Genomic DNA, 222,411 nt, shown 5'->3' on the forward strand with positions numbered 1-222,411 from the left:
TTGTTGCCCCCCATCTCGAGGGCCAGAATTTTTTCCGGCTGCCCGGCCAGCTGGCGATGCAGTTGGTAGCCGGTGCCGGCGCTGCCGGTAAACAGCAGGCCGTCAATGTCGCTCAGGGCACTCAGCGCCTGGCCGGTTTCGCGCCCGCCCTGCACCAGATTAAGCACGCCCGGCGGCAGACCGGCCTGCTCCCACAGCCTGACCACCGCCTCGCCGCTCCAGGGCGTCAGCTCGCTCGGCTTGAAGATCACCGTGTTACCCGCCAGCAGCGCAGGCACGATATGGCCGTTCGGCAGATGACCGGGGAAATTATAGGGGCCGAACACCGCCAGCACGCCGTGCGGACGGTGGCGCAGGGTGGCGGCTCCGTCCGCCATGTCGGTATGCTGCTCGCCGGTGCGGGTGTGGTAGGCTTTCACCGAAATGGCGATTTTGTTGATCATCGCGGTGATTTCGGTCGCGGCTTCCCAGCGCGGCTTGCCGGTTTCGCTGGCAATGACGCGGGTCAGATCCTGTTTATTGGCCTCCAGCAGAGCTGCAAATTTTTCGACGATAGCCTGACGGCTGCTGAACGGCAGCTTCGCCCAGCCCGGGAAGGCCGCGCGCGCCGCACGGCACGCCTGCTCAACCTGCGTGGCGCTGGCGTCCGCCCCCTGCCACAGCACTTCCTGCCCCACGGGATTGTGTTTGATGCGGGATTCACCTTCGCCGGTCATCCAGTCGCCATTAATCCATAAGTTCATGCTGTTTTCTCCTCAGCGCACAGGCGCACCATGCGAATACGATCGCCAGCGCGGCATTTCAGGGCATCCAGTTGGGCTGCGGTCAGCACCAGACGTTCACAGTCAGGATCCACGCGGACCAGCGTGACCCGGAACTGGTCATATTGTTCATTGGCTACCATGCAGGCGGGCCACTCGCCCGGCGCAGGCTGGCCTTCGGCCACCTCCACCAGACGGCTTTTGCGGATCGCCCGCACCCGGTCGATGTCGCACTCCAGCGTCGGGCCGCCGTCAAAGATGTCGACATAGTTGCGGTAGCGGAAACCCTCTTTCTCCAGCACCGCGCGCGCCGGAGCGGTGTGCGGATGCACTTCGCCAATCACGGCCTGCGCCTCAGGGCTGAGGAAATGGGTATAGATAGGGTGTTTCGGCATCAGCTCGGCAATAAAGGCTTTCTGCCCGGTGCCGCACAGGTAGTCGGCCTTGCTGAACTCCATCGAGAAGAAGCGTTCGCCCAGGCTTTTCCAGAACGGCGAGAAGCCGGTTTCGTCGATCACGCCGCGCATCTCGGCCACCACTTTTTCGTTGAAGCGATCGCGGAAGGCGGCCATAAACAGAAAGCGCGATTTGGAGAGCAGGTAGCCGTTGCCCTCCTTGCGCCAGTCCGGATCGAGAAACAGGCTACAGAGTTCGCTGCTGCCGGTGTGATCGTTACTGAGGAACAGCGTCGGCAGCGCGTTGTAGACGTTCAGCTCTTTCGAGGCGTGCACCAGGGTGCCGACGCGGTAGTTGTACCAGGGATCGTTCAGACCCACCGCCACCTCGATGGCGCAGATCCCGGCCACGGTTCCGCTGTCGGTATCCTCCAGCACAAACACGTAACCCTGTTCGCCTTTCGGCAGCGTCCCTTGCCAGGTCTCCAGCGAGCGCTCAATGCGCGCCGAGAGGGTCTTTTCATCAACAGGAAGCGAGGTCAGCCCGCCTCCTGTTTTACCGGCAAGCTGCATGAGGGCGGATAAATCCCCGCGCTCAATGGGACGGATGACCATCATGATGACACCCCGGACTTCACCTGTTCACAGGCCAGCGCAAAGCGATCTAACCCGGTCTGCACTTCCTCCTCGCTGACGATCAGCGCAGGCGCAAAGCGCACCACGTTAGCCCCGGCGATCAACACCATCACGCCCGCTTTTGCCGCTTCCTGTGAAATAAGTTTAGCTTTTCCGGCGAATTCATCCGTGAGCACGCAGCCAATCAGCAGCCCCAGACCGCGAATTTCTTTGAACAGGCCGGTTTTGCTGTTAATGGCCTGCAGACGCTCGACGAACCACTGGTGACGCTGCCTGACGCCGGTCAGCACTTCCGGGGTGTTGATGATATCCAGCACCTGACCGGCCACCGCCGACGCCAGCGGGTTGCCGCCGTAGGTGGTGCCGTGAGTGCCGACGGTCATCACCCGGGCGAATTTGTCGGTGGTGAGCATCGCCCCCACCGGGAAGCCGCCGCCGAGGGCCTTGGCGGTGGAGAGCACGTCCGGCGTGACGCCGTAGTGCATATAGGCGTACAGCTCGCCGGTGCGGCCAACGCCGGTCTGCACTTCATCAAAAATCAGCACCGCGTTGTGGCGATCGCACAGCTCGCGCAGCCCCTGCAGGAAGGCTTTATCCGCAGGCAGCACGCCGCCCTCGCCCTGCATTGGCTCGACGATCACCGCGCAGGTGGTGTCGTCGATCAGCTCGCTGGCGGACTGCAGATCGTTGTAGACCGCGTGGCGAATATCCGGCGGCAGTGGCGCAAAGTCCTGGGAATAGGAAGGCTGCCCACCCGCGCTGACGGTAAACAGGGTGCGACCGTGGAAGGCATTTTTGAAGGCGACGATGCCGCTCTTCTGGCTACCGAAGTTGTCGTGGGCATATTTACGCGCCAGCTTCAGCGCCGCTTCGTTGGCTTCGGCCCCGGAGTTACAGAAGAACACCTTTTCGGCGAAGGTGGCATCGATCAGTTTTTTCGCCAGCCGCAGGGCCGGTTCGTTGGTGTAGCCGTTGCCGGTATGCCAGAACTTCGCCGCCTGGTCGTTCAACGCCTGACGCAGCGCCGGATGGGCGTGGCCCAGGGCGTTCACCGCAATGCCGCCGGCGAAGTCGATATACTCTTTGCCCTGCTGATCCCACAGGCGTGAGCCCTCTCCCCGAACCGGAATAAAAGCCGCCGGGGCGTAAACCGGCATCATCCATTCATCAAAGTTTTCACGCGTAATTGACAGAGACATAGCGACCTCATCCGGTAAATAAAAGGTTGATTAAATGTTAAATATTTATGTATTTGCCCTGTGAATGTAGATTGCAGCGTTCGTGCCAGCCAGCGATAAAAATGCATAAACGGGATGGGGTAACGTAATATCAACAGGTTACGACATGGAGTTATTCACTGTTATTGCATATAAAGTGAATATTTTTACAACAAGCGCGGCTTTGCCGGATGAAAAACAGCTGTTTTATGCAGAAGCGAAATATAATTCTGGAATTGTGATCGCTGGCGAAATTTGTGGTCCCTTTACGCGCCATTGGGGTGCATCACGCGCCAGATCGGTGCAAAAATTGCACTGTCGAATCGATCTGTCGCAGTAATTGGTGGAACATACGCAGCGGCGGCAGTCAGCCCAAAAAAATTCTGCTACCATCCTTGCACTATTCACCTTGCACTGGCAGCGACTATGAAATTTGTCTCTTTTAATATCAACGGCCTGCGCGCCCGTCCTCATCAACTGCAAGCCATCGTCGAACAACATCAGCCTGACGTTATCGGCCTGCAGGAGACAAAAGTTCACGACGACATGTTCCCTCTCGAAGAGGTGGCAAAACTGGGCTACAACGTCTTCTATCACGGCCAGAAAGGCCATTACGGCGTGGCGCTGCTCACCAAAGAGACGCCGGTCTCGGTGCGTCGCGGCTTCCCGGGCGACGGCGAAGATTCCCAGCGCCGCATCATCATGGCGGAAATTCCCTCTTCGCTGGGCAATATCACGGTGATCAACGGTTACTTCCCGCAGGGCGAGAGCCGTGACCACCCGCTGAAATTCCCGGCCAAAGAGAAGTTCTATCAGGATCTGCAGTCCTTCCTCGAAACCGAGCTGAACAAAGAGAATCCGGTACTGATCATGGGCGATATGAACATCAGCCATACGGATCTCGATATCGGCATCGGCGAAGACAGCCGCAAACGCTGGCTGCGCACCGGGAAGTGCTCCTTCCTGCCGGAAGAGCGCGAGTGGATGGCGCGTCTGATGGACTGGGGTCTGGTGGATACCTTCCGCCACGCCAACCCGGAGACTCAGGATCGCTTCTCGTGGTTTGATTACCGCTCCAAAGGCTTTGACGATAACCGCGGCCTGCGCATCGACCTGCTGCTGGCAAGCGCGCCGCTGGCAGAGCGCTGCATCGAAACCGGGATCGACTACGATATCCGCAGCATGGAAAAACCGTCCGACCACGCCCCGGTATGGGCGACGTTTGACGTAAAATGAATGACAGCCAACCGTCGTAAAATCCTGCTTGTATGCGCCCTTCTGGGCGCATTTGTTCTTATTTATACGCAACTGCCTCCCGGCACCCTGACGCTGGAAAATCTTCAGGCCCGCCATCAGGCGCTGCTGCTTTACTGCCAGCAGGCCCCGATCCAGAGCGCCGCCCTCTTTTTTATGCTCTACGTGCTGGTCACCACCCTGTCGCTGCCGGGGGCTGCGCTGCTGACCCTGCTTGGCGGAGCGCTGTTCGGCCTGTGGCCGGGGATCCTGCTGGTCTCCTTCGCCTCGACGCTCGGTGCGACCCTGGCAATGCTGGTCAGCCGGTATCTGCTGCGCGACTGGGTCCAGCGCCGCTTTGCCGGGCCGATGCGCACCCTGAATGACGGGGTTGCCCGCGACGGGGCCTTCTATCTGTTTGCCCTGCGCCTGATGCCGCTATTCCCCTTCTTTGTGGTCAACCTGCTGGCTGGCGTGACCACCCTCGGGGTGCGACGCTACTGGTGGGTCAGCCAGCTCGGGATGCTGCCCGGCGCGGTGGTTTTTCTCAATGCCGGCCACCAGTTAGGGCAGATCGCCTCGCTGCGTGATATCCTCTCGCCCGGCGTGGTTTTCGCCTTTACGCTACTGGGGCTGCTGCCGCTGGTCACCCGCTGGCTGTTCGCCCGCTTTTCCCGAACTTCTCCATAATAGGAGGCATTATGCGCCGTGTGCGTTTTTGCATGTTATTGACCGGCCTGCTGATGGCTGGACCGGCGCTGGCCGATGACGGCTGGCAGAAAACCAAAGAGGACGCCCGGGGTCAGACCGTCTGGTTTAACGCCTGGGGCGGCGATGAGGCGGTGAACCGCTACCTGGACTGGGTGAGCGGCGAGATGAAAAGCCACTACGCCATTACCCTGAAGATTGTCCGTCTGGCGGATGCCGCCGACGCGGTGAAACGCATCCAGACCGAGGCCAGCGCCGGACGCAAAACCAACGGCTCGGTCGATCTGCTGTGGGTCAACGGCGAGAATTTTCGCACCCTGAAAACCGCCGGATTGCTGCAGACCGGATGGGCGCAAAGCCTGCCCAACTGGCGCTACGTGGATCCCAGCAAACCGGTGAGTGAAGATTTCGCCATCCCGACCGAGGGGGCGGAGTCCCCGTGGGGCAGCGCCCAGCTCACCTTTATCGCCAGCCGCAAGACCCTGCCGCAACCGCTGGCGGATCCGCAGGCGCTGCTGGATTATGCCACTCAACACCCCGGCACCGTCACCTACCCGCGTCCCCCCGATTTCACCGGCACCGCGTTTCTGGAACAGATCCTGTTGACGCAGACCACCCAGCCGGAGGCCCTCAAACAGCCGCCGGACCGCGCCACCTTTGCCGCGGTCACCGCCCCGCTGTGGGCGTATCTGGATAAGCTGCATCCCCACCTGTGGCGCGAGGGCAAAGATTTTCCGCCGTCACCGGCGCGGATGGATGCCCTGCTGGCCAGCGGCAATTTAAACCTGTCGATCACCTTTAACCCGGCCCACGCCCGGCAAAAAGTGACCAGCAAGGAGCTACCCGCTGACAGCTACAGCTTTGGTTTCCAACAGGGGATGATTGGCAACGTGCACTTTGTAGCGATCCCGGCCAATGCCTCTGCCAGCGCGGGCGCAAAAGTTGTCGCTAACTTCCTACTCTCGCCGCAGGCGCAGATCCGCAAGGCGGATCCGGCCCACTGGGGCGACCCGAGCGTGCTGGATCCCCAGACCCTCCCTGCGGCACAAGCCGCGCAACTGCGTCAGTTTATCCCGGCAGAGCTCCCCGCAACGCTCGGGGAACCGCACGCCGCCTGGGTTAACGCGCTGGAGCAGGAATGGTTGCGTCGCTACGGCACCCACTAAGCGGGCTCGCCTGGCTGCTGATGGCGGCGGTCTATCTGCCCCTGCTGCCCGCCGTCGCCCTGCTGTTACCGCCGGTCTTCTCCCTGGAGAACTGGCAGGCGCTGGCAGCGGATCCGCAGCTGCCCCAGGCGCTGATCGCCACCCTGGTCTCCACCCTGATTGCCGCCGCCGGGGCGCTGCTGCTGGCCCTTGCGGTAGTGGCCGCTCTGTGGCCCGGCAGCCGCTGGCGACGGCTGTGCAACCACCTGCCCTGGCTGCTGGCTATTCCCCACGTGGCCTTCGCGGTCAGCGTGCTGCTGATTTTCGCCGAAGGCGGCGAGCTCTACCGCCTCTGTTCGATCTGCTCCCCGGTGCTGGATCGCTACGGTATCGGCCTTGGCCTGACCCTCGCCGTTAAGGAGAGCGCGTTTGTTCTGTGGGCGATTTACGCCTCGCTGCCGGAAAAAGATCTGGCACAAAAAGTGACCGTCCTGCGTTCGCTGGGCTATGGCCGCTGGCAGGCGCTGCGCTGGCTGATCCTGCCCGCCATTGCCCCGGCGCTGGGGGCAGTGATGCTGGCGACGATCGCCTGGACGCTGTCGGTGGTGGATGTGGCCCTGATCCTCGGGCCGGGTAATCCGCCCACCCTGGCGGTGCTGGCCTGGCAGTGGCTGTCCCAGGGGGATGCGCAGCAGCAGGCCAAAGGGATGCTGGTCTGCGCGATCCTGCTGATTATTCTGGAGCTGATCGCCGTCGCGCTGTTTATCGGCTGGCGACGCTGGCGGCGCACCCTCCCGGACGTCTCCGGTGAGCGCCCGACGCCGCGTCCGCTGCGGGTGGGGCGCGCCTGCGGCCTGCTGCTGCCCCTGGCGGGCCTCGTCAGCGTGGCGGTGCTGGTGCTGGTGGCGGGTGATGCGAGCGCCTCACGCGACACGGCGGCGGCGAGCCTGATGCTGGGTCTCTCTGCGGCGGCCCTTGCGCTGGGGGTGATCCTCCTCTGGCTGGAGTGGGGCCCGCAGCGCGGCGGCTTCTGGGTCTGGCTGCCGCTGGCCCTTCCCGCCCTGCCGCTGGTGGCCGGGCAGTATCGGCTGGCGCTGCTGCTCCAGCTCGACGGAGAGTGGATCGCCGTGCTGTGGGGACATTTACTCTGGGTGCTGCCGTGGATGCTGCTGGTGATGCAACCGGCCTGGCGTCGACTCGATCCACGGATGATCCTGATTGCCCGCACCCTCGGCTGGGGATCGTTTAAAATATTCTGGCTGATCAAATGCCCGCAGATGCTCCGCCCGGCGCTCACGGCGTATGCCGTCGGGTTTTCCGTCAGCATGGCGCAGTATCTCCCCACCCTGTGGCTGGGCGCGGGCCGATATGCCACGCTGACCACCGACGCCGTGGCGCTCAGCAGCGGCGGCAGTAGCGCCGTGCTGGCGGCCCAGGCGCTGTGGCAGCTGCTGCTGCCGATGCTGGTCTTCGCCGCCTGCATTGTGCTTTCCCGGCTGATTGGCCGCTTTCGTCAGGGGTTACGTTAATGCTGATGGTTAAGGATGTTTCGCTCTCGCTGCGCCAGACGACGCTGCTGCACAACGTCAGTTTTACCGTGCCACCTGGCGAGATCCTCACCCTGATGGGCCCGTCCGGCAGCGGGAAATCGTCGCTGTTTGCCTGGATGATCGGCGCTCTGCCGGGGGATTTTCGCGCCACGGGGGAGCTGTGGATCAATGCCCGCCGCTGTGACGCCCTGCCCACCGAACAGCGGGGGCTGGGGCTGCTGTTTCAGGATGCGTTGCTCTTCGATCACTTCAGCGTCGGGCAGAATCTGCTCCTGGCCCTCCCGGCGGCGGTAAAAGGTGAGGCGCGCAAACAGCAGGTGAACGACGCGCTGGACGCCGCCGATCTGAGCGGCTTCAGTCATCGCGATCCCGCCACGCTCTCCGGCGGGCAGCGCGCCCGGGTGAGCCTGCTCCGCGCCCTGCTGGCCAGGCCACAGGCGCTGCTGCTCGATGAGCCCTTCAGCCGCCTGGATAAAAATCTGCGGGACCAGTTTCGTCGCTGGGTGTTTGCCGAAGTGCGCGCCCGGCAGATCCCGGTGGTCCAGGTGACGCACGATGAGGACGATATTCCCGCAGACGGACAGGTGCTGCCGATGGCGGGCTGGCAATGAATCCCGCGACATCCTGCGCAAACGCAACGTTTTTTGGCGGGCAGATTGTCACAATCACCGCTCAATTTTTTACGATCGGGCATTTCGATGAAACGTGTTTCTCACCTTGCCGCGCTGACCGTCGCTTTAGGTCTCGCCTCTTTCTCCACCTTCGCTGCTGACATGGCACATTCCCTTACGCTGACCGAGCTTCAGCACCAGCATGGTACCCTTATTGATACCCGCGCCAGCGCCTTCTATAACGGCTGGCCGCAGAGCCTGAACGGCCCTTCCGGCCACGAGCCTGCCGCGCTCAACCTCTCCGCCAGCTGGCTGGGGGCGATGAACGAGACCCAGCTGAAAACCTGGGCGTCGCAGCACCAGCTGACCCCGACCACTCCGGTGGCCTTGTACGGTAGCGACAGCGAAAACCAGGCCGTCAAAGCCCGGCTGAATCAGGCTGGTTTTAGCCACGTCAGCGTGCTAAGTGACGCTCTGACCAACCCGGCGCGTCTCCAGCGCCTCGCCCACTTCGAACAGCTGGTCTACCCACAGTGGCTGCACCAGCTCCAGCAGGGTAAGCCGGTGACGGCCGCTCCCGCCGGGGAGTGGAAAGTGATTGAAGCCGCCTGGGGCGCACCGAAGTTTTATCTGCTGAGCCATATTCCCGGCGCGGGCTATATCGACACCAACGAAGTGGAAAGCGAGCCGCTGTGGAACAAGGTCTCCGATGCCGATGTGAAGGCGATGCTGGCAAAACATGGGATCCGCCATGACACCACGGTGATCCTCTATGGCCGCGACGTGTATGCCGCCGCGCGCGTGGCGCAGATCATGCTCTACGCCGGAGTGAAAGACGTCCGCCTGCTGGACGGCGGCTGGAAAGCCTGGGACGCGGCAAAACTGCCGGTGGAACGCGGGATGCCTGATAAGGTCACGCCAGCGGCCGATTTTGGCGCGCCGATCCCCGGCCAGCCACAGCTGATGCTGAATACCGAACAGGCCCGCGGCCTGCTGCACCGTCAGGACGCCTCGCTGGTGAGCATCCGCTCGTGGCCGGAGTTTACCGGCGTGACCAGCGGCTATAGCTACATCAAGCCGAAAGGCGAGATCGCCGGGGCTCGCTGGGGCCATGCCGGGAGCGACTCGACCCATATGGAGGATTTCCACAATCCGGATGGCACCATGCGTTCCGCAGACGATATCGCCGCCATGTGGAAGCAGTGGAACATTCTGCCGGATCAGCAGGTGGCGTTTTACTGCGGCACCGGCTGGCGGGCATCAGAGACCTTTATGTATGCCCGGGCGATGGGCTGGAAACATGTCGGCGTTTACGACGGCGGTTGGTACGAGTGGAGCAGCAACCCGCAGAACCCGGTTGCGACCGGTGAACGCGGGCCAGAAAGCTCACTCTGATCGCGGCTGACGCTGAACCTCCTTCAGCGTCAGATAGCCACTCAAGATGCGCGTTGCGGTGGTGAGCCAGCACAACGCGCCAAACACCCACGCCAGCCATGCAAAGTGCGCCGGGAACAGGCAACAGAGCACAAACAGCAGGATCGTTTCGGTGCCTTCCGTCAGCCCTCCGAGGTAATAAAACGACTTATGGGCGTAGCCCGGATTGTCGATGTCATGCTTCGCCGCCAGCGCGGCAAACGCCAGGAAGCTGCTCCCGGTGCCGATGAAAGCAAACAGCAGCCAGGCCGCGGGCAAGGCATTCACCGCAGGATTGGCCAGGGCAAAACCAAAGGGCACCAGGGCGTAAAACAGAAAATCGAGGGCGATATCGAGAAAGCCCCCGGCGTCAGTTAACCCGCGCCGCCGCGCCAGCGCCCCGTCCAGCCCGTCCAGCAATCGGTTCAGCACAATCGCCACCAGCGCCGCCAGATACCAGCCCAGGGCCAGAAACGGCAGCGCCAGCACCCCAATGGCAAAGCCGATCAGCGTAATGCCATCCGGCGTGATCCCGGGTTTATCCAGCGTCATCACCAGCCGGTTAAGCAGCGGTTTCAGGCGCGGATGGAGGTGACGGTCAAGCATCGTGTTTTTCTCCGGGCATGGCGCAGAGCCCCTGGGAGGGGATATCCAGCGCGGCATTGAAGCGCGCCGACAGGTTCTGAAAAGCGATAAGCGCGGTCATCTCGGTAATGACCTCCTCGCTGTAGTGACGGCGCAGCTCCGCTTTGAGGGCATCGTCCACCGCCGGTGGGGTGGCGGACACCGCCTCGGCATAGGCCAGCGCGGCGCGCTCCGGATCGCTGAACAGCGTACTCTCCCGCCAGGTCGCAACGGCCTGCACCTTCTCCATACCACCGCAGCGTTCCGCCAGACGCAGGGCATTGGCATCGATGCAAAACGCGCAGTGGCACACCTGCGAGACGCGGGTCATCAGCAGCGAACGCAGACCCGGGTCGAGCGGCGATTTTTTGCGCTCGAGAAAACCGACAAACAGCGCCACCAGCCAGAACAGTCGGGGCATTCTCCCCCACCAGCGCAGCGGATTCAGCACCGCGCCATAATGTTTTTTCTGCATCCTGGCGATTGGCGTTAAACTGGCGGGGATGGATTCGATGGGTTTAACCCAGACGGGCGGTAACTCTTTCACAGGAGGCTCCGTGGTCGCTGATAAGTACGCCGATCCTAACGCTTTCTCTCTCAACCATTATTGACGACCATGCTAAAAACACTCGATGTTGTTTGCGCTATTCTCGAACGGGATGGCAAAATTTTACTGGCGCAGCGCCCGCTGCATGCGGACCAGCCCGGTCTGTGGGAGTTTGCCGGAGGCAAAGTTGAGGCCGGAGAAACCCAGCCCGAGGCGCTGGTGCGTGAGCTGCGTGAGGAGCTGGGCATCGAGGCCCGCCCCGGGCGGTATATCGCCAGCCACCAGCGTGAAGTGTCTCGGCGGCTGATTAACCTGCACGCCTGGCACGTCCCGGCGTTTACCGGCACGCCCGAAACGCACTACCACAGCCAGCTGGTGTGGTGCTCGCCGCACGAGGCGCTGGACTACGATCTCGCCCCGGCGGACATTCCCCTGCTGGAGGCCTTTATTCTCTTACGCGACGCCAGACCAGCGGATTAGTGCTGATGGCATTCTGATCGCGCTGACACTGCAACAGAACCCCTTCGGCTTTTACCACTGACCCTTCTGAATAGTTCTGATCCTGATAGATGCAGCACTGGTTGCACGGCGGCGGGCGCTGACCGCTGGAGCTAAAGATCTCCGGCGGGATATTTACATCCACTCCCCCGGTACTAAATCGCTGGTCAGCCTGACTGCCGGCCGAGAAAACCCCAAGCAAAACAGCCATCACAATACGCTTCATCGACGTCTCTTCCTGTTGTGTCCTGATATTCACTATAACGGTAAACCTGCCGACAAACTTTAATCCCGTCGATCATCGTTTTTTATTATGACCCGGCGCGTCTGATGAATTTAACTTGAGGGCGAAATTTAGCTTGCGTCACAAAGCCCATCGGGTGGTATAGTCGAAAAACACAACAACATGCATCTTTTTGTTACAAATAAAATAATCCCAATATATTAGAGGAACTTATAGTTATGGACCAGGCGTGCTCTCTTGAATCCTTTCTGACTCGTGTTCAACAGCGTGATCCCCATCAGAGCGAATTTGCTCAGGCCGTACGTGAAGTGATGACCACTCTCTGGCCATTCCTGGAACAAAACCCCCGCTATCGTCAGATGTCCCTGCTTGAACGCCTGGTAGAGCCAGAACGCGTGATCCAGTTCCGCGTGGTGTGGGTGGACGACCGTAACCAGGTGCAGGTCAACCGCGCCTGGCGCGTGCAGTTCAGCTCGGCGATCGGTCCGTTCAAGGGCGGGATGCGTTTCCACCCGTCGGTTAACCTGTCGATCCTGAAGTTCCTCGGCTTTGAACAAACCTTTAAAAATGCCCTGACCACCCTGCCTATGGGCGGCGGTAAAGGCGGAAGCGATTTTGATCCGAAAGGCAAGAGCGAAGGCGAAGTGATGCGCTTCTGCCAGGCGCTGATGACCGAACTCTACCGTCACCTGGGCGCGGATACCGACGTACCGGCCGGGGATATCGGCGTAGGCGGGCGCGAAGTGGGCTTTATGGCCGGGATGATGAAAAAACTCTCCAACAACAGCGCCTGCGTCTTTACCGGAAAAGGCCTCTCCTTCGGCGGCAGCCTGATCCGCCCGGAAGCCACCGGTTACGGCCTGGTCTACTTCACGGAAGCGATGCTGAAGCGTCACGGGATGAGCTTCGACGGGATGCGCGTTGCGGTGTCCGGCTCCGGCAACGTGGCCCAGTACGCTATCGAGAAAGCGATGGAGCTGGGCGCGCGGGTGATCACCGCCTCCGACTCCAGCGGTACCGTGGTTGACGAAGCAGGCTTTACCACTGAAAAACTGGCGCGCCTGTGCGAAATCAAAGCCAGCCGCGACGGCCGCGTGGCCGATTATGCCCGCGAGTTCGGTCTGACCTATCTGGAAGGCAAACAGCCGTGGGCCGTACCGGTCGATATCGCCCTGCCATGCGCTACCCAGAACGAACTGGATGTCGATGCGGCGCACCAGCTGATCGCCAACGGCGTGAAAGCGGTCGCAGAAGGGGCCAACATGCCCACCACCATCGAAGCCACCGACCTGTTCCTGCAGGCTGGGGTGCTGTTCGCACCGGGCAAAGCGGCTAACGCTGGCGGGGTGGCAACCTCAGGTCTCGAGATGGCGCAGAACGCCGCGCGTATGGGCTGGAAAGCCGAGAAAGTGGATGCGCGTCTGCACCACATCATGCTGGATATTCACCACGCCTGCGTCGAGTACGGCGGAGAAGAGAAGCAGACCAACTATGTCCGCGGGGCGAACATTGCCGGGTTTGTGAAGGTGGCGGATGCGATGATGGGTCAGGGTGTGATCTGATTCTGTGGCTGTGCCGGGTGGCGCTGCGCTTACCCGGCCTAGGGTTCGTGCTTTTGTAGGCCGGGTAAGGCGTAGCCGCCACCCGGCAATTCCTCAGGCCGCACTCTTCTTCTTAAACTTTTTCTTCTTGTCGCCACCCGGCGCAACCATGCCGCGAAAATCCCTCACAGAGGTATTGCGCGCCTGGTTGATCAAATCGAATAACGTGCCCACCAGCGGCTGCATAAAATCCTGATAGCGACACTGCTTTTCGCTGATCTGGGTCAGGACCGACTCCCAGTGCGCGGTCATGTCCGGTCGTGCGGCCATCTCCGGCAGGGAATGGATCAGCGCCTTTCCGGCATCCGTCGCATGGATATAACGCCCTTTCTTGTGCAGAAAACCGCGTTTAAACAGCAGCTCGATGATCCCGGCGCGGGTCGCTTCCGTGCCCAGCCCGTCGGTGGCGCGCAGGATTTTTTTCAGATCTTTATCCTGCACAAACCGGGCGATACCGGTCATGGCCGAAAGGATGGTGGCGTCCGTGAAATGGCGCGGCGGCTGGGTTTGTCGCTCCACCACTTCGCCCTTCTCGCACAGCAGCTCATCGTCTTTTTTCACCACCGGCAGCGGCGTGCCGTCGTTCTCCTCGTCACGCTCTTTACTGCCCAGCAGCGTGCGCCAGCCCGCTTCGGCGAGGAAACGCGCCTTAGCGATAAACTTGCCTTTGGCGATCTCCAGCTCGATAACGCACTTGCGGAACAGGGCATCCGGGCAGAACTGCATCAGGTACTGACGAGCGACGAGGTTATACACCTTCGCTTCGTTCTCGGTCAGATTAACCTTGCTGCTGCGCGCGGTCGGGATGATGGCATGGTGAGCATCCACCTTCTTATCGTCCCAGCAGCGGTTGCGGGTATCCGGATTAACCACCGGCTGCGGCATTAAATCGGGCGCGTGGGCGGCAATGGCGTTCAGCACCGCGTGACGTCCGGCGAAATGCTCTTCCGGCAGATAGCGGCTGTCGGAGCGCGGATAGGTGATCAGCTTGTGCGTTTCATACAGCTTCTGGCAGATATCGAGCACGTTCTGCGCGCTCAGGCCATAGCGTTTCGCCGCCTCGATCTGCAGGGCAGAGAGGGAAAACGGCAGCGGCGCGGGTTCTGATTCCCGTTTATCGTTATAGCTGGTGACGACCGCAGGCTGCCCCTGAATGCGGGTCACCACGTGGTCGGCCAGCTGACGGTGCAGCAGGCGCCCCTCTTCATCCTGATAAGGTTCGCAGGCCTCGCTCGGCTGCCAGATGGCGGTAAAACGCTCCTCCTTCGGGGTGACGATATGGGCTTTCACCTCGAAGAAGTCTTTGGCGACAAAGTTCTCGATCTCTTCATCACGGCGTACCACCAGCCCCAGCACCGGGGTCTGCACGCGGCCCACCGAGAGCACCCCCTGATAGCCCGCGTTACGCCCGAGAATAGTGTAGGCGCGGGTCATGTTGATGCCGTACAGCCAGTCGGCGCGAGCGCGGGCCAGCGCCGAGACGCACAGCGGGACAAACTCGCTGTTGGATCGCAGACGCGAGATGGCGCGTTCCACTGCCTGGGGGTTGAGATCGTTGATCAGGCAGCGCTGCACCTCACGGCGTTTTTCCGGGGCGAGGTTCAGGTAATCGAGCACCTCGTCCACCAGCAGTTGCCCTTCCCTGTCCGGGTCACCGGCGTGGATCACTTCCGCGGCGTCGTTCAGCAGACGCTTAATGACGTTCAGCTGTTTAGTGACCGACGGGCGCGGCTGCAGCTGCCACTTTTCCGGCACGATGGGCAGATCGTTGAGATTCCAGCGCGCGTAGCGGCTGTCGTAGGCATCCGGCTGGGCCTGCTCCAGCAGGTGACCGATACACCAGGTGACCACCTGCCCGTTCCCGCACTCGATATACCCATCCCCCTTGCGATGCGGCTTGGGTAGCACATCCGCAATCGCCCGGGCGAGGCTGGGTTTCTCGGCAATAAATAACCGCATTGAATTAACGGATCTCAATCATCGGACGACCACCGCGGGCGGTCACCAGCTCGCCGATGGCGGTCAGGGTGATACCGAACTCCGCAGCGGTCGCCTGGACTTCGGCTTCTGCCTCCGGGGTGACCGCCAGCAGCAGGCCGCCGGAGGTTTGCGGATCGCACAGCAGATCGCGCCACTCGGCAGGCATCTCACCCATCAGGTGACCGTAGCTGGCGAAGTTACGCTGGGTGCCGCCCGGTACCGCGCCCTGGGCAATATAGTCTTCCACGCCCGGCAGCTTCGGCACGTCCTGATACCAGACCTGGGCCTGCACGCCCGCCCCCTGGCACACTTCGCTCAGGTGGCCCAGCAGGCCAAAGCCGGTGACGTCGGTCATCGCCTTCACGCCGTCGATATTGGCAAAGGCGGCCCCGGCGAGGTTCATCTGACACATCACCTCCGTCGCCAGGCCTTTGTGCTCCGGCTGCAGCAGGGATTTTTTCTCGGCGGTGGTGAGCACGCCAATGCCCAGCGGCTTGGTGAGGAACAGCTTGCAGCCCGCCTCGGCGGTGCTATTGCGTTTCACGCGCTCGGTTGGCACCACGCCGGTTACCGCCAGGCCAAAAATCGGCTCCGGGGCATCAATGGAGTGACCACCGGCCAGGGCGATCCCCGCCTGCTGGCAGGCAAAACGTCCGCCCTCGATCACCTCGCGGGCGATCTCCGGGGCCAGGGTGTTGATCGGCCAGCCGAGGATCGCAATCGCCATGATCGGCTTGCCGCCCATGGCAAAGATATCGCTGATGGCGTTAGTGGCGGCAATACGCCCGAAGTCGTACGGGTTGTCGACAATCGGCATAAAGAAATCGGTGGTGCTGATGATGCTGGTCCCGTTGCCTAAATCGTAGACTGCGGCATCGTCGCGGGTTTCGTTACCCACAAGCAGGTTCGGGTCGACAAACTTCGCCTGCTCGCTATGCAGGATGGTTTCCAGCACTTTGGGGGAAATTTTACAACCGCAACCGGCTCCATGGCTGTATTGCGTCAAACGAATGGCTTGCTCGCTCATGACAATCTCCTTTCATTACAATTGCACTATGTTAGCGCTCATTCCATTAAGTGATAAGTATGACTGTCTGAATTCTGCTGCAGTTGTTCAGGATCCAGACAGTTTTTGCGCGGAAGATCAGAAACGGGTGACAAAGGGGGCGGTGTCGGGCACGGAGACCGTGGTCGAGGCTTTCAGCTGCGGGGTCCCCAGATAGAGGAAACCGACGATTTTATCGTGTGCGCCGCAGTTCAGGCCTTCGCGCACCACCGGGCTGTCGGTCAATGCGCCGCTGCGCCAGATACCGTTATACCCCTGAGCGACGGCGGCCATCTGCATCGCCATGACCGCACAGCCGGCAGACATCTCCTGCTCCCACACCGGCACCTTGTGCTGCGGCTGGCATTTGGCGACCACGGCGATAATCATCGGCGCGCGGAATGGCGCGTTACGGGCTTTTTCAATCGCCTTTTCATCCTGCCCGGCGGCCACGGCTCCTTTCTCCAGCAGAGTGCTGAAGCGGTCGCGCCCTTCCCCTTCGATGATAAAGAAGTGCCACGGCTGTAAGGTGCCGTGATCCGGGGCACGCATCCCGGCGCGAAGAATATTGTCCAGCTGTTCGCCTGCCGGGGCGGGCTCCGCCAGACGCGCTGCGCTTCGGCGGTTAACAAGCAGTTCGAGTGCATCCATGGGGTTACTCCTGTCTTGAAATTTACTCAAAATTAACACGACGGCAGATTTTGTTACAGCCTGGCAGGCGATTCCTGCTGACAAGTGGCGGTCGGGTCATTACGATAGCCCGACAACACCGTCCAGTGGCGACGGGAAGGTAATTATCTGGACAGGGAGAATACATGCGAACCCTCTGGCGACTGTTTGCCGGCTTTTTTAAATGGACGTGGCGACTGCTTAATTTCGTCCGCAACCTGGTGATGAACCTCTTCTTCATTCTTATTGTGATGGTTTGCGTCGGCGTCTGGATGCACATCAGCGCCAGCAGCCAGGCCCAGAGCGCCGGGCGCGGGGCGCTGCTGCTGGATATCGCCGGTGTGGTGGTTGATAAGCCCTCCACCAGCAACCGACTGGGCGTGTTGGGCCGCCAGCTGTTTGGCGCCAGCAGCGACCGCCTGCAGGAGAACTCGCTGTTTGATATCGTCGACGCCATTCGTCAGGCAAAGGACGATCGCAACATTACCGGCATCGTGCTGGATCTGAAGAACTTCGCCGGGGCGGACCAGCCGTCCATGCAGTACATCGGTAAAGCGCTGCGTGAGTTCCGCGACAGCGGCAAACCGGTGATCGCGGTGGGCGATAACTACAGCCAGGGGCAGTACTATCTGGCGAGCTTTGCCAATAAAGTGTGGCTCTCGCCGCAGGGCACCGTCGATCTGCACGGTTTCGCCACCAATGGCCTCTATTACAAATCGCTGCTCGATAAGCTGAAAGTCACCACCCACGTTTTCCGCGTCGGGACTTACAAATCGGCGGTTGAGCCGTTTATCCGCGACGATATGTCCCCGGCCGCCCGCGAGGCGGACAGCCGCTGGATCGGCGAGCTGTGGCAACACTATCTGGCGACCGTCGCCGCCAACCGCCAGATCACCCCGGAGCAGGTCTTCCCGGGTGCGCAGGGCGTGCTGGATGGGCTGCGTAAAGTCGATGGCGATACCGCGAAATATGCTCTCGACAACAAGCTGGTGGATGCCCTGGGCTCCAGCGCCGAGATTGAAAAATCCCTGACCAAACAGTTCGGCTGGAGCAAAGAGGACAAGAACTTCAGCGCCGTCAGCTTCTATGATTATCAGCCGAAAAAACCGGCCGATACTGGCGACAGCATTGCCGTGGTCTTTGCGAACGGGGCGATCATGGATGGCGAAGAGACGCCGGGCAACGTCGGGGGCGATACCACCGCCTCGCAGATCCGCGACGCGCGTCTCGACCCGAAAGTGAAAGCCATTGTCCTGCGGGTTAACAGTCCGGGCGGCAGCGTCAGCGCCTCGGAAGTGATCCGCGCGGAACTGTCCGCAGCCCGCGCCGCCGGTAAACCGGTGGTGGTCTCCATGGGCGGGATGGCGGCATCCGGTGGCTACTGGATCTCAACCCCGGCGAACTACATCGTAGCGAACCCGAGCACCCTGACCGGTTCTATCGGCATCTTCGGCGTGATTAACACCGTAGAGAACAGCCTCGACTATCTGGGCGTGCATACCGACGGGGTGGCGACCTCGCCGCTGGCAGACGTTGCCATTACCAAAGCGCTGCCGCCGGAAGTGTCACAGATGATGCAGCTCAGCATTGAGAACGGCTATAAGCGCTTTATCACTCTGGTGGCCGACTCCCGTAAGCAGACCCCGGCGCAGATCGACCAGATCGCTCAGGGCCACGTCTGGACCGGCCAGGATGCCAAATCCAACGGGCTGGTGGATAACCTGGGCGATTTCGATGACGCCGTAGCCAAAGCTGCCGAACTGGCGAAGCTGAAGCAGTGGCATATCGACTTCTATCAGGATGAGCCGACCTTCTTTGATATGGTGATGGACAGCTTCTCCGGCTCGGTCAAAGCCATGCTGCCGGACGCGCTGCAGGCGTATCTGCCGGCACCGGTTGCAACGGCGGCGAAGGCGGTGAAAACAGAGGGCGACAAGCTGGCCGCCTTCAACGATCCACAAAACCGCTACGCGTTCTGCCTCACCTGCGCGAACGTACGTTAATCCCCATCCCCTCTTCCGCGAAGAGGGGATTTTTCTTTGAAGCCCAAGAACATTACATCATGCAAAAGAAATCAATCTATGTGGCCTATACCGGCGGTACCATCGGTATGCAGCGCTCGGAAAATGGCTATATCCCGGTTTCGGGCCACCTGCAACGCCAGCTGGCGTTAATGCCGGAGTTCCACCGTCAGGAGATGCCGGACTTCACCATCCACGAGTACGATCCGCTGATGGACTCTTCCGATATGACCCCGGAAGACTGGCAACATATCGCCGATGACATCAAGGCGCACTACGATCAATATGATGGCTTCGTGATCCTGCACGGCACCGACACCATGGCGTTCACCGCCTCGGCGCTCTCCTTCATGCTGGAAAACCTCAGCAAACCGGTGATTGTCACCGGCTCGCAGATCCCGCTGGCGGAGCTGCGTTCCGACGGGCAGATCAACCTGCTCAACTCGCTGTACGTGGCGGCCAATTTCCCGATTAACGAAGTGAGCCTGTTCTTCAACAACCGTCTCTACCGCGGCAACCGTACCACCAAAGCCCATGCGGACGGTTTTGACGCCTTTGCCTCGCCGAACCTCACTCCGCTGCTGGAAGCCGGGATCCATATTCGCCGCCTGGGTACGCCTCCGGCACCGCATACCTCCGGCGAGCTGGTGGTGCATCCCATTACCCCTCAACCGATTGGCGTGGTGACCATCTATCCGGGTATCTCCGCCGATGTGGTGCGTAACTTCCTGCGCCAGCCGGTAAAAGCGCTGATCCTGCGCTCCTACGGCGTGGGCAATGCCCCGCAAAACGGCGAGTTCCTGAAGGAGCTTCAGGAAGCCAGCAACCGCGGCATCGTGGTGGTGAACCTGACCCAGTGCATGTCCGGCAAGGTGAATATGGGCGGTTATGCCACCGGGAACGCCCTGGCGCAAGCGGGTGTCGTGAGCGGATTCGACATGACGGTAGAAGCTACCCTGACTAAACTTCACTACTTACTGAGTCAGGATCTGGATGTGCAGTCGATTCGTACCGCAATGATGCAAAACCTGCGTGGCGAACTGACGCCAGACGAATAAGGAGTGAGCATGAAACAACGTGCCCTGTTACTGGTGGATTTACAGAATGACTTTTGCGCCGGCGGCGCGCTGGCGGTGGCCGAAGGCGACAGCACGGTGGACATCGCCAACGCCCTGATTGAGTGGTGCAAAGCCCGCGGCGAGGCGGTGGTAGCCAGCCAGGACTGGCATCCGGCGGATCACGGCAGTTTTGCCAGCCAGCACAACGTCGAGCCCTTCACCCAGGGCGAGCTGGACGGTCTGCCGCAAACCTTCTGGCCCGATCACTGCGTGCAGCACACGGAAGGCGCTGAGCTGCATCCCCTGCTCAACAGCAAAGCCATTGATGCCATCTTCCAGAAAGGGGAAAACCCGAACATTGACAGCTACAGCGCGTTCTTTGATAACGGCCACCGGCAGAAAACCGGGCTGGATCAATGGCTGCGCCACCACGAGATCGTGGAGCTGATTGTGATGGGGCTGGCGACCGATTACTGTGTGAAATTCACCGTGCTGGATGCATTGCAGCTGGGCTACCGGGTGAACGTGATCACCGACGGCTGTCGCGGGGTGAACATTCAGCGCCAGGACAGCGCCCAGGCGTTTATGGATATGGCGGCGGAAGGTGCCACGCTGTACACCCTGGCGGACTGGCAGGAGACGCAGGGCTGATCGTCTTATGCCGGGTGGCGGCTTCGCCTTACCCGGCCTACCTGACCCGTAGGCCCGCACAAACGTAGCGCCGCCGGAAACAACCAGCCCTCTCCTGAGGAGAGGGCGTTAATCTGCAGGGTTACTGCATTTTTAACGTAGCAATTGGCTTCGGCGCGATGCCGAAATCCTCTTTCAGCTGTTGCTTACTCTTCATCACCATCTGACCCTGGGTATCGATAGTCATGTGCTGCGCATTGGTGTTATTGCGCGCCTGCCACAGCATCACCAGCTGCAGGCAGTTCTCTTTCTGCCCGGCGGTTAGCGCCACGCCGTCGGCCCACTTCCCCAGTTCAACCGCAGTGACCAGACGCTGATAAACCTCCGGCGTCATGCCGTTAATCATCTCTTCAATATTCATGTTAAATCGGGCTCCGAAGGAATAATTTGCTGAATCGATTTTTCAGCCTTTCGTCTGGTCACCATTCTGCTCATCGGTGAAGCTTAAGGAGGCGGAATTGACGCAGAAACGCTCACCCGTTGGCTGAGGGCCGTCCGGGAAGACGTGACCGAGATGTGCGTCACAGTTTCCACAGCGAATCTCAATGCGCTCCATACCGTGGCTGAAGTCCTTGAGATAGTGAATGGCCTCTTCACTGACCGGTTCATAAAAGCTCGGCCAGCCGCAGCCAGAATCGTATTTGCTCTGGGAGTTGAACAGCGCAGCGTCACACACCAGGCAGTGGTAGACACCATCCCGCTTGTTATGCAGCAGACGCCCGGTAAATGGGGGTTCCGTACCGTGATTTTGCGTTACGTAGAACTGCATTTCGGTGAGGTTTTTTTTCAGTTCATCCGGGTTTTGTTGATTCGACATAGGCTTACATCTCGCAGTTGAAACAGACAACTTTTACCCTCGATTCTAACAAAACATTAACACTGAAGTATGAACTTTTGATCTAAACTTACTCGTTGCGCAGAGGTAGGCAGACAAATGTGATCTACTCCACGTTTTTATGTGGTCAGCCCTTTAAAATCCCGTGCGCAGGCCCCATATGGGTGCAAGCTCCAAGGGAATGTGAGGTAGGTCAATCGAGCAAAGGTAGTGCTAAGGATTGATTTGTCGCAATGATTGACACGATTCCGCTTGACGCTGCGTAAGGTTTTTGTAATTTTACACGCAACCTTTTATTCACTAACAAATAGCTGGTGGAATATATGACTATCAAAGTAGGTATCAACGGTTTTGGCCGTATCGGCCGTATTGTTTTCCGTGCTGCTCAGGAACGTTCTGACATCGAAATCGTTGGTATCAACGATCTGTTAGACGCTGACTACATGGCGTACATGCTGAAGTACGACTCAACTCACGGTCGTTTCAACGGCACCGTTGAAGTGAAAGACGGCCACCTGGTTGTCAACGGCAAAACCATCCGTGTTACTGCTGAAAAAGATCCAGCTAACCTGAAGTGGAACGAAATCGGTGTTGACGTTGTTGCTGAAGCAACCGGTATCTTCCTGACCGACGAAACTGCGCGTAAGCACATCACCGCTGGCGCGAAAAAAGTTGTTCTGACTGGTCCATCCAAAGACAACACCCCAATGTTCGTTAAAGGCGCTAACTTCGAGAAGTATGCTGGCCAGGACATCGTTTCCAACGCATCCTGCACCACCAACTGCCTGGCGCCACTGGCTAAAGTTATCAACGACAACTTCGGCATCATCGAAGGTCTGATGACTACCGTTCACGCTACCACCGCAACTCAGAAAACCGTTGATGGCCCGTCTCACAAAGACTGGCGCGGCGGCCGCGGCGCAGCTCAGAACATCATCCCATCCTCTACCGGTGCAGCTAAAGCTGTAGGTAAAGTACTGCCAGAACTGAATGGCAAACTGACTGGTATGGCGTTCCGCGTTCCAACTCCAAACGTATCTGTTGTTGACCTGACCGTTCGTCTGGAAAAAGCAGCAAGCTACGAAGAAATCAAGAAAGCCATCAAAGCGGCTTCTGAAGGTGAAATGAAAGGCGTTCTGGGTTACACCGAAGACGACGTTGTTTCTACCGATTTCAACGGCGAAGTGTGCACTTCCGTGTTCGATGCTAAAGCAGGTATCGCACTGAACGACAACTTCGTGAAACTGGTTTCCTGGTACGACAACGAAACCGGCTACTCTAACAAAGTTCTGGACCTGATCGCTCACATCTCCAAATAAGTTGAGATGAGAAACTGATCCAAAAAGGCGACCTCGGTCGCCTTTTTTTATGGCATTAGAGACAGAGGACTGCGTAATGATAAAAACAATTTTTGCACTTCCGGTAGTCGAACAACTTACCCCTGTGCTTTCCCGCCGCCAGATTGACGATGTCGAAGTCATCGTGGTTGAGCATCCGCAGGTGCAGGCATCGGTTGCCCTGCAGGGCGCGCATCTGCTCTCCTGGCAGCCAGAAGGCGAAGTGGAAGCGCTGTGGCTGAGCGACATCACCTCCTTCAAAAAAGGGGCAGCAATCCGCGGCGGCGTGCCAATCTGCTGGCCATGGTTTGGCCCGTCCGCCCAGCAAGGCCTGCCGTCGCACGGTTTTGCCCGTAATCTGCCGTGGACGCTGAAAGCCCACAACGAAGATGAATCCGGCGTGGTGCTGACCTTTGAACTGCAAAGCGATGACGAGACCCGCAAACTGTGGCCGCACGACTTCACCCTGTACGCCCGTTTCAAGCTGGGTAAAACCTGTGAGATCGAACTGGAAGCACACGGTGAGTTTGAGACCACCTCTGCCCTGCACACCTATTTCAACGTCGGCGATATCGCTGCCGTCACGGTGAACGGCCTGGGCGATAGCTTTATCGACAAAGTGGATAATGCGAAAGAGGGCAAACTGAGCGACGGCATCCAGACCTTCCCGGATCGTACCGACCGCGTCTACCTGAACCCGGAAGCCTGCAGCGTCATTGAAGATACCGCGCTGAATCGCGCGATTGAAGTTATCCATCACCATCACAGCAATGTTGTGGGCTGGAACCCGGGCCCGGCGCTGTCGGTGAGCATGGGTGACGTTCCGGATGACGGCTATAAGACCTTCGTTTGCGTGGAAACCGCCTGCGTGAGCGAACCTCAAACCGCGACGGAAGAGAAACCTTCTCGTCTGGGACAGACCATTCACATTGTGAAGCGTTAATCCCCTCCCCTTGCCCTCTCTGTGCTGAGAGGGCATTACGCTCACGTCACACCACGTCTAACGCCGTTTTCTGTTTCGGTGCCGGGAAGGCCGCATCCAGCTGGTTTAATGCCTCCTCAGAGAGTGAAATGCCCAGCGCGCCCGCATTCTCTTCCACATGCTTAATGGATGACGCTTTCGGAATAGCCATCACCCCACGGTGACGTATCACCCATGCCAGCAACACCTGTGCGGCCGTGGCGTTATACTCTTTCGCCACCGCATTCACCGCCGGATGATTGAACAGCCCGGTGCGTAGCCGCCCGGCCTGCGCCAGTGGGCAATAAGCCATCACCGGTATCGACTCCTGCTGACACCAGGGCAGCAGGTCATATTCGATACCGCGCGAGGCCAGATGGTAGAGCACCTGATTGGTGGCACAGGCCCGCCCACCCGGCACCTGCCACAGCTCCTGCATATCTGCATAATCGAGGTTCGAGACGCCCCAGCGGCCAATTTTTCCCTGCTGTTGCAGCGTCTCCATCAGCCGGACGGTCTCATCCAGAGAATAATTCCCGCGCCAGTGCAGGAGATAAAGGTCGATATACTCGGTACCGAGACGCCGCAGGCTGGCTTCACAGGCGGCAATGCCTTTTTGCCCTCCGGCATTCCATGGATAGACTTTGGAGACCAGAAACACTTCGTCGCGCAGGCCCTTAATCGCCTCGCCGACCACCTCTTCTGCGCCGCCGTCAGCATACATCTCGGCGGTATCAATCAGCCTCAGCCCGCGGTCAATGCCTGCCCGCAAGGCATCCACTTCCTGGCGGCGCTGACTGGCCTTTTCACCCATATACCAGGTGCCCTGACCAATAGCCGGCAGCACGATGTTGTTACCAAAGTTAACGGTTTTTTCGCTCATCACACCCTCCTGTTTATCTGCACCACCTCAGGACAAACGGAGCGCAAGCGCTCCGTCATGATGTACCACCCTAAAACAAACGGGGCTCAAGAGCCCCGTTGTGATGCACAAATTGCACAGTAAAAATGCACAATCAGAAACTGTAGGTCAGACCCACCGACATCAGACCGGTCCAGGACTTATCGACCATCGGGCTGTCTTTCACCTCATCGCTGAGACGGTTGTAACGGCCGGTCGCGTAGACGTTCCAGTCAGGCGCAAACTTGTAGCTGGCGGTCAGCTCCAGGTACGGGTTCCAGCCATCGTCAGCGTCATAGCTGTTCAAGCCGCTGCGACGGGACTCTTTATGGGACACGCCATAATAGTAGTCGTTATAGTTTTCGCTGTGGTACTCCAGACCGATACCCGGGGTCAGGGTCAGCCCGCCGTTGGTGTAACGGTACAACCACGCCAGATCCCAGATATAGCCGTTACTGTTATCGAGCGTATCGCCAGCGAGGGCGGTGCGCAGGAAACCGTATTCGGTGTTATGGACCCAGGAAACCCCGGCCATCATGGTGCTCTTACGCTTATCGAGCTGACGAAGCTGATAGCTGTCGCTGTCGCCTGGCTTGAAGTGCGTCGGATCGTAGTAAGCCATGATGGAGAGTTTGTCGGTCTGGTCGTTCCACAGATAGTAGCCACCGCCCAGCCCGCGGAACCAGAAATTATCCCCTTCATAGGTGACAACCGGAACCGGGTAGATATCACGGTCATATTGCTTATAAGGGCTATTGATTACGCCGACACCAGCACCAACTGACCACTGATTCTCCGCGTATGCTGTACTCACTGAGGTGGCAACGATAATCCCCAGTGCCAGAAGTTTGAGTTTGGTCACAATCCATTCTTTCCTGTAGTCAAATAATCAGCGGGTGAAGTGTAACCGTCATTCCCCTCTTTTCTCAAAATTTTTTGTCAGCTAATCAATTCGATTAACCGGGTATCGTGCGTGCGGCAAATGACGAAACGCTGTCAGCCAGATTAACGTTCAGTGAAGCAAGTCGCATTGTCTGACAGGATTTGGCTGAATTTCTGGATGAGTTATTGATATGTCATTGAAATTAGTTTTTGCGTGCAGGCAAGTTTTGCAAATGCCATCTACGCTTAATTTTAAGAAGCTGAATACCCGATCACCCCCGCGGTTTTAGCGCCCGACCTGGCACACGGGTTGCTGCTCTGGCAGTGAGGTGCAACGGATCCCGCTTCCGGGAGCCTCTACTATTCATATGAACGGCTCTTTTCCTGTGCTAAAAAACGAAAGGACGGCATGCCATGAATATATTCGATCACTATCGCCAGCGCTATGAAGCTGCCAAGGACGAAGAGTTCACACTGCAGGAGTTTCTTACCATTTGTCGGCAAGATCGCAGTGCCTATGCCAATGCGGCAGAACGACTATTGATGGCTATCGGTGAGCCGAATATGGTTGATACTGCCCAGGAGCCACGGCTTTCCCGTCTGTTTTCGAATCGGGTCGTCGCCCGATATCCTGCGTTTGAAGAATTTTACGGCATGGAAGATGCCATCGAGCAGATTGTTTCCTACCTGAAGCATGCTGCTCAGGGTCTGGAAGAGAAGAAACAGATCCTGTATCTGCTGGGTCCCGTCGGCGGCGGTAAATCCTCGCTGGCTGAACGGCTGAAAGCCTTGATGCAGCGCGTACCGATTTACGTGCTCAGCGCCAACGGCGAGCGCAGCCCGGTCAACGACCATCCGCTGTGCCTGTTCAACCCGCAGGAAGATGCGCAGATCCTGGATAAAGAGTACGGCATTCCTCGTCGCTATCTCGGCACAATTATGTCGCCGTGGGCCGCGAAGCGCCTGCATGAATTTGGCGGCGACATCACCAAATTCCGCGTGGTGAAAGCCTGGCCGTCCATTCTGGAACAGATTGCGATTGCTAAAACCGAACCGGGTGACGAGAACAACCAGGATATCTCTGCCCTGGTAGGTAAAGTGGACATCCGTAAACTGGAAAACCACGCGCAAAACGATCCTGATGCTTACGGTTATTCCGGTGCGCTGTGCCGCGCCAACCAGGGGATTATGGAGTTCGTCGAGATGTTTAAAGCGCCGATCAAGGTGCTGCATCCGCTGCTGACCGCCACCCAGGAGGGTAACTACAACGGTACCGAAGGGATCTCCGCCCTGCCGTTTAACGGGATTATTCTGGCGCACTCCAACGAATCGGAATGGGTCACCTTCCGCAACAACAAGAACAACGAGGCCTTCCTTGACCGTGTGTACATCGTCAAAGTGCCTTACTGCCTGCGGATCTCCGAAGAGATCAAGATTTACGAAAAACTGCTGAACCACAGTGAGCTGGTTCATGCCCCATGCGCCCCGGGCACGCTGGAAACGCTGTCGCGCTTCTCGATCCTGTCGCGCCTGAAAGAGCCAGAAAACTCCAGCATCTACTCTAAAATGCGCGTCTATGACGGTGAGAGCCTGAAAGATACCGACCCGAAAGCGAAATCCTACCAGGAGTATCGTGACTACGCCGGTGTCGATGAAGGGATGAACGGGCTCTCCACGCGCTTTGCGTTCAAAATCCTCTCCCGCGTGTTCAACTTTGACCACGCCGAAGTGGCGGCTAACCCGGTACATCTGTTCTACGTCCTGGAGCAGCAGATCGAGCGGGAGCAGTTCCCGCAGGAGCAGGCAGAACGTTATCTGGAGTTCCTCAAAGGCTATCTGATCCCGAAATACGCCGAATTTATCGGCAAGGAGATCCAGACCGCCTATCTGGAATCCTACTCTGAATACGGGCAGAACATCTTTGACCGCTACGTCACCTATGCTGACTTCTGGATCCAGGATCAGGAGTACCGCGATCCGGATACCGGCCAGCTGTTTGACCGTGAGTCACTGAATGCGGAACTGGAAAAAATTGAGAAGCCTGCCGGGATCAGTAACCCGAAAGACTTCCGTAATGAGATCGTCAACTTCGTGCTGCGCGCCAGAGCGAACTTCAGCGGACGCAATCCGAACTGGACCAGCTACGAAAAACTGCGCACGGTTATCGAGAAGAAAATGTTCTCCAATACCGAAGAGCTGTTGCCGGTCATTTCGTTTAATGCCAAAACCTCAACCGACGAGCAGAAAAAGCACGACGATTTTGTCGATCGCATGATGGAGAAAGGCTACACCCGCAAACAGGTTCGCCTGCTCTGCGAATGGTACCTGCGCGTGCGTAAATCGTCCTGATAGCCCGGCGCCCGGCGGCGTGCTGCTTGCCGGGCCTACAAAAGATGCGAACCGTAGGCCGGATAAGCGCAGCGCATCCGGCTTTACGTCGCAGCATAAAGTTGGCAAATGCAGTACGGGGGGCATATGACCTGGTTTATTGACCGGCGTCTTAACGGCAAAAACAAGAGCACGGTGAATCGCCAGCGCTTCTTGCGTCGTTATAAATCGCAAATCAAACAGTCGATCTCCGAGGCCATTAACAAGCGTTCGGTGACCGACGTAGACAGTGGGGAGTCCGTTTCCATTCCGACGGACGACATTAGCGAACCGATGTTCCATCAGGGACGCGGCGGTTTGCGCCATCGCGTTCATCCCGGTAACGACCATTTCATTCAGAACGACCGCATCGAACGTCCACAGGGCGGTGGTGGCGGTGGTGGCGGCAGTGGTCAGGGTCAGGCCAGCCCGGACGGGGAAGGCCAGGATGAGTTTGTCTTTCAGATCTCCAAGGATGAGTATCTCGATCTGCTGTTTGAGGATTTGGCCCTGCCGAATCTTAAGAAAAATCAGCATCGCCAGTTAAATGAGTACAAAACGCACCGGGCCGGTTTCACCGCCAACGGCGTGCCGGCCAACATCAGCGTGGTGCGTTCATTGCAGAACTCGCTGGCGCGCCGCACCGCCATGACGGCAGGCAAAAAGCGCGAGCTTCGTGAGCTGGAAGCCAGCCTGGATAGCGTGATAAACAGCGAGCCCGCGCAGCTGCTGGAAGAGGAGCGTTTGCGCAAAGAGATCGCCGAACTGCGCGCCAAAATAGAGCGTGTGCCCTTTATCGACACCTTTGACCTGCGTTACAAGAATTACGAAAAACGTGCGGAGCCCTCCAGCCAGGCGGTCATGTTCTGCCTGATGGACGTCTCCGGCTCGATGGATCAGGCCACCAAGGATATGGCCAAGCGCTTTTATATTCTGCTCTATCTGTTCCTGAGCCGAACCTATAAGAACGTGGAGGTGGTCTATATTCGCCACCATACTCAGGCGAAAGAGGTGGACGAACATGAGTTCTTCTACTCGCAGGAGACGGGCGGCACCATCGTTTCCAGCGCCCTGAAGCTGATGGATGAAGTTGTGAAGGAGCGTTACGACCCGGCGCAGTGGAACATCTATGCAGCCCAGGCATCGGATGGTGATAACTGGGCGGATGATTCGCCGCTGTGCCATGAAATTCTGGCGAAAAAACTGCTCCCGGTGGTGCGTTACTACAGCTACATCGAGATCACCCGCCGCGCCCACCAGACGCTGTGGCGTGAGTATGAACATCTGCAGGCCATGTTTGATAACTTCGCGATGCAGCACATCCGCGATCAGGACGATATCTATCCGGTATTCAGAGAGCTGTTCCACAAGCAATCTGCCACCAGCAACAGCTAACGCCACCGCCGGTCACTGACCGGCGGTGTTACCTTCGTCTCAGACGAACCCCTCAGAAGGTCACATTCATTTTTGCCCAGACGGTGCGGCCAGGCTCATTCACCGGGGTATCAGAGGAGTAACCAAAGCTGCTGTTCCCCGCCAGGTTAAGGTGTTCGCTGTAGTCTTTGTCCAGCAGGTTATCGACGCCGGTACTCAGCTTCAGGAATTTATTCACCTTGTACGCCGCGTTGGCGGAGAGGATCGCAAACCCGGCGCTCTGATCAAAATCTTTCCCGACCACGTTCCCCTCGTTCATCGCCACCCGATGCTGCGGGCTGACCATGCGCAGCAGGCCAGTCGAACTCCAGTCGCCCTGCGCCCACGTCAGGCCAAGACGCGCCTCCAGCGGCGGCATCTGCGGCAGCGGCTGGCCATCGTCGGTGTTCTGCCCCCAGGCGTAGTTCAGGGTGGCGTCGGTTTTCCACTGGTCGCTCAGCTGATACGAGGCTCCCATCTCGCCGCCCATGATGGTGGCGTCCACGTTGTCGGCCTGGCTAACGTGGCTGTCGTCCGGATCGTAGATAAACAGGATGAAGTCGTTGATGCGCCCGACGTAGGCGGAGATCCACCCGGTGGTGCGTTCGCCTTTGTACTGGGCACCCACGTCGAGCTGGGTGGTTTTCTCCGGTTTCAGATGATCAAAGACGTCTGAAGTGCCATCCGGCCCGTAGGTTGGCGAGAAGAGTTCCCAGTAGTCGGGAAAACGCTCGGTATAGCCCAGCCCGGCGTAGACCATGGCCGGCATGCTGCCGAGGTTATGCTCCAGGCGCAGAAAACCCGCCGGGAGGGTCTCTTCCCGGCTGTCGCTGCCGATGCCGGTATAGTTATCCACCTCAACCTTATCCAGACGCGCGCCACCGATGACTTTGCTCAGATCGGTGGCATTCCACGTCAGCTCGCCAAATGTGCCGTAATCGTGGAAGCGGGCATCCTCCTGCCAGCCCTGGTCCTCGTCATCTTCGTTGCTGCGGTGGGTGTTGGTCTGCATGTCTACCCCGCTTTGCAACTGGAAATCTGACCACAGCCAGGTGCCCATTATCCTGCCGCCGACGGTACGGCGATCCACCTGTTTCTCCATCGGCATCGACATGTCCATCGAGCCCATCGGCATCCCGCCCATTGAGCCTGAATCCGGGGAGCGCATGGAGTAGTTATCCATGATGTGGTTGGCGTAGTTGTAGTAAAGGCTCATATCCAGCGAGTCGAAGACTTTACCGATATTCTGTTTCTTAAAGCGCAGGCCCAGGCTTTCACGCTTGAACTGGGAGCCGTCCATCCCGCGTCCGGCGTAGCTGGCGTCACCATTACCCTGCCCGGCAGTCAGCTCCAGCAGCGTGTCGGCATCCGGCGTCCAGCCGATAGCGACATCGGTGTTCCACTTGTCCCACTTCGAGGCCACGCGATCGCCATTGCCGTCTTTGTAATCACCGGACTTTGATTTATTGCCGTTGAGGCGCACATAGCCCTCATTGTTCCCAAAGCTGACGTCGGCGTTCTCATCAAAGCGATCGTTGGAGGCGGCGAGGAAGCTGGCATCGCCCTTGACGCCCGCGCTGTCAAAGCGTGGCGGTTCGCGGTCGAAGCGCACCGTTCCGGCAGAGTTACCCGGCCCCCAGAGTACGGTTTCCGGCCCTTTGGTCACGGTGAGCAGATCGTAGCTTTCCGGCGAGATGTACGAGCTGGGGGCATCCATGCGCGACGGACAGGCACCCAGCATCTCGCTGTCGTTGGTCAGCAGACGCAGTCGCGAGCCGAACATGCCGCGAAATACCGGGTCGCCGTTGCTGCCGCCGTTACGGATCTGGCTGAAGCCGGGAATGGTTTTCAGGTAATCGGAACCGTCGCTGGCCGGTACCGGCTGACGCGGCGTCTTTGGTGAAGTCACCACTTCCAGGGGAGAGAGCACCGGTGCCGTCACGGTGATCACGTCGCCGTCATTGAGCTGCGGCGCGGCGGTTTGCTCTGCGGCAAGCGCAGGGCAGGCGATCGCGACCAGCAGCGACCACGCCAGCGGATGGGGTAAAAATGTTGGTTTTTTCATTACGGTACCAGGCTAAAAGTGTCGGTGTGTACCGCTGCAAAGAACGAATCCCTTAGTTCAAAGAATGACCGTAACGAGCAGGCACATGTATCAGGGCAAAATTTTGCCGGGGTGCATGAGGGGCAACAACCTTTACCGAAGAGAATAAGACCTGCAGAAAGGGGTTGAAAATTTCGCCGCCGGTGAGTAGCGCCCTGGCAATACCGGGTCGCCTCAACTTTTTTTACCGATAACGCTTTTTAGCCTTCTGTAACGGCGTAAAGTAAGCAGGCTTACTTTTTTGCAAGGATAACAATATGTTTGACCCTACCCTGCTTATTCTTCTGGGCCTGGCGGCGCTGGGCTTTGTCAGCCATAACACCACGGTGGCGATCTCGATCCTGGTGCTGATCATCGTCCGGGTGACGCCTCTCAGCGGTTTCTTTCCGTGGATTGAAAAACAAGGCCTGACCGTCGGGATTATTATCCTCACCATCGGCGTGATGGCGCCGATCGCCAGCGGCACCCTGCCCGCCTCAACGCTGATCCACGCCTTTATGAACTGGAAATCGTTGATTGCCATTGCCGTAGGGGTGTTTGTGTCCTGGCTTGGCGGGCGCGGCGTCACGCTGATGAGCTCCCAGCCCAGCCTGGTGGCCGGCTTGCTGGTGGGCACGGTGCTGGGGGTGGCGCTGTTCCGCGGCGTGCCGGTCGGCCCGCTGATTGCCGCCGGGCTGGTGTCGCTGTTTATCGGGAAGTCGTAGCCAGACTGGCGATATAGCGCGCCGGGGTCTGGCCCAGCCCCTTTTTGAACATGGTGATAAAGGCGGTGGTGGAGTCATAGCCCAGACTGTGGGCTACCTGCTGCACCGACTGGCCGCGGATCAGCCCCTGCAGGGCCAGAATCAGCTGGAGCTGATGCCGCCAACGGCGAAAGCTGAGCCCGGTTTCACTCACCACCAGCCGGGCAAGGTTGCGCTCGCTCATCGCAAAATGGTGCGCCCACTGGTGCAGCGTCTGCCATTCGGCAGGTGATTCCGCCATCGTCTCGCTCATCTGACGAATTTTGGGGTGCGAGGAGACCGGAAGCTGCAGCTGCTCCTCGGGCTGGCGGGGCAGTTCATCAAACAGCACCTCCACCAGCCGCCGGGTGGCAGGCTCCTGCTGGCGGGGGCTGCGCTCCGCCAGAGTCAGGATTAACTCCCGCACCAGCGGAGAAATTTTTAGCGTGCAGCAGCGGTCCGGCAGCGTTACGGCCCCGGGCTCGATAAATAAAAAGCAGAGCCGGGCGCTGGGCGTGGCCTTATTGCTGTGTGGCAGCTGACCGGGGATCCAGACCGCAAACTGCGGCGGCACCATCCACATGGCATTCTCCACCTCACAGGTAATGGCCCCGTGCAGGGCCAGGATCAGCTGTCCCTTGCGGTGCTGATGCCGGGCAATGTGCTGCTCGTCTGCCACCACGTTGACGTTAAACGCCACCGCGGCGTCGTGCTGGCTGTCGGGATCGTACCCTTCAAGACCGAGTCCAGGCATAATGTTGTCCGATATTAGCGATAATCTGTCATTTTAGCTTGATTTCAACCGGCCTGAAAATGCGTATCCTGTAGCCTCATTTCGAGGTAAGAGAGAATAATGACCATAGCCCTTTCGACGACTGGCAAGCAGCGAGCGCTGCTGATTGCCGGGATCCTGCTGATTGCCACCTCGCTGCGGGTGACCTTTACCGGCGCAGCCCCGCTGCTGGATGCTATCCGCACGGATTATGCCCTGACAACCGCCCAGACCGGGCTGCTCACCACGCTCCCGCTGCTGGCTTTTGCGCTGATTTCGCCCCTGGCGGCCGGTCTGGCCCGCCGCATCGGGATGGAGCGCAGCCTGTTTATCGCCCTGCTGTTGATCATCGCCGGGATCGCCCTGCGCTCCCTCCCCTCAGCAGCGCTGCTGTTTGGCGGCACCGCGGTGATTGGCTGCGGCATTGCGCTCGGCAACGTGCTGCTGCCGGGGCTGATTAAGCGGGATTTCCCGGGTCAGGTGGCGAAACTGACCGGGGCATACTCCCTGACGATGGGGGCAGCCGCAGCGCTGGGTTCGGCGCTGGTGGTGCCCGTCGCCCTGAGCGGCGCAGGCTGGCACGGCGCGCTGTTGATGCTGATGGCGTTCCCGCTGCTGGCCCTGCTCCTGTGGCTGCCCCAGTGGCGTCAGCGCCCTGCCGGATCGCTCAGCGGCGCACGGGCGCTGCACAGCCGGGGCATCTGGCGCTCGGCGCTGGCCTGGCAGGTGACGCTGTTTTTGGGTATCAACTCGCTGATTTACTACGTGATTATCGGCTGGCTGCCGGCGATCCTGCAGAGCCACGGCTATAGCGAAACCGAAGCTGGCTCCCTGCACGGGCTGTTACAGCTGGCCACCGCCGCGCCGGGCATCCTGGTGCCGCTGGTCCTGCTTAAGCTCAAGGACCAACGTGGTGTGGCCGGACTGGCAGCGATGATGTGTGCGGTGAGCACCGCGGGGCTGTGGTTTATGCCGGATCTGGCGGTAATGTGGACGCTGATTTTTGGCTTTGGATCCGGGGCCACGATGATCCTCGGTCTGACCTTTATTGGCCTGCGCGCCAGCTCGGCTCATCAGGCCGCGGCCCTTTCCGGGATGGCGCAGTCGGTGGGCTATCTGCTGGCCGCCTGTGGGCCGCCTCTGATGGGTAAAATCCATGATGCCAACGGTGACTGGCGGATCCCGTTGCTGGCCTGCGGGCTGGTATCAGTGGTGATGGCCTTCTGCGGGATACTGGCCGGGCGTGACCGGGAGATCACGCCAGGCAAAGGCAGCACTCAGTAATTCTGTGCTGCGCGAAGCAGAGCGTGCACCAGCGGGGCCGGGCGTCCCGCCAGGGCGGCGCGCTCATGCTGGAACAGCGTGGCGACAAAGAACGGGTGCGTGACCAGCTCTACGGCACGGATCTCACCCTGCGCGTCCCAGCCGGTGACGCGCATATCGCCCTTCTCCAGCGCCTGCGCGAACTCAGGCGAGACGCCGTAATTGCAGTGGTAACCCTCTTCGATCTCTTCCTGACCATAGGCTTTGGCAATCAGGGTGTTGGCGCGCAGTTCAATCGCGTCGCTGACCTCGACCAGCGAGCAGGTCAGCGGAGCAATCACCATCCGGCCTTCGGTATCCGTCTCGGCGTGGGCTGCATCCTGCCAGCCCAGAACGTGACGGGCATATTCAATCAGCGCATGCTGGAAGCCACCGCAGGTGCCAAGAAACGGCACGCTGTTTTCCCGGGCGTAGCGCGCGGCAATAAACGCGGCTTGTGCATTTTTATAGGGACTGGCCGGAACCAGCCAGATAGCGTCATAGCCGACCAGGTCTTCCGGGCTGGTTAATTCGGTCGTCGCCAGCCAGTCGTAGTCGGCCGTGATATCCAGCACCGCGGCGGCATCATCAATGGCCAGAGGGATCGCCTGGTGGGCCAGAACGTCAGGATTGTAGTCGCCGACCAGCGCAATTCGGAGGGTATTTTTTACCGCAGAGAGTTCCATAGAGTGATCCTTATGCCAGACAAATATCAGATAACATAAGGCGCGTCAGACTACCGATCTTTCGTTGATATCACAACACCTTAAAATACGTGGGTGGAATGTGGTAGCGTTGAAGCGTTTTGTCGTGACGGGGAAAGGAGCAAAGCGATGATCCAGTGCAAACGACTGTATGACGAGGCCAGTAAAGAGGATGGCTACCGGATCCTGGTGGACCGGCTCTGGCCGCGGGGGATGAAAAAGGAGGCGTTAGCCTGCGACGAGTGGTGCAAAACCCTGACCCCGTCCAGCGACCTGCGTAAGGCATTTCACAGCGAAACGATCGACTTCGCCAGCTTTAGCGAGGCCTATCGCCAGGAGCTGGCTCAGCATCAGGACGAGGGGCTGCGGATTGCCCGTCTGGCGGACAAGCAGACCGTGACGCTGCTGTATGGTGCAAAGGACCGGGAGCAGAATCACGCTCTGGTATTAGCCGACTGGCTGCGCCAGCTTTAAATCAATCCAGCATCAGGGCGTCGAGAATTTCCGGTGCCTGTTCAGGCGTAAGCGGCATCAGGTGTTCCGGGCGTATAAACGCAAAGCCGTGCTGGCTGTCTACCGAAAACACATCGCCGGTCACCAGCCACAGGGCGCGCTCGGCCCCTGGCGGCAGCTCTGTCATCACCCCGTTGACCGGATTCAGGAAACGCTCTCCCGGTTGACAGAGGCTGAATAACTCAACGGATTTGCCGATATTGCGACGGCCTGCTGGCGTGCGGGCACCGATAATCATCGCCAGGCTGCCCGGATTTAACTGAAACATACTTCCTCGTAATTGGCTGCTGAATGCATAGGAATATTCTTAGTGCAGAGTGTATATCAGCCAACGGAGCCTGTCACCAGGGGGAAAGTGGTATCCTTTCTCCATGATTTCTTCATTATGACGACATCTTTCATTGCTAGAGTAGCGCTGTTCTCACATTGACCAGAGAACATCATTCCGTAATCAAGATGTCTTTTCCCCGGCCCGTGCCGGGGATTTTTTTACCCGCCAGAATTTGCTGTTCCTCGCCAGAATATATGAAATGTTGCAAATTCGTGTTCTACTACCCGCAGTCGAATCTTTCAGCAAAACAGTCAGGTACAGAGGTCATCTGTAGGGGAGTTGAGCAGCGTCATGTCGGATATTATTCTTGCCCGTGTTTCAGAAACGCTCAGCACTGAGCAATCGTTAGAGAGCCTGGTGCGTCAGCTGCTCGAAATGCTTGAAGTGGTCACCGACATGGAGTCGACCTACCTCACCAAAGTCGATATTAATGCCCGCCTGCAGCACATTCTGTACGCCCGAAACAGCCAACAGATGCAGATCCCGGAAGGTCTCAGCGTGCCCTGGGGCGAGACGCTGTGTAAACGCGCGATCGATTCCGACTGCTTTTACAGTGATAACGTGCCTCAACGCTGGGCAGATTGCGACGCGGCAAAAGCGCTGGGCATCACCACCTACATGAGCATTCCCATTCATCTGACGGATGGTTCCCTCTACGGTACCCTCTGCGCCGCCAGTTCCAGCAAACACCAACTGAGCGAGCGCGGCGAGCACGTCTTCAGGCTCTTCGCCGGGCTTATCGCCCAGTACATCGAGAAAGAGTCGCTGGTCAGGCAGTTGCGCGAAGCCAACGCCGCCCTGATTGCATACTCTTATACCGATGCCCTGACCGGCCTGCCGAACCGCCGCGCCATCTTCGAGAATCTCACCACCCTCTTCTCGCTGGCACGCCATCTGAAGCGCAACGCCATTATTGCCTACATTGACCTGGATGATTTTAAGCTGATTAACGATCGCTTTGGTCATGAGGCGGGCGATCGTTTTCTGATTGAGGTGGGCAAACGCCTGAACGACGGACGCGGCGATGAAGAGATTGTCGGCCGGCTCGGCGGGGACGAATTTCTGGTCGCCTGCCTTTGCCAGGATCGGGAGAGCGGCGAGCAAACGCCTTTAACCCTGGTAAAAACGCAGCTGAGCGCGCAGATTGCCGGTGAGTACTGGCTGGGCGATGTGCATCTGGTCTATCCGGGCGCCAGTCTGGGCGTGATTGAGGTGGACCCTGCCAAAATCGATGCCGACAGCGCGCTAAAGGCAGCCGATGCCGCTATGTACAGAGAGAAAAAAGGCAAATTCAAAACGCCCTTTCTCAATATCGATTAACCCCGTACACTCAACGGGTTTTTGCATTCAGGACAGGTGGTAGCATGCGGCTTGGTATTCTGTTCCCGATCGTGATTTTTATCACGGCGGTCATCTTTTTAACGTGGTTTTTTGTCGGCGGTTACGCTGCGCCCGGGGGATAAGTGAGAAAAACAACCATAATTATGCTGATTGTCGCCATCGCGGCCGTTGCCGGTAGCCAACTGGGCTGGTGGTAACGAATGCAAAAAGACCGCCACTGTGGGCGGTCTTTTTGTCTGAAGCGTCGGTTTAGCTTCTGACTTTACGGTAGATAAACAGCACCACCAGGGCACCGATTACGGCGACCATAAAGCTGCCGAAGTTGAAGCCATCCACTCTGCCGAAACCGAAGAGGGTACTGATCCAGCCGCCGACTACGGCACCGATGATCCCCAGTATGACCGTAACGATGAATCCACCGCCATCTTTGCCCGGCATGATCCACTTAGCCAGAATACCCGCGATAAGCCCAAAGATAATCCAGGATATGATTCCCATAACTGCTTTCCTCTCTGTATGGTTTTTGTCGTTAAATCAAATACACACAAAGCTTAGCACAAGATTCAGAATTGCAAGTTTGTGATAGCCATCACGAGGGAAATTTAAGAAAAAAGCGAGAAATGGTGGTTCCGCACAAAAATTGGGGTTGTAATCGTTAATGAGAAATATTATCTTTCTCAATACTGAATAGTTGAGCAAAACACTCAGGTATTCAGTACGACATTGCTCACATTGCTTCCAGTATTTCTTGCCCACGTTTCGTGGGCTTTTTTTTGCCCATCATGTTGTGATTTGACGTTCTGGATTTTGCTATTACGCTTATTAACACAATTCCAGTACAGCCATAATGGTATTGATAACATGAATGTTTCTAGTCGATTCGTGATCTGTATTAATCTTGTTTGTGCCAGTTCGTTGTTGATGCTTCTTTCTGACAAATTCAACTGGTTTTAATGTGGGCAGGCCCGGCATCTCGCCGGGTTCTTCTACTCAATCATCCCCTTCGTTCAAAAAACCGGCGCGGCGAATTTCCTCCCGGATCCCCATAAAAAAACGAGAGCGCTCAGGCTCCCGTTCATGTCTGACCCGCAGACCGGATCACAGGGTTTAGATTATCCTCAACTATTCGGTGGAGATAATTCAGATGCGGTTCGCAGAACAGTATTCCCTGTCTGGTGATGTTCCGGTTCACACCAGGCATTCATTAACTGCCTCAAAACGTAGATAAGCCCCGACACAATCAGAAGCGCGGATAAGGCTGTTAACAAAGCAATAATCATAAGAAACTCCATGTTCTCAGGTTTGTTTCTGGAAAATCTTAGAACATATTCTTCATTTGTCATCTGCCCGCGTGAATTTTCTCAAACAGACTGTCTGTTCTTTTGGGTCGAGTGTCCGCTCTGTGCTCAAACGAGCGTTATGCTCATCAGTGAAGCGAGGGCCAGACTGCAAACTACGTTTCGCCAGTTTCTTCTGCAGAAGGATAACGATTACAGGGAATCCGCAGGCAGAGATTGCACATACTGCCAGCAACGTGTTCACATTTTGTGAGCGCATGCCATGGTTAGGAAACAGATAAGAGGACAGGAAAAAGGCGACGGTTGTAATCAGATACATAATGGCTGTCTGTAATGAAGCGAACCCAGCCCGTTGCCTGTCATCAGGAAATTGAATCGTAACCGCCGCAGATGAAACCAGCCGACTGTAAGAGGCCCCAAGAAATAAAGTCATAAATAAAGCCGCATGCTGATAGCCGAGGGCGGGTATCAACAAACTCAGTATAAAGACCAGAGTTGAACCTGTAGCCAATATCAAAGCAGAAACACGCGTGGTTAATACGCCGGTCATTTTTGTCGACAGATAACCCGCCACACCCCCGCCGAAGAACAGCCAGGGCAACAAGTCTTGTGAAGCACTCATCCACTGGGTCATTAATGGCACCAGAACAGGAACGATCAGCATTGGGCTAAACTGCACAAGGGCATTACTGGAGGCGAACAGTACCGTATCCACATTGATAGACTGCATGCGGACGGGACCTGAAGAGGCTGGGGCCTGGGGGATGATGTAGATAATAAGAGGCAATGCCAACAAACAAAGCGCACTAATTAACCACAAAGCGACATACCAACCATAATGTGTACACAAAAATAACAGGGTGGGCATGCCTACAATACTTACCATCGAAAATGACGCAATCACCGTCGCCAGCATTTTCCCGCGTAAGTTAGCCGGTGCGTTATTTATTAATATACTTGTGCCTACCCCCATTGTCGTACCGCCCATTAACCCTGCACAGAATCGTAGTATTAGTAGAAGACCAAAACTGGTGATGAAGGTTGTTAAAACTGTCACCAGGCCTAATAAAGCCATATTAACGATTAAAAAACGTTTCTTATTGAAACGCTCAATCCAGTAAAAGGCGATAATTCCTGAAATAACAGCAGCAGCTGTGTACATCCCGGATACGTAGCCTGCGTATGAGACGGGAACCGCAAAATCTGCAGCCATAAAAGCAAAAACAGGGTTGAAAACCATATATTCCAGCGCATTAGTGAACTGGATAAAAGCCATTACCAGGGCTAAACGCATAAGGGCTTTATCATTAAATGTTTGTGGTACTGATGTCATAGCAAGCAACCTGAAGATGATAGATGCCTCAGCTTAACCGCTATCATTAGTGTTTATAACATGGTAAAAATGGCACTCATTATTATCATATATGGGATAATCAATGCGTCCGGCGTTAGATTTTAATACCCTCAAGGTTTTCATTGCTGTGGTTGAAAGAGAAAGCTTTGTTAAGGCCTCGAAAATCCTTGAAATGCCCACATCAAATGTGAGCCGTTGTATTGCTCAGCTAGAAGAAAAATTGAATCTTCAGCTTATTGAGCGCAGCACCCGACATATGAAACTCACCCAGTCGGGGCATCTACTCTATACCCGAGCTAAACCCTTACTGGAGGCGCTTGAGCAAACCGAGACAGAATTAACCTTGCGGCAAATGCAACTCAAGGGCCCATTGCGTATTTGCATTCCGAACGAAATAGGTCCTGCGCTGCTGGGCTCTGTTATTGCCGATTTCGCCTGTCAGCACCCTGATGTGGAAATCAGCTGTATCACCAATTTATCGGGATTTGAATCTCTACGAGATGACCTGGATTTAGCCATCATCATTACCCGTGGCCAGATGGATGACAGCGACTACATAGCCCGTCATCTGGCGACAATCCCTTGCACCATTGTTGCAGCACCCTCCGTCATTCAGCGTTATGGCCGGCCTACGCATATCCAGCAGTTTGAAGAATTACCCTGTATTACCACCGTAAGTGCACTGAAAGGAGCGCCCTGGCAGTTTGCCAATAAAAAAGGGGAATTCGAGACCATTAAGGTGAAAGGTCATTATCGGGTAAACAGCGGAGAGATGGCAGGAAGAGCGGCAATAGCAGGTGTCGGTTTTGCCATTCTTTCCAGACAAGCCTGCCAGCCTTTCATTAATGATGGGCGTTTAGTCGAAGTTGAGTTTGAACAAACGGCAGCCCCACTGCAATTGTTTGCAATTTATTCAGACCGGCGTTACTTACCCGCTAAAACCAGAGCGCTGATTGATTTCATGCATCAGGAATTGAGCAATAGAGCCACGCCCTGACGTTAATTTGTTACAGCCTTATCGTCCATAAACTGTCTTAGTTTTGCTAACCGTTCAAATCCTGATAATAAAAAACGGGAGCCATCAGGCTCCCGTTCTCATACAACCCGAAATCCGGATTACATATTCGCGATGATCGCGTCACCAAACTCTGAACATTTCAGCAGCTTAGCGCCTTCCATCAGACGTTCGAAATCGTAAGTTACGGTTTTGGCGTTAATCGCGCCTTCCATACCTTTAACGATCAGGTCTGCGGCTTCGAACCACTCCATATGACGCAGCAGTAGTTCCACGCAATCGTTGTAAGCCATTAATTTCCATACGAATGATAACACAAAAACAGATTTCATGGGTTGCTTGACCTGCTTTATAACCCTTTGTTTTTGCGATAAATGCTTAGAGTTTTGATAACCACTTTTAAAGGCTAAGAGTGCCTTACTCGCTCATAACTATTTGTCTGTTAAGTGCCAGAAACGGACGTTATAACGGTTGTGGAAATACTCTAATACCGTGTTCATTTTTAGTTGAACACTATAAAAAGACCTCAGTTGCAAACTGGATCGCAAACCGGGTGTTCTCATTGAAAAAAAAGACCTAATTCACAAGTACTTTGTTCACCGCCAGTACCCGTGCAGTCGCTTTTCCATTTCGGGAGCGTAACTCTGATCCAAGCGATAAATCGTAGTGTAGTCAACATTCACTCCACGCTCGGCTAACATTCCTACAGTGCACGATAGCTGATCCTGTAATTGCAGTACCAGCGAATAGCCCTGAAAATACCGGCCATGGAAAGGATTCATCTGTTTCTCCGGTGAGAAAACGAGGTTCCATGTTATCAAATGCGATACTGAATGATATTTGCAACCGTGCCGCATAACTCTCATGGCGACACCAGACTGAGAAATTCCTTCACTGGCATGGGCCTGCCATACAAATAACCTTGCAGGTAGGTCACTTTACGGGCTCTCAGGTAGGCAGACTGCTCTTCGTTCTCCACCCCTTCGGCCACTAGTTTAAGATCGAGCCTGGTTGCAAGGTCAATCACATTATCAACAAGATGGGCAGGGATCGCGTCAGTCCCAATCATGCTGACAAAGCTCTTATCAATTTTGAGAATATCGATCCTCAGGTTTTGCAGGTAACTCAGGCTGGAATTACCGGTTCCGAAGTCATCAATGGCAATAAGAACACCGAGCTTGTGCAGTTCTGCAATCAGTCTGTGAGTGACGTCATCCACTACGAGCAGTTCACGCTCGGTTAACTCCAGGACCAGTTTGATGGGATTTTCCCGAAAGCTTGCGATGAACTCACAACAATCCTCCACCAGGCTAAAGTCCCTGAAGTGCGCTGCACAGATATTGAAACCGAAATGGAAGTTCCTTGGTAACTGTTGTACACAGGGGGCAAACTGTTCCCGTACCTGAGTTATCAAATTCCGTGTCATAGGGATGATGAGACCACTGTGTTCCGCCATAGGGATGAAACGATCCGGTGATATCATACCTTGCCGGGGATGCTGCCAGCGCATCAGTACTTCACAGCCGGTCAACTGAGTATGATCTCCAGACACTACGGGCTGGATATAGGGAATAAACTCCTGGTGATCCAGTGCCCCGCGCAATTCTTGCTCAGGCGAGTGCATACGCCCCGATTTTCTGAACGCCCAGATACCAGATACCAGACCCAGGAGAGCCCATGCAATGAGGCTGAATTTTGAGAAGCGCCAGATATTATCTATGTAGTCAGCGGGATACAGGCGGGTAACGATGCGAAACGGGTAACGCGTTGATGGTTGCTCCATATAACCTGGCGTTTCAAGTGGGAATAACTGATCTGTGGGCGTTTTCCCGGCTTGCCATCGTTGTTTCCCCACAACGAGGCTCAGGGGGGTATTGGTGCTTAAATTATTGAGTTCGGAGAGTAACAGGTACCCATAAATTCGCACCGTTATACTGTCGTTGCCAACAACGTCACGGTAAATAACGATCGGCTGGTCCACTTTTACCCAGTTGCCCTTCATGAGAAAGAGCTGGCCTTTCGTATAATTATCAATGTTGATGCGTTCCTGATACGGGCCGTAGAGGGAAGAGCAATAGATGTTATTGCCATGGGCCAAAAGAATGCTTCGCACATCCGGTGAGATTGCCACCTGCGTCCTGAGTAGAGGCACAATATCGTTGCAGGGTTTTCCAAGGCTTTCCCTTACAGCAAGGGCCACCTGATGGGCGTTGTCCAGGGACGAGTCAATCCTTTGTTGTGCATTCCGCAACTGGGTCCAGGTTTCCTGCTGCGTATTCGAGACCGTCTGCCACAGTATAATGGCGGACCCAAACAGAATACACCCCAGACTAACCGCGATGGCGCTAAACAGACGGACCTTAAATTGATGCGTTTTTAAAGTATTAAACGGCATGACTAGCCTCGCTAACACTGAAATAATAATGATGACATTATCGGTTTTTGTCGCATTAAGGAATCGAAGCAACGAAAAGATAAAACTGTTTTACTGGCGACAGTCCGCTCCTTGCTCATAGCGGACATTAAACTCCTTAGGGAGGATCATCTGATCCCCCTTACTACGCACCGCTTCTTACACCGGGCAATTATCACCATCACCATCGACACTGTTGATAAAGTACGTCACCCTGCCCATAACTTCGACCTCTTCCGCCGCTGTCCCCTCGATCGCCTCGCCGTCATCAGTGATTAACGCCTTACCTCTGAAAATTGCGAACTGCGTCCTTCCAGCGCTGAGGATCAGCAGCACCTGCCCCTGTACCAGTCGGCTAACCGGTTCGACAACAGCAAAACCTGACGAAGTTTCCAGGATGCGGCTTTCGTTCGTAGTGCAGATACTCGCCGGGGATAAACGCTGCTCGACATAATCGGTTGCCGGAGATACGAAGCCCATCAATGAACCATCCCCATGTTGCGCAGGATCCAGTAGTGATTGTCGGTTCCGTCAGTTGTCTTATCCGTGAAGTCTGGCTGGTAGCGCTGTATCCACTCGTTGGCGTCGGCCCGGCTGAAATGCCAATGGACCTTTGCCAACTCGCGGATAAAGTCTTCAGTGCGCAAGCACCGGTAGCCCTTGGGGTTAAGCTGTATTGCGGCCACAAATGCGGCGTGAATGTCGGAACGGCGGGGCATGATGCGCACTCCTTTATGCTGTTTTTATATACAGTAATTTTAATGTGAGTGCAGATCAAGATAGGCTTGCCTATTGATAATTACTGCTGAACATCCGGCTGTTCGTCAGAATGGGCTGCAGCCTCCGCTTCTGCTCTTAGTCTTTCCTGTTCCGCTATTGCTTCAGCCTCCAGCTTGTCTTGCTCGGCTTTCGCGCGCGCCGCCTCCTCTTCTTCCAGCCTTTTGGCCTCATCACGTTCGGCCTGAATACGCGCCGCCTCTTCCAGCTTTTTGTTATAGATACTGTCAGCAGGCATCTCAACACGCACAGAAACGAACTGATCGGCAGGAATATCAATCGGGTCTCCCTCGATAAAACCTTCGCGTTCGTTGCGGGCGAAGGTCGGGGCTCCCGGGTGAGTGCGATGGTAGGTTTTCACCAGTACAGAACCGTCAGCATTCACTTCATAGTCAAGCCATACCAGCGGCTGTCTGTTGCGGTCTTTCGGGATGTCAAAGCCGCCATCTATACCACCCCACTCAGCATCGGCGTTCAGGCCCATGCAGCCGCTCACCAGATACTCACCAATACCCAGGCGCGCTACGACACACCCCTCTGATTCGTCATTGGTCTGTGCGGTGCCATCATGGAAGATCTGCACTATAGGCGATGCGCCTTTCAGCGTGCCGTCTGCCGCTTTGGTCGTGTTCGTGGTGGTGTAAACTTCGCACAGTTTCCCGTTCGTGCCAGCATCAGAAGAAAGTATACGCAAGTACATTCTCGGCGCGGTTGCAACAATGGTGGGAATGACAACCTGATAAACTGTGTTTGCATCAAAGGGGACGAGCAATACCGATGCGTTATCATCAATGCCGCCAAGCTTCATTTTAGATAGGTAAGTACCGAATCCCAGGCGCTGCTCCTGGTTTATGGCCTGGAGAACTGTAGTTCCCAGACCAAACGCGCCAACCTCCATTACATTACCAGACGTCGTCCCGACATCACGCTGCGCAGCTGATTTCAGTCCGGCGATGTCCGCAGCGGCCAGGCTGATTGTATCTGTTCTGTTTGCCATGTTGTGCTCCTTATGCCCACACCCGGTACGGGCTGTCAGGGAATACTGTGAAGGCGTCTAACGATGCCAGGACCAGCGAGTCGTCGGTGACGCGCAAATATAAATCTCTCATCAGCGGAGTCCTTTAATTTGATTGGGAGTCAACAGGCGATGCCATATACGGAAGTTACGGATGTGATAAATAACGTAGGAGTTACTTTGAATCCTTAGTGACGTTGCCGCTCCTGTCGCCACGGTTGGCCCCTGCGTTTTAGCATTACTGTTTCCGTTAAAATAAGCAGTAATGGTGTCTGTTACATCCTGTGATAAAGCGAAAATCTTTTGGCTAAATGGATAAGCAACCGAATTTCCGGCACCACTGGATCCACGGTACGAATACATCATCGAAGCGGTTAAGCGAGTGATGATATCGTTCCTTGCTCCAGGGCATGTGACAATATCTGCATAACCTACTGTCGGTTGTACGTATCTGTTAACTGAAAGTTCAAATGCAACCACCCGGTTGATTAAGTCCCCGGAAAGCCTGTAACCAACGTTACCGGATGCCTGAAGGTCAAGGGTATCAACGGTTCTCGTAGTGGCTGCTGAACCGGTTGGAATATAGCTGGTTGCGATTGGATTCTTTTCACATTGAATTGTCTGATAGTAAACGACAGACCCTACAGCCAGGTTTCCGGATGTACTGCTAAACCAGAAGCTTCCTGATACGTTACCAGCAGCTGTTGCAGTAAAAGTGACACTGATATAACTGTACCCATCCCCGCCGGGTGTAGTCGTATAAGTAACCCCTCCAGATGAAGTCAGAGCCGCCCCGGTTATACCGTCGAAGTAAGCTTCAGCCACTTGAGTACCGTCGAGGGTGAATCTAAGACGAAGCCTACCTAAGGAAGACTTAGCCCTGGCGGATAAAGTCACTGCATCACCAATTGCAACAGAGATATTTGAACTTGCGTGTAGCTGGGCAGAACCTGTTGCCGTGTTGATTGTCCCCTGGCATGTCACGGCTTGCGTTGAACCATCCGTGATGGTTAATTTATCAATTGTCCCGTTGTTACTCCATTTAGTCGGATCGTTGCTGTTTAAAATATAATTAACAGAAGCCCCCTCCATCAATAAACCCTCTCGCTCAAAGCGTGGTTCATTAATAGCGGCGGTCTGGAGAACACCAGATTTATCAATATACGTCGCCGTCGTCGACCGGGTAAAAGCTGCTGACTTTGTTGGTAGCTCCAGCACCTTCCCTGAAATAGTCAGCGTGTCATATGGTGCAAAACCTGCATCAAGTTTCAGGCTGTCATTTAGAGGCAGCCACACATCAGGGTATGGTGCCTCTTCATAAGGGACGGAAGTCAGCAGCTGCGCGGCGGCTAATGATGCTGCTGCGTTATTTTCGCTGGTTTTGGCGTTGGTTTCTGAGGTCTTTGCGTTCGTCTCAGACGTTTTGGCGTTGGTTTCAGAGGTCTTGGAGTTGGTCTCTGAGGTTTTGGCATTTGTCGCAGACGTTGCCGCAGCAGTTTTGGACGAGTTCGCGTTCGTCTCAGAGGTTTTAGCGTTTGTCGCAGACGTCGCAGCTGCCGCGGCGCTGGTCCCTGCCGCGTTCGCAGCGGTGATCAGCTTAGACCAGCTTGGCCCCGTTTTTTTCGAACCGTCTGCGAGGGTTACGGTAACATCGCCAGTACCCGCCAGGATCAGGTCCTGGTTGGCGATATCAGTTTGCGCCTGGCGAAAACCTTCTGTAACGGCTTTCGCCAAATCGTCATCAATAGTGGCCATTCGTGATGTCCTTAAAATGAAAAACCCAGCCGGAGCTGGGTTGGATGGTCTGAGGTTATGGGGTTCAGGAGAAGGAGCCGGTTCCGCGGGTCACAGTGATAGTTGGTGCATAAATTGCCACTGTTGCATTACTGGAAGAAACGACAATGCTGGCATCAATACGCTGCCCACCCATCCCGGTCACCGCGTGCCGCGCGGTGAACCATAGCCCACCTACAGGCACGTCATAAGTAAACGTGCGGACGTTACCCGCGATAGTTACCTGAATGGTGGACGCAACCGCACCTGTAAGTCCTCGCACATATACCAATGACTCTACGACGGCGTTTTTATTCAACACGCTATTGCTGGAGTCGGTATACGACATAGCAACACTGGTTGAAACAGCATTATTCGACCGGTTGCTGGAGTCGGGGAACACCCCTGTGTTAGCTACGTCTCCAATGAAAGATGTCGCTTCAACCGTGCCCCTGAAGCTCCCGCTGGTCGCCTCAACTCTGCCTTTAAAACTCCCGTCAGTGGCATAGATCGTCCCGCGAACGGTCACGCCGTTGAACGTGGCATACCCGGATTTATTGATATGCCAGCCGACATTGCCGGTCCCGTCCCAGTTGCTGGACTGGATGTAATTGCCGATCTTGCCGTTGTCGATAGAACCGTCCTGGATGAACACCGAACGCATGAACATCTGGCCGCCAGTCGAAGCAAACACCAGCTCCTGACCGTTCGTCGTCGGGTTATAAACCGCGAACGTATCGGCAGAAATCAGGAAGTTTGAGGCCCCCGCACCGTCAATGCCCAGTTGGATACCCGCGATGCGTTTAACGCCGTTCGCCTCCACCTGGACTTTAACGCCCCACTGCGCGCTCAGCTTACCGTTGATATCAGCAACAGCCTGGCTGGTTGTCTGAACTGCGGAGTTAGTATCACCAATAGCTGCCGTGACCTGCTGAATGCTGGTCGCCGTGGCGCTCTCCAGATCCGTAACGGCTTTATCAATGCGCGTAATGGCTGCAGCATTGGTCTGGCCGTTTTGCTCTACCGTGGCCTTAAGCGTAGTGACCTGCTCCGCCACGGCACTTGTGGCATCCGCAGAGGTCTTCCGGACATCGGTGATCTCGGCCATCGTTTTCGTTTCGCCAACGGCAAACGTCACGCGCTGATCCGAGAATGCGGTGAAGTTGGCAAGCGCATTGGTGACGTTGCCGACAATACCGGCATCCCGGCTGGCCGTGTTACCGTCCACCTCAACCTTGAGGCTGTCGATACGGCGTCCCAGCGCGCTGTCACCATCCGTACGGGCTGTGGTTTCCGTGCTGATGTCCGCTGTGTTCTGGTCGGTCGTGGCCTTAACCGCAGCCAGGGCGGTGGTCTGCGCCTTGTTATTGTCAGCAACGGCTTTAGTGACCGTCGTGATATCGGCGGTGTTTTTGCCGACAGTCACCTGCAGGCCCGAAAGCGTGGTGGCCTGGGCTTCCTGCTCAGTCGTCAGCGTTGCGAGTTCCTGAGTAACGGCTGCATGGTTATCGTTTACGGTCGATTCCAGCTTCTTCCGCTCCGTCACCTCCGCTTCCTGCGCCGTGATGCGGGCCTGTCGTTCGGTGTACAGCAGACCCGATGCCAGTTTTGACGGATCGTCACCGGTATAGCCGCCCCGGATCTGCGTCGCCAGCGTCTCGCGCGCCGTGGCTTCCGCCTGATCGCCAGTAACACGGGCTGTCGTTTCCTGCTGCAGCGCCGCCATCCCGGCCCCCGGTGTTGGCCGCCCGACCGCTACCCAGTCAATCAGGTAGTAGTTCGTCGCGTCCTGTTTGGTGGACAGGTCCAGTCTGAACTGATTCATCGTGGCTTCGGTCAGCCAGGGGATGTTGTCGAACTCCACCGTAGCAATACCGTTGGCGTCATAGGCAGGCTCGGCGACGGTGATCATGTTGGTGTCGTTGAAACCACCAGTGCCACGCCACCGCAGCTGCCCCGTCCAGCCCGGCGCACCGACTTTCCTGATGCGGAGTTTAACGAAGCGATAGGACGAGGAGTTGATAGCCAGTGATCCCGGTGATGCCACCCACGGATCGGTGGCGTGGTTCGCCGGGCGGATCCACCCGTCAACGATTATGGGAGTCCCGTTCCCGGTCCAGCCTTCTACCGTCGAATCGAAGTACCATATTTTCACCGGGTCGAACTGGGAGCCGGTGCCTGCTGAAATCTGCGCAATCTGCTGCGCCAGCGAGTCAGAGGTGGTCTGAATTGTCTGGTTGACGTTGCTGATATCCGCGACGCGCTCGTTCTTCTCGGTCAGCAGCGCCTGCCCCCGCGCCGTTGCCTCGTCGGTGATGGCTTTCTTACGGTCCGTGACCTCCTTCGCCAGGCCCGCTTTAGTCGCCGCCGACTCTGTCGTTACTGCGGTGATGTCGTCGCGCGCAGACTGGATATCTTCATCCAGATCGGCAATGTCCGAAACGAGGTTTTTATAGCCATCAGTCTGTTCAAGCGTGTCGCCGATCATGTCGAGATAATCACCGGCTTTCGAGCTGGACTGGCCTGCCGCCCACTCCGTCCAGTCGCCGGTGTTGCCGATACGATCCACCAGGCGCGCACGGTACCACTGACTGACGCCCGCCCGCATCGGGCCATGCTGGTAATGCGTGGCCGGAAACGGCACCAGAGCCAGTAATTGCGGGTTAGCCTTGTCTTCAGTGGTGGCGCGCTGAATCTCGGTGTATGCCGTATCACCTGAGCCATCCGGGAAAGCCCAGGTAATATCGATAGCCCAGACGACATCATCCGTGGCGGCCAGTGCCTGCGGCGTTCCAGGCCTGCCGTTTTTGCCCGTAAGATAGGTGGTGTCAGCATAACCCCACGGCGAGCTTGAATCCTGAGCGTTCAGCGCTCGCACCCGCACGTCATAACTCCCGGTGTAAATCCCCTGCACCGTAAATCCCTGGGCGCTGCTCACCGGAACGTTTATCCAGTCGCCATTATCCTTGCGCCATTGCGCCTGGTACCGGATAGCACCATCCACCCGATCCCAAGAAGCATTCATGGTGGCAACGGTAAGTCCCTGCTCTATGTGGTCGGTTTCGGTGAGGGTGATGTTTTTCGGTGCCGGAAGAACGCTTACCGGCGTGACGGTGACCGGTGCCGGGGTAATGCGCACACCGTCATCGATATAGCGGTATTTATTCGGGTCATGCTGAACTGCGGTGATCGTGAAACCACCGTTGCTGTCGTCGTTCGCCCGGATGGATGTCACACGAAAATACTGGATAGCCAGGTTGTCGCTGTCGATGGCCCACACTGCGCCGGATTCAGGCGGCAGCCTGAAGGGGGTGGTGACCGTCACCGTCTGTTTATCCGCGCTGATGGACGCGATTGTCCGCGTCTGCGCCTTGCCGTCCGGCAGGTTGACCACCAGGCGATCGCCAGCAGCGTAATCAGCGGGACGATCAAGCGTAACGTTCCGCCCGTTTACCGCCCGGATGCGTCCGCCGTTCTGCCTGCCGGCGCGGAACGGGTCCGCGATACCGATAATTTCCGCAGGCAGGGGAATATAACCGTCCAGCCCCACGCCAAATGACACCGTTCCGTCGCGCGCATTAGACAGCAGTGCCCAGCGGCCCCGGCGGTGCGCCTCACTCTGGGATGTGCAGCCAATCGCCGTCATCGACATCTGGTTGACCTTGTACCGCTTCACCAGGTCGGAATCGTAGACACTCTCAACAGTATCGCTGTAATGGTTCTGAGGATCAGACCAGGACACCAGAGCAGACGAGTAGCGGTTTTTGTAGCTGCCGCCGCCGTAGGTAAACAACCCGTCGATCACGTTCGAGGCATGGTAGGTAAAATCAACCTCATCCTGCGGCACATCCGCGCGCACATAAATCTGGTCATTGCCCCAGAAGGTAATCCCCCTGAATATCGCCGCTAAATCGCTGAGAACGGTGTAGGCGTCCTGCTGGCTCTGGATGTAGACATTGCAGGTGAAGCGCGGCTCGGTCCCACCAGCCCCGTTCGACACCTTCTGATCGCAGTACTGCGCAATGGCGTACAACTCCCACTTATCGATCATGGCAGCATCGATGCGGGTACCCATGCCGTAAATCTCATCCAGCACCAGATCGTAAAATACCCAGGCCGGGTTGTTGGTGTAGGCCATTTTGAAGCCACCCGACCAGGTGCCGCTGTAGGTGCGCGTAACCGGATCGTAGGAGTCCGGCACGCGTACCAGTTTCCCCTTCGGCCTGCAGGTCACCTTCGGCGCGCCACTGGTAAACTGGCTGGAGTCGACCTCGATATACAGCAGCGCCGTATTGGGATAGCGTAACTTGCTGTCGATCACCTCAGCAAACGAGAACACCTTGAAGGCGTTTATCAGTTTTGAGTTACCCACGGAATCAGGCGTGATGCGACGCACCCGCACAGCCCAGCCGGTAGTGGCCGCTGGCAGGTCAATACGAATGTCGCGCTGGTATTCCGTGGTTGTCTTTCCGTCGAATTTGCCGTTAACCACCGTCTGCCAGGCAGCACCATCAGTCGAGAGATCGACGGCGTACTCCGTGACCGTCCCGACCATATCGCCGTTGTCTTTATAGGTGTACTGTACGGGCAGGCTCAGCTTAATACGCACGGCATCCAGCATCAGGTTAGAGAACTGGCGTGTCCACGGCGCGGTGGTGGTCACTGTCACGTTTGCCGACATTTCGTTGTCGACCTCAGGCAATCCCTGAATGTAGTCCTGATCCTGAGTGCCCAGGCGAAAATCCCACTTCACGCCGGTGAAGTTGTAGCTGCCGTCGGCGTTCGCCAGCGGGGTGTCGTTTAGGAAGATGTTCTGTGCCGTCAGCTCACCCTGGATTTCACCTTCAGCGATCGCCAGCAACATTTTTAATTTTGCTGTCGACAGCAGGTCATCCGGATCCTCAACAGAAGTGCGCTGTTTAGCGCCACCGCCTTTACGTCCCTGAATAAGGGTTTCATCTTCGAGAAGTCGCATATTTCACCCATAAAAAAAGCCACCCGCAGGTGACCTGTAGCTGACAATAAATTTCACTGCTGGTCGCTGGAGAAGATCCCCGCGCTGATAACTGCCCCGCCGATCTCGCGCTCACCAAAAAACACAGGCACCGGATAACCCACAGCCACGGTGTTCACCGGCGCGCCAAAGGCGTAGTTGGGTTTGTTGTCCGTGCTGGACGAGGCACCGACGTTGTATTTCGGCTGGGGTGTCAGCAGCTGAACAACACCCCCCAGCATCATCGACAGGCCGAGTCCAGTCAGGGCCGTTGTTGTCGCAGTTGCGGCAGCTGTACTCAGACCTATCGCCGTCAGCGAAGCACCCGCGGTAAAATACGCGGCAACGAGAGCCACCGCCCCGATAACGATCTGCAGTACACCTCCGCGCTTTGAGCCTTCAGTAATGGCTGAAATCCGGTACACCGCACCGCCGCGGGTCATGTCGAACTCGTCGAGCCCGATGTTGTGTTTGCCATTGAAGAAAGCGAAACGGATCCCCTTCATATGTCCTTCTGACAGGTAGCGTTTAAAGCCGGGAACCTGGCTGCACATGGCGCGCAGCATCTCGCGCAGATCCTGAACCTGAAATTGGTGTTCGCGCCCGAACTTTTTCGCCATGCGGCCTTCAAGAATGAGTGTCTTCAGCATTCATCAGCTCCCTGTGCCGGACCACACGAACGGTGCGGTCACGGAAATACTTGCCATACGGCACCCGGGCAGAAAGGTTGCCGAAATTATGGTGCAGCATGATATTGTCCTGGTGCTCGTGATGACCAAGGTAAACAGCCGCGTGGTTGGTTACCGGCGCCTGTATACGCATCATGATCATATCGCCGGGACGCATATCAGCCGGGTCCACCTGGATAAAGCCTTCTGCCTCCCAGTTATCGTCGTAGCGATTTTCTCCCTGCTCCCACCACTCGTACGGTACCGAGTAATCGCCCAGGGTAATGCCGTGTTCACGCTGGAACCACTCACGGATCAGCGACCAGCAGTCAGCAAAGCCCAGCACCCAGCGCCGCCCGGCGTAGTCCCGGTCTTCGCGTGGGGCCAGCGTGCAGAAATCACCATCCGGCCAGCTCATGATGCCCCACTCTACTCCGGACCAGTCGCACTGCACCCTGTCCATTTCGGACGGCATAAGCTGCACCACGTCCGGGTGGGAGTGGATAACCATAATGATTTCTCCCTGCTCCGACGCTGCCAGCTTATCCTCTGGCGAGATCGTGAAGGCCTCAGTGGGCGTTACTGAAATATTGCGGCACGGGATGTACTGCTGCGCCCGCCCGGCCTGCACCACCACGCCGCAAGCCTCGTTCGGATATTCCGCGGCGACGTGGGCGCGGATCGCTTCCATCAGTTTTTTTCGCATGGTTATTTACCCTGAAGGTTTGCCGCCGGGAAGCCGCCGAACGGCAGCGGGTTACCCGTCCCGAACCGCGCTTCGCAGTCCTGCATCTGGCCGCCGCACATATCCAGCGCCGGGTTATCCGTGGGGGTGCCATCCTTGAGAAAATAGCGGTTCCCGTTGTAGTCACATCCGGTGCCGGTGCGGTACCAGCCGCGCGTGCACCAGGTGCAGACCGGCGTGATCTGCCGGGTGGGCAGCTGCAGGTTCTGGATGTCAAAGGGTGAGCACAGTTCAAAGTCGACCTGCACCCGCGTTTCAGCGGTTTTGGCGTTGACGTAAAAAAGCTGCACGCGCTCGTCCGCCGGGCTGGCGTTCGGGTTGCCGGCCGTCCAGTTGGCCGCGTCCAGATACTTCGCCAGCGTGGTGTGGATCTTCACCTTCGCCCTCGCCAGGTCGTCGAACTCGAGGCAAAGCGCAGTCACGTAGTTGCCGACGTTCGACACGGAAAGCGTGGGTGTGGGCTGTGCCCCGGTACTGGACAGCTCCAGGCCTTTCAGCTCGTAAGGGTAAGGGTCATACTGCTGACCCTGCCAGATAATGGCAGGCAGGTTGTCAGCTGCGAATGCAGACCAGCCTGCAGAAGCAATATTGTGGGCATGGAAGCGCAAAATGGTATCCATGCCAAATTCGGTGCCGTCTATTTCAATCAGCTGTACTAGCTGGCCCGGTTCCAGCTGCTGAATATCCTGCGTGAAACTCATATTCACCCCATAAAAAAACCGCCCGGAGGCGGTAAGTCATTCTGGATTTGAAGATAATCAGGGAGCAAAGGACTGCTCGAACGTGAACACTACTGTCGCTTTTTTTCCGGAGGGGAACGAAACACTGAAGGAATCAGCCTTCATCCGATAGAGCTTCTTCTCCCCCCAGGGGTTCGTCCACCAGAACGATTTTGTAATGTGCGACATAAGGAACGCACGCAGCACTGAGGCCTCGCTTCGCGTGCCCGTCCAGTCAAGTTCCCAGACTTCGGACTTGTCATTGATCCCCATCCCGGCGATCTGTTTATACCCGTCGCCAAACTGGGACTGAAGCGTACGGGCGCTTTCCGTTCCACGGGCAGTTTTACGGGTGCCCCAGCTGAATGTGTCTGTCACCGCTACCTCCTTGGGTAAAGTACACCACCCGGCCCCAGTTCCTTTTTAAGCCGGTCAGTGATGGTCTGCTGAACAATGCCCTGAAGCTGCCGCGCCGTTCCAATGGTGTCCGCCTGGCTGGATTCGCCACCCCCCTGCTGACTGACACTGACCGGTGCATAAACGCTGATCCCCCGCATGGCCGCAGCGGGCATATTGCCGCCACCCACCAGTCCGCCGGACGCGTAACCGCGCATCATGCTGTACAGATTCCCCACCCCGATCCGGCTGGTCGCCTCTTTGGTAAAAACGAACTCCCCGCGATGAACCACCCCCGCAGGTTCATATTTACCGCCCGATCCGGTATAGCCACCCCCGGCAAATCCGATAGCCGAACTGACAGCGCCCACGATCCCCACTCCCGCCTGTTTAAGGGCGATTTGCGCCAGCATCGAAAGCGTTGAGCGGGTGAAGTCACTCCACTTTGCTTTACCGGTGGTAAGCATGTCCGCAAGGTTTTGCGTCATTCCGTCAAAGGTGCTGGCGGCTACATTTTTCATCTGGCCGTACGCGTCACCCGCAGAATCGGCGTAATCAGCCCAGGCGGATTTCCCACCAGACATCCAGTCACCGCGCATTTTATCCTGTTCCTGATAATATCCCTGTAGCGCCTGAAGCTCTTTCTGGTAGCCCTGATCTTTTTCAGATCCGCCGCCATTTTTCCAGCTCTGTAGTATCTGAGCCTCTTCATTACGGCGCTGTGCAGCACGACTACTCATCCCCGCGCTTTCCGCCAGCGCCCGGGTTTTCTCACCCATCTGGGTAACGTATTTTTGCGATGTATCCTGCAGACGGTTGAGGCGCTCCTGCGTGACGATCTGGTCACCCAGTTTTGCATTGATTTCAGCCTGAGCGAGCACCTTATCCTTGCTGGCGAGCAGGGACTTTTCATCTTCGGTCAGCGCCCTGGTTCTGGCTGCCTGCTCAAGGACCGTAAATCTGGCCTGTTCTTTCCACAACTGCTGGCGCTGCTGGCTGATCATGTCATTGATATCACTGTGCTGACGCAAAACCTCAAGCTGCGTCTGCAACTCCAGTGTCTGCGCACTGGTACTGTCGGTGAGCTTAGCGCCTCCAGGCGTCCTGCCTTTCGTCGGTTTTTTCAGGGAGTCCTCATATTCCTTTTTGGCCGCCGCCATGTTGATGTTGTAATCCGCCTGCAGGATCCGCCCATCTTTCAGAGCCTTATTCAGCTCATTCTGTCGTGAAGTGTATTTCTCCAGCGCTGACTGCGTTTTAGCGTAATTAGACTGCGCCTGTGCTGCATATTTCTGACGATCAGATTCCGCTACCGCTTCGCGGGAGGCATTCGCCTCATTCGCTTTGGAAATCCCCGCCTGTTGCTGCGCCATGTCCAGCGTCAGCCTGGCCGTTTCGCGGTCATTCCAGAACCGCGCACGTGCTTCATCATTTACATAACGGTCATCCTTTCGCAGGTTCCAGATTTCATCGGCCTTTTTGAAAGCGGCTTCTGCTTTTGTCACCATTTCCTGCGCGGTATCAGGCCGACCGACATCAAGCGCCGCATCCCACATCGACTTAAACGCGCGTTTCAGCGTATCGGCAGCAGTTTCAATCGACCCCATATTGTCGCGAATGGATTTGGTCTGATCGTTGAATCCGGCGGTGGCCGCGTCGTTTGCCGCCTTAAGTGCCCCGGCTTCATTACCGGCACGCTGCAACTGGGCAACATGTGCGATTTGCTCGGCGGTGACGTTGTGAAATTGCTGGGCCATTGCAATGAGCCCGGATGTCGGGTCAGTTGTCAGCTTGCCATACGCAGCGGCAACCTTATCGACTGGTACACCCGATGCTTCGGTGAAGCGGGCCACGGCCTGACTCATGTCATCAAAATGGGCACCGGCACGCACTCCGGCGTTGATCAGCTCCGTCAGTGCCTTGCTCGTCTGATTAAACGTAAGTCCGGCGGACTGGCCGCTTCGCGCCAGCGTGAGCATCCGATCGGCAGTCAGCCCTGAAGCGTTACCGGAGAGGACCAGTGTTTTGTTGAAATCGGAGAGTGTGGACGAGCCGGCATACCAGGTATACAACAGCGCCCCCGTCGCGGACGAAAGTGCACCAATACCAAGCATAACTGGCGAGATAGAACCCAACAGCGCACGAAACGTTGGAATAACACCGCCAAAGGAATCTTTTACCTGTCCACCCTGCTGGAGCAAAATAAGCCAGGGGTTCTGGCCACCTGCCAGCTGCGTTGCCACATCAGTAAACTGCGCCGGGAGCATGCGCATCGCCGCGGTATACTGACCGACAGAGATGCCTGCCTTGCGGGCAGCGCTCTCCTGGCGGCTGAATGACTGCTGGATCCGCAAAGCTGAATCGTTCGCCGCGTCCCCCGTTTTCCTGAATTCTTTTTTGACGTAGTTGATCTGCTCGTTAAATTTCGTCGAGTTGACGTCAAGATTAACGACCAGATCACCGACTGCCGTCTGGGCCATAGCGTATACCTCCAGAAATACCTTCCGCCTTCGCCATCAGCGCATCGTCGTCCGTCTCTGCTACCTCAATGGATTCAGATGCAGGTGAAAGAATGCTGAAGCTGGCAGGCGTCAGCTCCGGATCGGCAAAAAACAGGGTTGAAATGGTGTAGAGCAGGCCGGAGAAGTGGGCGTCCAGCTGCGCATCATGAAAGAAGTTATCCTGGTAGAAGATTTTCCAGTCGCCATACTCCGTAGAGGACATGCCAGCAAGCATGGCGCGCCAGTCAGGGCGACTGAACTCACGCGCCAGTTTCAGGACGAACGTCAGCTCACTGGCGAGGGCTTTTCCGCAGTTACGGATTCCGCAGGATCGCTAATCTCTCCCTCCGGGCTCTCTGACTGCGGCTCAATCATGCCGGAGAGGCGTTTCACCTTAAAATCCGCCTCTGCAATAAGCTCCGTCGGCCAGGTCTGCAGGACTTCATCCTGAATTTTCGATACTTCCGCTGGCGCGCCCTCAGGAAGCGTACCTTTCAGCGCATGACCATGCCAGAGCGACAACGCCACCAGGTAAGCACCATTTTTCACGGTGAGAGTGATAGCGGTCTGGAAATCACCTTCTTCAACCGCTTCCAGCTTTTTCAGGTACTCAAGGTGTTCAATGCGCTGCAGCGCGGACAGCTGGTACAGCGTCACGCTGCTGCCGTTATGCTCGAGCAGTTCAGTTTTAAGAAACATATTTACTCCGGAGTACGGGGCTCACGCCCCGGGATTCAGGAAACGGTCACCTTGCAGATTGCCGCAAAGTTACCGCTATTGGTCATGACAATAATTTCAACGGTGCCCGCCGCCACGCCGGTGACGGTCACCGTTGAACCACTGACCGTCACTGTTGCTTTCGACGGATCAGACGTCGCCACGCGGAAGGAAGTATCTGAAGCGCTGGCTGGCAGAACTGTCACTGCCAGTTGCGTGGTCGCACCGACAGCAACCGCTGCAGTGGATTTATCCAGGCTGATACCCGTCACGCCAATTACCGCAGTACCGCTGTCTTCTGCCAGTGAGGGTTTGCCGTTATTGGTGATCTTTGCCGTTCGGGTCATAACTTCTTTAGCCGAAACGGTCTTTCCAAGGCTGCTCACCCAGCCTTTAAAGACATCGACGGCGCCATTCGGGTACTTGATTTTGTATCCTTTAACCGTGCCGTCATCGAACCAGTTCACCAGGTCCTGCTGACCGCTTTCACCCGGCAGCCATGCCAGAGTAAAACTCGTGTCGCCTGCTGATTTCTGACCCTGCATGGATGAAGCCCAGTCGGCGTTGTCGTCATCGATATAGGTGTCGTCCTCTGACTCGGCGGTGAGTTCGCCTGGCTGCAGATCCTTGATCTTTGCCAGACGCAGCCAGTTAACATCCGAAAGGGGACTGGCGTAGGGATCGCCGCTTCCGGTGTAAATCCAGAGCGTAGTGCCGGCACCTTTCGTCGGTGCCAGCGGGTTAGGTGTGGTCATAACGTCCTCACATTTCGTAGGTGATGGAATATTTCAGATCGGCTGAACTCCAGAGTCCGATATCATCATCGCGCTGGTAGTCATAGCCCTGCTGCACCATGTTGGTGATAAGGGATGCAAGCCCCGGGATCTCCGACAGAACCGGGTAAACACGCGCTTCCATCCATTTATCCAGCTCCGAATCAGGCACCTGGGCAGGAAGAAAGACTTCAACATGAAGAGTGGCCTGCCAGACATCGGCATCCAGTTCTTCCCCGGTGTACTCCGCGTCGGTGAGATAAACGGCGACGGCCGGGAAATCTCCCTCTTCGAGCACTGCTGGCCTGCCGTCAAAATAAATGGCGTCAGTACCAATCGCGCTTTCCAGCGCGTCAAGAATCAACTGTCGGATATCACTGTGTTTCATTTTGTCAGAATCAACCTGAGTTGGTTTGTAAGGGATGCCCGGAGCTCTTTGGGCATATCCGAGTCCATGAGCTTCGGCAGCTCAGCTTTAAATGCCGTGGTTAAAGGGGCTGCCAGAGGAATGCTGACCACTTCCATCGGATAACGGGGCTTTGCTGTTCGCCTCATGACGTGCCAGCGACCATTTTTAAGCTGCTGAATGAATCCGCCCGGGAAACGGAACGGTCCAATGCGCAGCACGCTGTTGGCCCCTTTCTTATCCCGTTTTTTGCGGGAAAGGCGCACGCTGGCGGTACCGAGTTTTATGGCCGGTAAATTGCCACGGTTTACACGGATAAGCGCGCGGGGTTTATTAACCGTCGCACGTCTCAGCCTGGCGCGTTGCTTTACTAGTTTTCGCGGTACGCGGGTATCTTTCGACACGACTGCCACGCTGCGGCTGACGGCCCGGTTTGCCACGCGGTTAACGGCCTGTGCCGACGCACGCGGGACAGCCGTTTTGCTGATGCTGTTGAGATTCTCTATCGCCTGCTCAAGGCCTTTAATGGACATGCAGCCTCCTTAACGACGGCGGGTACCGGCGGGCGGGCTCCCGTTACCCAGCCAGATATGGCAGGATCCACAATCGTCAGGGCCAATTCGCTCAACCCAGAAAGCCCGCCCGTTAATCATCAGGGTGTCCATGCGTTCCAGCTGGTGAACAGTGGCGGTTTCCACGAACAGGGTCGGACTGGTACCTTCAACCCGAATCCCTACACTGGCATAACCAATATTCTCTGGATCATCGAAAACGCCCATCAGGGTGACACCTGACAAAGCGCCTGACATCACCTTTGCCTTTGCGCCCATCACACTGCGGATAGCGCCATCCGCTCGCGACATGGCCTCGTCAAAGAGATTATCGAAATCAGCCATGCGGTCCCCTTCAGACTTCTCTGGCCAGCCCCTTTGCGATCAGCTCGTCTGCATCCTGTTCGGATACGCGAATGATCACGCCGGGCTCAACGATGGAGACCGGTTCGTTACGCGTGGCATGCAGCGCGTCAATATGCAGGGTTGCCAGCGTTTCTACTGTTACCCGGTCATCGGTTGTGGTCGCTTTCGTTTTTTCTTTCACCGCATCAGCAATATCACCGTCGGTGCTGTCGGTGCTGTCGGTGCTGCCGGAAGCATTCTCCTCTCCATTTTCACCGTCAACCGAACCGGCATCTCCATCCAGCTCCTCTTCAAGCTCAGCAATACGCATCGACAGCTCCTGGATGGTGCCGCTGGTATTCACGTCACGGCCCAGCATTTTGCCCAGCTCTTTCAGCCGGGCGATGAGTGTCTCTTTTTCAGTCATGGAAGCTACTCCGAAAAATTGGCCCCGAAGGGCCACCGGGTGGAAGTTACGCGAGTTTGACGGACACAAACTCGTCCGCGTCTGCCAGCAGCATCAGCGGCGCGGACTGGATCATGGTGAATTCACGGGCCGGGTCACCGGTCTGCACCCAGTTTTTTGGATAGCGTGCAGAGGCGTTAATGCCCTCGCGCTGCGCGTCCACATCCTGGATACAGCCATAGGTCCGCAGACCGCGCGCCTGTGTGTTACCCAGTACCATAGTGTTATCTGGCAGGTAATTCTTCTGCACACCCCCTTCAACGTACTGACCGGCATACACGACGATTGCCACATCGCCGTACATACCTTTGTAGGAAACCGCCTGACCGAGATCCTTGAGTGCGGTTTCCAGCTCGGAGTTAGAGCCGCGGCGGGTATCCAGCTTGTCTTTGACGGCCTTAAAGGAGCGGAACAGTGACCAGCCCTTTGGATCGAACACGATGATGTTGACCACGCCACTGGCATTCACCGCATACGTCTCGATGTCATCGGTCGGATCATAGGTTTCTTTGTCCCGGCTGGACCACGCCGCAGCACCCACCTGAACAATGTTGTTTCTGGCGCTGCGCTGCATATCCACCTCCACCGGCTCGAACGCCTCCCCAGTCATGGTATATTTACCGCTAAGAACGGCGGATACGGCCTGCATTTCTTCGACCTGCGCAATCGCCAGCTCTTCATCTTTCATGTTCTGCAGAATAATGCGGCGGCGGCGATAGGCCGGATCAGCCAGGTTCTGTGGATCTTCATCCGGCAGGCGTCGCAGGGTCATCTGCGGGTTTACTTCGTGCTTGGGCTTAACATAACCAGGCGTGAATTCTGAAGTTGTACCGCCGCGGGAGCGGATGACCTTGCCGGAAATAACAGGCGAGACATAGAGCGCCATGTTAACCAGGCCCGGGATTTGCGACAGGTACACCTTCTCAGTGCTGAAGGGATAGCTTTCGCGGAAAAAAATGCGAAGGAAAAGCGGATCGAACTTAAATTTCTTCTCATTGACCGCCAGCAACTGGGCAGTGGTATAAATTGACATAGATTTTTCCCGTAAAAAAAGCCGCACAGGCGGCTTTTATGGATGAAAGTGAGTGTTAATAAAGGGTTTAGATGATGCTGACGGCCGTGCCGGTAAACGCATTACGCTTGATATGCTCATCTGTCACAGCTGAAGGCCAGAGAACATCTTCAATGCGGAATGAACCGGATTTATAAAATGCCAGCTCCACGCTGCTCTGGTCTGCCGCTACGGCAAGAATACCGCATGCCGCGCCAGCGTGAGCGCCGTCCCAGACCGTTAACTTGCCAGTGGCGGCATCCAGCATGAGTGGTGTCATGGCCGGCGTGGAGGCTGTCAGTTCGCCAGGTGCATATGCAGTGTGTGCCGGGTCACTGTTGCCGAGCGGCTGTAAATGGGTAAAAACTTCAGTCGTTGCCATAAGAGCCTCTTAAACGGGGGTGTTTAACAAATCGTCACCTGCTTCTGCAGATGCATTACCTGACGACAACGCACCAGGTGCTGTTTCCATCAGGCGATCCAGTGCCGTATCGGAACGCGCCTGGGCACTTTGCGGTGCCGCGGCCAGAATGCGCTGTGCGCTTTCGACCGTCATACCCGGCGTTTCGGCCAGTGCACGCGCCTGTGACTCACGTCCTTTCGCCTCTTCGCAGTTCAGGATCCCCATGATTCGGCCATTTTCGGCACTCACCGCTGCGGCGACCTGGGCACTGACCTCTGCCGGGGAAGCAACAACTGCAGCAGCGGATTCGACAGTATTTGTCTGTTCTGCTGACGCGGTTGCTTGAATAGCATCCGCAGCTGCGGCTGATGCGGTGGTTACTTTTTCCATATTTCCTCCAGGGGAGATTGTTTTTCGTTTGTTAAGTGACTCGCGCATCACGTTCAGCGCGTCAGTGTTATTGACCAGCTCTTCAGCCAGACCGGCATCCACCGATTCCTGACCGGAAAATACAGCCGCTTCGGTATCCAACACGGACTGCACGGACATGCCCGTATAAGCGGCAACCTTTTCGGCAAACATCCGGCGCGTGGCGTCGATCCGCGTCTGAAAATCATCGCGAACGTCTTTCGGTAGTTTTTCGTAAGGGTTGCCATCAACCTTGTGATCTCCGCTGTAAATCAGGGTCACCTCGACGCCCTGCGTTTTCAGGGCAGCGCCGTAGTTGCTGTGCGCCATCATCACGCCGATTGAGCCCGTACGCGCGGTTTGGGTGACCAGACGGCGGGAAGCGGCGCTGGCGATAAGTTGCCCGGCGCTGCAGTTCATATCGTTTGCCAGCGCCCAGATGGGCTTGATATCGCGCATCCGTGCAATAATGTCGGCGCAGTCGAATGCACCGGACACCATCCCGCCAGGCGTATCCATATCGAGGAGAATGCCGTCAACGCCGGGATCGCTCATGGCCTGCTGCAGGCGGGCAATGATCCCGTTGTATCCCGTCATGCCGGAATAAGGCTGCAGCGAACGGGTTTTACTGACCAGCGTGCCGGAAACGGGCAGCACCGCGATACCGTTCGTTATCTGGTAACTACGCGACGGCCGGGGCACCATCTCCTCATCATCACCAAAGAGCGCCAGCGGTTCGGCAATCTGCTCAGCACCAGGCGTTGCGCCAGACACCGTATCCGTCAGTCGGGTGATCCCCAACTGGCCTGCCAGCGCGCAAAAGAAAACCCGCGCATAGGCGGGTTCAAGCATCAGCGGCTCATTAAAGGCCATGCTGGCAATATGCGGGAGATTACGCAGTTCTGGCGTCATCTTTATCCTCCTCGTTTGATTTTTTCAGCCCGGATTCAAAAGCGGCTGCCGCCCAGGCCGGGGGTTTAAGACCCGCGCTCCGGCGCTCCATAGTTTCACGTACCTGCTGAGAAAATATTTCCTGATAGTCATCTCCGCGTTTGGCGCACTCCTTCTCATAGGTGCTGAGGCCGGCCTCGATCAGCATTACAGCCTCCTGCACCTCCTTCAGGCCATCAATAGCCATGCGCCCCGAGCCGATCCAGTTTGCGTTACCCCATGAAGTTCTCGCTTCCTGGAAGCTGAACCTGGCTTTGGATGGGAGCGTGACAACCCGGCGCGCAATCGCCTCTTCCAGCCAGCAGACAAACATCTGACAGGCCTGCCGGGCTGCTACGAACTTGCGTCGACCCATAAAGAACGCCCAGGATTCATTGGCGCTGGCGCGTGCGGTGGAGTAACTCATCTGGGAATAGTTACGCGAGAGCTGCTCGTATGACACCCCCAGCCCGGCGGCGATATAGCGCAGCAGTGACTGCTCAAATGTTGAATAACCGTTATCCGTATCCTGTGCTGACTGCAGATTCAGTGAATCACCAGGCATCAGGTGCGGGACTTTGGCACCACCGAGCCGAACCGGCGCCGCGGTGTAATACGATGCCATTTCACCCAGCCAGCCTGTCATTTTGCTTTGCTGGTCTTTACTGTCAGAGCCGAGAATAAAGTCCATCGCCGTCTGCGTATCCAGTTCGCTTTCAATGGTGGCCGCATACATCGCTTTCACGATCGCACTCTGCAGTTGCGTATTTTGCAGGGTGTCGAGCATCTTCATCTGCTCCATCACGCTGTAAAACACGTTGGCACCGCGCGTTTGCCCGTCTTCAAGCGGCTCGAACACATGGATAAACGATGGTCTGCCCCCATGGAGTTCGCGGGGAATATACGTCCATTTCTGCGCCATCCAGCCCGGATAACCATCCTCGCTTACGTAGTAGCCCAGCGCCGCACCAGCATCGTTTATGCTGACACCGGCGCGGCAGTTCCGGGTGTCCCCCATGTTATTGGGATTGCTGACGCGCTTCGGACTGACCATCTTGAATTGCGTGCGGAAAAGCCGCGTTGAATCACTGTCCCAGGTGGGCTGCACGAACAACTCACCGTTGAATGCGTGCGTCGCGACCCCCTCACGGATCATCATCGTAAACGTTCGCTTGCGCTCGGCATCAATCCCGCAAAAGTCATCTTCAGCATACTCATACCAGGCGGCTTCCACCTCCCTGGCAAACGCGCGGCACTCCTCTTCTTTAATACCGAGATAACGCCAGCTCGGGCAGTAACTCAGTCTGAAAAATGACCCAACGATGTGATCCTGGTGAAGTTGTACGGCGTTTGCTGCGTAGCCGTTATTTCGTACAAGATCGTCAGCACGGGCGTTTCCACGTGATAAATGAGGCAGGAGCGCCGCATCAGCACTTTCGATGGGCGGATTCCAGGAGCGCAACTGGCCGCCAAATCCGCCGTCACCGCCGTGATACCCGGCATATTCGCGCAGGGATGTTTTACCGTCTGGGCCCACTAAAGCTGGTAATTTCATACATAAAACCCTGCCGGTCCCCGGCGCCGTGAAGTGGAGCCAACCTGAGATTCGAGGTCAGCAATGTATTTTTTCAGCTCGCTGACTGAGGTAGCTGTAAATTCCACCCTTCGACCATCTTTCTGTACCGTTGCCACCCGTTTACCCATCATGAGGTCATGTAATGCAGTGCGTGCTGCCTCCAGATCAGCCTGTGTCGCCATTATTCTTCTCCGGATAATGCCCGGGCGTAATCCGCCAGGGTTTTGTGATTTTTACGCCCGCTGTCTTCCTCCAGCAGACTTGCCAGAAGAGAATCGAGATTAAGCTGCCATCGCGAAATGCTGATCCGCAGGGCTGCAAGTGCATAGACAAAGCAGTCGAGCGCCTCATTTCGTCGCTTTTTGCTGTCCCAGACGATCTTTTTCTTACCGTCTACCCACTTTTCGACCTGCTCCTCAGCTGTCAGCTGCTGAGCTTCGGCTAAATCATAGATTTCAGGGTTATTAGGGAAATGCACTGCCCCGGCGAGGGGTTCACCGGCCTCTGGCACGAGGGTGAAACGGTTATAGATTTGCTCTTTAGCCGTGTCGGTGCCCACTTCCGTGAGATAAACACCGTTTTTGTTGCGTTTGCGCGGCATGCTGGCAACGGGTTTACCGTAGACAGATGCCCCTTTAATGGGTATCAGGCGGAACAGGCCATGCTTTTTCGAGCGGTTGTAAACGATGGTCGGATCGATACCGCCGATATCCCAGCAGATGCGTGAAACCGACATTTCCACCCCATTTTGCCGGGTATATGTCCGGTTGATAGCCTCATCAATCCGAAGCAGAGTAGCTTCATCGTCATGACGGCCCATGATGATCTGCCTGTCGATAAGCCAGCTTTCTTCGCCGGGCCCCCAGCCCCAGACCCGCATTTCATAACGGTCAAGCTGGGAGTCAATACCGGCTGTCAGGTAGGCCACCCGCTCCGGTACCGCGGCACCAAAGTGCTCCTTACGTTCGGCCATTACGTCTGCATCGGGGCGGTCACCAATTTTCGGCTCCCATGTTTCGCCAAGCGTGGTATTCACGAAAGTCTTGCGCTTGCCGGTATCCCCTTTTGTCTTAATCCAGTCTTTGACGATTTGCACCCAGGTCGTGAAAGGACTGTAGGCAGTCCAGATATGAAAAGTGACGCTGTCAGGTGGATCAATTTCGGTACCGGATGATGAAAACCAGCACAAGCCGTCCCGTGTCCAGATCCCCGTCTCCCCGCAAAGATAACGGGCCTGCGCAAAATCGAGCTCCTGCTGCTTAATCACACAGGCGTTATGCTCGCAAAGGTAAAACACACTGGCAGGCTCACCCGGCGTCCACTTGAAGCCGAACGGCGTCTCTTTATCGCCGAATTTCAGATACTGCTCTTTCCCGCAATGCGGGCAGGGAACGTGGAACCGCAAAAAATGCTGCGACTCTTTCGCGGCACGCTCAATCTGGCAGGTGCCCCTGACTTTTGGCGTGGATCCGCGGATGGACTTGGGCCAGACCGAGCCTTCAATTCGTTTATCACCCAGAAAGGTTGGAGAGCCTTCTTTCTCTATGTCCTCATCGAAGGCGGCCAGCTCGTCATAGCCCGCCACATCGACGGATTTCTCGCGATAGTTTTTTGCGGCCTTCCCCCCCAGACACCAGAATCCACGCCCGTTTGAAAAACGCTTCATACTGAGGGTATTGTCCCGGTGTTTTTTGCCATACCAGGGAGCCAGCGCCAGCAAGGTGGGAATATCACGGATTGTCGGCTCGACATGCGACTTCATAAAGTTCTCGGCATCGCCGTCAGTCGGCAACCAGATAAGAGAGTTTCGCTGCTTATGCTGGATGAAATACGCATAAACCCCGAGCAGCATCTTTGAATAGCCAACACGGGCAGATTTCACGACATTCACTTCACGGATATAGTCGTTGCCCATGGCATTCATGATCGCACGCTGGAAGGGTAAGGTTTCCCAGCGTCCCTCCTGATAAGCAGACTCTTTCGGGAGGTAATAGTTATCGTCTGCCCATTCAACGGCAGTCATTGGCAGGGGTCTGACCAGAACAGAGAGCCCTTCCCTTACCGCATGAACAAAGTTATTCATCTGTATTTCTGTAATACTCATCCGCAAACTCCTGCATCCTCTCCGCAGACTCAACGCATTTATTAGCTCCCTTTGCAACCAGCTCTTTGAGATAAGCCAGCTGGCGATCATTTAATTCAGGGAATCGTCTCTGCATCGAAAGCGGAATGCTGTCCAGAACGGATGCCAGCTCCCCGGCCAGGCGAGATAGCGCAAAAATGGAGAAGGCCGTATCAATCACCTTATGCTCAGCTATCTGATTTTTTAAACGCTGCGCGATCGCCTGTTCAGAAGTCAGCTCAATTCTGGCAACCAGCAACGCCTCTTCATGATCATCATCGCTGCCATCATCCGTACGTGAGTAGCGGTTACGTTGAAGATAAGAAAGATAGAAATAGCGCCACTCATCTATGTCGAGTTCACCGCGTTTCTTTGAAACTGGCGCACCCGGTAGTTTTTGCAATCTGCGCAACTGCCGTTCCGTCAGGCGTAAATGTTCCGCCACCTCCACCTGAGTTGCCACAAGTCACCTCATCTGTTCCTGATCTGCTCTCCCACCTAAAAGACGGTCTCATCCGGTAAAATGAACAAAAAACGCATGTCCGGTTCTAGGAAATCATATTTTATTAATTTTCAATCAATTAGTTCCTTAACGAACCGGACATTACTTCTGGGAAATTTTCATAAATAGCGAGAATCTGCGAGGTCGCCGCCCCGTAGCAGGCCGATATGCCGGAAAGGACCCGCAAACGATAATGAATATTAATTGCATTGATACGCATGCGATGTGCAATAAAAAAGGCCGCTTTTGCGACCTTGTGTTTAGAAGGTGAGATTAAAGTAGTTTAATTTTTACGTCGTAACCTTCAAGGCCTGTCATCGTTTCACGAGCAACAAATTGAATTTCAGAAATTTCTTTTCCGGTTTTTTTTCGTAGTTCTGAAATTTTTTTGGCTATCAGAGCAGCAATGTCTTCTTCTGCCTTTTGCGTCAGATCTTCAATTTTCATTTTTTTACCTCTTCTAATTTATTTACCGTTTCCATTCTCCAGAAAGGTGGCAGTTTTTGATTAATAGTCCCCAACCATAACTGTATATAAATTATAGACCATCAATATTGCAGACGCTGCATGCACAAGGAAATCGCTTGCATAATCATTTGCATAGCGACCTCACCATGTTAGCTCTGCTCACGTTGATGTCGATAAAAAGCCCCTGTATCACTACAAGGGCTTTGGGCATATGGTGCCGGGTGCCTCCCGGTGAGCCATTGGGTTAACCACCCGTGACTCGCTGCTTCAGACTTTCACGATGAGCGCCAGTGAAGAAGAGTCATCAGGTTAATTAGCCCCACCGCTTAGGGGGATTCACCATAGTTTGATGTTAGCGGAAAAATTCTCACCAACCTGTTTCATTTCCATAAAAGCTCGCTTGCAACACAAACTTTCTTTTTAAAGCCAGGTTTCAACTACTTTACAGAAATTTATTCACTGCATTTACTACTTCATCACGCGAAAGCTCCCTGTCAGAAGCGACATATATTTCAATTTGATCGCCCGTAATGGAGTGAATACCTGCAAGTGATATTGGCAAATGCATTTCTTCGCCACCAGGATAATTTCTCGCAATCGTAGTAACACCCTCCAGAGTCTCAACGACCTCTGCAGGGTTTAAATTAAAGAAAACCAGAACCTTTTTCATAGATTTGCCTCAATCCCGTCATACGTCTGTCTTAAGGCAAACGTGTTTTTGACATCGCTAAACGCTAATTTTTAGAAAAGGCCATGCAAATGCATGGCCTTTATAAGTACCGCTCATCTTTCAAGTCTTGATGCTCCGGAGCCACCCGGGAGAGCAAGGACTGAATGCTAACCGATACACCAGCCTGAATGACTATTCAGGGAAGGTGGGTTGAGTCTATACGTTAAAAAAAAACAAAAACTCAAAAAAAAGGAATGGTTGTATTTATACCGCAGGATGGAACATATATTGTCATATATGCTTCCGCTATAGCATATTGCTCTACTTTTTTGCATGCAGATATTTTTTCAAGCCAACCCACATATGTATTTTGCTATTGGGAGTCCCGATATTCATTTCATAGCGTTGTACCAGGCCTGCCAACGGTATTTGTCAAGGCGCAGCTGGCGCAGGCATTGGGCGGTTTCAATATCAGCCTGCAGATCGTCATCGCTGTTGGTGCCAGCATTACTTCCCCTGCATGGCTCCTGCATCAAATCCGCTGATGGAGTTGGCAGCGTCGATTGCACGCTGGCGCAGCTGCACAGCAGCATCGTCAAACTGACACACCTTACGATCCGGAGACTGAACATATTTCACCACGTCACGGGTTATGGTTCGGTAGATGATCCGGCCTTCATCGTTGGCCTGCGCGGCCTTCTGCTCAACAGGCTGAATCGCCTTCTCTGCTTTGGCGCGCTTATCGGCGGCCAGGGCGTTGATGTAGTCGGCGTGGGCACTCCAGCCAGAACGCCAGGCGATTATCCCGGTGACCGAGATGGCGACCACCAGCGCCAGCAGCACATATCGCAGCTTCATGACAGCGCCCCCTGCGCCCGGCTGTAACGCACCTTACGGTCAGCCAGCCCATTCTGCCCGCCGTTGATGATCTGAGTGACGCGCACGATATCTCCGGAGTACAGCAGGCAACCGCGTAACGCGAAGAACCAGGCCGCCGACCGGGCAGCGTGTCGCTCCTGCTCCAGCAACTCTGGCGTACTGACCAGATCCAACTTGAGGGCAGTGCCGCATTTGGTGTAGTTATCACGCCCGGTGATCTGCAGCAGGCCACGGCCACGATATTTCCAGCCGTCGCCCTCAGCGATGTTGCCCATGCGTCCGCCGTATACCAGGTTGGCGATTTGAGACTGACGGGCCGTCTGCTTACCATCAACGCGGCCCAGCATCTCGCACTGATACGCCGTCAGGCGCTTGCCAAAAGTTTTCTTCATGCCGTCGACCGAGTAGTTGAAGTTCTCCACCAGCGAGGTAAAGCCTGCCGACTCGTGACCCAGCTGCGCGATGAACATGGCCTGATCGTTAAATGCGCTGATACCGAACTCTTTCATTGCCGCGTCGATATGCGGATACCAGCGCGCAGCTAACCCGGCGCTTAGTCCAGCCGCCTTCTGAAATTGTTTCTGATTCACTACTAACCCCTTATTAGGATCGGCGAGCATTAAGCTCCCTTGATGCTATGCAATCTATAAATCGAAGACATAAAAAACCCGCAAAAGCGGGACGGAAAATTTATGTTAATCAGTCAGCTTAGAGGTGGCTCTGTTAAACTGCTCTTTCAGCTCGTCGATGTGTCAGCATCGGCGCACATGCGAATGAGGGATAGTGATTACCTCTGAAGGAGAAACTATGTGGGTTATTCATCAAATTTCATTTCTTAATCCAGAAACTGTCTCAACGAATATCAAACCAACACTTCACCTTACCGACAATCAGGGCGAAGGACGATCCATCAAGATTGATATGAGCCCTGAAGACATTCGCAAACTGTCCATAGGTCAATTGGAAGATATAGCTAACGGAAGGCTAACTATTGCTGAGGCTTTGCAATAGCCTGACTAAGCTTGGCAATGTCACTTGCCACTGAAGAATCAATGCAACTCAATGCGTTATTAGTATTATCGAGTTGCATTTTCAATTCTTTTACCTCTTTTTCTATTGCCTCTATGCGTTGCTCTAAGGTCATAATAATTCCTCGGAAACAGGAGAATGAAAAAACGCGACGGTTAACAAGTTGCCTACAGAAATTGTGCTTGTTTCATGGGGTTCCTCACTTGGTGTCACCACCAAAGCGGACGTTAATAACTCGGTTTGCCACCGAACGGACCTGCTCGACGCCGACAAAGCCCAGCGCCCCGCCGATTGCAATGGAGAGGGATTGAGGAAGGTTTACGTAATCCAGAGCGGATACAGCCGTTAACGTCATGGCGCCGCACATCAGGCCCTCCAGCAACATCTTTTTCCAGCCGCCGCCGCCGTAGGCAATTCTCAGCACTGCCATCACCACTGAAAGCAGTACAGCGCCAATGGGTGTTTCACCACGCCACCAACTGTGGAGTAGATCGATTAACTCCGTCCAGGAGTGGGGGTCATTATGCATTTTCATATCTCTCACCTCGCTGGCTCGCGGGTGTTAGGTGGGAAGGTTCAGGCTCTCCGGATGAATTAACGACAAGACCTCGATGGGGGTTTCCGGGAGCCTGAAAAAGAAAAAGGCCGCAAATTGGCAGCCTTTAGGTAAGTGTTAACTAATAATCTACTTATGTGCTGGACGTTTGTGATGCCGGGTGCCTCCCGGTGACTCGTTACCAGTTATACGAGCCGCAAGCACACATATTCAACTGGATTGCCCCACCGCACAGGGGGATTCACCGCTTAAAAGTCTATAGCATATATTAAAGCGCACCGGTCTTTATTTCAAATATGTGGTGGCGTTAACGGTCCTGCTAAAATCTCAGCCTCTCCGTCATCACAAATATCATCGCCCTGTGTGAGGTGCCATATACCTGTAATGATTCTGCCTATTTCAGGGTCTTCAGTTTCGCCATTAGTGTAATAAGCGACCTGCACCCTGCCCTTATGCTGTATCCAGTAGAAACCTTCTTGCATACTCACCGTCCTCTTCAAGCTCTGATAGAACTCATCAAGACGACAGTATCTGATCTGTTTACCGGAATCCATGCGTGATGTGGACGGCAAAGCCCATATCAGAACCGTGCAAAGAAGCTCATTGTTGAGTGTGATGCCGGGTGCCTCCCGGTGACTCTGCGCCAGACCACAGAATCGCGCTACTCACCTGCCATGTCTAGTCGCCCCGCCGCATAGGGGGATTCATCACAGGCACAGCCTAGTCGTCTTCCTGCCATAAAGCTATTTTTATCTGTTTATATATTCAGTCTGAACAAAACGACCAGTAGTGCTGTGCTGGCTAAAGTCATATAAAACAAAAAGGCCGCCAATCGGCAGCCTTAGAAATCTATAGTACTGGGACTGTAGTGCCGGGTGCCTCCCGGTGACTCTATGCTAGACCACAGAATCGCGTCATTCACCTCCAAGTCTAGTCGCCCCGCCGCATAGGGGGATTCACCACAGGCGCAGCCTAATCGTCTTTCTTCAATAAAGCTAACTTTATCTGTTTATTTATTCAGTATGAACGAAAAAGACCGGCGGTACTATGAAGACCAGAATCATATAAAACAAAAAGGCCGCCAATCGACAGCTTTGGAAATAGACGATACTGAGGTTGTGGTGCCGGGTGCCTCCCGGTGACCCTGCGCTAGACCACAGAACCGCGTTTTACAAACCCGACTCGTTTTGCCTAGTCGCCCCACCGCTAAGGGGGATTCACCACCCGCGCACTGTACGCGGCTTGCATCTTAAAAGATACATTTTAATTACCTTTTATTAATAATAACAACCCGCCGTAGCGAGTTTTATGTATCTTTTAAGTCCGTGTCGTAGAAACCACTCTTAACAGAGTACGATAGTTTTTGCGTACGCGTTAGCGATTTTGTAAAATCGGCCTTTACACCAGTAAAACTATAAGGACCGATATGTTTGGCAAAATAAATTTGACTACAAAAGCCTTATCTACGTTGCAACTAGATACGAGTAACCCAAGGCTTTTAGGTTATAAAAAACAAGGTAAACTACAAACGGAAAAAGAAATCATCTCTCTGATGATGGCTCGCTATGGCATACGAGAATTAATAAACTCAATATTATCCAATGGATTTTATCCTGATGAAATTCTATATGCCATACCAGATAAAAATCAGCCTAATAAAAGAGTAATAGTAGAAGGAAACAGAAGACTAACAGCTTGCAAAGTATTAAAAAAACCAAATATCCTTAAAGGCACGGAATTTTCCAATTTAATTTCAAAGATTGAACGACACCCTAATTATAATGCAGCCATTGAAACCATTAAAAAATTAAACCTTGTAGAACTGAGTAGTCGCTCTGCAGCCAGAACTTATATAGCGTCCAAGCACACTAAAGAATCTATAAAGAGATGGAGTGTATACACGCAGGGTGCATACTATATTGATTTATTATCTGAATTTGATAACATCAACACACTTAGAGCATCAATCAATAATAGCGTATCTACTTCAAGAATACGAGGCGTTATTTTATTCACTAGATTAACCGATCAAATACTAGAACTTCCAACTCTCTCGCAAGAAGAAAAAGATATCTTAGTAAATGATATTGACAATATCAAGACCGAAGCAATCTTCAGATTAATACAGCGCCTAGATTTCAAAGCCAATATAGCTAATATCAACCTTAACAAAGAAGGTAAAATTGTTGTAAGAAAAATCGGCCAAAATGCTTACAATCATCTTCTTGCAAAACTTGCAAGGGACGCAAACTTCACAAAAAAACTTTCAACTCGACAAGAAGACGATAAAAAAATAAAAGAATATTTAGAAGAGTTGAAATTAATAATCAATCAATTCACCTATACAGATGTTGGGTTTAATGAAGATGAGACAGAAGATGATGATTTAACATTCGACTTATCCGAAAATGATGCCGATACAGATACTGTTGAAGATTCAAATGAAAAAGATGCCGATGAAGAAAATCAGCATTTTATAGCACCAGAGCCTCAAATCAAACCTGTACAAAAAAGAAAACAGAATCCTACATTACTTAAAAAAACAACCCCTTGTACATATCAGCACGCAAAAATTGACGAACTTATCTTCGAATCTAAAACATTAAATATAAACAGGCATAAACACAGTGCAATTCTTTTAAGCAGAACACTTATTCAAGTCGTTTTGTCATATATTATAAAAAAATCATCTCAGCATCAGAATTATAAAATAGAAGCAAAACATAACTATCTCGATCTAGACACTTTATTAATTTATTTTTCAAATAATATAAAAAATATATTCCCGGATGAACCGGACAAGAATGCTTACAAACTTATTCGTTCGGATTTGAATAGCTACAAGGATTCAGGAAAACTGATATCCAACTTAGTGACTCATAGTGATGCACATACGCTTACTTTACAAGAGGTTACTCATGTGCAAGTTAAGTTGCAGTCTTTGATGGATTATTTTTTAACCAAGATTATCAGTGGCCATCAAGCTCAGTAGTATGTATAATTAACCTGATGAAACGCTTGAGGTATTCTTAATGCTTACTTATGACTTTAACAAATTGAATTTATTGAAAAAAAAGACTGTAGGCGCTAGTTTGGGCATACCTCACATACCACAAGATGTTTCACCGATGAGATATCCTGGTGGTAAGGCTAAGCTTTCAAGATTCATGGCATTATTCATCGTATCTAACAAACTTGACGGCTGTACTTTAATAGAGCCTTTTTGTGGCGGTGCTGGCGGAACGTTGCCTTTACTGATCTCTGGACTAATCGACAAGTTAGTTCTGAATGATTTAAACCCATGCATTGCTTCATTTTGGCGCTGTTTAGTGAAGGACCCTAGTTCATTAATCTCGATGATTGAATCAGAGCCTGTAGATCTTGAAGCTTGGCATCATTGGCGGAATATATATTTTTCCCAAGAATTGCATACCGATCTAGAAAAAGGGTTCTCTGCATTTTTTCTGAACCGAACAAATCGGTCTGGGATGTTACATGCTGGTCCGATCGGAGGGCGCGTTCAATCACATGAAAAATACACTATTGACTGCCGCTTTAATAAAGAGAACCTAATAAAGCGTATTGAGTTAATAGCTCAACATGCAAAGAGAATCAAAGTTACTGAAAATGACGCTTGCAAATCTTTAAATAGAAGAGTGGAAGGTGAATTCATTTATGCGGATCCACCTTATGTTCAAGAAGGAAAAAACATATACAACAAATTCTGCTTTGCAGATAGTGATCATGCTCGCTTTGCTAAAAAAATCATGCGAAGCAAAGCTCATTGGTTGTTATCGTATGATGATCATCCTTTAATACATAGCCTGTATTCTTCATCGGGCATGAATATCATTGAATTGTCTTATGCTATTAATAAGGCTAGAGTCGGAAGAGAACTGTTAATCGCGTCAGCAAATTCCCGTCAACCAAACCTACATTGCTTTGATGATGCTGACGCGCCGTCATATAAACAAGTATTGGGATAAGGGCTAAAGCCCTTATCCCATTTCAGATAATATAATGCTCCTTACACCTTCGATAAAACCTAGAGCATTCTGCAATTCTTTCCTAATAGACCCATCAGAACATTTCCGTTTTTTCGCAATGGTTCGCAACGAAATTCCAACGACAAAGTGAGCGATAATTAGCCTATACTCTTCTGGTTTATATTTTCGTAATCGCGCTACGCAACCGTCAATCATGATCCCTTCATCGTCATCACATTGAGGACGTAATTTCTTACCATGGGGCAATAGGCCTTTGAAGCCTGCCGCAATTGGTTGCCAGTCAACGCCACTGTTGTCTGAAGATGCCCAAGCTCCCCATAGATCCATAACTTCATACATATCACGCATTAGTTCTCCTTAAGCCAGAACACCGAGCGCAAAGGCCCGGTCCAGCACTCTGATTATCATTTCCGGCTGAGTACCGTGCTTACGCTCGAATTCCACCGGATCGTTATGTAGTTCGGTATGGTGCTGACGGCACAGGGGGATTACGAGACTGTCGTGCGCCTTCGTTCCCATGCCACCCTGGCCCCAGCCGATTAGATGGTGTGGATCATCTGACGGCCTGCCGCAGCACTCGCAGGGCTGCGTCTTAACCCATGCCAGATATTTGGGTTTGTCCCATCGGGCCCGCTTTGGCCGTTTCATGAGGGTCTGCGGTGATTCAGGATCCACCAGCACGCCCACGACTGGCTTAATGGCTGGTGGTGCGCCTACAGGTGCTGCAGATAGCGCGCGAGCTTTCTCAGCGATGATGCTGGTGGCCGGTACCGACGGTACGATCTCGCTTTCGCTGTACGTTTGTTTCTCCGCCGGCAGGCGCAATGCATCGCGGGCAACGGATTCAGGCAGCGCATCAGTGACGCCGACACGAACAGCCCACCAGCACAACTCAGGCAGGGATATCTCGCGAGTCTTGTCGATCGTCAGCGCCGACCGGGCAGTGTCCAGCACCCAGTCGATGACGTTCTGACGCGCCAATTCCGCCAGGCGTTCGGTGAATTGCTCGCGCAGCTGGTTGTCGCAGTGGCCACAGAGAAGAATCGCGCCGGGCTCATGCCGCATGGTAGTCAGTTCGTGATAGTGGTAGTCGCTGTGCTGGTACTGGCAGGTGCCGCCGCCGTGGCGCAGCAACCAGTATTCTAGGCCAGCCAGCCCACCAGCAGCGGTGATCACCTTTTCGTGGAGGAAGAACGGACGCAGCGCCGGGTTGGACGCCAGCGGCTGCCGCAGTTCGGGAACTCGCCCGGTCTCAAAGCTGGCCATGCTGGCAGGCTGGCTCTCCACCAGCACGCGCCCTGATATGAACATGGGCATCAGCTCGCTGCCGGGTTTCAGCAGCACAACGCCCAGCTCCCGGGCGATAACCGGTTTCAGCAATGCGCGCATCAGTCGATCTCCCCGATGATGATCTGCCCTACCTCACCCCAGCGCTTCGTCACTCGAGAATCCCAGATATGGGCGTCATCCGCATAGATGGCATCCATCAGGGCCTTCTCCAGGTTATCTTTGTCGGGTTTCTGCTGGTGGGGTTTCCCCGCCATCTCCTGGCGCTTCTTCTTGCTCCAGCTCGGGGGCATCGGGAGGATAAATGTAATGTGTGCGCCTGCTTCCGGCAGTTCGACGCCCAGCAGCCGAACGTGATCGCAGAACGCGCGATAACGGAGAACCTCCGGGCGTTTCTTCCACTTATCGGCGCGGGTCATTCTTGGCTTGCCCATCGGGATGATGTTGTAGGTCTTCACGATTCCCTCCAGAGCTTTTGCTGGAAGGTCTTATCCTGACGCGGGACTCTGTTTGCCTCGGGCAGATAAGCGGTGAGTGTCCAGTGGATGAGATCGAAATCAAGGCTACGCACAGTGCGCACGTCATTGGCGCGATAGCGGGCCTCGAGTTCGTCCACTTCTTTCGTGGTTAACTGGGTATGGATAAAGCTGGTTTTCTTCATGCCGTCACCCCTGAGTGCGCAGGCAAAAAGAAACCGCTGATTCCGAAATGAACCAGATTAAGTTTTTGTTTGGTAGGTTTTTGCGCCATGGTATCTCTCCAGTGGCGCAGCAGGTTGTCAGTTGTTCAGGCTGACGAGGTGACTATATCAGAAAGGGATGAGGGGCGGTAACCCGCCTTAACGAGCATCTGGGTGAACATCGATAAATCGCCGATAAGCTCATCAGAAGCCATCGGCCTGCAGCTAAATTTATCGCCGTATCGGTAGAAAAGTACGCGGTCCTCTGGACCATATTGATATGATGCCATGACCAGTCCATCGTCACGGCGAACCAAATCGTACCAACCCTTTTGCTGCGCCTCGCTATCACTCACAAAACCCCCTCACTTTGCTATCCACAAATACCACCTCCCGGCGGGGAGAGATCCACTCCACATAGCCAAAATAACAAATGGCGCAAATTTCCTAATAAGTTCGCCGGAAGAAAAATTCATTTTTTCCTGTAGCATCTGAACCATACAACAAAACACTGTATATATAAACAGTGCAAATCCATTTAGCTTAGACATACAAGTGAAAAGCATGCATGCGCAACATCATTCATACGATTGATTTTAATGAATTTTCATTGATACTTCCCTGTAAAAAAATAACCATTATTTTTAACACTTGTGCGAGGCAGAGAGCTCCCGGGTAAATATCTGATAAGAACCCCCATCCTTCCCAAGCCATGAGCAGGTCTGCGTTTGAGGGTATATTGCGGTGATGACACTTCATATCAGATTGATAATTCGTTGTCGTACAGCGGCTAATATCTGATCGATTTAATAGATCATTCTCCAGTGATCGATCGGGTGTAGTACGGGTAGGTGAGCCAACCAATTCGTACCGCCGCAAAAGCTAGCGTTTTTATGTAGGGGCTGAATTCAGGCGAAAAAAAACCTCCCATGAAGGAGGTTTTTAGCTTCCGTGTAACGCACCTTGCCCAACCAGCTTAACGATCACGATCATTAATCTGCTAAGAGCAACTATCACACTTACAAGTGCGCCTACAACTGTATCACTCATATCAACAGTGCCTAGCTCAAGGAAAACAAATGCAGCTAAGAACATGACGATACTTAAACAAAAGACACAGGTGACGGATAAGTAAATAATTTTGGGGATTAACCCCTTACAGTGTGTCGTCATATCGTCCCCAATATGACGCGCCTGCACCGTAGGGCGTTCAACTCCTACGGCTCAGATATTATGGCTTATTGATGGCGTGGAATCAACGTGAGAAAAAGTTATCTGGTAATGGTCTGATTTTATTGGGTTTATATGTCAATCACTGCAATGCTTTTTGTAAGGGCTCTCTACGATAAGGTGTCCTGTAAAGGTTTATTATTAATCTCGCTTGTTAGGCACTCCTTGGATTACCATGTCGGTCAAATTACTAAGGGACTTGATGAACTATGAGCATCGTAATATTTAGCACCATTATTACTGGTGTTTCTGTCTTTGTGACAGGTCACATTTTGGTAAAGGGCGTATTGGATCCTTACCTTTCTTTTAAAGAGCATCTAGGGATGGTCTCAGCAATTCTTCTGCGTGAGCAAAGCAAGATCCTTAACATAAGTGCCAATAGAGATGTGATTAAGGAAATAAAACATGCTTCGGCCTTACTGCTTTCAAAATCTAACGCAGTACCCCTTTACGGCACTTTCGCTAAATTACGTTTACTTCCTCAGCATGAAAATTTACTTAAAGCATCGCGTAATCTAAATCTTATAGCGAGCATTTTGGAAGAGGCGAGAAATACTACCCCCAAGACTTCCTATACCACCGTTAACGATTCTCTCAATGCTATAGGTGATGAGTTGGGGGTCATTGTTACCTACAAAGGTCGATAAGCAAGCATCTAGAAAGCAATCTTTTGCTGAGGTGATGATGCGAGCATGGCCTTATACACTGCATTACCAGTCCAGAGCTTGTTGATCGGCGTGTCGCTGCTCATCGCTTTCGCAAAATGATGACCGAAGACCACCAGCTCTTTGTTGCTCATTGAATCACTCATGTAATACTCCTCGGTGCGTATAACGTTCCATGTCAAAGTCGATAACAGTGCGCTGGTCGCGGAATACACCGCAGCGGCCGTGCCGGATAACACCGCCGCGCTGAACAGCGATCCGGAGATATTTCTGAGCAGTCGTTCTGTGCAGGTCGAACTTCGCAACGACGTCGGCGGTTGTGATCCGGCCGTTCTCGTTCACCAGGCCGATAATCTGCTGGATAATCAGCGTGCGCTCGCTGTGTGTTTTTGGTCTTGGCATGGCGTTATCTCCGGGCCTGACGCAGGCACTTTTCACGGCACTGTGCGAAGCGGGCCACCTCGAGCGAACTGCAGGCGATCGCCATCATGTCGGTATAAACCGTTGCGGCCCGGCGCCAGAGCCCTTTGCTCTCCAGCTCTTTGGCCTTCGTTTCAGCGGCGAGGATTTTTACCGGATCGCTTTTTTGCTCCATGCACGGCAATACCTCATCAGGGATATCTGCGCCCGGCGCCGCGGTGTAGCTGTACTGCGTACCGCTGTGGTTGCGGATAATGACGCCTTCTTCCGTCAGCGCGCGAAGATGTTTGCAGGCGGTAGTGCTGGCCATATCCAGCGCTTCAGCAACATCCTTGATGTCGCAGTTCGGCTGGTAGCGAACAAAGATCGCCACCTGGTCTTTCAGGGTTAATAGTTTGGTCATTGGTCATCACTCGATTCAGTTAGTTAAACCTGCCGCCTTACGGCGTTTGTACTCATCCATCAGCAGCTGCGCCGGAGTTGGCCCTGCCGGGTGCTGCGGTGCTGCAAGCTGGCGGCGAATCGGTGGTACCGAAAGGCCGTTACTGACGTGCTTGCTCCATTTTGTTAACAGCTTCTCTGCCAGTTTTTTAAGTTCCCCCTCTGTCATCTGGCGCTCCACGCCCGTTCTGCGCATCTCAACGCAGATGTGATACAGGACTGGTTGCGACCATGGGTATTTATCGCTGCCTGAGTACCGATAGGACTCGTTACGCCAGCGGCGGTATTCCGACATCACACATTCCGAAGTCAGGTTGAAGTGGTTAGCGCCGCTCTCTGAAACGAGCGATACAAACTCAGCAAGATCTGGCGGCCATGTGTTTCCTGCTGCGCAGCGCTCCATGCACTGCTGGCAGACCAGCTTGATTTGCTTTTCAGTCATCGAACCTATCTGGGCGATCCAGAGCGCCGACGGCTCCGCCCCATTCTTCTGCGTCCACCGGTTCGAGAATATTTCCCCCATGACCTGCCACAGGCGCCATGCCGTTTCCGTTGACATCAAGTCCATGGCGGCGTCTCCACTCAGCGTGGGCTGACTGAATCTGCTGAACAGCCCTGGATGCTGTAGGCTCTCCCCGAACTCCTTCATTGTCCTTACCTCCGGTTTCCGGTTGTTTTTTGGATCTCACCAGCACAACGTGCCGTGCGAGTTTTTGCTCCCACTGAACCTGGGTGAACACCTTCCCCTCTGACTCCCAGTACGATGCGAACTCAGCGAGCTCAGTGGCCAGGTAATCAGGCTCAGGCAAAGCTATTCCCCACATCGCCGCGCGCTGGCGAAAATCTCTGGATGGCAGCCACGCGCTGGTCATGGTGAATTTACCGATCGGCTCATCCAGACCCTCAAGGTATCGGGCTGCAGTTGGCTCAACCGGGGGTTGTCCCTCTTCCGATTTTTCTTCCACGCCCTCGTTAAGAGAGGGGTTTAGATCTTCTCTTCTCTTCTCTTCTCTGGTCCGCTTTTTGTCTGCATCTGATGCGGACATCTTGCGGACATTTCGTTTTCTGTCTGCCTCCTGCGCACGCCGCTTCGCGGACTGCCCGTTATGCTCAGAAAATCTTGGCATACAGAGACTTACATCATTCGATTCAAGCCAGCCGACAGTTATAAGAGCCTGCGCGAAACCTTCAAATCCGATCATGTCGTTAAGAGTTTTTGGGGAGTACCCTTCTAGCTCTCCATCTACTGAGTGGGCATCAAACAGACACCATGTCGCATGCAGTGCGCCGACAACGCGCAATCTGTCCGCATCCAAAGCGGACGCAATGCGGACGACTTTGGGGTGTGTGTGCAAATCAGCACGCATCTTGATCCAGTCTCCAGCCATTACCGCTCTCCTGCCGTGGATGATTTATTGATCATTGGTCAAAACTCGATTACGTAAATAGCGGAGCCAGAGCCTGCAGGTGAGCAATCACCACGCCGGCCAGCTCTCCCGGTAGCAGTGCTGCATTGGCAAGAAGGTTTTCAAAACCCTCCTTCGCTTGCTTCTTGCTCGGCAGGCCTAGCAACTTTGCCTGGTGGTGCTCTCCGGTCTCTTTTATTGCCTCGGCCACCAGCTCCATGTCGGTTTTACCCTGACGGAGGCCATGTTTTCTGGCGATCTCAATCGGCATTGCCATGCTGATCGCGTCCGCGAGTTGCATGACATAAGCCGTGTACTTGCTGGAATTGGTTTCGTTTTTCAGGTAGCGATAAAGGTTCTGTTTATTCACAGTGATCCCACGTCCGCCCTCTTTTGCCCACTGCTCGGCCACCAGCTGCGTAACAACGTCCTGCGCCTGGCCGGGTAGAGTAAGCTCCCATTCACGAACGGCTGTCAGGATCGCCTGGCGCCGTAGGTTGTCTCTGCGGCGTGGTTCATACTGATTTTTTGTTTTCAGCGGAGCGATAGCCTTTTGGTTATCATGCTCATAAGTGATTGCGTGCATTTGAACTCCTTAACCATTTGTTTGTGGCGGGAAAACCTCATCTAAAGAACAGCGCGCCCCCAGAGCATTCAGCGCGCCTACGATACGGCGGGAGTCTTCCAGACTTGGCGTTCTCAGATTCGATTCGTAGTTCGCCAAACGTGGTTGGTTCCAACCAATCTGTTGTGCAAGCGCCAGCTGGGAAATGTTTGCTTTTTTGCGATAGTGAGAAATTAGGTTCATCCGACTCTCCTGTAAGATGTGAACATTATTCACATATCGTGAATTACATGTCAACATAATCGTGAATCGATAAAGATTCACTATGCGTGATAAAATCGAATCATGAAGACAATTGCAGAACAGATCGGCGAGCGTATTAGAACGCTGCGCATTCAAAAGGGATTGAGCCAGGCCCAAGCTGCAAAGTTATGCGGTTGGTCAGCTGCGTCTCGTCTCGCCAATTACGAATCCGGGTTGAGAAACGTTGGCGCTGACGATGCAATGGTTTTAGCCAGAATATTAGGCACTTCACCAGGCGAACTGCTATTCGGTGAGCGCGGTGATGAAGATAAATGGCTTACAGAAAAACAAAGAGTAATGCTCAATTTGTTCAAACAATTACCTGAAACTGAGCAAGATAAAATGATTGATATCTTCCAGGTCAGGCTAAAAGAAATTGATGAATACGTTGAGAAGTACCTTCGCGGACGATTCAAGCCGATGGATGACCAGTCTGATACAAATAGCTAACTAACTCATACCATCCATAACCAGCCATCCGGCTGGTTTTTTTTCGTCCTTACATCCAAATCATCACGTTATGTGAAAAATAAAATTCACTTTTTGTATTGACGAGATATTCACGCCGTGTGAAACTTCGAGCACACCAAGCAGCAAGTAGGTCATCTAGGCAGGACGCCCACGTAGTAGCTGCCGGCGGCATATGAAACACCGGATGAGATGACCAGAGAATGTGCTTTGCGGTGAACCAGCTATTTGCTGAGTTTATCGAGTTTTTCAGGCGGAGAAGCGACTGACCACCGCAGCTGGGGCGCCAGCAAAGCACATACAAACAATGCGCAGCAGATAGTACCGTTCCGCTTGCCAGCGTTACAGGCTGATATAGGAGTAAAAATTGTGGATTACATGGACATCAGAAAGAGTGAGCTTTATGCACATTGCAAAGGCTCACTCTGGAGAAATGGGTCTGGCTGGAAAGCATATAACCCTATTTCCATTCGTCTTCTGCGAGCTTCTGGTTAAGAAAGACTTCGAATTTTACATAGAGTTTTTCAATCTCTTCAACAGGATCGTGTTGGTCTGAAAGATTTCGGCCGGATGAGATTTGAGCAGAACGGTAGGAGTTATATGTATCAACCGCTAGGCGAGTTAAATACAAGACCTTCTCTTCTTTTTCCACAGTTAATTCCCTCGTTACAGTATGGGAATTACCACAATAGCACTGAAGTTAGGGCCGCGATACGACAGGCAAAATTAAACAGGAGATAACCATGATCGACTACGCACGTAATCCCGTTAAACAGCAGGCTATTCGCCTCAACATTGTTGAAGTCCTGATCCGCAAGTTCTGCTACTTCATGGCGCAAAAAGGCAATCCAGAGCTCAACGCATGAACTCGCTTTTCGCCTTAATCGTTAACGTCTGCGCCCTCACCGGGGAATGCTCAGACATCATGCTCGGGGTTTATAAGACCGAGGCGGTTTGTGAAGCAGCTGCCGCAGAGCAGCACGTTAAAGGACAGTGTTACCCGTACAAACCGGCTGACGACCAACAGCCAGCGTTACATTTTTAATCGAGTTTTGACCAATGGCCTGACTGGCCCTGAAGGGATCCATTATGGAATTTGGAATGAAACGAGTGATGGCATCTGTACAGGCTGTTGCGGTTCTGGAAAGAATCTACTGCGGCAAGCCAGTACCCCTCGCCACACTGAGTAAAGAATCGAAGCTCTCAGTTTCCTACCTGGAGCAAATTTTTAAGCGGCTGCGCAGCGGCAAGCTGGTCACCTCACACAGAGGACCGGGCGGCGGATATAGCCTTCGTGAAGGTGATATCTCAGTTTCAGCAGTCATCCGCGCAGTCAGCAAGATCCCGTCGAATACCACGTTCGACCCGGTTCTTGTTGCACTTGACGGAGTGCTTATCTCTCAGCTGGCGAACAAGCCCAGCGCCCAATAAGCACAAAACCCGCGCAAGGCGGGTTTAGTACCCGGTCAGCCGACCAAAGCTTTCCGGAATCGAGTTTTGACCAATGACCACTACCTAAGCAGCGCTCATTAGCTGTTGGGTATCTTACACCCAAACGAGGCTCCACCATGGAATTTTTTTATCATATTAAGGCGACTCAGAAATCCGGCAAACCTGACGGTGTTATCTGGTTCAGTGCCAATACGGCGTCACGCGCTGCGCTGCAGCTGGACGTCGCGCTGGAAGATGTAGGTATCGAAACTGGCCGCGGTAAGGACTACGCCAAGCCTGTTCGTACCGACATGCCTGTTGTTGACGATCTACCTGAAGAAGGCGTGATTGATTACACCTGGTGCAAATGCTACGAACTGGCTGACGACCAGCGAACCTGGAATGTGATTGCCGGCACTGCGCAGCAACCTCATCCAGACGGAAAAGTTGTTGAGGGTACCGACACCACTATCGTCGATAGCGTGGATATCGAAACTGGCGAAAGCATTGTTGATGCAGATGGTACCGAAACGGTTTGTGATGCGGTAAGAGAGTTCCGCGAGCGCAAACTTCCGGTATTGACGACCGTCGCCACCCTGCCTTTCCGTCAGCGTCTTCTGGCGCAGTTCATCGCGGACAAACAGTATCTCTACCACGTCGACGAAGAGCAGAAGAAGGCCATACTGGAGCTTGAGCTGGATGTGGACAACAGCTACGTGCAGAACCTTATTCTGGCCGCCGAAAATGTTGAGGGCTTCAAGAAAGCACATGAGCCCGACATCTGGAAAGTGGTCAGTGCTCTGAAAACCATCTTCCCAGTTGATGGAAAACGCACAGAGCTGTCTGTCGTCATCCAGTTCTTCAAAGCGTGGTTCAACACCGGACACATTGACCGCGGGATCCTGACGCGAGAGTGGGCCGCCGGCAATCGCATTAACCTCGTGCAGCGCACTGACTCAGGGACCAATGCTGATGGTGGATACGTAACCGACCGCGGCGCTGACACACAACATACCCTGGACACCCTTGATCTGGAAATCGCCTGCGCCCTGCTGCCGATGGACTTCAACCATCGTGAAATCCCGGGCAGCATTGCGCGCCGCGCCAAAGAGATTATCGCGAACAAAGAAGAGCCGTGGAAATCGTGGAGCAAGATCCTGCGCAACCAGCCTGGCGTTCTGGCAGTGAACCGCGCGGCGATCTTCAACCTGGTGCGCATCGCGCCGGAGGATATCCACCTGAACCCGGTTGCGCATCTGGAGTTCGTTAACCAGACGATGACAGCTGAATTCAATGCTGCAACTGAGTTGCTGCCGCTGCCTGCGCCAGCTGCTGAACCTGAGGTGCCAGCAGCACAGCCGGGCGGCGGCGGAAAAACCGATCGCAACCCTAACTACAAACCCGACTTTGACGGGCTCGATACTGAGATTGCGTTGGCAACGCTGTCAGCAGATTTCAATATTTACGACATTCCAAGTGATGTTTTCCGCCAGGCGAAGGCTATCGTCGCTGCGAATGACAGTCCGTTTAAAGAATGGTCTGAAGCTTTGCGCGCAACGCCCGGCATTCTGGATTACTCCCGCGCTGCAATTTTTGCGCTGATCCGAAGTGCTCACCCTGAGCACTACAAACAGCCTGGGCGTCTTTCCGGATACATCAAAGCGAACCTGACCGAAATCGACCACGAGAATCCTACAGCGGAAGTGCTGGCGGCGGCTCGACACACCCCTGAGGTTAGCTGGGAAAAAGAAATTAACGAGAAGATTGAAGCGGAAAAAGCAGCGTTAGTCAGCCAGCCGCAAGTCGCCAATCTTGGCGGCGGCATGTTCTCCATCGAAGGCCTGATGAACGAAAACCAATCACAAACAGATGACCGTTCATCGGTTATAGAGGAGACCACCAGCGATGTGCAGATGGAAGAGACTGACCCGACGGAAGGAGAAAGTGTTGACGCGGTTCCACCAGGCGAAAGCACTGATGCAGCTGATCCGCAAACAGCTTCCCTGAACCCGGCTGAGGTTCTGACCGCCGCGGCGCCGATTCTGGAAAACCAGTATCAGGCCGATGTAAACCAGAAGCCCGATTCTGTCAGCCAAAACAGCAATTCTATAAACCAGAACGAGCCAGAACCGGCACGAAATGAGCCAGAAGCGCATCAGGACGAGCCAGCCATGTTCACGCATTTGATGGTTGATCTCGAGACAATGGGTAAAAAACCGGGCGCGCCGATCGTTTCTGTGGGGGCCGTATTCTTTGACCCGGCCAGCGGGAAAACCGGCGCTGAATTCTATCAGGTGATTAGCTTGGAATCGTCGATGTCATTCGGGGCCAGGCCAGATGCCAGCACCATCCTCTGGTGGTTAAAGCAATCGCCGGAAGCACGATCTGCAATCGTAGTGGATGATACGGTCGGCCTAGTGGAAGCGTTGGAGCAATTCCTCGACTTCATTGCTGAAAACGCGGCTAACGGCTCCAAGAATGTGCAGCTCTGGGGAAATGGCAGTTCGTTCGATTGCTCACTTCTGGAAGCGGCTTTCGAGCTGGCCGACACGCCCTTCCCGATCCCGCACTGGAACTATCGGGATGTGCGTACCGTCGTCGAACTGGGCAAAGCAGTTGGGTTGAACTCGCGTTACGACATCCCTTTTGAAGGCGATCAACACAATGCCCTGGCCGACGCCCGCCACCAGGTCAAATACGTATCAGCTATCTGGCAGCGCCTGACAGCAATCTGATTTCAGTTTTTCAGCCAATGGCCCGTTTCTGGGCCATTATGAGGTAAAGCATATGATCCAGATGTTAACTCTCGAAGAATGGGCCGCTGAAAAATACAGAAGCAACCCTCCAAGCGTGTCGACACTTCGACGATATGCGAAGCAGAATCAGTTCTCTCCACCTGCTATGAAGCAGGGCCGCTTATGGCGTGTTCGTGAAGATGCTGAACTGGTAGGTGAATTGACTGCGCCGGTAGTTAAGAAGAACGACTCCATATTGCTGCAAAGGATTTTGAACGATGGCTGCCAGACCACGTAAAAACAATGTATCTGTTCCGAACCTTTACCCCCTCTACAGCAGGAAGGTGAATAAGGTTTACTGGCGTTATAAACATCCAATCACTGGCAAATTCCATGCGTTGGGCACTGATGAGGCCGAAGCTGTAGCAATCGCCACGGAAGCAAACGAGCGCCTGGCAGAACAGAGGACCCGGCAAATTCTGGCGATCAGCGACAGGATCGCCACCAGCAAAGGTAAGGCGATCACGGTATCAACATGGCTCGACCGATACTGGAAAATTCAGGAAGAGCGTCTGGCGTCGGGCGATATCAAGCTGAACACGTTCAAACAGAAAAGCAAGCCGGTTTCGTTGTTGCGAGAGCGTGTCGGAATGAAGTTGCTGCCATCAGTGGATGTCCGCGATATCGCCCAATTGCTTGATGAGTACGTCACAGCCGGTCAGCCGCGAATGGCCCAAGTAGTTCGGACAGTGTTGGTTGATATTTTTAAAGAAGCGCAGCATGCGGGTGAGGTTCCTCCGGGTTACGATCCTGCCTCAGCGACCAAAAAACCCCGCCGAAAAATCACCCGCCAGCGCCTTAGTCTGGAGGAATGGCAGAGGATTTTCGATATTGCAGACAGCACCCATCAATATATGGGGAATGCAATGCTGCTGGCATTGGTGACGGGCCAGCGCCTCGGTGATATTTCCAATATGAAGTTTAGCGATGTCTGGGATGATCACCTGCACGTACTTCAGGAAAAGACAGGGAGCAAAATTGCCATCCCTCTCTCGCTTCGCCTCAACGCAATAAACTGGAGTTTGCGGGATATAATTTCTCGTTGCAGGGATTATGCGGTCAGCCCTTATCTGGTTCATTTTTTCAGAGCCACCTCTCAAGCAGAACGAGGCTCGCAGGTTAGATCCAATACGCTGACCACAAATTTCAGCAAGGCCCGTGACAAAGCAGAGATACCACTGGAAGAAGGCAAGACGCCGTCTACTTTTCACGAGCAGCGTTCTTTAGCGGAGAGGTTATATAAAGCGCAGGGTGTGAACACGAAAGAGCTTCTTGGACATAGGTCCCAGCAGCAGACTGATGGCTATCATGATGACCGTGGGAAGGACTGGACGACAATCGCGATATAGGATTTTGGGGTGGGGTTTTGATAACTTGTTTTGATAAACTTTTGATAACCGTTCGAAAGCTAATAATAAAAAAAGGGAACCATCAGGCTCCCGTTCTTATACAGCCCGGAAACCGGATTACATGTTCGCGATGATCGCGTCACCAAACTCTGAACATTTCAGCAGCTTAGCGCCTTCCATCAGACGTTCGAAATCGTAGGTTACGGTTTTAGCGTTAATCGCGCCTTCCATACCTTTAACGATCAGGTCTGCGGCTTCGAACCATTCCATATGACGCAGCATCATCTCTGCGGACAGGATGATGGAACCTGGGTTCACTTTATCCTGACCAGCATACTTAGGTGCGGTACCGTGGGTGGCTTCGAACAGGGCGCACTCGTCACCAATGTTCGCGCCTGGTGCGATACCGATACCGCCAACCTGCGCCGCCAGGGCGTCGGAGATGTAGTCACCGTTCAGGTTCATACAGGCGATAACGTCGTACTCAGCAGGACGCAACAGGATCTGCTGCAGGAATGCATCGGCGATCACATCTTTAATGATGATCTCTTTGCCGGTGTTTGGGTTCTTGATCTTCTGCCATGGGCCGCCGTCGATCAGCTCGCCACCGAACTCTTCCGTCGCCAGCTGGTAGCCCCAGTCTTTGAAGGAACCTTCGGTGAACTTCATGATGTTGCCTTTGTGAACGATGGTCACGGAGTCACGGTCGTTGGTGATCGCATACTCAATCGCTGCACGCACCAGACGCTTGGTGCCTTCTTCGGAGCACGGCTTGATGCCGATGCCGCAATGTTCAGGGAAGCGAATTTTCTTCACGCCCATCTCTTCGCGCAGGAACTTGATTACTTTCTGTGCGTCAGCAGAGTCGGCTTTCCACTCGATACCCGCGTAGATATCTTCGGAGTTCTCACGGAAGATAACCATGTCGGTCAGCTCAGGGTGTTTAACCGGGCTTGGGGTGCCCTGGTAGTAACGTACCGGGCGCAGGCAGACGTACAGGTCGAGTTCCTGACGCAGCGCAACGTTCAGGGAGCGAATACCGCCACCGACTGGGGTGGTCAGCGGGCCTTTGATGGCAACGCGGTAGTCACGGATCAGATCCAGCGTCTCAGTCGGCAGCCAGACGTCCTGGCCATAAACGTGGGTAGATTTTTCACCGGTGTAAATTTCCATCCAGGAAATTTTACGCTCGCCTTTATAGGCTTTCTCAACAGCGGCATCCACCACTTTCAGCATCGCTGGAGTTACGTCAACACCGATACCGTCACCTTCGATGAACGGGATAATCGGATTGTGTGGGACGTTCAGCTTACCGTCTTGCAGGGTGATCTTTTTACCTTCCGCCGGAACAACTACTTTGCTTTCCATTAACCTCTCCTTCGAGCGCTTCTGGTTGTTACTGATCTTATGTTAATAATTTGTAATGAGCCCATCGATAGTACCTGAATGTCTGGCGCCATGAAAGGCATTCGTTATTAGGCTATAATGCGGCAATTGATAACTTCTGAAAATACCATGCAGAAAACTTCTTTTAGAAATCACCTGGTTGAACGATTCAGCACACGACAAGCCACCAGGCCGCGTAAGCAACGTGCGCCAACACGCGTTATTTTGTTCAATAAACCTTACGATGTCCTGCCGCAGTTTACCGACGAAGCCGGGCGCAGCACCTTGAAAGATTTCATCCCCGTGCAGGGCGTCTATGCCGCGGGTCGGCTCGATCGCGACAGCGAAGGGCTGATGGTGCTCACCAACGACGGCGAGCTACAGGCAAAACTCACGCAGCCGGGAAAACGCACCGGAAAAATCTACTTTGTGCAGGTTGAGGGTGTTCCGGACGACGAGGCGCTGGCGGCCTTGCGTAACGGCGTGACGCTGAACGACGGCCCTACCCTGCCCGCGGGCATTGAGCTGGTCAGCGAACCAGACTGGCTCTGGCCGCGCAATCCGCCGATCCGCGAACGCAAATCGATTCCCGTATCGTGGATCAAAGTCACGCTTTATGAAGGCCGCAACCGCCAGGTGCGTCGCATGACGGCCCATGTCGGCTATCCGACATTGCGTCTGATTCGCTACGCGATGGGCAGTTACACGCTTGATTCTCTCGCCAACGGTGAATGGCGGGACGTTACTGATCAGGGAGAACATCATGTTTAAACCGCACGTCACGGTAGCCACCGTGGTCCACGCTCAGGGCAAATTTTTAGTGGTGGAAGAGACCATCAACGGTAAAGCGTTGTGGAACCAGCCCGCGGGCCATCTCGAAGCCGACGAGACGCTGGTTCAGGCCGCAAAGCGCGAGCTGTGGGAAGAGACCGGTATCCTTGCCGAACCGCAACACTTTATCCGCTTGCATCAGTGGATCGCCCCGGACAAAACGCCGTTTTTGCGCTTCCTGTTTGCCATTGAGCTTAACGAAACGTGCGCCACTGAGCCGCACGACAGCGATATCGACCGCTGCCTGTGGGTGGATGCTGACACCATTCTGAGCGCAACTCATCTGCGTTCGCCGCTGGTTGCGGAGAGCATTCGCAGCTACCTGAGCGGCAATCGACTGCCGCTGGAGACGATTGGCGAATTTAACTGGCCGTTTACAGAGGGTGTCAATGCCGGGGGCGCGTGATAGAATACGCCGCCTTGAAGTTCAATGTCGTGAGTATTCCAATGTCTGAAAGCCAAAAAAAAGTGATCGTCGGCATGTCCGGCGGCGTCGATTCTTCCGTCTCAGCCTGGCTGTTGCTGCAACAGGGCTATAAGGTTGAAGGCCTGTTCATGAAGAACTGGGAAGAAGACGATGGCGAGGAATACTGCACCGCCGCTGCGGATCTGGCTGATGCGCAGGCGGTTTGCGACAAGCTCGGCATTGAACTGCACACCGTCAATTTTGCCGCAGAGTACTGGGACAACGTATTCGAGCATTTCCTTGAAGAGTACAAAGCCGGCCGCACGCCGAACCCGGATATTCTGTGTAACAAAGAGATCAAATTTAAAGCCTTCCTCGAATTCGCTGCTGAAGATCTGGGTGCTGACTACATCGCGACTGGTCACTACGTGCGCCGCGCCGATGTCGACGGCAAAAGCCAGCTGCTGCGCGGTCTCGACGGCAACAAAGATCAGAGCTACTTCCTCTATACCCTCGGCCACGAACAGATTGCCCAAAGCCTGTTCCCGGTGGGCGAGCTGGAAAAACCGGAAGTGCGTAAAATCGCTGAAGAGCTGGATCTGATCACCGCCAGGAAAAAAGACTCCACCGGGATCTGCTTTATCGGTGAGCGCAAATTCCGTGAATTCCTGGGCCGTTATCTGCCTGCCCAGCCGGGCAAAATCATCACCGTTGACGGGGATGTGATTGGCGAGCACCAGGGGCTGATGTACCACACCTTAGGCCAGCGTAAAGGGCTGGGGATTGGCGGTACCAAAGAGGGTAGCGAAGATCCTTGGTACGTCGTCGATAAAGACGTTGAAAACAATATTCTGATTGTGGCCCAGGGCCATGACCATCCGCGTCTGATGTCCGTCGGCCTGATCGCCCAACAGCTGCACTGGGTTGACCGCGAGCCGCTGAAAGGCACGCTGCGCTGCACAGTGAAAACCCGTTATCGTCAGACCGATATTCCCTGCACCATTACCGCGCTGGACGACGAACGCATTGAAGTGCGTTTTGACGAGCCGGTGTCCGCCGTCACCCCGGGCCAGTCTGCCGTCTTCTACAGCGGTGAAATCTGCCTCGGCGGCGGTATTATCGAACAACGCCTGCCGCTGACTGCGGTTTAATGCGATTACACACAGAAAGGAGCCAGTGTGGCGAAGAACTTTTATGACATCACCCTGGCGCTGGCGGGAATTTGCCAGTCTGCCCGTCTGGTGCAGCAGTTGGCGCATCAGGGTCATTGCGATGCTGACGCCCTGCACGTTTCACTCAACAGCGTCGTGGATCTGAACCCCAGTTCAACCCTCGGCGTCTTTGGTGGTAGTGAAGCGAATCTTCGCCTCGGTCTGGAAACCTTACTCGGTGTGTTAAATGCCAGCAATCGTCAGGGGCTGAACGCGGAACTGACGCGCTATACCCTGAGCATGATGGTGCTGGAGCGCAAACTGAACGCCGCCAAAGGGGCCATGGACACCCTGGGCGATCGTATTTCGGGCCTCCAGCGTCAGCTCGATCATTTCGATTTACAGTCAGAGACCTTACTCAGCGCCATGGCCGGCATTTATGTGGACGTCATCAGCCCACTGGGGCCGCGGATCCAGGTCACCGGCTCTCCTGCCGTCCTGCAAAGCCCGCAGGTACAGGCCAAAGTGCGCGCCTCGCTGCTGGCGGGTATTCGTGCCGCAGTGCTGTGGCAACAGGTCGGCGGTGGCCGCCTGCAGTTAATGTTTTATCGTAATCGCCTGACGACTCAGGCAAAACAAATTCTTGCTCATTGTTAACCTCCCGGAGTTGCGAACTATGGAATTATCCTCACTGACCGCCGTTTCCCCTGTCGATGGACGCTACGGCGATAAAGTCAGCGCGCTGCGCGGGATCTTCAGCGAATATGGTCTGCTGAAATTCCGTGTCCAGGTTGAAGTACGCTGGCTGCAAAAGCTGGCCGCACAGGCAGCGATCGCGGAAGTTCCTGCTTTTGACAGCCAGGCAAACGATTACCTTGATAAAATCGTTGCTGAATTCAACGAAGAAGACGCGGCGCGCATTAAAACCATCGAGCGCACCACCAACCACGACGTGAAAGCGGTTGAGTATTTCCTGAAAGAAAAAGTGGCAGACGTCCCGGCGCTGCACGCGGTCTCTGAATTTATTCACTTCGCCTGCACCTCAGAAGATATCAACAACCTCTCCCACGCCCTGATGCTCTCTACCGCGCGGGAAGAAGTGGTGCTGCCGTACTGGCGCAAAATCATCGACGCGGTGAAAGCCCTGGCGGTAGAGTATCGCGATATTCCGCTGCTCTCCCGTACCCACGGCCAGCCTGCTACTCCGTCCACCATCGGTAAAGAGATGGCTAACGTCGCCTACCGCATGGAGCGTCAGTACCGCCAGCTGGAGCAGGTGGAGATCCTCGGCAAAATCAACGGTGCCGTCGGTAACTACAATGCCCACATCGCCGCCTACCCGGAAGTGGACTGGCACCAGTTCAGCGAAGAGTTTGTGACGTCTCTGGGCATCCAGTGGAACCCGTACACCACCCAGATCGAGCCACACGACTATATCGCCGAGCTGTTTGACTGCATCGCGCGCTTCAACACCATCCTGATCGACTTCGACCGCGATGTGTGGGGCTACATCGCCCTGAACCACTTCAAGCAGAAGACCATCGCCGGTGAAATCGGTTCCTCCACCATGCCGCACAAGGTCAACCCAATTGACTTCGAAAACTCCGAAGGCAACCTGGGCCTGGCGAACGCCCTGCTGCAACACATGGCGAGCAAACTGCCGGTATCCCGCTGGCAGCGCGACCTGACCGACTCCACCGTGCTGCGTAACCTCGGCGTGGGCATCGGCTACGCGCTGATTGCCTATCAGTCTACCCTGAAGGGCGTGAGCAAGCTGGAAGTGAACCGCGAGCGTCTGCTCGACGAGCTGGATCACAACTGGGAAGTGCTGGCGGAGCCGATCCAGACCGTGATGCGTCGCTATGGCATCGAAAAACCGTACGAGAAACTGAAAGAGCTGACCCGCGGCAAGCGCGTTGACGCTGAAGGCATGAAGCAGTTTATCGACGGTCTGGAACTGCCAGAAGACGAGAAAACCCGCCTGAAAGCGATGACTCCGGCTAACTACATCGGCCGCGCCATTGCGATGGTTGATGAGCTGAAATAACGCTTTTTACCCTCTTTCCGCCCGGAAAGAGGGTCCCTTCCCCTTCGGTTTACGAAATGTTTATCCCCGCCGCAACATAATCAGCGTTAAACTATTCAGACCATTAATATTAGGGAGAAGCGATGATGCGCGTACTGGTTGTTGAGGATAATGCGTTGCTACGTCATCACCTGAAGGTTCAGCTTCAGGAAATGGGGCATCAGGTGGACGATGCTGAAGATGCTAAAGAAGCCGACTACTATCTCAATGAACATTTGCCCGATATCGCCATCGTTGACCTGGGCCTGCCTGATGAAGATGGCCTGTCCCTGATCCGTCGCTGGCGCAGCCACGATGTCTCCTTGCCGGTGCTGGTGTTAACCGCCCGCGAAGGCTGGCAGGATAAGGTTGAAGTGCTGAGTGCCGGCGCGGATGACTACGTCACCAAACCCTTTCATATCGAGGAAGTGGCCGCCCGCATGCAGGCCCTGATGCGCCGCAACAGCGGTCTGGCCTCGCAGGTGATCTCCATTCCGCCGTTTCAGGTCGATCTCTCCCGCCGCGAACTGGCTATTCATGACGAGGTGATCAAGCTTACCGCCTTTGAGTACACCATCATGGAGACGCTGATCCGCAACAGCGGCAAAGTGGTGAGTAAAGATTCCCTGATGCTCCAGCTCTATCCTGACGCGGAACTGCGCGAAAGCCACACCATCGATGTGTTGATGGGACGGCTGCGCAAGAAAATTCAGGCGCAGTATCCGGAAGATGTCATTACCACCGTGCGCGGCCAGGGCTATCTTTTCGAATTACGCTAAATGAAAAAACTTTTTCGTCCCTTTCTGCCGCTGTCCCTGCGGTTTCGCTTCCTGCTGGCTACAGCGGTGGTGGTGCTGGTGCTCTCGCTGGCCTACGGAATGGTGGCGCTGGTGGGCTACAGCGTCAGCTTCGACAAAACCACCTTCCGCCTGCTGCGCGGGGAGAGCAATCTCTTCTATACCCTCGCGAAATGGGAAGACAATAAAATCACCATCGATATGCCGGAGCATCTGGATCGTCAGAGTCCGACCATGTCGCTGATCTACGACGAGAAAGGCAAGCTGCTGTGGGCGCAGCGCGATGTGCCCTGGCTTATCAAAAGCATCCGTCCCGAGTGGCTTAAAGCCAACGGCTTTCACGAGCTGGAGGCGGACGTGGATGCCACCAGCGTGCTGGTCGGTAACGACCGGCACATGCAGAAAGAGCTGGCCGAGATCCGCGAGGACGACGACGACAGCGAGCTGACCCACTCGGTGGCGGTCAATATCTACCCCGCCACCATGCAAATGCCGCAGCTGACGATTGTGGTCATCGACACCATTCCGGTTGAGCTGAAACGCTCTTATACCGTCTGGAACTGGTTCGTGTATGTGCTGGCCGCTAACCTGCTGCTGGTGATCCCGCTGCTGTGGCTGGCCGCCTGGTGGAGCCTGCGGCCCATCGAGTCGCTGGCGAAAGAGGTGCGCGAGCTGGAAGAGCATCACCGGGAAAAACTCAATCCCAACACCACGCGCGAGCTTACCAGCCTGGTGCGTAACCTGAACCGGCTGCTGAAAAGCGAGCGTGAACGTTACGACAAATACCGCACCACCCTGACCGACCTGACCCACAGCCTGAAAACGCCGCTGGCGGTGATGCAAAGTACGATGCGCTCCTTACGCAGCGCGAAGCTGAGCGCCGATGAGGCGGAGCCGGTGATGCTGGAGCAGATCAGCCGTATCTCCCAGCAGATCGGTTACTACCTGCATCGCGCCAGCATGCGAACCGGCGGCACCCTGCTGAGCCGGGAGTTGCACCCCGTCGCCCCGCTGCTGGACAGCCTCACCTCGGCCCTGAATAAGGTCTATCAGCGCAAAGGGGTAAACATCACCCTCGATATCTCGCCGGAAATCAGCTTCGTGGGTGAAAAAAACGACTTTATGGAGGTGATGGGCAATCTGCTGGATAACGCCTGTAAATACTGCCTGGAGTTCGTCGAGGTCTCGGCCCGCCAGGGGGAAGATGAGCTGCACATTATCGTTGAAGATGACGGCCCGGGGATCCCGCAGGGCAAGCGCGATCAGGTCTTCGATCGCGGACAGCGCGCTGACACCTTACGCCCCGGCCAAGGAGTGGGCCTGTCGGTGGCGCGCGACATTGTTGAGCAGTACGACGGCCGGATCGACACCAGCGACAGTCTGCTCGGCGGCGCGCGCATGGAGGCGATTTTTGCCCGTCAGCATCTTACAAGCGACGAGAGTTAAGCCTTCGTTAAGCCTTCGGGTGAAAAAAGCGTGATTCTCACACGCAGGCCGCTGAGCTTCCGTTATAATCCGAGTCAGTAAAAGCCTGCGGAATATAAATATGGATTATCAATTAGCCCTTAACTGGCCCGACTTTATCGAACGCTACTGGCAGAAACGCCCGGTGGTTCTGAAACGCGGCATCCCCAATTTCGTCGATCCGATCTCTCCCGATGAGCTGGCCGGCCTGGCCATGGAGAGCGAAGTCGACAGCCGCCTCGTCAGCCATAACGAGGGGAAATGGCAGGTCAGCCACGGCCCGTTTGAAAGCTTCGATCACCTGGGGGAGAACAACTGGTCCCTGCTGGTGCAGGCGGTCAACCACTGGCACCAGCCCGCCGCAGCCCTGATGCAGCCCTTCCGCGCCCTGCCCGACTGGCGGATGGACGATCTGATGATCTCCTTCTCCGTGCCGGGCGGCGGCGTTGGCCCGCATCTGGATCAGTACGACGTGTTTATCATTCAGGGTACCGGCCGCCGCCGCTGGCGCGTGGGCGAGAAGGTGCCGATGAAGCAGCACTGTCCGCATCCCGACCTGCTGCAGGTGGATCCTTTCGTCGGCATCATCGATGAAGAGCTGGAGCCGGGCGACATTCTCTATATTCCGCCGGGTTTCCCGCACGAGGGCTACTCCCTTGAGAACTCGATGAACTATTCGGTGGGCTTCCGTGCGCCAAGCGGTCGCGAGATGATCAGCGGGTTTGCCGATTACGTTCTCCAGCGCGAGCTGGGTAGCCATCGCTTCAGCGATCCGGACGTTCCTGCCCGTGAGCACCCGGCCGATATTCTGCCTGAAGAGCTGGATAAACTGCGCGGGATGATGCTGGATCTGATCAACCAGCCGCAGCACTTCAACCAGTGGTTCGGGGAGTTTATCAGCCAGTCACGTCACGAGCTGGACGTCTCCCTGCCGGAGCCGCCGTATCAGCCGGATGAGATTTACGATGCCCTGCAGCAGGGTGACAAGCTGGTGCGTCTGGGTGGATTGCGCGTGTTGCGCATTGGCGAAGAGGTATACGTCAATGGCGAGCAGCTGGACTCTCCGCACCGCCCGGCGCTGGAAGCCCTGGCCAGCCATACGGTGCTGACGGCCGACAAATTCGGTGATGCGCTGGAAGATCCGTCGTTCCTCGCCATGCTGGCGGCGATGGTTAACAGCGGGTACTGGTTCTTCGAGGACTGAGTCGCTTAAACATGCCGGGTGGCAATGCCCGGTGGCGCTACGCTTACCGGGCCTACAAAACCATACCCTAGGCCGGGCAAACGCAGTGCCGCCCGGCGTTTCTTACCGGCGTTCCCCAGCGTCAAAATCCTCCACCTCCCCCGCCCAATCTTCCGGATATAACCCTTCCCGCACATCGCGATGAAAGGTGGAATACGGCCAGTCTTTCACACGTGTCACGTAACCATGTTTCAGCGGATTGATACAGATGTAATCCCTGTGTCTGCGCAGATCGTTTTCATCCCGGATAGTGTGTTCCCAGAACCGCGGCTGCCAGATACCCGACATCCCGAGCGCACGGGTGAAGGTCTTTTTAATATCCCGCCAGCGACCAGAGTAGTCGGTGTCGTTTTCGGGCAGCGTCCAGATAAAGTGCATATGCTCCGGCAGGATCACCCAGGCGTTAATCAGAAAGGGCTTCGCGCGCTTAACGCATTGGGTCGCCGCGCGAAGCGTAGCGATATGGCGGATCAGCAGATCGCTGCGCCGGTTTTGCAGATTAACAGTGAAAAACCAGGTTCCGCCCGGTACGTAGTGACGTCGGTAGTTTGACATATGAGGTTCCCTCCCCATTTGTGAAAGTGCCGGGCGGCACGTTGTTTGCCCGGCCTGGGTGTACACCGGGCAGTTACTGCTGCTTCGCCGTCAGCTCGGCAATCCTTACGATCACCTGCACCGCTTTCTCCATCCCCTCGAGGGTCACAAACTCGTGCTTGCCGTGGTAGTTGTAGCCGCCGGTAAACAGATTCGGACAGGGTAATCCCATAAAGGAGAGCTGTGCGCCGTCGGTGCCGCCGCGGATCGGTTTGAGCTGCGGTTCGACTCCGCAGTCGCGCATCGCCTGCTGCGCCACCTCGAGAATGTACGGATGCTCGATCACCTTTTCATGCATATTGTAATAGCTGTCCTCAATGATCAGCTCAATGTAGCAATCCGGGTGCAGCCCTTTGCCCACCTTTTTGGCGATATCCATCATTTTGCGTTTACGCGCTTCAAACCCGTCGCGGTTAAAATCGCGGATGATGTAGTGCATGTCCGCGCGATCCACCGTCCCTTTAATGCTGGTGAGGTGGTAGAAACCCTCATAGCCCTCAGTTTGCTCCGGGCTCTCCTCTGCCGGAACTTCGGCATGAATGCGGGCCGCCAGCGACAGCGCGTTCACCATAACCCCTTTCGCCGTCCCCGGGTGGACGTTGTTACCGACGATGCGAATATTCACCGACGCCGCATTGAAGTTTTCGAACTCCAGCTCGCCCACGCCGCCGCCGTCGACGGTATAAGCCCAGCGGGCATCGAACGCCGCGACGTCGAAATGCTTCGCCCCTTTGCCCACCTCTTCATCCGGGGTAAAAGCGACGCGGATATCCCCGTGCGGCACCTTGTTGTGCTTCAGCACCGCCAGGGCGGTCATGATCTCGGCCACTCCGGCTTTATCATCGGCCCCCAGCAGCGTTTTGCCGTCGGTGGTGATCAGCGTCTGTCCGAGCAGCTGGTGTAACACCGGGAACATCACCGGGGATAAAACTTCGTCGCCCACGCCGAGCGCGATGTCGCCGCCGCGATAGTTCTCAACAATCTGCGGATTCACGTTTTTACCGCTAAAATCCGGTGAGGTATCCACATGGGAAATGAAACCAATGGCCGGAATATCGCCGCTCACGCTGGCGGGGAGCGTCCCCATTACCGTCCCTTTGTCACTTAACGTGACGTTGACCAGACCCAACTCTTCCAGTTGCGTCTTTAACAGCTGTAACAGTTTCCATTGCCCTTCGGTGCTCGGCACCTGGCGGACACCCGGTTTAGATTGGGTATCCAGCGATACGTACTGTAAAAAACGCTCAAGTAATTTATCCATGCAGCCACCCTCACTTTTCGTGACAACATTATCAGTAAGCAGCAAAACCCAAATATTGCGTCAGGTCACTTTTATCCCGTAAACGAGAATATTTCCGTTTTTCGTCGCTTTCGCTAATAAATGTAGCTTATCAATGGGTAACAAGGATTGGCGATGACAACGTATTCCCGTAGAATGTCCGCCCTCATTACGTTTCACCAAGGTGGCTAACCACAAACCCCGCTGCAATAAGTACCTGCGGCGTCGATATGGGACTGAATCAAAAATTGAATACACAACCAGCTTCACTGTCACCGTTGGTGCAACTGGCCGGAATTGGTAAAAGCTTTGACGGGAAAACCGTCATTTCCGACCTCGATTTGACCATCAACAACGGCGAATTTCTTACGCTGCTTGGCCCGTCGGGCTGCGGTAAAACGACAGTGCTTCGCCTTATCGCCGGGCTGGAAAACGTCGATCACGGCCATATTCATCTTGAAGATCAGGACATTACTCAGGTTCCTGCTGAACACCGTCACGTCAATACCGTCTTTCAAAGCTACGCCCTGTTCCCGCACATGACGGTTTTCGAAAACGTCGCCTTTGGCCTGCGGATGCAAAAAACCCCTGCCAGTGAAATCACGCCCCGCGTCACCGATGCCCTGCGCATGGTGCAGCTCGAAGAGTTCGCCCAGCGTAAGCCGCACCAGCTGTCGGGTGGACAGCAGCAGCGCGTCGCCATCGCCCGGGCGGTGGTCAATAAGCCGCGCCTGTTGCTGCTGGATGAGTCTCTCTCCGCGCTGGATTACAAGCTGCGTAAGCAGATGCAGAACGAATTAAAGGCTCTGCAGCGTAAGCTCGGGATCACCTTTGTCTTCGTCACCCACGATCAGGAAGAGGCCCTGACCATGTCCGATCGCATCGTGGTGATGCGCGACGGCAAAATCGAGCAGGACGGCACCCCGCGTGAGATTTACGAAGAGCCGAAAAACCTGTTTGTGGCCAGCTTTATTGGCGAAATCAATATCTTCAGTGCTACGGTTATTGAACGCCTCGACGACCAGCGGGTGCTGGCGAATGTCGAAGGCCGCGCCTGCAATATCTTCGTCAACTTTGCCGTGGAACCGGGACAGCAGCTTAATGTCCTGCTGCGCCCGGAGGATTTGCGCGTCGATGAGATCCACGATGAAACCGAAGCGGAAGGGCTGATCGGCTATATCCGCGAGCGCAACTACAAAGGGATGACGCTCGAGTCGGTGGTCGAGCTGGAAAACGGCAAGATGGTGATCGTCAGCGAGTTCTTTAACGAGGACGATCCGGATTTCGACCACTCGCTCAATCAGAAAATGGTCATTAACTGGGTAGAAAGCTGGGAGGTTGTGCTGGCTGATGAAGAACACAAGTAAGTTCCAGAATGTGGTGATCGCCACTATCGTCGGTTGGCTTGTGTTGTTTGTCTTTTTACCCAACCTGATGATCATTGCCACCAGCTTTTTGACCCGCGACGATGCCCATTTCGTCTCGCTGGTCTTTACGCTGGAAAACTACGCGCGCCTGCTCGATCCGCTCTATTTCCAGGTGCTGCTCCATTCGCTCAACATGGCGCTGATCGCCACCCTGGCCTGCCTGGTCCTTGGCTACCCTTTCGCCTGGTTTCTGGCGAAGCTGCCGTCGAAGGTGCGCCCGCTGCTGCTGTTTCTGCTGATTGTGCCCTTCTGGACCAACTCGCTGATCCGCATTTATGGCCTGAAGATCTTCCTCAGCACCAAGGGCTACCTGAACGCGTTTCTGCTCTGGCTGGGGGTGATCGACACGCCGATCCGCATCATGTTTACCCCTGGGGCGGTGATTGTGGGGCTGGTCTATATCCTGCTGCCGTTTATGGTGATGCCGCTCTACTCCAGCATCGAGAAGCTGGATAAACCCCTGCTGGAAGCCGCGAGAGATTTGGGTGCCAGCAAGCTGCAGACCTTTATCCGCATTATCATCCCGCTGACCATGCCGGGGATCATTGCCGGCTGCCTGCTAGTGATGCTCCCGGCGATGGGGCTGTTCTACGTCTCCGATCTGATGGGCGGCGCAAAGAACCTGCTGATCGGCAACGTCATCAAGAGTCAGTTCCTGAACATTCGTGACTGGCCGTTCGGCTCGGCCACCAGCATCACCCTGACGCTGGTGATGGGCCTGATGCTGCTGGTCTACTGGCGTGCCTCACGCCTGCTTAACAATAAAGGTGAACTGGGATGATCGGTCGACTGCTCCGCGGCGGTTTTATGACCGCCATCTATGCCTATCTCTACATTCCGATCATTATTTTGATCGTCAACTCGTTTAACAGCTCGCGCTTTGGCATCAACTGGCAGGGATTTACCACCCAGTGGTACAGCCTGCTGATGAACAACGACAGCCTGCTGCAGGCGGCGCAACACTCGCTGACGATGGCGATATTCTCCGCCACCTTCGCCACCCTGATTGGCTCCCTGACCGCAGTGGCGCTCTACCGCTACCGTTTTCGCGGCAAGCCCTTCGTCAGCGGAATGCTGTTTGTGGTGATGATGTCCCCGGACATCGTGATGGCCATTTCGCTGCTGGTGCTGTTTATGCTGCTGGGGGTGCAACTGGGCTTCTGGTCGCTGCTCTTCTCGCACATCACCTTCTGTCTGCCGTTTGTGGTGGTGACGGTTTATTCCCGTCTGAAGGGCTTTGATGTACGGATGCTGGAAGCGGCGAAAGATCTGGGGGCCAGCGAAATGACTATTCTGCGCAAAATTATCCTGCCGCTGGCGATGCCCGCCGTGGCCGCGGGGTGGCTGCTCAGCTTTACCCTGTCGATGGATGACGTGGTGGTTTCGTCGTTTGTCACCGGACCGGGCTATGAAATTCTGCCGTTGAAGATCTATTCCATGGTGAAAGTCGGCGTCTCACCGGAGGTGAACGCGCTGGCGACCATACTGTTGATGTTATCGCTGGTTCTGGTGATCGCCAGCCAGCTTATTGCTCGTGATAAAACAAAATCTCAGGGGACCGTGAAATGAAAAAAATGCTTGCCGCTGCGGCGCTGGTGCTGGGAATGGGCGCTGCGCACGCGGACGACGGTAAAACGCTCTACTTCTACAACTGGACCGAGTATGTGCCGCCAGGCCTGCTGGAGCAGTTCACCAAAGAGACCGGCATCAAGGTGATCTACTCCACCTACGAGTCGAATGAAACCATGTATGCCAAGCTCAAAACCTATAAAGAGGGGGCATACGATCTGGTGGTTCCGTCGACCTATTTCGTCGACAAGATGCGCAAAGAGGGCATGATCCAGAAGATCGACAAATCGAAGCTCACCAATTTTTCAAACCTCGATCCGGAGATGCTCAACAAGCCGTTTGACCCGAATAACGACTACTCGATTCCGTACATCTGGGGCGCGACGGCGATTGGGATCAACAGTGAGGCGATGGATCCTAAAACGGTGACCCGCTGGGCGGATCTGTGGAAACCGGAATACAAAGGCGGGCTGCTGCTGACCGACGACGCGCGCGAAGTGTTCCAGGTGGCGCTGCGTAAGCTGGGCTACTCCGGCAACACCACCGATCCGAAAGAGATTGAAGCGGCATATCACGAGCTGCAAAAACTGATGCCAAACGTCGCGGCCTTCAACTCCGATAACCCGGCGAACCCCTATATGGAAGGGGAAGTGAACCTGGGGATGGTGTGGAACGGTTCAGCATTCGTGGCGCGCCAGGCCGGTACGCCGCTGGAAGTGGTGTGGCCTGAAGAGGGCGGGATCTTCTGGATGGACAGCCTCTCTATTCCGGCCAATGCCAAAAATGTCGACGGGGCGCTGAAGCTGATTAACTTCCTGCTGCGCCCGGATGTGGCAAAACAGGTGGCGGAAACCATCGGCTATCCAACGCCAAACCTGGCCGCCCGCAAGCTGTTGAGCCCGGAGGTGGCGAACGACAAGTCGCTCTATCCGGATGCGGAGACCGTCAGCAAAGGCGAGTGGCAGAATGACGTGGGCGACGCGAGCCGTCTGTATGAAGAGTATTACCAGAAGTTGAAGGCGGGGCGTTAATGCAATAACATGCCGGGTTTCGACCCGGCATGACTCATTGGTACAAGGATAAGTACATATGAAGCGGAACAGTAACGTTCTTTATTCTCTTTTTTCTGCATCGATATTATTTTTACTACCGTTAACAAGACATGAGAATTAAGTTTTCTGATTTAAAGGACTGAAGGTAACATCATAAAAGGACTCATTATGTCAAAAATAGCGCAGAGAAAAGCGCCGCCCCTCTTCGGTGTCGTTGCCGTCAACGACATTTATTGCGATATCATAAGAAACGTCCCCAGAAGCGAATGGCTTGGCGTAACGATGCCGCTTCTGACAGTAATCCCCTTTCTGTTATCGATATTTTTTATTGGCCCAATTATTGGGTATTCTCCTGTATTTATTCTGGTTGAGATTATACTCATCCTGATGTTCTATAGCAGCATCCACGCATTGCGTGTCGTTATTACCCACCCCAAAACATTACTCGTCAGGCTGAATCGCAAACGCCAACGCGTGTATGTTCAAACGTATCGTCCCACGCGTAATATCTTTGCGAAATGGCCTGTCGAAACGCTGATTTATGACTGGAAGGTCATTGAAGCCCATTTTAGTAACGGTTCCGGAACCGCGGGCTCCCGGACATGGTATAAGTGGCAAGCCCCCTCGACTGACGGGAGAAAAAACTGGGTGATCATCAGCGATGATAACGCGCCTTTATTTTATCAAGTCTCTCGCTTCTCTACCGATATTGCAGATACTCTTTTGAGTTATGCGGAATCCTGGGCGTGGTGCAGAAACTATATGAAAGGCCTGATGACACCCGTTAATTTAATATCGATAGAAAATAACTACTCTTTTAAATATTGCGTGACGAGACTGAGTAGCCGGACGTTGTCACGTGTCAATGAACAGGATAAATGGACAACCATTTTCCCCGTCAGGAATCCTTTTTTCTGGCTACTTTCTTTTATTATGGTGCCAACCATTTTACTGGACGCTCTGGCAATGAGACGAATTATGCGCAGGCTGCCGGAGACGCCGTGGTCTGATGCGGCGCAGGCCGAATCAACAACAGATAAACAATAGATTAATCATTTATTTTAACTGCGTAAGGTCCTGCGTTGTTGTCAGGGCTTTACGGGTAATCTGGCGTTGATTCGCGCCGCTCAAATATTTACTCCGATATTTTTTGCAACGCATCATCAATTTTGCCAACCATATACATCAGCGGCTTCCACAGCGCCACCAGCGTAACAATTGTGCCGAACAGCTGCACATCGCCATACGCAAGTTGCCCAGTAAACAGCAGGTATACCAGGTTAAATATACAAGAACCAGCGGAGACAATGCCGATGTACAAAAAGAGAATGAACAGAATATTTCTGCTGTCAGAAAGGCGAGGCAGGCAACACTGGCTCCATAGCCCTGTCCCTACCGCCACAATAAAAATAATGGCCGATATAATTAGCGGGTTATCCATAACCTGTTCCTGTCGTTCCTTAAAAATTTGCGCGAAAAACGTCTGCTCCTCGCGCATTGAAGCACTTACAATCCCTTAAGAAGCTTATCCACAAACTCCGGCACCACTTCGCTCGCCAGTCCGTAGACTTTTTCCTCAAACTCGCTGCCCACCTGGCTCGGCTCAAGGTTCAGCTCCACCGTGTGCGCCCCGTGCAGCTTCGCCTCGTGGACGAAACCCGCCGCCGGATAGACGTGCCCGGAGGTGCCGATGGCGATAAAGACATCTGCCATGGCCAGGGCGCTGTAGATCTCATCCATTCCCAGCGGCATTTCGCCAAACCAGACCACATGCGGACGCAGCGGAGAGGGAAACTGGCAGCAGTGGCATTTGTCATCGAGCGTCACATCGCCGGTCCAGTTGAAGACCTGCCCGCTGTTGGAACAACGTACCTTCAGCAGCTCACCGTGCATATGGATTACATTCTGGTTGCCCGCGCGTTCATGGAGGTTATCGATATTCTGCGTCACCAGCAGAAAACGATCGCCCAGCGCCTCTTCCAGCCTTGCCAGCGCCAGATGCGCCGCGTTAGGGGCAATCTCTGGCGACTGGAGCTGGCGACGACGGGCGTTGTAGAACGCCTGCACCAGCTGCGGATTACGGGCGAAGCCTTCCGGCGTCGCCACATCTTCTACGCGATGCTCTTCCCACAACCCGTCGGTAGCGCGGAAGGTTCGAATGCCCGACTCGGCGGAGATCCCCGCCCCGGTCAGGACCAATACTCTGGGTTTTTCCATCAATTCTGGCAGCGCCCCATCCTGAAAGAAAATTCGCTGGCGTAAGCGTTCACGCAAGCGGCGTTTGTTTTTGCGAAAACGGCTGAGTCGATGTGACCGACGCGACAGCATAGTAACCTCGTATGGCTAACGGGTGAGATGGAGGAACGCGGCACCGCGCATCCCGCCGGCATCGCCGTGGCGCGCACGCTCAATGCGCGGCACGCGGGCAACCGGCAACAGATGACGCGGCAACCGACCGGATAACCGCTCGGCGATGGCCGTAAAGTTCGATAATCCTCCGCCGATCACCAGCAGGTCAGGATCGACAATGGTCAGGATATTGCCCAGGCACACGGCAAGCAGATCGAGATAACGCTCCACGTGCTCAATGGCCTGTTCATCACCCTGCTCCCACAGGGTAATGATTTCCGGTGCCTGTCGTTTTTGATGATAGAAGTGTTCATAAAGCCATGCAAATCCGCCGCCCGAGAGGTAATTCTCGATGCAGCCGTGTTGGCCGCAGCCGCAGCGCACCAGCGGGAAATCGCGCCCGACCACCTCCAGCGCATCCACCGGCAGGCGGATATGGCCGAACTCGCCGGTGATGTAGCTGCGCCCGGTGACCGGTTTTCCGTCGACAACGATCCCGCCGCCGACGCCGGTGCCGAGGATCAATCCCATCACCAGCGGATACTGCTGGAACTCGTCATCCCAGGCTTCGGAGAGGGCAAAACAGTTGGCGTCATTGTCGAGGCGCACGTCGCGCTCAAGGAGTCTGCTCAGATCGGCGCGCAGCGGCTTACCGCTGGCGGCAGGAACGTTGGCGGCGTACAGCGTGCCGTCGTCGGTTTCCGGCATTCCCGGAATGCCAATGCCCACCGAGCCCTTCACGCCGAAGCGTTCATCGGCCTGGGCCACCAGCGCAGCAATGGCGGTTAAGAATTCATCGTAGCTTTCACGCGGGGTGGGAACACGGGTTTCCCACTGCAGTTTCAGGTGGGTATCGAATACGCCCAGCGCAATTTTGGTGCCGCCAATATCAAATCCATAATACATAAAGCATTCCTCTTTTGATCCGGCGGCAACGCTCACCGGATCATGACGTAATTACTGGCCACTTAACACCCTCGCCGGATCGATCTTGCTTGCGCGACGCGCCGGATACCAGCTCGCCAACAGACTCAGCAACAGGGCCGTGACCAGTACATAAACGACGTCCAGCCAGTGTAATTCTGATGGCAGGAAGTCAATAAAATAGATATCGCCCGACAGGAACTGATGGCCAATCAGGGCCTCGAGACCGTTGATAATCGGCGTCAGCTGCAGCGAAACTACCACACCGATGACCACGCCGCACAGGCTGCCAAACAGCCCCGCCAGCAGACCATACCAGACGAAAATGGCACGAATAAGACCATCTTTTGCCCCGAGGGTACGCAGCACCGCGATGTCGCCGCTCTTGTCTTTTACCGCCATCACCAGCGTGGAGACGATGTTGAAACAGGCCACGCCGATCACCAGCACCATCGCCAGATACATGATGGCGCGGATCATCTGGATATCACGATACATATAGCCGTAAGTGCCGATCCAGCTCTTGATGTAGACATAGCTGTTGGTCACTTCCCCGGCGTCGCGCACCAGCTTGTTAGCGTTGAAGACGTCATTAACCTTGATGGCGATGCCGGTGACGCTGCTGCCCATATCGAGATACTGGCGCGCATCTTCCAGCGGCACCATGGCAAAGCTGTGATCCAGCTGGCCGCTGAGCTGCAGAATACCGGTCACGTGCAGGCGCACGCGCTTCGGCTGCTGCAGCTTATGATCGGCGCTGGCGTTGGGGATCATGATGGACACCCAATCGCCCTGCTTCACCTTCAACGCATCGGCTACACCCTTGCCGATGATGATCTGCTGATCGCCGGCTTTAAAGTTGGCCCAGGCCTCTTTCTGGATAAACTGCGGCAGCGCGCTGAGTTTCTCTTCCTGACGCGGGTTGACCCCTTTCACCTGGATGGCGCGCAGGTTCGCCCCGCTCTCCACCAGGCCGGTAAAGTTGATATAGGGCGCAGCGGCGGCAATGCCCGGCACCTTTTCCACCTTGTTCAGGGCGTCGTTCCAGTTATTCCACGGCTGGTTCACCGGCTCAATTTCACCGTGCGGCACCACCGCCAGAATACGGTTATTCAGCTCGCGCTCGAAGCCGTTCATGGCGCTGAGACCGACGATCAGCACCGCCACCCCCAGCGCAATGCCGATGGTGGAGATAACAGAGATCAGCGACACCATGCCGCCGCGACGACGACCCCGGCTAAAACGCAGGCCGATGAGTAACGATAACGGTGAAGCCATCAATCCGCTCCCATCAGCGTCAGCTCGGTATTCAGGTGACCATCACGCATCTCCAGCTGGCGGGACATACGTTTTGCCAGCTGCAGGTCGTGGGTCACTACCAGAAACGCGGTGCCCTGAGAGGCATTCAGCTCCCCGATAAGCTGGAAGATGCTGTCCGCGTTGCGGGCATCGAGGTTACCGGTCGGTTCATCCGCCAGCACCAGGCGCGGGTTGTTAACCAGCGCACGGGCAATCGCCACGCGCTGACGCTCGCCGCCGGAGAGCTCCGATGGGCGATGGTTGCCGCGATGACCGAGGCCTACCGCTTTCAGCATATCGCTGGCGCGGGCGTTAATTTCAGCCGGTTTCTTTTTGCCGATCAGCAGGGGCATCGCCACGTTTTCCAGCGCCGTAAAGTCCGGCAGCAGGTGGTGGAACTGATAGATAAAGCCCAGCTCACGGTTACGCAGGTCGGCTTTGGCGCTTGATGACATCGTACTCAGCGGGGTGCCGGAGAAGATCACGTCGCCGGAGGTCGGCGTATCCAGCCCGCCGAGCAGGTGCAGTAAGGTACTTTTCCCGGAGCCGGAGGTGCCGACAATCGCCATCATCTCCCCTTCTCCGACGCTGAAGCTGACATTGTGCAGGACATCCGTCTGCACCGTGCCTTCCTGATAGCGTTTGCACAGGTTGTCGCATTGCAACAGGATCTTATTCATAACGTAAAGCCTCAGCGGGTTGGGTGGCGGCAGCGCGCCATGAAGGATAAAGCGTGGAGAGTAAGGCAATGACCATCGCCACCAGGGCGATACCCACGACCTGCAGCGGCTCAATGGCGACCGGCAGCGCCGCGCCGTCGAGTAACGCGCCGATAATCGGCATCAGGTTGTTCAGCTGGCTTGCGAGCAGGGTACCGAGTACCGCCCCCAGCAGCGCGCCGACAATCCCGGCGCTGGCACCCTGGACCATAAATACCGCCATGATCTGCCGCGGCGTGAGGCCCTGAGTTTGCAGGATCGCCACTTCGCCCTGCTTCTCCATCACCATCAGGCCAAGCGAGGTAATAATGTTAAACGCGGCGACCGCCACAATCAGGCTCAGCAGCAGGCCCATCATGTTCTTTTCCATGCGTACGGCCTGGAACAGCTCGCCCTTACGCTCGCGCCAGTCCTGCCATTTGGTGCCTTCCGGCAGGGTTTGCTGGCTCAGAACATCCACCTTTAGCGGCTCGTTGAGCCACAGACGCCAGCCGGTGATATTGCCGAGCGGATAGCGCATCAGGCGCGATGCGTCCTGGATATTGACCAGCATCTGGTAGCCGTCCACTTCGCTGTTGGCGGCGAAGGTACCGATAACGTTAAACAGGCGCTGGCTGGGTAGACGCCCCATCGGCGTGAACTGGCTGGCGGAAGGAACCATCACCCGCAGCTGATCGCCGCGGTTAACGCCGAGCTGGCCGGCAAGCTGCTCGCCGAGAATGACGTTGTACTGGCCGGGGGCCAGATCGCTCTGTTTGACGTTGACCAGATACGGCGTCAGGGGATCTTTTTGCGCCGGGTCGATACCGAGCATGACCCCAACCGCTACGCTGCGCGCGCTCTGCAACACCACGTCACCGGAGGTGATGGGTGCCACGCGGCTGACGCCCTGCAGCTTAACGGCGCTTTCTGGCAGCTTCTGCGGATCGACTGACCCACTGCTGGATGAGAGAATGGCCTGCGGCATCAGCCCCAGAATGTTATTTTGCAGCTCGCGCTCGAAGCCGTTCATGACGGACAACACCGTCACCAGCGCCATCACGCCAAGCGTAATGCCAATGGTAGAAAGCCAGGAGACAAAGCGACCGAAACGGTCCGCGGCGCGCCCACGCATATAACGTAAGCCTATGAAAAGTGCGACAGGTTGGTACATGAAATCCGTCTGTTTGCTGGTAGCAGACCCACGAGTATATAAGCGAATCCGCTAAGGGTAAATGACTGATACCCGAAGCGTTGCTAATCAATTATCCGAAAAATCAGGTTAAATCAATGCAGTAACCGCCGCCTGGCCCTTCCCTCCCTCACCGCGCCCTTTGCAGTTTTTCTGAAAATCGTCCGCTTACAGACTCTTACCCGTTACATCCCGTCAACCGCTCAACACACTTACCCCTTTCGATGACGATAACAACAGGACCCGGTAAGCGATGAAACAAAAAGCACTATGGATTAACCAGATAAAAGGGCTGTGCATCTGCCTGGTGGTGATTTACCACTCGGTGATCACCTTTTATCCCCACCTCGAGGCGCTGCACTCCCCGCTTTCGGTGCTGCTCGCCAAATGCTGGGTGACGTTCAATCTTTATCTCGCCCCCTTCCGCATGCCGGTGTTCTTCTTTATTTCGGGGTATCTGGTCCGGCGCTACATTGACGAGGTGGACTGGAAAACCTGCGTCGACAAACGGCTCTGGAGCATTATCTGGGTGCTGGCGCTATGGGGCGTGTTGCAGTGGCAGGCGCTGACCCATCTCAATGCGTGGCTGGCACCAGAGCGGGAACTGAATACCGCCTCGAACGCCGCCTATGCCGACTCGCTGAGCGGCTTTATCACCGGGATGCTCACCGCCAGCACCAGCCTGTGGTATCTCTACGCCCTGGTGGTCTATTTCACCCTCTGCAAGCTGCTGAGCCGCTGGAAGCTGCCGCTCATTGGGCTGCTGGCGCTGGTCAGCATCGCAATCAACTTCCTGCCGCTGCCGTGGTGGGGGATGAACAGCGTGGTGCGCAATATGATCTACTACAGCCTTGGGGCCTGGTACGGGGTGCAGCTGATGGCGTGGATGCAGGCCCGGGTGTGGCGCCGCGACGCGCTGGCGGTGGCGGCGTTCGGGGTGGTCTCCGTCGTGCTGTGGTTCGTGGGCGTTCCCCTGCCGCTGTCGCTGCTGTCGATCCTGCTGATTATGGCCCTGTTCTACCGCCTTGAGCAGCGTTTCACCGTTGGTCCTGACAACCTGCTCAACGTGGTGGGCTCGAATACCATTGCCATCTACACCACCCACCGCATCCTGATCGAAGGGGTCAGCCTGTTTATGATCCACCAGCTGAACAGCGGAACCTGGCCGGTATGGGCGGAGCTGACGCTGGTGCTATTGTATCCCTTTGCCAGCCTGCTGGTCTGCACCCTGGTGGGACTGGCGGCGCGTTAGCTCTCCACTGCGCTGACCGGGGATTTCTTCTTTACCCCGCCTGCCCGTCTGACGCCGGTTCAGGCCACGCGCTAGCGCCCCTGCGGGGGCCTATTCACGCTGTGTGCGGTTACGGTTTGCTAATGTAAAACGATCAAGGATAATAAAGACATTGTGTATCAGTGATATGCCCACGAAGAGATCCTGACAAAGCCATGCCAGAACAATATCGTTTTTCCCTGCCCGGCAAAGCGGGCGACCAACGCCAGTTGGGTGAACTGACCGGGGCAGCCTGCGCCACGCTGGTTGCGGAAATTGCAGAGCGCCATCAGGGACCGGTGGTGCTGGTCGCCCCGGATATGCAAAACGCCCTGCGCCTGCATGATGAGATCCGCCAGTTTACCGATCAGCTGGTCACCAGTCTTGCCGACTGGGAGACCCTGCCTTACGACAGCTTCTCCCCGCACCAGGAGATTATCTCCTCGCGCCTCTCCACGCTCTATCAGTTGCCCACCATGCAGCGCGGCGTGCTGATTGTGCCGGTGAATACCCTGATGCAGCGCGTCTGCCCGCACAGCTATCTGCACGGGCATGCGCTGGTGATGAAAAAGGGGCAGCGCCTGTCGCGGGATGCCCTGCGCGTCCAGCTTGATAGCGCAGGCTATCGCCATGTAGATCAGGTCATGGAGCACGGGGAGTACGCCACGCGCGGGGCCCTGCTCGACCTCTTCCCGATGGGCAGCGCGCTGCCGTATCGCCTGGATTTCTTCGATGACGAAATTGACAGCCTGCGCCTGTTTGACACCGATACCCAGCGCACGCTGGAGGAAGTGGAGGCCATCAACCTGCTGCCGGCGCACGAGTTCCCGACCGACAAAACCGCCATCGAGCTGTTCCGCAGCCAGTGGCGGGATAAGTTTGAGGTCAAGCGCGATGCCGAGCATATCTATCAGCAGGTAAGTAAAGGCACGCTGCCAACGGGCATCGAATACTGGCAGCCGCTGTTCTTCAGCGAACCGCTGCCCGCCCTGTTCAGCTATTTCCCGGCCAATACCCTGGTGCTGAACACCGGCGATCTGGAGGCCAGCGCCAACCGCTTTGAGAGCGAAACCCGCGCGCGCTTTGAGAACCGCGGCGTGGATCCCATGCGCCCGCTGCTGGAGCCTGAGCTGCTGTGGCTGCGCACCGACGAGCTGTTCAGCGAGCTGAAACGCTGGCCGCGCATGCAGCTCAAAACCGACAGCCTGCCGGACAAAGCCGCCAATACCAATCTGGCGTATCAACCGCTGCCGGATCTTGCCGTGCAGGCGCAGAATAAATCCCCGCTGGATAACCTGCGTAAATTCCTTGAGGCCTTTACCGGGCCGGTGATCTTCTCGGTCGAGAGCGAAGGCCGACGTGAGGCGCTGGGCGAGCTGCTCAGCCGCATCAAAGTGGCGCCGAAACGGATCCTGCGTCTGGACGAGGCCAGCGGCACCGGACGCTATCTGATGATCGGCGCGGCCGAACATGGCTTTATTGATAAGCTCAATAATCTGGCGCTGATCTGCGAAAGCGATCTGCTGGGTGAGCGCGTGGCGCGCCGTCGTCAGGACAGCCGCCGCACCATTAACCCGGACACGCTGATCCGCAACCTGGCGGAGCTGCATCCCGGCCAGCCGATTGTCCATCTCGAACATGGCGTGGGCCGTTACGCAGGGATGACCACCCTCGAGGCTGGCGGCATCAAGGGCGAGTATCTGATGCTGATGTATGCCAACGACGCCAAACTCTATGTGCCGGTCTCCTCCCTGCACCTGATCAGCCGCTATGCGGGCGGTGCCGAAGAGAATGCGCCGCTGCATAAGCTCGGCGGCGACGCCTGGGCGCGGGCGCGGCAGAAAGCGGCAGAAAAAGTGCGCGACGTGGCGGCGGAGCTGCTGGATATTTACGCCCAGCGCGCGGCCAAGTCCGGCTACGCCTTTAAACACGATAAAGAGCAGTACCAGCTATTCTGCGACAGCTTCCCGTTTGAAACTACCCCGGACCAGGCCCAGGCGATCAATGCCGTGCTCAGCGACATGTGCCAGCCGCTGGCGATGGACCGGCTGGTGTGCGGCGACGTGGGCTTCGGCAAAACCGAAGTGGCCATGCGCGCCACCTTCCTCGCGATCGAGAACAACAAGCAGGTGGCGGTGCTGGTGCCAACGACCTTGCTGGCCCAGCAGCATTACGATAACTTCCGCGACCGCTTTGCCAACTGGCCGGTACGCATTGAGATGCTGTCGCGTTTTCGCAGCGCCAAAGAGCAGGCGCAGATCCTGGAGCAGGCCAGCGAGGGCAAAATCGATATTCTGATCGGCACCCATAAGCTGTTACAGAGCGACGTGAAGTGGAAAGACCTGGGGCTGTTGATTGTCGACGAAGAGCACCGCTTTGGCGTGCGTCATAAAGAGCGGATCAAAGCGATGCGCGCCGATGTCGATATCCTGACCCTCACCGCCACGCCGATCCCGCGCACATTGAACATGGCGATGAGCGGCATGCGCGATCTGTCGATTATCGCCACCCCACCGGCACGTCGTCTGGCAGTGAAAACCTTTGTCCGGGAATACGATAACCTGGTGGTGCGCGAGGCGATCCTGCGTGAAGTCCTGCGCGGCGGCCAGGTCTATTACCTCTACAACGACGTGGAGAATATTCAGAAAGCGGCCGACCGGCTGGCGGAGCTGGTGCCGGAGGGGCGGATCGCTATTGGCCATGGTCAAATGCGCGAGCGCGAGCTGGAACGGGTGATGAATGATTTCCACCACCAGCGCTTTAACGTACTGGTCTGCACCACCATCATCGAAACCGGGATCGACATTCCTACCGCCAATACCATCATCATTGAGCGGGCGGATCACTTCGGTCTGGCCCAGCTCCACCAGCTGCGCGGCCGCGTCGGACGTTCGCACCATCAGGCCTATGCCTGGCTGATGACCCCGCACCCGAAAGCGATGACTACCGATGCGCAAAAACGCCTCGAAGCCATCGCCTCGCTGGAAGATCTGGGAGCGGGCTTTGCGCTGGCGACGCACGACCTCGAGATCCGCGGCGCGGGCGAGCTGCTGGGTGAAGATCAGAGCGGCTCAATGGAGACCATCGGGTTCCAGCTGTATATGGAGCTGCTGGAAAATGCCGTCGATGCCCTGAAGGCAGGGCGCGAGCCGTCGCTGGAAGATCTCACCAGCCAGCAAACGGAGGTGGAGCTGCGGATGCCGGCCCTGCTGCCGGATGACTTTATCCCGGACGTGAATACCCGTCTGTCGTTCTACAAACGCATTGCCAGCGCCAAAGACGAAGCCAGCCTGGATGAAATCAAAGTGGAGCTGATTGACCGCTTTGGTTTACTGCCGGATGCGGCGCGCAACCTGCTGGATATCGCCCGCTTACGCCAGCAGGCGCAGAAGCTGGGGATCCGCAAGCTGGAGGGGAATGACAAAGGCGGCATGATTGAGTTTGCCGAGAAGAACCATGTCGATCCGATGTGGCTGATTGGCCTGCTGCAGAAACAGCCTCAGCACTACCGCCTGGACGGCCCGACGCGTCTGAAATTCACCCAGGACCTGGCGGAACGCAAAACCCGCATGGAATGGGTACGTAACTTTATGCGACAGCTGGAAGAGAACGCCGTCGCCTGACCGACTGCCGGGCGACCTTGCTTTCGCCCGGCCTTATCCCCCGCGCAATTTACAACTCTTTGCAATCCGCCTGGATTTCCCGACACGTCTATTCGCCATAATTATCAATTAACTTACAAATATTAATAATCTTATTGCTATGGATTCTGGTGATGATGACGACTTCGCGTTTTACCCGTTGGATATCGGTAGTTGCGCTGCTTTCGACCCTGGCGCTGGCCCTGCCCGCACAGGCCAATACCTGGCCCCTGCCCCCTGCGGGCAGCGGTCTCGTGGGCGAGAACCGTTTTCATGTTGTTGAAAATGACGGCGGCTCGCTGGAAGCGATTGCCAAAAAATATAACGTTGGCTTTCTGGCGCTGCTGCAGGCAAACCCCGGCGTGGATCCCTATGTTCCCCGCGCGGGTAGCGTGCTGACAATCCCGCTGCAAACCCTGCTCCCGGATGCACCGCGGGAAGGGATTGTGATTAACCTGGCCGAACTACGTCTCTACTATTACCCGCCGGGGAAAAATGAGGTTACGGTCTATCCGATCGGTATTGGGCAACTGGGAGGCGATACCCTGACGCCAACCATGGTCACTACCGTGTCGGACAAACGCGCCAACCCCACCTGGACGCCGACCGCCAATATCCGCGCCCGCTATAAAGCCCAGGGTATCGATCTGCCCGCGGTGGTGCCTGCCGGACCGGAAAACCCAATGGGTCACCATGCGATCCGCCTTGCGGCCTACGGCGGGGTCTATCTGCTGCACGGTACCAACGCCGATTTCGGGATAGGCATGCGCGTCAGCTCCGGCTGTATTCGCCTGCGGGATAATGACATCGAGACGCTGTTCCGCGTCATTCAGCCCGGCACCAAAGTGAATATCATGAACACGCCGATCAAGGTGTCAGAGGAGCCCGGCGGCGTGCGGCTGGTGGAGGTGCATCAGCCTCTGTCGAAGCAGCTGAATGACGATCCGCAGACCCTGCCGATTGTCCTGAATGCCGCCCTGCAGGGCTTCAAAGCCCAGTCAGACGAAACGGTGATGGAGCGTGCAATGGAAGCCCGCTCGGGGATGCCGGTGGATGTCACCCGACATTCGGAAACTCAGGCGCTATAAAAAAACGCCCTGCATATGCAGGGCGTTTTTTTAGCAGTGGCATTAATGAGGGTTAAGCCAGGCTTATTTGTAGATCACCGCAGTACCGTGCAGGTTGTTCGGGCCGGTAACGGAGGTGATACGGAAAGATTTCGCACCCATTTCATCCGCTTTTTGCGCTAACTGGTTTTCCAGAGAGCCCAGGTTAGTCCCGGCGTTCGCGGAGATGGTCCCCACTTTTTGTTGATCCGCAGGGGTAGACTGAACCTGTACAGCGGCGAAGCTGGCGAATGACAGTGAGCTTAGTACGGCAGCGGCGATCAGTGTTTTTACGTTTTTCATGTTATGAACCTTATGCAAGTGATGGGGAGGTCGTAAGCATTAACTTAACGATCGATAACTAAATGATAAATGTGATCTGCATCACGGTCAAATTCTTTTTATAACGATCGTTAAAATAAAATTAAAAGCGTTTAAATTCATATTGATATAATGAAATTAATTTTATGAATTCAGCGCTGGCTGCAAGAAGGGATTATTTTTATAATGGTCATTCAACAAACCAACTGAGGTACAACGGCTCATGACAACCGATCATACGAGTTGCGCGAAAAAAAGCCGTGGCCGACCAAAAGTGTTCGACAGGGAAGCGGCGCTGGATAAGGCCATGACGCTGTTCTGGCAGCACGGGTATGAAGCAACATCGCTGGCCGACCTGGTCGCAGCGACGGGAGCCAAAGCGCCTACGCTGTATGCAGAATTTACCAATAAAGAGGGGCTGTTCCGCGCGGTGCTGGATCGCTATATCAGCCGTTTCGCCGCCCGCCATGAAGCGCAGCTGTTCTGCGAAGAGAAGCGTGTTGAAGAGGCATTGAAAGACTACTTCACCGCGGTGGCGACCTGCTTTACCAGCAAAGATACCCCCGCGGGCTGTTTTATGATTAATACCTCAGCGACGCTGGCGGCCTCATCGGAAGAGATTGCCCACACGGTTAAGTCTCGCCATGCGATGCAGGAGGAGACGCTGTGCCGGTTTTTAGAGCAGCGCCAGCAGCGCGGTGAGATCCCCGCTCAGTGCGATCCGCACAAACTGGCCCAGTATCTGAGCTGCATTCTGCAGGGGATGTCGATCAGCGCCCGGGAAGGTGCCAGCCTGGAAAAACTGCAAACTATCACGCAAATCACTTTGCGCCTGTGGCCTGAACTTCTGAAAGCCTGATTACCAGGGCGGCCTGCCGCCCTGCTCTCACCTGTTCCACTCCATCATCAGCCAAACCTTTTACAAAGATAGCCAAAAACTATCACCGCCATTCTGCCGCTTGCTATCCTTAAGGGGTAATTATTGCCGTGCTAATGATTAGGTACGTGATTTTTAACGGAGCTGTTCTGGCTATTCACATTCATAAGGAGAACAAAGAATGATTTTGCTATTACCCTTTTTCAAAGTGTTAATGGTAATAACATTATTATTTGGTCTCTGGGTCTTATGTGGTGGGTCAGTTTTATTTGCTTTTCTTTCATTACTGATTACAGGATTTATGTTGCTGCGCCAGAATGACGAATTTGACCTGTAACCACCGATACCCAGCTTCATCTCTAAAAAAGACCTTATTCCCGACGGCCAGGCTGCGGGCGCTAAGGTCTTTTTTATGGATAAAAAAAGCTCCCCAGCCTGAGCGAATGGGGAGCTAAACGCAGAGAACAGATTTTTTTATGCTTTGTTATTAAGTACCAGCTGACCATCACTGTTCAGCGGAATTTGTGTGCCGGGATCTTTATCCATGCGGATTTTGCCCTGCTGATCGCCAATTTTGTAGGTCACATCGTAGCCGAGCATTTTTTCTGATTTGTCATACACCGTCTTACAACGCTGCTGCGTCGAGGTGTAGGTATCGCGCTCCTGCAGGGCACCTTGCGCCTGGTTACCGGCATAGCCGCCACCCAGCGCGCCCACGACCGTGGCAACATCTTTACCGCGTCCGCCACCAAACTGATGGCCAATCACACCGCCGGCCACCGCACCCAGCACCGAACCGGCAATACGGTTTTCATCCTGCACCGGACGACGGTGCGTAACGGTCACGTTACGACACTCCTGACGCGGCGTTTTTACCGTCTCTTTAATCGGTGTCGCCGAAACGACCTGCGCATACTGTGGGCCACGTTCAAAGACATTGAGACTGGCAACTGCCGCCACGCCTAATGCGGCAGCTACGCCAATCCCTATACCTGCCACCATGGATTTATTCATGGGACAACCTCCTTTTTATTGCTATTGGTAACAATTCTCCTACCAAAGCGAGATGTTCGCAAATCAGAAAAGGGAGCAAAAATGTGGGAAGAACCGGGAAAATAGCGTGATTAGGAGGACTCTTAGGCCGCTGAGCCGTTTTTAGCAGTGCGATATGCTAAAAAAGCCCCTCCGCAGAGTGCGCAGGGGCGGAGGGTTTAGTGCAGTTTCAGACGCGGTCGGATGACGCGGTTGATACTGCCCACCACCATCATCAGCCCGGTTTTAAAGTAACCGTGCAGCGCAACCTGGTGCATACGGTACAGGGAGATGTAGACGAAGCGCGCAATACGCCCTTCTACCATCATCGAGCCGCGCATCAGGTTACCCATCAGGCTGCCGACGGTGGAGAAGTTAGAGAGCGACACCAGAGAACCGTGATCTTTGTAGACATAGTTCTTCAGGGCCTTGCCTTTAGCCTGCGCCAGGATGTTATACAGCGCCAGGCTGGCCATCTGGTGCGCGGCCTGAGCACGCGGTGGCACAAATCCGCCTTCCGGACGCGCGCAGGAGGCGCAGTCGCCAATGGCGTAGATGTCCGGATCGCGGGTGGTTTGCAGCGTCGGCTCCACCACCAGCTGGTTAATACGGTTGGTTTCCAGGCCGCCGATCTCTTTCATGAAATCAGGCGCTTTAATCCCTGCCGCCCAGACCATCAGGTCGGCATCAATGTGTTCACCATCTTTGGTGTTCAGGCCATGTGCATCGGCGCTGGTCACCATAGTCTGGGTCAGAACGCGCACGCCCAGTTTGGTCAGCTCGCTGTGGGCTGCGCCGGAGATACGCGGCGGCAGCGCAGGCAGAATACGTTCGCCCGCTTCCACCAGCGTCACGTTCAGCGCCTCGTTGGTTAACCCTTTGTAGCCGTAGCTGTGCAGCTGTTTCACCGCATTGTGCAGCTCAGCAGAGAGCTCAACGCCGGTCGCGCCGCCACCGACGATGGCGATGTTCACCTTGCCACTTGCGCCGAGGTTATTGGAGTATTTCAGGAACAGGTTCAGCATCTCCTGATGGAAACGACGCGCCTGGTGCGGGTTGTCGAGGAAGATGCAGTGCTCTTTGACGCCCGGAGTATTGAAGTCGTTAGAGGTGCTGCCCAGCGCCATTACCAGCGTGTCATAGGCCAGCTTGCGCTCCGGCACCAGCAGTTCGCCCTTCTCGTCGCGCAGCTCGGCCAGAGTAATGGTTTTGCTTTCACGGTTGATATCCATTACCGAGCCCAGCTGGAACTGGAAACCGTGGTTGCGCGCATGTGCCAGATAGCTCAGCGCGTCAACGCCCTCATCCAGAGAACCAGTTGCCACTTCGTGCAGCAGCGGTTTCCACAGGTGGCTGTGATTGCGATCGACGAGCGTAACTTTGGCTTTTTTACCGCGTCCGAGCTTCTTTCCCAGCTGTGTAGCCAGTTCCAGACCGCCAGCACCACCACCCACAATCACTATCTTTTTCAATGGCGTAGTCAACGTGACCCCCTAAATTATTAACCAATTGTTAACTAAAAGTTATTAAAATAACCTTTAGTTAACAACAAGTTACAGCACTGAAACCATTCAACGGACATGAGAATAACATGTTCGGTGCATTGGTCATACCAAAATTGATATGCATCAAGTTTTGCCGCTGAAAATTTACACAAGCTTAGCAAAAAGAGAGCCCGGCTCACGTCATGTGGCCGGGCTCAGCGTGAAATCAGGAATTAACCTAAAGTCTTGAACGCTTTGATGCGTTGCAGATGAGGGGCGATATTCTTGAACTTATGCGTCTGCTCTTCATCCCAGACGATTTCGTAGTAGTGGTGCAGCAGTTCCGCGGCGCGCGGGCTGTTAAGCGCCTCATCGTTGCGGGAGAGGATCACCAGGCAGCGATCGCGGTTCTTCTCGCGGAAATTGCTCACGCACTTGGTGGCGATATCAACGTACTCTTCCGGCCGGTCGATCTTGCCTTCCATATTCTCGTTCGGAAACAGGTTAGGGTTGAACACCACCTGGCGAATATCACACAGGAAGCCAATACGCTCCGCCCAGTATCCGCCGAGGCCGACGCCACAGATCAATGGTCGTTCATCGACGTTCAGCTGCAACATTTTGTCCACTTCCTTCAGCAGATGCTGCATATCATGCTTGGGATGACGCGTGCTGTAGCTAATCAGCCGCACATCCGGGTCGATAAACTGCAGCTGCAGTACTTTCTCGTGATTACCGGGACTGTTCGAATCAAAACCGTGCAAATAGATGATCATCGTATCCTCGCCACACTACGCTTGCCAGGAGGGGTTACTGCCCCGCTTTATGCGCTTCCCAGCGCTCATGAAGCGCGTCTAGCTGCGCATTCACGGTTTTCCAGCGTGCTGTATCCCGCAGCTCCTGACGGCTAAAAGAACCTTTATGATACAATTGTGTAACACGTTCAGCCTTGATCGGCGACAGGTTATCTAACACGCTCACTGCGCCTTTACGATTATTGCAGACCAGGATCATATCGCAACCCGCATCCAGTGAGGCCTGGCCGCGTTCCGCGTAGCTGCCCATGATCGCCGCCCCTTCCATCGACAGATCGTCCGAGAAAATCACGCCGTTGAAGCCCAGCTCCTGACGCAGGACGGTTTTCAGCCAGTGCGGCGAGCCGCTGGCCGGACGCGGATCGACATCGGAGTAGATCACATGCGCGGGCATGATGGCATCGAGCTTGTTGTCGGTGATGAGCGATTTGAAAATCGACATATCCCGGGTGCGGATCTCCGCCTGAGGACGCGGGTCGCGCGGGGTCTCTTTATGGGAGTCCGCCGTCACGGCACCATGACCCGGGAAATGTTTGCCGGTGGTTTTCATTCCGGCGTCGTGCATCCCGTCGATAAAGCGGGTCGCCACCTGTAACGCTTTCTGCGGATCGTCGTGGTACGCGCGCTCGCCGATGGCGGCGCTGATATGGCCCACGTCCAGTACCGGGGCGAAGCTGATATCAATGTCCATGGCGATCATCTCGCTGGCCATCAGCCAGCCGGCCTCCTGCGCCAGTTGGCCGCCCTCTTCCAGACCGAGGAGCGCCGCAAACGACTGGGCAGCGGGGAGACGGGTAAAGCCGTCGCGAAAACGCTGCACACGACCGCCTTCCTGATCCACCGCCACCACCAGACGGTGATGTGACGCCTCGCGGATCTGGCGCACCAGCTCCCGTAGCTGCGCCGGATCGTGATAATTGCGCGTAAACAGGATCAGGCCACCCACCAGCGGATGCGCCAGAATCTCGCGCTCCTCCGCATCCAGCTCATAACCTTCCACATCTAACATGACCGGACCCACACGAACCTCTCTTATTCTGTCTCTTCTAACTGGCACCAGATCTCATCGGCCAGCGTAATAAATTGTTTGTCTTGTGACTGTTGCCAGCGCAGCTCAAACCAGCCTGCCATTAGCATCAGCACCCAGGGGCGCCAGCATTGTACCTGACGTTGCAGACGGGACAGCTCAAGCTGTGCGGCCTGCGCGTAGGCAGCGAGCAGCTGCTGACGCTGGGCGTCGCTCTCTGTCCAGACGCTGGCCAGCTCCAGCGCAACGTCGCCGTCTCCGGCGTACTCCCAGTCCAGCAGCCGGACGCCAGCCGCGGTATGAACGATATTACCTGCATGAACATCCATATGCAGCGGCGCCAGCCGCAGCGGGCGCGGCTCCCCCCGTTTTTGCAGCCGCTTATGCCATTGCAGCCACAGCGGCGTGCGACGGGACGGCGCGGCCTGCAGCCAGTACTGCTCCAGCAGCGGGGCCAGGGTGATGCGCCAGCCAAATCTGGGCTGTTGGTGCAGATGATACAGCATCGCGGCCAGCGCGGGTGCGGCGGGTAATCCGGTTTTGATCTCACCGGTGAGATAATCGACCGCTATCCAGCCGGGACTGTAAAAATGCGGCTGGGGGGCGATGTCGGCGGGAAGATGGCGTAGCGCATGGTACTGACGACGAAAATGGGCTGGGGTGGCCAGCGCGGCGTGACACTGGCGCAGCACCAGTCGCCGCCCGGCGTGCTCAATAATGCAACTCGCGCCGCTCAACCCGGCGTGGGTCTGCGGCGCGATAAGGCGATACTGCGGGAAAAAGCGCGACAGCAGTGTGTCGCGCGTCAGGTTACTGTTGCTGAACTGCACCTTTACCTGACCAGATAATTTCACCTGTCTGAACCAGCATCAGCTGCATTTGCAGCGCTGGCGCGTTGACGTTGCCGGTCGCGCTGGAGTAGAGCACATACTGCGCCCCTACGTTGCGGGCAATGCCGATAGCTTTACTGCGCGAGCCCAGGCTGTCCTGTGGGGAGAGGCCCAACTGCTGCTTGGCTACCGCCAGCTGCTGCGCGGACACCAGGGTAAATTTGCCGTTGTTCGCCAGCGCATTGCGCAGCGTTTCGGTGGCTTCTCCGGCGTTCAGGCTGCCGTTGGTGCGGTTATTGACGCTGTCCACCAGCAGCACGCTGCCTGCGTTGACGCCCTGAGCCTGCAACATTTTGGCGACCATTGGCTGCATCGCGCCGTTCCAGTCGTAATGACGTTCACGAGGCGCAGGCTGAGCGGTCTCTTCCTGATGCTCGATCGGGCCTGGCTGTGCCGGTACTGACGGCACGGTTGGCACGGTAGGAACGGGCTGTGTTGGCTGGACCGGCTGTTGTGCGCCTGGCTTCACCTCTTCAACCGGTGCAGGTGGCTGCTCGGTACGGCTAATACATCCCGAGAGGAACAGGGCAAAAGCCGTGACCAGCGCGTAACGACTAAAATTTTTAATCAAGGATCACCCCTTAGAGATAGAGATAAAGTCTGACCTTATGCGCACCCAGATAGTTGGCGCTGCCGTAGAGCGTGACCGACGAATTCGCCGGGATAGTCACGCTGCGTGGCGCCTCAAGCGGGTGCATTTCCAGGCCTCTGGCGTCATACCAGAAAAAACGGTAATGGACGGTAACGGACTCTTGTCTTTCATTAAACAGCGTTGAAGAGGCAGACGGCTGGATCTCGCTAATGGTCAGCGACGGTTTTTCAGCGGTAATGCCCGCCGCCAGCACGGATGACTCCATCACTAATGTTTGCTCATCATTAACGGGGATTGAAGGCTGAGATTTGCATCCCGCCAGCACCACCATCATCAAAAGCATCGCAATCCGTCCACCGGGCATCTTAAAGACCTTTATGCGCAAGCATCGGCCCCAGCGGACGACCGCCAAGCAGATGCATATGAATATGATAAACTTCCTGACCACCGTGGCGGTTACAGTTCATGATCAAACGGTAACCGTCTTCGGCCACGCCTTCCTGCTCAGCAATTTTCGCTGCTACTGTCAGCATACGGCCTAATGCCAGTTCATGCTCAGTTTTCACGTCATTTACCGTCGGAATCAGAATATTAGGAATAATGAGGATGTGGGTCGGCGCCTGCGGAGAGATGTCGCGGAAAGCGGTAACCAGTTCATCCTGATAAACGATATCTGCCGGGATCTCGCGGCGGATAATTTTACTGAAAATGGTTTCTTCAGCCATGAGGTTTTCCTTATTCATTAATCTGGCGACGTGCCCGGAGACAACCCACTCGGTGCAGGCGCATTAGTTTGTGACACGACTCAAGAGTATGAGCGACTTTCTCTAATCCTTTCAACCTTATCCCTCGATTTCTTTCCTTATAGCGCAATTTATACGCAGCGGTTTAGCGCGCCCTCCCCTGAAATCTTAAAACATAATTTCAGATACGGCTGAAACCTCTGTTTACAGGTTTAATCACAATGCGTATATTTCGCATTTGCATTTACATGCGCATTTCATACATAGAAAACGACCTCAGACTGTAGCTACAGAACTGAGGCATAACATTCACACTTCACTCAGAAGGTTTGCTGATGTCTTTCACGAATTATACCAGGGACGGGCAACGCCAGCCTGTCACTAACCCCTCGCTGCTCGCAGCCTGTATTGCTTTCGCGTTGACACCCGTCGCGACTTTCGCCGCCCCGGCGGAAGAGACGGTTATTGTTGAGGGCTCATCGCAGGCCGACGCCGCGGATGAAAGCCATGACTACAGCGTAAAAACCACGACTGTGGGCACCAAAATGCAGATGATCCAGCGTGACATTCCACAGTCAGTGACGATCGTCGGCGAACAACGCATGGAAGACCAACAGCTGCAAACCCTGGGCGACGTGATGGACAACACGATGGGGATCAGCAAAAGCACCACTGACTCCGATCGCAGCAACTTCTACTCTCGCGGTTTTGAAATCGACAACTACATGGTCGATGGCATCCCAACCTACTTCGAGTCGCGCTGGAATCTGGGTGATTCTCAGTCGGACACCGCCCTGTTTGAGCGGGTTGAAGTGGTGCGCGGGGCCAACGGCCTGATGACCGGGACAGGCAACCCGTCCGCAGCAATCAATATGGTGCGCAAGCATGCCACCAGCCGCGAGTTCAAGGCCAACCTGTCGGCTGAATACGGTAGCTGGAACAAACAACGCTACGTGATGGATATGCAAAGCCCGCTGACGGAAGACGGCAATCTGCGTGGCCGCATTGTGGCGGGTTATCAGGACAGCGACTCCTGGCTCGACAACTACAATCAGAAGCGGACCTTCTTCTCCGGGATTCTGGACGCCGACCTGGGTACCAGCACTTCCCTGTCCGCAGGCTACGAATACCAGCGTATCGACATTAACAACCAGACGTGGGGTGGATTGCCGCGCTGGAACACCGACGGCAGCGTCAGACATTACGATCGCGCGCACAGCACCTCGCCGGACTGGGCTTACAACGACAAAGAGTTCAATAAGGTCTTCTTTACCCTGAAGCAGCGCTTTGCCGACAACTGGCAGGCCACGCTGAATGCGACCCATACCGAAGCGAAATTCGACAGCAAAGCGATGTACCTCGATGCCTATGTCAACAAGAGCACCGGCATGCTGGAAGGGCCTTACGTGAACTACGGTCCGGACTACGCCTACATTGGCGGTACCGGCTGGAACAGCGGCAAGCGTAAAGTGGATGCGGTGGATCTGTTTGCTGACGGGGGCTACGAGCTGCTGGGTCGTCAGCACACCATGATGATTGGCGGCAGCTACAGCCGTCAGACCAACCGTTACACCAACTCCTGGGCCAACGTCTTCCCGGATGAGTTCGGCAGTTTCTACGACTATAACGGTAACTTCCCGGAAACCAACTGGGGATCGCAGTCGCTGGCCCAGGATGACACCACCGACATGAAGTCGCTGTACGCGGCAACCCGTATCTCGCTGGCCGATCCGCTGCATCTGATCCTGGGCGCACGCTACACTAACTGGCGTGTTGATACCCTGACCTACGGATTAGAGAAAAACCACACTACGCCTTACGCGGGTCTGGTCTACGATATCAATGACAACTGGTCTGCCTACGCCAGCTATACCTCTATCTTCCAGCCGCAGAACTATCGCGACAGCTCGGGCAAATATCTTGACCCGATCACCGGTAATAACTACGAAGCGGGGCTGAAGTCCGACTGGATGAACAGCCGTCTGACCACCACCCTCTCCGTGTTCCGCATCGAGCAGGATAATCTGGGACAAAGTACCGGACGGACGATTCAGGGCTCCACGGATACGGCTTACGAGAGCGTAGATGGTACCGTGAGTAAAGGCGTTGAATTTGAAATCAACGGCGCGCTGACGGATAACTGGCAGATGACCTTCGGCGCAACGCGTTACGTTGCCGAAGACAACAACGGCAAAGCGGTGAACCCGCAGCTGCCGCGCACCACCGTGAAACTTTTCACCAGCTACCGTCTGCCGGCCATGCCTGAACTGACCGTCGGTGGCGGCGTTAACTGGCAGAACAGCGTCTATACCTATCAGGACACGCCTTACGGCACCTGGCGTGCATCGCAGGGCAGCTACGCGCTGGTGGATCTCTTCACCCGTTACCAGGTCACCAAGAACTTCTCCCTGCAGGGTAATCTGAATAACCTGTTTGATAAGACGTACGACACTAACGTGGAAGGCGAAATCGTGTACGGCGAACCGCGCAACGTCAGTGTGACCGCAAGCTATCAGTTCTGATCAATCAACCGTTATTCAAGGGAGCCTGATGGCTCCCTTTTTTGTGCGCGCGGTTTGCCGGGTGGCGGCTGCGCCTTACCCAATCCCGGTTTTGCAGGCCCGGTAAGCGTAGCGCCACCGGGCATTTCCTCAACCACAGGCAATAAAAAAGGCAGCCATTCGGCTGCCTTAGTCTCCCCAGGTCACAACTTAGTTGCTGCGGATGTACTCATCCATTTCGGTTTTCAGGTTATCGGATTTGGTACCGAAGATAGCCTGTACACCGGAACCTGCAACAACTACGCCAGCTGCGCCCAGTTTTTTCAGACCCGGCTGGTCAACTTTCGCGATATCAGCAACGCTCACACGCAGACGAGTGATACACGCGTCCAGGTTAGTGATGTTCTCTTTACCGCCGAACGCTGCAACCAGTGCCGGAGCCATTTCGCTGGTTGCGCCAGCTTTAACGTCGTCAGTAGCATCTTCACGACCCGGAGTTTTCAGGTCCAGTGCTTTGATCAGCACGCGGAAGATGGTGTAGTACGCAACCGCGTAGCACGCACCTACGATTGGGAACAGCCACAGTTTGCTGCTGTTACCGGACAGAACGATAAAGTCGATCAGACCGTGCGAGAAGGAGGTACCGTCACGCATACCCAGCAGGATACAGATTGGGAACGCCAGACCTGCCAGAACCGCGTGGATAATGTACAGGATCGGCGCAACGAACATGAAGGAGAACTCGATCGGCTCGGTGATACCGGTCAGGAACGAGGTCAGCGCTGCGGAGATCATGATACCGCCCACTTTTGCACGGTTCTCTGGTTTAGCAGAGTGCCAGATTGCAATCGCAGCAGCCGGCAGACCGTACATTTTGAACAGGAAGCCGCCAGACAGTTTGCCTGCAGTTGGGTCGCCTGCCATGTAGCGAGGGATGTCGCCGTGGAAGACCTGACCTGCTGCGTTGGTGTATTCACCGATCTGCATCTGGAAAGGAACGTTCCAGATGTGGTGCAGACCGAACGGCACCAGGCAACGTTCAATGAAGCCGTAGATACCGAACGCCACAACCGGGTTCTGGTACGCAGCCCACTGGGAGAAGGTCTGGATAGCGGAACCAATCGGTGGCCAGATGAAGGAGAGGATCACACCGGTGAAGATCGCCGCCAGGCCAGAGATGATTGGAACGAAACGCTTACCTGCAAAGAAGCCCAGGTACTCAGGGAGCTTGATGCGATAGAAGCGGTTAAACATATACGCCGCAATAGCACCCGAGATGATACCGCCCAGAACCCCGGTGTCAGCCAGGTGTTTCGCAGCGATCTCTTCCGGTGGTAAGTGCAGCACCAGAGGTGCAACCACAGCCATGGTTTTAACCATGATGCCGTAGGCAACTACAGCGGCCAGTGCAGATACGCCGTCGTTATTGGTGAAGCCAAGCGCAACGCCGATGGCGAAGATCAGTGGCATGTTAGCAAAAACAGAACCGCCTGCTTCGGCCATCACATGAGAAACTACGGCTGGCAGCCAGCTGAAGTTTGCAGAACCGACGCCCAGCAGGATACCTGCGATAGGCAGTACGGATACCGGCAGCATCAGCGATTTACCGACCTTCTGCAGGTTAGCAAATGCATTCTTAAACATAATTGAGAGTGCTCCTGAGTATTTGTGCTTTTTTTACGTTTTCACGCATTGGCCCGGGGGGAGAACCGTGCCGTGGACAGGACATCTAAGCGCCCTTTATTTATTACACAGAGTAAAATAAATCCGCGTATCTTTGTTTGACGGCTATCACGTTTCAGCGCAGGGCAGCTGAAAAACTTTCAGATTTTTACAAAACAGATTGCCAGATGTTTCTAAAAAGGTCTTCACCGCCCCCACTTGGGCGGTGAACTTTACTCGTTTTGGCTATTAATTACGAGCCATAAAAAAATAGATTAATCAGGCAGATTGCAGGCGGGAAGGATCGATGTGAAACAGGCTGGCAAAGTTATCGGTGGTGATGCGTGCCAGTTCTTCAACGTCGACGCCTTTTAAAACGGCCATATACTCGGCCACATCCCGTACCATCGCGGGCTGGTTCTCTTTACCGCGATGCGGGACCGGTGCCAGATAAGGGGAATCTGTTTCCACCAGCAGACGATCGAGCGGCACGTAGCGCGCGGCATCACGAAGCTGCTCGGCGTTACGGAACGTCACGATCCCGGAAAACGAGATATAAAAACCCAAATCCAGCAGCTTGCCCGCTGTTTCTCTGTCTTCAGTGAAACAGTGTAGTACGCCGCCGCAATCCGTCACCTTTTCTTCTGCCAGGATCGCCAGCGTATCGGCGCGCGCGTCACGGGTATGGACGATCACCGGTTTATTCAGCTCCCGACCAATACGGATATGGTCGCGGAAAGACGCCTGCTGGCGGGCTTTAGTTTCCGGGGTGTAAAAGTAATCCAGCCCGGTTTCGCCCATTGCCACCACGCCCTCTTCCGCCGCCAGACGGCGTAAATCTTCGACGTCGTAGGCTTCATCCTGGTTGAGTGGATGCACGCCGCAGGAGAAGACCACGTTGTCGCGTACGCCTACCAGCTCACGCATGGTTTTGTAGCCGGGTAAGGTCGTGGCGACCGCCAGGCAAAATTTCACATCGCGGGCGGCGGCTTTTGCCAGCACGTCATCGACGTTTTTATGCAGGGATTGATAATCCAGGCCATCGAGATGGCAGTGTGAGTCGACTAAAAACATAATGTCTCTCTCAGAGATGTGATACAGGCAGCGTCGTGCCCGGTTGCAGGTAATGCTCGATAGTGAGTAACAGGTCGGTCAGGACAAGCTCCCGATTCAATCCCGTTACGCTGAGTAGTTGTTCACGACACTGGCAGACATCATGAAGGATAGCCCGCAATGCCACACCCGGCAGGCGTTGCGCCAGACGATTAACCAGCGGCCAGGCATCGGCGTTGCTTAACAGGGTCGCCCCCTGCTGAATTTTAAGGGCGTCCAGCAGCAGAGCTGCCAGCCAGTGCAGGCGATCGGGGGCTTGCTCATGGTTCAGGACCGGAAGCAGGCTCAGCCAGTCGCTGCTGTCCGACACCGCACCGAGCGCCTGACAAAGTTGTTCCCGTTGCGTCTGGATGTTGGGCTGTAGCAGGGCCAGCGCCGCGGCAGGTGCCCCGCCGCTCAGACGCAGCGCGCTCAGCGCCGCCTCTTGTGACGTTGTCACTTCCCGCGCCAGCCAGCTGACGGCCCACGCCTCCTGCGGCACGCTGAGATGATGCAGACGACACCGGCTGCGCAGGGTCGCCAGCAGCCGTCCAGGTTCACGGCAGGCCATCAGGAACCAGGTATTTTCCGGCGGTTCTTCGAGGGTTTTTAACAGAGCGTTGGCCGCGGCCTCGGTAAGCTGGGCGGCATCCTTCAGCCAGACGACTTTGGCCCCACCCAGTCGCGCGCGCTCGTAGAGCTTTTCACTTACCGCGCGCACCGCGTCGATGCCGAGCGCGGTTTTGCCCTTCTCCGGCTCCAGCGCGTAATAGTCCGGGTGCGTTTCCGCCTGCATCAGCTGACAGCTGCGGCACTGACCGCAGCTTTTATGTCCCTGCGGCTGCTGGCACATCAGAAAACGGCTGATGGCGTAGATCAGCGCCTCATCGCCCATGCCCGGCAGCGCCTGGATCAGTAACGCATGATGCCCCCGACCGGACTGATAGCTGTTCACCAGCTGCTCAAAGTGCGGGCGCAACCATGGATACCATTTCATGCCTGTTGTTCCTTCAGCCAGTCAGTCACCGTCTGGCGAATGTCGTTCATCACCTGTTCCAGCGGCTGGGTAGCATCAATGGTGCGGATCGAACTGTCCTGGGCCGCCAGCTCAAGGTAGCGGGCGCGGGTGCGGTTAAAGAAGTCCAGCGACTCCTGTTCGATACGATCCAGTTCGCCGCGGGCGCGGGCGCGTTTCAGTCCCACTTCCGGGGTCACGTCGAGGTAGAGCGTCAGGTTCGGGCGGAAATCACCGAGGATCGCATCGCGCAGCGTGCCAAGCATCTGCTGGTCAATGCCGCGTCCACCGCCCTGATAGGCCTGGGTGGAGAGATCGTGGCGATCGCCAATCACCCAGCATCCCCGCGCCAGAGCAGGTTTGATGACGGTGTCGACCAGCTGGACGCGTGCGGCGTAGAACATCATCACTTCGGCTTTGTCGGTGATCACTTCATCCCCGACCGATTTGATGTCCAGCACCAGGCTGCGCAGTTTTTCAGCAAGCTGGGTGCCGCCCGGCTCGCGGGTGAAGATCATCTCTTCAATGCCACACGCTTTGAGCGTCTCGACCACCACGTCACGTGCGGTGGTTTTCCCGGCGCCTTCCAGCCCCTCAATGACGATGTAATTACTGCGCATTTTTTTCCTTAAGTGCCTTCAGATAATCCTGAACCGAACGATTATGACTGGCAAGATTGGTGTTAAAAGTATGTCCACCCTTTCCGTCCGCGACGAAATAGAGATACGGAGTTTTTGCCGGATGCGCGGCGGCATTCAACGATGCCTGACCCGGCGTTGCAATCGGCCCCGGGGGTAAGCCGCTAATGACATAGGTATTATAATCGGTTGGGGTTTCCAGGTCTTTCCGTGAAATTTTGCCCTTGTAATTCTCACCCATACCGTAAATCACCGTCGGATCGGTCTGCAGACGCATGCCGATACGCAGACGATTGATAAAGACCGAGGCGACCTGATCCCGCTCGCTGGCTACCGCCGTCTCTTTCTCGACGATTGAGGCCATGGTCACGAACTGGTTCTGATCTTTATACGGCAGATTCTCCATCCGCCCTTCCCAGGCTTTATCCACCGCTTCAACCATCTTTTTATGCGCGCGCTGCAGCAAAGCCACATCCGTAGTGCCCGCAGTGTACATCCAGGTATCCGGCCAGAGCCACCCTTCGACCCACTCAGGATGTTCAAACTTCAGGGCCTCAGCGACGGTGGCGTAGCTGTCGTCCTGCAGCGTATGTTTGATATAAGGGGCGTCGCGGAGCTGTTTCAGGTAATCGCTCAGGCGCATCCCTTCCACGAAACGCAGCGGGAACTGCGCCTCTTTACCGCTCTCAAGCAGCTGCAACATCTCTTTGACGGTCATCCCCGGCGTAAAGCGATAGGTACCGGCTTTGAAATGCGACAGCTCAGGCTGCACGCGTAACAACCACTGGAATACCCGCGGACGGTTAATAATCTTCTCGCCATAGAGCTGGTCACCCAGCGCCAGTCGCCCGGTGCCCGGTTTCAGGGTAAAGATCGTCTCTTCAGAGATCAGAATTGGACTGCCCGCCAGCTGGCGAACTTTCCACATCCCCACGCCAGCGGCAATGCCCAGCACGACAAGGATGAGGAGAATAAAGCGCAACATTTTTTTCATGACTATCTGCTTTGCTCACACAGAGGGGCTAAGAATGCGTATAACTCACGCGATGAAAAACGTTGAGAACCGTACTGGCGAACCGGCACGACGGGCATCAGCGCATTGCAGACGACCATCTCGTCCACCTCAGCCAGTGCAGCCTCAGAGGCATGCACTTCGGCAACGCGGTACCCGGAGTGTGCCAGCTGCTGAAGACAAAACTGGCGCATCAGGCCGATGACGCCAGCCTGATCCAGCCGGGGAGTGAAAACCTCGTTACCCTGACGCCAGAATAAATTCGCGGCACAGCATTCCGTAATCACCCCTTCGCTGTCAAGAACCAGCGCCTCGTTAGCCTGGGTCTGTTCGAGATGGGTGCGGATCAGCACCTGTTCAAGTCGGTTAAGGTGTTTTATCCCTGCCAGCTGCGGGTTACGTCCCAGCCGTACCGGGCTTAGGGCCAGCACAATGCCTTCGCGACGCCAGCCTTCATAATGGGCGGGATACGCCGATACCGAAAGGAGTCGAACCGGATGCAGGCAGTTCGCTGCGCTGTAACCTCTGCCGCCGCTTCCCCGACTGATAATGACTTTCAGTACGCCACTCTCGTTTCCCCGGACAAGCGCGATCATTTCGCGCTCTAATTCGGCCCACTCAACAAAGGGAATGAGCAGTTTTTCACAGGCTTTCTGCAAGCGTTGCAGATGGGCATCCAGCAGACAGACCTGGCCCGCAGCAATACGCGCCGTGGTGAAGCAGCCGTCACCAAACTGAACAGCCCTGTCGCTCGCCGGGAGCGTTTCCTGGGGTATGCCATTGATCAAGAACATGATGGCTCCTTTTAAAGGGGCGAATAGTCTGGCAGGAAGGCGAGCCGCGGACAAGGGAATAAAACCGAATAAAAAAGGCCCGACAAGCGGACCTTTTTTATCAATGTGCCGGGAAGATGTTAAACCGCCCCGGCTGTCAGCCTCAGACCTTTTTAAAGATCAGAGAGCCGTTGGTGCCACCAAAGCCGAAGGAGTTACACAGGGTGTACTCCAGGCCGCTGACCTGACGCGCTTCGTGCGGAACGAAGTCCAGATCGCAACCGTCATCCGGGTTATCCAGGTTGATGGTTGGCGGAACAGCCTGATCGCGCAGCGCAAGGATGGAGTAGATGGATTCTACTGCACCCGCCGCACCCAACAGGTGTCCGGTCATGGATTTAGTGGAGCTGACCATCACGCGGCGGGCCGCATCGCCAAACACAGACTTAACCGCCTGCGCTTCAGCTTTGTCGCCTGCTGGCGTGGAAGTACCGTGCGCATTCACATAGCCAATCTGGCCCGGTTCGATACCCGCATCGCGGATCGCGTTAACCATTGCCAGCGCAGCACCTGCCCCGTCTTCCGGCGGAGAAGTCATGTGATAAGCGTCGCTGCTCATGCCGAAACCAATGATTTCTGCATAGATTTTTGCGCCACGTTTCTTCGCATGCTCGTACTCTTCCAACACGACCATACCTGCACCGTCACCCAGCACGAAACCATCACGGTCTTTATCCCACGGACGGCTTGCCGCCTGCGGATTATCGTTGCGGGTAGACAGAGCGCGCGCTGCGCCGAAACCGCCGACACCCAGTGGGGTACTGGCTTTTTCTGCGCCGCCTGCCACCATTGCATCGGCATCGCCGTAGGCGATGATACGCGCCGCCTGGCCGATGTTATGCACACCGGACGTACAGGCAGTGGCAATCGAGATGCTTGGACCACGCAGGCCAAACATGATGGTCAGGTGACCTGCCACCATGTTAACAATCGTTGACGGAACGAAGAACGGGCTAATTTTACGTGGACCACCATTTACCAGAGAGGTATGGTTTTCCTCAATCAGGCCAAGACCACCAATCCCGGAGCCAATAGCGGCGCCAATACGGGTTGCGTTCTCTTCCGTAATTTCAAGGCCAGAATCCTGCATGGCCTGAACGCCAGCGACAATTCCATATTGAATGAAGGCATCCATCTTGCGCTGTTCTTTGCGCGAGATGATCTCTTCACAGTTAAAATCCTTTACTAAGCCAGCAAATTTCGTTGCATAGGCGCTAGTATCGAAATGGTCGATTAGGCTGATGCCACTCTGACCGGCAAGGAGAGCGTTCCAGGTAGACTCTACGGTATTGCCGACAGGAGATAACATGCCAAGTCCGGTCACAACTACACGACGCTTAGACACGCTTGTCCTCCAGGGAGGGATAAAAAAAGAAAATCGAGGGACTACAAAAGAAAAAACACAGGCGGTCGAATGACCGCCTGGAGATGCTCACTTACGCCTGGTGACCGTTGATGTAATCAATGGCAGCCTGAACGGTGGTGATTTTCTCAGCTTCTTCGTCCGGAATCTCAGTATCAAACTCTTCTTCCAGAGCCATTACCAGCTCAACGGTGTCAAGAGAATCTGCGCCCAGGTCTTCAACGAAGGAAGCGGAGTTCACAACTTCTTCCTGCTTAACGCCCAGCTGTTCGCCGATAATTTTCTTAACGCGTTCTTCGATAGTGCTCATACTCTTAAATTTCCTATCAAAACTCGCTTTCGCGATGGTTTTCGTAGTGTATAAAATGTTGAAAAATTTGCAACTAAATCCCGGCAGGTCTTACCACGATTTTACGTTATTTTGAGGCCATTCGCCCTAATAACGCAAATATTTTCTATCGTGATTAAACCATATACATCCCGCCATTGACGTGGAGAGTTTCACCAGTGATGTAACTCGCTTCGTCAGAGGCTAAAAATGCAACCGCGCTGGCGATTTCTTTAGGGTCGCCTAAACGACCCGCCGGAACTGCCGCCAGCGTACCCGCACGCTGCTCATCGGTCAGCGCACGCGTCATGTCCGTTTCAATAAAGCCCGGAGCAACAACGTTTACAGTAATTCCGCGGGACGCAACTTCGCGCGCCAGCGACTTACTGAAACCGATCAGACCTGCTTTCGCCGCAGCGTAGTTAGCCTGACCAGCATTTCCCATGGTACCAACCACAGAACCGATAGTGATAATACGCCCATGACGCTTCTTCATCATAGCTCGCATTACCGCTTTTGACAGACGGAACACAGATGACAGGTTGGTTTCGAGAATATCGCTCCACTCATCATCTTTCATTCGCATCAATAAGTTGTCGCGAGTGATTCCGGCATTATTGACCAGAATATCCACTTCGCCAAATTCTGCGCGAATATTTCCCAGAACAGATTCGATAGATGCAGGATCGGTCACATTCAACATCAGACCTTTACCGTTCGCACCCAGGTACTCGCTGATCGCCTGCGCGCCGCTTTCGCTGGTCGCGGTGCCGATCACTTTCGCGCCACGCGCGACAAGGGTTTCAGCGATAGCACGGCCAATACCGCGGCTTGCACCAGTAACCAGTGCGATTTTTCCTTCAAAACTCATGGTGTTCCTCTTTTTACTGCGCGAGTGCCGCTGACAGGGCTTCCGGCTCATTAATGGCCGATGCGGTCAGGGTATCAACAATACGTTTGGTCAGACCGGTGAGGACTTTACCCGGGCCCACTTCATATAAATGTTCCACGCCCTGGGACGCCATAAACTCAACGGTTTTGGTCCACTGAACCGGGCTGTACAGCTGACGAACCAGCGCATGGCGGATAGCCTCTGGCGCGGTTTCGCACTGCACATCAACGTTATTCACCACCGCAATGGCTGGTGCGTTGAAGGTAATTTTTTCCAGCTCTACCGCCAGCTTCTCGGCAGCCGGTTTCATCAGCGCGCAGTGCGAGGGTACGCTCACCGGCAGCGGCAGCGCACGTTTAGCACCTGCAGCTTTACAGGCTGCGCCTGCACGTTCAACCGCTTCTTTATGACCGGCGATAACCACCTGGCCCGGCGAGTTGAAATTTACCGGAGAGACCACCTGACCTTCTGCAGATTCTTCACAGGCTTTGGCGATAGAAGCATCATCCAGACCAATAATGGCCGACATGCCGCCGGTGCCTTCCGGCACCGCTTCCTGCATAAATTTGCCGCGCAGTTCAACCAGACGCACGGCATCAGCAAACGCAATCACCCCTGCGCAAACCAGCGCAGAGTATTCACCCAGGCTGTGACCGGCCAACAGCGCTGGCGTTTTGCCGCCCTGCTGCTGCCATACGCGCCACAGTGCGACCGATGCGGTCAGCAGTGCAGGCTGGGTCTGCCAGGTTTTATTCAGCTCTTCGGCGGGCCCCTGCTGGGTCAGCGCCCAAAGATCGTAGCCCAGGGCGTCCGACGCTTCACGGAAGGTCTCTTCGATGACCGGATACTGCTCCGCTAAGCCGGACAACATTCCAACGGCCTGAGAACCCTGACCGGGGAACACAAAAGCAAATTGCGTCATTTTTTTATCCTTATACTAGAAACGAACCAGCGCAGAACCCCAGGTGAAACCGCCCCCGAAGGCTTCGAGCAAGACCAGTTGGCCTCGTTGAATTCGTCCATCGCGCACCGCTTCGTCAAACGCGCAGGGCACGGATGCTGCAGACGTGTTGCCATGACGATCCAGCGTCACCACAACGTTATCCATAGACATGCCGAGTTTCTTCGCCGTGGCGCTAATAATGCGCAGGTTCGCCTGATGCGGCACCAGCCAGTCAAGGGCGGAACGCTCGAGGTTGTTCGCTTCCAGCGTCTCGTCAACGATGTGCGCCAGCTCGGTTACCGCCACTTTGAAGACTTCGTTACCGGCCATGGTCAGGTAGATTGCATTGTCCGGATTAACACGATCGGCGTTTGGCAGCGTCAACAGCTCGCCGTAGCTACCGTCCGCATGTAAATGCGTTGAGATGATGCCCGGCTCTTCAGATTGCCCTAACAGGACAGCCCCGGCACCGTCACCAAAAATAATGATGGTTCCGCGATCGGTTGGATCGCAGGTACGTGCCAGCACATCAGCACCGATAACCAGCGCATTTTTAACGGCGCCAGATTTCACGTACTGATCGGCAATGCTCAGCGCATAGGTAAAGCCTGCGCAGGCAGCGGCAACGTCAAACGCCGGGCAGCCTTTAATGCCCAGCATATTCTGCACCTGGCACGCGGCGCTTGGGAAAGCATGCGTCGCAGAGGTGGTCGCAACGATAATCAGGCCAATGTCGTTTTTATCGACACCCGCCATTTCCAGCGCGCGCTGGGCGGCTTCATAGCCCATGGTGGAAACTGTTTCATCTGGCGCGGCAATACGACGTTCGCGGATACCTGTACGCGTGACGATCCACTCGTCAGAGGTATCGACCATTTTTTCCAGATCGGCGTTGGTTCGCACTTGCTTTGGCAGATAGCTGCCGGTACCTAAAATCTTCGTATACATGTACGCTCAGTCACTTTTTGCTAATACAGATCCCAGGCGAGCGGCAATCCGCTGTGGGACTTGTCGCTGCACCGCCTGCACTGCCTGTTCAATCGCGACGGCAAACGCTCGCTGATTGGCCGCACCGTGACTCTTAATCACAATGCCGCGCAATCCTAACAGACAGGCGCCATTATACTGGTCGGGGTTGAGGTGACTGAATCGCCGCGTCAGGCTCTTTTGTAACCAACGCTTCAATATAATCAGCCACCATGACCGTTTTTTACCCTCTCCCTGCGATTTAAGCAGAGAAAGAAACATTCTCACCACCCCTTCCATGGTTTTTAATGTAACGTTTCCTGTAAACCCGTCACACACCAGTACATCCGTTTTTCCGGTCAATAATTCGTTGGCTTCGAGATATCCAATATAGTTGATGGATGGCTCATTTTTTAGCCGCTCGGCCGCCTCACGGATGCTGTCGAGACCTTTGGTCTCTTCCTCGCCGATATTCAGCAAAGCCACGCGGGGACGCGAGATCCCCACCACTTCCTCTGCCAGCACCGAGCCCATGACGGCGAACTGCGCCAGCATAACACTGTCGCAGTCGACGTTAGCGCCTAAATCCAGCACCACCGTTTTGCCCTTTTGCTGGTGCGGCAGTACCGTGACCAGCGCCGGGCGCTCAATACCCTCAAGAGGTTTAAGCAGTAATTTTGCCAGCCCCATCAGCGCGCCGGTATTGCCAGCGCTAACGCACGCCTGGGCGCGCCCTTCTTTTACCAGCTCCAGCGCAATGCGCATTGAGCTTCCGCGGCTGCTACGGATCGCCTGTGAGGCGCGGGCATCACTGGCAATAACTGACTGGGCAGGAATAATCTGCAGACGTGAACGTTGTTCGAAGTCAGCTTTTGCAAGTAATGGCGTGATTGTGTCGGGATTGCCGACTAACAGGAGAGTGAGTTGCGAATTAGAGTTCAGTGCCTGCAATGCTGCAGGCACTGTCACGGAAGGGCCAAAATCTCCCCCCATGACATCTAACGCCAGGGTTAGACGTGTCAAGGTATCGTCGCAGCCTGGTTCGGTATATCCCCGTTTGCACGGGGAAACCCTCACTAAGCCTAATCACGCAAACGCGTGATTACTTAGTGATAACCTTGCGGCCGCGGTAGAAACCGTCAGCGGTGATGTGGTGACGCAGGTGTTTTTCACCAGAAGTCTTGTCTACAGACAGGCTGGTAACTGCAGTCAGCGCGTCATGGGAACGACGCATGCCACGTTTGGAACGGGTTGGTTTATTCTGTTGTACGGCCATGGACCTTACTCCTTAATTACTTACGCTTTAAACTGGCTAATACGGCAAATGGATTTGGTTTTTGCGCTTCATCAGGCAGTTCCCCAAAGACCATGTCCGCCTCGGACACTTCACAGTGTTCAGAATCATGCACCGGAACTACAGGCAAGGTGAGGATGATTTCATCTTCAACCAGCGCCAGCAGATCGATTTCACCGAATTCGTTAACCTCAATCGGCTCATACGCTTCCGGGAGTGCTTCAGCCTGTTCGTCTGAACGAACCGGACTAAAACAATATGTTGTGTGAACATGAAGTGGGAACGGTTTCCCGCAACGCTGACACTCGAGCGTGACCGACACCTTTGCATCACCGGTAATAACGGCAAGGCGCTGGGGATCGATTTCGAACGACATGGAGCATTCCACATCACTGTCCACACTGACTACGGATTCGGCGATACGCTCAGCCTGATCACGAGTATAGATACCTTCGTAATCAAGGCGTTTTTGAGCCGTACGAACCGGATCAAGAGTCAGGGGTAATTTTACCTTTTGCATAGGGCGCGCATATTAACTTTGTAACGTCATAGAGTCAAAGAAAAAGGCAACCTCAGGCTGCCTTTTGCCATTTATTCGCACACATTGCGGCCCGTAGTTTAAAATGGCTGGCATCGATACGCTATATCTGGTGAAAAAAATATGCCAAATCTCATTCTCGCCTCCACGTCACCCTACCGCCGCGTGTTGCTGGAAAAGTTGGGCGTCCCCTTCGAATGCGCCGCGCCGGACGTGGATGAAAGCCCACAGCCCGGGGAGTCGCCACGCCATCTGGTGGTCCGTCTGGCTCAGGAAAAGGCGAAAAGTCTGGCTGCGCGATTCCCTGACCACTTAATTATAGGTTCCGATCAGGTTTGCGTCCTGGATGGAATGATTACCGGAAAACCGCACACCGAAGAGAATGCCCGCCAGCAGCTGCTGAAAGCGCGCGGCAGTATCGTCACCTTCTACACCGGCCTGGCTCTTTATAATTCGTCTACGGGCCATTTACAGACGGAATGCGAACCCTTTGACGTCCACTTCCGCCATCTCAGCGAGCAGGAAATTGACGATTACGTGCGAAAAGAGCGGCCGTTAAACTGCGCAGGCAGCTTTAAGAGCGAAGGGTTGGGGATTGCGTTGTTTGACCGGCTGGACGGGCGGGATCCGAATACGCTGGTGGGATTACCGCTGATTGCGCTGTGCCAGATGCTGCGTCGGGAGCATTACAATCCGTTGATGGCGTAGCCATTTGCTTTGCCCGGCGGCGCTACGCTTGCACGGGCCTACGGCTTTGTAGGCCGGGTAAGCGCAGCGCCACCCGGCATTAATTTCCGCGCAGAACTTTCAGACAGCGCTTCAGCTGTTCGTCCAGCGGGGCTTCGATACGCATCACCTCACCGGTACCCGGATGGGTAAACTTCAGCGCGGCGGCATGCAGGAACAGACGTGATAAGCCCGTACCGGCCAGCTGTTTATCAAACTCACGATCACCATAGCGATCGTCAAAGGCGATAGGATGGCCCGCATGCTGCGTGTGAACGCGGATCTGGTGGGTACGCCCGGTTACCGGGCTGCAGCGCACCAGGGTGGCGAATTCATACCGCTCTTCCACCTTAAACCGGGTTTCAGAGGGTTTACCTTCCTGGCTCACGCGAACGATACGCTCACCGCTTTGCAGAATATTTTTCAGCAGCGGCGCCTGTACTACTTTGACATGGGACTGCCACTGTCCACGCACCAGCGCGAGGTAGTCCTTCTGCATTCCTTTCTCACGCAGCTGTTCATGCAGCGAACGCAGCGCCGAACGCTTTTTGGCAACCAGCAGAACGCCGGAGGTGTCGCGGTCAAGACGATGGACCAGCTCCAGGAAGCGGGCTTCCGGGCGCAGCGCGCGCAGGCCTTCAATCACGCCGAAGCTCAAACCACTACCGCCGTGTACGGCGGTGCCTGAGGGTTTGTTGAGCACCAGAATATGATCGTCTTCATATAAAATCACATTCGTCAGCGCCGCGACTTTATTCAGATGCGGCGACACCGCCTCTTCTTCCCGCTCGGCAACGCGCACGGGCGGAATGCGCACTTCATCACCCGCTTCAAGTTTGTATTCAGGTTTGATGCGCTTCTTATTAACCCGTACCTCACCCTTACGCAGGATGCGATAAATCATGCTCTTTGGCACACCCTTCAGTTGGGTGCGCAAAAAGTTGTCGATGCGTTGCCCCGCTTCATCTTCGGTGATGGCAACCATTTTTACGGCTGGAGTCTCTGTTTTCATGGGGGGCGATTCTAATTATCGCCAGCCATTAGCGCCACTCATTTTTCTATGCTTATATTTACCTTTACCCGGTCAGGGTTTCGTTCACGCAATCGATTTGGTGGTTATTAAACCAATCCTTCGAAGGAAGTGAAAAAACTGTGAGTAACCGGGTGATAATTGGTAAAAGTCATCTTGCTATAACCCGGTTAGCAATGGAATAATGCTGCTGTTTTCCGTGTTAAATCCTGGTTAAGCAAGGATATCGACGGAATGACCAATTTTGTCTGACCGATCATCCACGCAGCAATGGCGTAAGACGTATTGATCTTTCAGACAGTTAGCGGGCTGCGGGTTGCAGTACTTACCGGTAAATGGAATCTTCTCTGGAGAGTTTTACCCAGGCTATTCCCCTGATAATCGCGCTGTATTTCCGTATGAAATACAGGCAACCGACACTTTGCGCCTCTTAAGCGAGCGACAACCGTGAGGTTGGCGACGTGAAAAGACACGAGGCCATCGGTTCATACCCCGGAAAGCGTCACCTTGCCCGCAGCTTAGTCGTCAATGTAAGAATAATGAGTAAGTTACGATGAAAAGAATGTTAATCAACGCAACTCAGCAAGAAGAGTTGCGTGTCGCCCTTGTGGATGGGCAGCGTCTGTACGATCTGGATATCGAAAGTCCTGGACACGAACAGAAAAAAGCGAACATTTACAAAGGCAAAATCACCCGCATTGAACCCAGCCTTGAAGCCGCATTTGTTGACTACGGTGCCGAGCGTCATGGTTTCCTCCCCCTGAAAGAGATCGCTCGCGAATACTTCCCTTCTAACTATAACGCCCATGGCCGCCCGAACATCAAAGATGTGCTGCGTGAAGGCCAGGAAGTTATTGTTCAGATCGATAAAGAAGAGCGTGGCAACAAGGGTGCCGCACTGACCACCTTTATCAGTCTGGCAGGCAGCTATCTGGTACTGATGCCGAACAACCCGCGTGCGGGCGGTATCTCTCGCCGGATTGAAGGCGACGATCGTACCGAGCTGAAAGAAGCGCTGGCCAGTCTTGAACTGCCCGACGGCATGGGTCTGATTGTCCGTACCGCAGGCGTAGGCAAATCTGCCGAAGCGCTGCAGTGGGACCTCGGCTTCCGCCTGAAGCACTGGGAAGCGATTCAGAAAGCCGCTGAAAGCCGCCCTGCTCCATTCCTGATCCACCAGGAAAGCAACGTCATCGTGCGTGCCTTCCGTGACTACCTGCGTCAGGACATCGGTGAAATTCTGATTGATAACCCGAAAGTGCTTGAGCTGGCTCGCCAGCACATTGCCGCGCTGGGTCGTCCTGATTTCACCAGCAAAATCAAACTGTACACCGGTGAAATCCCGCTGTTCAGCCACTACCAGATCGAATCTCAGATTGAATCCGCCTTCCAGCGTGAAGTTCGTCTGCCGTCCGGCGGCTCTATCGTTATCGACAGCACCGAGGCGCTGACCGCCATCGACATCAACTCCGCGCGTGCTACCCGCGGCGGTGATATCGAAGAAACGGCGTTCAACACCAACCTCGAAGCGGCCGATGAGATTGCCCGTCAGCTGCGTCTGCGTGACCTCGGCGGCCTGATCGTTATCGACTTCATCGATATGACGCCAGTCCGTCACCAGCGCGCGGTGGAAAACCGTCTGCGTGAAGCGGTACGTCAGGATCGTGCGCGTATCCAGATCAGCCACATCTCCCGTTTTGGTCTGCTGGAGATGTCCCGTCAGCGTCTGAGCCCGTCCCTCGGTGAATCCAGCCACCACGTCTGCCCACGCTGTAGCGGCACCGGCACCGTGCGTGACAACGAATCTCTGGCGCTCTCTATCCTGCGTCTGATTGAAGAAGAAGCGCTGAAAGAGAACACCAAAGAAGTCCACGCCATTGTGCCTGTGCCGGTTGCCTCCTACCTGCTGAACGAAAAACGTGCTGCGGTTAGTGCTATCGAAGCGCGTCTGAGCGGCGTGCGCTGTGTGATCGTCCCTAACGACCAGATGCAAACCCCGCACTACTCTGTGCTGCGCGTGCGTAAAGGCGAAGAGACATCCACCCTGAGCTACATGCTGCCGAAGCTGCATGAAGAGGAGATGGCCCTGCCTTCCGACGAAGAGTACGCCGAGCGTAAGCTTCCGGAACAGCCAGCCCTGGCCGCGTTTGTGATGCCAGAAGCGCCACCTGCCCCAGCGCAGGAGACCGTGGTCGCCAAACCGGCAGCAGCTAAACCTGCGGCAGAAGTCAGCCAATCTGCTGAACAGCCTGGCCTGCTGAGCCGCTTCTTCAGCGCGCTGAAGAAAATGTTTGCTGGCGAAGAGCCACAACCAGCCCCGGCACCGGTTGAGAAGAAAGAAGAGAAACAGGAGCGTTCACCGGATCGTCGTAAACGTCAGAACAACCGTCGTGACCGCAACGAGCGCCGCGATAACCGTTCCGAAAATAACGAAGGTCGTGAAGGCAGCGAAAGCCGCGACAATCGCGAGAGCCGTGATAATCGCGATAACCGCGAAGGGCGTGAGCGCCGTGAAGGTCGTGACGATAACCGTCGCAACCGTCGCGAGAAGCCGCAGCAGAACGCGGAAGAGCGCGAAACTCGCCAGCCGGTCAGCGAAGAGGCTGACAAAGGCAGACAGCGTGATGAGCAACAGCCACGCCGCGAGCGCAACCGTCGTCGTAATGATGACAAGCGCCAGGCGCAGCAGGAAGTTAAAGCGCTGAATCGCGAAGAAGAGACCGTGCAGGATGCCGATCAGGAAGAACGCGTTCAGGTCATGCCGCGCCGTAAGCAGCGCCAGCTGAACCAGAAAGTGCGTTTCGAGTCTCAGACCGAAGAAGCAGCAGTTGAAATCGCAGCACCTCAGATTGAACCAGCCCAGAGCACCGAGCTGGCGAAAGTTGACCTGCCTGCGGTTATCGAAACGGCACCTGAGCAGGAAGAGACCGGTGAAGGCCGTGACAACGCAGGTATGCCGCGTCGTTCACGTCGCTCCCCACGTCATCTGCGCGTGAGCGGTCAGCGTCGTCGTCGTTATCGTGACGAGCGTTACCCGCTGCAGTCGCCGATGCCGCTGGCTATCGCCTGTGCATCGCCAGAAATGGCCTCTGGTAAAGCCTGGATCCGTTATCCGGTTGCCCGTCCTCAGGAGCAGCAGTTTGACGAGCAGAACGTTGCTGTCGACGCGGTTGCCCCGGTAGCGCCAGTCGTTGATGAGGTTATCACCGAGGCGGCGGCAGTGGTTATCCCTGAACCGCAGGTTGTTGAAGTCGAAACTTCACATCCGGAAGTGATTGCCGCGCCTGTGACAGAACAGCCGCAGATTATCGCTCCTGAAGATGCCGTCGTCGCGGAACAGGTTGTGGAAGACGCTAAGGCTGCTGAGCCGGTGGAAATCACCGAGGAAGCCGTTGAACCTCAGCCGGTAGTGGAAGTTGAAGTGGAAACTGAAGTTCAGCCTGAAGTTGAAATTGACGTTGAACCTGTTGCGGAAGAGAAACCTGAAGTCGCTGAAGTCAAAGCGCCGGAAGTGAAGCCAGCACCAGCCGTTCAGGTTAACCCAGAACTTCACCACGCCACTGCGCCAATGACCCGCGCCCCGGCACCGGAATATGTTCCGGAAGCCCCACGTCACAGCGACTGGGTACGCCCGGCGTTTGATTTCGACGGCAAAGGCTCTGCAGGCGGTCACAGCGCCACGCACCAGGCAACAGCGCCTGCTACGCGCCCGCAGCCAGCTGAATAAGCCCGCTTAAGCGCAAAAGCCGACCTCCGGGTCGGCTTTTTTTATGGCTTCTGTCCCGGCCTGCGCATCCCGGCGATTGCAGGCATCACCTCTCGCATCATCTCCAGAAAACGGCGCAGACGTGCCGGATAGTAGCGTGACCACGGATAGACCAGATGCACCGGCAACGCGGCCGGCTGCCAGTCGGGCAGCAGGTGCACTAGCCTGCCTTCACGGATATCGGCTTCTACCGTCCAGCTTGATACCACCGCCACCCCCAGCCCGGTCAATGCGCTTTTCCGCGCCACGTACAGGCTGTCGGTGCTCAGCCGGGGCGAGATTGCCACCCGCAGCGGTTGCGGTGCACCTGAGTGGAATAGCTCCACGTGCTGGCGATAAAAGGTATTCAGTGCCACCCAGGGCAGCGCAGAGAGATCCTCTGGCTTCCCGACCGGGTCATGGCGGGCGAGCAACTCGGGAGAGGCAACAATACAGCGCGGCACCTCGGCCAGTAATACCGACACCGTGCCCGGGTCGATCTCCGCCCCCACCCGGATAGCGCAGTCGATATTGTCACTCAGAAAATCGGCTGAACGATCGTTGAGCATCCACTCTACGTTGAGGCGTGGATAGCGCAGCAAAAATGCCGTTAATGGCTCCAGCAGCTGCTCCTGCCCGAAGGCGTGGGGGGCGCGAACACGGAGCACGCCCACGGGTTCATCTTCCGTCTGCCCGACTTCATCTTCCAGCGCATGCCAGCTGTCGATCACCCGACGGGCATGCTGGTAGCAGCGTTCGCCGTCGTCGGTCAGCTTCATGGCATGGGTGGTACGCAGGATCAGACGCACGCCGAGCAGCGTCTCCAGCGACTGCAGGCGACGGCTCACGGTAGCCTGGGTAGTGGCCATCTGCACGGCGGCGGCGGAAAGAGAGCCTGTCTCAATGATGCGCACAAAAGTTCGCATCAGTTCGACCCTGTCTATACGCTCTGAACGCTTCATGATCTATCCGTTTATACGTTACACGTATAAGTGTTTTAACACTGCGCCTGCTACCACCGCAAGCCGGGCTGGTAAAGAATAGCGACACACCCGAAATGAGGAACTGCATATGAACACCAGCCCATTAACCCCAGCCGTCAGCCGTTGGGTCATTTTTATCCTCGCCATTGGCGCCGGATTTAGCGTTGCTTCTATCTATTATGCCCAGCCGCTGCTGCCGCTGATGGGTGCCGATCTGCATCTCAGCATTGAAGGGATGGGGATGGTGCCGACGCTGACTCAGGCAGGTTATGCGCTGGGGATCCTGTTCCTTCTGCCGCTGGGCGATCGCTATGACCGCCGCACCCTGATAGTGGTAAAAAGTATCGCTCTGGCGGGGCTGCTGCTGGCCTGTAGCCTGACGGGGCAGATCCACTCTCTGCTGCTGGTCAGCCTGCTGATTGGGATGGCGGCCACCATGGCGCAGGATATCGTTCCGGCGGCGGCAATTCTTGCCCCGGCAGGTAAACAGGGGAAAACCGTCGGGACGGTGATGACCGGCCTGCTGCTGGGGATCCTTCTCTCCCGTACGGTGAGCGGCGTGGTCGGTGAAGCCTTCGGCTGGCGCGTGATGTATCAGCTGGCAGCAGTAAGCATTGCGATCCTGGCCGCCGTGATGTGGTTGATTTTACCCCGCTTCGCGGTTCCGTCGAACCTGCGTTATCCGGAATTGATGCGTTCCATGGCGCACCTGTGGCGTCGTTATCCGGCGCTGCGTCGTGCCGCGCTGGCGCAGGGCTTCCTCTCTGTCGCCTTCAGCGCCTTCTGGTCTACCCTGGCGGTGATGCTGATGGAACACTATCAGCTGGGTAGCGCCGTCGCCGGTGGGTACGGCATTGCCGGTGCCGCAGGTGCCCTGGCCGCCCCGCTGGCGGGCGGTCTGGCCGATAAACTCGGTGCCGGTAAAGTCACCCAGCTCGGTGCCGCCCTGGTGACCATCTCCTTTGCCCTGATGTTCCTGATGCCCGCCCTCGGCGTACAGGGGCAGTTGGTCCTGATTGCGATCTCTGCGGTAGGTTTTGATCTCGGCCTGCAATCAAGCCTGGTCGCCCATCAGAATCTGGTTTACGGTCTGGAGCCGCAGGCTCGGGGGCGTCTGAACGCTCTGCTCTTCACCGGCGTGTTTATCGGGATGGCGCTGGGTTCCGCGCTCGGTAGTCAGCTGTATACGATGGCAGGCTGGCCGGGTGTGATTGCCCTGGCGACGGTTACGGCAGCCATCGCGCTGGTTATCCGTCTGGCAGAAAGCGCCCGCACCAGCAGCGCAGTTGTGCAGAATTCCTGATAAAAAAAAGCCCAATCCGTGAGAACGGATTGGGCATACGGAACATAACCAGTTTCAAGTCATGTCCAAAGGTCAAACCTGTTACTTATTCAGCTGGAACAGAGACATACCCTGCATATCGCTGAACGCTTTGTAGGATGCCTGAAGTGCAGCCTGCTGCATGGTGTAGGAAGAGATCGCCGCGTTCCAGTCAACGTCTACGAGATCGCTCATCTGCTGGGTCTGGCCTAACGCACGATCGCTGCCCAGCGTATCGAGGGCATCGAGTTCGGTCAGTTTGGTCCCCAGGTCAGCACGTACGGTCAGGACGTTATCCAGCGAGTTACGCAAGCCGCGGTTCGCCTTATCGATATCCAGATTCAACTGGTCCATCTTATCCTGATCGTCACTGACTGGCGTATTCAGCGCGGCAATGGCGTTATCGATAATTTTAAACAGATTCTTTTCCGGGGTAGAACCATCCGGCTCTGGCACAGCATTGCTGGTAAAGGATTCAAACACTTCACTACCGGTATGACTGATCTGCATGTTACGCGCGGAATCGACCTGCTGTCTGATAGGCGTGTCGCCGCCGTTATATTTGGCGGTCGCTTCATCAAACGCCGGGGCGTCCGTTTTATAACCGGCAAAAATATAGCGTCCGTTACCGTCGGTACTGTTTGCCAGGTTGACCAGCTGATCGCGGATACCCTGCAGATCGGTAGCAAGGGAGCTACGGTCGTTGTCGCTCAGGGAGCCGTTACCGGCAGAGATAATTTTATCCTGCGCCGATTGCACCGCCTTGGTCACTTGACTCAGCACGCTCTCCTCCAGTCCTACTCGCTGAGAGGCGAAAGAGCGCGCCAGCGTGTACTGGCTGTTCTGCGACTGCGCCTGCGACAACACCACCGCCTGCGAGGCGGCGATCGGGTCGTCAGACGGACGGTTGACACGTTTACCGGTGGACATCTGCTCACCGTAACTCAGCCACTTGCTCTGGGAATCGGTGATCCCACGCATGTTCTGCTGATACATCATCTGGGTGCTAATACGCATCGTTGACCTCAGCTTTAGCGAATATTAATTATTGCGTCGAAGAGCGTGCTGGCGGTTTGCAGCACCTGGGCATTGGCCAGGTAGTACTGCTGGAAACGCTGCAGGTTGCCGTACTCTTCGTCGAGGTTAACCCCGGAGATCGACTGCTGCTGGTTGCTCAGCTGCGTCGTCACGTTTGCCTGGGTAGTGCTGCTGGTTTTCAGCGTCGCCGTTTTGCTGCCGACGGTACTCACCAGAGAGGCATAGGCATCGTTAAAGGTTTTGTTGCCGCCAACCACTTTGCTGTTCTGCAGATCCAGCAGCGCCTGACCGTTGCGGTTATCACTTTCACCGCCCGTCGCGTCAGAGGCCAGCGCCAGTTTTGACTCATCGCTGATGGCCAGATCCATATTGACAATGGCACTGGCGACAGGCTTAACGATAAAGCTGTCTTTATTTTTCGCCGCGCCCGATACGTTGACCGTCAGGCCATCGAAGGAGAGATTACCGCTGCCGTCATCGGTGGCGGTGATCGTGGTTTTATCGGAGAGGCGGGTGATCTTCCAGCTGGAGCCATCAAACTCCATCTTGTAATCAGTCGCCTGCACTTTGCTGTAGTTGGCCATGTCAACTTTCGCAGTCACGGCAGCCGAGCCCGTATTTTTGCTGTTGGCCAGTACCGCAGGTGCACCGATATCAAATAATTTTTCGCCGGCCTCGCCATCTGCGTCAAAGCCTTTTGCGTGCTGGGTATTCATCGCGTTAGCAAAAGAGAGCGCCAGCTGGTTCAGGGTGTTACGCGCAGCGTCGAGCTCTTCGGTACGGAAGGTCAACATGCCGCCCAGCGAACCGCTGGTCAGCAGTTTTTCCGGGATCTCAACCGGGCCAGAGGTGCCATCAACAAAGGCCACCGTGGTACGGGATGGATCGGCGCTGGATTTTACCGCCGCCAGCTGGTTGGAGGTGCTGCCCTGGACCAGGTTGTAGCCGTTGCCGAAGGAGACGTTATAGGTGCCGCCGTCCTGGACAGAGACTTCGACGCCCACGATCTGGTTCAGCTCGCTCACCAGCTGGTCGCGCTGATCGAGCAGGTTGTTCGGGGAAGCCCCTGCACCCACGCCGGTCAGACGGGAAATCTGATCGTTCAGGTTGGCAATCTGTTTGGCGTAGTTGTTGATCTGGTCAACGCTGGTGCCGATCGCGATGTTGATCTGCTTATCCTGATCGCGCAGATACTGATCGTTCACCTTAAACTGGTTCACCAGGCCATCGGCCTTGCCCAGCACCGTCTGGCGCGCTGCCGGATCTTCGGCATTGCTGACCAGGGTCTGCAGGCTGCTGAAGAAGTCCTGCATGGTGGTCGCCAGGCTGTTGGTGCTGCCGGACAGCACGTCGTCAATTTTGGACATCTGCTGGTAGCGGGTGGTTAGGGCGCTGCTCTGGTTCTGCGCAGCGCGCAGCTGGTTGGTAATGAATGAATCATATTCGCGCTGTACCCCGGAGACATACACGCCGTTGCCAACCCAACCGCCGCCTGTCAGGGTGCTATTTGAGGCGCTCAGCACCGTCGTCTGACGGGTATAGCCCGTCACGTTGTAGCTTGAAATGTTATTACTGGCGGTATTCAGCGCAGCCTGTGCCGCACTGAGGCCACTCATGGCGCTGTTGATCAAACTGGACATGGGGGTTCCTTTTATACTTTCAGACACGAGTCCTGCTGGAGATTATCGGCAGCCCCCAGCCGGACTTGAGAACTTTCAGAACAGATTTTCGATATCGTTGCTGTAGGCTTTGCTGACTTTCTCACCCATCGCTTTGAGTTGCTGGATCATGCTGGTCAGCTTGCGGGCATACTGCGGATCGGTCGCGTAGCCTGCGTTCTGCAACGCCTGGGCACCCTGCTCTGCCGTCGCCGCCTGGGTCACTGCCGCGTAGCGCGGGTTGCGGCTCAACACACCGACATAGTCTGAAAGCGCTTCCAGATAGGAGCTGTAGACGCGGAACTTCGCTTTAACTTTCTTCGCCTCACCGTTTTCATATTCAGTGGTGGTGATCTCGGTGGTTGGCCCTTTCCAGCTTCCCGTCGCCTTCACGCCAAAGATGTTGAAGCTTGGCTCGCCATTCTCCCGACGGATCTGCCGTTGCCCCCAGCCAGATTCCAGCGCCGCCTGGGCCAGAATCAGGTGATGCGGCACCCCGCTCTGCTGGCTGGCAAGACGCGCCGGCAGCGAGAGCTGGGCCAGGAAGTCTTTGCTGTCCCCGGTGAGCGGTTCATCGTTACTTTCTGGTGCTTTCGGTACCGCTTTACGCACCATCTGGGTCAGGGCCTGGTTTTGATAGCTGGTCACCTTTTCCAGATCGAACTTCATCGGTACCTGCTGCGGTGCCTCTTCCGGCGGCACGCCCTGGGCGGCCGCCATCTGCTTTACGATCACATCGGCCAACCCGAGCCCTTTACCGGAGGTCATCTGCTGCGCAATCTGCTGGTCATACATGCTGGTGTACAGACGCGTTGAGTCGCTGCTGAAGATGCCGTCTTTCGGCAGCGCCTCACGCATGCTTTTCAGCATCATCTGGACAAACATCCCTTCCACCTGGCGGGCCACCGGGCGGATGTTACCCGCCGGATCTTTGCCCGCTTTGGCTTTCAGGTCGTTGAGCGACTGGGTATCCCAGGCCGCGCTGCTCAGCAGTTTGCTATCGGTCAGCATCAGATAATTTCCAGTTTGGCGCGCAGGCAGCCTGCACTCTGCATCGATTGCAGAATCGACATCAGATCGATCGGGGTCGCGCCCAGCGCGTTCAGCGCCCGCACCACGTTGTTCAGGTTGGCGCTGGAGCGCACGCTCTGCAGCGAGCCGCCGCTCTGACGCATATCAATCTGGGTCTGCGGCGTTACCACGGTCTCCCCGCCGCCAAACGGCGTATCCGGCTGGCTGACGTTAGCCGAGCGGTTGACGGTGACCGACAGGTTGCCCTGCGCCACGGCGCAGTTATCCAGGGTCACTTCACGGTTCATCACCACCGACCCGGTACGGGAGTTGATGATCACTTTGGCATCCTGCGGCGTGACGTTCACTTCCATATTCTGGATATCCGCCAGCAGGCGAACCTGGTTGCTGCCTCCGGAGGAAACGCGGATCTGCACGGTGCGGGCATCCAGCGCCGTGGCGCTGCCATAGCCGCGGCCGCGGTTAATGGTGTCCGCGATCTGCTGCGCCATCGTGAAATCGTCCTGGTTCAGCTGCAGGTTGATGGTGTTGCCGGACCCGAACTGGGTTGGCAGTTCACGCTCAATGATCGCCCCGTTGGTGATACGCCCGCCGTTAAGCTGGTTAACCTGCACGCTGCTGCCGCCTGCGGAGGCACCCGCCCCGCCGACCAGAATGTTACCCTGCGCGAGGGCGTAGACCTGGCTGTCGACGCCTTTCAGCGGGGTCATCAGCAGCGTACCGCCACGCAGGCTTTTAGCGTTACCCATGGAGGAGACCACCACGTCGATGGTCTGCCCCTGGCGGGAGAATGCCGGGTAGGAGGCGGTAACCATAACCGCCGCCACGTTTTTCAGCTGCATGTTGGTGCCGGCCGGCACCGTGATGCCGAGCTGGGAGAGCATGTTGTTCAGGCTCTGGGTGGTGAACGGGGTCTGGGTCGTCTGGTCACCCGTGCCGTCCAGCCCGACCACCAGGCCGTAGCCGATCAGGGAGTTTTCTCGTACGCCCTGAACGCTTGTGAGATCGCGGATACGGTCGGCCTGGGCAACGGTTGCCACCAGCACCAACAGGATCCCGAAGAGGGATTTGCACATAGGTCGCCTCGCTTACATCGGAGATAAATTAAGGAAGAAACGCTGCAACCAGCCCATATTCTGCGCTTCATTGATGTAGCCGTTACCGACGTACTCGATGCGCGCATCCGCCACCTGGGTGGACGGTACGGTATTGGAGCCGCTGATGGTGCGAGGGTTAACCACACCCGAGAAGCGAATGAACTCAGTGCCCTGATTAATGGCGATCTGTTTTTCACCCACGACATGTAAATTGCCGTTCGCCAGCACCTGGTCGACGGTAACCGTCAGGGTGCCGCTAAAGGTGTTGCTGGCATTGGCGCCGCCTTTACCGTTAAAGGAGTTGCCGCCAGAAGCCTCGGCATCGGCGCGAGCATTACCGAAGAGACCTTCGAGGTAACGCGGCACGGTATCGAAGCCAAAATTGGTTTTCCCGTCCCGGCTGGCATTCGCTGACGAGCTCTTGCTGGCGCTGACGTTTTCCTGGAGCTGGATGGTCAGCGTATCGCCGATATTGCGCGGGCGACGGTCTTCAAACATCGGCTGATAACCGTAGTTAATCGGCTGCGCTGTCTGGAAAATAGAGCCATTCGCGACCGGCGTCGGGCCAGGAATGGGTTGGGCGGAAGTCGCACCCTGCACCAGAGGTTGAGACGGAACCCATGCGCAACCGGTGAGGGTAACGGCCAGAAGGGTCACTATCGGATAACGAATCGCCGCGAGTTTTTGCATTGCCTTCATCTTCGAAAACAGGGAGCCGGTGCGGCGCGAACCGCACCGGACTACACCTTAGAGTTGCGTCAGTTTCTGCAGCATCTGGTCGGTCGTCGACACTGCTTTACTGTTAATTTCGTACGCGCGCTGAACCTGGATCATATTCACCAGCTCTTCCGCGACGTTGACGTTTGAGGTTTCCACATACCCCTGATACAGCAGACCTGAACCGTTCAGACCCGGCGTGCTCTCATTCGGCGCACCGGAGGACTGGGTTTCGATGTACAGGTTCTCACCGATGCTTTCCAGACCGGTGTCGTTCATGAAGGTGGTCAGGTTAAGCTGGCCGACCTGCACCGGCGCGGCCTGACCCTGCTGGGTCACGCTCACGATCCCGTCACGCCCGATGGTAATGCTCAGGGCGTTAGCCGGAATGGTGATCGCCGGCTGCACCTGGAAACCGCCCGCCGTCACCAGCTGACCGTTCTGATCCACCTGGAACGAGCCGTCACGGGTGTAGGCAGAGGTTCCGTCAGGCAGCTGCACCTGGAAGAAGCCCTGGCCTTTGATCGCCACGTCTTTGCTGTTGTTGGTCTGGGACAGGTTGCCCTGGCTGTGCAGACGCTCGGTAGCCACCGGACGAACACCGGTACCGATCTGCAGACCGGATGGCAGCGTGGTCTGTTCAGACGACTGCGCACCCGGCTGGCGGATGGTCTGGTAAAGCAAATCTTCGAAAACCGCACGCTGACGTTTAAACCCATTGGTGCTCACGTTCGCCAGGTTGTTGGCGATGACATCCATATTGGTTTGCTGCGCGTCGAGGCCGGTTTTCGCGATCCATAAAGAACTGATCATAGGGTGTCCTGTTAACTCATTGACAGCAGCTGGTTGGCGCGACCGGCGTTTTCATCAACGCTGGAGATCACCTTCATCTGCATTTCAAAACGGCGCGCGCTGGCGATCATGTCGGTCATCGCCGCCACTGGCTTAACGTTACTGCCTTCCAGCACGCCAGACATGACGCGAATGCTGGGGTCGGCCTGTAAGGTCGCGCCACGGGTGGCCTGCGCCGCCTGGGTCAGACGGAACATACCGTCATCGCCACGCTGCACTTCAAAACCTTCGGCTTTGACCAGCTTCAGGCGGCCAACCGGTGCCACGGTGTTCGGCGGATCGCCGGGGTTCAGGGCCGAAATGGTCCCGTCAGCCGCGATGGTGATCTCCGAGCCTTCCGGCACGGTGATCGGGCCGCCTTCGCCGATAACCGGATGTCCCTGGATGGTCAGTTGCCCGACTGCATCCACCTGGATGTTGCCGTTACGGGTGTAGCCTTCGCTGCCGTCGGCGGTTTCTACTGCCAGCCAGCCGTCCTGCTGCAGCGCCACGTCAAGCGGGCGCGAGGTGTAGTCCATCTGCCCTGGCGTCATGTCGGCACCCGGCGTGGACGCAGTGACCAGCGTACGCGTCGGCAGGGAGAGTCCTTCCACCGGGACGGCGCGCATCGCGTTGAGCTGTGCGCGGAAACCCGGCGTCGATGCGTTCGCCAGGTTACTGGCGGTGACGGCCTGCTGATTGAGCGTCTGACTGGCAGCGCCCATCGCGGTATATATTGCGTGATCCATTAAGCTATCCCGTCAGCCTGTTAGCGGAGGTTAACCAGCGTGTTGAGGATCTGATCCTGGGTTTTGATGGTCTGCGCGTTCGACTGATAGTTACGCTGCGCGACGATCATATTGACCAGCTCTTTACTCAGGTCGACGTTGGAGGCTTCCAGCGCGCCGTTGGTCAGGGTACCGAAGTTACCGGAACCGGCGGTGCCCAGCAGCGCCACGCCCGAAGACTGGGTAGCGGACCAGACGTTGTTCCCTTCCGACTGCAGGCCTTCGTTGTTGGCGAAGTTCGCCATCACGATCTGACCCAGCACCTGGTTTTGTTCGTTGGAGTAGTTACCAACCACGGTACCGTCATCGTTGATCTGATAGCTCACCAGGTCGCCCGGCTTGTAGCCGTTCTGGTTGGTGGCGACGATGTTGTTCGCCCCGGTGTTCTGCTGCATGGAGTTCAGGAAGCTCAGGTTGAACGTTACCGCGTCCGCGCCACTCAGCGGATCGGTGGTAACGTTGATAGCCGCGTTGGCATTTGCGGTGGTGCTCAACGTACCGGCGGCATCGTAGTTGTAAACGCCTTCCAGGTTACCGTTGGGGTCGAAGCTCATCTGCGCCGCTTTGGTGATCTTGCCGTTCGCTACGCTGCCATCCTGGGTATAGAGATCCCACTTGTTGTCTGCCGTTTTCACGTAGTAGACATACATGTTGTGGGCGTTACCCTGGTTGTCGTAAACGGTGATGGTGCCTTTCTTGTTGAAGCTGTCTGAATCCGGGTTCAGGTTGGTCGCGTCAAACGCAATGGCCGGCACGCTGTCGGTGGAGTTCAGGTTGATCTGCTGCGCGGCAGTGCTGGTCGCTTTGGCCGACATCAGGGTGTTTGGAATGTTGATCGGCTGCGGGTTGGCACCGGTCTGCACCGTTGGCGGGCTACCTGCTGCCGGATAGCCGGTCAGCTGCAGACCCTGCATGTTCACCAGGTTGCGGTTTTCGTCCATGCTGAACTGGCCGTTACGGCTGTAGTAGACCGCACCGTTGCTGTCGAGCATACGGAAGAAGCCGTTCTGGCTGATGGCCACATCCAGGCCACGCCCGGTGTTGGTGGTGGTACCGTCTGAAAAGTCCTGGGTGATCCCGGCGACTTTTACGCCCAGACCCACTTTGGAACCGGCGAACATATCCGCGAACGACGCGCTACCGGACTTAAAGCCATAGGTCGCGGAGTTGGCAATGTTGTTACCAATGACGTCGAGGTTAGTGGCTGCAGCATTCAGGCCGCTGACCGCTTGTGAAAAGGCCATGAGTTACTCCTAAAGGGTTTAAATAATCTGCCGAACTTCGTCGAGCGTGGTGGTACCGTGAGTCCCGAGATCCAGCGTGTTACCGCTGCTGCTGCGGATCACGCCCTGCACCATCGCAAACTGCAGGGGCTGTGCCACCAGCTGCGTGCTGCCGCTGCTGGCGGAAATCGCCACGTTGTAAGAGCCGTTTGGCGCCGTGGTGCCGTCGGTCAGGGTGCCGTCCCAGGTAAAGGTATGGACGCCCGCTTTCAGCTCGCCAATGTCAATGGTACGCACCACTGCACCGTTCTTATCGGTGATGGTGGCGGTCACTTTGTCCGCGCTCTGCTGCAGCTCAACGCCAAACGGAGTGGTGGAGGTCGTGGTTGAGCCTTCGGCACCGCTGGTACCTGCCAGAACGGTAGAGCCCGGGATCATCACGCCATGGCCAATCAGCGTGCTGGCCTGCATCGACTGGCTGCTGTCGATCTGTCCGGAGATGGAGCCCAGCGTAGTGTTGAGTTTCTCGATGCCGCTCACCGTACTGATCTGCGCAAGCTGCGTGGTCAGTTCGTTGTTCTGCATCGGGTTGGTCGGATCCTGGTTTTTCAGCTGCGCAACCAGCAGGGTCAGAAAGCTGCCCTGCAGATCGGAGGCGTTACTTCCGGTCAGCGAGCTGCTGCCGGTGGCGCTGCCGACGCCAGTAGCAGTCGATCTGTCATTTACATTGACGGCGAGGGACATGGATCTCTCCTTTACTGGCCCAGAGTGAGGGTTTTAAGCATCATGCTTTTCACGGTGTTCAGGACTTCTACGTTGGCCTGGTAGCTGCGGGAAGCCGACATGGTGTTAACCATTTCGCCGACCACATCCACGTTAGGCATTTTGACGTAGCCGCTGGCGTCGGCCAGCGGGTTGCCTGGTTCATACACCAGTTTGTCCGGGGCCTGGCTCTCAATCACGCTGGCCACTTTTACCCCGCCGGTTTGCGCACCCGGTGCAGCATCCACCTGGAACACCACCTGCTTGGCGCGGTAGGGTTGACCGTCCGGACCCGTCACGCTGTCGGCGTTCGCCATGTTACTGGCGGCAACGTTCAGACGCTGGGACTGCGCGGTCAGGGCTGAACCCGCGATATCAAAGATATTGAGTAAGGCCATTATTAATTGCCTCCCTGCAGAACACTCATCATGCCTTTAATCTGTCCGCCGAGAACGGTCAGCCCCATCTGGTACTTGAGGCTGTTATCAGCGAACTGCGTACGCTCCCGGTCCATATCGACGGTGTTACCGTCCAGGGATGGCTGATCGGGGATGCGATAAAGTAAATCGGTACTCGGGGTGGTTACGGTCTCTGCGGGAATATGGCGTGCAGAGGTCAGCGCAAGGGCAACACCGCTATTCTCGGCCCGACCACGCTCCATCACTTTCTTTAATTCACTGGAAAAATCGATATCACGCGCCTGAAACCCGGGGGTATCGGCGTTGGCGATATTGGCGGCCAGAATCTCCTGACGCTGGGCACGCAAGTTGAGCGCTTCTTGCTGAAAACGTAGCGCGGCGTCGAGTTTATCGAGCATGTCTCCTCCGCTGATGGCAAAATTTCAGTGGATAGCTTAAATCTCCACCCGTCTCTGTCATCGACGGAATAAGCGCAAAATGCGTCGCTATTTATTGCGTTGATGCCCGGCCGCTACAGGTAGAATTCTGCTCATTCTGTAATCCGACGGTATCTGGCGATATGGCATTCAAACGTGGTGTGACCGCAACCCTCCTCCTCTGGAGCACCCTCTCTCAGGCGCAGGATCTGAACGCCCAGCTGACGGCTTTTTTTGCCCAGCGACTGGCGGGATTCAGCGATGAGGTGTCGGTCCAGGTCCGCACGCCAGCCAGCATGCTCCCCACCTGCGATACGCCTGAATTCAGCGTCCCTGGTAATACCCGTCAGTGGGGCAACCTGAGCGTGACGGCACGATGTGCCAATGAAAAACGGTTTATTCAGGTTGCAGTTCAGGCGACGGGCGATTATGTTGTCGCGTCCCAGAACATCCCCCGGGGTGCGGCCTTGCAGCCCGGTAGCGTAACGCTGAAACGTGGCAGGCTGGATCAGCTCCCGCCGCGCACGATTCTGGATATTAACCAGGCGCAGAACGCCATTAGCTTGCGCGATCTGGTGCCCGGGCAGCCGCTGCAACTGTCGATGCTGCGTCAGGCATGGTTAATCAAAGCCGGGCAGCGGGTGATGGTGATCGCCAGCGGCGACGGCTTTAGCGTGAACAGCGAAGGACAGGCGTTGAACAATGCGGCCGTGGCGCAAAACGCCCGCGTCAGGATGACTTCAGGCCAGGTTGTGAGCGGCACCGTCAATTCTGATGGGAATATTCTGATTAACCTATAATCTTTTTAAAGATTATGCGGCGACTGCCGATAAATCATTAACAAATGAAAATGTCAGGCGCTAACGCCGCCAACCCTCGATGAGGACACCACAATGAGCATTGATCGTACATCGCCCCTGAAACCGGTTAGCACTGTACAACCTCGCGAACTGAATGACACTGCGACGGCAAAAACGCGCCTGCAAAAATCGGCAGCGGCCAACAGCACCAGCGTCACGCTGAGCGATGCCCAGGCGAAACTGATGCAGCCGGGCAGCAACGATATCAACATGGAACGTGTTGAAGCGCTGAAAACTGCGATCCGTAACGGTGAGCTGAAAATGGATACCAGTAAAATCGCTGACGCGCTGATCCAGGATGCGCAAAGTTTTTTAGAGTAATCGCCGTATGAGTCGTCTGACGGAAATAATGGATCAAATGACGGTCGTCTTAAACGACCTGAAGACGGTAATGGACGCCGAGCAACAGCAGCTCTCTGCCGGGCATGTTAACGGCAGCGCGCTGCAGCGCATTACAGAAGATAAAAGCTCACTGCTGGGCACTCTGGATTATCTGGAGCAGCAGCGACGCACCGAGCAGACCGCGCGCCTTAGTGCTAATGATGATGTGGCCGATCGCTGGCAAACTATTACTGAAAAAACTCAGCATCTGCGCGACCTCAATCAGCACAACGGCTGGTTACTCGAAGGGCAAATCACCCGCAACCAGCAGGCGCTGGAGGTGCTGAAGCCGCATCAGGAGCCGGCACTGTATGGCGCTAATGGCCAGACATCCAGCTCACGCAGCGGCGGGAAGAAGTTTTCGATTTAAGTGCCCGGATAAGACAGAGAATGGGGAGTACCGACAGGTACTCCCCTTTTTTGCGTTACGCCGTGCGGCGGGCGAACTCTTTTACCTTAAAGCCCAGCACCGCAAGGGTGGCGAAGTATGCCACCACACCCACTACCACCACGGCCATCAGGCGCAGCAGACGATAAGGCATGGTGCCCAGCGACCAGTCCGGCATCACATACAGCATCCCCACCAGCGCTGCGGCCATCACCAGCACCGCAATCACCAGACGCAGCAGGAAGCTCGACCAGCCCGGCTGGGGGGTAAAGATCTTCTGCTTTCTCAGCTGCCAGTAGAGCAGCCCGGCATTGAGGCAGGCCGCCAGACCAATGGAGAGGGACAGACCGGCATGTTTCAGCGGGCCGATAAAGGCCAGGTTCATCACCTGGGTCATGATCAGGGTGACGATGGCGATCTTCACCGGGGTCTTGATGTCCTGACGCGAGTAGAAGCCCGGGGCTAACACTTTCACCACGATCAGCCCCATCAGACCGACAGAATAGGCCACCAGCGCCCGCTGGGTCATGGCGGCGTCAAAGGCGGTAAATTTGCCGTACTGGAACAGGGAGACGGTCAGCGGTTTGGCGAGGATCCCCAGCGCCACCGCGCTCGGCAGCGCCAGCAGGAAGCAGAGGCGCAACCCCCAGTCCATCAGGCGGCAATACTCATCATGATTGCCGCTGGCAAAGCTGCGGGAGAGTGACGGCAGCAGAATCGTCCCCAGCGCAACCCCCAGCACCCCGGACGGAAACTCCATCAGGCGGTCAGCATAGTACATCCACGACACCGATCCGGAGACGAGGAACGAGGCAAAGATGGTGTTGATGATCAGCGAAATCTGGCTTACCGAAACGCCTAAGATCGCCGGGCCCATCTGCTTCACCACCCGCATGGCCCCGGCATCGCGCAGGTTAATGCGCGGCAGCACCAGCATGCCGATCTTCTTCAGATGCGGTAGCTGATACGCCAGCTGCAGCACGCCGCCCACCGTCACCGCCCAGGCAAGAGCCAGTACCGGCGGATGGAAGTGCGGCGCGGCAAACAGCGCAAAGCCGATCATGCTGACGTTCAGAAACGTTGGCGCGAAAGCCGGGACCGAGAAGCGGTTCCAGGTGTTCAGGATGGCCCCCACCAGAGACGCCAGCGAGATCAGCAGAATATAGGGGAAGGTGATGCGCAGCAGTTGCGAGGTCAGCGCAAACTTGTCGGCGGTATCGGCAAAGCCGGGGGCGGTGATCATAATCACCCACGGCGCGGCCAGCATCCCGATCACCGTGACGATCGCCAGAGCGAGGGTCAGCAGTCCCGAGACGTAGGAGACAAATACCTTCGTTGCGTCTTCACCCTGCTTGCTTTTGTACTCCGCCAGAATAGGGACGAAAGCCTGAGAAAACGCCCCTTCGGCAAAGATACGTCGCAGCAGGTTGGGCAGCTTAAAAGCAACAAAAAAGGCGTCAGTCGCCATCCCTGCGCCAAAGACCCTCGCCACAATGGCGTCGCGCGCAAAGCCCAGCACGCGCGAAAACATGGTCATCGAGCTGACGGCAGCCAGCGATTTTAATAGGTTCATTAACGTGAGCTTCCACTACCTGAAACAAAACGCCTGCAGAGCAGGCGTAATTTCGCCGGGTGGCGTGATGCTTACCCGGCCTACAAGACACAAAACGCGCCTAGTCTACTCGTAAAAACACGAATTGCTATGGGCAGATGTTACAGCGGGTTATTCACTCATGGCATCGCGCCAGAGCTTCTCCACGATACGCTGGGCGCGGATCGCCTGTTCGCCTGCGGTTTCAGGAACCGTCTGATTTTGCACGCATTCGATAAAGTGACGCGCGCAACCCGCAAAGCCGCGCTGCTCCAGGGTGCTCTGCCAGCCCGGAATGGCAGGCGTAACCACCCCTGCCCCACGTTCTTCGCGCCACTCGCGCATATCGGTGATGTCCAGCAGCGCCCCGTCGGTAACCGCCTGGATCCACTCCCGCTGGCTGCCCGCCCGGCGGTGCATGGAGGTAGTGATCTGCAAACTGCCGGCGCTGAAATGGTGCTCGGCATAGACCATCGCCCCCTGCTCGTTAGTCAGCAGTGTGCCGCCAGAGAGCTGCGCATTATCGCCCGCCAGCCACAGAGCGGTATCCACCACGTGCAGATAATCATCCAGCAGGGTGAAACGCAGGTCGTTAGGCCCGATGCTGTCGGCGCGGTGCTTATCCATCCGCAGGGAGGCCGCATGACCGAGTTGGCTTTTCAGCTGCTGGTAGAGCGGCGCGAAGCGGCGGTTGAAGCCGACCATCAGGGTGAGCTTCTTCCGGGCGGCGAGGTCAATCAGGCGCTCGGCGTCGGCCAGGTTATCGGCCAGCGGTTTATCGACGCAGACATGGACGCCCGCTTTAAGCAGTTCGCTGACCACCTGATAGTGAGTGACGGTGGCAGTGTGGACAAAGACCACATCGCACGCGCGGGCCAGCTCCTGTAACGACTCATAATAAGGCATGCGCACGGACTCGCAGATCCGCAGGGCCTTATCCCGCGACGGCGACCAGGCCCCCTGTAACGTCCAGTCTGTCGCGGCGCTCAGCACCGGCAGCCAGGCTTTCTGCGCGATACCGCCCAGCCCCACAACGCCTACACGTAATTTTGCCACCGTTAATCTCCCAGATGTGCCAGCAGCGAATCGAGGCGCTGCTTAAGTTCTTCGACTTCGTTTTCGAGCGCCTCAACGCGGGCCAGTAAGGTCTCATCCGCCACCGGCGCGGCGGCCTCGGGTGCTGCGACGGTCGTATCGACCTCACCGCTGAAGAGGTGCATATAGCGGCTTTCCCGCTTGCCCGGCTCGCGCGCCAGACGCAGGACAAAAGGCCCATCTTCCCGGGCAGCCAGGCCTTCGAGCGCCTGCTCCACCTCCTGCATATCCGCGAACTCGTGCATACGCGCGGCCCGGGTACGCAGCTCGCCCGGCGTCTGCGCGCCACGCAGCAGCAGGGTGGCGATCAGCGCCACTTCGGCAGAGTTCAGCTTCAGGGCACCAAACTCGGAGTTGCAAAACCGCTGCTCATATTTGGTGACACGATTGCCAAAGCCGCTGACGGTGCGCAGATAGTGGTGTTTAACCAGCGCATCGAGCAGATCCTGTACCTCATGCTCGGCGAGGTTCATCACCGGCTCACGGTTGGTTTTCTGGTTGCAGGCCAGGGTGACCGCATTCACCGAGAGCGGATACTGTTCCGGCGTGGTGACCTGTTTTTCCAACAGGCAGCCGATGACCCGGGCTTCTGTAGCGGTTAACTGGTATTTCATCTCTGTTCCTTAGCGCCCCGCGCTCCACTCTTTGGTTGTCAGCGCCGTCAGGACATGATCGCGCCATTCGCCATCAATCAGCAGGTAGTCTTTGGCGTAGCCCTCTTTTTCGAACCCGAGGCGCGCCAGCAGATCCCCGCTGCGCTGATTGTGCGGCATGTAGTTGGCCATAATGCGGTGCATATGCTGCGTCCTTTGCATATAGCGAATGGCCGAGGTTAAGGCCTCAAACATCAGCCCCTGCCCCTGCCATTTTTGCCCGATGGAGTAGCCCAGATAGCAGGCGTGAAAGGATCCCCGCACCACGTTAGAGAAGTTGGCGATCCCGACGATCTCTTTCTCATCCGGATCGAGCAGGGCAAAATAGAACGCCGAGCCCTGCTTGTGAAACTCGGCAATCATGCTCAGCCGGGCCTGCCAGCCGGAAGGATAACAGTGGCTTTCATCCCGCACGGGTTCCCAGGGTTTTAAAAACTGACGATTCTCAGCGTAGTAGTCCGCCAGACGCCAGGCATCACGCTCGTGCACCAGACGAACCACCAGCCGGTCGGTCGTCAGGCGCACTTTCGGCACATTACTGCGATAGCCAAACATGGATACAACTCCTTCCTGTAACAACCTTGACCCGTTAGCTTTACTATACCTGCGCCGCTGCCGTCTGGGAAAACAGTGACATACCATTTTGAAGACTTTTCACATTTTTCGATTAAAAGCCTCAATCAAAGTACCCTTTTGATAAAAAAATATTGTCGCCTGCGCGATGGGAAAAACCCCGGCGAAACCGCAGAATATTAGCGCGCTCATCATTTTTATTTCCCTGGAGGGGAAATGTCTCGTATATCACAGGCCCGGAGTCTGGGTAAATATTTCCTGCTTGTCGATAACATGCTGGTTGTCCTCGGCTTTTTTGTCGTTTTCCCGCTTATTTCGATTCGCTTTGTCGATCAGATGGGCTGGGCGGCGCTGATGGTCGGCATTGCCCTGGGTCTGCGCCAGTTTGTCCAGCAGGGGCTGGGGGTGTTTGGCGGAGCCATTGCCGACCGCTTCGGCGCTAAACCAATGATTGTCACCGGCATGCTGCTGCGGGCTGCGGGGTTTGCCACCATGGCCATCGCCCATGAGCCCTGGCTACTGTGGGTCTCCTGCTTGATCTCCGGGCTCGGCGGCACCCTGTTCGACCCACCGCGCACGGCATTAGTGGTCAAGCTGATCCGCCCTCAGCATCGCGGGCGCTTTTTCTCCCTGCTGATGATGCAGGACAGCGCCGGGGCGGTAGTAGGCGCACTGCTGGGCAGCTGGCTGCTGCAGTATGATTTCCGCCTGGTCTGTGCCACGGGCGCGGTGCTGTTTATCCTCTGCGCGGGCTTCAACGCCTGGCTGCTGCCCGCCTGGAAACTCTCCACCGTTAAAGCGCCGGTGCGTGAGGGGCTGGATCGGGTCTGGCGGGACAAACGCTTTATCACCTACGTCCTGACTCTGGCGGGCTATTACATGCTGGGGGTACAGGTGATGCTGATGCTGCCGATTATGGTTAACGATGTGGCGGGCTCCCCGGCACCGGTCAAATGGATGTACGCCATTGAGGCCTGCCTCTCCCTGACGCTGCTCTACCCGATTGCCCGCTGGAGTGAAAAACGCTTCCGCCTCGAACACCGCCTGATGGCGGGTCTGCTGCTGATGTCCCTGAGCATGCTGCCCATCGGGATGGTGAGCTCCCTGCAACAGCTGTTTATGCTGATCTGCACCTTCTATATCGGCTCCATCATCGCCGAACCGGCCCGGGAAACCCTGAGCGCCGAACTGGCCGACCCGCGTGCGCGGGGCAGCTATATGGGGTTCAGCCGTCTCGGGCTGGCGATCGGCGGCGCGCTGGGGTATGCCGGGGGTGGCTGGTTGTTCGACGCCGGGAAAGCCTTCAATCAACCCGAGCTGCCGTGGATGATGCTGGCCTTGATCGGGGTTATCACCTTCTTTGCGCTGGGCTGGCAGTTCAGCCATAAACGCCGCGTGCCCGTTATCCTCGAGCCCGGAGCCTGACAGGCGCAGATATCAGTTTTTTCTGCTGGTCTGGCTCACTCTCCCCTGACATACTGGCGCGTCAGGATTGAAGCGCTGACATTTATGTCGAGGAAAACCATGAAAAAGATCGTTATTGCCACTGCGTTGATCATCAGCGGCCTGCTGGTTGGTTGTAATCAGCTCACCCAGTACACTGTCAGTGAACAGGAGATCAACCAGGCACTGCAAAAGCGCAATAACTTTGCGAAAGATATTGGCGTTCCGGGCGTGGCGGATGCGCATATCGTCCTGACCAACCTTGCCAGCCAGATTGGCCGCGAGGAGCCGAACAAAGTGATGCTCTCCGGCGACGCCAGCCTGGACATGAACTCGCTGTTCGGCAGTCAGAAAGCCAACATTAAACTGAAATTAAAAGCGCTGCCGGTCTTTAATAAAGATCAGGGCGCTATCTATCTGCAGCAGATGGAGATCGCCGACGCCGTGGTGTCGCCGGACAAGATGAAGCCCGTCCTGCAAACCCTGATGCCCTATCTGAACCAGTCGCTGCAGAACTACTTTAACCAGCAGCCAGCCTACATCCTGAGCGAAGATAACAGCAAGGGTGAAGCTCTGGCGAAAAAATACGCAAAAGGCATCGAAGTGAAGCCGGGTGAGATTGTCATTCCCTTCGTCGATTAACCTCCAGGGCGCTTCGGCGCCCTTTTTTTTACAGAAAAGAGTGCAAACGAAAACGTTTCCCCCTATTCTTTGTGTCCGGCAAAAATCATCTCACTCAGCCGGAGCCTATCCATGACTGCACCATCCCAGGTTTTGAAAATTCGCCGCCCAGACGACTGGCATATCCATCTTCGCGATGGCGAGATGCTCAACACTGTCGTGCCCTATACCAGTGAAATTTATGGCCGCGCGATTGTCATGCCAAACCTGGTGCCACCCGTCACCACGGTCGAGGCGGCGATTGCCTATCGCCAGCGCATTCTTGACGCCGTGCCTGCCGGTCACGATTTTACCCCGCTGATGACCTGTTACCTGACCGACACGCTCGATCCGAACGAGATAGAACGCGGCTTTAACGAAGGGGTGTTTACCGCCGCCAAGCTTTATCCGGCCAACGCCACCACCAACTCCAGCCACGGCGTGACCAGCATCGACGCCATTATGCCGGTACTGGAGCGTATGGAAAAACTGGGGATGCCGCTGCTGGTACACGGTGAAGTCACCCACGCCGAGATCGACATTTTCGACCGGGAAGCGCGTTTTATCGAAACCGTGATGGAGCCGCTACGCCAGCGCCTGCCGGGTCTGAAAGTGGTGTTTGAACACATCACCACCAAGGACGCCGCCGAGTATGTGCGCAACGGCAACGAGCTTCTGGCCGCTACCATCACGCCGCAGCACCTGATGTTCAACCGCAACCACATGCTGGTGGGCGGCGTGCGCCCTCACCTCTATTGCCTGCCGATCCTCAAGCGTAATATCCACCAGCAGGCACTGCGTGAGCTGGTCGCCAGCGGCTTTGAGCGCGCCTTCCTCGGCACCGACTCCGCTCCGCACGCCCGTCATCGCAAAGAGGCCAGCTGCGGCTGTGCAGGCTGCTTCAACGCCCCTACCGCGCTGGCCAGCTATGCCCAGGTCTTTGACGAGATGAACGCCCTGCAGCACTTCGAGGCCTTCTGCTCTCTGAACGGCCCACGCTTCTATGGCCTGCCGGTCAATGAGACCTTCGTTGAGCTGGTTCGCGAAGAGAGCAGCGTGGTGGAGTCCATTGCGCTGACGGATGACACCCTGATCCCGTTCCTTGCGGGTGAAACCGTGCACTGGACGGTAAAACGCTAAAAATTGTGGGCCCCCTGTTGTAAGTTCAACAATATAACTGTATAAATAAACAGTATATTACACAGGGGGCAACTATGCGTATCGAAGTGACCATTGCCAGAACAACTGCTTTGCCTGCCGGCGCGCTGGACGCGCTGGCGGGTGAATTATCCCGCCGTATAAATGATTCCTTCCCCGAACGCAATGGTGCTGTCACCGTGCGTTATGCCGGGTCAAACAATCTGTCGGTCATCGGTGGCGCTAAAGAAGATAAAGAGCGCATCAGCGAAATTCTGCAGGAAACCTGGGAGAGCGCTGACGACTGGTTTATTACCGATTAACTTTATCCCTCTTTGTTTTTTTTTGCCGGGTCGCCCCGGCTTTTTTTCGTCTGTGCAACGATAGTACGAATAATCTGAGTGACTCCCGCAAAAATCATCAGCAAGATGATGTTTTAATGTTCAAACAATCCTAAAACGCACAAATTTGTTGTGCTGCCTGTTTCTTTTTCCCTTCAGAAGCCTTATTTATTGATATACTGAAATTGCTTCAGAAAAACACGCATTGAACCTCACAGTCGTTGTCTTTTAACACGTATTCAGGGGGTTATGATGGAAAAGAATAATGAAGTCATCCAGACACATCCGCTTGTTGGCTGGGATATCAGCACTGTAGACAGCTACGACGCACTGATGCTGCGTTTGCATTACCAGACTCCGAATCACCCTGACACTGAAGAAGCGGAAGTTGGGCAAACGCTATGGTTAACAACAGACGTTGCACGTCAGTTTATTTCTATTTTAGAAGCCGGTATTGCAAAAATAGAATCCAGTGACTACCAGGCAAATGAGTACCGGCGACATTGATGCAATGTCAACACCTCACCCAAAAAGGCACCTGACGGTGCCTCATTTATTTCACCCTTGTATAACCATCCCGTCTTAATTACCCTGCTAAGCAACGAAACGCGTAAAGAGAATCTGATGAAATACGATTTAATTATTATTGGCAGCGGATCTGTCGGTGCAGCGGCAGGTTATTACGCTACACGAGCCGGTCAAAACGTACTGATGATCGATGCCCATATGCCCCCCCACAGCGAAGGGAGCCACCACGGCGACACCCGCCTGATGCGCCACGCTTACGGCGAGGGTGAACGCTATGTGCCGCTGGTTTTGCGCGCCCAGGCGCTGTGGGACGAGCTGGCCCAGATCAGCGGTGAACCGGTCTTTGAGCGCACGGGGGTGGTCAATCTCGGGCCGTCCGATTCATCATTCCTGGCGAACGTTGAGCAGAGCGCCCGCCAGTTCAATCTCAACCTTGAGCGGCTGGACGCGGCGGCGGTGATGAAGCGCTGGCCTGAAATTCAGGTTCCTGAAGGGTATATCGGTCTGTTTGAGGCCGAGTCCGGGGTGCTGCGCAGCGAACTGGCGATCAAAACCTGGATTGCACTGGCGAAAGAGGCGGGCTGCGCGCAGCTGTTTAACTGCCCGGTCACCGGGATTTCCCATCAGGACGACGGCGTCACCGTCGAAACCCCGGAAGGCCCGTACCGCGCAAATCGCCTGCTGGTGAGCGCCGGAACCTGGGTATCGCGCCTGGTGCCTGGCCTGCCGGTTCAGCCGGTGCGTAAGGTGTTCTCGTGGTTCCAGTCCGACGGTCGTTACAGCCATCAGAACCACTTCCCGGCCTTTACCGGCGAGCTGCCTGACGGGGATCAGTTCTACGGCTTCCCGTCCGAGAAAGACGCCCTGAAGATCGGCAAACACAACGGCGGGCAGGTTATCAACGCCCCGGAAGAGCGTAAGCCCTTTGGCGCTTACCCCGGCGATGGCTCTGAAGCCTTTAAATTCCTGCGCAACGTGCTGCCGGGGATCGGCGGCCTGTTATACGGTGCGGCCTGCACCTATGACAACACCCCGGACGAGGACTTCATCATTGACACCCTGCCGGGCCATGACAATACGCTGCTGATCACCGGCCTGAGCGGGCACGGGTTCAAATTCGCCAGCGTGCTGGGAGAGATTGCCGCGCAATTCTCACAGCAGATCGCCCCGCCGTTTGATCTCACGCCTTTCTCCCTGTCGCGCTTTAGCCGATAATGCTGTCAGGCTTCGGATTGCCGAAGCCTTTCATTCCTTCCATTACCGGTACCCTCATGCGTCGTATTGTTAATTATCTGGTCAATAATATTCGCGAGCATCTGATGCTCTATATTGTGCTGTGGTCGCTGCTGGCGATCCTCGATATTCTGTACATTGTGTTTTTCTGATGCGTTATATTGACAAAAATTGACGATTCTTAAGATAACTATAATTTCACAATAAATTATTTGAACATCATAAAATCGTCATAAGCCGCCTTAAATCAGTTCCAGTCACAAAGCATTAACAGCCACATTGACCATTTCCACTTATTTTATTTCAAAATAATTGAACGAAAAATATTAATAATGAATATCTGTAAATATCATTTGCATTAATGTTTCCCGCACGCCATTTTGAGCCCTTGCTTATTAATGATGGTGTTCACAATGCAAGTGCGTAATTCCCCCACACGCTATGGCGTTATTTCCATGAGTTTGCACTGGCTGATGGCTATTGCTGTGTATGGCATGTTCGGCCTTGGATTATGGATGGTCACCCTCAGCTATTACGATGGCTGGTATCACCAGGCACCCGAGCTGCACAAAAGCATCGGCTTTATGCTGATGCTGGCGCTGGTGGTGCGTCTGCTGTGGCGGCATATTTCCCCGGTGCCGCCGGCGCTGAAAAGCCAGTCGCGCGCCACCCGTCTGGGCGCTGCCGCGGCGCATATTGCCCTCTATGCGGTGCTGTTCGCCATTCTCATCAGCGGCTATTTGATTTCCACCGCCGACGGCAAGCCAATCAGCGTCTTCGGCCTGTTTGACGTCCCTGCCCTGCTGGCAGATGCCGGGGCGCAGGCCGATCTGGCCGGGACCGTTCACCTGTGGCTGGCCTGGGGCCTGGTCTCGTTATCTGTACTGCATGGTCTTGCGGCCATGAAACACCACTTTATCGACAAAGACGCCACCCTGACACGTATGTTGGGCAAAGCGTCACCTGACTCTGGAGCATAAAATGAAAAAAAGCCTGCTGGGATTAACCTTAGGTTCTCTGCTGTTCACCACTGGCGCCGCGGTGGCAGCTGACTACAAAATTGATAAACAAGGTCAGCACGCCTTTGTGAATTTCCGCATCCAGCATCTGGGCTATAGCTGGCTGTACGGCACCTTTAAGGATTTCGACGGCTCCTTCACCTTCGATGAGAGCAATCCGGCGGCCGACAAGGTCAACGTGACCCTGAACACCAACAGCCTGGACACCAACCACGCCGAGCGCGATAAGCACCTGCGCAGCGCGGATTTCCTCAACGTAGCGAAATTCCCGCAGGCGACCTTCACCTCGACCGAGGTGAAAAAAGACGGTGAGGGTCTGGATATTACCGGCAATCTGACGCTGAACGGCGTGACGAAGCCGGTCAAGCTGGATGCGAAACTGATTGGTCAGGGTGACGACCCGTGGGGCGGCAAACGCGCAGGATTTGAAGCGACAGGTAAAATCCACCTGAAAGACTTCAACATCACGACCGATCTGGGCCCGGCGTCGCAGGACGTGGAGCTGATTATTTCGGTGGAAGGGGTTCAGCAGAAGTAATGTCCTCGCCCGGTCAGCATTGCGTGACCGGGCAAGGTTTCAGGGTTATTCCGGATCGGGAATGCCCAGACGGGTGTTCAGACGCCCACGGGATTTATTGAAGATCTTATTACCATTCTCGCGACCGGCACGGCGGCGGCGCTGCTCCTCTTCCGGCAACATACTCTCCTCGCTACACAGCTCGCTGCAGCAGCCGTTGAACTTCTCGGCGCAGGAAGGACACTGAATAAACAGCAGGTGACAGCCGTCGTTTTTGCAGTTGGTGTGGGTATCGCAGGCTGTGCCGCACTGGTGGCAATGGGCGATCACATCATCAGAGATACGCTCCCCCATCCGCTCGTCAAAAACGAAGTTCTTACCGATAAAGCGCACCGGCAGCCCCTGTTCGCGCGCACGACGGGCATACTCAATGATCCCGCCTTCGATATGCCAGACCTTGTTGAAGCCCTGATGCTTCATGTATGCGCTGGCTTTTTCGCAGCGGATCCCGCCGGTGCAGTACATGACAATTTTCTTGTCCTTATGCTCCTGCATCATCTCTACCGCTTTCGGCAGTTGCTCGCGGAAGGTGTCGGCCGGGATCTCGAGGGCGTTCTCAAAATGGCCCACTTCGTATTCGTAGTGGTTGCGCATATCAATAAATACGGCGTCGGGATCGTCAAGCATGGCGTTAACCTCGGCCGCTTTCAGGTATTCACCCACGTCGCTGGCGTCAAAGGTCGGGTCGTCAATGCCGTCGGCGACAATGCGCTCGCGCACTTTCAGGCGCAGCACCCAGAAGGACTTGCCGTCGTCGTCAAGGGCAACGTTCAGGCGCAGGCCGTCCAGGGCCGGATCGAAGGCATACAGAAACTCCCGCAGTGCGTCGACGTTGCTTTCCGGCACGCTGATCTGGGCGTTGATGCCCTCGTGCGCCAGATAGATACGACCGAAGACGTTCAGGGCAGTTAACGCCTTATACAGCGCATCGCGCGTCGCTTTTGGGTTAACGATGGTGAAATATTTATAGAACGAGATCGTCGTGCGCGGCTCGGTTTCAGCCAACATGCGCGCTTTCAGCTCTTCGTTCGAAATGAGGTTGTGTAACACTGGCATGGTGTACGGTTCCTGCAATCGTAATGAGAATGAAAATCGGTCGGCATCATATAGCAAACAATGGGAATTTACATCCCTTCATTTTGCGTTACATTTCTCCCGTTCAAACGCACGGGCCAGACCATTTGCCGTTTTTATGAACATTTCGCTGCCATGAGTTTTGGATATGAAACGAATAATGCGACAATTGCCCGACAGGACGTATCAAAAACAGGAATGACATGACTCAACTACCTAAATTTTCCACTGCGCTATTACATCCTCGTTACTGGCTGACCTGGGCTGGCATCGGTTTATTATGGTTGCTGGTACATCTGCCCTACCCGCTGATCTACCGTCTCGGCTGTGGCATGGGTCGCCTGGCGATGCGCTTTATGTCCCGCCGCGCCCGGATTGCCCAGCGCAATCTGGAACTCTGTTTCCCGGAGATGAGCCAGCAAGAGCGCCACGAAATGGTGGTCAAAAACTTTGAATCCGTCGGTATGGGGCTGATGGAGACCGGGATGGCCTGGTTCTGGTCCGATAAACGCATGAGGCGCTGGACCGAAGTGACCGGCACCGGCATGGATCCCGTGCATCAGCTGCAGGCGCAAAAAACCGGCATACTGCTGATTGGCGTCCATTTTCTGACCCTGGAAATCGGCGCGCGGATGTTCGGCATGCAGGCCCCCGGCATCGGCGTCTATCGCCCGAACGACAATCCAGTGATCGACTGGCTGCAAACCTGGGGCCGGATGCGCTCCAACAAGAGCATGATCGACCGTAAAGATCTCAAGGGGATGATCCGGGCGCTGAAATCCGGCGAAGTGATCTGGTATGCACCCGACCATGACTACGGCCCAACCGCCAGCGTCTTTGTACCCTTCTTTGCCGTCGACGAGGCAGCCACCACCACCGGCACCTGGACGCTGGCCCGTCTGTCGCAGGCGGCCATTGTGCCCTTCGTACCGCGCCGGAAACCCAACGGCAAAGGCTATGAGCTGATGATGCTGGAACCTGAGTGTTCCCCGCCGTTGGACGATGCGAAAACCACCGCCGCGTGGATGAATAACGTGATTGAGAAGTGCATCCTCCTGGCACCGGAACAGTATATGTGGCTGCATCGCCGCTTTAAAACCCGCCCGGAAGGCGTCCCTTCCCGCTATTAACCTCCTGCCCTGCGGCCTTTCCGGCCGCACTGCCCTTTTGACTTATGATGCTTTCCAACATTGCAGCACCCATCACCCAGGCGCATAATTAGCAGGCTTATTATCTTCTTTAAATGATGCCGCTGCGCATCATAATGCGGATAGCTATGTCTCCCTCAGAAACACCCATAAACTGGAAGCGGAACCTCACGGTGGCCTGGCTGGGCTGCTTTCTTACGGGCGCCGCCTTTAGCCTGGTGATGCCTTTCCTGCCACTGTATGTCGAGCAATTAGGCGTCAGCGGCCACAGCGCCCTCAACATGTGGTCGGGGCTGGTGTTCAGTATCACCTTCCTCTTCTCCGCCATCGCCTCTCCGTTCTGGGGTGGGCTGGCGGATCGTAAGGGGCGCAAGATTATGCTGCTGCGCTCGGCGCTGGGCATGGCTATCATCATGCTGCTGATGGGGATGGCGCAAAACATCTGGCAGTTTCTGATCTTACGCGCCGTGCTGGGTCTGCTGGGCGGATTTGTGCCTAACGCCAACGCGCTTATCGCCACGCAAATTCCCCGCCATAAAAGCGGCTGGGCGCTGGGTACACTTTCAACCGGTGCGGTCAGCGGTGCCCTGCTCGGCCCGCTGGCCGGTGGATTACTGGCGGACAGCTACGGTCTGCGGCCGGTATTCTTCATCACCGCGGGCGTCCTGTTTGCCTGCTTCCTGGTGACCCTGTTCTGCATTCGGGAAAATTTCACCCCGGTGCCGAAAAAAGAGATGCTGCATGCCCGTCAGGTCTTTGCCTCGCTGAAAAACCCCAAACTGGTACTCAGCCTGTTTGTCACCACCCTGATTATCCAGGTAGCCACCGGCTCCATCGCGCCGATCCTGACCCTCTACGTGCGCGACCTCGCCGGTCACGTCAGCAATATTGCCTTTATCAGCGGCCTGATTGCCTCGGTGCCCGGGGTGGCCGCGCTCATCAGCGCCCCACGGCTGGGGAAACTGGGGGATCGTATCGGCCCGGAAAGGATCCTGATTGTCGCCCTTGTGATCTCCGTCCTGCTGCTGATCCCGATGTCCTTCGTGCAATCGCCGTGGCAGCTGGGCGTGCTGCGCTTTTTACTCGGTGCCGCCGATGGCGCGCTGCTGCCTGCGGTTCAGACCCTGCTGGTCTATAACTCCACCAATCAGATCGCCGGACGTATCTTCAGCTATAACCAGTCGTTCAGGGATGTCGGCAACGTCACCGGCCCGCTTCTGGGTGCCGGGATTTCCGCCAGCTACGGCTTTCGCGCGGTGTTTATTGTGACCGCCTGCGTGGTGATGTTTAACGCCTTTTACTCCTGGGTGAGTCTGTCGCGCGCCGTGCGCCAGCCGCGAGTGGTTTCCGGAGCAGATAAGGTCTCTGCGCCCGATTAAGACAACTTCGTGAACGCTTTTACGGCTTTCATACTTGCAATTATGGAGAATCAGCTATTCTTTCCCTGAACACCATGTCAAATCACAGGGAGACGCCGATGACTATGTTTGCCACTCTAGAGGAAGCGATTGATGCCGCGCGCGAGGAGTTCCTCGCTGACAATCCCGGCATTGAGGAAGATGACGCGAATATTGAGCAACTCAATATCCAGAAATATGTCATGCAGGATGGGGACATTATGTGGCAGGCCGAATTTTTTGCCGATGACGGCGAAGACGGCGAATGCCTGCCGGTACTGAGCGGTGAAGCGGCCCAGGCGGTGTTTGATGGCGATTATGACGAGATTGAGCTGCGTCAGGAGTGGCTGGAAGAGAACACCCTGCATGAATGGGATGAGGGTGAGTTTCAGCTCGAGCCGCCGCTGGATACCGAAGAGGGTCAAACCGCAGCGGATGAGTGGGATGAGCGTTAATTACTCATAGGGTCCATGCTGAGCGTCAACAGGCAGCAGCAGGGTATCGAACACCAGCGAAAATGGCAGATCCAGCACCGTCAGGTAACGCCACGCGGAGTCGCGAACGTCCCACTGCACACCCGGGTAGTATTGATTGCCGTGCCCCTGTCCGGGGATGGTCCGGCTGATAATACTTCCGCAGCCGCTCAGCAATAACGCCATCGAAATGACGATGAACACTCTCATTTAATACCTCTGATAAAAAAATACCGGCCCTGGAGCCGGTATTTATTTGCCCTTCAGTGCATCACTTCGCTTTCAACGCCTGCGGGTTCAGCTTCAACGTCTGATAATGGTTCACCCAGGAAGAGTATCTCTCCGGGGCAGACCAGACACGATAATGCAGACGCGACAGGGTAACCGGATCGCTCAGCAACACCAGACGACGATCGCGGTTCAGCTTCTCCGGCGTCTCGTTCAGCGCCTGCTCAACGTGGCGATCGCGGGCGATCTCCAGCACATGGCTGGCACGGTGACGGGCTGTCGCCATGGCGGTGGCCAGCGCGTTGAATGACGGGTTAAACACGGCGTGCATAAAACCATCTTCCAGCGAACGGCTGCGGTTGAGCTCCAGATACTTGTCGGTATCCACCAGCACCTGCGGCGGGGAATACTCTTCCGGGATCAGGAACAGCTTCCAGCGTTTAGTGCGCAGACCCACGGTCGAGCGGCTGGAGATCACCGACACGAACGGAGAGAGGATCAGCGAGAAGACAATCGGTGCCAGCCAGAACAGGAAGCGCAGATCCAGCCACGCCATCCCGACGGCCCACACCAGGCCGAGCAGCATCTGCGAGCCGTGACGCATAAAGGCTTCGCTCCACGGGGTGGAGTCATCGTCACGCTGCGGTGAGTTCCAGACCACTTCCCAGCCGAGGAACGCGCTGACCACGAAGACGGTGTGGAACAGCATACGCACCGGCGCCAGCAGCACCGAGAACAGCACCTCCAGCAGCAGGGAGAGCGTTACGCGGAAGAAACCGCCATACTCTTTCGAGCCTTTACACCAGATCAGCACGATACTCAGCAGCTTCGGCAGGAACAGCAGCACCATGGTCGAGGCAAAGAGCGCAATCGCCAGCTCAGGACGCCACTGCGGCCACACCGGGAACAGCTGGCGCGGTTGCAGGAAGTACTGCGGCTCGGTCAGGGCGTGTACCACCTGCAGCGCGGTCGACAGGGCCAGGAACATAAACCACAGCGGCGCGGAGAGGTAGGACATCACGCCGGTCAGGAACACGGCACGGTGTACCGGGTGCATCCCTTTGACGAGGAACAGGCGGAAGTTCATCAGGTTACCGTGACACCAGCGGCGGTCACGCTTCAGCTCATCCAGCAGGTTCGGCGGCAGCTCTTCATAGGAGCCCGGCAGGTCATAGGCAATCCACACCCCCCAACCGGCACGACGCATCAGCGCGGCTTCCACGAAGTCATGGGACAGGATCGAGCCCGCAAACGAGCCTTCGCCTGGCAGCGGTGCCAGCGCACAGTGCTCGATGAACGGCTTCACGCGGATAATGGCGTTATGCCCCCAGTAGTGCGATTCCCCCAGCTGCCAGAAGTGCAGACCGGCGGTGAACAGCGGCCCGTATACGCGGGTCGCAAACTGCTGGCAGCGCGCATACAGGGTGTCCATGCCCGACGCTTTTGGCGAAGACTGGATGATCCCGGCATTCGGGTTGGCTTCCATCAGGCGCACGAGGCCCGTCAGGCAGTCACCGGTCATCACCGAGTCAGCATCCAGCACCACCATGTAGCTGTACTGATTACCCCAGCGACGGCAGAAGTCATCGATGTTGCCGCTTTTACGCTTCACACGACGGCGACGGCGACGGTAGAAGATCTGCCCTTCGCCCTGCACTTCAGCGATCAGCTCCATCCAGGCTTTCTGTTCCGCCACGCAAATGTCGGGGTTGTAGCTGTCACTCAGGATGTAAACGTCGAAGTGTTCGCCGTTACCGGTGGCTTTCACCGACTCCCAGGTGGCGCGCAGGCCCGCGAAGACGCGATCCACATCTTCGTTACAGATAGGCATGATCAGCGCCGTGCGGTGCTCAGGGTTGATGGGTTCATCCCCCACCGTGGAAGCAGAGATGCTGTACTTGTCCCGACCGATCAACAGCTGCAGGAAGCCCATCAGCGCGGTCCAGAAACCGGCCGATACCCAACAGAAGAGGATAGCGAACAGCAGCAGGATGCCGCTTTGCAGGACATACGGCAGCAGCTGCATAAACGAGACCAGCAGATCCTGGCCGAACATATCGGCCGGATTGATCAGCGCCCAGCCCTGGTAAGGCAGAATGGTCTTCATATACCAGGTGGCGACAACGGTCTGCGCGATAGTCAGCAGCAGCAGGATGTAGCGGCGAATACTGCCGACGGTACGCCATTTTTCCTCACTGGCCTGCTGTTCTTTGGTCAGGCGAGAGAGGTAGCGCGGGGTCACGTCGCGGCCACGCAGGCGATCCCAGAAACGGCCCACCGGGTTGGTGCGCCAGGGATCCGGGAACATTGAGGAGCGCGTCGCTTTCGGCATCGCTTCAAGCTGGGTACGCCCTTCGTCATCGCGAATCAGCTGGCCTTTGCCCAGTGAGTCGGGCCAGGCCTGCTCAAGGCGGCTTTTAACCGAGCCCAGCGGGGTATCATCTTCACGGGTATATGAATGATGATCGGCATCCAGCGCGGTATGCACCGCGCTGATGTCGCCCTTCGGCAGTGCCGCCTTCTCGATATCGGTCAGCGGCATGGCATCGATATACTCAGTTGTCTTATTCATTGGCAGGTAGCTGATAGCTCCAGGTTTCACTCAGCGGCTGGTCAGCGTTCACCAGAGAGGCACGCATCTCAGTCGGTTGTTTCGCGTCTTTCAGTTTCACACGCAGGGTTAAACGCCAGCCTTTAGTGACCGGGTTATAACGCACGTTGTTTTCAACGATTTCACCGTTGTCACCGATGCTCGCCTGGGCGGTAACCGGGGTTTCCGGTGCCAGTTTCGCCATCTCCTGGCCGGTGAAGTCCACCACGAAGGCAATGGTGCCATCCGGCTGGCGGATCAGATTCGACTGTTTCACATCACCGGTAGAACGGCGCGTCTGCAGTACATACGCGTTGTCCGGGGCATGCAGCTTGTCTTCATCGCGGCTCATGGTGATGGAGTAGTTGAAGTTCATCTCTTTACCGGCCTCCGGCAGCTGATCCGGCGTCCAGTAGGCGACGATGTTGTCGTTGGTTTCGTCGTTGGTCGGAATTTCTACCAGCTCAACTTTACCTTTGCCCCACTCGCCTTTCGGGGTGATCCAGGCGCTTGGGCGCAGATCGTAACGATCGTCCAGATCTTCAAAGCGAGAGAACTGACGACCGCGCTGCAGCAGGCCGAACCCCTGTGGGTTTTCCATGCTGAAGCTGCTTACCGCCAGGTGTTTCGGGTTGTTCAGCGGGCGCCAGATCCACTCGCCGTTACCGGCCAGGATCGACAGACCGTTGGAGTCATGCAGTTCCGGGCGGAAGTTGGTGGCAGACGACGGCTGGTTCGGCCCGAACAGGAACATACTGGTCAGCGGCGCGACGCCCAGTTTGCCGACCTTATCGCGCAGATAGACTTTCGACTGCACGTCAACCACGGTGTCGCGGCCTGGAATGATCGTGAAGCGATAGGCACCGGTTGCACGCGGGGAATCCAGCAGCGCATAGATAGTCAGGCGCTTGTCGGTTGGTTTTGGACGCTCAATCCAGAACTCGCGGAAACGGGGGAACTCTTCCCCGGAAGGCAGTGCGGTATCAATCGCCAGACCGCGCGCAGAGAGGCCGTAGACCTGGCCGCCGCCGATGACGCGGAAATAGCTTGCCCCCAACATGCTGACAATTTCGTCGTTCTTATCTTTATTGTTGATGGGGTAAAGCACTTTAAAGCCCGCGAAGCCCAGATCTTTTACGGTGTCTTTATCGTGTTGCACATTGCCGAAATTAAAATAGTCCGGGCTGTACTTGATTTTACGTACCGCGTTGGATGTCACTTCATTGATGGTAACAGGCGTGTCGAAGTACATCCCCTGATGATAAAACTCAAGCTTGAACGGGGTCTTAATCTTATTCCAGTAGGCTTTATCGTGATTAAACTGGATCTGCTGATAGTCCGCATATTTCATATCGCGGAAAACGGAGGGCAAGTTACTTTTTGGCGCTTCGTACCCTTTTCCTGCCATCGATTTTGCCTGTTTTGCGACGTCGTCGATGGTAAAGGCCAGGGCCGATGAGGTATACAGAGACAACAAGACGGCTGCCCCTATCCAACGCATTTTCATCATTTGTGGTGTATGTTTCATAATAAGTAAGCACTTCCCCCTTTGTGTGCTTATATCGATCCGATCCATTTTAATGGAAAATCAGGCATTCCGACAACATAATCACCGCTTTGTTCAGCGTGCTGGCTCATGGATTAAGCAAGTGAAAGTAACCCGTATTCACTTTGCGTGCTTATCCTGGAGACAGTATGTCGGACTTCGTGTAGGGTTGGCTCCGAATGTAACCACTATTGCTCTTAGGGATAAGGCGATAAGTCTGAGAATGCACAACGCTATATGAGTAACGTACCCGCACAACGCGAATATTTCCTTGATTCTATTCGGGCCTGGCTGATGCTACTGGGGATCCCGTTTCACATCTCCTTGATCTATTCAAGCCATGTCTGGCACGTCAACAGCGCCGAGTCCTCCTGGTGGCTGACGCTGTTTAACGATTTTATCCACTCATTCCGGATGCAGGTCTTTTTTGTTATTTCGGGCTATTTTTCCTACATGCTGTTTCTGCGCTACCCGCTGAAACGGTGGTGGAAAGTGCGCGTCGAGCGCGTCGGTATTCCGATGCTCACCGCGATCCCCCTGCTGACGCTGCCGCAATTCATTATGCTGCAGTATGTAAAAGGCAAAGCGGATACCTGGCACAACCTGTCGCTGTACGAAAAATACAATACCCTCGCCTGGGAGCTGGTCTCGCACCTGTGGTTCCTGCTGGTACTGGTGGTGATGACCACGGTCAGCCTGTGGGTGTTCAGCCGTATGCGCCGCCATCTCAGTACCCGCTCGGAGACCTTTTTCGCGGACATCAGCTGGGGCAAACTGTCGGTTCTGTTTTTACTGCTGGGCATTGCCTACGCCGCGCTACGCCGCACCCTGCTCATCGTTTATTCACCGATCCTCAGCGACGGCCTGTTCAATTTTGTGGTGATGCAGACCCTTTTCTATCTGCCTTTCTTTATTATTGGCGCGCTGGCGTTTGTGCATCCAAAACTGAAAGCCCTGTTCACCACCCCGTCGCGCGGCTGTACCCTCGGGGCGGCGCTGGCGTTTGTCGCCTATCTGCTGAATCAGCGTTATGGCAGCGGCGATGCCTGGATGTATGAAACCGAAAGCGTGATTGCCATGCTGCTGGGGTTATGGATGGTGAACGTGGTCTTTGCCCTGGGGCATCGCCTGCTGAACTTTAAATCCGCACGCGTCACCTATTTCGTTAACGCCTCGCTGTTCATTTATCTGGTGCACCATCCATTGACGCTGTTTTTCGGCGCTTACATCACGCCGCATATCAGCTCAAACCTGTTGGGCTTTATCACCGGGCTGGTGTTTGTGGTGGGTATTGCGATTGTGCTGTATGAAATTCATCTGCGTATTCCGCTGCTGCGCTTCCTGTTTTCCGGCAAACCGGCCAGCAAAGCGAATAACGCCCCGCAGGCCACCAGCTAATCCTGTGCGCGCCGGTCACTGAACCGGCGCCGCGTTACAGCAACCACTCCACCGGCAGCCAGTAGGCCAGTCGCACCAGCATCCGCTGCATAAACCGGGTTTTTGGCTCCTTTTTGTGGACGATTTCCTCTCCATCCTTGCGCTCAATCCAGTTCAGACGCCCCAGATTATCCAGCTTGAGCTGCCAGGCCTCATGGCGCTGACTGCGCACGAAACGGGTGTGGATCAGCCGCGCCAGCACCTCGCTTTCAATCACGAAGCCCATCTCCGTGTTCAGCATGGTTGAACGGGGATCAAAATTCAGCGAACCAATAAACACCTTCTCGCCGTCGATGCTGAACGTCTTGGCATGCAGGCTGGAGCCGGAGTTCCCGGTAATGCCGCGATCGTGCACCACAGGTACGCCATCCTGGGTCGGTTTTAGCTCATACAGCTCAATGCCGTGGCGCAACAGCTTCTTACGCCAGCGGGCATAGCCAGCATGCACCACCGAGACATCGTTGGCCGCCAGCGAATTGGTCATGATGGCGACTTTAACCCCTTTGCGCACCATCTGCAGCAGCAGGGCCACCCCCGCCCGGGTCGGGACAAAATAGGCCGAGATAATCGCAATTTGCTCCACCGGCGAGCCCATCACGTCCAGCAGGCGCTGCGGCAATAGCGAATGGCGTTTGGCTCTGCCCTGCCCTTTACGCGGATCGTCGCTGAGCAAACGGGTTTTCGCCCAGATCAAGGGTAAATTTCCGGCCTCAAGGCGGGTAATAAACTCGCTGGACTGGAGTTTATCCAGATAGCGGCGGGTAATATCGTCCCGATACCACTCCTCAGGCGGATGAATTTTATCCTCGATCTCGGTTTCGGACAGTTCCAGCACCTGCTGGAGCGTGGAGACCGAGGCGCAGTTCCAGTAGCGCTCAAAGTCATCGGCCACGTCCTGCACCACCGGGCCGGTGGCCATCACATCCAGATCGGAGAACAGCGGCTCTTCGCCCGCGCCAAAGTAGGCATCCCCGATGTTTCTGCCGCCAATAATGGTGACCTCTCCGTCCACGGTAAAGCTCTTGTTATGCATCCGCCGGTTGAGGCGGGCAAAATCGGTGAGATAACCGAGGGCGCGCAGGGTGCGGAATGAGAAGGGATTGAACAGACGAACAGAGAAATTGGGATGCGCGTCCAGCAGGCGCAGGATGGCGTCCAGACCCTGGGTATTGTTGTCATCCAGCAGCAGACGCACCCGCACGCCGCGCATGGCGGCGGAGAGCAATACGGAAAACAACAGCCTTCCCGACATGTCGTCTTCCCAGATGTAGTACTGAACATCGAGGGTCTTTTCCGCCATCTCCGCCAGCCGGTAGCGGCAGGCGAAGGCGTCGAGACTGTTATCAAGAGGGAGAAGTCCACAAAGGCCAGGATGTGCGGAGCTGACCGGCGCAATCGCGCGTCCTAGTCGCGTGTTATGCGTCGGTTTCCTGTCCTCGTTGGGTAAGCAGTCGCTTGTATAGTCGGGCATTTTCTTCATCATAGCAGACAAAGTATACCCGCTCCGGCAGAGGCTTGCGGGTGAGATAATCCGAAACCGTGTTGACAGCGATTTCAGCCGCTGCCGCGCGGGGATATCCGTACACGCCGGTGCTGATAGCCGGGAAGGCGAGCGTCTGATAGCCGTTGGCTGCCGCCAGGTTCAGGCTGTTACGGTAAGCCTCTTCGAGGATCCGGGCTTCATGCTGCTCGCCCCCATGCCAGACGGGGCCGACGGTATGGATCACCGCTTTGGCGGGCAGGTCGCCCGCCAGGGTGATCACCGCCTGGCCTGGTGCGCATTCGCCCTGCTGCTGACGCACCACCTTGCAGGCCTCCAGCAGGGCCGGCCCTGCTGCCCGATGAATGGCACCATCCACGCCGCCGCCGCCCATCAACGAAGGATTGGCGGCATTGACCACCACATCAACATGCAGGGTGGTGATATCACCGAGAAAAACTTCAATACGCGAGTTCATAATCAACCTCTGCTGACGCTTTTTTCTTAAGTGTATCGCAGAGGATGGGGAGTGTAAGCCCGGTAATCTGAAAACCGCCCCGTCTCAGCGATAATCCACCTGCATGATAGCCAGCGTCTTTTCAGGGTTGAGGTATTTCATACTGAGGGTTGCCCGATCCGGGATAGCGACCCTGCCGTATACCGCATCTGAATAGCTTATCTGTTGGGTTTGCTGCTTTGTATTCTGCGGACAGGTCACCGAAATGTTGTGCGATGCGGGGGTGATGTTACAGGGATCCTCGACAATACTGCCGGTGAAATAGAGGACATTACTGGCATACGCCGGGGCGAGCATAACCCCCAGCACGAGCGTGGCGGCAAGTTTGATACGGGACGAGAGCATCGGTGCGATCCTTAATGACCATCGTCCGTGATAATGAAATTACGTGCCCAGACCGGGCTGTCGACTGGCATCGGCGATGCCAGCAACACAAGGATAACCACACAACAACATTTTCCCTACATCAACCAATATATTGATTTCATGAATGTTTTAAGCCCCCGCGTCAGGATGCTGGCCACTGTTGCGACAGGTGTAGCGATTTGCCGTCCGACACGGTGACAATGACATTCACTTTGTCGTTGGGCCCCGAGTTAACAGTCATTCGGGAAAGATTAACCGTTTGATTGGCCGGTAATGAGACGGTATTTTGCTGCCGCGAGGTGCTCTGCCCGCCGGGTCCGCTGCGTGAGGTGAGGATCTGCACCTGGCACAGACAGGGTTCTGTCACCGTGACCTGGGGAATAATGGTCAACATCTCCCCCTCCGTGGTCGTCTGAAAGGTGATCTGGCTGGTGAGTGCGGCAAGCAATAACAATGTATTCATGATCTTCTCCCAAAAAAAAACAGGGCCTCAGCCCTGTTTTTCGTCGTACGGACGTCAGCGTTAGTACTGGCCAGCAGTCACGGTGTTGCCGAAGCCAACCTGAGTGATGTTAGCGGTAGCGCCGTTAGAGGTCTGACGCAGATCAACGTCGTTGCGACCACCAGACTGACGAACATTAGCAGTGAGGTCTTTGCCACTCCACTGGCTGATGGTAGCGGAGTTACCCTGACCACGCTGGTTCAGATCGATTTCGCTGTTATCAGCGCCCTGAGACAGGTCAGCATCGTTACCGAAACCGCTCTGAGTTACGGTGATTTCAGACCCACGAGCGTCGCTCTGCAAAGCGTCTACGTTGTTACGACCACCGTACTGATAAACAGTCAGTGTTTCTGGGCTAACGTTATTATTACCGTTGCCGCCATGATTATTGCCCCATTGTGGCACGGAGCCAGCCATAGCACTGCCAGAAACCACGATTGCTGCAATTACTGCCACTTTTAAAAGTTTCATTGTAAAGCCCCCATCGGATTGATTAGTTCGTCACTGAATAGCTAGCGTTGGATGACGCGAATTGCCATTTGTGACTGTCTCTGCACTACAACTGCCGTTTTTTGCGTACCGTACTGCGTAATATTCGCTTTATTACCAGAACCTTTCTGAATAATCATTGCGGTATTACCATATGCACCTTGATTAATACTCGCACTGTTCGAGTTCCCTTTTTGATCAATATATGCAAGGTTATAACTCCCTGATTGATCAATGTTCGCCCGATTATTCCCGCCCTCCTGGGAAACCACAGATAACAATTTCGAGCCCTGCTGGCGAACAGTCGCGTCATTATTAACGCCCTTTTGTCCAATGATAGCGGCCTGGTTATATGATGATTTACTCAATTCATTAACCGCGAAATTGTATTCTGAAGAAGCCAAATCAGTAGTTGCGAAAACGAATCCAGGTGCACCCAGTAATGTAAACATCAATAACAAACTGTTCTTCATGTTATCACCCTGGACCTGGTGGTAAAATAACTTGCGTTAACAAGACGAAATATTTTGTTAACCCGACGTTACGATGAAGAGTATGTCTGCCGAAACAATTTTAATATCTCACCCGCCAGTCGTATTTTTATTCCCACTTTCACCCCAAAGTATTAAAAAAAATTAAACAGTGTGACGATACAGCGATTTAACAGGCAGTTAAAAATGGCCATATGCGGATTTCGGAAATGGATAGCGGAGAAAAAGCTGTTTTGCCGTTTCGCCTGCCCTTGAGGGGGGCGATCAGGATATATCCATGATTGCGTGACAAAGTGCGTGATTTCTTAAGGCATTTACAGAGTGTAAGAATAGGCTTAGCGCTTTAGCCCTACTCATACCTTCATGTCAATAACTTACAAAATATAAAACATATAAAAATCATAAATATAATATAATTTGTATGATTTTTTAAATGTGTGCACCAATACCAATATGTACAACTTTATGATGAAATCTCATAAATTCATGAACCCTATTTTTACAAAGTAATATTGATTTTTACATTCTGTTACACGTTTAACACTTGCTTTAAAAACGGTAATAGCTAGATTGAAAACAGAAGTTCGGCATTATCATTTTATTTTCCCTTACCTCTAAGGGATATGGTCTTTCTTCTACACACAGCAGTGCAACATCTGTCAGTACTTCTGGTGCCCCCAATAATATTATTGGGGGCAACTGCCAGGTGTTTCAAAAAAGGGGTTTCATCATGTTTAATGAAGTCCAAAGCTTTCATGGTCAGACATTATTGTTAGTGACCAAACCTTCTTTACAGGCGACAGCCTTACTGCAGCATTTAAAGCAAAGTCTTACATTGAGCGGAAAATTGCATAGCATTCAACGCTCTTTCGATGACATTGCGCCTGGTAGCATTATTCTTTTCGATATGATGGAAGCGGATAAAAAACTTATCCAATACTGGCAAGATATTTTAAGCAGAAAAAACAACAATATCCGTGTGTTATTGTTGAATACCCCTGAGGAGTATCCGTTCAGGGATATTGAAAGCTGGCCGCATATCAACGGCGTCTTTTATGTCAATGAGGACGAGGCGCGCGTGGTAGAGGGCCTGCAGGGCGTTCTGCGGGGTGAATGCTATTTTTCGCAAAAACTTGCCAGCTACCTCATAACGCATTCCGGAAATTATCGCTATAACAGTTCAGAGTCTGCTTTGCTGACCCATCGCGAAAAAGAGATTTTGAATAAATTACGTATCGGAGCTTCAAATATTGAAATCGCCCGTTCGTTATTTATCAGCGAAAATACGGTTAAGACCCATCTTTATAATCTTTTCAAGAAGATAGCTGTTAAAAACCGGACGCAGGCGGTTTCATGGGCAAATGATAACCTCAGGCGTTAACAGTATGAAACGCACAGTGAGATGGATTACCGCAGCAGGCCTTTGGCTTGCTGCCGGGAATCTTCATGCGGTTGAAGTAGAGATCCCAGGATTGTTAACTGACCACACTGTCTCGGCAGTCGGTCATGCTTTTTATCGCGAATTCAGCGACAAATGGGAAAGTGACTATCCTGGGAACTTAACGATCAATGAACGGCCCAGCGCGCGATGGGGAAGTTGGATTACGATAACGGTTAATCAGGACGTTATTTTCCAGACTTTCTTATTCCCAACGAAAAGAGACCTGGATCAAAACGTGGTCTTTGCTCTGGCTCAAACCGAAGAAGCAATAAATCGTCTGCAGATCGATAAAGCTCTGCTCAGTACCGGCGATTTAGCGCAAGACGAGTTTTAATTCGGAGGCATACATGCGTGTTGTCTATGCAGTTATCGCTTTACTGCTCATTCCATCGTTGAGCTGGGCCGGAAATATGACCTTCCAGTTCCGCAACCCTAACTTCGGTGGTAACCCTAATAACGGTTCTTTCCTTTTAAACTCAGCCCAGGCGCAAAACTCCTATAAGGATCCGAGCGCCGATGATGACTTCGGTATTGAGACTCCAAGCGCCCTGGATAATTTTACCCAGGCGATCCAGGCCCAGGTTCTGGGCGGATTATTGACCAATATCAACACCGGTAAACCGGGCCGTATGGTGACCAGCGACTTTATTGTCGACATCGCCAATGCGGACGGACAAATGCAGTTGAATGTCACGGACCGGAAAACGGGGAGAACTTCCACCATTCAGGTTGCTGGCTTGCAAAATAACTCTACCGACTTCTAAGCAATGTCGAGATAAGGACAATAATCATGCAGCGCTTTCTCATACTTGTTGCAGTGTGCTTATTGAGCGGTTGTTTAACTGCTCCCCCGAAACAGGCGGCAAAACCGACATTAATGCCTCGCGCCCAAAGCTATCGTGATTTAACCCAATTACCACTGCCTACGGGTAAGATCTACGTGTCGGTTTACAATATTCAGGATGAAACAGGCCAATTTAAACCTTATCCGGCAAGTAACTTCTCCACCGCTGTCCCGCAAAGCGCCACCGCGATGCTGGTCACGGCGTTAAAAGATTCTCGCTGGTTTATTCCTCTGGAACGTCAGGGGCTGCAAAACCTGCTCAACGAACGCAAAATCATTCGTGCAGCGCAGGATAACGGCACCGTGGCGATGAACAACCGGATTCCGTTGCACTCTCTCACGGCGGCTAACGTCATGGTGGAAGGCTCGATTATCGGTTACGAAAGTAATGTGAAATCGGGGGGCGTGGGGGCGCGCTACTTCGGTATCGGCGGTGATACCCAGTACCAGCTTGATCAGATCGCGGTGAACCTGCGGGTGGTCAACGTGAGTACCGGTGAGATCTTATCTTCCGTCACCACCAGCAAAACCATCCTCTCGTACGAGGTTCAGGCCGGGGTGTTCCGCTTTATCGACTACCAGCGACTGCTGGAAGGCGAAATCGGTTATACCTCTAACGAACCGGTGATGCTGTGCCTGATGTCGGCTATCGAAACCGGGGTGATCTTCCTGATTAATGACGGTATCGATCGCGGCTTGTGGGACCTGCAAAACAAGAACGAAGTGAAAAACGATGTTCTGGTGAAATACCGCGAGATGTCATCGCCGCCAGAATCCTGACAGAAAGCGCATTAAAAAAGGCGAGACCGGGGTCTCGCCTTTTTTTTATTTGCTTAACGCCGTGACGTTTCGCGCTCTGTCCCGGCGCGCCGCCAGCCACAGGCCGCTGTTCTTCATGGCATAGCCAAACACCAGTCCTAACGCCAGCGAAGGCACCACCAGCCGCCAGTCCCCCTGCCCTGCAAAGGTGGCGCAGGCCCCCATAAAGGTGCCGGGTACAAACGACAGCAGCAGGTGTTTTGCCTGGATGCACATCAAAAACGCCACCACGCCGGTCATGACGTAGCCGACAATCTCCAGATGGGGCGCCAGCGCGCTGCCGTGGATGATGATCATCGCCCACACCACGCCGCTCATCAGCGTGCAGGCCGAGATAAACAGCCCCTTCACCCCGCCCTGCGGGCAGGCAAAATAGGCTGTGCAGCCCAGAAAGCCGGCCCAGCTGAGCAGTCCGAGGGAGACGGCAACCCAGCCCCATATCCCGGAGAGGATGCCAGTCGTGATTGCAATAGAAAGTAGTATGTTCATGGCGCGCATCTTAGCAGATACGCGGCCATGAAAAGAGATCAGGAACACATAATATGCAAATTGAGAATTACTGTTACATTAGAAAAGTGATCCAGATCACTCTTCATTCTCTTCCTGCAGTTCATCCCACATCGCGGCAACGGCGTCCCGGGTCAGAGGTGCCATGGTGCGCCAGAATGGCGACGTGGCATGGGCTTCGACCTTACCGAGAAACGCGCCGCACCAGGGTAAGATGTACTCCCCGAAGAGGGTTTCCAGCGCCTCGTTTTCGTCTTCAGCCGCGTGATCTTCGATCCACGAGGCCGCCAGCAGCAGCGTGCCGATATGATCGGCTGGGGTATCGGTCAGCGGCATGCCGCGCGCAGAGAGAAACGCCCGCACTTCCGCTTCGGTCGCTCCCTCTTCCCAGGCGGAGCGATAAGGCGACACGCGACACTCTTCCCCGACAAACAGGGCATTGTAATCGGCTGAAATCTGCTGCATGTCGCAGCTGTTTTGCAGACGTTGCAGCAGTTCATCCTGCTCAAGCGGCCAGCTCTGGGCCAGCTTGCCTTCGCGGATCAGGGTAAACAGCGGCACCAGCAGCGGATCCTGCGGCTGGCGATAATAGAGAGAACCCAGTACGCGGCAGAGGATGGAAAACTCGTTCATTTATTTAGTCCATTACACAGTTAAAAATCAGCAAATTCGTCAATCGGGGCCATGCCGCGTGATTCCAGAAAATCGAGTAACCGACGCGGAGTAACATTCAGAATACGATCTTCCGGGAACCCTACCGCATCAAGAATTTTGCGGCACTCGCTAAAATCACCCAGCGTGAAGGCGGTGTGGGAGTCGGACCCCAGCGCCACATAGCCCCCGGCGTCACGCACCGCCGCCGCGACGTCACGGCAGTTCGCTTCACTGCCCTTGCGGGAGTGAATAAAGGAGGAGTTATTGATCTCCAGCGCCACGCGATGCTCGGCGGCAGCCCGGGCGACGGCCTGAATGTCGATAGGGTATTTCGGGTTGCCCGGATGGCTGATGATATGCACGTTGCCGCTGGCGATAGTGGCAATCATCGCCTCGGTATTCGTGGCTTTATCCTGCGGGGCAAACACCGGCTCATGAAAACCGGCGAGGATCAGATCCAGAGAGGTCAGCATCGGGCCGGTACAGTCAATCTCGCCCTGGGTATTTTTGATGTTGGCCTCAATACCGCGCAGGATCCCGACACCATCCACCACCCGCGGCCAGATGCGCATATTCACAAAGTGCCAGTAGTGCGGGGCATCGGCCATATCCGGACCATGATCGGTGATCGCAAAGAGTTTGATGTTCTTTTGCTTTGCCTGGGCGATGTAGTCATGAAGATTGCTGTAGGCGTGAGTGCTGGCGACGGTGTGCATATGCAGGTCAACGGGGTACATCGTTATCTCCTCTCGTGTTTCCCAAAGGATAGCAGTTATCCCAGGCGTTTATTAGCAAAAACCCGGCGATGGCCGGGTTTGACTCAGTATCCGCGCTGCCTGTCGACCTGTCCGGTGACCGGCTCGCCTTTTTCCAGCTGGGTGATGGTGCGCGCAATATAGGCGACCGCTTCTGCCGGACGCGTTACCGCCGCCACGTGCGGGGTCATGGCCACGCGCGGGTGAGCCCATAAAGGATGGTCGGCTGGCAGCGGCTCTTTGCTGTAGACATCCAGCATCGCCCCTTTCAGCTTGCCGTGCTCCAGCGCCGCCAGCAGATCGGCCTCCACCAGGTGCACGCCACGCGCCAGGTTCATCAGGTAGCTGTTATCCGCCAGCTGATTCAGCAGGCCGCTATTGATGATCCCCACCGTCTCCGCCGTATTCGGCAGCAGGTTAATCAGCACCCGCGTACCCTGTAAAAACTGCGGCAGTTCGTCCATCCCGGCAAAGCTGGTGACGCCAGGGTAGTCTTTTCGGGTACGGCTCCAGCAGCGCAGCGGGAAGCCCCAGGGTGCCAGCGCCTCGGCGACTTTAGAGCCCAGCACACCGGCACCTAGGATGCCGATGGTAAAATCTTCGCGCTGATAATCGGCCAGCGGCTCCCAGCGGGCCTGCTGTTTTAACGCCTGATAGTCATCAAAGCGGCGGAACCAGTGCAGCACCTGGCTTACGGCATACTCCTGCATCTGCTGGCCCATGCCGGTATCTTCCAGACGAAACAGCGGGATGGACTCCGCCAGCATTTCCGGGTGCGCCTTAAGCTTGCTGAGGATCGAGTCCACCCCGGCGCCGAGGGCAAACACTGCTTTCAGATTGCGTCCCTGCAGCATCTCTACCGGGGGATGCCATACCAGAGCATAATCCGCCGGTTCATTATCGCCGCGTTTCCACTCGCGAACCCGTGCCCCCGGCAGCGCCGCCGAAAGCGTTTTAATCCAGTAAGCGTTATCAAATGTCGGGTGGTAAAAAATGATGTCCATTGCGATTGCCTTCTGTTGCGCTGTTTTACGTTCATTTTCAACTGCATCGCAGCATAACAAATTTTGTGAGCGAGGTCGTTGTAGATAAAAGAGGCACTTTCAGCACAATTCGAAATCAGGTTGGTTGAAGTTTGTCTCAACGCGCTAATTTACTGAAAAAGTTGATTGACGTAAGTAAGGCTTTTCCTTACATTAGCGCCCGTTCCGGTAACAACGGAATGACAATATGGTGAGGTGTCCGAGTGGCTGAAGGAGCACGCCTGGAAAGTGTGTATACGGCAACGTATCGAGGGTTCGAATCCCTCCCTCACCGCCATATTTAAAGAAGAGCTCGCATGAAAATGCGGGCTTTTTTTTCGCATATTGCACGCCACCGGGAGGGATGAGCCCCCTCGACTGAGGGTTCGACAACTGGCGACAGCCAGTTGGACAGACCGCGAACGCAGTGAGTGGGCTGCCCGAAGGGCGAGCGCAGCGAGTCAATCCCTCCCTCACCGCCATATTCGAGATGAGAGCTCGTACGAAAGTACGGGCTCTTTTCTTTTATAGTCTCCCGAGAGGGAGGGATGAGAACCCCCGACCGAGGGTTCGACAACTGGCGACAGCCAGTTGGACAGCCTGAGAGCGCAGCGAACAGGCTGCCCGAAGGGCGAGCGCAGCGAGTCAATCCCTCCCGGTGCCAAATGCAGCACCCTGCGATCTGCTGAAATGTCGGGTGGCGCTCACGCTTACCCGACCTACAAACCCCAAACCCAAACCCCACCCCACTCACTCCTCCACCATCCGCGCATACTCCTCGGTCAAAAAATCCACCAGCGTTCTGACGGACGGTAACAGCCCGCGCCGCGAAGGATAGACCGCGTGGATCACCTCCCGCCGCGGCTCCCACGCCTCAAGCACTTTTATCAACGCCCCTGACGCCAGCTGATCCTTGACCATCAAAATCGGCAACTGCACCAGGCCCACACCGGCCATCGCCGCCTCGCGCAGCGCCAGCATGTCGGTGGTGATCAGACGCGGGTGAAAATGGATCTCCGCCCGGGCCCCTTCCGGCCCGTTCAGCGCCCACTTATGCACCTGTTTCCCCTCCCCCATACTCAGGCCGGGCCAGGCGCTGAGTTCAGACGGCACCTTCGGCATGCCCAGCCGGGCAATAAGCTCCGGCGATGCCACCAGGCAGTGGCCTCTGTCAGCCAGTACCCGAAGAACCAGATCGCTGTCGTCAAAGGGGCGCGGGCGCACGCGAATCGCCACGTCGATGCCCTCCGCCACCAGATCCACCCGCCGGTTAGTCGCCTCAAGCTGTAAGTTAATGCCGGGAAAGCGCGCCATAAACCTCGCCAGCATCGGGCCGACGTGGACATGCAGCAGCGTCACCGGACAGGTGATCCTCACCATGCCGCGGGGTTCGGCCTGCAACGCCGCAACGGCCTCCTCTGCCGCCTCGGCCTCTACCAGCATCGCCTTGCAGTGCTGATAGAAGGTGTGCCCCACCTCCGTAACCGCAAACTGGCGGGTGGTGCGCTGGATCAAGCGCACCCCGAGCCGCGTCTCCAGCTGGGCAATCCGTCGGCTGAGTTTAGATTTAGGCTCATCCAGCGCTCTGCCCGCCGCCGCGAAGCCACCGTGATCCACCACCTTCACAAACCACGCGAAATCATTGAGATCCTGCATAACGTCCTCGTCGTTCCATTTCAGGAACAGTGCATGTCATTTTTGCCATCTACCGGGATATTAAACCGGAATATAAGCTAATTACATCAACCGAACATCAGGAGAAGACGATGAAAAACGTAACAGGCATTTATACCGCACCCCGCCAGCACTGGGTTGGCGACGGTTTCCCGGTGCGTTCGATGTTTTCTTACCAGACCCACGGCGAGTCGCTGAGCCCATTTTTACTGCTGGACTACGCCGGGCCGCACAGCTTCCCGGCAGATGGAGCCAAACGCGGCGTGGGTGAGCATCCCCATCGCGGTTTTGAGACGGTCACTATCGTCTATTCCGGCGAAGTGGAGCACCGCGACTCAACAGGCAAAGGCGGCGTGATTGGCCCAGGTGACGTGCAGTGGATGACGGCCGGGTCCGGCATTCTGCATGAGGAGTTCCACTCCAGCGCCTTTGCGCAGCAAGGGGGTGAGCTAAAAATGATCCAGCTGTGGGTCAACCTGCCGGCGAAAGACAAGATGGCGACGCCGGGCTACCAGAGCATCACCAAAAATCAAATCCCGGTGGTTGCCCTGCCCGACAACAGCGGCGAGCTGCGGGTTATCGCCGGACGCTACGGCGATGCCACCGGTCCGGCGCACACTTACTCCCCGCTGAACGTCTGGGACATCACCCTGCGTCAGGGCAGCCATCTGACGCTCGCTCAGCCTGCGGGCTGGAGCACGGCGCTGGTGGTGCTGGAAGGCCACGTGACGGTAAACGGTTCCGCCCAGGCGGGTGAAGCGCAGCTTGTTGTCCTGAGTCAGGAAGGCGAGAAGCTGCATCTCGAAGCCAGCGACGACGCCAAAGTGCTGGTGATGGCCGGAGAGCCGCTGAACGAACCCATCGTCGGCTACGGTCCGTTTGTGATGAACAGTAAAACCGAAATCGCAGAGGCTATTAGCGATTTCAACTCCGGCCGCTTCGGCCAGATCTGAACCTAATAAAGGAGAGAATCATGTCTACCCCAGCTAACTTTAACGGTGCTCGTCCGGTTATTGATGTGAATGATGCGGTGATGCTGCTGATCGACCACCAGAGCGGCCTGTTCCAGACCGTCGGTGACATGCCAATGCCGGAGCTGCGCGCCCGCGCTGCGGCGCTGGCGAAAATCGCTACTCTGGCGAATATCCCGGTGATCACCACCGCCTCGGTGCCGCAAGGGCCAAACGGGCCGCTGATCCCGGAGATCCACGCTAATGCCCCGCATGCGCAGTACGTGGCGCGTAAAGGCGAGATCAACGCCTGGGATAACCCGGAATTCGTGGCCGCGGTGAAGGCGACCGGTCGCAGGACGCTGATTATCGCCGGGACCATTACCAGCGTCTGTATGGCATTCCCGTCAATCAGCGCGGTAGCGGACGGGTACAAAGTGTTTGCGGTGATCGACGCTTCGGGGACCTACAGCAAAATGGCGCAGGAGATAACCCTGGCGCGTGTGGTGCAGGCGGGCGTTGTGCCGATGGATACCGCGGCGGTGGCCTCGGAGATCCAGCGCACCTGGAACCGTGAAGATGCGGCGCAGTGGGCGGAAGTCTACACGCACATCTTCCCGGCGTACCAGTTGCTGATCGAAAGCTACGGCAAGGCGCAAGAAGTGGTGAAGAACAGCGAAGCGCTCGATTCACAGCGTTAATGGTTAGCTCCACGGCCTGAAAACCGTGGAGCTGCTTATTGCTTAACCGAACGCGCAGTAAAGCAGAAAATCTGCTTGACCGTTTTAGCCTGACTCCCTATAGTAGCGCCCCGTTGCCCCCGAGAGGAAAGGCAGCAAAACAATATGGTGAGGTGTCCGAGTGGCTGAAGGAGCACGCCTGGAAAGTGTGTATACGGCAACGTATCGAGGGTTCGAATCCCTCCCTCACCGCCATATTTAAAGAAGAGCTCGCATGAAAATGCGGGCTTTTTTTTCGCATATTGCACGGCTGCGGGAGGGATGAGACCCCTCGACCGAGGGTTCGACAACTGGCGACAGCCAGTTGGACAGACCGCGAACGCAGTGAGTGGGCTGCCCGAAGGGCGAGCGCAGCGAGTCCATCCCTCCCTCACCGCCATATTCGAGATGAGGGCTCGTACGAAAGTACGGGCTCTTTTCTTTTATATTCTCCCGGTGCCAAATGAAGCGCCGTGCGGCCTGAAACGTCGGGTGGCGCTCACGCTTACCCGACCTACAAAATCCATCCGCTACAGTAAAAACAACAAAGCCCGGTTTCCCGGGCTCTGCACACATCAACAGACTCAATAGTAGGCGTTCAGTGTTCGCTGGCACAGGGCCGAGCGCACGCAGTCATCTTTAGTGAACTGCACTATCCCTACCATCTCATCCTCAACGAAACGTGCCAGCGCATCGCTCAGACCCGATTTGACGCCGGATGGCAGGTCGCACTGGGTGATATCCCCGTTGACGATCACCGTTACGTTTTCCCCGAGGCGCGTTAAAAACATCTTCATTTGCGCAGCAGTTACGTTCTGAGCCTCGTCGAGAATCACAACCGCATTTTCAAATGTACGTCCGCGCATATAGGCGAACGGCGCAATTTCTACCTTGCCGATTTCCGGCCGCAGGCAGTACTGCATAAAAGATGCGCCCAGACGCTTGACCAGCACGTCATAAACGGGCCGGAAGTATGGCGCAAATTTCTCCGAAATATCACCAGGCAAGAAGCCGAGATCTTCATCGGCCTGCAAGACCGGGCGAGTGACAATAATCTTGTCGACGTCTTTATGAATCAGAGCCTCTGCCGCTTTGGCTGCACTTATCCAGGTTTTCCCGCACCCGGCTTCCCCGGTGGCGAAAATCAGCGACTTATTCTCAATAGCATTCAGGTACTGCGCCTGAGCGTCATTGCGTGCAACAACTGGCGTCATATCCCGGCTGTCCCGTGCCATGCCAATTGCTTCAACACCACTCATCTGCACAAGCGAGGTGACCGACTCTTCTTCACGCTGTTTATGGCTACGTGAATCCCGTCTCAGCACACGTTTTGCTTCACGACGAGCTTTGATCACTGCTTTTTGTCTTCCCATGGATAGCACCTTGAGTTGTTGGTATTCATCACTCGTACCGGCATCGGTACGATTAGGCGAACAAACATCTGAGGGTTGGCTTCCTTCTAAGCCATAGCTTACTTGGTTAAATGACCCGGCCGAATCGCTATGCTCACCATTCGTCAGGTCGGAAAAATCAGGATTTGCTGTGGAGGGGGAGAATTTTTCGGTGAAGAGATCGCTGCCGGAGTGTGAGCCTCCGCGCCGGGTGCTGCGGTTGTTACGTTTGCCTTGTCCAGTAGAGGACCCAACCATTCGCGATCTCCAGAGTGATTCATGTTCACTGTAAGGTTTACCGCTTTCTTACTCTAAGTACATCAGGATTTAGCATGAATGCAACATTATTTTTACCTGAGTGCAACTTTTAAGATTCGCCTGACAGCATTAATGAGTCTGCTAGCGAAATATTACACAATTATAACAAGGAGATAGAGAGACGTAAAAAATGTGTCCCGCTTAAGGGGTAAGCGGGACGGGATTCAGGCTTCAAGCAGCCCCTGAGCGAGCCAGCCGTTTTTATCACGCACGCCCGGCAGAGCAAAGAAATAGCCCCCACCCACCGGCTTGATGTACTCCTCCAGCGCTTCACCGTTCAGACGCTTCTGCACGGTCAAAAAGCCCTGCTCCAGATCGTGCTGGAAGCAGACAAACAGCAGGCCCATATCCAGCTGCCCGGAATTGGTCACCCCCAGCGAGTAGCTGTAGCCCCGGCGCATCATCAGGTTAGACTCAGTCTCCTTTGTACGCGGGTTGGCGAGACGGATATGGCTGTCGAGGGCAATCACATTGCCATCGGGATCGCTGGCGTAATCCGGCACGTCGTGCTCGTTTTTCATGCCCAGCGGCGCGCCGCTGTGCTTGTCGCGGCCAAAAATGGTCTGCTGCTCTTTCAGCGGCGTGCGATCCCAGAACTCAACGTGGAACTGGATAATGCGCACCGCCTGATAGCTGCCCCCCACCGTCCAGGCCGGTTCGCCCTGATCCGCTGTCACCCACACCACGCTGTCCATCAGGGGCGCATCCTGGCTGTTCGGGTTGGCGGTGCCATCCTTAAAGCCGAGCAGATTCACCGGCGTCTCTTTGCCTTTGCTGCGCGCGGCGTGGTCAGAGATAAACCCTTCCCGCTTCCAGCGCACGCTCAGCAGATCCGGGGTGTGCTTGATGAGATCCCGCAGGGCGTGGATCACCGTGTCCTGGGTGTTGGCGCAGATCTGGATCAGCACATCACCGTGGCACAGGGCCGCATCCAGGGAGTCATTCGGGAAGCGCACCATCTTCTGCAACGATTTCGGTTTCTGCGGCGCGAGGCCGAAGCGATCGTCAAACAGCGAGGCCCCGAGCGATACCGTCATGGTCAGGTTATCCGGGGCGATAAAGGCCCCCAGGATCCCGGAGTCCATCGGCGGCAGACGCGGGTTCGGCGTATCGGGGGCCGGGCCGCCGGTGGTCAGAAAGGCAATGCGCTGGGTCAGGAGACGGAACAAGCGTTCCAGCTCGCTTTTGTCGCTGGCCAGCACATCAAAAGCCACCAGCATCATCGACGCCTGCTGCGGGGTTAAGATCCCCGCCTGATGCGTACCGTAGAACGGCTGAGTCTCCATCCGGGCATCCGGGGAGAGCGTGCCCGGCGCGCTCTGCGGTTTTGCTGCATGCGCCATCGGGCAACCGCCTGCCAGGGCAAGAGCGCCGCCAAGCGCCCCTACCCCTTTCAACAACCGACGTCGTGACGGTTCAGCCACGTCGTACTCGTCATGCTTGTTCATCAACTTAGTCCAGACCCAGTACGCCACGCAGCTGCGCCAGATCTTCTGCCAGAGTGGTGATCGGCCCTTTCAGGGCGTTACGGTCGGCATCGGTCAGCTTGTCGTAAGTTTCAAACCCGTCCTGGGTGCGGTATTTCGCCAGAATGGTGTTCACTTTTTTGAAGTTGGCATCCACTTTCGCCAGCAGTTCGCTGTTATCTTTTTGCAGCTGAGGACGCAGCAGGTCCACGATCTTCTGCGCGCCTTCGACGTTGGCCTGGAAGTCCCACAGGTCGGTATGGCTGTAGCGGTCTTCTTCCCCGCTGATCTTGCTGGCCGCTACTTCTTCAATCAGCCCTGCCGCGCCACCCACCACTTTTGACGGCGGGAAGGCCAGCTCGCTGATGCGCTTTTGCAGCTCCAGAACGTCGCTGTTCAGCTGCGTCGCGTACTGCTCCATCCCCTTAGTGGAGTTGTCGCCAAACAGCGCTTTCTCCAGACGGTGGAAGCCGGTGAATTTTGGATCGGCGGCTTTCTGCTCGTAATCATCTTCGCGGGCATCGATGCTGCCATCGAGGTCAGAGAACAGCTCGGCGATCGGCTCGATGCGCTCGTAGTGCTGACGGGTCGGCGCATACAGGGATTTGGCTTTTTCGATATCGCCCGCTTTCACCGCATCGGTAAAGGCTTTGGTACCGGCAACCAGGTCAGCAGTCTCTTTCGTCACATAGGCTTTGTAAGCGGTAATGGCATCGCCCAGGCTCAGCAGCGCGTCACCTTTCGCGGCATCGGCGGTGGCGGCACCTTTAACGATCAGCTTGCCTTTCGGGTTGGTCAGCAGGCCGCAGGTCATGTCGTATTCACCCGGCTGCAGGTTAGCAGTCATCTTCTGGCTGAAGCCCGGGGCGATGTTCTCGCGCTCTTCCACCACCATCACCCCTTTGAGGATCTCCCACTCCAGTGCTTTCTGGCTGTGGTTCTGGATGATGAACTGGGTTTTACCGCTGTTGACCGTGATGGTCATCGGCTCACACTGTTTATCATTGACGGTAACTTTTACCTGCGGAACATCCGCGGCCTGTGCAGCAAATGCAGACGCAATCAGCGCTGCAACGCCAGCCTGTAACGCACTGCGACGAAAGTGGATTGCCATAATTGTTCCCTTTTGAAAGTATGTTGTAACTATACACGTCATCCTTCAAGCTGCCTCTGCGTTGGCTTCGTCTGTTCACCCCAGTCACTTACTTGAGTAAGCTCCCGGGGATTCTCAGTCTTGCCGCCTTGATGCAACTTGAATGATTTTGTGTATGCATTTAGCACTTCAGGGCGCGGTATGCGACGGCTGCGTGCCCGGACGCGATGGCATAAAGAACAGCGCCAGCGCCGGAATGAGATAGATAAAGTACACCGCCACTTCGCTGACGCTCGGCGCTTCCTGATAGCCGAAGATCCCTTCGAGCAGGGTGCCGGTCAGTGAATGGGTCGACAGAACGTTACTGAGATCGAACGCCATGTCCTGGAAATGGTTCCACAGGCCCGCCTCATGGAAGGCGCGGATCGCCCCGGCAGCCAGCCCGGCGGCCACCAGCAGAATGAACAGGCTGGTCCACTTGAAGAAGACCCCGAGGTTAAGACGGATCCCGCCCCAGTAGAGCAGGAAACCGAGTACCACCGCGGTGGCGAGACCCAGCATCGCACCCAGCGGCGGCCAGATGCCGACATCCTGCTGGAACGCGGCCAGCAGGAAGAAGACCGACTCCAGCCCTTCACGCGCCACGGCGAAAAAGACCATCATGATCAGCGCCCAGCCGTGGTGATTGCCCTTCGCCAGGGCGCTGTCCACCGCCTGCTCCAGCTGAACCTTGACGTTACGCGACACTTTACGCATCCAGAACACCATCCAGGTAAGGATCACCACCGCAATCAGCGCCACGATGCCTTCGAACAGCTCCTGCTCTTTTTGCGGGAATTCACCGGTGGTTTCGTTGATCGCGATGCCCAGACCGAGGCACAGGGCAGCAGCCAGGAAGACGCCAATCCACATCACGCCAATCCAGCGGCCGCGCTGGGTGCGTTTCAGATAGCTGGCAATGAGGCTGACAATCAGAGCCGCTTCAAGCCCTTCACGTAACATAATGAGAAATGGAACAAACATGCCGACACCTTAAATGTTTTTCGCGGTCAACTGATGCAAAGAAAGGTAAATTCTTGTGATAGTGATTATCATTACGGCAATAAGAAATACAAGCGAAATATGCTGTATTTTGATGACAGGATGTAAACCCATAAGGGAAAAATAATCACTCTGGTAACTAAAAGGTTTATAAGTTAAGACGTAAAAGTTCATTTACGGTTACAGCAGGCTGTGGCTAAATGTGCGCCTCATTAATCTGCTGAAAATCAACTATGTATCAATTCCTGCACTTCCTGCTGGCGCTGGTGGTTATCCTTGCCCTGGCCTGGCTGGTCAGCTTTGACCGCCGCAACGTCCGCATTCGCTACGTTATTCAATTGATCGTGATTGAAATTGCGCTGGCGTTCTTTTTCCTCCACGCCGAAAGCGGCTTGTTTGTTATTCAGTACGTCTCGGGCTTCTTTGAGTCATTGCTGAAATATGCCGCCGAAGGGACCAACTTTGTATTTGGCGGAATGGGTGAAAAGGGGCTGGCGTTTATTTTCCTCGGCGTGCTGTGCCCGATTATCTTTATTTCCGCGCTGATCGGTATTTTGCAGCACTGGCGTATTCTGCCGGTGATTATCCGCGTGATCGGCACCCTGCTGTCGAAGGTTAACGGCATGGGCAAGCTCGAATCCTTTAACGCCATCAGCTCCCTGACGCTCGGCCAGTCAGAAAACTTCATTGCTTACAAAGGGGTGCTGGGGGATCTGTCATCGCGTCGTCTGTTCACCATGGCGGCGACTGCCATGTCGACCGTGTCGCTGTCGATTGTTGGCGCTTATATGACCATGCTGGAGGCGAAATATGTAGTGGCGGCGCTGATCCTGAATATGTTCAGCACCTTTATCATCCTCACGGTGATTAACCCCACCCGCCCGGAAGCGGAGCCGGAAATTAAGCTGGAAAAAATGCATGAATCCCAGAGCTTCTTCGAGATGCTGGGCGAATATATTCTGGCAGGCTTCAAGGTGGCGATGATAATTCTGGCGATGCTGATTGGCTTTATTGCCCTGATCAGTGCGGTCAACGCCCTCTTCTCCAGCGTCTTCGGCCTGAGCTTCCAGCAAATTCTGGGCTACGTCTTCTATCCGCTGGCCTGGCTGGTGGGGATCCCGCTGAGCGATGCCCTGCACGCGGGCGGGATTATGGCGACCAAGCTGGTGGCCAACGAGTTTGTGGCGATGATCGAGCTGCAAAAAATCGCTGCGCAGATGACCCCGCGCGGGCTGGGCATCCTGTCGGTGTTCCTGGTCTCCTTCGCCAACTTTGCCTCCATCGGCATTGTGGCCGGGGCGATTAAAGGGCTGAACGAGCATCAGGGCAACGTGGTGTCGCGGTTTGGTCTGCGCCTGGTGTACGGCGCAACGCTGGTGAGCCTGCTGTCGGCGAGCTTTGCGGGATTAGTGTTGTAATTTTTGATTCTGCGGTCATGCCCGGCGGCGCTTGCGTTTGCACGGGCCTACGGATTGGGTGCCGTTTGTAGGCCGGGTAAGGCGCAGCCGCCACCCGGCACACAGGCCGCACCCCATTTAATCAAAACTGCACGCACACCGGCTGGTCAACGCGCATCACCGACTCCTGGGCGAAGCGCTGCTTATACACTCCGCGCAGCGCCTCAATATTGCTTTCGCTCTGTGCATCTTTTCCGTGGATCAACATCAGCGCCTTGCTCGATTCGCGCGCCACTTTCCCGTCATTCCCCAGCCACTGCCCACGCGCATCAAACACCGTTAAACCATCGCGAAAACGCGGGGTGACCTCCTGGTCAACAAACTGCTGCCACTCCTGGCCGGTGATCGCCTCCCCTGCCGGACGGTTCAGGCCGAAGTAGAGGGTGGTTTGCTGCATCTGATTATCGGCTTTGCAGGTGTTATCCGCGGTGCTGTGCGAGGGGGCGTTGCAGCCGGCCAGCAGTAAAATTGCGCCAGCCACAAGCCCGGTTTTGATTGTCATTGTTCGCTATCCTCATTATTTTTTTAGCACAGCGATATGAACGTAAATCACGGATTTTGGCAAGAAAAAAGCCGGGTAGCATTGACGCTTACCCGGCCTGGAGTGTGCAGCGAGAAGAATTACTCAGCCTGTAACTTCGACGGCGGTGCCGTGTGGTAATGCGCATCCGCTTCAGCAAAGCGTTTCTGCATCGCGGCAGACGGCGCTTTACCCAGCAGGCTGAAGACCACAATCCCGATGCTGCCGAAGATAAAGCCCGGAATGATTTCGTACAGGCCCAGCCACGCGAACTGTTTCCAGACGATCACCGTGACCGCACCGATAATCATCCCCGCCAGCGCGCCGTTGCGGGTCATGCGGGACCACAGCACCGAGAACAGCACCACCGGACCAAACGCGGCCCCGAAGCCTGCCCAGGCGTAGCTCACCAGACCCAGCACGCGGTTTTCCGGGTTTGCCGCCAGGGCGATGGAGACCAGCGCCACCACCAGCACCATAAAGCGGCCAACCCACACCAGCTCTTTCTGGCTGGCGTTTTTACGCAGGAAGGCTTTGTACAGATCTTCGGTGATAGCGCTGGAGCAGACCAGCAGCTGGCAGCTCAGGGTGGACATCACCGCTGCCAGAATTGCAGAGAGCAGAATACCGGCGATCCACGGGTTGAAGAGGATCTGCGCCAGCTCGATAAACACGCGCTCGGCGTTCTGGTTCACCGCACCCGCCAGGGACGGATTGTTGTTGAAGTAGGCAATACCGAAGAAGCCCACCGCACAGGCACCGCCCAGGCAGAGGATCATCCAGGTCATGCTGATCCGACGGGCATGAACGATGGTGTGGTGCGAGTCTGCCGCCATAAAGCGCGCCAGGATGTGCGGCTGGCCGAAGTAACCCAGCCCCCAGCCCATCAGGGAGAGAATGGCAACGAAGTTAAGTCCTTTCAGCATATCGACGTTTTCGATGCTCTTCTGCTGAATCACCGCCAGGGAATCACCCAGGCCGCCCACGGAGAGGATCACAATCACCGGGGTCAGGATCAGGGCGAAAATCATCAGGCTGGCCTGCACGGTATCGGTCCAGCTCACCGCCAGGAAGCCACCCACGAAGGTATAGAGGATGGTCGCCGCCGCACCCGCCCACAGGGCGGTTTCATAGCTCATGCCGAAGGTGCTTTCGAACAGACGCGCCCCGGCCACGATGCCGGAGGCACAGTAGATGGTGAAGAACAGCAGAATAACCAGCGCGGAGATAATACGCAGGATGCGGCTGTTGTCTTCGAAACGCCCGGTGAAGTAGTCCGGCAGGGTCAGGGCGTTGTTGTTAGCTTCGGTGTGCACGCGCAGACGCCCGGCCACCAGCTTCCAGTTTACCCATGCGCCAAGGGTCAGACCGATGGCAATCCAGCTTTCGGAAATCCCGGAGAGGAAGATCGCACCGGGCAGGCCCATCAGCAGCCAGCCGCTCATGTCCGACGCGCCCGCCGAGAGCGCGGTCACTACCGGCCCGAGGCTACGCCCGCCGAGGATGTAGTCGTCAAAGTTTTTGGTAGAACGCCATGCAAGGAACCCTATCAGGATCATGCCAAAAATATAGATAAGAAATGTCACCAGCATCGGTGTGCTAATTGCCATTTAAATACTCCGCAAAGATGTTCGACAGCCTTCCCGGCTGTCTTTATTCCACCCCCGGAACGAGGGGGTGATGATGTGTGTTTCTGTTGGCCGCGCGTATCCTGCCGTATGCGCTGCCATGACACAAACGATTTAACACTGCATTTACATCAATTTCATCCCCGGTTTCACAGCAGTTTCCTGGAGGTTGCACTCGCTCACGTTTTTCGCGGTTGCACCTTTAAAAAGTGTTAAGCGCCGCATGAAACCAGGGTTGAAAGCGGAAATCCACACTTATTTTGCGGTTAACTCTGCCGTAACAATCTATTCATTTTCCAGCTTGCAAACCGGGTCACATTTAACGAGGTTGCACAAAGTTGCAACATAGTGGATATTTCACGTTAACTACACTAGCGCTACTGAATCACAGGAGTTTTTGGCATGGGCATGACCACCATGGGGGTTAAGCTGGATGACGCGACCCGCGAACGGATTAAATCGGCAGCCACGCGGATCGACCGCACGCCGCACTGGTTAATTAAGCAGGCCATCTTTAACTATCTGGAAAAGCTGGAGAGCAACGACGACCTGCCAGAGCTGCCTGCCCTGCTGGCCGGTGCCGCCAATGAGAGCGACGAGCACGCCGAGGCCGCAGAAGAGGTCCACCAGCCGTTCCTCGAATTTGCCGAGCAGATCCTGCCCCAGTCGGTGAGCCGCGCGGCTATTACCGCCGCCTACCGCCGCGCCGAGACCGACGCCGTGCCGATGCTGCTGGAACAGGCCCGCCTGCCGGAGCCCATTGCCTCCCAGGCCCACAGCCTGGCGTATCAGTTGGCCGAGAAACTGCGCAGCCAGAAAACTGCCACCGGTCGTGCCGGGATGGTGCAGAGCCTGCTGCAGGAGTTCTCCCTCTCCTCGCAGGAGGGCGTGGCCCTGATGTGTCTGGCGGAAGCGCTGCTGCGTATCCCGGACAAAGCCACCCGCGACGCGCTGATCCGCGACAAGATCAGCAACGGCAACTGGCACTCCCACATTGGCCGCAGCCCGTCGCTGTTCGTTAACGCCGCCACCTGGGGTCTGCTGTTCACCGGCCGTCTGGTCTCGACCCATAACGAAGCCAGCCTCTCCCGCTCCCTGAACCGCATTATCGGCAAAAGCGGCGAGCCGCTGATCCGCAAAGGCGTGGACATGGCGATGCGCCTGATGGGCGAGCAGTTTGTTACCGGTGAAACCATCGCCGAAGCGCTGGCCAACGCCCGCAAGCTGGAAGATAAAGGCTTCCGCTACTCCTACGACATGCTGGGCGAAGCGGCGCTGACCGCCGCCGACGCGCAGGCCTATCTGGTCTCTTACCAGCAGGCGATCCACGCCATCGGGAAAGCGTCCAACGGTCGCGGCATTTATGAAGGCCCGGGCATCTCTATCAAACTGTCCGCCCTGCACCCGCGCTATAGCCGCGCCCAGTACGATCGGGTGATGGAAGAGCTCTACCCGCGCCTGAAGTCCCTGACCCTGCTGGCGCGCCAGTATGACATCGGGATCAACATTGACGCCGAAGAGGCTGATCGGCTGGAGATCTCCCTCGATCTGCTGGAAAAACTGTGCTTCGAGCCGGAACTGGCGGGCTGGAACGGGATTGGCTTTGTTATTCAGGCCTACCAGAAGCGCTGCCCGTTTGTGATTGATTACCTGATCGACCTCGCCACCCGCAGCCGTCGCCGCCTGATGATCCGTCTGGTGAAAGGCGCGTACTGGGACAGCGAGATCAAACGCGCCCAGATGGACGGTCTGGAGGGCTATCCGGTCTACACCCGCAAGGTCTACACCGACGTCTCCTACCTCGCCTGCGCCAAAAAGCTGCTCGGCGTGCCGAACCTGATCTATCCGCAGTTCGCCACCCACAACGCCCATACCCTGGCGGCTATCTACCAGCTCGCCGGTCAGAACTACTACCCGGGCCAGTACGAGTTCCAGTGCCTGCACGGCATGGGTGAACCGCTGTACGAGCAGGTCACCGGTAAAGTGGCGGACGGCAAACTGAACCGTCCGTGCCGTATTTATGCCCCGGTCGGCACCCATGAAACCCTGCTGGCCTACCTGGTGCGTCGTCTGCTGGAGAACGGGGCTAACACCTCCTTCGTAAACCGCATCGCCGACGCCACCCTGCCGCTGGACGAGCTGGTGGCGGATCCGGTGCAGGCCGTCGAGAAAATGGCTGCCCAGGAAGGCCAGGTGGGCCTGCCGCATCCGAAGATTGCCCTGCCGCGCGAGCTGTACGGCAGCGGGCGCGTCAACTCCTCCGGTCTGGACCTGGCGAACGAACACCGCCTGGCGTCGCTCTCCTCGTCGCTGCTTAACAGCGCCCTGCAAAAATGGCAGGCGAAACCCATCCTCGAGCAGCCGGTCAGCAACGGCGAAATGCAGCCGGTGATCAACCCGGCCGAGCCGAAAGATATCGTCGGCTTTGCCCGGGAAGCGACCGAACAGGAAGTGGATCTGGCCCTCGACAGCGCGGTAAACAACGCGCCGATCTGGTTCGCCACTCCGCCGCAGGAGCGTGCCGCCATTCTGGAGCGCGCGGCGGTGCTGATGGAAGATCAGATGCAGCAGCTGATTGGCATTCTGGTGCGCGAGGCGGGTAAAACCTTCAGCAACGCCATCGCCGAAGTGCGCGAGGCCGTTGACTTCCTGCACTACTATGCCGGTCAGGTCCGCGACGACTTTGACAACGAAACCCACCGCCCGCTGGGGCCGGTAGTCTGTATCAGCCCGTGGAACTTCCCGCTGGCGATCTTCACCGGGCAGATTGCTGCCGCCCTGGCCGCAGGCAACAGCGTGCTGGCGAAACCGGCCGAACAAACCCCGCTGATTGCCGCCCAGGGGATTAACATCCTGCTGGAAGCCGGCGTCCCGGCGGGCGTGGTGCAGCTGCTGCCGGGCCGCGGCGAGACCGTCGGTGCCAAACTGACCGCCGACAACCGCGTGCGCGGGGTGATGTTCACCGGCTCCACCGAAGTGGCCTCCCTGCTGCAACGCAATATCGCTACCCGTCTCGATGCCCAGGGCCGACCGACCCCGCTGATCGCCGAAACCGGCGGGATGAACGCGATGATCGTCGACTCCTCCGCCCTCACCGAGCAGGTGGTGGTGGACGTGGTGGCCTCGGCCTTCGACAGCGCCGGACAGCGCTGCTCCGCCCTGCGCGTGCTCTGCCTGCAGGATGACATCGCGGACCACACCCTGAAGATGCTGCGTGGTGCGATGGGCGAATGCCGGATGGGCAACCCGGGCCGTCTGACTACTGACATCGGGCCGGTGATCGATGCTGAAGCGAAAGCCAAAATCGAGAACCACATCCAGGCGATGCGCGCCAAGGGCCGTCCGGTGTTCCAGGCGGTGCGTGAGAACAGCGAAGACGCCCGGGAGTGGACCAGCGGCACCTTTGTGGCCCCTACCCTGATCGAACTGGCGAGCTTCGACGAGCTGAAAAAAGAGGTCTTTGGCCCGGTACTGCACGTGGTGCGCTACAACCGTAACAACCTCGATGCGCTTATCGACCAGATCAACGCCTCCGGCTACGGCCTGACGCTGGGCGTGCATACCCGTATCGACGAAACCATCGCCCAGGTGACCGGCAGCGCGAAGGTCGGCAACCTGTACGTGAACCGCAATATGGTTGGCGCGGTCGTCGGCGTGCAGCCGTTCGGCGGCGAAGGGCTGTCGGGCACCGGCCCGAAAGCCGGTGGTCCAATGTACCTGTACCGCCTGCTGGCGAACCGTCCGGCCAACGCCCTCGGCGTGACCCTGGGTCGTCAGGATGCACAGTATCCGGTGGATACGCAGGTGAAAGCCGTGCTGACCCAGCCGCTGGAAGCTCTGGCGGCCTGGGCGGAAAAACGTCCTGAACTGCGTGCCCTGTGCCAGCAGTATGGCGAGCTGGCGCAGGCCGGTACCCAGCGCGTGCTGCCTGGCCCGACCGGCGAGCGCAACACATGGACGTTAATGCCGCGTGAGCGCGTGCTGTGCGTGGCGGATAACGAGCAGGATGCGCTGGTTCAGCTGGCAGCGGCGATGGCCACCGGGTGTGAAGTGCTGTGGCCGGAAGATGGCCTGCACCGCGACCTGGCGAAGCAGCTGCCGAAAGCGGTGACCGAACGTATTCGCTTTGCCAAGGCGGATGTGCTGATCGGCCAGCCGTTTGACGCGGTGATTTACCACGGTGATTCCGACCAGCTGCGCGAGCTGTGCGAGCAGGTGGCGGCCCGTAGCGGCGCGATTGTCTCGGTGCAGGGCTTCGCCCGCGGCGAGGACAACCTCCAGCTCGAACGTCTGTACGTGGAGCGCTCCCTCAGCGTCAACACCGCCGCCGCAGGCGGGAACGCCAGCCTGATGACCATCGGCTAAGCGTGCAATCTCTCCCCGGTGGCGCTACGCTTACCGGGGCTACGGTTTTGATGTTGTAGGCCGGGTAAGGCGAAGCCGCCACCCGGCTTTTTTATTCGGAGGGAAACATGAAACGAGCGTTTATTGCCGGTGCCGCGTTACTGCTGAGCGCCAGCGCCCTGGCGGATGAGTGCGCTAACGCCAGCACACAGACTGAAATGAATACCTGCGCCGCACAACAATACCAGGCGGCGGATAAAACCCTGAACCAGACGTATCAGACGGCGCTGAAGCGCGCCGCCGCCCCCCAGCGCGATCTGCTGAAAAAGGCGCAACAGGCGTGGATCGCCCTGCGCGATGCCGACTGCGCCTTAATCGGCTCGGGCACCGAGGGCGGCTCCGTTCAGCCGATGATCGTCAACCAGTGTCTGGCGGAAAAAACCAATGAACGGGAAGCCTGGCTGGCCTCGATGATGCAGTGCGAAGAGGGCGATTTAAGCTGCCCTCTCCCGCCGGGGCATTAACGCACCCGGATCCCTTCGATAATCATCCGCTGCACGTTATCCACGGTGCTGTGGAAGAAGTCGTCATCCTTGAGCGACTTGCCGGTCACCGCCTCCACCTGGGCGGAAAAGTCGGCGTAGTGCTGGGTGGCGGCCCAAATCATAAAGATCAGATGGTGGGGATCCACCGGGGCCAGTTTCCCGGTGTCCACCCACCCGGCAATGATTGCCGACTTCTCGTCCACCAGCGATTTCATGTCCCCGCTCAGCACCGTTTTCAGCAGCGGGGCCCCCTGCAGCATCTCCAGGCAGAACAGCCGCGAGGCCTGAGGATAGTCCCGGGAGACCTCCAGCTTGAGGCGAATATACTGCTGGATCGCCACCAGCGGCGTCAGCTCCTCACGAAACGCCTTCAGCGGTGCCAGCCAGATATCAAGGATCTGTTGCAGGACGGAAACGTACAGCGCCTCTTTCGAGGGGAAGTAATAGAGCAGATTGGTTTTTGACACCCCCGCCAGCTCAGCCACCTGCTCCAGCCGCGTGCCGTGAATGCCAAACTGCGAGAAAGTCTCCAGCGCCGCCGCGAGGATCGCCTGTTTTTTCGCGCTTACCGCCTGCGAACGTTTACCGGTTGTTTTCACTGCGCCTTGCGCCATGGGGTCACTCCTTGTTGATCTGCACCCAGCATAGCAAAAACCCCTGGCTGACTACGACAATCTGCACCGCCACTGCGCACGACTGCCTGCTTTGTGTGCAACAATTTTGACCAGACAGTCCACTTTTACCCTCTGCATTTCATCAACCAATCGTTAACACACTAATAACATTAACAATTTAAAACCTGGCATTCCCTTTGCAAAACAGGCTTACGCGGCTGAACAGGAGATGCAGGATGCAGCGCCACGTCTGACTTTCACCCCCATGTCGAGATGAAGAGAGGTTGATGATGAAAATTGGCGTATTCGTTCCTATTGGCAATAACGGCTGGTTGATCTCCACCCACGCGCCGCAGTACATGCCGACCTTCGAGCTGAACAAGGCGATTGTGCAAAAAGCGGAGCACTACCACTTCGATTTTGCCCTGTCGATGATCAAGCTGCGCGGCTTCGGCGGTAAAACCGAATTCTGGGATCACAACCTGGAGTCCTTCACCCTGATGGCCGGGCTGGCGGCGGTCACCTCCCGGATCCAGATCTACGCCACCGCCGCCACCCTCACCCTGCCCCCGGCGATTGTGGCGCGGATGGCCTCGACCATCGATACCATCTCCGGCGGGCGCTTTGGCGTGAACCTCGTCACCGGCTGGCAGAAGCCGGAGTACGAGCAGATGGGCCTCTGGCCGGGGGATGAGTACTTCTCGAAGCGCTACGACTATCTCACCGAATATGTGCAGGTCCTGCGGGATCTGTGGGGCACCGGCAAGAGCGACTTCAAAGGCGAGTTTTTCACCATGAACGACTGCCGGGTCAGCCCGCAGCCGTCGGTGCCAATGAAGGTGATCTGCGCCGGGCAGAGCGACGCCGGGATGGAGTTCTCGGCGAAATACGCCGATTTCAACTTCTGCTTCGGCAAAGGGGTCAACACTCCGGCAGCCTTTGCACCCACGGCGGCGCGCATGAAAGAGGCGGCGGAGAAAACCGGGCGCGATGTGGGCTCCTACGTGCTGTTTATGGTGATTGCCGATGAAACCGACGAGGCGGCGCGGGCGAAGTGGGAGCACTACAAAGCCGGGGCCGACGCCGAGGCTCTGAGCTGGCTCAGCGAGCAGAGCCAGAAGGACACCCGCTCCGGATCTGACACCAACGTGCGGCAGATGGCCGACCCGACCTCGGCGGTCAACATCAATATGGGCACTCTGGTGGGCTCGTATGCCAGCGTGGCGCGGATGCTCGATGAGGTTGCCAGCGTGCCGGGTGCCGAGGGGGTCCTCCTGACCTTTGATGACTTTATTGCCGGGATTGAAAACTTCGGCGAGCGCATCCAGCCGCTGATGACGTGCCGCGCTCATCTTCCTGCGTTAACGAAGGAGGTGGCGTAATGACGACATTACCCGCACGCCCGGAAGCCATCACCTTTGATCCGCAGCACAGCGCGCTGATCGTGGTGGATATGCAGAACGCCTACGCCAGCCGGGGGGGCTATCTCGACCTCGCCGGGTTCGACGTCTCCGCCACCCGGCCAGTAATCGACAATATCCGCACCGCGGTGGCCGCCGCGCGCACCGCCGGGATCCAGATAATCTGGTTCCAGAACGGCTGGGATGAACAGTACGTGGAGGCGGGCGGCCCCGGCTCGCCCAACTTTCACAAATCCAATGCGCTGAAAACCATGCGCCAGCGCCCGGAGCTGCAGGGCAAGCTACTGGCGAAAGGCGGCTGGGATTACCAACTGGTGAACGAGCTGGTGCCGGAGCCGGGCGATATCGTGCTGCCGAAACCGCGCTACAGCGGCTTCTTTAATACCCCGCTGGACAGCATTTTGCGCAGCCGCGGGATCCGCCACCTGATCTTTACCGGCATCGCCACCAACGTCTGCGTGGAATCGACCCTGCGCGACGGCTTTTTCCTCGAATACTTCGGCGTGGTGCTGGAAGACGCCACCCATCAGGCCGGGCCGGCGTTTGCCCAGCAGGCCGCGCTGTTCAATATCGAAACCTTTTTTGGCTGGGTCAGTGATGTCGCCACCTTCTGCGACGCCCTCTCTCCCGCCGCCTGTGCCCGTATCGCCTGAGGAGTTTAACAATGCCGAAATCTGTGATTATTCCACCGGGCACCAGCACCCCGATTGCCCCCTTCGTTCCCGGCACCCTCGCGGACGGGGTGGTCTACGTCTCGGGCACCCTGCCGTTTGACGCCCAGAATAACGTGGTGTTTCCCGATGACCCAAAGGCGCAAACCCGCCACGTGCTACAGACTATCCAGCGCGTTATCGAAACGGCGGGCGGGACGATGGCGGACGTGACCTTCAACAGCATCTTTATTACCGACTGGAAAAACTACGCCGCGATTAACGAGATCTACGCCGAATTTTTCCCTGGCGATAAACCGGCCCGCTTCTGCATTCAGTGCGGGCTGGTGAAACCCGAGGCGCTGGTGGAGATTGCCACCATCGCCCACATTGGCCGGTGAGGTAGCGATGAAACTGTCCATTTCACCCCCGCCCTTTGACGACGCCCCGGTGGTGGTGCTGATCGCCGGGCTGGGGGGCAGCGGCAGCTACTGGCTGCCCCAGCTGGCCGACCTGGAGCAGGAGTATCAGGTGGTCTGTTACGACCAGCGCGGCACCGGCAATAATTCCGGCGAGCTGCCGGAGGACTACAGCCTGGCGCAGATGGCCGAGGAGCTGTGGCAGGCGCTGGAGACCGCGGGCATTACGCGCTTTAGCGTGGTCGGCCATGCTCTGGGGGCGTTGATTGGCCTCCAGCTGGCGGTGGATCGTCCCGGGGCGCTCAGCTCGCTGGTGTGCGTCAACGGCTGGCTGACGCTCCATCCCCACACCCGGCGCTGCTTCCAGGTTCGCGAGCGGCTGCTGCATGCCGGTGGGGCGCAGGCCTGGGTGGAGGCCCAGCCGCTGTTTCTCTATCCCGCCGACTGGATGGCTGCCCGTCAGCCGCGCATGGAGGCGGAAGAGGCGCTGGCGCTGGCCCATTTCCAGGGTAAAACCACCCTGCTGCGCAGGCTGAATGCCCTGAAGCGGGCCGACTTCAGCCGCCTCGCACGCCATATCCGCTGCCCGGTGCAGATTATCTGTTCCGCCGACGATCTGCTGGTGCCTGCCGTCTGCTCATCCCAGCTGCATGCCGCCCTGCCCGACAGCGTCATCACGCGGATGCCCTGGGGCGGCCACGCCTGCAACGTCACCGAGCCGGAGGTTTTCAACGCCCTGCTGCAAAACGGGCTCGCCAGCCTGCTGCACCGCCACCAACGTTTATCGAAGGAGTTGCCATGAGTGAAGCCATCACCCCGACCGCGCAGCATGCGCTGTTTACCGAAGCGCGCACCCATAACGGCTGGCTGGATCGCCCGGTCAGCGACGAGACGCTGCGCGAAATCTACGATCTCATGAAGTGGGGCCCGACCTCCGCCAACTGCTCCCCGGCGCGGATGGTGTTTATCCGCACCGCGGAAGGCAAAGAGAAGCTGCGCCCGGCCCTTTCCAGCGGCAACCTGCAAAAGACCCTCACCGCCCCGGTGACGGCCATCGTGGCCTGGGACAGCCAGTTTTACGATCGTCTGCCGGAGCTGTTCCCCCACGGCGATGCCCGGAGCTGGTTCACCGCCAGCCCGCAGCTCGCCGAGGAGACCGCCTTTCGCAACAGCACCCTGCAGGCGGCCTATCTGATCGTCGCCTGCCGGGCGCTGGGGCTCGATACCGGGCCGCTGTCCGGCTTCGACCGGGAGAAGGTCGATGCCGCCTTCTTCACCGGCAGCAACCTGAGAAGCAACCTGCTGATCAACATCGGCTACGGCGATAACAGCAAGCTTTACGGGCGTCTGCCCCGTCTGAGCTTTGACGACGCCTGCGGGCTGGTATAAGGAGCGACCATGAATATCGATAAACAAGCCTTTCGGGATGCCATGGCCTGTCTGGGGGCGGCGGTAAACATCATCACCACCGACGGCCCGGCGGGACAGGCAGGCTTTACCGCCAGCGCGGTGTGCAGCGTGACCGACTCGCCGCCGACGCTGCTGGTGTGCCTCAATCGCGGCGCCTCGGTGTGGCCGGTGTTTCACGACAACCGCACGCTGTGCGTTAACACCCTCAGCGCCGGGCAGGAGTCGCTGTCGAACCTGTTCGGGGGGAAGACCCCGATGGCCGATCGCTTCGCCGCAGCCCGCTGGCAGACCGGGGAGACCGGCTGTCCGCGTCTGGCGGACGCGCTGGCCTCCTTCGACTGCCGGATTAGCCAGGTGGTCAGCGTTGGCACCCACGACATTCTGTTTTGCGAGATCGTTGCAATCACCCGCCACCCGGTGCCCCAGGGCCTGGTGTGGTTTGACCGCGGCTACCACGCCCTGATGCGACCCGCCTGTTAATCCTCCTTAAGGAGCAGCTGATGGCACTATTCGGTTTTCCTCACTGGCAGTTGAAATCGACCTCCTCAGAACGCGGCGTGGTCGCGCCGGATGAACGCCTCCCGCTGGCGCAAACCGCGGTGATGGGGGTGCAGCACGCGGTGGCGATGTTTGGTGCCACGGTGCTGATGCCCATTCTGATGGGGCTGGATCCTAACCTGTCGATCCTGATGTCGGGGATCGGCACCCTGCTGTTCTTCTTTATTACCGGCGGACGGGTGCCAAGCTATCTGGGCTCCAGCGCGGCCTTTGTCGGGGTGGTGATTGCCGCCACCGGCTTTAACGGCCAGGGGATCAACCCGCAGCTGAGCGTCGCCCTGGGCGGGATTATCGCCTGCGGGGCGATCTACACCGCAATTGGTCTGGTGGTAATGAAGCTCGGTACCCGCTGGATCGAACGCCTGATGCCGCCGGTAGTCACCGGGGCGGTGGTGATGGCGATTGGCCTGAACCTGGCCCCTATCGCCGTCAAAGGGGTCTCCGGCTCGGCCTTTGACAGCTGGATGGCGGTGGTGACGGTGCTGTGCATCGGCCTGGTGGCGGTGTTTACCCGGGGGATGATCCAGCGGCTGCTGATCCTGGTGGGGCTGATCCTCGCCTGCCTGATCTACGCCGTGCTGACCAGCGTCTTCGGGCTCGGCAAACCGGTCGATTTCACCCTCGTACAGCAGGCGGCGTGGTTCGGCCTGCCGCAGCTGACCTCGCCCACCTTTAACGGTCAGGCGATGATGCTGATCACCCCGGTGGCGGTGATCCTGGTGGCGGAGAACCTCGGCCATCTGAAGGCGGTGGCCGGGATGACCGGGCGCAATATGGACCCGTATATGGGCCGGGCCTTCGTCGGTGACGGGCTGGCGACCATGCTGTCAGGTTCGGTTGGCGGCAGCGGCGTGACCACCTATGCCGAGAATATCGGCGTGATGGCGGTGACCAAAGTCTACTCGACGCTGGTGTTCGTGGCGGCGGCAATCATCGCCATGCTGCTCGGTTTTTCACCTAAATTTGGCGCACTGATCCATACCATCCCGGCGGCGGTGATTGGCGGAGCATCGATTGTGGTGTTTGGCCTGATTGCGGTGGCCGGGGCGCGGATCTGGGTGCAGAACCGGGTCGATCTCAGTCAGAACGGCAACCTGATCATGGTCGCCGTGACCCTGGTGCTGGGGGCGGGTGATTTTGCCCTTTCGCTGGGCGGCTTTACCCTGGGCGGGATCGGCACCGCCACCTTTGGCGCAATTGCGCTCAACGCCCTGCTCAGCCGCCGGATGGCCGGGGTGACCCAGAGCGGCGAAGTGATGACTCAGGAGCCTTGATCCAGGGTGGCGCTGGCGGTCTCTGCCAGCGCCTTTTTCTTTCTCTTCAGCTTCAGTTCGCTTACCAGCACGCCAGCGATGATAAAGGCCGCTCCCACCAGAGCCAGCAGCGGCAGGCGCTCCCCGGCCAGACGGCCAAAGATCCCCGCCCAAACCGGCTCTCCGGTATAGATCACCGTGGCCCGGGTTGGTGAGACGCTGCGCTGGGCCCAGTTCATCGTCACCTGAATAATGGCGCTGAAAATCCCCAGCCCAAGGGCGACAATCACTAACCCCGAGGAGAGCGGCGGCACGGACTCCCCCGCAGGGATCATTGCCAGAAACGCCACCAGCGAGGCGGTCGCCAACTGCACGACGGTGACGCGCTTAACGTCCACCTTGCCGGCCCAGGCGCTGATCAAAATTATCTCCGCGGCAATCGCCACCGCCCCCACCAGGGTGATGATCTCCCCCTTCCCGAGCGCCAGCAGGTTATCGTCCGGCCCCGCCAGCAGGATCAGGCCAATAAAGGCCAGCACAATGCCGATGCAGGACATCACCCCCGGAATACGGCGCAGGCACAGCCACTGCAGCAGGGGCACCAGCGGCACATACATGGCGGTGATAAACGCCGACTTGCTGCTGGGGATGCTCTGTAATCCCCAGGTTTGCAGGCTGTAGCCCATCGCAATAGAGACGCCAATCGCCAGCCCGGCTTTCAGCTCGGTCATGGTCAGGCCGGGCAGGGTTTTCAGGGATATGATCGCCACCGCGATGGCCGCGGTAGCGAAACGCAGGCCCACGAAAAAGAAGGGATCGCTGAGCGTGACGGCATACTGTACGGCAAGAAAGGTCCCGCCCCAGAACATAGTGATAAGGATCAGGATCGCTTCCTGCGGTTTGATCGAAAAGGCATAACGGGAGGAGGACATGGGGCACCAGCGCAAAGAGACAATCCGCTAGTGTGGAAGGAATTTGATAACACTTCAATAACAGGCATAAAAAAACCGCCGGGGATCCCGGCGGCGGGGGGTGCCAGTGGTCATGAGACCCATACTTCAATGGCTACAACTTAACTGCTCTTGTTGCCGCCATGGCTATTTTTGCCCCCTTTTTTGCCAGCTTCGGATGCGCGTTGAGGGTCGTTTTTGAAGTTCCCCCCGCTTTGCTGGCCACCTTTACGTCCTGCTTCTGATGCTCTTTCACGGTCTTCTGCAAAATTACCTGACCCACCACGATGGTTTGCCATGTCGGACCTCCAGAGTTATAAAACATAAGACTTAATACTGAATCTGGCGAAAGCGAATTCTTTCGCCTGGCGGCGCTAAAAAAGTGCCTTTATCTGCGCCACGTGAACCTAAGCTTAGTGGAGTATGAGCATACATCCAGCTAACGGTAATATCCTGCAATACGAAATCAGCCTTTCGTATGATGCTCGTCGAAACGGAAGCATAAGCCATTCTTATCATTCCAGAAATTCACCATCGCGAAAATGTGTCATTTTGCTACGAAAGAAGGGGCTCCCTTTTTTTTGTTTGAAATCAAATAAATGGCGTCCAGATTTGCAGTCTCGCTGTCACGTCATATCTTTAAAAGAGTGCAGCATGCCGCTGCCATAAAAATCATGCGAGGAGTGAAGCGAAATGACGAAAATTCTGGTGCTCTACTATTCCATGTACGGACACATCGAAACCATGGCTCATGCAGTGGCGGACGGCGCCAGGAAAGTCGAGGGGGTTGAGGTGGTGATCAAACGCGTACCGGAGACCATGCAGGCGGAAGCCTTTGCCAAAGCCGGGGGGAAAGCGCAGAGCGCGCCGGAAGCCTCCCCGCAGGAGCTGGGCGATTACGACGCCATCATTTTTGGCACCCCGACCCGCTTCGGCAATATGGCCGGGCAGATGCGTACCTTCCTCGACCAGACGGGCGGGCTGTGGGTGAAGAATGCGTTACACGGCAAGATTGCCAGCGTGTTCAGCTCCACCGGCACCGGCGGCGGTCAGGAACAGACCATCACCTCCACCTGGACCACCCTCGCCCATCACGGGATGGTGATAGTTCCTATCGGCTACGGTACCCCGGAGCTGTTTGATATTTCTCAGACGCGCGGCGGTACGCCGTATGGGGCGACGACCATTGCCGGGGGTGATGGTTCGCGCCAGCCGTCGGAAGCGGAACTGAACATTGCCCGCTATCAGGGTAAATACGTCGCCGGTCTGGCTGCTAAACTGAAAGCTTAACGCTCAACAGGAGGATGACTATGCCAACACAAGAAGCTAAAGCACATCGCGTCGGAGAATTTGCGCGTTTACGTAATACGTCACCGGAGATCGCCGAGGCGATTTTTGAAGTCGCAAAATATGACGAAAAACTGGCAGAGAAAATCTGGGAGGAAGGGAGCGACGAAGTGCTGGTATTAGCCTTCGACAAAACCGATAAAGACTCGCTGTTCTGGGGCGAGCAGACCATCGAGCGCAAAAACGTCTGATATGCAAAAATGCCTTTCAGGCCTACGGGATGTGAATCCGCCCTGACTCCTGTAGGTCGGGTGAGCGAAGCACCACCCGACGTTTTGTCCCCTCTCCCCCTGGGGGAGAGGGTTTTACTTATTTTGCCGCCGTATTCAACAGCGTATTAAAGGTCTCCACCGGGCAGAACCCGTCCGCGTCCACCGGACAGCCGTTCAGCTCCAGCGTAACGCGCTGCGCCGGGGCTTTTAACGTCAGCACCTGGGCATTACGCAGCTGCTCCGTACTCTGATAAACATACTCAATTTTCATCAAATCCCGGTTGCCGGTCTTATCGTGCCAGCGCTGGAAGACGATCTTGCCGCCAATTGGCGTACGCTCATACTGACCGGGCAGCTGATAGGGTTTGAAGTCGAGGGCTTTCAGCAGCGAGGCAATGTTGGAGTCGTGCCCCACCAGCAGAGTGACCTTCGGTGCCTTCTCCCGGTCGGTGACCAGCGCGCTGTCGATGTACTTCACCAGCGGTTTCGCCACGTTCCGCGCCACCTCCGCCGAGGTGAACAGCGAGTCCTGATAGCCGTTTTTCAGCTGGGACAGCACCCGCCACTGCTGATCGGTTTTGATCTCGCCCCAGGCCACCTGATCCAGCGGGAAGCCTTCGTAATATTGCAGGGTGAAGGCATCTACCAGCGAATTCCCCACCTTCAGCGGGCCAGAGACGCCGGGCTCTTTCTGGTACTCGGCGCTGTAGGTGTCTTTTGCGTCGGTCAGGGAGCAGACCTGTTTCTCTTTGCACGACGGCGAGTCTTTATAGTCGGTCATCTGCTCCAGCAGCTTATAGCTCTCTTCAAGCTTCATTCCCTGGCGCTCGTTGTTCATCGCCTGTAGCGCTTTTTCGCGGAATTCCGGGGAGTTGTCGGTGATCACCGGGTTAAAGGTCGGATCCATGGTGCCCATCTGTTCCTGATGGTGCACCGGCACATCACAACCCGGGAAGGCCCCGGTGATGAAGAACTGCGCCGTCGCCACCGTGCGCTGCAGGCTGTTGGCGTAGGCGTAGACGCTGTTCGCCGTCGGGCACTCCCCGGCTGTGACCACGCCCTCCTCCGCCAGCCACTCACGCATGTAGTGGCCCATATAGACCTCCAGTACGCCGCCTTTGGTGGTAAGCTGCCCGCCCGGTACGTCCCACTCCGGCCATTTTTCCGGAGTCGATTGCTCCAGCACGCTGCCGTTATTGGCCAGCGGCGCGCGCAGGTTATGACGGCTCATGATCAGAACCTGTTCCAGCTGATACCCTTCCGGCGCGGTTTGCGCCTGAGCGCCGCAGGACAGGCCGATGCTGCCCGCCACGGCGACAGCGATTAGTGCTTTTCTCATCCCTAATTCCTCACTCTGTTTTATCGTCGTAAACAGTGTGACAGGTTTGTGACAAATTACCTGGAGCCTGCCCGCAAACTGACGGCTTACTTTGTGTGTGATGGGTAATTGGTTTTATAATAAAACTCACCGCTGATAAGGAGCCCCCCGTGAAACGTACCCGCCTGGAAGAGAGTACCTGCCCTGTTGCCCGCTCGCTGGATATTATCGGCGATTGGTGGTCGCTGCTGATTGTGCGCGATGCCCTGCGCGGCGTGACGCGTTTTGGCGAATTTCAGAAGAGCCTCGGCATCGCCAAAAACATGCTGGCGACCCGGCTGAAACTGCTGGTGGACGAAGGGATCCTGGTGCTGCAACCGGCTTCCGACGGCAGTGCCTGGCAGGAGTATGTTCTGACGGAAAAGGGCCGTGCCCTGCAAACTGTGCTGCTGGCGCTCTCCCAGTGGGGGAATGCGCATCTGTTTGCTGAAGGTGATGTCGGGACGGTGATGGTGGATGCCCGGGATCGGCAACCGCTGCGCAAGCTGGTGCTGGTGGCGAGTGACGGACGGGAGCTGGGGCCGGAAGAGGTGGTGGCAAAGTATCCGCCAACGAAGGGGTGATATCGCTCCGTTCAACGCACCGCGGGGCGATTTAACCGTTTCTGATCCGCCCGTCGATACCCGGCTGCGGCTTTCCGAACAGGTAGCCCTGGGCCAGATCGCAGCCGAGGGCCTGAAGGCTCTCCAGCTGCTCCTGCGTTTCCACGCCTTCCGCCACCGTTTTCATATTCAGGGACTTCGCCATGCCGGTGATAAGTTTGATGATCGTCAGGGCATCTTCCTGCACCGCTATCGAATGGACAAAAGACTTGTCGATTTTGATTTTGTCGAAGGCCAGCTTACTCAGCCGTGAAAGAGAGGAGTAACCCGTACCAAAATCATCGATAGATATTCTCACGCCCAGGTCTCTGAGCATGTTAAGCGTATTCAGCGGCGTACTGTTATCGGTAAAGAGAGAAGATTCGGTCACTTCCAGTTCAAGACGATCCGCCTCAAGCCCCGTCTCTTTCAGGATGGAGAGCACTATTTCGGCGAAGACTTTGCTGCTCAGCTGAACGGGCGAGACATTGACCGAAATTTTGGCCGGAATAGCCCAGGACGCGGCCTCTCTGCACGCCATTTCCAGTACCGATTTCCCCATCTCGTTAATCATGCCTGTTTTTTCCGCCACGGGAATAAAGCTATCCGGCGACAGGAGTCCCTTCAGAGGATGTATCCAGCGAATAAGCGCTTCATAGCTGTAAATTTCCTGGCTGAAGGAGTCGACAATCGGCTGGTAATAGACCACGAACTCTTTGTTCACTAATGCCATGGCCATATCATGTTCAAGGGTTCTGCTTTCCTGCAGCTTTTCTAACATGCTCTGGCGGAAGACTTTGATCTGACCGGAGCCCTCTTTTTTGGCCTCATACAGGGCCAGATCGGCAAATTTATACAGATAGTCGGCGCGGCGTTCCGTATCAGAGATAACAATCCCGACACAGGTGGCGATATTAATGATGGTGTTATCAATCGTGTAGGGCTGGTTGATTGAATCACATATTTTTTGGGCGCGCGAAACGGCGCTGCTTTCAGTCAGGCCACTCGAGAGAAACGCAAACTCATCTCCCCCTAAGCGATAAAGGGTCTCTGAGGTCAGGCTCATGGAAACCAGGCGCTGGGCTATCTGGCGTAATAACCTGTCCCCGATATCATGGCCCCAGGTATCGTTGACCTCCTTGAATCGATCTAAATCAAAGAGCATAACCGCCACCGACTGATTATTTTTTTCTGCCGTTTCGGTTATTTTCTTTAAATTATCCCAGAAAAACTGGCGGTTATTCATCCCGGTAAGGGAGTCGTGGTAGACGTCATATTCCAGCTGGGCATTCTGGATTTGCAGCTGTTCTTTCGACGTCTGCAACTCTTCCGCCAGGCTGGTCACCTGCAGATGCGCCTTCTGAATATTTCTGTTCTGGTAGAATATCAGCGCACCCAGTATGGCGCTCAGTATTATCAGCAGGACCGACGTCGCCGAGTATATATAGTACAGCGTTTGAATTTTAAGGTTGGCGCTGCTGATCGAGTTAACATCTTTGTCCAGCGCACCGGATGAGAGACGGCTGAGCGGCGCATCGAGCGTATGCATTGTTTTCAGGTAGGTCTCGAGCTCTGAACGCTCCATTTTCTCCAGATGAACATCCAGATATTTAAGTATGGTTTCAAGTTGTTCAGCCAGTTCACGATGGGCTTTATTACTCTCTATATAACGGCCTAAATCCCCCTCTTTAGTTAAATCACTTTGGCTGAGCATAATGTCGAGACGCAGGCGCACATCATCGATCGACAGCGTGTCATCAATCGAGTAAAGCCCAAGCACCGATTCGAATCGGTAATATTCTGATACCAGCTGGGCAGCAGACCATGAATCCGTGTAGTGGGTCAGCTTCTGTAACTCTTGTTGCCTTTCATGTACCAGGAAAGAGATATATCCAGTAGAGATAAAAAGGAAAAAAATGATGCCCGCCAGTATCCTGTTCATGATCCTCTCCTGACTGCCTATTCAATCGTCATTTTGCTGACCTGCCAGGCGGATCTTGAATAGAAAATCTGGTTATTCAGCTCAGGCATGCTGTCATAAGGATACACGATGAATAACGGGCCTTTATCGCGGATACGCATATACTCCCCGTCGATTTTGAAGGCCAGGATGACGTTGTATTTTTTGAAATCATTGAGCGGGATGACGGTGGTGTAGTCGTTGAGCGCCGTCACCTTAACGACAGTGCCTTTCGCGCCGACATAATCCATGAGCTTTTGCACCGGAACGCCCGTAAAGGTAGGACGCCCATTATACCAGGGAGAGGTGGTCCTGAAACTGACCATCCCCAGTTTCTCAAGGCTGGCGATATCAAAAACGGCTTTCCCGTCTTCGTTGGTATTTTGAATATTACCGGACATGGTTAAAAGGACTTTACCGGCAGGTTTGGAAAGTTGACCGGCCCAGGCCTGGGTGGCTACCACTAAGCTCAACAACATGACAATCAAGCGCATTTCAACCTCTCCATTCCATCAATCGTAAAGAAGTATAATTTAGTTATTATGCTATTAATATATGTCGCCAGACTATTATAGTTTCAATAAACCGCAATCAGAATTTAGTCAAGCAAAATCATATGGTTACAATCAAAAACTCACTCTAAGATCGATTAAACATAGCCCAGACTGTTATTTCAGGTACGTTATTGTTTCATCTCTCTGTACAAAAAATAAGCCAGGTGGTTATTTAAAGCAAATATACACGCACAATTACGAAGGTTTAATTTTGCTTTGGCGCTACCGGGGGGGCGTTTTTTGATAGAAAAGGTTGTTGATTATTTCCACGTATTTTTGATGTTTGCTCGCTTCTTGTGTCACGGACTGGGAAAGAACGTTCACTTCACAGGTGACAGGAGCGGCCCTGAGTGAGGTGTATCTCAACACTGAGCGCGCAATCATCCAGCCCAGTGCAGAGAAGAGTGTGATTCATTGATTGGTCTGTTGTTGCTGTTGTGGTGCAGGTTTAGACCAGGCGTCGGCGTATTTGATCACCCCATCCAGGTAATACCATTCGATACTGTTATAACGCAACCCCAGGGTTTCAATCATATTGTGGCTGTTAGATCCCGGTATATAAGTATGATTGGCATTTACTGACATAATGACGACGCCTTCCATTGTGACCCGGTAGATTTCCCGCTCGATCCCAGCCTCATTAGTTTCATAATATTTTATTTCTGCTTTTTGCAGCCGCCGTCCTTCACAAATACAATTGGCGAGAAACGGTGATAATTTATTCACTTGTTTATGAATAACATAAGGGGCGTGCTGCCGCGTCCCGCCCATACGTCCGGTGTGCGGATCCACCGGCTGGCTGACGCCGTAGCTGCTGCTCATTACCTCGATCGCGCCTTCACGACCCAGCGCCAGGCTCCCACCATTCAGTAACATACCGTTTTCATCATAAAGAAATAAATATGCGGGTAATGACATGGTGCGTATCTCCTTTACTTTAAAATAGTGCTTTCATTCTTAACGATGAAAGCGTAAGTGCATTGCTCTTACCAGGGAACAACGCTCATATATGGGCAGCCATTGTTCGACCATAAATATATAACATGGCCGGAGCTGTCTATAATAAAATTATCGTAATAGTTCTCTTTATCCAGCGTGTAGTTCGCTCTGTAGATAACGCCCCTTTCCAAAGGAATCACGAAACAACTCTCCGGATAGGACAGATGTGTTGAACGGCCACTTAATAACACTTTGTGCATCTTACCTATAGCCGAAAACTCATAATTGCTAAGCACCTGTTTTTTATTAACACTGAAGCACACGCGATTTGTGTCAATATAGACGCTGCCCATTTTCGCATACTGCGGGCCTTTATTATTTTTACCAACACAACCAGCCAGTAACATGACGAAAGTAATAGGTATTAATTTCTTCATCCTTGAGGAGTCCCTTAAGCACGTTCATATCGGGTGAGGGATATATAAGAATTATCAATCATAAAGACACGACACTCGGGTAAGGACATGCTGCCCCGCTCCCTAAATCTATAGTCTTGCCGTCGTTATCAATAATGAATGAGTAGTTATACCATTGTTTATTGATCTTATATCTACCACCATATATCACCGCTTTTTCAAAATTGACTGTGAAACACGTGTCCGGGTAAGACAACCTGGTAGAATAGTTGTGTAGTAATTTGTTAAATGCATCATTGTTGGATGCCAGGCGATAGCTTTCGAGCACATCATTTTTATCAATAGTGAAGCAGACGCGATTCCCGTCAATGTGGATTGGTCGCCATAATCCATATTGCTTGCCTTCATATCCTTTGCAAGGGCATCCCGTCAACAGAATAACCGATATAAACACTATGAGCTTTTTCATCCCGGAAAACTCCCTAATACTTTTTCATATTTCTGTATTAACGCCAGAACAGGTTCAGAAGGGTCATAATCCCTGTAATCATAAAGACCCTCGTTACCCAGGAAGCCATAGTGCTTCAAAAGCCAGTAGTCGCTCACAATCGAGGCCTGCTGCTCAAGACCGTAATCAAGTAGGTTTGCTTTATCCAGGCTGTAGGTATAATCCGCCGCCCATGAAAACGCGCCGCGCATACGCACCCACATTCCGCGCTGATGCTGCCAGACGTGCATCATTTCATGCAGGAAAAGATGTTGAGCAATTTGGGGTTCTCCCTTTTCAGGCATAGAAAAATCATGTTGATATTTTCCTTCCCTGAACCATATTTCACCATCAGGAGCCATACCCCGATTGGGATCTTGTAGATTGAAAGGAAAATAACTTTCAAGGTGGATCCAGACTTTATGATAATGAATGCTGTAACCGTAAAGCGTACTGGCCAGATTGATCTCACCCAACCTCAGTCTTCTTAACCCGCCCTCTTTAGTTGGCGGCCATTCAACAGAATTCAGGTAATACATTTACGCAAGCCCCAGAGTTTTATAGTGATGCGAAAATCCTATATCTTTTAGACGCATCCATCCGGGACAAAGAATACATTATACTTAAACTCGGAAATAATTTAGAAATAAGTTTTACGATATTAATAATCAATATAAATTGTTGTTTATCACCTCCCTGTAAATAAAGTCCGTTCCAGGATGCGAGCCACGTTATTTTTTGCTTTACTGGATCAACCGTTACTCGCTTAACAAAGAGAAATAAGCTATGGCGACCCCGATGCTCGAAACCGAACGCTTGCTGCTGAAACCCCTCGCCTCTGAAGATGCCATCCAGATCCAGCGCATTTTCCCCCGCTGGGAAATTGTCCGCTATCTGATCGCCAGCGTCCCGTGGCCCTATCCCGATAACGGGGCGCAGCACTATGTCGACAACGTTGCGCTGCCCGCAAGTAAAGAAGGCAAAGGATGGTACTGGACGCTGCGTCGAAAAGCGCAACTGCAGGAGGTGATCGGCGTTATTTGCCTGATGGATACGCCGGACAATAACCGCGGCTTCTGGCTGGTTCCGGAATACCAGGGCCAGGGTTATATGACGGAAGCCTGCCGGGCGGTTAATCGCTTCTGGTTTACCGACCTGGATCGCGACGTATTGCGCGCCCCGAAAGCTGCCGTCAACAGCCGTTCCAGAAGCCTGTCTGAGCGCAGCGGCATGCGGTTAGTACGCGTCGAAAAAGGGCAATACGTGTCCGGTGAGCTGGACACGGAGTTGTGGGAGATTACGCGGGAGGAATGGCTGCGGGCCTTTGAGTCCGTAGCGCAGTTCGCCACCGGGCGGCTACGATCATAACCCCTCTTCCGACAGCATCCGCCCCTGGCTGAAGCTCCAGTCATCGGCGGTGTTGAAGTGGATCATCACCATCACGTCCTCCGGATGGATACCCAGGGCCGCATGGAGCCGATCGCACAGCAGGCGGCAGAGCTTTTGTTTCTGCTCGCGCGAGCGGGGCTTGCCCGCCAGAATGTGAAACTGAATAAAATTGTCGCTGCGCCCATTGCTTTTATAGTGGCGATCAAACACGCGCAGCCTGGCCGGAAGCTCCTCGAAAATCTGAAAGCGATCCCCCGGCGGGACGGCAAACTCCGCCTCCAGGCTCTGCTGCAGGATGTCGGAGATCTGGCCGATCTGCGCGTCGCTGTACCCCGGACGCAGGGAGATTCGGGTAAAAGGCATCGGCATTACTCCTCGTCCAGAC

At 55.8% G+C, this 222,411-nt stretch carries 232 protein-coding genes, 2 tRNA genes, 1 other RNA gene and 8 pseudogenes (2 of these 243 cut by a window edge); 94 read left to right on the forward strand and 149 right to left on the reverse strand.

From position 1 onward, the window contains the following. The 3 genes in view from astD to astC are tightly spaced (each overlapping or abutting the next) and all read right to left on the reverse strand, a layout consistent with a single transcriptional unit that may run on beyond the window. Positions 1-743 carry the beginning of a succinylglutamate-semialdehyde dehydrogenase gene (astD, locus tag WFO70_RS07530; protein WP_337015467.1) on the reverse strand. The gene continues 745 nt to the left of window position 1, outside the view, so only the first 743 of its 1,488 coding nucleotides appear in the window; it begins with the start codon at positions 741-743; its stop codon lies beyond the left edge, outside the window. Further along, a complete protein-coding gene (gene astA, locus WFO70_RS07535) occupies positions 740-1,774 on the reverse strand; it encodes an arginine N-succinyltransferase (protein ID WP_337015468.1) in 1,035 nt (344 codons plus the stop codon). The genes astD and astA overlap by 4 nt, the downstream gene beginning before the upstream one ends. Next, a complete protein-coding gene (astC, locus tag WFO70_RS07540; RefSeq protein WP_337015469.1) occupies positions 1,771-2,991 on the reverse strand; it encodes a succinylornithine/acetylornithine transaminase in 1,221 nt (406 codons plus the stop codon). The genes astA and astC overlap by 4 nt, the downstream gene beginning before the upstream one ends. Positions 2,992-3,136: 145 nt before the next feature. Here astC and WFO70_RS07545 point away from each other — a divergent pair, with 145 nt between their 5' ends. The 7 genes from WFO70_RS07545 to WFO70_RS07575 all read left to right on the forward strand — a co-directional run bounded on the left by WFO70_RS07545 (position 3,137) and on the right by WFO70_RS07575 (position 9,651). Next, entirely contained in the window at positions 3,137-3,349 is a 213-nt protein-coding gene (locus WFO70_RS07545; RefSeq protein ID WP_337015470.1) for a hypothetical protein, read from the forward strand. An 86-nt stretch (positions 3,350-3,435) separates the two neighbouring features. Next, positions 3,436-4,245 (forward strand): exodeoxyribonuclease III, encoded by an 810-nt coding sequence (gene xthA, locus WFO70_RS07550; RefSeq protein WP_337015471.1) that lies wholly within the window; start codon positions 3,436-3,438, stop codon positions 4,243-4,245. Beyond that, complete coding sequence (locus WFO70_RS07555; RefSeq protein WP_337015472.1) at positions 4,246-4,932, forward strand: TVP38/TMEM64 family protein; 687 nt, start codon at positions 4,246-4,248, stop codon at positions 4,930-4,932. 20 nt (positions 4,933-4,952) lie between these two features. Then, entirely contained in the window at positions 4,953-6,116 is a 1,164-nt protein-coding gene (locus WFO70_RS07560; RefSeq protein ID WP_442913368.1) for an ABC transporter substrate-binding protein, read from the forward strand. Further along, the gene (locus WFO70_RS07565; protein ID WP_337015473.1) at positions 6,089-7,624 is read left to right on the forward strand and encodes an ABC transporter permease subunit; all 1,536 of its coding nucleotides are present in this window, start codon (positions 6,089-6,091) and stop codon (positions 7,622-7,624) included. Before WFO70_RS07560 ends, WFO70_RS07565 begins: the two co-directional genes overlap by 28 nt. Next, positions 7,624-8,256 (forward strand): ATP-binding cassette domain-containing protein, encoded by a 633-nt coding sequence (locus WFO70_RS07570; RefSeq protein ID WP_337015474.1) that lies wholly within the window; start codon positions 7,624-7,626, stop codon positions 8,254-8,256. The genes WFO70_RS07565 and WFO70_RS07570 overlap by 1 nt, the downstream gene beginning before the upstream one ends. Before the next feature lie 87 nt (positions 8,257-8,343). After that, a complete protein-coding gene (locus tag WFO70_RS07575; RefSeq protein ID WP_337015476.1) occupies positions 8,344-9,651 on the forward strand; it encodes a rhodanese-like domain-containing protein in 1,308 nt (435 codons plus the stop codon). On the opposite strand, the gene WFO70_RS07580 is transcribed toward WFO70_RS07575, so the two are convergent. Next, positions 9,643-10,275 (reverse strand): CDP-alcohol phosphatidyltransferase family protein, encoded by a 633-nt coding sequence (locus WFO70_RS07580; RefSeq protein ID WP_337015478.1) that lies wholly within the window; start codon positions 10,273-10,275, stop codon positions 9,643-9,645. The genes WFO70_RS07575 and WFO70_RS07580 overlap by 9 nt on opposite strands. After that, a complete protein-coding gene (locus WFO70_RS07585; RefSeq protein ID WP_337016643.1) occupies positions 10,268-10,768 on the reverse strand; it encodes a carboxymuconolactone decarboxylase family protein in 501 nt (166 codons plus the stop codon). Before WFO70_RS07585 ends, WFO70_RS07580 begins: the two co-directional genes overlap by 8 nt. A gap of 141 nt (positions 10,769-10,909) precedes the next feature. On the opposite strand from WFO70_RS07585, the gene WFO70_RS07590 reads away from it, so the two are divergent. Further along, positions 10,910-11,320: a pyrimidine (deoxy)nucleoside triphosphate diphosphatase gene (locus tag WFO70_RS07590; protein ID WP_337015479.1), complete on the forward strand. Its 411-nt coding sequence runs from the start codon at positions 10,910-10,912 to the stop codon at positions 11,318-11,320. On the opposite strand, the gene WFO70_RS07595 is transcribed toward WFO70_RS07590, so the two are convergent. Further along, positions 11,286-11,564 carry a YnjH family protein gene (locus WFO70_RS07595; RefSeq protein ID WP_337016645.1) on the reverse strand — a complete coding sequence of 93 codons (279 nt, stop codon included), beginning with the start codon at positions 11,562-11,564 and terminating at the stop codon, positions 11,286-11,288. The genes WFO70_RS07590 and WFO70_RS07595 overlap by 35 nt on opposite strands. A gap of 236 nt (positions 11,565-11,800) precedes the next feature. Between WFO70_RS07595 and gdhA the strand changes: the two genes are divergently transcribed. Then, a complete protein-coding gene (gene gdhA, locus WFO70_RS07600; protein ID WP_337015480.1) occupies positions 11,801-13,144 on the forward strand; it encodes an NADP-specific glutamate dehydrogenase in 1,344 nt (447 codons plus the stop codon). Positions 13,145-13,237: 93 nt separating this feature from the next. Here the strand turns inward: gdhA and WFO70_RS07605 are convergent, their stop codons facing one another. The 3 genes from WFO70_RS07605 to WFO70_RS07615 form a co-directional block, all read right to left on the reverse strand. Continuing rightward, positions 13,238-15,142 carry a DNA topoisomerase III gene (locus WFO70_RS07605; protein ID WP_337015481.1) on the reverse strand — a complete coding sequence of 635 codons (1,905 nt, stop codon included), beginning with the start codon at positions 15,140-15,142 and terminating at the stop codon, positions 13,238-13,240. Positions 15,143-15,146: 4 nt separating this feature from the next. Next, entirely contained in the window at positions 15,147-16,190 is a 1,044-nt protein-coding gene (selD, locus tag WFO70_RS07610; RefSeq protein ID WP_337015482.1) for a selenide, water dikinase SelD, read from the reverse strand. A 117-nt stretch (positions 16,191-16,307) separates the two neighbouring features. Continuing rightward, positions 16,308-16,859, reverse strand: a complete 552-nt coding sequence (locus WFO70_RS07615; protein WP_337015483.1) for an NAD(P)H nitroreductase — start codon at positions 16,857-16,859, stop codon at positions 16,308-16,310. A gap of 164 nt (positions 16,860-17,023) precedes the next feature. On the opposite strand from WFO70_RS07615, the gene sppA reads away from it, so the two are divergent. The 3 genes from sppA to pncA are packed head-to-tail and all read left to right on the forward strand — an operon-like array spanning position 17,024 to position 20,607. Continuing rightward, positions 17,024-18,880, forward strand: a complete 1,857-nt coding sequence (sppA, locus tag WFO70_RS07620) for a signal peptide peptidase SppA (protein WP_337015484.1) — start codon at positions 17,024-17,026, stop codon at positions 18,878-18,880. Between the two features lie 59 nt (positions 18,881-18,939). Then, positions 18,940-19,956, forward strand: coding sequence for an asparaginase (gene ansA / locus WFO70_RS07625; RefSeq protein ID WP_337015485.1), 1,017 nt, complete (start codon positions 18,940-18,942; stop codon positions 19,954-19,956). A gap of 9 nt (positions 19,957-19,965) precedes the next feature. After that, positions 19,966-20,607 (forward strand): bifunctional nicotinamidase/pyrazinamidase, encoded by a 642-nt coding sequence (gene pncA / locus WFO70_RS07630; protein WP_337015486.1) that lies wholly within the window; start codon positions 19,966-19,968, stop codon positions 20,605-20,607. A gap of 121 nt (positions 20,608-20,728) precedes the next feature. On the opposite strand, the gene WFO70_RS07635 is transcribed toward pncA, so the two are convergent. Next, positions 20,729-21,007 (reverse strand): YeaC family protein, encoded by a 279-nt coding sequence (locus tag WFO70_RS07635; RefSeq protein WP_337015487.1) that lies wholly within the window; start codon positions 21,005-21,007, stop codon positions 20,729-20,731. Between the two features lie 42 nt (positions 21,008-21,049). Next, positions 21,050-21,463 (reverse strand): peptide-methionine (R)-S-oxide reductase MsrB, encoded by a 414-nt coding sequence (msrB, locus tag WFO70_RS07640; protein ID WP_337015488.1) that lies wholly within the window; start codon positions 21,461-21,463, stop codon positions 21,050-21,052. 341 nt (positions 21,464-21,804) lie between these two features. Between msrB and gapA the strand changes: the two genes are divergently transcribed. After that, positions 21,805-22,800, forward strand: coding sequence for a glyceraldehyde-3-phosphate dehydrogenase (gene gapA, locus WFO70_RS07645; protein WP_337015489.1), 996 nt, complete (start codon positions 21,805-21,807; stop codon positions 22,798-22,800). A 76-nt stretch (positions 22,801-22,876) separates the two neighbouring features. Then, positions 22,877-23,761, forward strand: coding sequence for a D-hexose-6-phosphate mutarotase (locus tag WFO70_RS07650; RefSeq protein WP_337015490.1), 885 nt, complete (start codon positions 22,877-22,879; stop codon positions 23,759-23,761). Between the two features lie 46 nt (positions 23,762-23,807). On the opposite strand, the gene WFO70_RS07655 is transcribed toward WFO70_RS07650, so the two are convergent. After that, a complete protein-coding gene (locus WFO70_RS07655) occupies positions 23,808-24,662 on the reverse strand; it encodes an aldo/keto reductase (RefSeq protein WP_337015491.1) in 855 nt (284 codons plus the stop codon). 133 nt (positions 24,663-24,795) lie between these two features. Then, the gene (locus WFO70_RS07660; protein ID WP_337015492.1) at positions 24,796-25,542 is read right to left on the reverse strand and encodes a MipA/OmpV family protein; all 747 of its coding nucleotides are present in this window, start codon (positions 25,540-25,542) and stop codon (positions 24,796-24,798) included. A 434-nt stretch (positions 25,543-25,976) separates the two neighbouring features. Between WFO70_RS07660 and yeaG the strand changes: the two genes are divergently transcribed. Continuing rightward, positions 25,977-27,911: a protein kinase YeaG gene (yeaG, locus tag WFO70_RS07665; RefSeq protein WP_142489132.1), complete on the forward strand. Its 1,935-nt coding sequence runs from the start codon at positions 25,977-25,979 to the stop codon at positions 27,909-27,911. Between the two features lie 126 nt (positions 27,912-28,037). Continuing rightward, positions 28,038-29,324: a YeaH/YhbH family protein gene (locus WFO70_RS07670; RefSeq protein WP_337015494.1), complete on the forward strand. Its 1,287-nt coding sequence runs from the start codon at positions 28,038-28,040 to the stop codon at positions 29,322-29,324. Between the two features lie 52 nt (positions 29,325-29,376). Here the strand turns inward: WFO70_RS07670 and WFO70_RS07675 are convergent, their stop codons facing one another. Then, positions 29,377-31,407, reverse strand: a complete 2,031-nt coding sequence (locus tag WFO70_RS07675) for a TonB-dependent copper receptor (protein ID WP_337015495.1) — start codon at positions 31,405-31,407, stop codon at positions 29,377-29,379. Between the two features lie 296 nt (positions 31,408-31,703). Between WFO70_RS07675 and WFO70_RS07680 the strand changes: the two genes are divergently transcribed. Then, positions 31,704-32,150, forward strand: a complete 447-nt coding sequence (locus tag WFO70_RS07680; RefSeq protein ID WP_337015496.1) for a DUF441 domain-containing protein — start codon at positions 31,704-31,706, stop codon at positions 32,148-32,150. Here WFO70_RS07680 and WFO70_RS07685 read toward each other — a convergent pair. After that, complete coding sequence (locus tag WFO70_RS07685) at positions 32,134-32,922, reverse strand: AraC family transcriptional regulator (protein WP_337015498.1); 789 nt, start codon at positions 32,920-32,922, stop codon at positions 32,134-32,136. The two genes, WFO70_RS07680 and WFO70_RS07685, sit on opposite strands and share 17 nt — an antisense overlap. A gap of 99 nt (positions 32,923-33,021) precedes the next feature. Between WFO70_RS07685 and WFO70_RS07690 the strand changes: the two genes are divergently transcribed. After that, positions 33,022-34,224: a CynX/NimT family MFS transporter gene (locus WFO70_RS07690; protein WP_337015500.1), complete on the forward strand. Its 1,203-nt coding sequence runs from the start codon at positions 33,022-33,024 to the stop codon at positions 34,222-34,224. On the opposite strand, the gene WFO70_RS07695 is transcribed toward WFO70_RS07690, so the two are convergent. Continuing rightward, a complete protein-coding gene (locus WFO70_RS07695; RefSeq protein ID WP_337015501.1) occupies positions 34,218-34,928 on the reverse strand; it encodes a CTP synthase C-terminal region-related (seleno)protein in 711 nt (236 codons plus the stop codon). The two genes, WFO70_RS07690 and WFO70_RS07695, sit on opposite strands and share 7 nt — an antisense overlap. A gap of 147 nt (positions 34,929-35,075) precedes the next feature. Between WFO70_RS07695 and WFO70_RS07700 the strand changes: the two genes are divergently transcribed. Continuing rightward, positions 35,076-35,420 (forward strand): DUF488 domain-containing protein, encoded by a 345-nt coding sequence (locus WFO70_RS07700; RefSeq protein ID WP_337015502.1) that lies wholly within the window; start codon positions 35,076-35,078, stop codon positions 35,418-35,420. A gap of 1 nt (position 35,421) precedes the next feature. Here WFO70_RS07700 and WFO70_RS07705 read toward each other — a convergent pair whose 3' ends face one another. Beyond that, entirely contained in the window at positions 35,422-35,727 is a 306-nt protein-coding gene (locus tag WFO70_RS07705; RefSeq protein ID WP_337015503.1) for a hypothetical protein, read from the reverse strand. 354 nt (positions 35,728-36,081) lie between these two features. Here WFO70_RS07705 and WFO70_RS07710 point away from each other — a divergent pair, with 354 nt between their 5' ends. Then, positions 36,082-37,110, forward strand: coding sequence for a sensor domain-containing diguanylate cyclase (locus tag WFO70_RS07710; protein WP_337015504.1), 1,029 nt, complete (start codon positions 36,082-36,084; stop codon positions 37,108-37,110). Positions 37,111-37,154: 44 nt separating this feature from the next. Next, positions 37,155-37,253, forward strand: coding sequence for a YoaK family small membrane protein (locus tag WFO70_RS07715; RefSeq protein WP_032617670.1), 99 nt, complete (start codon positions 37,155-37,157; stop codon positions 37,251-37,253). 127 nt (positions 37,254-37,380) lie between these two features. On the opposite strand, the gene WFO70_RS07720 is transcribed toward WFO70_RS07715, so the two are convergent. Continuing rightward, positions 37,381-37,629, reverse strand: coding sequence for a GlsB/YeaQ/YmgE family stress response membrane protein (locus WFO70_RS07720; protein WP_032617669.1), 249 nt, complete (start codon positions 37,627-37,629; stop codon positions 37,381-37,383). A 363-nt stretch (positions 37,630-37,992) separates the two neighbouring features. Here WFO70_RS07720 and yncL point away from each other — a divergent pair, with 363 nt between their 5' ends. Beyond that, on the forward strand, positions 37,993-38,085 hold the full coding sequence (gene yncL, locus WFO70_RS07725; protein WP_337015505.1) for a stress response membrane protein YncL: 93 nt from the start codon (positions 37,993-37,995) through the stop codon (positions 38,083-38,085). A 468-nt stretch (positions 38,086-38,553) separates the two neighbouring features. On the opposite strand, the pseudogene WFO70_RS07730 reads toward yncL, so the two are convergent. Then, positions 38,554-39,762 (reverse strand): annotated as a pseudogene (locus tag WFO70_RS07730) (MFS transporter); the annotation flags it as partial. 103 nt (positions 39,763-39,865) lie between these two features. Here WFO70_RS07730 and WFO70_RS07735 point away from each other — a divergent pair. Then, complete coding sequence (locus WFO70_RS07735) at positions 39,866-40,780, forward strand: LysR family transcriptional regulator (protein ID WP_337015506.1); 915 nt, start codon at positions 39,866-39,868, stop codon at positions 40,778-40,780. A 119-nt stretch (positions 40,781-40,899) separates the two neighbouring features. Here WFO70_RS07735 and WFO70_RS07740 read toward each other — a convergent pair. From WFO70_RS07740 to WFO70_RS07895, 32 genes and pseudogenes are all read right to left on the reverse strand, one after another. Continuing rightward, positions 40,900-41,070 (reverse strand): annotated as a pseudogene (locus WFO70_RS07740) (isocitrate/isopropylmalate family dehydrogenase); the annotation flags it as partial. Positions 41,071-41,397: 327 nt separating this feature from the next. Continuing rightward, a pseudogene (locus tag WFO70_RS07745) lies at positions 41,398-41,580 on the reverse strand (IS6 family transposase); the annotation flags it as partial. An 80-nt stretch (positions 41,581-41,660) separates the two neighbouring features. After that, positions 41,661-43,193: a cyclic diguanylate phosphodiesterase gene (locus WFO70_RS07750; RefSeq protein WP_337015507.1), complete on the reverse strand. Its 1,533-nt coding sequence runs from the start codon at positions 43,191-43,193 to the stop codon at positions 41,661-41,663. 177 nt (positions 43,194-43,370) lie between these two features. Further along, positions 43,371-43,691 carry a hypothetical protein gene (locus tag WFO70_RS07755; RefSeq protein WP_320457031.1) on the reverse strand — a complete coding sequence of 107 codons (321 nt, stop codon included), beginning with the start codon at positions 43,689-43,691 and terminating at the stop codon, positions 43,371-43,373. Then, complete coding sequence (locus tag WFO70_RS07760; RefSeq protein ID WP_156263614.1) at positions 43,691-43,930, reverse strand: hypothetical protein; 240 nt, start codon at positions 43,928-43,930, stop codon at positions 43,691-43,693. The genes WFO70_RS07755 and WFO70_RS07760 overlap by 1 nt, the downstream gene beginning before the upstream one ends. 254 nt (positions 43,931-44,184) lie before the next feature. Next, a pseudogene (locus WFO70_RS07765) lies at positions 44,185-44,637 on the reverse strand (phage tail fiber protein); the annotation flags it as partial. A gap of 459 nt (positions 44,638-45,096) precedes the next feature. Next, positions 45,097-46,758: a phage head spike fiber domain-containing protein gene (locus tag WFO70_RS07770; RefSeq protein ID WP_337015508.1), complete on the reverse strand. Its 1,662-nt coding sequence runs from the start codon at positions 46,756-46,758 to the stop codon at positions 45,097-45,099. A 64-nt stretch (positions 46,759-46,822) separates the two neighbouring features. Further along, positions 46,823-49,264 (reverse strand): phage tail tip fiber protein, encoded by a 2,442-nt coding sequence (locus tag WFO70_RS07775; protein WP_442913369.1) that lies wholly within the window; start codon positions 49,262-49,264, stop codon positions 46,823-46,825. A gap of 23 nt (positions 49,265-49,287) precedes the next feature. Next, positions 49,288-51,751, reverse strand: a pseudogene (locus tag WFO70_RS07780) (host specificity protein J); the annotation flags it as partial. Between the two features lie 53 nt (positions 51,752-51,804). Next, a complete protein-coding gene (locus tag WFO70_RS07785) occupies positions 51,805-52,419 on the reverse strand; it encodes a tail assembly protein (RefSeq protein WP_320457034.1) in 615 nt (204 codons plus the stop codon). After that, complete coding sequence (locus WFO70_RS07790) at positions 52,397-53,143, reverse strand: C40 family peptidase (RefSeq protein WP_337015510.1); 747 nt, start codon at positions 53,141-53,143, stop codon at positions 52,397-52,399. The genes WFO70_RS07785 and WFO70_RS07790 overlap by 23 nt, the downstream gene beginning before the upstream one ends. A gap of 2 nt (positions 53,144-53,145) precedes the next feature. After that, positions 53,146-53,883, reverse strand: a complete 738-nt coding sequence (locus tag WFO70_RS07795; RefSeq protein ID WP_320457036.1) for a phage minor tail protein L — start codon at positions 53,881-53,883, stop codon at positions 53,146-53,148. A gap of 57 nt (positions 53,884-53,940) precedes the next feature. Then, complete coding sequence (locus WFO70_RS07800; RefSeq protein ID WP_320457037.1) at positions 53,941-54,279, reverse strand: phage tail protein; 339 nt, start codon at positions 54,277-54,279, stop codon at positions 53,941-53,943. Between the two features lie 2 nt (positions 54,280-54,281). After that, positions 54,282-56,777: a phage tail tape measure protein gene (locus tag WFO70_RS07805; RefSeq protein WP_337015511.1), complete on the reverse strand. Its 2,496-nt coding sequence runs from the start codon at positions 56,775-56,777 to the stop codon at positions 54,282-54,284. Then, positions 56,761-57,120, reverse strand: a pseudogene (locus tag WFO70_RS07810) (phage tail assembly protein T); the annotation flags it as partial. The gene WFO70_RS07805 and the pseudogene WFO70_RS07810, both read right to left, overlap by 17 nt. After that, positions 57,084-57,497, reverse strand: coding sequence for a phage tail assembly chaperone G (gene gpG, locus WFO70_RS07815; protein ID WP_337015512.1), 414 nt, complete (start codon positions 57,495-57,497; stop codon positions 57,084-57,086). The pseudogene WFO70_RS07810 and the gene gpG, both read right to left, overlap by 37 nt. Before the next feature lie 35 nt (positions 57,498-57,532). Further along, positions 57,533-58,270 carry a phage tail protein gene (locus tag WFO70_RS07820; RefSeq protein ID WP_337015513.1) on the reverse strand — a complete coding sequence of 246 codons (738 nt, stop codon included), beginning with the start codon at positions 58,268-58,270 and terminating at the stop codon, positions 57,533-57,535. 7 nt (positions 58,271-58,277) lie between these two features. After that, a complete protein-coding gene (locus WFO70_RS07825; RefSeq protein ID WP_320457041.1) occupies positions 58,278-58,676 on the reverse strand; it encodes a phage minor tail U family protein in 399 nt (132 codons plus the stop codon). Continuing rightward, complete coding sequence (locus WFO70_RS07830) at positions 58,673-59,227, reverse strand: phage tail protein (protein ID WP_337015514.1); 555 nt, start codon at positions 59,225-59,227, stop codon at positions 58,673-58,675. Before WFO70_RS07830 ends, WFO70_RS07825 begins: the two co-directional genes overlap by 4 nt. A 9-nt stretch (positions 59,228-59,236) precedes the next feature. Then, entirely contained in the window at positions 59,237-59,590 is a 354-nt protein-coding gene (locus WFO70_RS07835; protein ID WP_320457043.1) for a head-tail joining protein, read from the reverse strand. 10 nt (positions 59,591-59,600) lie between these two features. After that, positions 59,601-60,017, reverse strand: a complete 417-nt coding sequence (gene gpFI, locus WFO70_RS07840; RefSeq protein WP_337015515.1) for a DNA-packaging protein FI — start codon at positions 60,015-60,017, stop codon at positions 59,601-59,603. 46 nt (positions 60,018-60,063) lie between these two features. Beyond that, on the reverse strand, positions 60,064-61,089 hold the full coding sequence (locus tag WFO70_RS07845) for a major capsid protein (protein WP_320457045.1): 1,026 nt from the start codon (positions 61,087-61,089) through the stop codon (positions 60,064-60,066). Positions 61,090-61,156: 67 nt separating this feature from the next. Next, positions 61,157-61,489 carry a head decoration protein gene (locus WFO70_RS07850; RefSeq protein ID WP_262673243.1) on the reverse strand — a complete coding sequence of 111 codons (333 nt, stop codon included), beginning with the start codon at positions 61,487-61,489 and terminating at the stop codon, positions 61,157-61,159. Between the two features lie 9 nt (positions 61,490-61,498). Then, positions 61,499-62,830 (reverse strand): S49 family peptidase, encoded by a 1,332-nt coding sequence (locus WFO70_RS07855; RefSeq protein ID WP_320457046.1) that lies wholly within the window; start codon positions 62,828-62,830, stop codon positions 61,499-61,501. Continuing rightward, positions 62,811-64,403, reverse strand: coding sequence for a phage portal protein (locus WFO70_RS07860; protein ID WP_337015516.1), 1,593 nt, complete (start codon positions 64,401-64,403; stop codon positions 62,811-62,813). Before WFO70_RS07860 ends, WFO70_RS07855 begins: the two co-directional genes overlap by 20 nt. Further along, positions 64,400-64,606: a phage head-tail joining protein gene (locus tag WFO70_RS07865; RefSeq protein WP_166182182.1), complete on the reverse strand. Its 207-nt coding sequence runs from the start codon at positions 64,604-64,606 to the stop codon at positions 64,400-64,402. Before WFO70_RS07865 ends, WFO70_RS07860 begins: the two co-directional genes overlap by 4 nt. Continuing rightward, positions 64,606-66,528, reverse strand: a complete 1,923-nt coding sequence (locus WFO70_RS07870; protein WP_337015518.1) for a phage terminase large subunit family protein — start codon at positions 66,526-66,528, stop codon at positions 64,606-64,608. Before WFO70_RS07870 ends, WFO70_RS07865 begins: the two co-directional genes overlap by 1 nt. Continuing rightward, positions 66,500-67,009: a terminase small subunit gene (locus tag WFO70_RS07875; protein WP_166182180.1), complete on the reverse strand. Its 510-nt coding sequence runs from the start codon at positions 67,007-67,009 to the stop codon at positions 66,500-66,502. The genes WFO70_RS07870 and WFO70_RS07875 overlap by 29 nt, the downstream gene beginning before the upstream one ends. Before the next feature lie 312 nt (positions 67,010-67,321). Then, positions 67,322-67,495: a GnsA/GnsB family addiction module toxin gene (locus WFO70_RS07880; RefSeq protein ID WP_138368719.1), complete on the reverse strand. Its 174-nt coding sequence runs from the start codon at positions 67,493-67,495 to the stop codon at positions 67,322-67,324. 463 nt (positions 67,496-67,958) lie between these two features. Further along, positions 67,959-68,186 carry a hypothetical protein gene (locus WFO70_RS07885; RefSeq protein WP_337015519.1) on the reverse strand — a complete coding sequence of 76 codons (228 nt, stop codon included), beginning with the start codon at positions 68,184-68,186 and terminating at the stop codon, positions 67,959-67,961. Between the two features lie 507 nt (positions 68,187-68,693). Beyond that, complete coding sequence (locus WFO70_RS07890; protein ID WP_337015521.1) at positions 68,694-69,044, reverse strand: hypothetical protein; 351 nt, start codon at positions 69,042-69,044, stop codon at positions 68,694-68,696. Continuing rightward, entirely contained in the window at positions 69,041-69,655 is a 615-nt protein-coding gene (locus WFO70_RS07895; RefSeq protein WP_337015522.1) for a glycoside hydrolase family 19 protein, read from the reverse strand. Before WFO70_RS07895 ends, WFO70_RS07890 begins: the two co-directional genes overlap by 4 nt. A gap of 217 nt (positions 69,656-69,872) precedes the next feature. Here WFO70_RS07895 and WFO70_RS07900 point away from each other — a divergent pair, with 217 nt between their 5' ends. Next, positions 69,873-70,076 (forward strand): hypothetical protein, encoded by a 204-nt coding sequence (locus WFO70_RS07900; RefSeq protein WP_337015523.1) that lies wholly within the window; start codon positions 69,873-69,875, stop codon positions 70,074-70,076. Here WFO70_RS07900 and WFO70_RS07905 read toward each other — a convergent pair. The 3 genes from WFO70_RS07905 to WFO70_RS07915 all read right to left on the reverse strand — a co-directional run bounded on the left by WFO70_RS07905 (position 70,054) and on the right by WFO70_RS07915 (position 71,132). Further along, positions 70,054-70,209, reverse strand: a complete 156-nt coding sequence (locus WFO70_RS07905) for a hypothetical protein (RefSeq protein ID WP_171029916.1) — start codon at positions 70,207-70,209, stop codon at positions 70,054-70,056. The genes WFO70_RS07900 and WFO70_RS07905 overlap by 23 nt on opposite strands. Before the next feature lie 84 nt (positions 70,210-70,293). After that, positions 70,294-70,629, reverse strand: a complete 336-nt coding sequence (locus WFO70_RS07910; protein ID WP_032651393.1) for a phage holin, lambda family — start codon at positions 70,627-70,629, stop codon at positions 70,294-70,296. Between the two features lie 311 nt (positions 70,630-70,940). Beyond that, positions 70,941-71,132 carry a hypothetical protein gene (locus WFO70_RS07915; RefSeq protein ID WP_337015524.1) on the reverse strand — a complete coding sequence of 64 codons (192 nt, stop codon included), beginning with the start codon at positions 71,130-71,132 and terminating at the stop codon, positions 70,941-70,943. A 944-nt stretch (positions 71,133-72,076) separates the two neighbouring features. On the opposite strand from WFO70_RS07915, the gene WFO70_RS07920 reads away from it, so the two are divergent. Then, positions 72,077-73,642 carry a hypothetical protein gene (locus WFO70_RS07920; protein ID WP_337015525.1) on the forward strand — a complete coding sequence of 522 codons (1,566 nt, stop codon included), beginning with the start codon at positions 72,077-72,079 and terminating at the stop codon, positions 73,640-73,642. 40 nt (positions 73,643-73,682) lie between these two features. Then, positions 73,683-74,636: a DNA adenine methylase gene (locus WFO70_RS07925; protein WP_337015526.1), complete on the forward strand. Its 954-nt coding sequence runs from the start codon at positions 73,683-73,685 to the stop codon at positions 74,634-74,636. Positions 74,637-74,648: 12 nt separating this feature from the next. Here WFO70_RS07925 and WFO70_RS07930 read toward each other — a convergent pair whose 3' ends face one another. The 5 genes from WFO70_RS07930 to WFO70_RS07950 all read right to left on the reverse strand — a co-directional run bounded on the left by WFO70_RS07930 (position 74,649) and on the right by WFO70_RS07950 (position 76,979). Then, positions 74,649-75,005, reverse strand: coding sequence for an antiterminator Q family protein (locus tag WFO70_RS07930; protein ID WP_337015527.1), 357 nt, complete (start codon positions 75,003-75,005; stop codon positions 74,649-74,651). Positions 75,006-75,014: 9 nt separating this feature from the next. Next, positions 75,015-76,046, reverse strand: a complete 1,032-nt coding sequence (locus WFO70_RS07935) for a DUF968 domain-containing protein (RefSeq protein ID WP_337015528.1) — start codon at positions 76,044-76,046, stop codon at positions 75,015-75,017. After that, the gene (locus WFO70_RS07940; RefSeq protein ID WP_059360644.1) at positions 76,046-76,378 is read right to left on the reverse strand and encodes a RusA family crossover junction endodeoxyribonuclease; all 333 of its coding nucleotides are present in this window, start codon (positions 76,376-76,378) and stop codon (positions 76,046-76,048) included. Before WFO70_RS07940 ends, WFO70_RS07935 begins: the two co-directional genes overlap by 1 nt. A 20-nt stretch (positions 76,379-76,398) precedes the next feature. Then, positions 76,399-76,605 carry a hypothetical protein gene (locus tag WFO70_RS07945; protein WP_337015529.1) on the reverse strand — a complete coding sequence of 69 codons (207 nt, stop codon included), beginning with the start codon at positions 76,603-76,605 and terminating at the stop codon, positions 76,399-76,401. 125 nt (positions 76,606-76,730) lie between these two features. Further along, positions 76,731-76,979: a hypothetical protein gene (locus tag WFO70_RS07950; protein ID WP_220425251.1), complete on the reverse strand. Its 249-nt coding sequence runs from the start codon at positions 76,977-76,979 to the stop codon at positions 76,731-76,733. A gap of 1,083 nt (positions 76,980-78,062) precedes the next feature. Here WFO70_RS07950 and WFO70_RS07955 point away from each other — a divergent pair. Beyond that, positions 78,063-78,500: a hypothetical protein gene (locus WFO70_RS07955; protein ID WP_337015531.1), complete on the forward strand. Its 438-nt coding sequence runs from the start codon at positions 78,063-78,065 to the stop codon at positions 78,498-78,500. Between the two features lie 8 nt (positions 78,501-78,508). Here the strand turns inward: WFO70_RS07955 and WFO70_RS07960 are convergent, their stop codons facing one another. The 7 genes and pseudogenes from WFO70_RS07960 to WFO70_RS07990 all read right to left on the reverse strand — a co-directional run bounded on the left by WFO70_RS07960 (position 78,509) and on the right by WFO70_RS07990 (position 81,593). Next, a complete protein-coding gene (locus WFO70_RS07960) occupies positions 78,509-78,664 on the reverse strand; it encodes a hypothetical protein (protein ID WP_337015532.1) in 156 nt (51 codons plus the stop codon). A gap of 16 nt (positions 78,665-78,680) precedes the next feature. Further along, positions 78,681-78,920, reverse strand: a pseudogene (locus WFO70_RS07965) (DUF977 family protein); the annotation flags it as partial. 4 nt (positions 78,921-78,924) lie between these two features. Next, the gene (locus tag WFO70_RS07970; protein ID WP_337015533.1) at positions 78,925-79,341 is read right to left on the reverse strand and encodes a PerC family transcriptional regulator; all 417 of its coding nucleotides are present in this window, start codon (positions 79,339-79,341) and stop codon (positions 78,925-78,927) included. A 15-nt stretch (positions 79,342-79,356) separates the two neighbouring features. Beyond that, entirely contained in the window at positions 79,357-79,902 is a 546-nt protein-coding gene (locus WFO70_RS07975; protein ID WP_337015534.1) for a replication protein P, read from the reverse strand. Continuing rightward, a complete protein-coding gene (locus tag WFO70_RS07980; protein ID WP_337015535.1) occupies positions 79,814-80,767 on the reverse strand; it encodes a DnaT-like ssDNA-binding domain-containing protein in 954 nt (317 codons plus the stop codon). The genes WFO70_RS07975 and WFO70_RS07980 overlap by 89 nt, the downstream gene beginning before the upstream one ends. A 49-nt stretch (positions 80,768-80,816) precedes the next feature. Further along, positions 80,817-81,371, reverse strand: coding sequence for a toxin YdaT family protein (locus WFO70_RS07985; RefSeq protein ID WP_337015536.1), 555 nt, complete (start codon positions 81,369-81,371; stop codon positions 80,817-80,819). A 9-nt stretch (positions 81,372-81,380) separates the two neighbouring features. Further along, positions 81,381-81,593, reverse strand: coding sequence for a helix-turn-helix transcriptional regulator (locus tag WFO70_RS07990; protein WP_337015537.1), 213 nt, complete (start codon positions 81,591-81,593; stop codon positions 81,381-81,383). Positions 81,594-81,695: 102 nt separating this feature from the next. Here WFO70_RS07990 and WFO70_RS07995 point away from each other — a divergent pair, with 102 nt between their 5' ends. Further along, positions 81,696-82,103, forward strand: coding sequence for a helix-turn-helix domain-containing protein (locus tag WFO70_RS07995; RefSeq protein ID WP_032651369.1), 408 nt, complete (start codon positions 81,696-81,698; stop codon positions 82,101-82,103). A 478-nt stretch (positions 82,104-82,581) separates the two neighbouring features. On the opposite strand, the gene WFO70_RS08000 is transcribed toward WFO70_RS07995, so the two are convergent. Further along, a complete protein-coding gene (locus tag WFO70_RS08000) occupies positions 82,582-82,773 on the reverse strand; it encodes a hypothetical protein (RefSeq protein ID WP_146145500.1) in 192 nt (63 codons plus the stop codon). 91 nt (positions 82,774-82,864) lie between these two features. Here WFO70_RS08000 and WFO70_RS08005 point away from each other — a divergent pair, with 91 nt between their 5' ends. The 6 genes from WFO70_RS08005 (at position 82,865) to WFO70_RS08030 (ending at position 87,696) form a co-directional block, all read left to right on the forward strand. Continuing rightward, entirely contained in the window at positions 82,865-82,987 is a 123-nt protein-coding gene (locus WFO70_RS08005) for a hypothetical protein (RefSeq protein ID WP_255474660.1), read from the forward strand. Then, positions 82,984-83,166 carry a DUF1482 family protein gene (locus WFO70_RS08010; RefSeq protein ID WP_166182175.1) on the forward strand — a complete coding sequence of 61 codons (183 nt, stop codon included), beginning with the start codon at positions 82,984-82,986 and terminating at the stop codon, positions 83,164-83,166. The genes WFO70_RS08005 and WFO70_RS08010 overlap by 4 nt, the downstream gene beginning before the upstream one ends. A 44-nt stretch (positions 83,167-83,210) precedes the next feature. Then, a complete protein-coding gene (locus WFO70_RS08015) occupies positions 83,211-83,552 on the forward strand; it encodes an Rrf2 family transcriptional regulator (RefSeq protein ID WP_181247213.1) in 342 nt (113 codons plus the stop codon). 137 nt (positions 83,553-83,689) lie between these two features. Then, positions 83,690-86,287, forward strand: a complete 2,598-nt coding sequence (locus WFO70_RS08020; RefSeq protein WP_337015540.1) for an exonuclease — start codon at positions 83,690-83,692, stop codon at positions 86,285-86,287. Between the two features lie 52 nt (positions 86,288-86,339). After that, positions 86,340-86,585, forward strand: coding sequence for an excisionase (locus WFO70_RS08025; protein ID WP_059359847.1), 246 nt, complete (start codon positions 86,340-86,342; stop codon positions 86,583-86,585). After that, on the forward strand, positions 86,566-87,696 hold the full coding sequence (locus tag WFO70_RS08030) for a phage integrase Arm DNA-binding domain-containing protein (RefSeq protein ID WP_337015541.1): 1,131 nt from the start codon (positions 86,566-86,568) through the stop codon (positions 87,694-87,696). The genes WFO70_RS08025 and WFO70_RS08030 overlap by 20 nt, the downstream gene beginning before the upstream one ends. A gap of 117 nt (positions 87,697-87,813) precedes the next feature. Here the strand turns inward: WFO70_RS08030 and icd are convergent, their stop codons facing one another. Further along, positions 87,814-89,064, reverse strand: a complete 1,251-nt coding sequence (gene icd, locus WFO70_RS08035) for an NADP-dependent isocitrate dehydrogenase (RefSeq protein WP_337015542.1) — start codon at positions 89,062-89,064, stop codon at positions 87,814-87,816. A gap of 117 nt (positions 89,065-89,181) precedes the next feature. Between icd and rluE the strand changes: the two genes are divergently transcribed. The 8 genes from rluE to WFO70_RS08075 all read left to right on the forward strand — a co-directional run bounded on the left by rluE (position 89,182) and on the right by WFO70_RS08075 (position 97,000). After that, positions 89,182-89,853, forward strand: coding sequence for a 23S rRNA pseudouridine(2457) synthase RluE (gene rluE, locus WFO70_RS08040; RefSeq protein WP_337015543.1), 672 nt, complete (start codon positions 89,182-89,184; stop codon positions 89,851-89,853). After that, entirely contained in the window at positions 89,846-90,319 is a 474-nt protein-coding gene (locus WFO70_RS08045) for an NUDIX hydrolase (protein WP_337015544.1), read from the forward strand. Before rluE ends, WFO70_RS08045 begins: the two co-directional genes overlap by 8 nt. A 41-nt stretch (positions 90,320-90,360) precedes the next feature. Then, complete coding sequence (gene mnmA / locus WFO70_RS08050) at positions 90,361-91,470, forward strand: tRNA 2-thiouridine(34) synthase MnmA (RefSeq protein WP_337015545.1); 1,110 nt, start codon at positions 90,361-90,363, stop codon at positions 91,468-91,470. A gap of 27 nt (positions 91,471-91,497) precedes the next feature. Then, positions 91,498-92,127 (forward strand): high frequency lysogenization protein HflD, encoded by a 630-nt coding sequence (hflD, locus tag WFO70_RS08055; protein WP_262664349.1) that lies wholly within the window; start codon positions 91,498-91,500, stop codon positions 92,125-92,127. Positions 92,128-92,146: 19 nt separating this feature from the next. Beyond that, positions 92,147-93,517: an adenylosuccinate lyase gene (gene purB / locus WFO70_RS08060; RefSeq protein ID WP_337015547.1), complete on the forward strand. Its 1,371-nt coding sequence runs from the start codon at positions 92,147-92,149 to the stop codon at positions 93,515-93,517. Positions 93,518-93,642: 125 nt separating this feature from the next. Continuing rightward, entirely contained in the window at positions 93,643-94,314 is a 672-nt protein-coding gene (gene phoP, locus WFO70_RS08065; RefSeq protein WP_032617646.1) for a two-component system response regulator PhoP, read from the forward strand. Beyond that, on the forward strand, positions 94,315-95,778 hold the full coding sequence (gene phoQ / locus WFO70_RS08070) for a two-component system sensor histidine kinase PhoQ (RefSeq protein ID WP_337015548.1): 1,464 nt from the start codon (positions 94,315-94,317) through the stop codon (positions 95,776-95,778). Between the two features lie 100 nt (positions 95,779-95,878). After that, positions 95,879-97,000, forward strand: a complete 1,122-nt coding sequence (locus WFO70_RS08075) for a ribosomal protein uL16 3-hydroxylase (RefSeq protein ID WP_337015549.1) — start codon at positions 95,879-95,881, stop codon at positions 96,998-97,000. 102 nt (positions 97,001-97,102) lie between these two features. On the opposite strand, the gene WFO70_RS08080 is transcribed toward WFO70_RS08075, so the two are convergent. Together WFO70_RS08080 and pepT are read right to left on the reverse strand one after the other, a co-directional pair. Continuing rightward, positions 97,103-97,594, reverse strand: coding sequence for an REP-associated tyrosine transposase (locus WFO70_RS08080; protein ID WP_337015550.1), 492 nt, complete (start codon positions 97,592-97,594; stop codon positions 97,103-97,105). 73 nt (positions 97,595-97,667) lie between these two features. Continuing rightward, positions 97,668-98,894 carry a peptidase T gene (pepT, locus tag WFO70_RS08085; protein WP_337015551.1) on the reverse strand — a complete coding sequence of 409 codons (1,227 nt, stop codon included), beginning with the start codon at positions 98,892-98,894 and terminating at the stop codon, positions 97,668-97,670. Positions 98,895-99,142: 248 nt separating this feature from the next. Between pepT and potA the strand changes: the two genes are divergently transcribed. The 5 genes from potA to WFO70_RS08110 all read left to right on the forward strand — a co-directional run bounded on the left by potA (position 99,143) and on the right by WFO70_RS08110 (position 104,007). Beyond that, positions 99,143-100,279, forward strand: a complete 1,137-nt coding sequence (potA, locus tag WFO70_RS08090) for a spermidine/putrescine ABC transporter ATP-binding protein PotA (RefSeq protein WP_337015552.1) — start codon at positions 99,143-99,145, stop codon at positions 100,277-100,279. After that, positions 100,263-101,120 carry a spermidine/putrescine ABC transporter permease PotB gene (gene potB / locus WFO70_RS08095; RefSeq protein ID WP_337015553.1) on the forward strand — a complete coding sequence of 286 codons (858 nt, stop codon included), beginning with the start codon at positions 100,263-100,265 and terminating at the stop codon, positions 101,118-101,120. The genes potA and potB overlap by 17 nt, the downstream gene beginning before the upstream one ends. After that, positions 101,117-101,908: a spermidine/putrescine ABC transporter permease PotC gene (gene potC / locus WFO70_RS08100; protein ID WP_337015554.1), complete on the forward strand. Its 792-nt coding sequence runs from the start codon at positions 101,117-101,119 to the stop codon at positions 101,906-101,908. Before potB ends, potC begins: the two co-directional genes overlap by 4 nt. Continuing rightward, positions 101,905-102,939: a spermidine/putrescine ABC transporter substrate-binding protein PotD gene (gene potD / locus WFO70_RS08105; RefSeq protein ID WP_337015555.1), complete on the forward strand. Its 1,035-nt coding sequence runs from the start codon at positions 101,905-101,907 to the stop codon at positions 102,937-102,939. Before potC ends, potD begins: the two co-directional genes overlap by 4 nt. A gap of 189 nt (positions 102,940-103,128) precedes the next feature. Further along, positions 103,129-104,007, forward strand: a complete 879-nt coding sequence (locus tag WFO70_RS08110; protein WP_337015557.1) for a DUF6708 domain-containing protein — start codon at positions 103,129-103,131, stop codon at positions 104,005-104,007. An 88-nt stretch (positions 104,008-104,095) separates the two neighbouring features. On the opposite strand, the gene WFO70_RS08115 is transcribed toward WFO70_RS08110, so the two are convergent. The 6 genes from WFO70_RS08115 to lolC form a co-directional block, all read right to left on the reverse strand. Beyond that, positions 104,096-104,401, reverse strand: coding sequence for a hypothetical protein (locus WFO70_RS08115; RefSeq protein WP_337015559.1), 306 nt, complete (start codon positions 104,399-104,401; stop codon positions 104,096-104,098). A 65-nt stretch (positions 104,402-104,466) separates the two neighbouring features. Then, on the reverse strand, positions 104,467-105,288 hold the full coding sequence (gene cobB / locus WFO70_RS08120) for a Sir2 family NAD+-dependent deacetylase (RefSeq protein WP_337015560.1): 822 nt from the start codon (positions 105,286-105,288) through the stop codon (positions 104,467-104,469). A gap of 15 nt (positions 105,289-105,303) precedes the next feature. Next, positions 105,304-106,215, reverse strand: coding sequence for an N-acetylglucosamine kinase (nagK, locus tag WFO70_RS08125; RefSeq protein WP_337015562.1), 912 nt, complete (start codon positions 106,213-106,215; stop codon positions 105,304-105,306). Positions 106,216-106,266: 51 nt separating this feature from the next. Further along, positions 106,267-107,511, reverse strand: a complete 1,245-nt coding sequence (gene lolE / locus WFO70_RS08130) for a lipoprotein-releasing ABC transporter permease subunit LolE (RefSeq protein ID WP_337015563.1) — start codon at positions 107,509-107,511, stop codon at positions 106,267-106,269. Continuing rightward, positions 107,511-108,212, reverse strand: coding sequence for a lipoprotein-releasing ABC transporter ATP-binding protein LolD (lolD, locus tag WFO70_RS08135; RefSeq protein WP_337015564.1), 702 nt, complete (start codon positions 108,210-108,212; stop codon positions 107,511-107,513). Before lolD ends, lolE begins: the two co-directional genes overlap by 1 nt. After that, the gene (gene lolC / locus WFO70_RS08140; protein WP_337015565.1) at positions 108,205-109,404 is read right to left on the reverse strand and encodes a lipoprotein-releasing ABC transporter permease subunit LolC; all 1,200 of its coding nucleotides are present in this window, start codon (positions 109,402-109,404) and stop codon (positions 108,205-108,207) included. Before lolC ends, lolD begins: the two co-directional genes overlap by 8 nt. Before the next feature lie 271 nt (positions 109,405-109,675). Here lolC and WFO70_RS08145 point away from each other — a divergent pair. From WFO70_RS08145 to ldtC, 3 genes and pseudogenes are all read left to right on the forward strand, one after another. Then, positions 109,676-110,749: pseudogene (locus WFO70_RS08145) on the forward strand (acyltransferase family protein). 119 nt (positions 110,750-110,868) lie between these two features. Continuing rightward, positions 110,869-114,315: a transcription-repair coupling factor gene (gene mfd / locus WFO70_RS08150; RefSeq protein WP_337015566.1), complete on the forward strand. Its 3,447-nt coding sequence runs from the start codon at positions 110,869-110,871 to the stop codon at positions 114,313-114,315. 152 nt (positions 114,316-114,467) lie between these two features. Further along, on the forward strand, positions 114,468-115,421 hold the full coding sequence (gene ldtC / locus WFO70_RS08155) for a L,D-transpeptidase LdtC (RefSeq protein ID WP_337015567.1): 954 nt from the start codon (positions 114,468-114,470) through the stop codon (positions 115,419-115,421). A gap of 63 nt (positions 115,422-115,484) precedes the next feature. On the opposite strand, the gene bhsA is transcribed toward ldtC, so the two are convergent. After that, a complete protein-coding gene (gene bhsA, locus WFO70_RS08160) occupies positions 115,485-115,742 on the reverse strand; it encodes a multiple stress resistance protein BhsA (protein ID WP_337015568.1) in 258 nt (85 codons plus the stop codon). A gap of 241 nt (positions 115,743-115,983) precedes the next feature. Here bhsA and WFO70_RS08165 point away from each other — a divergent pair, with 241 nt between their 5' ends. Further along, positions 115,984-116,619, forward strand: coding sequence for a TetR/AcrR family transcriptional regulator (locus WFO70_RS08165; RefSeq protein WP_337015569.1), 636 nt, complete (start codon positions 115,984-115,986; stop codon positions 116,617-116,619). A 492-nt stretch (positions 116,620-117,111) separates the two neighbouring features. On the opposite strand, the gene WFO70_RS08170 is transcribed toward WFO70_RS08165, so the two are convergent. The 8 genes from WFO70_RS08170 to hinT all read right to left on the reverse strand — a co-directional run bounded on the left by WFO70_RS08170 (position 117,112) and on the right by hinT (position 123,202). Further along, positions 117,112-117,651, reverse strand: a complete 540-nt coding sequence (locus tag WFO70_RS08170; RefSeq protein ID WP_106992753.1) for a glycine zipper 2TM domain-containing protein — start codon at positions 117,649-117,651, stop codon at positions 117,112-117,114. Between the two features lie 197 nt (positions 117,652-117,848). Next, complete coding sequence (locus WFO70_RS08175) at positions 117,849-119,153, reverse strand: NAD(P)/FAD-dependent oxidoreductase (protein ID WP_337015570.1); 1,305 nt, start codon at positions 119,151-119,153, stop codon at positions 117,849-117,851. Between the two features lie 233 nt (positions 119,154-119,386). Further along, positions 119,387-119,929, reverse strand: a complete 543-nt coding sequence (gene ycfP / locus WFO70_RS08180) for an alpha/beta hydrolase YcfP (protein ID WP_103179108.1) — start codon at positions 119,927-119,929, stop codon at positions 119,387-119,389. A gap of 34 nt (positions 119,930-119,963) precedes the next feature. Continuing rightward, complete coding sequence (nagZ, locus tag WFO70_RS08185) at positions 119,964-120,989, reverse strand: beta-N-acetylhexosaminidase (RefSeq protein ID WP_337015571.1); 1,026 nt, start codon at positions 120,987-120,989, stop codon at positions 119,964-119,966. Between the two features lie 11 nt (positions 120,990-121,000). Beyond that, a complete protein-coding gene (thiK, locus tag WFO70_RS08190) occupies positions 121,001-121,825 on the reverse strand; it encodes a thiamine kinase (RefSeq protein ID WP_337016646.1) in 825 nt (274 codons plus the stop codon). Further along, entirely contained in the window at positions 121,806-122,456 is a 651-nt protein-coding gene (gene lpoB / locus WFO70_RS08195) for a penicillin-binding protein activator LpoB (RefSeq protein ID WP_337015572.1), read from the reverse strand. Before lpoB ends, thiK begins: the two co-directional genes overlap by 20 nt. Before the next feature lie 10 nt (positions 122,457-122,466). Then, positions 122,467-122,841 (reverse strand): YcfL family protein, encoded by a 375-nt coding sequence (locus WFO70_RS08200; RefSeq protein ID WP_337015573.1) that lies wholly within the window; start codon positions 122,839-122,841, stop codon positions 122,467-122,469. Between the two features lies 1 nt (position 122,842). Further along, positions 122,843-123,202: a purine nucleoside phosphoramidase gene (gene hinT / locus WFO70_RS08205; protein WP_146145498.1), complete on the reverse strand. Its 360-nt coding sequence runs from the start codon at positions 123,200-123,202 to the stop codon at positions 122,843-122,845. Between the two features lie 353 nt (positions 123,203-123,555). Here hinT and fhuE point away from each other — a divergent pair, with 353 nt between their 5' ends. After that, positions 123,556-125,742: a ferric-rhodotorulic acid/ferric-coprogen receptor FhuE gene (gene fhuE, locus WFO70_RS08210; protein WP_337015574.1), complete on the forward strand. Its 2,187-nt coding sequence runs from the start codon at positions 123,556-123,558 to the stop codon at positions 125,740-125,742. Positions 125,743-125,931: 189 nt separating this feature from the next. Here fhuE and ptsG read toward each other — a convergent pair whose 3' ends face one another. The 14 genes from ptsG to yceD form a co-directional block, all read right to left on the reverse strand. Beyond that, on the reverse strand, positions 125,932-127,365 hold the full coding sequence (ptsG, locus tag WFO70_RS08215; RefSeq protein ID WP_142489087.1) for a PTS glucose transporter subunit IIBC: 1,434 nt from the start codon (positions 127,363-127,365) through the stop codon (positions 125,932-125,934). Positions 127,366-127,662: 297 nt separating this feature from the next. Beyond that, on the reverse strand, positions 127,663-128,457 hold the full coding sequence (locus WFO70_RS08220; RefSeq protein WP_337015575.1) for a metal-dependent hydrolase: 795 nt from the start codon (positions 128,455-128,457) through the stop codon (positions 127,663-127,665). A gap of 10 nt (positions 128,458-128,467) precedes the next feature. After that, the gene (gene holB / locus WFO70_RS08225) at positions 128,468-129,472 is read right to left on the reverse strand and encodes a DNA polymerase III subunit delta' (RefSeq protein ID WP_337015576.1); all 1,005 of its coding nucleotides are present in this window, start codon (positions 129,470-129,472) and stop codon (positions 128,468-128,470) included. Then, entirely contained in the window at positions 129,469-130,110 is a 642-nt protein-coding gene (gene tmk, locus WFO70_RS08230; RefSeq protein WP_337015578.1) for a dTMP kinase, read from the reverse strand. The genes holB and tmk overlap by 4 nt, the downstream gene beginning before the upstream one ends. Next, positions 130,100-131,122: a cell division protein YceG gene (gene yceG / locus WFO70_RS08235; protein WP_337015579.1), complete on the reverse strand. Its 1,023-nt coding sequence runs from the start codon at positions 131,120-131,122 to the stop codon at positions 130,100-130,102. The genes tmk and yceG overlap by 11 nt, the downstream gene beginning before the upstream one ends. Positions 131,123-131,124: 2 nt before the next feature. Next, on the reverse strand, positions 131,125-131,934 hold the full coding sequence (gene pabC, locus WFO70_RS08240) for an aminodeoxychorismate lyase (protein WP_337015580.1): 810 nt from the start codon (positions 131,932-131,934) through the stop codon (positions 131,125-131,127). Positions 131,935-132,076: 142 nt separating this feature from the next. Continuing rightward, positions 132,077-133,318, reverse strand: coding sequence for a beta-ketoacyl-ACP synthase II (gene fabF / locus WFO70_RS08245; protein WP_166182149.1), 1,242 nt, complete (start codon positions 133,316-133,318; stop codon positions 132,077-132,079). 91 nt (positions 133,319-133,409) lie between these two features. Beyond that, positions 133,410-133,646 (reverse strand): acyl carrier protein, encoded by a 237-nt coding sequence (gene acpP, locus WFO70_RS08250; RefSeq protein WP_003857954.1) that lies wholly within the window; start codon positions 133,644-133,646, stop codon positions 133,410-133,412. Between the two features lie 154 nt (positions 133,647-133,800). Continuing rightward, the gene (gene fabG / locus WFO70_RS08255) at positions 133,801-134,535 is read right to left on the reverse strand and encodes a 3-oxoacyl-ACP reductase FabG (protein ID WP_032617552.1); all 735 of its coding nucleotides are present in this window, start codon (positions 134,533-134,535) and stop codon (positions 133,801-133,803) included. Positions 134,536-134,548: 13 nt separating this feature from the next. Then, positions 134,549-135,478, reverse strand: coding sequence for an ACP S-malonyltransferase (gene fabD, locus WFO70_RS08260; RefSeq protein WP_337015581.1), 930 nt, complete (start codon positions 135,476-135,478; stop codon positions 134,549-134,551). 15 nt (positions 135,479-135,493) lie between these two features. After that, on the reverse strand, positions 135,494-136,447 hold the full coding sequence (locus WFO70_RS08265; RefSeq protein WP_312743643.1) for a beta-ketoacyl-ACP synthase III: 954 nt from the start codon (positions 136,445-136,447) through the stop codon (positions 135,494-135,496). 6 nt (positions 136,448-136,453) lie between these two features. Next, positions 136,454-137,488 (reverse strand): phosphate acyltransferase PlsX, encoded by a 1,035-nt coding sequence (plsX, locus tag WFO70_RS08270; RefSeq protein ID WP_337015582.1) that lies wholly within the window; start codon positions 137,486-137,488, stop codon positions 136,454-136,456. Positions 137,489-137,567: 79 nt separating this feature from the next. Further along, on the reverse strand, positions 137,568-137,741 hold the full coding sequence (rpmF, locus tag WFO70_RS08275) for a 50S ribosomal protein L32 (RefSeq protein ID WP_003857964.1): 174 nt from the start codon (positions 137,739-137,741) through the stop codon (positions 137,568-137,570). Positions 137,742-137,757: 16 nt separating this feature from the next. Further along, the gene (gene yceD, locus WFO70_RS08280; protein WP_032617547.1) at positions 137,758-138,279 is read right to left on the reverse strand and encodes a 23S rRNA accumulation protein YceD; all 522 of its coding nucleotides are present in this window, start codon (positions 138,277-138,279) and stop codon (positions 137,758-137,760) included. 141 nt (positions 138,280-138,420) lie between these two features. Between yceD and WFO70_RS08285 the strand changes: the two genes are divergently transcribed. Then, the gene (locus tag WFO70_RS08285) at positions 138,421-139,005 is read left to right on the forward strand and encodes a Maf family protein (RefSeq protein ID WP_337015583.1); all 585 of its coding nucleotides are present in this window, start codon (positions 138,421-138,423) and stop codon (positions 139,003-139,005) included. 79 nt (positions 139,006-139,084) lie between these two features. Here the strand turns inward: WFO70_RS08285 and rluC are convergent, their stop codons facing one another. Next, the gene (gene rluC, locus WFO70_RS08290; protein WP_333850090.1) at positions 139,085-140,035 is read right to left on the reverse strand and encodes a 23S rRNA pseudouridine(955/2504/2580) synthase RluC; all 951 of its coding nucleotides are present in this window, start codon (positions 140,033-140,035) and stop codon (positions 139,085-139,087) included. A 571-nt stretch (positions 140,036-140,606) separates the two neighbouring features. On the opposite strand from rluC, the gene rne reads away from it, so the two are divergent. Next, complete coding sequence (gene rne, locus WFO70_RS08295) at positions 140,607-143,780, forward strand: ribonuclease E (protein ID WP_337015584.1); 3,174 nt, start codon at positions 140,607-140,609, stop codon at positions 143,778-143,780. A gap of 41 nt (positions 143,781-143,821) precedes the next feature. On the opposite strand, the gene WFO70_RS08300 is transcribed toward rne, so the two are convergent. Continuing rightward, on the reverse strand, positions 143,822-144,760 hold the full coding sequence (locus tag WFO70_RS08300) for a LysR family transcriptional regulator (RefSeq protein WP_337015585.1): 939 nt from the start codon (positions 144,758-144,760) through the stop codon (positions 143,822-143,824). A 109-nt stretch (positions 144,761-144,869) separates the two neighbouring features. On the opposite strand from WFO70_RS08300, the gene WFO70_RS08305 reads away from it, so the two are divergent. Next, on the forward strand, positions 144,870-146,084 hold the full coding sequence (locus WFO70_RS08305) for an MFS transporter (RefSeq protein ID WP_337015586.1): 1,215 nt from the start codon (positions 144,870-144,872) through the stop codon (positions 146,082-146,084). Positions 146,085-146,165: 81 nt separating this feature from the next. Here WFO70_RS08305 and flgL read toward each other — a convergent pair whose 3' ends face one another. The 11 genes from flgL to flgB form a co-directional block, all read right to left on the reverse strand. After that, entirely contained in the window at positions 146,166-147,119 is a 954-nt protein-coding gene (gene flgL, locus WFO70_RS08310; protein ID WP_337015587.1) for a flagellar hook-associated protein FlgL, read from the reverse strand. Positions 147,120-147,133: 14 nt separating this feature from the next. Next, entirely contained in the window at positions 147,134-148,780 is a 1,647-nt protein-coding gene (gene flgK, locus WFO70_RS08315) for a flagellar hook-associated protein FlgK (RefSeq protein WP_337015588.1), read from the reverse strand. A 75-nt stretch (positions 148,781-148,855) separates the two neighbouring features. Beyond that, entirely contained in the window at positions 148,856-149,809 is a 954-nt protein-coding gene (flgJ, locus tag WFO70_RS08320) for a flagellar assembly peptidoglycan hydrolase FlgJ (RefSeq protein WP_337015589.1), read from the reverse strand. Continuing rightward, a complete protein-coding gene (locus WFO70_RS08325; protein WP_337015590.1) occupies positions 149,809-150,906 on the reverse strand; it encodes a flagellar basal body P-ring protein FlgI in 1,098 nt (365 codons plus the stop codon). Before WFO70_RS08325 ends, flgJ begins: the two co-directional genes overlap by 1 nt. A 12-nt stretch (positions 150,907-150,918) precedes the next feature. Beyond that, the gene (gene flgH / locus WFO70_RS08330) at positions 150,919-151,617 is read right to left on the reverse strand and encodes a flagellar basal body L-ring protein FlgH (protein ID WP_312743675.1); all 699 of its coding nucleotides are present in this window, start codon (positions 151,615-151,617) and stop codon (positions 150,919-150,921) included. 57 nt (positions 151,618-151,674) lie between these two features. Continuing rightward, a complete protein-coding gene (gene flgG / locus WFO70_RS08335) occupies positions 151,675-152,457 on the reverse strand; it encodes a flagellar basal-body rod protein FlgG (protein ID WP_032617536.1) in 783 nt (260 codons plus the stop codon). 11 nt (positions 152,458-152,468) lie between these two features. Then, positions 152,469-153,224 carry a flagellar basal body rod protein FlgF gene (locus tag WFO70_RS08340; RefSeq protein ID WP_337015592.1) on the reverse strand — a complete coding sequence of 252 codons (756 nt, stop codon included), beginning with the start codon at positions 153,222-153,224 and terminating at the stop codon, positions 152,469-152,471. Positions 153,225-153,244: 20 nt separating this feature from the next. Further along, complete coding sequence (gene flgE, locus WFO70_RS08345) at positions 153,245-154,507, reverse strand: flagellar hook protein FlgE (protein WP_337015593.1); 1,263 nt, start codon at positions 154,505-154,507, stop codon at positions 153,245-153,247. An 18-nt stretch (positions 154,508-154,525) separates the two neighbouring features. Beyond that, entirely contained in the window at positions 154,526-155,230 is a 705-nt protein-coding gene (gene flgD / locus WFO70_RS08350; protein WP_337015594.1) for a flagellar hook assembly protein FlgD, read from the reverse strand. A gap of 11 nt (positions 155,231-155,241) precedes the next feature. Then, on the reverse strand, positions 155,242-155,646 hold the full coding sequence (gene flgC / locus WFO70_RS08355; RefSeq protein ID WP_337015595.1) for a flagellar basal body rod protein FlgC: 405 nt from the start codon (positions 155,644-155,646) through the stop codon (positions 155,242-155,244). 2 nt (positions 155,647-155,648) lie between these two features. Beyond that, positions 155,649-156,065, reverse strand: coding sequence for a flagellar basal body rod protein FlgB (flgB, locus tag WFO70_RS08360; protein ID WP_337015596.1), 417 nt, complete (start codon positions 156,063-156,065; stop codon positions 155,649-155,651). Between the two features lie 161 nt (positions 156,066-156,226). Between flgB and flgA the strand changes: the two genes are divergently transcribed. The 3 genes from flgA to flgN all read left to right on the forward strand — a co-directional run bounded on the left by flgA (position 156,227) and on the right by flgN (position 157,694). Further along, the gene (gene flgA, locus WFO70_RS08365; protein WP_337015597.1) at positions 156,227-156,883 is read left to right on the forward strand and encodes a flagellar basal body P-ring formation chaperone FlgA; all 657 of its coding nucleotides are present in this window, start codon (positions 156,227-156,229) and stop codon (positions 156,881-156,883) included. A gap of 93 nt (positions 156,884-156,976) precedes the next feature. Beyond that, positions 156,977-157,264, forward strand: coding sequence for a flagellar biosynthesis anti-sigma factor FlgM (gene flgM, locus WFO70_RS08370; RefSeq protein WP_333850105.1), 288 nt, complete (start codon positions 156,977-156,979; stop codon positions 157,262-157,264). Between the two features lie 7 nt (positions 157,265-157,271). Then, a complete protein-coding gene (gene flgN, locus WFO70_RS08375) occupies positions 157,272-157,694 on the forward strand; it encodes a flagella biosynthesis chaperone FlgN (RefSeq protein WP_337015598.1) in 423 nt (140 codons plus the stop codon). A gap of 55 nt (positions 157,695-157,749) precedes the next feature. On the opposite strand, the gene murJ is transcribed toward flgN, so the two are convergent. The 4 genes from murJ to rimJ form a co-directional block, all read right to left on the reverse strand. After that, positions 157,750-159,285 carry a murein biosynthesis integral membrane protein MurJ gene (gene murJ / locus WFO70_RS08380; RefSeq protein WP_337015599.1) on the reverse strand — a complete coding sequence of 512 codons (1,536 nt, stop codon included), beginning with the start codon at positions 159,283-159,285 and terminating at the stop codon, positions 157,750-157,752. A 150-nt stretch (positions 159,286-159,435) separates the two neighbouring features. After that, on the reverse strand, positions 159,436-160,359 hold the full coding sequence (locus WFO70_RS08385; protein WP_337015600.1) for a Gfo/Idh/MocA family protein: 924 nt from the start codon (positions 160,357-160,359) through the stop codon (positions 159,436-159,438). 2 nt (positions 160,360-160,361) lie between these two features. Continuing rightward, positions 160,362-161,012: a YceH family protein gene (locus tag WFO70_RS08390; RefSeq protein ID WP_337015601.1), complete on the reverse strand. Its 651-nt coding sequence runs from the start codon at positions 161,010-161,012 to the stop codon at positions 160,362-160,364. 9 nt (positions 161,013-161,021) lie between these two features. Next, positions 161,022-161,606 (reverse strand): ribosomal protein S5-alanine N-acetyltransferase, encoded by a 585-nt coding sequence (rimJ, locus tag WFO70_RS08395; protein WP_142489056.1) that lies wholly within the window; start codon positions 161,604-161,606, stop codon positions 161,022-161,024. 234 nt (positions 161,607-161,840) lie between these two features. Here rimJ and mdtH point away from each other — a divergent pair, with 234 nt between their 5' ends. The 9 genes from mdtH to WFO70_RS08440 all read left to right on the forward strand — a co-directional run bounded on the left by mdtH (position 161,841) and on the right by WFO70_RS08440 (position 168,523). Beyond that, entirely contained in the window at positions 161,841-163,049 is a 1,209-nt protein-coding gene (gene mdtH, locus WFO70_RS08400) for a multidrug efflux MFS transporter MdtH (RefSeq protein WP_337015603.1), read from the forward strand. A gap of 99 nt (positions 163,050-163,148) precedes the next feature. Next, positions 163,149-163,709 (forward strand): lipoprotein, encoded by a 561-nt coding sequence (locus WFO70_RS08405; protein ID WP_337015604.1) that lies wholly within the window; start codon positions 163,149-163,151, stop codon positions 163,707-163,709. 111 nt (positions 163,710-163,820) lie between these two features. Beyond that, positions 163,821-164,867 carry a dihydroorotase gene (gene pyrC / locus WFO70_RS08410; protein ID WP_337015605.1) on the forward strand — a complete coding sequence of 349 codons (1,047 nt, stop codon included), beginning with the start codon at positions 163,821-163,823 and terminating at the stop codon, positions 164,865-164,867. Between the two features lie 74 nt (positions 164,868-164,941). Continuing rightward, complete coding sequence (gene dinI, locus WFO70_RS08415) at positions 164,942-165,187, forward strand: DNA damage-inducible protein I (protein ID WP_337015606.1); 246 nt, start codon at positions 164,942-164,944, stop codon at positions 165,185-165,187. Positions 165,188-165,457: 270 nt separating this feature from the next. Next, entirely contained in the window at positions 165,458-165,712 is a 255-nt protein-coding gene (gene bssS / locus WFO70_RS08420; RefSeq protein ID WP_142489051.1) for a biofilm formation regulator BssS, read from the forward strand. 117 nt (positions 165,713-165,829) lie between these two features. After that, on the forward strand, positions 165,830-166,948 hold the full coding sequence (solA, locus tag WFO70_RS08425; RefSeq protein ID WP_337015608.1) for an N-methyl-L-tryptophan oxidase: 1,119 nt from the start codon (positions 165,830-165,832) through the stop codon (positions 166,946-166,948). 56 nt (positions 166,949-167,004) lie between these two features. Beyond that, positions 167,005-167,118 (forward strand): YceO family protein, encoded by a 114-nt coding sequence (locus tag WFO70_RS08430; RefSeq protein ID WP_103792939.1) that lies wholly within the window; start codon positions 167,005-167,007, stop codon positions 167,116-167,118. A 261-nt stretch (positions 167,119-167,379) separates the two neighbouring features. Next, entirely contained in the window at positions 167,380-167,946 is a 567-nt protein-coding gene (locus WFO70_RS08435) for a cytochrome b (protein ID WP_337015609.1), read from the forward strand. Position 167,947: 1 nt separating this feature from the next. After that, the gene (locus tag WFO70_RS08440; protein ID WP_312079952.1) at positions 167,948-168,523 is read left to right on the forward strand and encodes a YceI family protein; all 576 of its coding nucleotides are present in this window, start codon (positions 167,948-167,950) and stop codon (positions 168,521-168,523) included. Positions 168,524-168,568: 45 nt separating this feature from the next. Here WFO70_RS08440 and trhO read toward each other — a convergent pair whose 3' ends face one another. Continuing rightward, positions 168,569-169,618 carry an oxygen-dependent tRNA uridine(34) hydroxylase TrhO gene (gene trhO / locus WFO70_RS08445; RefSeq protein WP_337015610.1) on the reverse strand — a complete coding sequence of 350 codons (1,050 nt, stop codon included), beginning with the start codon at positions 169,616-169,618 and terminating at the stop codon, positions 168,569-168,571. 221 nt (positions 169,619-169,839) lie between these two features. On the opposite strand from trhO, the gene WFO70_RS08450 reads away from it, so the two are divergent. The 3 genes from WFO70_RS08450 to WFO70_RS08460 all read left to right on the forward strand — a co-directional run bounded on the left by WFO70_RS08450 (position 169,840) and on the right by WFO70_RS08460 (position 172,636). After that, positions 169,840-170,766: a Kdo(2)-lipid IV(A) acyltransferase gene (locus WFO70_RS08450; RefSeq protein ID WP_337015611.1), complete on the forward strand. Its 927-nt coding sequence runs from the start codon at positions 169,840-169,842 to the stop codon at positions 170,764-170,766. 146 nt (positions 170,767-170,912) lie between these two features. After that, a complete protein-coding gene (gene mdtG, locus WFO70_RS08455; protein WP_337015612.1) occupies positions 170,913-172,163 on the forward strand; it encodes a multidrug efflux MFS transporter MdtG in 1,251 nt (416 codons plus the stop codon). A gap of 98 nt (positions 172,164-172,261) precedes the next feature. Beyond that, entirely contained in the window at positions 172,262-172,636 is a 375-nt protein-coding gene (locus WFO70_RS08460) for a MysB family protein (protein ID WP_039032335.1), read from the forward strand. Here WFO70_RS08460 and WFO70_RS08465 read toward each other — a convergent pair whose 3' ends face one another. The 3 genes from WFO70_RS08465 to mdoG form a co-directional block, all read right to left on the reverse strand. Continuing rightward, a complete protein-coding gene (locus tag WFO70_RS08465; protein WP_337015613.1) occupies positions 172,637-172,864 on the reverse strand; it encodes a YceK/YidQ family lipoprotein in 228 nt (75 codons plus the stop codon). A gap of 61 nt (positions 172,865-172,925) precedes the next feature. Then, positions 172,926-175,454 (reverse strand): glucans biosynthesis glucosyltransferase MdoH, encoded by a 2,529-nt coding sequence (gene mdoH / locus WFO70_RS08470; protein ID WP_337015614.1) that lies wholly within the window; start codon positions 175,452-175,454, stop codon positions 172,926-172,928. Next, on the reverse strand, positions 175,447-176,982 hold the full coding sequence (mdoG, locus tag WFO70_RS08475) for a glucans biosynthesis protein MdoG (protein WP_337015615.1): 1,536 nt from the start codon (positions 176,980-176,982) through the stop codon (positions 175,447-175,449). The genes mdoH and mdoG overlap by 8 nt, the downstream gene beginning before the upstream one ends. 273 nt (positions 176,983-177,255) lie before the next feature. On the opposite strand from mdoG, the gene mdoC reads away from it, so the two are divergent. Next, entirely contained in the window at positions 177,256-178,416 is a 1,161-nt protein-coding gene (gene mdoC / locus WFO70_RS08480; protein WP_337015617.1) for a glucans biosynthesis protein MdoC, read from the forward strand. 34 nt (positions 178,417-178,450) lie between these two features. Here the strand turns inward: mdoC and WFO70_RS08485 are convergent, their stop codons facing one another. The 6 genes from WFO70_RS08485 to csgB form a co-directional block, all read right to left on the reverse strand. Continuing rightward, a complete protein-coding gene (locus WFO70_RS08485; protein WP_337016647.1) occupies positions 178,451-179,935 on the reverse strand; it encodes a phospholipase D family protein in 1,485 nt (494 codons plus the stop codon). After that, complete coding sequence (gene ymdB / locus WFO70_RS08490) at positions 179,871-180,413, reverse strand: O-acetyl-ADP-ribose deacetylase (protein ID WP_337015618.1); 543 nt, start codon at positions 180,411-180,413, stop codon at positions 179,871-179,873. The genes WFO70_RS08485 and ymdB overlap by 65 nt, the downstream gene beginning before the upstream one ends. An 84-nt stretch (positions 180,414-180,497) precedes the next feature. Further along, positions 180,498-180,797, reverse strand: a complete 300-nt coding sequence (locus WFO70_RS08495; RefSeq protein ID WP_337015620.1) for a type 1 fimbrial protein — start codon at positions 180,795-180,797, stop codon at positions 180,498-180,500. A gap of 163 nt (positions 180,798-180,960) precedes the next feature. Continuing rightward, the gene (gene csgC, locus WFO70_RS08500; protein ID WP_337015622.1) at positions 180,961-181,281 is read right to left on the reverse strand and encodes a curli assembly chaperone CsgC; all 321 of its coding nucleotides are present in this window, start codon (positions 181,279-181,281) and stop codon (positions 180,961-180,963) included. A gap of 60 nt (positions 181,282-181,341) precedes the next feature. Then, on the reverse strand, positions 181,342-181,791 hold the full coding sequence (gene csgA, locus WFO70_RS08505; protein WP_337015623.1) for a curli major subunit CsgA: 450 nt from the start codon (positions 181,789-181,791) through the stop codon (positions 181,342-181,344). 41 nt (positions 181,792-181,832) lie between these two features. Further along, the gene (gene csgB, locus WFO70_RS08510; RefSeq protein WP_337015624.1) at positions 181,833-182,282 is read right to left on the reverse strand and encodes a curli minor subunit CsgB; all 450 of its coding nucleotides are present in this window, start codon (positions 182,280-182,282) and stop codon (positions 181,833-181,835) included. A 748-nt stretch (positions 182,283-183,030) separates the two neighbouring features. On the opposite strand from csgB, the gene csgD reads away from it, so the two are divergent. From csgD to csgG, 4 genes are read left to right on the forward strand one after another with little or no spacing between them, the layout of a single operon-like run. After that, the gene (gene csgD / locus WFO70_RS08515; protein ID WP_337015625.1) at positions 183,031-183,681 is read left to right on the forward strand and encodes a biofilm master transcriptional regulator CsgD; all 651 of its coding nucleotides are present in this window, start codon (positions 183,031-183,033) and stop codon (positions 183,679-183,681) included. Between the two features lie 4 nt (positions 183,682-183,685). After that, positions 183,686-184,075 carry a curli production assembly/transport protein CsgE gene (gene csgE / locus WFO70_RS08520; RefSeq protein WP_337015626.1) on the forward strand — a complete coding sequence of 130 codons (390 nt, stop codon included), beginning with the start codon at positions 183,686-183,688 and terminating at the stop codon, positions 184,073-184,075. Between the two features lie 13 nt (positions 184,076-184,088). Next, the gene (gene csgF, locus WFO70_RS08525) at positions 184,089-184,505 is read left to right on the forward strand and encodes a curli production assembly/transport protein CsgF (protein WP_337015628.1); all 417 of its coding nucleotides are present in this window, start codon (positions 184,089-184,091) and stop codon (positions 184,503-184,505) included. Between the two features lie 26 nt (positions 184,506-184,531). Next, positions 184,532-185,365 (forward strand): curli production assembly/transport protein CsgG, encoded by an 834-nt coding sequence (gene csgG, locus WFO70_RS08530; protein WP_032617498.1) that lies wholly within the window; start codon positions 184,532-184,534, stop codon positions 185,363-185,365. A 45-nt stretch (positions 185,366-185,410) separates the two neighbouring features. On the opposite strand, the gene WFO70_RS08535 is transcribed toward csgG, so the two are convergent. The 4 genes from WFO70_RS08535 to ghrA form a co-directional block, all read right to left on the reverse strand. Continuing rightward, entirely contained in the window at positions 185,411-185,893 is a 483-nt protein-coding gene (locus tag WFO70_RS08535; protein ID WP_337015629.1) for a DUF1097 domain-containing protein, read from the reverse strand. A gap of 96 nt (positions 185,894-185,989) precedes the next feature. Then, the gene (locus tag WFO70_RS08540; RefSeq protein WP_337015630.1) at positions 185,990-186,544 is read right to left on the reverse strand and encodes a TorD/DmsD family molecular chaperone; all 555 of its coding nucleotides are present in this window, start codon (positions 186,542-186,544) and stop codon (positions 185,990-185,992) included. Between the two features lie 20 nt (positions 186,545-186,564). Further along, positions 186,565-187,302 (reverse strand): phosphatase, encoded by a 738-nt coding sequence (locus WFO70_RS08545; protein WP_337015631.1) that lies wholly within the window; start codon positions 187,300-187,302, stop codon positions 186,565-186,567. An 83-nt stretch (positions 187,303-187,385) separates the two neighbouring features. Beyond that, positions 187,386-188,324 (reverse strand): glyoxylate/hydroxypyruvate reductase GhrA, encoded by a 939-nt coding sequence (ghrA, locus tag WFO70_RS08550; RefSeq protein WP_337015632.1) that lies wholly within the window; start codon positions 188,322-188,324, stop codon positions 187,386-187,388. A gap of 228 nt (positions 188,325-188,552) precedes the next feature. Here ghrA and WFO70_RS08555 point away from each other — a divergent pair. Then, positions 188,553-188,640: transfer RNA gene (locus tag WFO70_RS08555), tRNA-Ser, on the forward strand. 452 nt (positions 188,641-189,092) lie between these two features. Here the strand turns inward: WFO70_RS08555 and WFO70_RS08560 are convergent. Beyond that, on the reverse strand, positions 189,093-189,998 hold the full coding sequence (locus WFO70_RS08560) for a LysR family transcriptional regulator (RefSeq protein ID WP_337015633.1): 906 nt from the start codon (positions 189,996-189,998) through the stop codon (positions 189,093-189,095). Positions 189,999-190,108: 110 nt separating this feature from the next. Here WFO70_RS08560 and WFO70_RS08565 point away from each other — a divergent pair, with 110 nt between their 5' ends. From WFO70_RS08565 to WFO70_RS08580, 4 genes are all read left to right on the forward strand, one after another. Next, positions 190,109-190,969: a pirin family protein gene (locus WFO70_RS08565; protein WP_337015634.1), complete on the forward strand. Its 861-nt coding sequence runs from the start codon at positions 190,109-190,111 to the stop codon at positions 190,967-190,969. Positions 190,970-190,989: 20 nt separating this feature from the next. Then, positions 190,990-191,667, forward strand: a complete 678-nt coding sequence (locus tag WFO70_RS08570; protein WP_337015635.1) for an isochorismatase family protein — start codon at positions 190,990-190,992, stop codon at positions 191,665-191,667. A gap of 146 nt (positions 191,668-191,813) precedes the next feature. Further along, positions 191,814-191,901, forward strand: a tRNA-Ser gene (locus tag WFO70_RS08575). A gap of 45 nt (positions 191,902-191,946) precedes the next feature. After that, positions 191,947-192,085: non-coding RNA, RtT sRNA (locus WFO70_RS08580), on the forward strand. A gap of 184 nt (positions 192,086-192,269) precedes the next feature. On the opposite strand, the gene phoH is transcribed toward WFO70_RS08580, so the two are convergent. From phoH to efeU, 4 genes are all read right to left on the reverse strand, one after another. Beyond that, positions 192,270-193,058: a phosphate starvation-inducible protein PhoH gene (gene phoH, locus WFO70_RS08585; RefSeq protein WP_337016648.1), complete on the reverse strand. Its 789-nt coding sequence runs from the start codon at positions 193,056-193,058 to the stop codon at positions 192,270-192,272. A gap of 500 nt (positions 193,059-193,558) precedes the next feature. Then, positions 193,559-194,842 (reverse strand): iron uptake transporter deferrochelatase/peroxidase subunit, encoded by a 1,284-nt coding sequence (gene efeB / locus WFO70_RS08590; RefSeq protein ID WP_337015636.1) that lies wholly within the window; start codon positions 194,840-194,842, stop codon positions 193,559-193,561. 4 nt (positions 194,843-194,846) lie between these two features. Continuing rightward, positions 194,847-195,974 carry an iron uptake system protein EfeO gene (gene efeO, locus WFO70_RS08595; protein WP_337015637.1) on the reverse strand — a complete coding sequence of 376 codons (1,128 nt, stop codon included), beginning with the start codon at positions 195,972-195,974 and terminating at the stop codon, positions 194,847-194,849. Between the two features lie 168 nt (positions 195,975-196,142). After that, positions 196,143-196,976, reverse strand: coding sequence for an iron uptake transporter permease EfeU (gene efeU, locus WFO70_RS08600; RefSeq protein ID WP_337015638.1), 834 nt, complete (start codon positions 196,974-196,976; stop codon positions 196,143-196,145). A gap of 251 nt (positions 196,977-197,227) precedes the next feature. Here efeU and WFO70_RS08605 point away from each other — a divergent pair, with 251 nt between their 5' ends. Beyond that, entirely contained in the window at positions 197,228-198,412 is a 1,185-nt protein-coding gene (locus WFO70_RS08605; RefSeq protein WP_337015639.1) for a NupC/NupG family nucleoside CNT transporter, read from the forward strand. Between the two features lie 121 nt (positions 198,413-198,533). Here WFO70_RS08605 and WFO70_RS08610 read toward each other — a convergent pair whose 3' ends face one another. Then, complete coding sequence (locus WFO70_RS08610; protein ID WP_337015640.1) at positions 198,534-198,953, reverse strand: DUF3574 domain-containing protein; 420 nt, start codon at positions 198,951-198,953, stop codon at positions 198,534-198,536. A 119-nt stretch (positions 198,954-199,072) separates the two neighbouring features. Continuing rightward, positions 199,073-200,581, reverse strand: coding sequence for a sodium/proline symporter PutP (gene putP / locus WFO70_RS08615; RefSeq protein WP_337015642.1), 1,509 nt, complete (start codon positions 200,579-200,581; stop codon positions 199,073-199,075). A 420-nt stretch (positions 200,582-201,001) separates the two neighbouring features. On the opposite strand from putP, the gene putA reads away from it, so the two are divergent. Together putA and WFO70_RS08625 are read left to right on the forward strand one after the other, a co-directional pair. Continuing rightward, complete coding sequence (gene putA, locus WFO70_RS08620) at positions 201,002-204,964, forward strand: trifunctional transcriptional regulator/proline dehydrogenase/L-glutamate gamma-semialdehyde dehydrogenase (protein ID WP_337015643.1); 3,963 nt, start codon at positions 201,002-201,004, stop codon at positions 204,962-204,964. A gap of 107 nt (positions 204,965-205,071) precedes the next feature. Further along, complete coding sequence (locus WFO70_RS08625) at positions 205,072-205,467, forward strand: lysozyme inhibitor LprI family protein (protein ID WP_337015644.1); 396 nt, start codon at positions 205,072-205,074, stop codon at positions 205,465-205,467. On the opposite strand, the gene rutR is transcribed toward WFO70_RS08625, so the two are convergent. Then, positions 205,464-206,102: an HTH-type transcriptional regulator RutR gene (gene rutR / locus WFO70_RS08630; RefSeq protein WP_337015646.1), complete on the reverse strand. Its 639-nt coding sequence runs from the start codon at positions 206,100-206,102 to the stop codon at positions 205,464-205,466. The genes WFO70_RS08625 and rutR overlap by 4 nt on opposite strands. A gap of 290 nt (positions 206,103-206,392) precedes the next feature. Here rutR and rutA point away from each other — a divergent pair, with 290 nt between their 5' ends. Genes rutA through rutG form a run of 7 tightly spaced genes read left to right on the forward strand, consistent with a single transcriptional unit; the run spans position 206,393 to position 211,834 of the window. Next, positions 206,393-207,484 (forward strand): pyrimidine utilization protein A, encoded by a 1,092-nt coding sequence (gene rutA, locus WFO70_RS08635; RefSeq protein ID WP_337016649.1) that lies wholly within the window; start codon positions 206,393-206,395, stop codon positions 207,482-207,484. Beyond that, positions 207,484-208,176: a pyrimidine utilization protein B gene (gene rutB, locus WFO70_RS08640; protein ID WP_337015647.1), complete on the forward strand. Its 693-nt coding sequence runs from the start codon at positions 207,484-207,486 to the stop codon at positions 208,174-208,176. Before rutA ends, rutB begins: the two co-directional genes overlap by 1 nt. Positions 208,177-208,187: 11 nt before the next feature. Further along, the gene (gene rutC, locus WFO70_RS08645; RefSeq protein ID WP_337015648.1) at positions 208,188-208,574 is read left to right on the forward strand and encodes a pyrimidine utilization protein C; all 387 of its coding nucleotides are present in this window, start codon (positions 208,188-208,190) and stop codon (positions 208,572-208,574) included. Between the two features lie 7 nt (positions 208,575-208,581). Beyond that, a complete protein-coding gene (rutD, locus tag WFO70_RS08650; RefSeq protein ID WP_337015649.1) occupies positions 208,582-209,394 on the forward strand; it encodes a pyrimidine utilization protein D in 813 nt (270 codons plus the stop codon). Continuing rightward, entirely contained in the window at positions 209,391-209,981 is a 591-nt protein-coding gene (locus WFO70_RS08655) for a malonic semialdehyde reductase (protein ID WP_337015650.1), read from the forward strand. The genes rutD and WFO70_RS08655 overlap by 4 nt, the downstream gene beginning before the upstream one ends. A 9-nt stretch (positions 209,982-209,990) precedes the next feature. Further along, complete coding sequence (gene rutF, locus WFO70_RS08660; protein ID WP_337015651.1) at positions 209,991-210,482, forward strand: NADH-dependent FMN reductase RutF; 492 nt, start codon at positions 209,991-209,993, stop codon at positions 210,480-210,482. A gap of 20 nt (positions 210,483-210,502) precedes the next feature. After that, on the forward strand, positions 210,503-211,834 hold the full coding sequence (gene rutG, locus WFO70_RS08665) for a pyrimidine utilization transport protein G (RefSeq protein ID WP_337015653.1): 1,332 nt from the start codon (positions 210,503-210,505) through the stop codon (positions 211,832-211,834). Here rutG and WFO70_RS08670 read toward each other — a convergent pair. Together WFO70_RS08670 and WFO70_RS08675 are read right to left on the reverse strand one after the other, a co-directional pair. Then, positions 211,822-212,745, reverse strand: a complete 924-nt coding sequence (locus WFO70_RS08670) for a DMT family transporter (RefSeq protein WP_337015654.1) — start codon at positions 212,743-212,745, stop codon at positions 211,822-211,824. The two genes, rutG and WFO70_RS08670, sit on opposite strands and share 13 nt — an antisense overlap. A 140-nt stretch (positions 212,746-212,885) precedes the next feature. Further along, the gene (locus WFO70_RS08675; protein WP_032617468.1) at positions 212,886-213,062 is read right to left on the reverse strand and encodes a general stress protein; all 177 of its coding nucleotides are present in this window, start codon (positions 213,060-213,062) and stop codon (positions 212,886-212,888) included. A 394-nt stretch (positions 213,063-213,456) separates the two neighbouring features. Between WFO70_RS08675 and wrbA the strand changes: the two genes are divergently transcribed. Then, the gene (gene wrbA / locus WFO70_RS08680; RefSeq protein ID WP_337015655.1) at positions 213,457-214,053 is read left to right on the forward strand and encodes an NAD(P)H:quinone oxidoreductase; all 597 of its coding nucleotides are present in this window, start codon (positions 213,457-213,459) and stop codon (positions 214,051-214,053) included. A 20-nt stretch (positions 214,054-214,073) separates the two neighbouring features. After that, positions 214,074-214,301 (forward strand): YccJ family protein, encoded by a 228-nt coding sequence (locus WFO70_RS08685; protein WP_333850187.1) that lies wholly within the window; start codon positions 214,074-214,076, stop codon positions 214,299-214,301. Positions 214,302-214,419: 118 nt separating this feature from the next. Here the strand turns inward: WFO70_RS08685 and agp are convergent, their stop codons facing one another. Then, positions 214,420-215,661, reverse strand: a complete 1,242-nt coding sequence (agp, locus tag WFO70_RS08690) for a bifunctional glucose-1-phosphatase/inositol phosphatase (RefSeq protein ID WP_337015656.1) — start codon at positions 215,659-215,661, stop codon at positions 214,420-214,422. A 149-nt stretch (positions 215,662-215,810) separates the two neighbouring features. On the opposite strand from agp, the gene WFO70_RS08695 reads away from it, so the two are divergent. After that, positions 215,811-216,263, forward strand: a complete 453-nt coding sequence (locus WFO70_RS08695; protein WP_337015657.1) for a winged helix-turn-helix transcriptional regulator — start codon at positions 215,811-215,813, stop codon at positions 216,261-216,263. 31 nt (positions 216,264-216,294) lie between these two features. On the opposite strand, the gene WFO70_RS08700 is transcribed toward WFO70_RS08695, so the two are convergent. The 6 genes from WFO70_RS08700 to WFO70_RS08725 form a co-directional block, all read right to left on the reverse strand. Continuing rightward, positions 216,295-218,223 (reverse strand): putative bifunctional diguanylate cyclase/phosphodiesterase, encoded by a 1,929-nt coding sequence (locus tag WFO70_RS08700; protein ID WP_337015659.1) that lies wholly within the window; start codon positions 218,221-218,223, stop codon positions 216,295-216,297. Between the two features lie 17 nt (positions 218,224-218,240). Beyond that, a complete protein-coding gene (locus tag WFO70_RS08705) occupies positions 218,241-218,735 on the reverse strand; it encodes a molybdopterin-dependent oxidoreductase (RefSeq protein WP_337015660.1) in 495 nt (164 codons plus the stop codon). Between the two features lie 471 nt (positions 218,736-219,206). Beyond that, a complete protein-coding gene (locus WFO70_RS08710; protein WP_337015661.1) occupies positions 219,207-219,713 on the reverse strand; it encodes an Hcp family type VI secretion system effector in 507 nt (168 codons plus the stop codon). 68 nt (positions 219,714-219,781) lie between these two features. After that, on the reverse strand, positions 219,782-220,171 hold the full coding sequence (locus WFO70_RS08715; RefSeq protein ID WP_337015662.1) for a putative T6SS immunity periplasmic lipoprotein: 390 nt from the start codon (positions 220,169-220,171) through the stop codon (positions 219,782-219,784). A gap of 58 nt (positions 220,172-220,229) precedes the next feature. Continuing rightward, positions 220,230-220,619 (reverse strand): putative T6SS immunity periplasmic lipoprotein, encoded by a 390-nt coding sequence (locus WFO70_RS08720; RefSeq protein ID WP_337015663.1) that lies wholly within the window; start codon positions 220,617-220,619, stop codon positions 220,230-220,232. Continuing rightward, on the reverse strand, positions 220,616-221,176 hold the full coding sequence (locus tag WFO70_RS08725; RefSeq protein ID WP_337015664.1) for a type IV secretion protein Rhs: 561 nt from the start codon (positions 221,174-221,176) through the stop codon (positions 220,616-220,618). Before WFO70_RS08725 ends, WFO70_RS08720 begins: the two co-directional genes overlap by 4 nt. A gap of 247 nt (positions 221,177-221,423) precedes the next feature. Here WFO70_RS08725 and WFO70_RS08730 point away from each other — a divergent pair, with 247 nt between their 5' ends. Continuing rightward, positions 221,424-222,005 (forward strand): GNAT family N-acetyltransferase, encoded by a 582-nt coding sequence (locus tag WFO70_RS08730; RefSeq protein ID WP_337015665.1) that lies wholly within the window; start codon positions 221,424-221,426, stop codon positions 222,003-222,005. On the opposite strand, the gene WFO70_RS08735 is transcribed toward WFO70_RS08730, so the two are convergent. Together WFO70_RS08735 and WFO70_RS08740 are read right to left on the reverse strand one after the other, a co-directional pair. Continuing rightward, the gene (locus tag WFO70_RS08735; protein WP_337015666.1) at positions 222,000-222,389 is read right to left on the reverse strand and encodes a tautomerase family protein; all 390 of its coding nucleotides are present in this window, start codon (positions 222,387-222,389) and stop codon (positions 222,000-222,002) included. The genes WFO70_RS08730 and WFO70_RS08735 overlap by 6 nt on opposite strands. Positions 222,390-222,394: 5 nt before the next feature. Continuing rightward, positions 222,395-222,411 carry the final stretch of a carboxymuconolactone decarboxylase family protein gene (locus tag WFO70_RS08740; protein WP_337015667.1) on the reverse strand. The gene runs 286 nt beyond the window's last position, so the window shows 17 of its 303 coding nt (coding positions 287-303); the start codon falls outside the window, past its right edge — the gene reads right to left on this strand; it ends in the stop codon at positions 222,395-222,397.

This window comes from Leclercia sp. AS011 (assembly GCF_037152535.1).
Lineage (GTDB): Bacteria > Pseudomonadota > Gammaproteobacteria > Enterobacterales > Enterobacteriaceae > Enterobacter.

Excerpts from the sequence above, each read along its gene's own strand:
- astA (WP_337015468.1), bottom strand. The coding sequence starts at position 1,774 with ATGATGGTCATCCGTCCCATTGAGCGCGGGGATTTATCCGCCCTCATG.
- astC (WP_337015469.1), bottom strand. The coding sequence starts at position 2,991 with ATGTCTCTGTCAATTACGCGTGAAAACTTTGATGAATGGATGATGCCG.
- WFO70_RS07545 (WP_337015470.1), top strand. The coding sequence starts at position 3,137 with ATGGAGTTATTCACTGTTATTGCATATAAAGTGAATATTTTTACAACA.
- xthA (WP_337015471.1), top strand. The coding sequence starts at position 3,436 with ATGAAATTTGTCTCTTTTAATATCAACGGCCTGCGCGCCCGTCCTCAT.
- WFO70_RS07555 (WP_337015472.1), top strand. The coding sequence starts at position 4,246 with ATGACAGCCAACCGTCGTAAAATCCTGCTTGTATGCGCCCTTCTGGGC.
- WFO70_RS07565 (WP_337015473.1), top strand. The coding sequence starts at position 6,089 with ATGGTTGCGTCGCTACGGCACCCACTAAGCGGGCTCGCCTGGCTGCTG.
- WFO70_RS07570 (WP_337015474.1), top strand. The coding sequence starts at position 7,624 with ATGCTGATGGTTAAGGATGTTTCGCTCTCGCTGCGCCAGACGACGCTG.
- WFO70_RS07575 (WP_337015476.1), top strand. The coding sequence starts at position 8,344 with ATGAAACGTGTTTCTCACCTTGCCGCGCTGACCGTCGCTTTAGGTCTC.
- WFO70_RS07580 (WP_337015478.1), bottom strand. The coding sequence starts at position 10,275 with ATGCTTGACCGTCACCTCCATCCGCGCCTGAAACCGCTGCTTAACCGG.
- WFO70_RS07585 (WP_337016643.1), bottom strand. The coding sequence starts at position 10,768 with ATGCAGAAAAAACATTATGGCGCGGTGCTGAATCCGCTGCGCTGGTGG.
- WFO70_RS07590 (WP_337015479.1), top strand. The coding sequence starts at position 10,910 with ATGCTAAAAACACTCGATGTTGTTTGCGCTATTCTCGAACGGGATGGC.
- WFO70_RS07595 (WP_337016645.1), bottom strand. The coding sequence starts at position 11,564 with ATGAAGCGTATTGTGATGGCTGTTTTGCTTGGGGTTTTCTCGGCCGGC.
- gdhA (WP_337015480.1), top strand. The coding sequence starts at position 11,801 with ATGGACCAGGCGTGCTCTCTTGAATCCTTTCTGACTCGTGTTCAACAG.
- WFO70_RS07605 (WP_337015481.1), bottom strand. The coding sequence starts at position 15,142 with ATGCGGTTATTTATTGCCGAGAAACCCAGCCTCGCCCGGGCGATTGCG.
- selD (WP_337015482.1), bottom strand. The coding sequence starts at position 16,190 with ATGAGCGAGCAAGCCATTCGTTTGACGCAATACAGCCATGGAGCCGGT.
- WFO70_RS07615 (WP_337015483.1), bottom strand. The coding sequence starts at position 16,859 with ATGGATGCACTCGAACTGCTTGTTAACCGCCGAAGCGCAGCGCGTCTG.
- sppA (WP_337015484.1), top strand. The coding sequence starts at position 17,024 with ATGCGAACCCTCTGGCGACTGTTTGCCGGCTTTTTTAAATGGACGTGG.
- ansA (WP_337015485.1), top strand. The coding sequence starts at position 18,940 with ATGCAAAAGAAATCAATCTATGTGGCCTATACCGGCGGTACCATCGGT.
- pncA (WP_337015486.1), top strand. The coding sequence starts at position 19,966 with ATGAAACAACGTGCCCTGTTACTGGTGGATTTACAGAATGACTTTTGC.
- WFO70_RS07635 (WP_337015487.1), bottom strand. The coding sequence starts at position 21,007 with ATGAATATTGAAGAGATGATTAACGGCATGACGCCGGAGGTTTATCAG.
- msrB (WP_337015488.1), bottom strand. The coding sequence starts at position 21,463 with ATGTCGAATCAACAAAACCCGGATGAACTGAAAAAAAACCTCACCGAA.
- gapA (WP_337015489.1), top strand. The coding sequence starts at position 21,805 with ATGACTATCAAAGTAGGTATCAACGGTTTTGGCCGTATCGGCCGTATT.
- WFO70_RS07650 (WP_337015490.1), top strand. The coding sequence starts at position 22,877 with ATGATAAAAACAATTTTTGCACTTCCGGTAGTCGAACAACTTACCCCT.
- WFO70_RS07655 (WP_337015491.1), bottom strand. The coding sequence starts at position 24,662 with ATGAGCGAAAAAACCGTTAACTTTGGTAACAACATCGTGCTGCCGGCT.
- yeaG (WP_142489132.1), top strand. The coding sequence starts at position 25,977 with ATGAATATATTCGATCACTATCGCCAGCGCTATGAAGCTGCCAAGGAC.
- WFO70_RS07670 (WP_337015494.1), top strand. The coding sequence starts at position 28,038 with ATGACCTGGTTTATTGACCGGCGTCTTAACGGCAAAAACAAGAGCACG.
- WFO70_RS07675 (WP_337015495.1), bottom strand. The coding sequence starts at position 31,407 with ATGAAAAAACCAACATTTTTACCCCATCCGCTGGCGTGGTCGCTGCTG.
- WFO70_RS07680 (WP_337015496.1), top strand. The coding sequence starts at position 31,704 with ATGTTTGACCCTACCCTGCTTATTCTTCTGGGCCTGGCGGCGCTGGGC.
- WFO70_RS07685 (WP_337015498.1), bottom strand. The coding sequence starts at position 32,922 with ATGCCTGGACTCGGTCTTGAAGGGTACGATCCCGACAGCCAGCACGAC.
- WFO70_RS07690 (WP_337015500.1), top strand. The coding sequence starts at position 33,022 with ATGACCATAGCCCTTTCGACGACTGGCAAGCAGCGAGCGCTGCTGATT.
- WFO70_RS07695 (WP_337015501.1), bottom strand. The coding sequence starts at position 34,928 with ATGGAACTCTCTGCGGTAAAAAATACCCTCCGAATTGCGCTGGTCGGC.
- WFO70_RS07700 (WP_337015502.1), top strand. The coding sequence starts at position 35,076 with ATGATCCAGTGCAAACGACTGTATGACGAGGCCAGTAAAGAGGATGGC.
- WFO70_RS07705 (WP_337015503.1), bottom strand. The coding sequence starts at position 35,727 with ATGTTTCAGTTAAATCCGGGCAGCCTGGCGATGATTATCGGTGCCCGC.
- WFO70_RS07710 (WP_337015504.1), top strand. The coding sequence starts at position 36,082 with ATGTCGGATATTATTCTTGCCCGTGTTTCAGAAACGCTCAGCACTGAG.
- WFO70_RS07715 (WP_032617670.1), top strand. The coding sequence starts at position 37,155 with ATGCGGCTTGGTATTCTGTTCCCGATCGTGATTTTTATCACGGCGGTC.
- WFO70_RS07720 (WP_032617669.1), bottom strand. The coding sequence starts at position 37,629 with ATGGGAATCATATCCTGGATTATCTTTGGGCTTATCGCGGGTATTCTG.
- yncL (WP_337015505.1), top strand. The coding sequence starts at position 37,993 with ATGAATGTTTCTAGTCGATTCGTGATCTGTATTAATCTTGTTTGTGCC.
- WFO70_RS07735 (WP_337015506.1), top strand. The coding sequence starts at position 39,866 with ATGCGTCCGGCGTTAGATTTTAATACCCTCAAGGTTTTCATTGCTGTG.
- WFO70_RS07750 (WP_337015507.1), bottom strand. The coding sequence starts at position 43,193 with ATGCCGTTTAATACTTTAAAAACGCATCAATTTAAGGTCCGTCTGTTT.
- WFO70_RS07755 (WP_320457031.1), bottom strand. The coding sequence starts at position 43,691 with ATGGGCTTCGTATCTCCGGCAACCGATTATGTCGAGCAGCGTTTATCC.
- WFO70_RS07760 (WP_156263614.1), bottom strand. The coding sequence starts at position 43,930 with ATGCCCCGCCGTTCCGACATTCACGCCGCATTTGTGGCCGCAATACAG.
- WFO70_RS07770 (WP_337015508.1), bottom strand. The coding sequence starts at position 46,758 with ATGGCCACTATTGATGACGATTTGGCGAAAGCCGTTACAGAAGGTTTT.
- WFO70_RS07775 (WP_442913369.1), bottom strand. The coding sequence starts at position 49,264 with ATGATCGGCGACACGCTTGAACAGACTGATGGCTATAAAAACCTCGTT.
- WFO70_RS07785 (WP_320457034.1), bottom strand. The coding sequence starts at position 52,419 with ATGCTGAAGACACTCATTCTTGAAGGCCGCATGGCGAAAAAGTTCGGG.
- WFO70_RS07790 (WP_337015510.1), bottom strand. The coding sequence starts at position 53,143 with ATGCGAAAAAAACTGATGGAAGCGATCCGCGCCCACGTCGCCGCGGAA.
- WFO70_RS07795 (WP_320457036.1), bottom strand. The coding sequence starts at position 53,883 with ATGAGTTTCACGCAGGATATTCAGCAGCTGGAACCGGGCCAGCTAGTA.
- WFO70_RS07805 (WP_337015511.1), bottom strand. The coding sequence starts at position 56,777 with ATGGCCCAGACGGCAGTCGGTGATCTGGTCGTTAATCTTGACGTCAAC.
- gpG (WP_337015512.1), bottom strand. The coding sequence starts at position 57,497 with ATGTTTCTTAAAACTGAACTGCTCGAGCATAACGGCAGCAGCGTGACG.
- WFO70_RS07820 (WP_337015513.1), bottom strand. The coding sequence starts at position 58,270 with ATGACCACACCTAACCCGCTGGCACCGACGAAAGGTGCCGGCACTACG.
- WFO70_RS07825 (WP_320457041.1), bottom strand. The coding sequence starts at position 58,676 with ATGAAACACAGTGATATCCGACAGTTGATTCTTGACGCGCTGGAAAGC.
- WFO70_RS07830 (WP_337015514.1), bottom strand. The coding sequence starts at position 59,227 with ATGTCCATTAAAGGCCTTGAGCAGGCGATAGAGAATCTCAACAGCATC.
- WFO70_RS07835 (WP_320457043.1), bottom strand. The coding sequence starts at position 59,590 with ATGGCTGATTTCGATAATCTCTTTGACGAGGCCATGTCGCGAGCGGAT.
- gpFI (WP_337015515.1), bottom strand. The coding sequence starts at position 60,017 with ATGACTGAAAAAGAGACACTCATCGCCCGGCTGAAAGAGCTGGGCAAA.
- WFO70_RS07845 (WP_320457045.1), bottom strand. The coding sequence starts at position 61,089 with ATGTCAATTTATACCACTGCCCAGTTGCTGGCGGTCAATGAGAAGAAA.
- WFO70_RS07850 (WP_262673243.1), bottom strand. The coding sequence starts at position 61,489 with ATGGCAACGACTGAAGTTTTTACCCATTTACAGCCGCTCGGCAACAGT.
- WFO70_RS07855 (WP_320457046.1), bottom strand. The coding sequence starts at position 62,830 with ATGACGCCAGAACTGCGTAATCTCCCGCATATTGCCAGCATGGCCTTT.
- WFO70_RS07860 (WP_337015516.1), bottom strand. The coding sequence starts at position 64,403 with ATGAAATTACCAGCTTTAGTGGGCCCAGACGGTAAAACATCCCTGCGC.
- WFO70_RS07865 (WP_166182182.1), bottom strand. The coding sequence starts at position 64,606 with ATGGCGACACAGGCTGATCTGGAGGCAGCACGCACTGCATTACATGAC.
- WFO70_RS07870 (WP_337015518.1), bottom strand. The coding sequence starts at position 66,528 with ATGAGTATTACAGAAATACAGATGAATAACTTTGTTCATGCGGTAAGG.
- WFO70_RS07880 (WP_138368719.1), bottom strand. The coding sequence starts at position 67,495 with ATGAAAATTGAAGATCTGACGCAAAAGGCAGAAGAAGACATTGCTGCT.
- WFO70_RS07885 (WP_337015519.1), bottom strand. The coding sequence starts at position 68,186 with ATGAAAAAGGTTCTGGTTTTCTTTAATTTAAACCCTGCAGAGGTCGTT.
- WFO70_RS07890 (WP_337015521.1), bottom strand. The coding sequence starts at position 69,044 with ATGAAGCTGCGATATGTGCTGCTGGCGCTGGTGGTCGCCATCTCGGTC.
- WFO70_RS07900 (WP_337015523.1), top strand. The coding sequence starts at position 69,873 with ATGTGGGTTATTCATCAAATTTCATTTCTTAATCCAGAAACTGTCTCA.
- WFO70_RS07905 (WP_171029916.1), bottom strand. The coding sequence starts at position 70,209 with ATGACCTTAGAGCAACGCATAGAGGCAATAGAAAAAGAGGTAAAAGAA.
- WFO70_RS07910 (WP_032651393.1), bottom strand. The coding sequence starts at position 70,629 with ATGAAAATGCATAATGACCCCCACTCCTGGACGGAGTTAATCGATCTA.
- WFO70_RS07915 (WP_337015524.1), bottom strand. The coding sequence starts at position 71,132 with ATGCAAGAAGGTTTCTACTGGATACAGCATAAGGGCAGGGTGCAGGTC.
- WFO70_RS07920 (WP_337015525.1), top strand. The coding sequence starts at position 72,077 with ATGTTTGGCAAAATAAATTTGACTACAAAAGCCTTATCTACGTTGCAA.
- WFO70_RS07925 (WP_337015526.1), top strand. The coding sequence starts at position 73,683 with ATGCTTACTTATGACTTTAACAAATTGAATTTATTGAAAAAAAAGACT.
- WFO70_RS07930 (WP_337015527.1), bottom strand. The coding sequence starts at position 75,005 with ATGCGTGATATGTATGAAGTTATGGATCTATGGGGAGCTTGGGCATCT.
- WFO70_RS07935 (WP_337015528.1), bottom strand. The coding sequence starts at position 76,046 with ATGCGCGCATTGCTGAAACCGGTTATCGCCCGGGAGCTGGGCGTTGTG.
- WFO70_RS07940 (WP_059360644.1), bottom strand. The coding sequence starts at position 76,378 with ATGGGCAAGCCAAGAATGACCCGCGCCGATAAGTGGAAGAAACGCCCG.
- WFO70_RS07945 (WP_337015529.1), bottom strand. The coding sequence starts at position 76,605 with ATGAAGAAAACCAGCTTTATCCATACCCAGTTAACCACGAAAGAAGTG.
- WFO70_RS07955 (WP_337015531.1), top strand. The coding sequence starts at position 78,063 with ATGAGCATCGTAATATTTAGCACCATTATTACTGGTGTTTCTGTCTTT.
- WFO70_RS07960 (WP_337015532.1), bottom strand. The coding sequence starts at position 78,664 with ATGAGTGATTCAATGAGCAACAAAGAGCTGGTGGTCTTCGGTCATCAT.
- WFO70_RS07970 (WP_337015533.1), bottom strand. The coding sequence starts at position 79,341 with ATGACCAAACTATTAACCCTGAAAGACCAGGTGGCGATCTTTGTTCGC.
- WFO70_RS07975 (WP_337015534.1), bottom strand. The coding sequence starts at position 79,902 with ATGGGGGAAATATTCTCGAACCGGTGGACGCAGAAGAATGGGGCGGAG.
- WFO70_RS07980 (WP_337015535.1), bottom strand. The coding sequence starts at position 80,767 with ATGGCTGGAGACTGGATCAAGATGCGTGCTGATTTGCACACACACCCC.
- WFO70_RS07985 (WP_337015536.1), bottom strand. The coding sequence starts at position 81,371 with ATGCACGCAATCACTTATGAGCATGATAACCAAAAGGCTATCGCTCCG.
- WFO70_RS07990 (WP_337015537.1), bottom strand. The coding sequence starts at position 81,593 with ATGAACCTAATTTCTCACTATCGCAAAAAAGCAAACATTTCCCAGCTG.
- WFO70_RS07995 (WP_032651369.1), top strand. The coding sequence starts at position 81,696 with ATGAAGACAATTGCAGAACAGATCGGCGAGCGTATTAGAACGCTGCGC.
- WFO70_RS08005 (WP_255474660.1), top strand. The coding sequence starts at position 82,865 with ATGATCGACTACGCACGTAATCCCGTTAAACAGCAGGCTATTCGCCTC.
- WFO70_RS08010 (WP_166182175.1), top strand. The coding sequence starts at position 82,984 with ATGAACTCGCTTTTCGCCTTAATCGTTAACGTCTGCGCCCTCACCGGG.
- WFO70_RS08015 (WP_181247213.1), top strand. The coding sequence starts at position 83,211 with ATGGAATTTGGAATGAAACGAGTGATGGCATCTGTACAGGCTGTTGCG.
- WFO70_RS08020 (WP_337015540.1), top strand. The coding sequence starts at position 83,690 with ATGGAATTTTTTTATCATATTAAGGCGACTCAGAAATCCGGCAAACCT.
- WFO70_RS08025 (WP_059359847.1), top strand. The coding sequence starts at position 86,340 with ATGATCCAGATGTTAACTCTCGAAGAATGGGCCGCTGAAAAATACAGA.
- WFO70_RS08030 (WP_337015541.1), top strand. The coding sequence starts at position 86,566 with ATGGCTGCCAGACCACGTAAAAACAATGTATCTGTTCCGAACCTTTAC.
- icd (WP_337015542.1), bottom strand. The coding sequence starts at position 89,064 with ATGGAAAGCAAAGTAGTTGTTCCGGCGGAAGGTAAAAAGATCACCCTG.
- rluE (WP_337015543.1), top strand. The coding sequence starts at position 89,182 with ATGCGGCAATTGATAACTTCTGAAAATACCATGCAGAAAACTTCTTTT.
- WFO70_RS08045 (WP_337015544.1), top strand. The coding sequence starts at position 89,846 with ATGTTTAAACCGCACGTCACGGTAGCCACCGTGGTCCACGCTCAGGGC.
- mnmA (WP_337015545.1), top strand. The coding sequence starts at position 90,361 with ATGTCTGAAAGCCAAAAAAAAGTGATCGTCGGCATGTCCGGCGGCGTC.
- purB (WP_337015547.1), top strand. The coding sequence starts at position 92,147 with ATGGAATTATCCTCACTGACCGCCGTTTCCCCTGTCGATGGACGCTAC.
- phoP (WP_032617646.1), top strand. The coding sequence starts at position 93,643 with ATGCGCGTACTGGTTGTTGAGGATAATGCGTTGCTACGTCATCACCTG.
- phoQ (WP_337015548.1), top strand. The coding sequence starts at position 94,315 with ATGAAAAAACTTTTTCGTCCCTTTCTGCCGCTGTCCCTGCGGTTTCGC.
- WFO70_RS08075 (WP_337015549.1), top strand. The coding sequence starts at position 95,879 with ATGGATTATCAATTAGCCCTTAACTGGCCCGACTTTATCGAACGCTAC.
- WFO70_RS08080 (WP_337015550.1), bottom strand. The coding sequence starts at position 97,594 with ATGTCAAACTACCGACGTCACTACGTACCGGGCGGAACCTGGTTTTTC.
- pepT (WP_337015551.1), bottom strand. The coding sequence starts at position 98,894 with ATGGATAAATTACTTGAGCGTTTTTTACAGTACGTATCGCTGGATACC.
- potA (WP_337015552.1), top strand. The coding sequence starts at position 99,143 with ATGGGACTGAATCAAAAATTGAATACACAACCAGCTTCACTGTCACCG.
- potB (WP_337015553.1), top strand. The coding sequence starts at position 100,263 with ATGAAGAACACAAGTAAGTTCCAGAATGTGGTGATCGCCACTATCGTC.
- potC (WP_337015554.1), top strand. The coding sequence starts at position 101,117 with ATGATCGGTCGACTGCTCCGCGGCGGTTTTATGACCGCCATCTATGCC.
- potD (WP_337015555.1), top strand. The coding sequence starts at position 101,905 with ATGAAAAAAATGCTTGCCGCTGCGGCGCTGGTGCTGGGAATGGGCGCT.
- WFO70_RS08110 (WP_337015557.1), top strand. The coding sequence starts at position 103,129 with ATGTCAAAAATAGCGCAGAGAAAAGCGCCGCCCCTCTTCGGTGTCGTT.
- WFO70_RS08115 (WP_337015559.1), bottom strand. The coding sequence starts at position 104,401 with ATGGATAACCCGCTAATTATATCGGCCATTATTTTTATTGTGGCGGTA.
- cobB (WP_337015560.1), bottom strand. The coding sequence starts at position 105,288 with ATGCTGTCGCGTCGGTCACATCGACTCAGCCGTTTTCGCAAAAACAAA.
- nagK (WP_337015562.1), bottom strand. The coding sequence starts at position 106,215 with ATGTATTATGGATTTGATATTGGCGGCACCAAAATTGCGCTGGGCGTA.
- lolE (WP_337015563.1), bottom strand. The coding sequence starts at position 107,511 with ATGGCTTCACCGTTATCGTTACTCATCGGCCTGCGTTTTAGCCGGGGT.
- lolD (WP_337015564.1), bottom strand. The coding sequence starts at position 108,212 with ATGAATAAGATCCTGTTGCAATGCGACAACCTGTGCAAACGCTATCAG.
- lolC (WP_337015565.1), bottom strand. The coding sequence starts at position 109,404 with ATGTACCAACCTGTCGCACTTTTCATAGGCTTACGTTATATGCGTGGG.
- mfd (WP_337015566.1), top strand. The coding sequence starts at position 110,869 with ATGCCAGAACAATATCGTTTTTCCCTGCCCGGCAAAGCGGGCGACCAA.
- ldtC (WP_337015567.1), top strand. The coding sequence starts at position 114,468 with ATGATGACGACTTCGCGTTTTACCCGTTGGATATCGGTAGTTGCGCTG.
- bhsA (WP_337015568.1), bottom strand. The coding sequence starts at position 115,742 with ATGAAAAACGTAAAAACACTGATCGCCGCTGCCGTACTAAGCTCACTG.
- WFO70_RS08165 (WP_337015569.1), top strand. The coding sequence starts at position 115,984 with ATGACAACCGATCATACGAGTTGCGCGAAAAAAAGCCGTGGCCGACCA.
- WFO70_RS08170 (WP_106992753.1), bottom strand. The coding sequence starts at position 117,651 with ATGAATAAATCCATGGTGGCAGGTATAGGGATTGGCGTAGCTGCCGCA.
- ycfP (WP_103179108.1), bottom strand. The coding sequence starts at position 119,929 with ATGATCATCTATTTGCACGGTTTTGATTCGAACAGTCCCGGTAATCAC.
- WFO70_RS08200 (WP_337015573.1), bottom strand. The coding sequence starts at position 122,841 with ATGCCCGGTGGACGGATTGCGATGCTTTTGATGATGGTGGTGCTGGCG.
- hinT (WP_146145498.1), bottom strand. The coding sequence starts at position 123,202 with ATGGCTGAAGAAACCATTTTCAGTAAAATTATCCGCCGCGAGATCCCG.
- fhuE (WP_337015574.1), top strand. The coding sequence starts at position 123,556 with ATGTCTTTCACGAATTATACCAGGGACGGGCAACGCCAGCCTGTCACT.
- ptsG (WP_142489087.1), bottom strand. The coding sequence starts at position 127,365 with ATGTTTAAGAATGCATTTGCTAACCTGCAGAAGGTCGGTAAATCGCTG.
- WFO70_RS08220 (WP_337015575.1), bottom strand. The coding sequence starts at position 128,457 with ATGTTTTTAGTCGACTCACACTGCCATCTCGATGGCCTGGATTATCAA.
- holB (WP_337015576.1), bottom strand. The coding sequence starts at position 129,472 with ATGAAATGGTATCCATGGTTGCGCCCGCACTTTGAGCAGCTGGTGAAC.
- tmk (WP_337015578.1), bottom strand. The coding sequence starts at position 130,110 with ATGCGCAGTAATTACATCGTCATTGAGGGGCTGGAAGGCGCCGGGAAA.
- yceG (WP_337015579.1), bottom strand. The coding sequence starts at position 131,122 with ATGAAAAAAATGTTGCGCTTTATTCTCCTCATCCTTGTCGTGCTGGGC.
- pabC (WP_337015580.1), bottom strand. The coding sequence starts at position 131,934 with ATGTTCTTGATCAATGGCATACCCCAGGAAACGCTCCCGGCGAGCGAC.
- acpP (WP_003857954.1), bottom strand. The coding sequence starts at position 133,646 with ATGAGCACTATCGAAGAACGCGTTAAGAAAATTATCGGCGAACAGCTG.
- fabG (WP_032617552.1), bottom strand. The coding sequence starts at position 134,535 with ATGAGTTTTGAAGGAAAAATCGCACTGGTTACTGGTGCAAGCCGCGGT.
- fabD (WP_337015581.1), bottom strand. The coding sequence starts at position 135,478 with ATGACGCAATTTGCTTTTGTGTTCCCCGGTCAGGGTTCTCAGGCCGTT.
- WFO70_RS08265 (WP_312743643.1), bottom strand. The coding sequence starts at position 136,447 with ATGTATACGAAGATTTTAGGTACCGGCAGCTATCTGCCAAAGCAAGTG.
- rpmF (WP_003857964.1), bottom strand. The coding sequence starts at position 137,741 with ATGGCCGTACAACAGAATAAACCAACCCGTTCCAAACGTGGCATGCGT.
- yceD (WP_032617547.1), bottom strand. The coding sequence starts at position 138,279 with ATGCAAAAGGTAAAATTACCCCTGACTCTTGATCCGGTTCGTACGGCT.
- WFO70_RS08285 (WP_337015583.1), top strand. The coding sequence starts at position 138,421 with ATGCCAAATCTCATTCTCGCCTCCACGTCACCCTACCGCCGCGTGTTG.
- rluC (WP_333850090.1), bottom strand. The coding sequence starts at position 140,035 with ATGAAAACAGAGACTCCAGCCGTAAAAATGGTTGCCATCACCGAAGAT.
- rne (WP_337015584.1), top strand. The coding sequence starts at position 140,607 with ATGAAAAGAATGTTAATCAACGCAACTCAGCAAGAAGAGTTGCGTGTC.
- WFO70_RS08300 (WP_337015585.1), bottom strand. The coding sequence starts at position 144,760 with ATGAAGCGTTCAGAGCGTATAGACAGGGTCGAACTGATGCGAACTTTT.
- WFO70_RS08305 (WP_337015586.1), top strand. The coding sequence starts at position 144,870 with ATGAACACCAGCCCATTAACCCCAGCCGTCAGCCGTTGGGTCATTTTT.
- flgL (WP_337015587.1), bottom strand. The coding sequence starts at position 147,119 with ATGCGTATTAGCACCCAGATGATGTATCAGCAGAACATGCGTGGGATC.
- flgK (WP_337015588.1), bottom strand. The coding sequence starts at position 148,780 with ATGTCCAGTTTGATCAACAGCGCCATGAGTGGCCTCAGTGCGGCACAG.
- flgJ (WP_337015589.1), bottom strand. The coding sequence starts at position 149,809 with ATGCTGACCGATAGCAAACTGCTGAGCAGCGCGGCCTGGGATACCCAG.
- WFO70_RS08325 (WP_337015590.1), bottom strand. The coding sequence starts at position 150,906 with ATGTGCAAATCCCTCTTCGGGATCCTGTTGGTGCTGGTGGCAACCGTT.
- flgH (WP_312743675.1), bottom strand. The coding sequence starts at position 151,617 with ATGCAAAAACTCGCGGCGATTCGTTATCCGATAGTGACCCTTCTGGCC.
- flgG (WP_032617536.1), bottom strand. The coding sequence starts at position 152,457 with ATGATCAGTTCTTTATGGATCGCGAAAACCGGCCTCGACGCGCAGCAA.
- WFO70_RS08340 (WP_337015592.1), bottom strand. The coding sequence starts at position 153,224 with ATGGATCACGCAATATATACCGCGATGGGCGCTGCCAGTCAGACGCTC.
- flgE (WP_337015593.1), bottom strand. The coding sequence starts at position 154,507 with ATGGCCTTTTCACAAGCGGTCAGCGGCCTGAATGCTGCAGCCACTAAC.
- flgD (WP_337015594.1), bottom strand. The coding sequence starts at position 155,230 with ATGTCCCTCGCCGTCAATGTAAATGACAGATCGACTGCTACTGGCGTC.
- flgC (WP_337015595.1), bottom strand. The coding sequence starts at position 155,646 with ATGGCCTTACTCAATATCTTTGATATCGCGGGTTCAGCCCTGACCGCG.
- flgB (WP_337015596.1), bottom strand. The coding sequence starts at position 156,065 with ATGCTCGATAAACTCGACGCCGCGCTACGTTTTCAGCAAGAAGCGCTC.
- flgA (WP_337015597.1), top strand. The coding sequence starts at position 156,227 with ATGGCATTCAAACGTGGTGTGACCGCAACCCTCCTCCTCTGGAGCACC.
- flgM (WP_333850105.1), top strand. The coding sequence starts at position 156,977 with ATGAGCATTGATCGTACATCGCCCCTGAAACCGGTTAGCACTGTACAA.
- flgN (WP_337015598.1), top strand. The coding sequence starts at position 157,272 with ATGAGTCGTCTGACGGAAATAATGGATCAAATGACGGTCGTCTTAAAC.
- murJ (WP_337015599.1), bottom strand. The coding sequence starts at position 159,285 with ATGAACCTATTAAAATCGCTGGCTGCCGTCAGCTCGATGACCATGTTT.
- WFO70_RS08390 (WP_337015601.1), bottom strand. The coding sequence starts at position 161,012 with ATGAAATACCAGTTAACCGCTACAGAAGCCCGGGTCATCGGCTGCCTG.
- rimJ (WP_142489056.1), bottom strand. The coding sequence starts at position 161,606 with ATGTTTGGCTATCGCAGTAATGTGCCGAAAGTGCGCCTGACGACCGAC.
- mdtH (WP_337015603.1), top strand. The coding sequence starts at position 161,841 with ATGTCTCGTATATCACAGGCCCGGAGTCTGGGTAAATATTTCCTGCTT.
- WFO70_RS08405 (WP_337015604.1), top strand. The coding sequence starts at position 163,149 with ATGAAAAAGATCGTTATTGCCACTGCGTTGATCATCAGCGGCCTGCTG.
- pyrC (WP_337015605.1), top strand. The coding sequence starts at position 163,821 with ATGACTGCACCATCCCAGGTTTTGAAAATTCGCCGCCCAGACGACTGG.
- dinI (WP_337015606.1), top strand. The coding sequence starts at position 164,942 with ATGCGTATCGAAGTGACCATTGCCAGAACAACTGCTTTGCCTGCCGGC.
- bssS (WP_142489051.1), top strand. The coding sequence starts at position 165,458 with ATGGAAAAGAATAATGAAGTCATCCAGACACATCCGCTTGTTGGCTGG.
- solA (WP_337015608.1), top strand. The coding sequence starts at position 165,830 with ATGAAATACGATTTAATTATTATTGGCAGCGGATCTGTCGGTGCAGCG.
- WFO70_RS08430 (WP_103792939.1), top strand. The coding sequence starts at position 167,005 with ATGCGTCGTATTGTTAATTATCTGGTCAATAATATTCGCGAGCATCTG.
- WFO70_RS08435 (WP_337015609.1), top strand. The coding sequence starts at position 167,380 with ATGCAAGTGCGTAATTCCCCCACACGCTATGGCGTTATTTCCATGAGT.
- WFO70_RS08440 (WP_312079952.1), top strand. The coding sequence starts at position 167,948 with ATGAAAAAAAGCCTGCTGGGATTAACCTTAGGTTCTCTGCTGTTCACC.
- trhO (WP_337015610.1), bottom strand. The coding sequence starts at position 169,618 with ATGCCAGTGTTACACAACCTCATTTCGAACGAAGAGCTGAAAGCGCGC.
- WFO70_RS08450 (WP_337015611.1), top strand. The coding sequence starts at position 169,840 with ATGACTCAACTACCTAAATTTTCCACTGCGCTATTACATCCTCGTTAC.
- mdtG (WP_337015612.1), top strand. The coding sequence starts at position 170,913 with ATGTCTCCCTCAGAAACACCCATAAACTGGAAGCGGAACCTCACGGTG.
- WFO70_RS08460 (WP_039032335.1), top strand. The coding sequence starts at position 172,262 with ATGACTATGTTTGCCACTCTAGAGGAAGCGATTGATGCCGCGCGCGAG.
- WFO70_RS08465 (WP_337015613.1), bottom strand. The coding sequence starts at position 172,864 with ATGAGAGTGTTCATCGTCATTTCGATGGCGTTATTGCTGAGCGGCTGC.
- mdoH (WP_337015614.1), bottom strand. The coding sequence starts at position 175,454 with ATGAATAAGACAACTGAGTATATCGATGCCATGCCGCTGACCGATATC.
- mdoG (WP_337015615.1), bottom strand. The coding sequence starts at position 176,982 with ATGATGAAAATGCGTTGGATAGGGGCAGCCGTCTTGTTGTCTCTGTAT.
- mdoC (WP_337015617.1), top strand. The coding sequence starts at position 177,256 with ATGAGTAACGTACCCGCACAACGCGAATATTTCCTTGATTCTATTCGG.
- WFO70_RS08485 (WP_337016647.1), bottom strand. The coding sequence starts at position 179,935 with ATGAAGAAAATGCCCGACTATACAAGCGACTGCTTACCCAACGAGGAC.
- ymdB (WP_337015618.1), bottom strand. The coding sequence starts at position 180,413 with ATGAACTCGCGTATTGAAGTTTTTCTCGGTGATATCACCACCCTGCAT.
- WFO70_RS08495 (WP_337015620.1), bottom strand. The coding sequence starts at position 180,797 with ATGCTCTCGTCCCGTATCAAACTTGCCGCCACGCTCGTGCTGGGGGTT.
- csgC (WP_337015622.1), bottom strand. The coding sequence starts at position 181,281 with ATGAATACATTGTTATTGCTTGCCGCACTCACCAGCCAGATCACCTTT.
- csgA (WP_337015623.1), bottom strand. The coding sequence starts at position 181,791 with ATGAAACTTTTAAAAGTGGCAGTAATTGCAGCAATCGTGGTTTCTGGC.
- csgB (WP_337015624.1), bottom strand. The coding sequence starts at position 182,282 with ATGAAGAACAGTTTGTTATTGATGTTTACATTACTGGGTGCACCTGGA.
- csgD (WP_337015625.1), top strand. The coding sequence starts at position 183,031 with ATGTTTAATGAAGTCCAAAGCTTTCATGGTCAGACATTATTGTTAGTG.
- csgE (WP_337015626.1), top strand. The coding sequence starts at position 183,686 with ATGAAACGCACAGTGAGATGGATTACCGCAGCAGGCCTTTGGCTTGCT.
- csgF (WP_337015628.1), top strand. The coding sequence starts at position 184,089 with ATGCGTGTTGTCTATGCAGTTATCGCTTTACTGCTCATTCCATCGTTG.
- csgG (WP_032617498.1), top strand. The coding sequence starts at position 184,532 with ATGCAGCGCTTTCTCATACTTGTTGCAGTGTGCTTATTGAGCGGTTGT.
- WFO70_RS08535 (WP_337015629.1), bottom strand. The coding sequence starts at position 185,893 with ATGAACATACTACTTTCTATTGCAATCACGACTGGCATCCTCTCCGGG.
- WFO70_RS08540 (WP_337015630.1), bottom strand. The coding sequence starts at position 186,544 with ATGAACGAGTTTTCCATCCTCTGCCGCGTACTGGGTTCTCTCTATTAT.
- WFO70_RS08545 (WP_337015631.1), bottom strand. The coding sequence starts at position 187,302 with ATGTACCCCGTTGACCTGCATATGCACACCGTCGCCAGCACTCACGCC.
- ghrA (WP_337015632.1), bottom strand. The coding sequence starts at position 188,324 with ATGGACATCATTTTTTACCACCCGACATTTGATAACGCTTACTGGATT.
- WFO70_RS08560 (WP_337015633.1), bottom strand. The coding sequence starts at position 189,998 with ATGCAGGATCTCAATGATTTCGCGTGGTTTGTGAAGGTGGTGGATCAC.
- WFO70_RS08565 (WP_337015634.1), top strand. The coding sequence starts at position 190,109 with ATGAAAAACGTAACAGGCATTTATACCGCACCCCGCCAGCACTGGGTT.
- WFO70_RS08570 (WP_337015635.1), top strand. The coding sequence starts at position 190,990 with ATGTCTACCCCAGCTAACTTTAACGGTGCTCGTCCGGTTATTGATGTG.
- phoH (WP_337016648.1), bottom strand. The coding sequence starts at position 193,058 with ATGGGAAGACAAAAAGCAGTGATCAAAGCTCGTCGTGAAGCAAAACGT.
- efeB (WP_337015636.1), bottom strand. The coding sequence starts at position 194,842 with ATGAACAAGCATGACGAGTACGACGTGGCTGAACCGTCACGACGTCGG.
- efeO (WP_337015637.1), bottom strand. The coding sequence starts at position 195,974 with ATGGCAATCCACTTTCGTCGCAGTGCGTTACAGGCTGGCGTTGCAGCG.
- efeU (WP_337015638.1), bottom strand. The coding sequence starts at position 196,976 with ATGTTTGTTCCATTTCTCATTATGTTACGTGAAGGGCTTGAAGCGGCT.
- WFO70_RS08605 (WP_337015639.1), top strand. The coding sequence starts at position 197,228 with ATGTATCAATTCCTGCACTTCCTGCTGGCGCTGGTGGTTATCCTTGCC.
- WFO70_RS08610 (WP_337015640.1), bottom strand. The coding sequence starts at position 198,953 with ATGACAATCAAAACCGGGCTTGTGGCTGGCGCAATTTTACTGCTGGCC.
- putP (WP_337015642.1), bottom strand. The coding sequence starts at position 200,581 with ATGGCAATTAGCACACCGATGCTGGTGACATTTCTTATCTATATTTTT.
- putA (WP_337015643.1), top strand. The coding sequence starts at position 201,002 with ATGGGCATGACCACCATGGGGGTTAAGCTGGATGACGCGACCCGCGAA.
- WFO70_RS08625 (WP_337015644.1), top strand. The coding sequence starts at position 205,072 with ATGAAACGAGCGTTTATTGCCGGTGCCGCGTTACTGCTGAGCGCCAGC.
- rutR (WP_337015646.1), bottom strand. The coding sequence starts at position 206,102 with ATGGCGCAAGGCGCAGTGAAAACAACCGGTAAACGTTCGCAGGCGGTA.
- rutA (WP_337016649.1), top strand. The coding sequence starts at position 206,393 with ATGAAAATTGGCGTATTCGTTCCTATTGGCAATAACGGCTGGTTGATC.
- rutB (WP_337015647.1), top strand. The coding sequence starts at position 207,484 with ATGACGACATTACCCGCACGCCCGGAAGCCATCACCTTTGATCCGCAG.
- rutC (WP_337015648.1), top strand. The coding sequence starts at position 208,188 with ATGCCGAAATCTGTGATTATTCCACCGGGCACCAGCACCCCGATTGCC.
- rutD (WP_337015649.1), top strand. The coding sequence starts at position 208,582 with ATGAAACTGTCCATTTCACCCCCGCCCTTTGACGACGCCCCGGTGGTG.
- WFO70_RS08655 (WP_337015650.1), top strand. The coding sequence starts at position 209,391 with ATGAGTGAAGCCATCACCCCGACCGCGCAGCATGCGCTGTTTACCGAA.
- rutF (WP_337015651.1), top strand. The coding sequence starts at position 209,991 with ATGAATATCGATAAACAAGCCTTTCGGGATGCCATGGCCTGTCTGGGG.
- rutG (WP_337015653.1), top strand. The coding sequence starts at position 210,503 with ATGGCACTATTCGGTTTTCCTCACTGGCAGTTGAAATCGACCTCCTCA.
- WFO70_RS08670 (WP_337015654.1), bottom strand. The coding sequence starts at position 212,745 with ATGTCCTCCTCCCGTTATGCCTTTTCGATCAAACCGCAGGAAGCGATC.
- WFO70_RS08675 (WP_032617468.1), bottom strand. The coding sequence starts at position 213,062 with ATGGCAAACCATCGTGGTGGGTCAGGTAATTTTGCAGAAGACCGTGAA.
- wrbA (WP_337015655.1), top strand. The coding sequence starts at position 213,457 with ATGACGAAAATTCTGGTGCTCTACTATTCCATGTACGGACACATCGAA.
- WFO70_RS08685 (WP_333850187.1), top strand. The coding sequence starts at position 214,074 with ATGCCAACACAAGAAGCTAAAGCACATCGCGTCGGAGAATTTGCGCGT.
- agp (WP_337015656.1), bottom strand. The coding sequence starts at position 215,661 with ATGAGAAAAGCACTAATCGCTGTCGCCGTGGCGGGCAGCATCGGCCTG.
- WFO70_RS08700 (WP_337015659.1), bottom strand. The coding sequence starts at position 218,223 with ATGAACAGGATACTGGCGGGCATCATTTTTTTCCTTTTTATCTCTACT.
- WFO70_RS08705 (WP_337015660.1), bottom strand. The coding sequence starts at position 218,735 with ATGCGCTTGATTGTCATGTTGTTGAGCTTAGTGGTAGCCACCCAGGCC.
- WFO70_RS08710 (WP_337015661.1), bottom strand. The coding sequence starts at position 219,713 with ATGTCATTACCCGCATATTTATTTCTTTATGATGAAAACGGTATGTTA.
- WFO70_RS08715 (WP_337015662.1), bottom strand. The coding sequence starts at position 220,171 with ATGAAGAAATTAATACCTATTACTTTCGTCATGTTACTGGCTGGTTGT.
- WFO70_RS08720 (WP_337015663.1), bottom strand. The coding sequence starts at position 220,619 with ATGAAAAAGCTCATAGTGTTTATATCGGTTATTCTGTTGACGGGATGC.
- WFO70_RS08725 (WP_337015664.1), bottom strand. The coding sequence starts at position 221,176 with ATGTATTACCTGAATTCTGTTGAATGGCCGCCAACTAAAGAGGGCGGG.
- WFO70_RS08730 (WP_337015665.1), top strand. The coding sequence starts at position 221,424 with ATGGCGACCCCGATGCTCGAAACCGAACGCTTGCTGCTGAAACCCCTC.
- WFO70_RS08735 (WP_337015666.1), bottom strand. The coding sequence starts at position 222,389 with ATGCCTTTTACCCGAATCTCCCTGCGTCCGGGGTACAGCGACGCGCAG.